Origin of the sequence: Actinopolyspora biskrensis (genome assembly GCF_013408175.1) — a bacterium.
Taxonomy (GTDB): Bacteria; Actinomycetota; Actinomycetes; order Mycobacteriales; family Pseudonocardiaceae; genus Actinopolyspora; species Actinopolyspora biskrensis.
In genome coordinates, this window is the sequence record NZ_JACBYW010000002.1 from 1 (window position 1) to 230,686 (window position 230,686).

The following is a 230,686-nucleotide window of genomic DNA, read 5'->3' on the forward strand; positions in this document are numbered from 1 at the left end:
GCTTGGCCCGAGCCATCCCACGCTCCACTCACACAGCGAACGTGATCACCACCCACCCCACCCTGCCAAACCAAGATCATTCTGCAAGGACCCCTTAGCCAAATTAACTAGTTTGTTGCACGACTGAAACGAACAGTGCGGTGAGTTCGGTCACGGAAAGATGTGACGGGGACACGAAGCGGGACGAACGGGATGTTCGGCGCGGTTCACGCGGAGTCCGGTTCGGGCGGAGCGCGGCGATCGGAGCTATGCTGATCAACACGGGCTCGTGGTCCCTAAGGGCCGGCACGAGTTCGAAGAGCGGGCTCTCGACTCGGGAGGTTGTGTGTCAGAGCGGGAGGAACGTGCGTGTGCCGGAACGGCACGGGAACCCGCTGTCCATCAGGGCGGCCTGGACGAACTGACGGAGCGGGCACGCGGTCTGGTCTCCGACGGGAACCGCCGGATCCTGGGGATCGCCGGTCCGCCCGCCGCCGGGAAGGGCAGGATCGCGGGGGCGCTGCTCGAGAGACTGGGTGCCGAGGCCGTGCTCGTTCCGATGGACGGCTTCCACCTCGCGGGGGCCGAGCTGCACAGGCTGGGTATCCAGAACCGAAAGGGAGCTCCGGACACCTTCGACGCGGAGGGCTACGTCGCGCTGCTGCGCAGACTGCGTGCCGCCGAGGACGAAGTGGTCTACGCCCCCGAGTTCCACCGCGAGGTCGAGGAGTCCTACGCGGGAGCTGTCGCGGTTCCCCGGGAGGTGCCCCTCGTGATCACCGAGGGCAACTACCTGCTGCTCGACCGGGGGGCCTGGGGAGGAGTCCGCGGCCTGTTGGACGAGTGCTGGTTCCTGGAACCCGACGACCGCAAGCGGGTGAACCGCCTGATCGGGCGGCACGTGCGCCACGGCATGTCGCGGAGCCGGGCCCGGGAGTGGGTGCACCGCAGCGACGAGAGCAACGCGGCCCTGGTGGCGGCCACCAGGGACAGCGCCGATCTGGTGATCCGAGGGGACCCCGAGTAGCGGGACGGTGCGGTGGCGTTCGCGGAACGTTCCGGACGCCGCTCAGGCCGTGGTTTCCCGGTCCGAGCTTTCCCCCGTCGAGGTGAGTCCGGACGAGGCCGCCTGCGAGGAGGAGCCCTCCGGAGAGGACGGGGTGGTGCTTTCCGAGGTCGACGTCTCGGGAGGAGTGCTCGACTCCGAGGTTTCCCCGGGCGGGGGCTGGGGCTGCTCGTCGGAGTCCTCCGGAGCGGAGCTTCCGGGAGGTGGGAGGTCCTGGGAGGGCTCGTCGGGGACTCCGCCGCCGTCGTCCCCGCTGTTGCCGCCGTCCCCGGAATCCCCAGGAGCGGGATGATCGCCCGGTTCGCCCGTGTCCGTCGGCTCTCCGGTGGCGGAGTTCGCGTCCTCGGGAGCTCCTCGTCCGGAACTTTCCGCGGGGGAGCCCCGCGACGACTCCGGACGGGAAGCGTCGGTGGCCGGCTTGTCCGCCGTGCGGAAGTGGACGGAGTCCCCGGGCGGGGTGCTGCTGCTCGTGGTGATGACGGAGTCGGGCAGCGCGGTGTCCTGCTGGTGCGCACCGGTGTCGAGCGCCATCGCCGCGATCGTGGCGAAGCCGGTCGCGGTGATTATGCCGAAACCGGCGAGCACGGCCAGCCGTCTCGGCCTGGCGTCCGGGTCGTCGTACAGAGGATCCATGGAACACCCACCCGTCTCGCGAATCCGCACGGGACACCGTGGTCGGGAGCGACGTGACTGGCGCGATGCGCGCGAGTCCTCCTCCCGGCCGTCCGCGTCGGCATTACGGTAGCGACCGGTGCTCGTGACGCGGGTGCCGGGGTTGCGCGGTCCGCCCGTTCGCGCTTACGCGTTTCGGAGTGGCGAGCACCCCGAGGTGACGAGAGCATCCCCGGCGAACGGAAACGAACGAGAGAGGTGTCGCGTGAACGTGGCAGACGAGGCGAACGTCGAGCTCACACGTCTGACAGCATGGGTGCACGGGCACGTGCAGGGGGTGGGGTTCCGGTGGTGGACCCGTTCGCGCGCCCTGGAACTGGGGCTGGCCGGAAGTGCCACCAACCTGCGGGGCGGCAAGGTCGAAGTGGTGGCGGAGGGCCCCGGACGAGCCTGTGAGAAGTTGCTGGAAATCCTACGTTCGGGTGATACGCCGGGAACTGTCGAGCATGTCGCCGAACAGTGGTCGCAGCCACGTGGTCTGACCGACTTCGTCGAGAGGTGACCGGTCCCGCTCCGGGTCCCCGGTGAGCCCGCCCCCGCTCGCGGTGCGGGTAAGCTCCTCCGAACGGTTCAGTAGCAGTGTGTAGTCGATGCTCCGTGGGAAGGTCGTTGAGCGCTAGTGCACTTGAAAAGCCTGACGCTGAAGGGGTTCAAGTCCTTCGTGTCGACCACGACCCTGCGATTCGAATCGGGGATCACCTGTGTGGTCGGGCCGAACGGCTCGGGCAAGTCCAACGTGCTGGACGCGCTGACCTGGGTCATGGGCGAGCAGGGGGCCAAGGCACTCCGCGGCGGCAAGATGGAGGACGTCATCTTCGCCGGAACCTCGGGGCGGGCTCCGCTCGGTCGCGCCGAGGTCAACCTGACCATCGACAACGCCGACGGTGCGCTGCCGATCGACTACACCGAGGTCTCCATCACCCGGCGCATGTTCCGTGACGGGGCGAGCGAGTACGAGCTCAACGGCAACGCGTGCAGGTTGCGCGATCTGCAGGAGCTGCTCTCCGACTCCGGTATCGGACGTGAAATGCACGTCATAGTCGGCCAGGGGCAGCTCTCCAACATCCTGCAGGCCAAACCGGAGGAGCACCGCAGGCTCATCGAAGAGGCCGCCGGAGTGCTCAAGCATCGCAAGCGCAAGGAGAAGGCCCTGCGCAAGCTCGACGCGATGCAGGCCAACCTGACCAGGCTCACCGATCTGACCGGGGAGCTGCGCAAACAGCTGAAGCCCCTGGGCAAACAGGCCGAGGTCGCGCGCAAGGCGCAGACCATCCAGGCCGAGCTGCGGGACGCGCGACTGCGCCTGATGGCCGACGACCTGGTCACCGCACGCTCCGAGCTCGCGAGGGACCAGGCCAACGAGGAGTCCGCGCGGAACAAGCGGGCCGAGGCGGAGAAAGCGCTGCAACAGGCCCAGGAGCAGGAAAAAGCCCTGCAGGAGCACGTGGACGCGGACGCCCCTCGGCTCTCGCGGCTCCAGGACACCTGGTACCGGCTCTCGGCCCTCCAGGAACGGTTGAACGGAACTCTCCGCCTGGCCGAGGAACGGTACAAGCACCTCAGTGCGGAGCAGGAGCAGCACAGCGGCGAGCGGGATCCCGCGGAGCTGGAAGCCGAGGCCGAGGAAATCGCGGAGCGGGAGGAAACCGCGAACGAGGAGGTCGAACGCGTCCGCGAGGAGCTGTCCGAAGTCGTGCGGCGTCGTTCGGAGCTGGAGTCCTCCCTGCAGGAGGCCGAACGCGCGCACATGGAGGCAGTGCGCGCGATAGCCGACCGCAGGGAGGGCGCCGCGCGGCTTTCGGGGCAGGTCGAGTCCATGCGCAGCAAAGTTTCGGCCACGGACGAGGAGATCGAACGACTCGCCGCCTCGGTCGAGGAGGCGGAGCAGCGCGCGGCCACCGCGCAGCGGGCCCACGACGAGGCCGTTTCCGAGAACGGTGGGGAGGACGACACCGGTGAGTCCGACGTCCAGCAGCGCCACGACACCGCCGTGCGTGCCAGGGACGCCGCGCAGGAGCGGGTGAACGAGCTCGTCGCGGAGGAACGTGCGACCGAGCGCGAGATCGCCTCGTGGCAGGCCAGGGTGGACGCGCTGTCGATCGGCTTGTCGCGCAAGGACGGGGCCGGCGCGCTGCTCGCGGCCGGTGAGCGGGTTCCGGGGCTGCTCGGTTCCGTTTCCGCGCTGTTGTCCGTCGAGTCCGGCTTCGAAGTGGCGCTGGCCGCCGCGCTCGGGACCGTCGCCGAAGCCGTCGTGGTCCGTGGTGTCTCCGACGCGGTCACCGCCCTGCGTGTACTCAAGAACGACGAAGCGGGCAGCAGCGGATTGCTCGTCTGCTCGGCCGGGAAAACCGGGCGTGAGCCTTGGCCGGAGCTGGGTGGATCGGCACGCTGGGCCGTCGATCTGATCCGGGCGCAGGAGGAACTGCGCCCCGCGTTGACCATCCTGCTCGACAGGGTCGCCGTGGTGGAAGACCTCGACCGGGCCGAGGCCCTGGTGGCCGAGCACCCCGGGGTGCGCGTGGTGACCGGGGAAGGGGACCTGCTCGGAGCCAACTGGTCCTCGGGCGGGGCGACCGAGCGCAGCGGTGGTCTCATCGAGACGCAGGCCGCCGTGGACGAGGCCGAGTCCGAGTTGGAGGCGGCGCGCGGCAGGCTCGAGACCTACGGCGCCACCCTCGAGGGAGCCCGGTCCGAGCTCCGGGCCCGTGAGGAGGAGGCGCGCACCGCACAGGAGCAGCTCAACGAGGTGCGGGTGCAGCGCGCGCGCAGCTCCGAGCGGCTTTCCTCCCTGAAGGACGCGGCGCGCTCGGCGGCGGACGAGGTCGAGCGGCTCCGCCAGCAGCGTTCGGAGGTGGAGCGGTCCCGCCAGGAGTCGGCCGACAAGTTGGCCGAACTGCAGGAACGCCTCGAAGTCGTCGAGTCCGAACAGCAGGATCAGCAGGAGCCGGACACCACCGAGCGGGACCGGCTCGCTTCGGAGCTCGACGACGTGCGTCAGCGGGAGATGGACGCGCGGCTGGCCGTGCGCAGCGCGGAGGAACGTGCGCGCGCCTTCCAGGGGAAGGCGGAACAACTGCGCCGTTCCGCGCGGCAGGAACGCGAACGACGCGAACGGGTGGAAGCGGCGCGCCGGGCCAGACAGCGCGGCGCCCTGGTGGCCGAGACCGTTGTGGAGAACAGCCGCACGGCGCTCGAGCGCATCGCCGGATCACTGAGCTCGGCCGGTGCGCAGCGCGACGAGATGCAGACCAGGCAGTCCGAGAACCAGCGGCAGCTGGAAACCGTGCGCAACCGGGTGCGGGAGCTTTCCGGTGAACTCGAGAAGCTCACCGATGCCGTGCACAAGGACGAGGTTGCGCGAGCCGAGCAGCGGCTGCGGATCGAGCAGCTCGAGACGAAGATCGTCGAGGAGTTCGGGGTGGGGCTCGACGACCTGGTCGCGGAGTACGGACCTGACGTGCCCGTGCCGCCGAGTCCTGCCGAGATGGCCGAGTACGAGGCCGCCAAGGAACGTGGCGAGCAGGTCTCCGAACCGCCGGCCCTGCCCTACGACCGGGACACCCAGCAGCGTCGTGCCGACCGGGCCGAGAAGGATCTGGCCTCGCTCGGCAAGGTCAATCCGCTCGCGCTGGAGGAGTACGCGGCTCTGGAGGAGCGCTACAAGTACCTCTCCGGCCAGCTGGAGGACCTCAAGGCCACGCGCAAGGACCTGCTCGACGTGGTCAAGGAGGTCGACGAGAAGATCCTGGAGGTTTTCTCCTCGGCTTTCCAGGACGTGGCCACGGAGTTCGAGAAGGTCTTCTCGGTCCTGTTCCCGGGTGGTTCGGGCAAGCTGGTGCTCACCGATCCGGACGACATGCTCAGCACCGGCGTCGAAGTGGAGGCCAGGCCACCGGGGAAGAAGGTCAAGCGGCTCTCGCTGCTGTCCGGTGGTGAGAAGTCCCTGACGGCCGTCGCCATGCTGGTCGCGATCTTCCGGGCCCGCCCGTCCCCCTTCTACGTGCTGGACGAGGTCGAGGCCGCGTTGGACGAGACCAACCTGCGCAGGCTCATCGGGCTGCTGGATCAGCTGCGTCGTACCTCGCAACTGATCATCATCACTCACCAGAAGCCGACCATGGAGATCGCCGACGCGTTGTACGGGGTGAGCATGCGCGGTGACGGGATCACCACTGTCATATCGCAGCGCCTGGGAGGGTCCGCGGACGACCCCGCCGTGGAGGAACCGGCCGCCCCGGCCGAGCAGGAGGCCTGAATCCCGGAGCCCGGCGACTGCCCGAGGTGCCGGTCCGGTGGCCCCGCGGCCGAGGTGGGCTGCCGGAGGACCTCGATCAGACCGGTTCGGACGGTCCGGGAACCCGCTCCGAGCCGTCCGCGGTGCTCCGGTCGTGCCCGCTGTGGCGCAGTGAGAGCAGCCCGCCCACGAGCAGGCTCACCGCCACTCCGATCGGTGTGTACCAGGGGAAGGCCAGCGGGTCGCTTCCACCCTGCCCGTTCGGGAAGGTCACGCCGAGCGCCAGGTAGAGCACCCCGACCAGCGTGGTGAGGAAGGCCGCGACCGCATCGCTCTGCCGGGCCCGCCTGACGAGCAGCCCGAGCAGGAACGCGCCCAGCAGGGCCCCGTAGGTGTAGGAGGCGATCCCCAGACCGATCTCGACCACGGGGTTGTCGGTGGTGGTGAACACGGCGGCGAATCCGACGAAGACCAACGCCCAGCCCACGGTCGCCGCCCGCGCCGAACGCAGCAGTTTCGCCTCGTCCGGGGGACGTTTGGTGATTCGCTGGTACAGATCGCTGATGGTCGATGTGGACAGCGAGTTCAGCGAGGAGGACAGGGTGCTCATGGCAGCGGCGAGAATCCCGGCTATCAGCACGCCGGACAGTCCCGGGGGGAGTTCGTTCACGATGAAGCTGGGGAACAGTTCGTCGGTGCTGCTCATACCCATTCGTTCCGGGGAGGCCCCGGAGAAGAAGACCCACAGCATCGAACCGATGAACAGGAACAACGCGAACTGCAGCAGCACGACGAAGCCACTGCCGATCACCGCGCGCCTGCTGTCGGCGAGACTGCGGCACGCGAGCAGCCGCTGCACCATCAGCTGATCGGCTCCGTGCGAGGCCATGGCGAAGAACGCGCCCCCCACCACGGCGGTCACCGTCGAGTACTGGCTGGTGAGCACCGCCGAGCTCGAGTCGAACACCTCGAACTTGCCCGCTTCGAGGGCGCGTCCGAACCAGTCCGGGGGGAGTTGGCCCATCAGGATCAGCCCCGCCACCACGGAACCGCCCACGTAGACCCCCATCTGCACCACGTCGACCCACACCACGGCCCGGATGCCCCCGAAGTAGGTGTAGACGACGGTCAGCGCCGACAGCGCCAGGATGATCTGCCAGTACGAGACCGACAGCCCGAAGGAACCGAGCATGACCTTGACCGGGATGGCGGTGGCGAACAGGCGGAGGCCGTCGGCGAGCAGTCTGGTTATCAGGAAGGTGACCGAGGCGGTGCCCTGCAGTCCCCTCCCGAAGCGCTTTCCGAGGAACGCGTAGGCGCTGACCAGGTCACCCGCGTAGTAGCGCGGCAACAGCACGAAGGCGACGACGATGCGGCCGATCAGGTAGCCGAGCGCGAGCTGCAGGTAGGTGAACGAGCCGAGGTAGGCGACCGTGGGAACGCTGATCACGGTCAGCGTGGACGTCTCGGTCGCCACCACGGACAGGCACACAGCCCACCAGGGCAGCGTTCGGTTGCCCAGGAAGTAGTCCCTGGTGCCGCGCTGCCTGCCCGCGAGGAGGACGCCCAGCGCGGGGACGGCGAGCAGGTAGATCCCTATTATGGCGAGGTCGACGGCGCGCATGCGGGCTCCTGATCGTTCTCGGCGAGCACGTCTCCGTGCGGAAGTACCCGCAGTGCGTTGACCGGTGCTTCGGCCGGGGCGGGGAGGCGGAGCGGCTCGTGCCCCGGGGTGATGCTGCCCAGCACTCGCGGACCGGCCGCTCCCGTGGCGGAGGGGTGGTTGCCCGCGATGCCGTGTACCGATAGGAATCCCAGTACGGCGGTCAGGTAGGACTCCTTGCCCTCGCGGGGGATGCCGTGACGGTCACTGGTGCGGAGTTCGATGTCGCGGTGCGCGAGTTCGGCGCGCAGCGCGGTGAGCAGGGCCGGGTTGGAGGTTCCCCCGCCTGAGGCGATGACGAGCCTCGACGCGTGCCTCGCGCACTCCTCCGCCACGGTCCGTGCCGTCAGAGCGGTAACCGTGGCCAGCAGGTCCTCCGCGCCGACCGGTGGCAGCCCGGCGAGACGGGTACGCAGGTACTCGGCGTTGAACCGTTCCTTGCCCGTGGACTTCGGGGGTTCGGCCGAGTAGTGCTCGTCGTCGAGCAGCACTTCGAGCAGGTCGTCGCGGACTCGTCCCGCCGCTGCGAGCGCACCGTCGACGTCGCTGTCCCGCTCGTTGGTGACCATCGCGGCCGCGGCGTCGATGAGGGCGTTTCCCGGTCCGGTGTCGTAGGCGAGCACCCCGTGGCGCCCGTCCACCGTTATGTTGGCGATCCCGCCGATGTTGAGCGTCGTCGCCCCCGAAGGCGCTTCCCGCCCGATCCCGCCGGGGAGGTTTCGGTGGAGTCCGCGCAACCAGAGCGTGTCGAACAGGGCGGCCAGCGGGGCGCCCTGCCCTCCCGCCGCGACGTCCCGGGAGCGCAGGTCGGAGACCACGGGAAGCCCGGTTTCCTCGGCGATCCAGGCGGGCTGGCCCAGCTGGAGCGTTCCGAGAGCGCGGCCTTCGTCGATCAGGTGGTACGCGGTCTGCCCCAGCGAGGCCACGAGGTCGGCCCGTCCGTTCGCGAGCTCCGCGGTGCCGTGTCGTGCCGCCTCGGCCAGTGCGCGTCCCAGCTCGGTGTCGAGTCGGCACCACGTTTCCGGCCCCGCTTCGCGCGATCGAGCCGGATCCGCGAGTTCGTCCCGCAGTCGTTCGGGGTAGGCGAGTTCGTCGTGGCCCAGCGGTTCCAGTTCGATCTCGTCACCGCGCAGTCGCAGTTCGGCCGCGGCGACGTCCAGGGCGTCCATCGACGTGCCGGAGTGCAGACCGATCACGCGGCACTTCTCCATGCTGGTGGTGTAGATCACCCGAGGGGAAAAACGCAAGCTCGACGCGTCGATTCCCGGTGAACTCTCCACGAGGGTCGAGTCGGGAGAACGTCGTTGGCAGTGCGACGATGGACGTGTGTCCACCACGAACGTGATCCTGATCATTATTGCCGCACTGGTCGTGCTGGCGGTGCTCGTCACCACGGGCGTTCTGCTCGCCCGGCGCAGACGGGTCAGCCTCGGCCGGGGTGAGCGGGAGGATGCTTCGACCGGCCAGGGCGGTGGTTACCGCGCGGGCAGTGGCATAAGTCTCTCCAGCGGCGGGGACACCGCTGTTTCGGAGCATCCCGTCGAGGAGCGCACGGAGACGGAGGGACAGCCCGGAGTCGGCGATGACGCTGCCGTACCCAGGGACAGCGCGCACCGAGACATAGTGGATGTCCCGTTGCCGCCCTCGGTCGACGGCGAGTCCGCCACGGCCGAGGCCGAGAGCGCTCCCGATACCGCGCCGGCGGACTCGCGCCCTCCGGCGGAGCCGGAGCGCACGGAGGCCCCGGCCGTTCCGGAACAGCAGCCTCCCGCGGAACCGGAGTCCGAGTCCGCCCCGAGCGGTGAGCGCACCGCACCTCCGGAGGAGGCGGAGAAACCCGCCACGGAAGAGGTGGTGGGGGAGAGCACCGAAGCGGAACCCGCACCGGCCGAGTCCGCTCCCGAGGCCGAACCGGCCGTCGAGGAGGGGGCCGAACCGATCGAGCCGTCCACCGGCAGGCTCGAACGGCTGCGTGGCAGGCTTTCGCGTTCGCGGTCGATGTTCGGCCAGAGCGTCCTCGGGCTGCTCGGAGCGGGAGACCTCGACGAGGACTCCTGGGAGGAGATCGAGGACACGCTGCTGATGGCCGACATAGGAGCGGCGACCTCCTCCGAGATCATCCAGCGACTGCGCACCGAGGTGGCGGCGCGGGCGGTGCGCACCCCGGAGCAGGCCAGGGCCCTGCTGCGCGAGGTGCTGATCGACGCTCTCGGCCCGCAGCTCTCGCGGGACGTGCAGGCACTGCCGCACGGTGATCCCTCCGACGGTGGAAAGCCCGCCGTCCTGCTGGTCGTCGGGGTCAACGGGACCGGTAAGACGACCACCACGGGCAAGCTCGCGCGTGTGCTGGTCTCCGAAGGGCGTTCGGTGCTGCTCGGCGCGGCCGACACGTTCAGGGCAGCCGCCGTGGAGCAACTCGCGACCTGGGGAGAACGGGTCGGTGCCGAGGTCGTCCGCGGTGACGAGGGGGCGGACCCGGCCAGCGTGGCGTTCGAGGCCGTGCAGCGCGGAGCCGACTCCGGAGTGGACGCGATACTCGTCGACACGGCGGGCAGGCTGCACACGAAGACCGGCCTGATGGACGAGCTGGGCAAGGTCAAGCGCGTGGTGGAAAAGCGCGCCCAGGTCGACGAGGTGCTGCTGGTGCTCGACGCCACCACCGGCCAGAACGGTCTCGCCCAGGCGAGGGTGTTCGCCGACGTGGTGGACGTGACGGGGATAGTGCTCACGAAGCTGGACGGCACGGCCAAGGGCGGCATCGTCTTCCAGGTGCAGCGCGAGCTCGGCGTCCCGGTCAAGCTGGTCGGCCTCGGTGAAGGATCCGATCACCTCGCTCCGTTCGAGCCCGAGGCCTTCGTCGATGCCCTGCTCGAGTGAGCCCTGCCGAAGTGGGCGCTGCCGAAGTGGGTGCTGCCGAAGTGGGTGCTGCCGAAGTGGGCGCTGTTGCGTGGGCCCGTAACCGGTGAGCACCGACAGCGATCCGGCGGCCCGGGCTCCCCGCGCCGGGACGTGCCTTCCCGGAAGGCACGGGTCAGCGGTTTCTCCGGTCCCGCGGCCCGCTCCGGGCCGCGGACCGGTCCCCGGTTAACACTGCGGTGATGTCACGAATCACCGCTTAACCGTTGAGCGGGTTGATTTCACCGGGCGGACACGGTCGTATTCCCGTCGGGAAACACACGCCTCCGAGGATGCGGTTTCAACCTGGACCGCTGGCTCGTACGGGAGGCGATGTGAATTCGGGTGACACCGCCTGGGTGCTTGTGTGCGCTGCTCTTGTCATGCTCATGACACCCGGCTTGGCATTGTTCTACGGTGGGATGGTCCGCTCACGCGGCGTGCTCAACATGCTGATGATGAGCCTGGCGAGCCTGGGCTTGGTCGGTGTGCTCTGGGTGCTCTACGGATATTCCGGGGCGTTCGGCAGCGACCTCGGCGGAGTCGGGCTGCTCGGTTCCCCGCTGGAGTTCTTCGGGTTGTCGCGGCTGGTGGGGGCCGAGGACACGTCAGACACGATTCCCACCTTCGCTTTCGTCGCGTTCCAAGCCATGTTCGCGATTCTCACCGTGGCTCTCATATCCGGTGCCGTGGCCGACCGCGCTCGTTTCGGTCCGTGGGTGCTTTTCGCCGGACTCTGGGCCAGCCTGGTGTACTTCCCCGTGGCCCACTGGGTGTTCGCCTTCGACACGACGAACGAGTCGGGCGAGATCACCGCTGTGGGCGGTTGGATCGCCAACAGACTGGCCGCGATCGACTTCGCGGGTGGCACCGCCGTGCACATCAACGCGGGGGCGGCCGCGTTGGCCCTGGTGCTCGTGCTGGGCCCCCGGACGGGGTGGCCCAGGGGCACGGGGAAGCCGCACAACCTTCCACTCGTGGTGCTCGGCGCCGGTCTGCTGTGGTTCGGCTGGTTCGGCTTCAACGCCGGGTCCGCCTTGACGGCGGGCACCACGGCGGCCGTCGTCTTCGTCAACACGCTCGTCGGCGCGAGCGCGGCCATGCTGGCGTGGATGCTCGTCGAGCGGGTCCGGCACGGCAAACCGACCACTCTGGGGGCCGTGTCCGGAATCGTCGCCGGACTGGTGGCGATCACTCCGGCGTGCTCGGCCGTCACTCCGCTCGGTGCCATCGCGATCGGTGCCGCGGCCGGAGCGGGGTGTGCCCTCGCCGTCGAGCTCAAGTCCCGACTGCGTTTCGACGACTCGCTGGACGTCGTCGGAGTCCACCTGGTGGGTGGTCTCATCGGGACGCTGCTTGTCGGGTTCTTCGCCTCGGAGAGCGCTCCCGCCGGGGTGGCCGGCATCTTCTACGGGGGTGGTGCGGACCAGCTGTGGCGTCAGGCCGTCGGGGCCGTCGCGGTGTTCGTGTACTCGCTGGTCCTGAGCTGGCTCATCGCGTGGTTGCTGCAGAGAACGATCGGTTTCCGGCTCGACGAGCGCGGCGAGCACGTCGGTATCGACGAGACCGAGCACGCCGAGACCGGTTATCACTTCGGTGATGCGGGCAGCACGCTGCGCGGATCAGCGGCGGGCGAGCGTGGTTCCGTCGAGGAGCTGGAGGGAAGCGTCCGATGAAGTTGCTCACAGCGGTCGTTCAGCAGCACAAGGTGGACGAGGTGCGGAACTCGTTGGCCGAGCTCGGAGTTCGTGGCATGACCATCGCCGATGTTCAGGGGTACGGCAGGCAACGCGGGCACACCGAGATCTACCGGGGCGCCGAGTACGAGGTGGATGTCGTGGAGAAGACCAGGATCGAGGTCCTGGTCGACGACACCGATGCCGACGCCGTGCTGCGGGCGGTGGTTTCCTCCGCGCGCAGCGGAAGAGTCGGGGACGGCAAGGTGTGGGTGACGCCGGTCGAGTCGGTGGTGCGGGTGCGCACCGGCGAAACGGGGGACCAGGCGGTCTGAGCGAGTTTTCCGCTCGGGGACGCGGGTTCGCTGGAGCGGAACGCTCCGCGGTGGCACCGATCGGCTCGGGTGAGCGTTGCGGCGCCGTCAGCACCGAGCGACACCACGGCCGTTCCTCGTGGGCACAGCCCGGAAGGGCGTTCTCGGTCTGCCTCCCGGCGCGGGAGCGCCCGGTCCGGCCCCCCGGGAGGCGCGGCACCCGCCGGTGTTCCTGCGTAGTAGCGGGCATGCGCGGCGATGCTCTTCTGCGTAGCAATACGCAGCTTCATTCAGGGGGTCTCACGCTCTCGCGCGGCGCGCTGTCCCGGCCAGAATGCCGGTGTGACGCGTTGGAGGGCCCCGATGAGGGGAAACAGCCCCGCCCGTGCTGGGGGTCGGGCGGGAGAGGCATCGCGGCTTTCCACGCGTCGGAGGATGGCCTCCGGACGGCCCGTTGAGGGGGCGGGCCGTCCGTACGGCCGTTTCCCGGCCCGGGATTCGAACCGTGCTTTTACACGTGCCGCGTAGAGTGAGCACGAAGTGAGCGCGTGGTGCTGGTTCCGGGCGGGCGGAGAACACGGGGAGCCCCTGTCGAGCGGGTCCCCGGAGAGCCGTTCCCCCGCGAAGTTTCGGGTGGGGGCCCGCGAACTGGTCGTCGTCGGGGGACTGCCGGGCGCGGGCAAGAGCACCGCTCTCCGGTCGCTCGGGTGTCCCGCTCCCGTGGCCGTGCTGGATTCCGATCAGGTGTACGAGGCCCTGCTCCCCCGCGTGGGGCGTTGTGTTCCGTATCACCTGATCAGGGGAGTGGTGCACCCGGTGCACTACACCCGGGTGGTGATTTCCTGCGCGCGGTTTCCGGGGCCCGTGGTCGTCCACATGCCGGCCACCCGCGGGGTGGCGCGGGTGCTGCTCGTGCTGCTCGCCGCGGTGACCGGCCGGAGCACGACGCTGCTCTGGCTGGACGTGTCCCCCGGAAGTGCGTTGGAGGGGCAGTTTGCTCGTGGTAGGGTGATCAAGGCACGAACGTTCGTACGACATGTGCGACGTGCCCGTCGGGCCCGGCGGGTGATGCAGGCTTTCGACGCCTTGTTCGGATGGCGGCGATTGCGTGTACTCACACGTGCGGAGATCGCCGATGGAATTCAACTGATTCCACAGGGTGAGGTTGCTCCCTATCGGCCAGACGGGTGCCTAGGCAGACGTGATCGCCCGTTATCCTGAATCAGTACGCACCGGAAACGGAGCCGGTGCTGCCGGCTGAGATACATCGAGCTGCGAGTGACTGGCAACAGAGTGTGCGTTGCGGGTGTGCGCGGCCCGAGATGCGTAGGCGCCGGTGCGCTCAACAGTGCCGTCGTCACGCGGACCTGATTCGTGCGATCCGTCCGCGAATGCCGCTGTGGGTCCGTTCCACAGTGCTTCAGCCGCCCCGACCACACGAGGAGACTCCAGACTTACATGCCCACATTCGATGAGCTCGAACTCGACTCCCGCGTTTTCAGTGCGCTGACCGAACTCGGCTACGAGACTCCCTCGGACATCCAGTCCGAGACCATTCCCTCCCTGCTGCAGGGGCGGGACGTCACGGGACAGGCCCAAACGGGAACGGGCAAGACGGCGGCCTTCGCGCTTCCGATCCTGTCGAGGATCGAACTCGACAAGAAGCAGAAGCCGCAGGCCCTGGTGCTCGCACCCACCCGTGAGCTCGCCATCCAGGTGGCGGAGGCCTTCCGGACGTATGCTTCCCACCTGCCGGGACTCCGTGTGCTGCCCATTTACGGTGGACAGAGCTACGGCCCCCAGCTGGGCGGACTCCGCGAAGGAGCCCACATCGTCGTCGGAACTCCGGGGCGGCTTATCGACCACCTGGACCGGGGCTCTCTCGACCTTTCCGGGATCAGCCATCTCGTGCTGGACGAGGCGGACGAGATGCTGCGCATGGGATTCATCGAGGACGTCGAGCGGATCCTCAAGTCGGCACCCACGGACAGGCAGGTCGCCCTGTTCTCCGCGACCATGCCGAACGCCGTGCGCAAGATCAGCCAGTCCTACTTGAGCAACCCCGTCGAGATCGCGGTGCGCAGCGCCACGAAGACGGGGGCCAACATTCGCCAGCGCTACTGGCCCGTCCGCGGCGTGCGCAAGCTGGACGCTCTCGCACGGTTGCTCGAGGTCGAGCCGATCGACGCGGCCATCGTGTTCGCCAGGACCAAGCAGCTGACCGAGGAACTCACCGAACAGCTGCGCGTGCGAGGGTTCAACGCCGCGGCGATCAACGGTGACATCGCCCAGGCGCAGCGAGAGCGAACCATCGACCAGTTGCGCCAGGGGCGCGTCGACATCCTGGTGGCCACGGACGTGGCAGCCCGCGGACTGGACGTCGACCGCGTTTCCCACGTGCTCAACTACGACGCTCCCCACGACAGCGAGTCCTACGTACACCGCATCGGTCGTACCGGCAGGGCGGGGCGCAGTGGTGAGGCGATCCTGTTCGTCACCTCACGGGAACGGCAGCTGCTGCGTTCCATCGAGCGTGCTACCGGGCAGTCCATCGAGCGCATGGATCTGCCGACGATCGAGGCGGTCAACGAGCGAAGGCTCGAGCGGTTCCGCCAGCAGATCACGGACACCCTGGAAAACGGTGAACTGGAAGTCTTCGAGCAGCTGGTGCGCGACTACGAGCAGAGCAGTGAGGTGCCCGCCGCCCGCGTCGCAGCCGCGTTGGCGAGCATGACCCAGGGCGACCGCTCGCTGCTGTTGCAGCCGGAACCCGAGCCCGAGAGCAACAAGCCCAAGCGCAACGGTTCGCGTTCCGCCGACTTCTCCTCGAACGACTCGGAGACGGCGATGTTCCGGGTGGAGGTCGGCCGGCGCAACCGTGTCACACCCAGTGCGCTGGTCGGTGCTCTGGCGAACGAGGGCGGTCTGTCCAGCAAGCGCATCGGTCACATTGACATCCGTGACGAGCACAGCCTGGTCGAGTTGCCCGCCGAGCTCTCGGAGGACCTGCTGCACAAGCTGCGCAAGACGCAGGTGGCCGGACGAGGGCTGCGGATCAGCCGTACCGAGGGGGAAACCCCCAAGCGTTCCGGTGGTTCCGGCGGATGGTCCCGGAGGCCGACTCGGGAACGTTCGAGTTCGCGCCGGAGGGGCAGGACGGGTTCCACGGGCTCCCGCTCCGGCTCCGACAAGCGCCCGGCGGCCGAACGGGGCTGAGCACCTCCGCGACGGACGAGGCCCGGCCTCGTCCGTCGCTGTTTCACACCAAGCTCTCCCCCGCGTACCGTCCGGCGTCGAGCATCGCCGGTGAACGGTTATCCTCGGCATAGGAACATCGACGACTCTGGAGCCCGTGACCCCGTGTTCGACACTCTTTCCGACCGGCTCACTTCGGTCCTGAAGAACCTGCGCGGCAAGGGGCGGCTGTCCGAGGCGGACATCGACGCCACCGCGCGCGAGATTCGTATCGCGTTGCTGGAAGCCGACGTGGCACTGCCCGTGGTGCGCAGTTTCATCTCGGGTGTCAAGGAACGTGCCAAGGGCACCGAGGTGTCCCAGGCGCTGAACCCGGCCCAGCAAGTAATCAAGATCGTCAACGAGGAACTCGTCGGCATCCTCGGCGGTGAGAAGCGTGATCTCGCTCTCGCGAAGAAACCGCCGACCGTGATCCTGCTGGCCGGGCTGCAGGGCTCGGGGAAGACCACGCTGGCGGGAAAGCTGGCGCGTTGGCTCTCGGGTCAGGGACACACCCCGCTGTTGGTGGCCTGTGACCTGCAACGCCCCAATGCCGTCACGCAGCTTCAGGTGGTGGGGGAGCGCGCGGGAAGCGCCGTGTTCGCCCCCGAGCCCGGGAACGGCGTCGGCGATCCCGTCGACGTCGCCCGCCGTGGCGTCGCCGAAGCACAGCGTGCCCAGCACGACATCGTCCTCGTCGACACCGCCGGCCGGCTGGGTGTCGACGAGGAGATGATGCAGCAGGCCTCGGACATCCGGGACGCCGTCGAGCCGAACGAGACCCTGTTCGTCGTCGACGCCATGATCGGTCAGGATGCCGTGAGCACGGCGGAAGCCTTCCGCGACGGTGTCGGTTTCAGCGGAGTCGTGCTCACCAAGCTCGACGGCGACGCACGCGGTGGTGCCGCGCTCTCGGTTCGCCAGGTCACCGGACAGCCGATCATGTTCGCCTCGAACGGCGAGAAGATCGAGGACTTCGACGTGTTCCATCCGGACCGGATGGCGAGTCGGATCCTCGGCATGGGTGACGTGCTGACTCTGATCGAGCAGGCCGAGCAGGCGTTCGACGCCGACCGTGCGGAGCAGGCCGCAGAGAAGCTCGGCTCCGGTGAGCTCACCCTCGAGGACTTCCTGGAGCAGATGCAGGCCGTCCGCAAGATGGGGCCGTTGCAGAACCTGGTGGGCATGTTGCCGGGTGCCAACCAGATGAAGGATCAGCTCTCCAACTTCGACGAGGGGCACCTCGACAGGGTGCAGGCGATCATCCGCGGCATGACCCCGGCGGAACGGGCCGACCCGAAGATCATCAACGCCTCCCGCAGGCAGCGCATCGCAAACGGTTCCGGTGTCCTGGTCAGCGACATCAATGACCTGGTCAACAGGTTCTTCGAGGCCCGCAAGATGATGCAGCAGATGGCGGGTCAGTTCGGCGGTGGCGGTGGGGGCGGCCGCAAGGCCACCAAGAAGGCCAAGAAGGGCAGGAAGGGCAAGAACAAGGGCCAGGGCGGCCAGTCGAAGGCGGCTCGTGGCGGTGGGATGCCCGCGGGACTCCCCGGAATGCCCGGAGGTGGCCAAGGCGGCGATCCGGGGCAGCAGCTGCCCGGCGGTCTCAACCAGCTTCCTCCCGGTTTCGATCCTTCCAAGCTCGATTTCGGCAAGAAAAAGAAGTGAGTCGTCGTGACCGCTCTTCACCTGCGGGGTGAGGTACTCCCCGAAGGGCGAACACGTGATCTCTGGGTTCGGGACGGGGTGCTCAGCACCTCGCCCGTTCCGGACGCCGTCACGGTTTTCGACGGCGGGTACCTGCTCCCCGGCCCCGTGGACTCGCACTGTCACGTCGGGGTGGGCGAGCACGGACCTGTCGAGCTGTCCGAGGCCGCGGCCCAAGCGGAGACGGACCGGGCCGCGGGGACCCTGCTGTTGCGCGACTGCGGTGCGCCTGTGGACACGCGTCCGCTGCAACAGCGCGAGGACTTGCCCCGAATCGTGCGTGCGGGCCGGCATCTGGCCCGGCCCAAGCGCTACATACCGCACCTGGCCGAGCAGCTCGACGACCCCGAAGAACTCCCCTCGGCCGTCGAACGGCAGGCGAAGAACGGCGACGGCTGGGTGAAACTGGTCGGGGACTGGATCGACCGTTCGGTGGGGGACCTGGCGCCGCTGTGGCCGGACGAGGTTCTCGAACGCGCCATCGCGGCTGCCCACGACCACGGGGCTCGCGTCACCGCGCACGTCTTCGGGCCGGACGCGTTGCCCGGCCTGCTCAACGCCGGGATCGACTGCATCGAGCACGGCACCGGCCTCGACGACGCGAGCGTCGAGCTGATGGCGCGGCGTCGTGTCGCCCTGGTACCCACCTTGATCAATGTCGAGAACTTCCCCTCCTTCGCGGCGGCCGCGACCAAGTACCCCGACTACGCCGCGCACATGAACAAGCTGTACCGCGAGTCCGAGCGCACCGTGGGCAAGGCGATCGAAGCCGGGGTTCCGGTGTATGCCGGTACCGACGCCGGAGGCGGTATCGCACACGGCAGGCTGGTCGACGAGGTGATCGCCCTGAACCGGGTGGGGATGTCGACCGGACAGGCGCTGGCCTCCGCTACCTGGGACGCCAGAAGCTGGCTCGGTTTCTCCGGTCTGGAGGACGGGGCCGCCGCGGACCTGGTCGGCTACGAGGCGGATCCGCGCGGGAACCTGGAAGTCCTGCGGAACCCGAAACGGATCGTGCTGCGTGGTCGCGTGGTCGGCTGAACTCCGCCTTGCGGGGTTGTCCCCGACCGGGCCGCCGGCCGTTACCGGGTCGGGTGGCGCAATCGGGATGCTCGAGTGCGGGAAACACCGTTAGGCTGGCAGTCCCCCCCGATGAGCGGGTCCGGATCTTCTCGGGGGCGACCTTGGGCAGAGCGTACGGAGGTGTTCGTGGCCGCACCGCGACCTCCCGGAACCGGCGGTGGTGCGGATCCGGAGCCTTGCCAGGACGACCACACTGCCGCGGACGCCGCAAGTCCCGGGGAGCGCGCTCCCCGATGGGGTTTCGGTGCTTTCTTCCTCGCCGAAGCCGTTTTCGTGTTGGTCTCGGTGGGGCTGGCGACGTTCTTCGGTGATTTCGGCAGCGGGAACTGGGTGGGCCCCGTGTTCGTGCTGATCCTGATGGCTCCCACCGTGCTGGCCGGTGCCGTGGCCGTTGTGGCCACTCTCGTCCGGGGGAACGGTCCCGTGCGGGACTTCGGGCTGCGGTGGAGACGTTCCGATGTGCGCACCGGCCTGGGCATAGGGATGTGCGGTCTGGTGCTGAGCACCGTGGCCTCGATGCTCTGGACGAGATGGGTCGGCACGGAGCAGGCGAACTCCGCCGTGGGGAGTCTGCTCGAGGAGGTTCGGCTTCCCCCGGCGCTCGCCGTGGTCATCTTCCTGCATGTGTGGTTGGTCGCCCCGGTCTGCGAGGAGTTGCTTTACCGCGGACTCCTCTGGGGGGCCATGGAAAAGCTCAGGTTCAGCCAGGTCACGGTGTTTCTGCTCACCACGGCGATATTCGCCATCGGGCACTTCGAGCCCGCGCGCACAGTGCTGCTGCTCGTGATAGCCGTACCGATCGGGTTGGCGCGACTCATCACGGGAAGGTTGACTGCTAGCGTCGTGGCACACCAGGTGAACAACTTCCTGCCCGCGTTGGGGCTGTTGCTCATGTCGCTGGGTCTGTTGCCTGCCTGAGAGCCAGGTCGATTCGTCGGCACGAGGCACGCCGCGAGGCTGTCGCGGGCTTTTCGGAGGACTCCTTCGAGGCCACTCGCAGATGGTCTGGCACAATAGGAAGCTGTTCGCCACGAGCGGGCTCTCTCACCGCTTCGTGGCTGGTCGAAGTATGAGCATCTGTAGCGCCCGACGCTGTTTGTTCGAGATGCTCACCGGAGCACGAACGAGAGTTTGAGGAGCACCACCACCCGTGGCAGTAAAGATCAAATTGATGCGGCTGGGTAAGATCCGCGAGCCGCACTACCGCATTGTCGTCGCCGATGCCAAGACTCGCCGGGACGGGCGGGACATCGAGACGATCGGCCAGTACCACCCGAAGCAGCAGCCGAGTCACATCCAGGTGGACTCCGAGCGTGCGCAGTACTGGTTGAGCGTCGGTGCCCAGCCCACCGAGCGGGTGCAGCACCTGCTGAAGGTGACGGGGGACTGGCAGAAGTTCAAGGGTCTCCCCGGCGCGGAAGGCACCCTGAAGGGGCAGCAGAGCAAGAAGTCCAAGCAGGAGATGTTCGAGGCTGCTCTCTCGGCTGCCGAGGAGGAGCCCGGCGTCGAGGCCACAACGCCCAAGAAGAAGGGCGGTAAGAAGGCCGAGGCAGCGGCCGACGGCGAGGAGAGCAAGGAACGGTCCGAGGAAGGCCAGGCGTGACTGTCCTCGCGGACGCTTTGGAACATCTCGTGCGGGGAATCGTGGACAATCCCGACGAGGTGCGCGTCGAATCGTCGTCGACACGTCGTGGTCGCACTCTCGAAGTGCACGTCAACCCCGATGACCTGGGCAAGGTCATCGGAAGGGGCGGACGTACCGCGACTGCGTTGCGCACTGTCGTTTCCGGTGTCGGTGGGCGTGGGATTCGCGTCGACGTGGTAGACACCGATCGCTGAGCGGCGGTTATGGCTGAACAACAGGCTGCCCCACTGGTCGTCGGTCGTGTGGTCAAGCCGCACGGTGTGCGCGGCGAGTTCGTGGTGGAGGTTCGCTCGGACAGTCCGGACCGCCGTTTCGTCGCGGGAGCCGTCCTGGGAGTCGTGCGCAAGGCCGGGGGCGGTGATCCCGAGTCGTCGCTCGAGCTGGTAGCCGCCCGGTGGCACGCCGGGCGGCTGCTGGTGGTCGCGAAGGGGATTTCCTCGCGTGAGGCGGCGGAGCGGTTGCGCGGAGTCCTGCTTACCGTGAATCGGGAAGACCTGGAGACGCTGGACGATCCCGACGAGTTCCACGACCACCAGCTGGAGGGGTTGTCGGTCCGGCAGCCGGACGGCACCGTGCTGGGCAGCGTGGCCGGAGTGGTACACACCCCGGCCGGGGAGCTGCTGGGCATCTCCCTCGCGGAAGAGCAGCACGAGGCACTGGTTCCCTTCGTCAACGACATCGTCGTCGAGGTGAGTCTCGAGAGGGGAGTCCTGGTCATCGACCCTCCGGAAGGGTTGCTCGACCGGTTCTGAGGGAATGTTCGACGACTTGGTCCGGTGGTTGGGGAACCGGAGGCCGAGTCGGCGTATCGGGAGCGCCGCCGGGCATTCGAGCTCGGACTGCGGGAGCTCGGACAGGAGCTCGAGGGGTTTCGGGGGCGTCGAGTGCGCTTGCCTTCGACACACCCGTCCGCCGAGCCGGTCGTCCGGCCGGACTGTCCGGCCCCGAACACCCCGGGGACCTGTCCCGAAGTTCGTCCTCCCGGGCCCGAGCTGCCGGGACGGACCTGTTCCACACGGATCGGAGTTGGAGTTCGGTAGCGATGCGGATCGATGTTCTGACGATCTTCCCCGACTACCTCGCTCCGGTGCGCGAAGCTCTGCTGGGCAAGGCGATAGATCGCGGCAGGATCTCCGTAGGGGTGCACGATCTGCGGGACTGGACGCACGATGTCCATCGTTCCGTCGATGACAGTCCTTACGGGGGCGGCCCCGGCATGGTGATGAAGCCGAGCGTGTGGGGAGAGGCCCTCGACAGCGTCTGCGCCGATGCCGTCGAGCAGCCGCGACTCGTGGTTCCGACCCCGGCCGGAGTCACCTTCGATCAGCCGACTGCGCGGCGCTGGTCGGGGGAGCAGCACCTGGTGTTCGCCTGTGGACGTTACGAGGGGATCGATCAGCGTGTGATCGACGACGCGGCTCGCCGTATGCCGGTGGAGGAGGTCTCCATCGGTGACTACGTCCTGGTCGGCGGGGAGGTCGCGGCGTTGACCATGATCGAGGCCGTGGTGCGGTTGTTGCCCGGTGTGCTCGGTAACCCCGCTTCCGCCGAGCAGGACTCGTTCTCGGACGGGTTGCTGGAGGGGCCGTGCTACACGCGTCCGGAAACCTGGCGCGGCCTGTCCGTGCCCGAGGTGTTGCGTTCGGGGGACCACGCCGCTGTCAGCCGCTGGCAGCGTGACCGTGCGCTCGAGCGCACCGTGTCGAGGCGTCCGGACCTGATCGACGCGCTGGCGCCCGAGCAGTTGGACGACCGTGATCGGGCCCTGCTCGCCCGCCTGGAGGACCCCGAGGAGACCGGCCCGCGTGCGGGAGCCGAAAGCACGGAGGAACCTCCGGACACTCCCGGGAGCGGTGTCTCGGAAGCGTAGGGCTCCGCGGCCCGGTCCTCACGGGCTTGTTCGTCTTCGCTCGGCAGGTTCCCCCGGAGGGGCGGGGCTGCTTCGAGGCACTGAGCGCGGCTGATAGGCTAACGGAAGAAGTAATGCGGCCGGTGTGGTCTGCGATCCACCGGTATCCGCTGATTTCCTGCTTCGGCAGGCGTCTTCCTCGTGGGACGGGGTGACGTTAAACGGCTCGATGACGACCCGGATCGCTCGGACAAGCGGTGCCGGGCCCGCCACGGGTAGATCCGAGCAGTCCCTCTCGGGGCTGCTGAGTGGATCATCGGCCGCGGCAGGAGCCGCGGCTCACCTGAACAGATTTCACTGTCGTGAGTGAACGTTCAACGACACGGATGAGGACGGACCACCGATGAACAAGCTGGACGCGCTGGACGCCCAGTCGATGCGTTCCGACATCCCAGACTTCCGGCCCGGCGACACGCTGAAGGTCCACGTCCGCGTCATCGAGGGTTCGCGCGAGCGTGTCCAGGTCTTCCAGGGCGTGGTTATCCGCCGGCAGGGCGGCGGCATCCGGGAGACCTTCACCGTGCGCAAGGTCTCCTTCGGTGTCGGCGTGGAGCGGACCTTCCCGGTACACAGCCCGAACATCGCCAAGATCGAGGTCGCCACCCGTGGTGACGTCAGGCGAGCCAAGCTGTACTACCTGCGTAACCGGGTTGGCAAGGCTGCACGGGTCAAGGAGAAGAAGCCCGTCAGGAACTCCTGACGTGGACTGGTGTCGGTAGTGTGATCGACTGCCGGACGGAACAGTGGATCGACGGTGCACGATCCCGGCCGCGAGCCGGGGTCGTGCACTTTTTTCGGTGCCCGGCCGAATCGCCTCTCCGCGGCCGGATTCGCGGGAAGTGCCGTTCCGGAGCGGTACGGTTCGGGGCTTTTCCTTCGATTGAGTGAGATATTCCGGTTCTTGACGTTGTCGAGAATCCTCCGTCACTTCTCCACCGGAGAGCGCGGAAGACCTCCACGCCTGATTTCGGGAGGAACAGCACCGCACGGCTTTTCGGCGCCTCCCGTTGCGCACGTTCGGAGGGCGGGCTCCCGGTGGGGTGAAGGGAAACCCCGGTCGCGGGTCCAGTACGCTGGCCGGGTGGCCGATGTCATGCGTTCTCCAGGACCGGATGAAGATCCCGCAGAGGAGCCCTCGAACGAGGAAGCAGCCGCCGGGCGTGGTGACCAGCCGCGCGCAGGGGAGCACGACTCCTCGAAGCGGGGGAAAAGGGGAAAAAAGGGATCTTTCTGGTGGGAAATGTTCGTCCTGGTCGGCACGGCGTTACTGCTGACCGTACTTTTGCAGATGTTCGTGGCGCGAGTATTCGTCATTCCCTCCGAATCGATGATGAATACGCTGCAGGGGTGCCCCGGCTGTACCAAGGACCGGATTCTCGTCGACAAGATCACCTACCGCTTCAGCGATCCGCAACCCGGTGATGTGGTCGTCTTCAGCGGCCCCACCAGTTGGATGGAGGGGGAGGGCGGAGAAACCGCCCCGTCCAATCCGGTGGCCGGCTTCTTCCGCCGTGCGGGGTCGTTGCTCCATCTCGTCGACTCCGGGGAGAAGGACTTCGTCAAGCGGGTCATCGCCACCGGCGGGCAAACGGTCGAGTGCTGTGACGAGCGCAACCGGATCGTGGTCGACGGCGAGCCACTGGAAGAGCCCTACGTTCACTGGAGCGGCTCCTCGAAGGAGCAGGAGGAGTTCGGTCCGGTGCGGGTTCCCCAGGACCACCTGTGGGTGATGGGGGACAACAGGAACAACTCCTTGGACTCCCGGTACCAGGGCGGCGGAGGTCGTGCGGGCGCCGTGCCGGTCGACGACGTGATCGGCAAGGCCCAGTTCATCGTGCTGCCGCCCACGAGGTGGCAGGGCATCTACGAGGACAATCCGCAGGCAGCGGCCCTGGGGGCGGAGTCGACTCGTGGCACGGACGGCCGATTGCCCGGCGAGCTCGGCTATCTGACGGTGATCCCCGCGGTTTGGGGGTACAGGCGTACCGTGTCCCTGGTGAGCAGGACGGACTCGCGGGAGCATCACTGAGCGTGCGTGCGGGGTGCGCCGATCTGGAACTGCCGCGGACCATAGTTCGCAGGGATTCCGGAAGTTGGGCGTTGCAGAACGCGTTGGAGCGCCGGGGACTCGGTCCGGTCGCCGGGGTGGACGAGGCGGGACGCGGTGCGTGCGCCGGTCCCATGGTGGTGGCCGCCTGCGCGCTGCGCCGGGCGGACATGAGGCGTTTCGACGGTCTGACCGACTCCAAGCTGCTCACGGAGCGCAGTCGCGAATGGTGGTTCGAGCGGATCAGGGAGTTCGCGGTCGGTTACTGCGTCGTTTCGGTCGACTCCGGGGAGATCGACGCTCTGGGGGTGCACACGGCGAACCTGGAGGGGATGCGGCGCGCGGTCGCCGGACTCCGGACACATCCGGGGTACGTCCTCACGGACGGGTTCGGGGTGGGTGGACTGACGGCACCGAGCGTGGCCGTTCGGAAAGGGGACCGAGCGGTCGCTTGCGTGGCGGCGGCCTCGGTGCTGGCGAAGGTGAGCAGGGACCGGATGATGACCGAGTTGCACGCTCGGATCCCGGTCTACGGATTCGCCGGTCACAAAGGGTACTCGACGCAGGCGCATCAGAACGCGCTGCACACGCACGGACCGAGTGCGTACCACAGGTGGAGTTACTCGAATGTCGTGAAGTCGGCGAGTGTGCACGGTATGCGTTCACCCCGGCGGAGTAATGGTAACCCCGGATTGTTCAATGCTTTTGATCAAGGTGTGATGGACAATGGAGGCACCGACGTTGGGTACCCGTAGGCCGACCAGTGACAGGGAAGGGCTCGCACAGCCATGAGCGCCGAGGATCTCGAGAAGTACGAGACCGAGATGGAGCTGCAGCTCTACAAGGAGTATCGCGACATCGTCGGTCAGTTCACCTACGTGGTGGAGACCGAGCGGCGTTTTTACCTGGCCAACGGGGTGGACGTGCAGGTACGCAACTCGGACACCGAGGTCTACTTCGAAGTGGCCATGTCGGATGCCTGGGTCTGGGACATGTACCGCCCGGCCCGTTTCGTCAAGAACGTGCGGGTGATCACGTTCAAGGACGTCAACGTGGAGGAACTCGACAAGCCCGAGCTGCGCCTTCCGGACAGCGGCCCCCCGTTCAACTGACCGGGGACTCCCCCGCACCCGGGGACGCGTCCTCGTAGGGCTTTTCCACGGGGGCGGGTGACACGTGCCCCGCGGCGTGAGCGGTACGGGCACTGCTCTTGCCCGCCCCCGGTGGAGCTTCCCGACGCTGTCCCCGCGGATTTCCGCGCGTGCTCGGAGAGCCGTTCTCCTGCCGAAGCGCCACTCCCTCGCGGAACACTGGTTGTCCACAACCGTTCGATTCTTCCTCATATGGGTAAATCGACTCTGGTACGTCACTGACGGAGTGGGCAGTTTGGAGCCGTCGAATCCGATCGAGTTCGGAGGCTCCATGATGTCGAAACCGATTACGGGCGCCCTGTCCGACGACGACACGCACGGCCGCAGGCACGCGCTCGGCAGAGCAGGGGAGCGGTTGGCTGCCGAGTACCTCCGGCAGCGGGGACTGGTGGTGCTCGAACGCAACTGGACCTGTCCTCAGGGAGAGCTGGACATCGTCTGCACCGACGGGAAGAGCGTGGTGATCTGCGAGGTCAAAACGCGTTCGGGCGTCGATTACGGTTCACCGGTCGAGGCGGTCGGCCCACACAAGGTGCGCAAGTTGCGTGAACTGGCCGCTGCCTGGCTGCGGGCCCGTGATGTGCACAACTGCCCGGTCCGTTTCGATGTGCTCTCCGTGCTGTGGCCGCCGGGAGAGCCGGTCCGCATCGAGCATCACCGGGAGGTGTGCTGAAGTGGGCTTGCGGACCACGCGCGCGGTGGCCCTGTTCGGTGTGGACGGGGTGCTGGTGGAGATCGAGGCCGACGTCCGCTCCGGTGGGGTGCCCAGTGTCCAGTTGCTCGGGTTGCCGGACGCGGCACTGCAGGAGTCGAAGAACCGAGTGCGCGCCGCTGTCACGAACAGCGGAGAGCACTGGCCGCAGTCCAACATCACGTTGGCGCTCTCCCCCGCGGCCCTGCCCAAGACGGGGACATCGTTCGACACGGCGTTGGCCATGGCGGTGCTGGCCGCCTCCGAACGGGTTCCGTACAACCGGATCGAGGGCACGGTCTTCTTCGGGGAACTGGCGCTGGACGGGCGTATTCGTTCGGTCCCCGGCCTGCTCCCCGGACTGTTGGCGGCCGTCGAGGGAGGGGCCGAGCGCGCCGTGGTGCCGGTGAGCGGGCTGGCCGAGGCGCGCTTGGTGGACGGGATCGAAGTGCTGGGGGCCGAGCACCTCGGTGAAGTGGTTTCCTGGGCTCGTGGGCAGGAGGAACTGCTCCGGTGCCCGGGAGGAGGGGCCGGAACAGAGCACGCGGAGGCGGAGGCGCTCGACCTGGCCGACGTCAAGGGACAACCGGATGCCCGGCGAGCCCTCGAGATCGCCGCTGCCGGTGGGCACCACCTTCTGATGATCGGTCCACCGGGGACGGGCAAAACCATGCTGGCGCGTCGACTGTGCGGTCTGCTGCCCGAGCTTTCGGTGGACGAAGCCCTGGAAACCACGGCCGTCCACTCCGTGGCGGGCGTACTCCCCGGCAACACCTCGCTCGTACGCAGAGCTCCGTTCGTGGCACCGCACCATTCGGTGTCGGTGGCGGGACTCGTGGGAGGTGGTTCGGGCCTTGCCGGACCGGGGGCGGTCAGCCGTGCTCACCGCGGTGTGCTGCTCATCGACGAGGCCTGCGAGTTCGGGGTGCAACGGTTGGAGTCGCTGCGCACCGCTCTGGAGGAGGGCGAGGTGCGGCTTTCCAGGCGGGACGGAACACTGCGGTATCCGGCACGCTTCCAACTGGTTCTGGCCACGAATCCCTGTCCGTGCGCTCCCGCACGGGAGTCCGACTGCCACTGCACGCCGCACGCGCGCAGACGCTATCTCGGCAAGCTGTCGGGACCGCTGCTCGATCGTACTGATCTGCGCGTTCGGATGCGTCCGTTGACGACGGTGGACCTGCACGTCGATCACGAGCGGGAGTCCTCGGAGGAGGTTCGCGCCCGTGTACTTCGGGCTCGGGAGGCTGCCGCCGCGCGCTGGCGGGAACACGGCTGGCGGTTGAACTCCGAGGTGCCGGGACCCGCGCTGCGGCGTGAGTTCGCGCTCCCGCGAAAGGTGACCGCCCTGCTGGACCGCGGGTTGGACACCGGAGCGTTGACCGCACGGGGAGCGGACCGGTGTCTGCGAGTGGCCTGGACACTGAGCGATTTGGACGGGGCAGAGCGTCCTGATGCCGATCACGTGGCCGCGGCTTTGCAGTTCAGGGAAAGGACGGTGGTATGACCCCTTCGTCCGGTCCCGACGAGAGGGTGCTGCTCGCCAGGGCGTACCTGTCCGCGGTGGTGGAGCCCCCCGCGCCCGCGCTGCTCCGGTTCGTCGAGGAACACGGCCCGGTAGCGGCTGCCGATCTCGTGGCCGAAGGCGAAGTCCCCCGGGCCGTGGCCGGGGAAGTGGAGGCGCGACGTACCCGTGTTTCGGGTGCGATGCTGCTCGAACAGGCGCAACGCTGTGGGACGCGACTGCTTGGGCCGGAACACGGTGAATGGCCTGCCGAACGCATGGCCGCGTTGGCCAGGGCGACGAACATGGGACTGGAGAGGCTCGTGGCGCCGGTGGCGCTGTGGTGCCGTGGTGCGGCCACCGAGGTCCTCACGGAGCGTTCCGTCGCGGTCGTGGGAACTCGTGCGGCCACGGGCTACGGCGAGAACCTGGCCGCGGAGCTCGGTTACGGACTCGGGGTCGCCGGAGTCGGTGTGATCTCCGGCGCTGCCTACGGGATCGACGGTGCGGCTCATCGGGGAGCGCTTGCCGGGGGCGGAGCCACGGTGGCCGTGCTCGCGTGTGGGCCGGACAGGGACTATCCGGCGGGACACGCCCGACTGCTCGGTGAGGTCGCCGAACGCGGCCTGGTCCTCAGCGAGTACGCGCCGGGTACCCCTCCGCGCAAGCATCGTTTTCTGGTCCGCAACCGATTGATCGCGGCCTTGGCCGAGGGCACCGTGGTCGTCGAGGCGGGACTGCGAAGCGGTGCGGCCAACACGGCAGCCACCACCGACAGCCTCGGGCATCCGGTCATGGCGGTCCCGGGGCCTGTGAGCTCGGCGAACTCCGCGGGCTGTCACGAGCTGATCCGTTCGAGCGGAGGGATCCTGGTGACCGGTGCCAACGAGGTGCTGGAAGTGGTCCTCGGGGCGGGGGAGGCTCCCGAAGCACAGCACGGGGCACCGCAGCGGTCGACGGACCGCCTCGACGGGCCCGCCGGGCGGGTGTGCGACTCGCTTCACTTCGATCGACCTCGTCATGTGGAACAACTCGTCCCCGAGACGGGGCTCCCCGAGCGGACGGTGCTCAGCTGTCTGGCTGAACTCGAAATGTCCGGTTTCGTCTCTCTCGGGGAAGAGGGATGGACACGATGCAAGCAGTGATAAACCAAGCGCGTATCGTGGCGACGTGTTACTTGACCCCGGTGGAACCACCCAGCAATGTCACCTGGCATGAATCAGAAACGATCGGATCAATCGGAGCGGCCGGATCTGCTCGCGGCGCGTGATCGGCTCTCGGAGAGGCTGGCGGCCGTGCTCGACCGGTTCGAACGGCACCTGTGCTGGGAACGCGGCATGTCCGATCACACTGTGCGTGCTTATGTCGCCGATGCCGTGTCCCTGCTCGAACATCTCGTCGGTGGCACCGAAGTGGAGCACGGGATCGAGGAGGTCGATATCGACCTGTTGCGTGCTTGGCTGGCCGCCGAGCACGAGCGCGGGACCAGCAGGTCCACGCTCGCCCGCAGGGCTGCCTCGGCGCGGGCCTTCACCTCCTGGGCGCACGCCAGGGGGTTCTTGTCCACCGATCCCGGGCCACGACTCCGGATCCCGCGGAAACAGCGCAAGCTGCCCTCCGTGTTGCGCAGGGATCAGGCCGAATCCGTGCTGCGCTCCTCCGAAGCGGGAGGTGAGCAGGAGGATCCGGTTGCCCTGCGCGATCACGCGGTGCTCGAATTGCTCTACGCCACGGGAGTGCGAGTTTCGGAGTTGTGCGGACTCGATCGCGAGGACGTCGACCACGAGCGTCTCGTGTTGCGGGTGGTGGGCAAAGGGGACAGGCAACGAACAGTGCCTTTCGGCACGCCCGCGGACCGTGCGCTGCGACGTTGGTTGGAAAGCGGGCGTTCGTCGCTGGAACGCTCCGCTTCGGGGGACGCCTTGTTCCTCGGCGCGCGAGGAGGAAGGTTGAACCCACGCAGTGCCCGGCGGATCGTGTACGAATCCGTCGGCACCGTGCGGGATGCGACGAGGATCGGCCCGCACGGTTTACGGCATTCAGCCGCTACACACCTTCTGGAAGGTGGAGCCGATCTGCGTAGCGTCCAGGAGTTGCTCGGTCACGCTACGCTTTCAACGACGCAGCTCTACACTCACGTGACCGTCGAACGGTTGAAGGCGATCCATGAGCGAACCCACCCCCGTTCCTGACGATGCCGGGGGCGAAGCCCGATCGGCGAGCGTACGATCCGGCCTCGGACCGGACATCGAGGCAGGAAAATCGGAACAGCGTTTCCGGAGCGGCGGATCCTCCAACGGGGGAGTTTCCAGGCTCGATCCGATGCTTCGGGGCGCACGCTGGCAGCACAACGAGACCTCTTCGGAGCACTGCCCGGAGCGCGATGGCGAGGACGTCGAAGCCGGGATAGCCGCTCTGTGGCACGCCTTCGGCCGGAATCGTGATCAGAAGCTTCGTGACAGGTTGGTGCTGCACTACGCGCCCCTGGTGAAATACGTGGCCGGACGTGTCGGAACGGGGCTGCCCGCCCACGTGGAGGTCTCCGACCTGATCCAGTCCGGGGTGTTCGGCCTTGTCGACGCGATCGAGAAGTTCGAGCCGGAACGCGGTCTGAAGTTCGAGACCTACGCGATGCAGCGTATCCGTGGAGCGATACTCGACGATCTCCGTGCCCAGGACTGGGTGCCTCGTTCGGTACGCAGCCGAGCCCGTGACGTCGAACGCGCGCTGGAACGTCTGGAAGCCAAGTTGCAGCGCACGGCCACCGATGCCGAGCTGGCAGCGGAACTGTCGCTGAGCACCGAGGAACTGCGGGAGCTTTTCGCGCAGCTGCAGATGACCAGTGTCGTCGCGCTGGACGATCTCATCGGTGTGGGACGCGGCACCGCCTCCCTGGCGGAGACGTTGCCGGACGACCGCGCCGAGGACCCGGTCAACACGCTTGTGAACAGGGACAGCAGGCGGCAGCTGGCTGAGGCGGTGGAACGCCTCAGCGACAGGGACCGCATCGTCGTGACGCTTTACTACTTCGAGAACCTGACGCTGGCGGAGATCGGCAAGGTGCTCGGCGTGACGGAGTCCCGGGTGTGCCAGCTGCACACGAGAGCCGTGTTGCGGCTGCGCGGCAAGCTCACCGAAGCGAACCACTGATCCGGGCCCGTCCGCGTGTGTCCGCCCCGCGGGTTCACCAAGGCAGCAGGCGTGTCCTTCCCGAGGGGGAAGCGAGCCGCTCCAACGGGTCGAGGTACTTCTCAGCGCTGCGCAGTCCCCAGTGCAGACAGGTGTGCGGCGGAGTGCTTGTGCAGTCGGGATGTCCGCGCACGAGTACTCCGATGAGCTGGCCGCGCCGTACCGGCTGGCCCTCGGAGACCCGAGGGCGGACCGGCTCGTAAGTCGTGCGCAGCCCGTTGTCGTGTTCGACGGAGACCACGGGACGGTCCACCACGACTCCGGCGTGGAGAACGGTGCCCGCTGCCGCGGCGTGGACGGGCTGCCCCTCGTTGCCGAGAAGGTCGACTCCCCGGTGGCCGGGACCGTAGGGGGCGTTCGGCACGCGGAAGGGGGTCGTCACTTCGGTGCGAGTCGCCAAGGGGGGCGACAGCACGAGGGGGGACGGGGCCGCGGTCTTCGTGCCGGGTGGTTCGGAGAGTCCTCCGGAGTGGGCCCGCCCGAGAAGCTCACCGCCTACGAGACCGCAGGTCACTATCGAGAGGGCCGTGAGCACGAGTGCACGAGTACGCATGCGGTCGACGGTGCTGTGGCGCTTCGCCGTGTGCCATCCCCGAGCCCGCGCACGGTGGACAACCGGGGCGGCTGTGGAAATCGTTACCACGCTTCTGATGGCCGGGCCTGTGGAGTACACTCGTGTACGCGGCTCGTGGAGAGCGAGTCGACTTCGCGTGCGCGCGTATCGACCTGATCACGACGGTGCTCGGATGCCCTCCGGAGTTCGATCCGCCGGCGGCTCTCGTTCGGATCGGTATGGATCGTCCTGGGGTTGATCCGGGGCTCACCCCGGTGCAGCCGCTGTCACGGCCGGTAACACCGGCCGTCCGGTGGTTTGTCGAGGGCAGTGGTGAATCGGTCGTACGGTTCCGTCAACGGTCCCGGAGTTCGTTCCGCTGGAACTTCTTCGGGCGACGGCCCCGGCGCGTACCAGGGTGGTGGGTCACCCGACCCATCGCGGCAACCGAAATCGCGCGTCGAATTCCGGCGCGCCCGACATGTGAGGTGCGAACCAGGCTATGGCCGTCGTCACCATGAAGCAGCTGCTCGACAGTGGCGTGCATTTCGGGCACCAGACCCGCCGCTGGAACCCGAAGATGAAGCGCTACATCTTCACCGAGCGCAACGGCATCTACATCATCGACCTGCAGAAGACCCTGTCCTACATCGACGGGGCCTACGACTTCGTCAAGCAGACGGTCGCCCACGGCGGAACCGTTCTTTTCGTGGGGACGAAGAAGCAGGCGCAGGAAGCCATCGCCGAGCAGGCTCAGCGAGTCGGCATGCCGTTCGTCAACCAGCGTTGGCTGGGCGGCATGCTCACCAACTTCCAGACCGTGCACCGCAGGTTGCAGCGTCTCAAGGAACTGGAGACGATGGAGCAGACCGGCGGTTTCGAGGGTCGCACCAAGAAGGAGATCTTGATGCTGACCCGCGAGAAGGAGAAGCTGGAGCGGACCCTGGGCGGTATCCGCGACATGTCCAAGGTCCCGAGCGCGATCTGGATCGTGGACACCAAGAAGGAGCACATCGCGGTCGGTGAGGCCAAGAAGCTGGGCATCCCGATCGTGGCGATCCTCGACACCAACTGTGACCCGGACGAGGTGGACTACCCCATCCCCGGCAACGACGACGCGATCCGGTCCGCAGCCATGCTGACCAGGGTGGTCGCCGATGGTGTCGCGGAGGGCCTGATGGCCCGCAGCGGACGCGGGGACAGCGCCGAGGCCGGCGAGAGCAAGCAGGAGAGCTCCGAGGAGCCGCTCGCCGAGTGGGAGAAGGAGCTGCTGACCGGTTCCGGTGAGTCGGAAGCGGCGACGAACTCCGAGGCGACTGAGCAACCCGCGCAGTCGTGATCTGTGAGGCGTGCTCGGGCACGGGGTGCTCGGGCACGCCTCCTCCGTTCCCATTTCCCCCGCCAGACATTCCAACGAGGATGGACGACGCACGATGGCGAATTACAGCGCGGCCGACGTGAAGCGCCTTCGCGAAATCACCGGCTCCGGCATGATGGATTGCAAGAAGGCGCTCGAGGAGACCGAGGGCGACTTCGACAAGGCGATCGAGAACCTGCGCATCAAGGGCGCCAAGGACGTGGGCAAGCGTGCCGAGCGTTCCACGGCGGAAGGTCTGGTCGCAGGCGGTAACGGAGTGCTGCTCGAGCTGAACAGCGAGACCGACTTCGTGGCCAAGAACGAGGAGTTCGTCGAGCTCGCGGACAGGATCGTTGCCGCGGCCAAGGAAGCCAACTCCACCGACGTGGAGACCGTGAAGGAGGCTCCCCTCGGGGACAGCACGGTCGGTACCGCGGTCCACGACCTCGCCGCCAAGATCGGCGAGAAGCTGGAACTGCGCAGGATCAGCCTCTTCGACGGCCAGGTCGCGACCTACCTGCACCGGCGTGCCGCGGGGTTGCCGCCCGCCGTGGGTGTGCAGGTCGAGTACACCGGCTCGGACGAGGAAGCGGCCCGCGGCGCCGCGATGCAGATCGCCGCCCTGAAGCCGCAGTACCTGTCCAAGGAAGACGTTCCCGAGGACGTCGTCGCCGACGAGCGCAGGATCGCCGAGGAGACGGCCCGTTCCGAAGGCAAGCCGGAACAGGCGATGCCCAAGATCATCGAGGGGCGGCTCAACGGCTTCTACAAGGACAACGTGCTGCTCGAGCAGCCCTCGGTGCAGGACAACAAGAGGACTGTCCGGGACCTGCTCGACGAGGCCGGCGTCAGCATCACCCGTTTCACGAGGTTCGAGGTCGGCCAGTCCTGATCGTTCCGTGACGGATCCGCTCCAGCCTGCCGTGCACGCTGCGGATCCGGCAGCCAGGATGTGAACCGGAGCAGCCCGGGTGTGTCCGGAGCGGTCCGCGAGAATCGATGTTCGCGCCCCGCCTTCGTCTTCCGAGGGCGGGGCGCTTTCTCAGGAGGAACGAGTGACTGACGGCATATCCGTTGGGCAGACGGGTGAGAGCGGATACCGGCGGGTGTTGCTCAAGCTCGGTGGTGAGATGTTCGGCGGCGGCAGCGTGGGAGTCGATCCCGACGTCGTCGGTACGATCGCGCGCCAGCTCGCCGAGGTGGTCGCCAATGGAGTCGAGGTCGCGGTCGTCATCGGTGGTGGCAATTTCTTCCGCGGTGCGGAACTGCAGCAGCGTGGTATGGAGCGGGCGCGTGGCGACTACATGGCGATGCTGGGAACCACGATGAACTGCCTGGCCCTGCAGGACTTCCTGGAGCGCGAGCACGGGATCGACACCCGTGTGATGACCTCCATCAGCATGGGACAGGTCGCCGAACCGTACATCCCGCGGCGTGCCAGTCGACACCTGGAGAAGGGGCGGGTAGTGATCTTCGGTGCGGGGACGGGGATGCCGTACTTCTCCACCGACACGGCGGCTGCCCAGCGTGCACTGGAGATCGGCGCGGAAGTCGTGCTGATGGCCAAGGGCGTGGACGGCGTCTACTCCGCGGATCCGAGAACCACTCCTTCAGCGGAGCTGTTCGAGAGCATCACGCATCGTGAGGTTCTGGAACGCGGGCTCAAAGTGGCCGATGCGACGGCGTTCAGCCTGTGCATGGACAATCACATGCGCATTCTGGTCTTCAATCTTCTCGAGGAAGGCAACATCGCGCGCGCTGCCAGCGGTGCGAAAATCGGGACGCTGGTCAGCACCCCCGGGTAACGGACTGGCGAGGGTCGATTTGGGATCCTGTTCGTGAATTGGTCCGGTACTTGCCGGGCCGAGCGAGTACGACCTGTATCGACCGTCGGAGTCTGCCGGCCCACACCGAAGGAGCAGCCGTGATTGACGAGACTCTTCTCGAAGCCGAAGAGAAGATGCAGAAAGCGGTGGAGGTGGCCAAGGAAGACTTGGCCACCGTCCGCACCGGCCGTGCGAATCCGGCGATGTTCTCCGGCATCGTCGTCGACTACTACGGTTCGCCGACACCGTTGAACCAGTTGGCGAGCATAAACGTGCCGGAGGCCCGGCTCGTGGTCATCAAACCCTACGACGCCAGTCAACTCGGTGCCATGGAGCGTGCGGTCCGTAACTCGAACCTGGGCGTCAATCCCAGCAACGACGGCAAGGTCATCCGGGTGCAGGTTCCGCAGCTGACCGAGGAACGACGCAAGGAGATGGCCAAGCTCGCCAAGCAGAAGGGCGAGGACGCCCGCATCACCGTGCGCAGTCTGCGGCGCAAGGCCAAGGAGGAGATCGACCGAACCGTCAAGGACGGGGAAGTCGGTGAGGACGAGGGCGTGCGCGGTGAGAAGGAACTGGAAAACATCACCCATCGCCACGTTTCTCAGGTTGACGAACTGGTCAAGAACAAGGAATCGGAACTGCTCGAGGTCTGACGGCGTGGTGACGACTGGCCAGCGCGAAGGTGAGTCCGGAATGTCGACCGACGTGCCGGACGGACCCGCACGTTCCTCGCGTGCGGGTCGCAACCTGCCCGCCGCGCTGGCGGTTGGCTTGTTGCTCGGTGCGGGGATCGTCGCCGCGCTGTTGACCTATCGGCACTCGTTCATCGGCATCGTGGCAGTGGCCGCCGCGCTCTCCACCGTCGAACTGGCGGGGGCGCTGCGCCGAGGTTCGGGGATCCGGTTGGCACTGCCGCCGGTTCTGGTGGGCGGTCAGGCGATGATCTGGCTGTCCTGGCCGTTCGGCTTTTCCGGTGTTCTCGTGGCTTTCGCGCTCACCACTCTGGGGTGTCTGGCCTGGCGTGTCCGGCTGGGTGTGGACGGCTATCTGCGTGACGTCACGGCCTCGGTGTTCACCAGCTCCTACGTCTCGATGTTCGCCGCTTTCGCGGCGATGCTGGTGGTGCCTCCCGACGGGGGGCTGCGGGCGTTGTGCTTCATGATCGGGGTGGTCGCCTCCGACACGGCGGGCTACGCCTCGGGTGTGTTCCTCGGCCGTCACCCGATGGCGCCCCGGGTGAGCCCGAACAAGTCCTGGGAAGGGTTCGCCGGGTCACTGACCGCCGGCGTGGTCTCGGGCGCGCTCTCGGTGAGCCTGCTGCTGGGGGGCACCTGGTGGGCCGGAGTGCTTTTCGGCCTCGCTGTCGTGTGCAGTTCCACTCTCGGTGACCTGATGGAATCGTTGATCAAGCGAGATCTCGACATCAAGGACATGGGCACGTTGTTGCCCGGCCACGGCGGTCTCATGGACAGGATGGACTCGTTGCTTCCCTCGGCCGTGGTCGCGTGGGGAACCCTGTTCTGGTTGATCCCCGGCTGAGGCGGAGCGTTCCCGGCCGCGGAGGCGCTGGTTCGGGTGCCCTCGTGGGTCGCGCACCGCGCTCTCGGCTGCTCCGCGAGGTTTCCCGCGTCGTGCGGGGGCCTCCAACCGGGTCCCTCCCGACGAGGGGCGGCGCGTCCTTCCGGGGCCGTTCAGCCGATTCGAGCTCCCACGTTCGCCCGCCTGCCGGAGCGGATCGCGCGGGAGGCGGAACTCCCCCGAATGCCGCCTTGTCGTCCCCGGTGTTTCATGATCGACTGAGTTGTGGTCGTTGAACGGACACGGCCGGATTTTCGGCAGGGGATCGGTTCCGGTTGGCGGGGGTACTGTATTGGTTGCTGGGGGATCCGGTAGGGCGATCACCGCGAGTCTGGACGAGATCGCCCACATGGAACGCGCCGAGCGTGTTCGTGCAGCACGCTATTTACGCAGGCATTATCCGCTGTATCGCGTGTTGTCGAAGCGAGTCGCCCTGGCACGGGCGCTGGGGTTCGCCGCGGGGCTGACGCTGGCGGTGTCGGTCGTGTTGTTGGTGCAGGGAGCGGGGCTGGTCTGGGTGGCGGGCCTCGTGCTGCTGGGGCTGTTCCTGTTCGGGTACGTGGTGGTGCGGCTCACCGACAGCAGGTTCGACCTGCTGCTCGCGGTCCTCGGGGCTCACCGCGTGGAGGAAGCGCGTGGGTCTCCGGACGAGCGCGGTTCCGGAGCGGAGACGGGGGGCGTGGCACGGGGCGACGCCTCGGGTCGTTCCGCGAGCGACGAGCGCGTGACTCGTTCCCGGTAGTGCTTCGCGGGACCTGTTCCTCCGTGCTCGGGGCAGCGCCGTTCGAGGAGGGGCGTCTGTGGTGACCCCCCGACGACCGGGTCACCGACGAGGACCCGACCAGCGCTGCCCTGCTAGTGCTGCACGGTTATGGACAGGGTCTGCGCGATCTCGGAACCGAGGAAGTGCGTCTCCGCCTCCTCCGCCGAGCCGACTCGTACTACCAGTGGTCCGCCGAAGGGTTTGCGCTCGACGACTTCGATCCGGTTGCCCAGCGTCATCCCGTGGTCGGTGAGGTAGCGGAGCAGTTCCGAGTCGGTGTCCCAGACTCTGGCTATCGTTCCCACGGTTCCGGGGTCCAGTTGCTCGAGCAACTTCGTGGTCGGTTTCTCCACGACGCCCTCGGCGGTGGGGATCGGGTCGCCGTGCGGATCGTGGGTCGGGTGGCCGAGTTTGCTCGCTATGTGCTCGATGAGCTCGTCGGAGACGGCGTGCTCCAGCGCGTCGGCCTCCTGATGCACCTCGTCCCAGGTGTAGTCGAGTACCTCGACGAGGAACTGCTCCAGCAGCCGGTGCCTGCGCAGGACGTCACAGGCGAGTCTGCGGCCCGTCGTGGTCAGCTCCACGCTGCGGTACCTCTCGTGCGTGACCAACCCGAGCTGCGCGAGCTTGGTGATCATGCCCGACACCGAGGAGGGGCTCAGCCCGAGCCGGCTCGTGAGCGTCGTGTTGGTGACCGAGGCTCCGCGCTCGCTGAGGCCGTAGATGGTTCGGACATAGTCCTCCACGGAGGCGGAGTGGCGCTCGACCGTGCCAGTCATGACTTCACCATAAGAGGTAGCGCTCCGAGAGTCCCCGGCCTGTGGGACGAATCCCGTGCGGCGATCGACTTCGACCGCCCGGTGGCGCTGCCCGGGGGAGGAGTCGTGCCGGTGAGGTGGCCCCTCGCGGTGTCCGGGTGCGGCCGCTGAGCTCCTGCGGGCGGTTCCGTGGGACAATGAGGTTGTTATGAGCTCGACGTCCCTTCCTCTCGTCTTCGACGCTCCCAAACGGGGCATGCCACCAAGACATCTCGCGGACCTTTCCGGAGAGCAGCGTCGTGCTGCCGTCACGGAGCTCGGCGAGAAGCCGTTTCGTGCTCGCCAGCTCGCGCAGCACTACTTCGGCAGGCTCACGGCCGATGTGCAGGACATGAGCGATGTTCCTGCCGCAAGCAGGCAGCTGCTGGCCAGCGAACTGCTGCCCACCCTGCTCACCGCTGTGCACAATCTTGACACGGACGAAGGGGAGACCCGCAAGACGCTTTGGCGGGCCCACGACGGGACCACGCTCGAAAGCGTTCTGATGCGTTACCCCGACCGGGCTACCGTGTGTATCTCCAGCCAGGCCGGTTGCGGTATGGCCTGTCCGTTCTGTGCCACGGGCCAGGGAGGACTGCAACGCAATCTGTCCACCGCGGAGATCGTCGACCAGGTCCGTCAGGCCGCCGCGATGATGCGGGACGGTGAGGTCCCCGGCGGTCCGGGCAGGTTGTCCAACGTCGTCTTCATGGGAATGGGCGAGCCGCTGGCCAACTACCGCAGGGTCATCGACGCGGTGCACCGCATCTGCGACCCCGCTCCGGACGGACTCGGGCTCTCGCAGCGTTCGGTCACCATCTCGACCGTCGGCCTGGCCCCGGCCATCCGGAAGATGACCCAGGAGGGCCTGCAGGTGACACTGGCCGTGTCGCTGCACACTCCGGACGACGAACTCAGGGACACCCTGGTTCCGGTCAACAACCGGTGGAAGGTCGAGGAAGTGCTCGAGGCCGCTCGTGGCTACGCGGAACACACCGGCAGGCGTGTTTCGATCGAGTACGCGTTGATCCGCGACATGAACGACCATCCGTGGCGGGCCGATCTGCTCGGAAAGCTGCTGCACAAGCAGCTCGGCAGGTTCGCCCACGTCAACGTCATCCCGCTGAACCCGACCCCGGGCAGTAAGTGGGACGCGAGTCCGAAGCCGGTGGAACGGGAGTTCGTGCGCCGGGTGCAGGAAGCGGGCGTTTCCTGCACGGTACGGGACACGCGTGGCCAGGAGATCGCGGCCGCCTGTGGTCAGTTGGCGGCGGAGAACCTCTGAGAACTCACAACGGAACTTTGCGCGGGCGGGTCGGGTAACCGTCACGTGAGGCGGCGCCCTGCCGTGCTGGAGGGCACCTCGAGCGGCGGCCTGCGACCACGTGCCCTGCCGCCTTGCGGTGCATCCGACTCGCGCACCGGAGCAGTTCGATCCGCGTGGGCTGAGCGCCCGAGCCGGACGAACCTCCGCTGGAAGTTCCGAGCACCTGCCTGAGCTCGTCCGGGAGTCCGCGGCAGGGTCCGCCGATCCCGCGGGCACCGATGATTCGAGGGGCGGTCTTTCGGGGAGTTCCCCGGGTCGACCGCCCCTCGAGTCGTTGCTCCGTGCGTGCGGAGGTGCTTCACCGCCGCCAGGAAGTCCTGCGCCGCCGCAGGTCGTAGATCAGGCCGACCGCCATTGCAGCGGCAATGACGATCAACCAGATGTCGGCGCTGATGAAGTGGCCACCGCCGCTGAGTATTCCCTGGTGATTGCCGATCAGCATCATCACCATCGCGAACGTGCTGAACCAACCGGCGATCTGGATGCCCTTCGGGAACGAGCCGTGCCACCCCCACTCGACCGAGGGCTCCTCGGCGGGATCGACGGCCTGGGTCGGGGCCTGTTCGTGATGGGTCTGCTCCAGCTCCGTGTTTGCCACGTTCCCCTCCTGTGCCCGTCGCGGAATCGGGGTGAAACCGCGGACGCCGGTTCCTTCACATCGCGGAGCTCGCCTTCCGTCGCAGGCCGCTCGGGCCGCGCAGCACACGAAGCAGCACGCGAACCCGCCGATGCGGGACCATCTTCGCACACCCGCACGAGGGTTCGGGGTGGACCGCTGGTGCGCTACGCCATACGTGCACGGGGTCGAAGGCCCGTGGCGTCGCTTCCGGGAGGGAATCGGCAATAATGAGCACGATGGTCTCCGCCCAACCAGGCAAGGACAGGCAGGAAAGCGACCGCGACTCCCCGTGCGGCGTGACGTTGCTGGGTTCGACCGGGTCGATCGGTACCCAGGCTCTCGAGGTGATTCGCCGCAACCCGGGGGATTTCCGGGTGCTCGGAATCGCGGCGGGAGGTAGCGATCCGGCGACCCTGGCTGCCCAGGCCCTCGAGTTCGAGGTCGAAGCCGTGGCGGTCGCTCGGGGCACGGCCGTGGAGGACGTGCAGCTGGCCCTGTACGCCGAGGCGCAACGACTCGGCTACGCGGAGGGGCGCTTCCGGCTGCCGCGGCTGTTCGCCGGGCCGGACGCGGCCACCGAACTGGTCCGGGACACCGGCGCCGAGGTCGTGCTCAACGGCATGGACGGTTCGCGGGGGCTGCGTCCCACGCTGGCCGCGCTGGAGTCCGGTTCGCGGTTGGCGCTGGCGAACAAGGAGTCGTTGGTCGCGGGCGGTCCGCTGGTGCAGCGCGCGGCCGCTCCGGGACAGATCACCCCGGTGGACTCGGAGCACTCCGCGCTGGCGCAGTGCCTGCGCGCTGGGGACGCGGACGAGGTGCAACGCCTGGTGCTTACCGCTTCGGGCGGACCGTTCCGCGGTTACTCCGAGGAGGAGTTGCACGAGGTCACGGTCGATCAGGCCTTGGCGCACCCCACCTGGTCGATGGGTACGGTGGTGACCATCAACTCGGCCACCATGGTGAACAAGAGCCTGGAACTGATCGAGGCCCACCTCCTGTTCGGAGTGGATTACGACCGCATCGACGTTGTGGTGCACCCGCAGTCGATCGTGCACTCGATGGTGACCTACGAGGACGGGGCCACCGTGGCGCAGGCCAGCCCCCCGGACATGCGATTGCCGATCGCGCTGGGGCTGGGATGGCCACGCCGGGTGAACGGTGGCACACCGCGACTCGACTTCGCGCAGGCGTCCTCGTGGACGTTCGAGCCCCTGGACGACGCGGCGTTCCCCGCGGTGGGGCTGGCACGCCACGCCGGAAAGGAGGGCGGTTGTCTGCCCGCCGTATACAATGCGGCGAACGAGGAGGCGGTCGCGGCGTTCGTCGCGGGTAACAGCCGTTTCACCAGTATCGTGCAGACTGTCGAGAGGGTGCTGGCCGAGGCCGACGCGTGGCGTGCCGAGCCGGCCAGCGTGGACGAGGTGTTCGAAGCCGAGGAGTGGGCCCGCACCCGAGCCCGCGAACTCGCCGGTATGGAAAGAGCGCATTGATGCTTGTCGTGCTCGGCATCCTGATTTTCTTCCTCGGGTTGCTGTTTTCGATCGCTTGGCACGAACTCGGTCACCTGACGACGGCGAAGATGTTCGGCGTCAAGGTGACGCAGTACATGGTCGGGTTCGGTCGGACGGTCTTCTCCAGGAAGAAGGGTGAGACCGAGTACGGGATCAAGGCCGTCCCCTTCGGCGGTTTCATCCGGATGATCGGAATGTTCCCCCCGCAGAAGGAGCAGGAGTACGGCCGGACCGCTTCCTCCGCCCCTTGGCGGGCGATGGTCGAGGACGCTCGGCAGGCGGTTGCCGAGGAGGTGCGCCCCGAGGACTCGCACCGGCAGTTCTACCAGCGCAGGCCGTGGAAGCGGATCATCGTGATGGCCGCGGGGCCGTTCATGAACCTGATCCTCGCGGTGGGCATCTTCACGACCGTGCTGATGGCCTACGGCGTGGCGCAGCCCACCACGACGGTGAGCTCGGTCAGCGAGTGCGTGGTGTCGGCGAAGGCCCGGAACGTCAGCGAGTGCCCGGAGGACGCCCCGAAGTCCCCCGCGGCCCAGGCGGGATTCCGCCCCGATGACGAGGTCGTGAGCTTCAACGGCGAGCGGGTCGAGTCCTGGCCGGAGCTGCGCGGCTCCATCCGGAACTCCACGGGCACCGCGACGGTGGTGGTGGAACGGGACGGACGGACGGTCACCCTGCATCCCGAGCTGATTCCCAACACCCAGCCGAAGATCGACGACTCGGACGAGTACGTGGAGGTCGGCTTCCTCGGGATCACCCCGACCCAGCACCTGGTCCGGCAGAGCTTCGGCGACGTGGTCACGCGGATCGGTTCCATGATCGGCATGACGGCTCAGAAGGTGGTCGAGCTGCCCAGCAAGGTTCCGGACCTGGTCGCCGCGATCGGCGGACAGGAGCGGGCGGCCGACTCCCCGGTCGGCGTGGTCGGTGCCAGTCGACTCGGTGGTGAGGTGCTCTCCTACGACGAGCTCTCGGTCGGCGCGCGGATGATCACCATGGTCCAGCTTCTCGCCGGTGTGAACCTCTCGTTGTTCCTGATCAACATGCTGCCGATCCTGCCGCTGGACGGCGGGCACATAGCCGGGGCGTTCTGGGAGTCCCTGCGGCGCAAGCTCGCCAGGCTGGTGCGCAGGCCCGATCCGGGTCCCTTCGACACCGCGAAGCTGATGCCGGTGGCGTACGTGGTCAGCCTCGTGTTCATCGCCTACTCGTTGCTGGTGCTGGTCGCGGATATTGTGAATCCTGTCACGCTCACTTGAGTGACTGTTTCCGTGACTCGGCGAGCGGTTCGCGCGTTCCCCGGGGCCCGGGGAGTGAACCGTTTCGGTTGGACGAGTGACAGCGCGACCGTGGTCGAGCTGTCCGATGAGGGCTTCCCGGCCTGAGCACCACTTGCCGTGCCGGTATTGTGGGCAGCGGCCCGGGGCTACGACCTCGGCGCCGATCCTTCGAAAGTCCCGCGATCCAGCGGCCCCGACAACTCAATCCGCATTGTGAAAGTGGAGAGGACGCGATGACCGTCGATCTGGGTATGCCCGCCGCCGCGCCCGACCCGGTGCTCGCCGAGCGGCGCAAGACCCGGCAGCTACAGGTCGGGCCGGTCGGTGTGGGGAGTGACCACCCGATTTCGGTTCAGACGATGACCACCACGAACACGACGGACATCAACGGCACCCTGCAGCAGATCGCGGAGCTCACCGCATCCGGGTGCGACATCGTGCGTGTGGCGTGCCCGACCGCCGACGACGCCGCGGCGTTGCCGACCATCGCGAAGAAGTCCCAGATACCGGTCATCGCCGATATCCATTTCCAGCCCAAGTACGTCTTCGCCGCGATCGAGGCCGGCTGCGCCGGGGTGCGGGTGAACCCGGGCAACATCCGCAAGTTCGACGACAAGGTCAAGGAGATATCCAAGGCGGCCAAGGACTCGGGCACTCCGATCCGGATCGGGGTGAACGCGGGTTCGCTCGACCCGAGGATGATGGAGAAGTACGGCAAGGCCGTCCCGGAAGCGCTGGCCGAGTCGGCGCTGTGGGAGGCCGGGCTGTTCGCCGAGCACGACTTCCACGACGTGAAGATCTCGGTCAAGCACAACGATCCCGTGGTGATGGTGCGTGCCTACGAGATCCTCGCGGAGAGGTGCGACTACCCGCTGCATCTCGGCGTGACCGAGGCGGGTCCCGCCTTCCAGGGGACGATCAAGTCCTCGGTCGCTTTCGGCTCCTTGCTGCGCCAGGGGATCGGCGACACGATCAGGGTCTCGCTGTCCGCGCCTCCGGTGGAGGAGGTCAAGGTCGGAACACAGATCCTGCAGTCGTTGAACCTGCGCCCGCGCAAGCTGGAGATCGTCTCCTGCCCCTCCTGTGGACGCGCCCAGGTCGACGTCTACAAGCTCGCCGACGAAGTGACCGCGGGACTGGAGGGCATGGAGGTCCCGTTGCGGGTCGCGGTCATGGGGTGCGTGGTGAACGGACCCGGTGAGGCACGCGAGGCGGATCTCGGTGTCGCCTCCGGTAACGGCAAGGGACAGATCTTCGTCCGGGGCGAGGTCATCAAGACCGTTCCGGAGAACCAGATCGTGGAGACTCTCATCGAGGAGGCGGGACGTCTCGCCGAGGGGATGGAGGAGGCGGATTCGGGCGAACCCACCGTCACCGTGGGGTGAGCGCCTGTTCGTGCGTGCCCGCCCCGGGCGTCCGCTTCGGATGAGTCGGATGAGACTGCCGCGCGGCACTGTTCGCTCATCCGAATGGGGGAGTGCAGGGGCGGGATCGATCACGTCGTGCGTGGTCGCTCGGCACGTGGTGGGGTTTTTCTGGCAAGCTTGACCCCGTGCTCAAGCTCGCGGGCGCGCGATTGTTGCAGGGGCGGGACGTGGAAAACGTCCGCTCGTTGCTGGAAGCGGACCCGGTGGCGGCCTGCATGGTTCTCTCCCGGATCGAAGCCGCTCGGACGAATCCGATGTACCTCGGCGGCGAGTTGTGGGGCTACGGCGGTGACCTGAAGGGGATCTGCTACTCCGGGCCGAACCTCATTCCGCTGCGGGGCGGACGTGACGCGATGCGCGCTTTCGCCGAGCGGGCGCGGCGGGGACGTGCGTCCTCCTCACTCGTCGGACCGACCCGACAGGTCATGGCGCTGTGGGCCGAGTTGGCGGAGTACTGGGGGCCTGCCCGTGAGGTGCGTCCCGAACAACCGCTGCTGGTGATGTCCGAAGCCCCCACCGGTTGGGTGGACCCGGCGGTGCGTCAGGTTCGCTCCGAGGAACTCGACCGCTACCTCCCCGCGGCGATCTCCATGTTCCGCGAGGAAGTGGGGGTGGATCCGCGGAGCGGAGGGGGTGCGGCGAACTACCGGGCTCGAGTCGCCGATCTGATCGCGAGTGGCCGGGCCTTCGCGCGCTTCGAGAACGGCCAGGTCGTGTTCAAGGCCGAGATCGGTGCGCTGTCCGGAACAGTGGGACAGATCCAGGGGGTCTGGGTTCATCCGGAGCGCCGCGGGAGCGGTCTCGGCACGGCGGGTACTGCCGCCGTGGTGGAGCACGTCGTTCGCGTCCTGGGGCGAACGGCGAGCCTGTACGTCAACGACTACAACGTGGCCGCGCGGGCCGCGTACCGCAAGATCGGGTTTCGCCGCGGCGGCACCTTCAGCACGGTGTTGCTCTGACCCCGGCCGCTCTGCTCGCGACTGCGCGGATGCCCTGCGCGACCACCGGAAACGTCGATTCGGTCCTCGGACATCCGAGCGCGGAGAGTCCGGCCGAGTTCGTGCCGGCGCCCCGATCCCCGCTTCGCGGCGGGATTTCCCGTCGAGCGGGGCGGACCGGGCCGGTGGTTCACCCCGGGCGCCGGTTTGTGATTCCGAACACGTTCGAGCTTCGTGCTTCGTCGCGCGCGGCGAGGTCGTCCCCGTGCAGCGGAGGTTTCCGCTCGACGGCGAGGTCGTCCCCGTGCAGCGGAGGTTTCCGCTCGACGGCGAGGTCGTTCCCCACCGGGCCGGACGAGGGACAGCCGAACATCGGGAGCTCCGTGTTCGGCATACTACGGATGTGCGTACAGCTCGTGCTTTTACCGCCCTGGCGGGACTCCTCGTCACGGTGCCGATCGCTTCCTGCGGTGTGTTCGACTCCGGTCCCTCGGCGAAGGACGCGGCCACGGCTTACGTCCGTGCGTTCGCCGCGGGCGACAACGCGGCGGCTGCCCAACGTACCGACGCCCCGGAAACAGCCAGGAAGGCCCTGGACAGGACGAGGAAGAACCTCTCCCCGGAGAAGGTGGACGCCTCGGTGACCGATGTGTCCTCGGACGAGTCGGGGGGATCGGCCGAGGCGGACTTCGACGTTTCGTGGAACTTCGGTTCGGAGCGCACCTGGGAGTACGCGGGGAAGCTGAACCTGCGCCAGCAGGACGGGACCTGGAAGGTGCACTGGCAGCCCTCGGCCGTCCATCCCGACCTGGGAGCCAGGCAGACCTTGCACTACGAGGAGGACCCCGCCACCCCGGCGCCGGTGCTCGGCAGGGACGGAACACGCCTGATGGGGCCGGAGCGGCTGGTGCGCGTGACGCTGATTCCGGGGCAGGCCGACGACCTCTCGAATGTCGCGGGGTCGCTGGCGGAGGGGCTGCGGCCCGTCGCGCCTGGAGTGACCGAGCAGGGGATCGTCTCCGGGGCGGAGAAGACCGAGGACGATCAGGCCTACACCGTCGTCACCCTGCGTTGGGCCGACTACCAGCGGGTGAAACCGGAGATCTACGAGCTGCCCGGCGTCCGTTTCCCGGAGCGGACCGAACTGGCCGCCACCGAACAGGACTACGCTTCGCAGGTGCTGCCCGCCGTGGCCGAGGCGAAGAAGAAGCGGCTGAACGGAAGTGCCGGTTGGCGGGTGTTCACCAGCGACGCTTCCGGCGCCGAGGTCAGGACGTTGCACCAGGTGAAGCCGAAGCCGACGGAAGCGCTTTCCACCACGCTGAGCGACAAGGTGCAGCGTGCCGCCGAAGAGGCGATCGACCCGGTGGAGAAGCCGGGCATGATCGTGGCGATGCGTCCCTCCAACGGTGACGTGCTCGCGGTGGCTCAGAACTCCGCGGCCGACGGCAAGGGCGCCCTCGCGCTGACCGGGCAGTACCCCCCGGGGTCAACCTTCAAGATGTCCACGGGGCTCGCCGCCCTGGAGAGGGGCGATGTCGGCATCGACACCGAGGTCGAGTGCCCGGCGGAGAAGACGTTCAACGGGAAGACGCTGCCCAACTCCCACCATTTCGACCTCGGAAGCGTTCCGCTGCGGAAGGCCTTCGCCGAGTCCTGCAACACCACCTTCGCGCAACTGGCCGCGGACATGCCCGCCGACGCGTTGCCCGAGGCGGCCGAGCAGCTGGGCATCGGCGCTGATTTCGCCGTTCCGGGACTAACCACGATCACGGGTGACGTTCCGGCAGGCGATGGGGAGGTCGATCGTGCCGTGAACGGGATCGGGCAGGGCAAGGTGCTCGCGAGCCCGTTCGGCATGGCGTTGGCGAGCGCGTCGGTGGCCAACGGCGAGATGCCGGTTCCCGGACTGGTCGAGGGGGACGAGACCGAGGTCAACAAGGGGCCGTCGGACAAGCCTTCCGGCAAGGCGCTCGAACAGCTGCGCGAGATGATGCGTGAGGTCGTCCGCTCCGGCACGGCCACCGAGCTGTCCGGAACGGGGGAGGTCGCGGGCAAGACGGGCACGGCCCAGTTCGGCGACGGAAGCAGGGCTCACGGCTGGTTCACCGGTTATCGGGGGGACATGTCCTTCGCGGTGCTGTTGACCGACTCCGGGTCCTCCGAGCGGGCGGTTTCCGTGACCCGGGATTTTCTGGAGCGTGCGGAGTGAGTCCGGTGTGTTAGGTTGTCGCACATCTCGCTCGCCCTTGCACAGGGTGTTGTTCGCCGTCGACGGGAGTGCACGTGATCTACTTCGATTCTTCGGCTCTGAAGAAGTTGATTGCCGCGGAACCGGAAAGCGCGGCGCTGAGCACGTGGGTCCGCAACAACTGGGAGCAGCCGCGCGCGACGAGTGCCGTGTCCAAAGTGGATATTATTCGTAGTTTTCGCACGGCCGGTCCGGCGGTCGAGGACCTCGCTTCGATCGTCGTCTCCAAGATCGAACACCTTCCGGTCGAACAGGAAGTTCTCGACGCGGCCAGCGGGTTGGACTCCCCGCTGAGCCTCACCGAGGCGATCCACCTGGCCTCCGCCTACCGGGAGCGGAAGGAGCTGCGCGCCTTCGTGTCCTACGAACCCGCCGTGCTCCGGGCCGCCCAGCGTTCCGGTCTGGTGACGGTCTCGCCCGGCAACGATCTCGACGGGATCAGCGAGGAGAGCTTTTGAACGCGGGCGGGGTTCCGGCCGGAGGCGACCGCTGCGTGGCCGCTCGCTTCGGATTCGCGTGGTGATTCGGTGATGACCTGCCTGCGGCTTCCGGTCGTGAGCAACGTTCTAGAGTGAGGGTATGCCGGTACGAAGCCCGTTGCAGCCAGGAGAGCAAACCCCGCGCCGTCCGGTCCCCTCGACCATCGAACGGCCCGAGTACGTGGACAAACCCGCTCCGAAACACAACACGGACCCCGACGTGCAGCCCCCCGAAGTGATCGAATCCATGCGCGTGGCGGGCAAGCTCGCCGCGCAGGCGCTGGAGGAGGCGGGCAAGGCGGTACGCCCGGGAGCCACCACCGACGACATCGACGCGGTGGTGCACGAGTTCTTCGTCGACAACGGGGTGTACCCTTCCACGCTCGGGTACCGCAACTTCCCCAAGTCCTGTTGCACTTCGTTGAACGAGGTCATCTGCCACGGGATCCCGGATTCGACGGTGATCGAGGAAGGTGACATCGTCAACGTCGACGTGACCGGCTACATCGACGGTGTGCACGGTGACAACAACGCGACTTTCTACGCGGGGGAGGTCTCCGAGGAAGCGCGGTTGCTCGTCGAACGCACCCACGAAGCCACGATGCGTGGGATCCGTGCCGCCAAACCGGGGCGTCAGCTCAACGTGATCGGCCGGGTCATCGAGTCCTACGCCAAGCGTTTCGGTTATGGCGTGGTCCGCGATTTCACCGGTCACGGCATCGGGCGCTCGTTCCACAGCGGGCTGGTGGTTCTGCACTACGACGAACCCTCGGTGCAGACGGTGATCGAACCGGGGATGACGTTCACCATCGAACCGATGATCACGTTGGGAACCCACGAGTACGACGTCTGGGAAGACGGGTGGACGGTCACCACGCGGGACAAGAGCTGGACCGCCCAGTTCGAGCACACCATCCTGATCACGGAGGACGGCAACGAGATTCTCACTCGTTCGTGAGCTGACCGGTGCTCGCTGCTCGGCTCGTCGTGGGTGGTTGCCGAGCTGGATTTCCCGCGGGGCGTGAGTGGGGTGCCCGGCATCGGGCAGCGGGCCCGCACGACGTCGGGGCCGTCCTCCGCCCGTGCTCACCCGAGCGCTCGCACAGCGGCCGGCTGGACCGCGGCGGTGTGACAGGGGGCACGGCCCCGGGCGGGGCGGGCCGTGCCCCCTATGCCGGTGGGGTATGAAAGCGTACGTGAATTCGCTGCTGGTTGCCGGGACGACCTCGGACGCGGGTAAGAGTGTGCTGGTTGCCGCGATTTGTCGTTGGCTGGCCCGCGGCGGGGGCGAGGTCGCGCCTTTCAAGGCGCAGAACATGTCCAACAACTCCGTGGTCACGGCCTCCGGCGGTGAGATCGGCAGAGCACAGGCCGTGCAGGCCGCCGCGGCGGGGGTGGAGCCCGACGTCCGCTTCAACCCGGTGCTGCTCAAACCGGGCAGCGACCGCAGCTCCCAGGTCGTGGTGCTCGGTCGGGTGGAGGGGGAGGTGAACGCTCTGTCGTACCGTCGGCGCAAGGACGTGCTGCTGGAGACGGTGACCGACACCCTGGCCGAGCTGCGTGCGGAATACGACTACGTGATCTGCGAGGGTGCAGGTTCACCTTCCGAGATCAACCTCCGTGCCCACGACATCGCCAACATGGGGCTCGCTCGTGCGGCAGGCCTCCCCGTCCTCGTGGTGGGGGACATCGATCGTGGCGGGGTTTTCGCCCAGCTGTTCGGAACACTGGCCCTGCTGGACCCGGCCGACCAGGCTCTCGTGTCGGGTTTCGTGGTGAACAAGTTCCGCGGAGAACCGAAACTGCTCGAGCCGGGCCTGGACCAGCTCCGTGCGCTGACCGGCAGGAGGGTGCACGGCGTGCTGCCGTGGTCCGAGGAGTTGTGGCTGGACGCCGAGGACTCGCTGTCGTGCGTGGCCGACGGGGTGGTCGGTCGCCCCGCCCCACCGCTGGGCGATCAGTGGCTCCGGGTGGCGGTTCCCCGGCTGCCGCGCATCTCCAACGCCACCGACGTCGAGGCCCTCGCCGCGGAACCGGGGGTCTCGGTGCGGTTCGTCACGGAACCCTCCCGGCTGGCCGACGCCGACCTGGTGCTGCTGCCCGGGTCCAAGGCCACCGTCGCCGATCTCGCCTGGTTGCGGGAGACGGGGCTGGCCGACGGGATCCGTTCGCACGCGGCCTCCGGCCTGCCGGTGGCGGGTGTGTGCGGTGGTTTCCAGATGCTGGGGGAGCGGATCGTCGATCACGTCGAGTCCGGTGGGGAGGTCGACGGACTCGGGTTGTTGGACATCGACGTCGAATTCGCCGCTTCGAAGACCCTCGGCAACCCCTCGGGAACGGCCATGGGACATCGGGTGAGCGGTTACGAGATCCATCACGGGCGTGTGCGGCGCAGCGGAGATCTCACCGCGTTGATCCGTGCGGCCGAGGGCGGGGAAGGTGCTGTGCACGGCTCCGTCGTCGGAACGCACTGGCACGGGTTGTTCGAGAACGACGGGTTCCGTCGTGAGTTCCTCGGCTGGGTCGCGGACCGGGCGGGGCGGAGCGGTTTCCTGTGTTCGCCGGAGACCTCCTTCGCCGATCTCCGGCGGGCACAGCTGGACCTGCTGGGCGACATGGTCGAACGTCATCTGGACACCGACGCGCTGATGCGTTTGCTGGACGGTGGGGCCCCCGAGGGGATGCCGACCGTCTCGGCCCGGCGGCACTGATCCGGGCAGCGTTCGGATCGATTCCGCGTGCGGGGGCCGTGGCGACGGCGGCCGGGGGAGCCGCACAGCGCGCACCGCGCTCGGTGAACCGGGCACGGCTCCCGGATCGGGTCCGTGTCCCCGGAAGTCCTCAGTCCCCGGCCTCCGGTCGCGTGGAGGCGGGTTGTTCGGCGAATTCGGCGAGCAGTTCGTCGAGGAAGCCGCCCGCTTCGGCTGCCGCCGATTCCGGACTGCCGTCGCGAACCGCTTCGAACAGCTCGGTGTGCGAGACCGTCCGTTCCGGCGGAACGGTGGGGTCGAAGGTGGTGGCGACGCTGGAGAGCACGGCTTCGCTGATTCCCTGGTACAGCTGGATGAGCACCGGGTTGTGCGAGGCCTCAACCAGGCGGAGGTGAAACCTGCTGTCGGTGCGCGCCACCCGCTCCGGGTCCCCTTCGCCGATGGCCGCGTCGCGTTCCCGCAGGGCCACCTCCAGCTCGGCCACGTCGTTCTCGGTGCGTGTCGTGGCGGCCAGCCGGGCGCTTTCGACCTCCAGCGCCCGGCGTACTTCCAGGACCTGACGCAGCTCCGTGTCGCACAGCCTGCTGACGGCGCCGGAGAGCTCACTCGTCGCGCGGACGAACGTGCCGTCGCCCTGCCGAACGTCGAGCAGTCCCGCGTGGGCCAGCGCCCGAACGGCTTCGCGCACCGTGTTGCGGCCGACCCCGAGTGCGCTGACCAGTTCGGTTTCCGGGGGGATCTTTTCCCCGAGCGGCCACTCGCCCGAAGCGACGAGCTCGCGCATCTGGGCGATCACCTGATCCACCAAGCCGGTCCGCGTTGTCGTGACCAAAGGCACAGGGTGGTCCTTTCATCCAAACATCCTACGTTTGCAACACTAGTACGTGATGTCTCACGAGTCGCGCACCGAATCCGTTCCCGATCGGCTGATCGTTCAGGATGCCAGCTCCACCGCGGGAGCCGGCAGGAACGATGCGATTTCGCGGGCCGGTGAAAGCGGGACCGGGGCCGGATCCGTCGACCGCGCCGCAGCGACCGGTGGTGGATTGCTGCTGGTCGGGGTGGCATTGGCCGCCGCGAACATGCGCCCCGCCGTCACCAGCCTGTCCTCGGTGCTGGGAGGCGTGCGTGATTCGCTGGGAGCCGGTGCCACGTGGGCCAGCGTGCTCACATCGGTGCCCACCCTGTGCTTCGGCGTAGCGGGGATCAGCGCGCCCGTGCTGGCACGTCGCTGGGGGATGCAACGCGTCGTGGGGGTGGCGCTCGGGTTGCTCACACTGGCGATGCTGGTGCGGGTGACCGGGGGCGCGGCAACGGTCTTCGCTGGCACTGTGGTCGCCTGCGGAGCCATCGCGATGTGCAACGTGCTCATCCCCGTGGTGGTGAAGGACTCCTTCCCGAACAGGGTCGGCATGGCAACCGGCATCTACACCACGGCCATGGCGGCCGGGGGCTCGATCGGTTCCGCGTTCACGCCCTGGCTGCGCACCGAGCTGGGCGGCTGGCGCCTCGCCCTGGCGACCTGGTCCGTCCTCGCGCTCGCCGCTTTCGTGATCTGGGCGGCGGCGGGTCGCAACGCTCCGGCCGGGAGCTCCCCCTCCGCGCCGAGCTGTTCCAAGGAGGGCAAGTCCCTGGCGCGCAGTCCGCTGGCCTGGGCTGTGACCGGCTACTTCGCCATGCAGTCCCTGGTGGCTTACGTGATCATGGGGTGGCTTCCCGAGGTGTTCAAGTCGGCGGGCACCGGGGCGGGAACGGCCGGCGCGCTGCTCGGGTTGGTGCTGTTGATCGGGGTTCCGATCAGTATGGTGCTGCCGCCCCTGGTGACCAGGACCAACGGTCAGTCGGTGTGGACCGTGGGACTCGCCGCCACGGCGATAGCGGGGTTCCTCGGCATACTGCTCGCCCCCATGGCGGCTCCGGTGCTGTGGGCGGTGCTGATCGGTACCGGTATGAGCGCCTTCCCGCTGGCCCTGGTGCTGATCTCGCTGCGCAGCAGCAACGCGGCCGAGACGAGCAGGTTGTCCGGGATGGCGCAGAGCACCGGCTACCTGATCGCTTCGACGGGCCCCTTCCTGTTCGGCGTGCTGCACAACACCACGGGCTCCTGGACGGCCTCCCTGGTCGTGCTCATCGGAGTGCTCGCGGTGCAGGCGATCATCGGGGTGTTCGCCGGCAGGCCGCGTACCGTCTGAGCGCCGGAACACCCTCCCGCCGAGCGGGGGCCGGGCGAGCCGCCCGGCCCCCGCGGCCGTGGCACAACGGTGTCCGTGAGCACCGCAGCTCACGGACCGGTCCGCTCGGTCAGTCCCACTCCAGCCCGAGCAGCGCGTTTTCCACCAGTTCGGGCATGGCCGGGTGGATCCAGTACTGGCCCCTGGCCATCGAGCGCGCGTCGATCCCGAAGGACATCGCCTGGATGAGCGGCTGGATCAGCGTCGGTGCCTGCGGGCCGATGATGTGTGCTCCGAGCAGTTGACCCGTCGAGGGATCGGCCAGCAGCTTGGCGAAGCCGTCCTGGTCCTCCATGGCCCAGCCGTACGCTATTCCGCCGTAGTCCTGCGTCGAACTGATGTAGTTGATGGCGTGTTCACGTGCCTGCTGCTCGGTCAGTCCGACCGAGGCGATCTGCGGGGCGGTGAACACGGCGTGCGGTACGAACCTGTGGTCGGACTCCACCGGTTCCTCCGGGTGCAGCAGGTTGTGCTGCACCACGCGCTCCTCGTGGTTGGCGACGTGCTTGAGCTCGTGGTCGCTGCTGATGTCCCCGAGGGCCCAGACACCTTCGACGGAGGTCCGCTGGGTGGCGTCCACCTTCACCTTGCCGTCGTCCGAGGTCGCTATGCCGCCCGCGGCCGTGTCCAACAGGTCCGAGTTCGGCCGTCGTCCGGTCGCCACCAGCAGAGTCCGCGCGGAGACGGTCTCCGGTCCCCCCGGACCGTCCAGGTGCAGCTCGACTCCGTCGTCGTCGCCGGTCACGCTCTTTTCGGTGCGGTTGAGCCGCAGGTCCCAGTCGCGCTCGGCGATCTCGGTGAAACGTGCCGAGACGTCGACGTCCTCAGCGCGCAGCGCGCGGCCGGAGCGGCCGATCATCGTCACTTCGACTCCCAGCGACGAGAAGATGTGCGCGAACTCGGCCCCGATGAACCCGGTGCCCAGGATGATCATGCTCTCGGGGAGTTCCTCCAAGCGCATCACGCTGTCGCTGGTGTGGTAGGCGACGTTCTCGATCCCGGCGATCTCCGGAATCACCGGCCTGCCTCCGGCGGCCAGCACGATTCGGTCGGCGCTGATCGTCTCCGATCCCGCGGAGGTCTCCACCACCAGCTGTCGGGTGTCGGTGAATCGGCCGATGCCCTCGTAGAGGGTCACGTTCGGGTTCTCCTCGGAGCGGAAACGTTTTCCGCTTTCCGAGATGGTGTCGATTCTCCCGAAGATCCGGTCCCTGATCTCGGACCACCGAACGCCGGTGCGGCGCAGATCGACCCCGAGCGCGTCCCCCTCGGACGGGGTTCGTGCCACATCAGCCGTGTGCACGAACATTTTGGTCGGTATGCAGCCGACGTTCAGGCAGGTTCCCCCGTACGAGGAGGTGCTGCCGACCCCCTTCTCCACGATGGCGACGTCCCAGTCGGAGAACCGCTCGTCGAGGATCGCGTTTCCCGATCCGCTACCGATGATGATCAGATCGAAGTGTCGCACGTGTTCATCCCGTCTCGCCTACTTTGACGGAGGGTACAACCAGGTGCGCGGGCGTGGAATTCCCGGTGGGCGAGCGGATGGGCCCGGCTGCTCGAGGCCGGGTACCGCGACGAGAGCTCCCCGGACCGCCGGAACGAGCCACTCGCGGGAGTCGGGGCGGCAAGGCCTCGCGAGGGACTTGAGCGAAAAATAGGCGATCGTTATCCGGTTGTGCTCTGTTCGGAATTACGGGGCCTGCTTTCTTCGTGGGCTTGTTGACCTGGTGATACGACGTGTCAACGGTGCGCAGGTCGGGTGTAACGCGACGTGAAATCTGTTCGAAAAAGCGGGAGACAGTGCCGCTGTATTTTCCTCGGTGGCGAGACCGTGCGGTTCGAACCTCTCGCCACCGTTCCTGCCGGGGGTGAGTGGAGCTCGCATGCATATGTCCCAGTCCCGACCGACGGGGACCGTTGGGCCTCGTGCAACGACACGTCGCCCGGAGTGCGCGGGGGAACGGGGTGGTCAACCCGCCGGGCAGGCACGAAGACCCTCCGCTGCGCGGATCACCGGCTGGGAGCGCCGCTATCGTCTCGCTGTGGCCTGCGGTGACGTGCTGGCGGCGGCCGTGTGCGTTTCCGGGGGAGCGGCGCTGCTCGAGCGCTCCTCCCCCGGCAGGGCCCTCGCCTTCGGCGGCGTGGTCACCGCAGTGCTGCTGGCCTCGTTGGTTCCGACGTGGAACTACCGCATCCTGGGGCAGGGGGCCGAGGAGTTCCGCCGGCTCGGCAGAGCGCTGCTCACGGCCGATGTGCTGCTGGCCTTCGGGGCCGTGGCCACCGGAGTGGAACAGCTGCGCGGCTGGATATTCGGGGTGCTTCCCGCCGCGGCCCTGCTGTGCGTGGCACAGCGCTACGCGTTGCGCAAGGTGCTGCACAACCTGAGAGCGACCGGGCACTGCTCGTTGCCCGTGATCGCGGTGGGGCACACCGAGGCGCTGGAGGACCTGATCGCCAGGACGCGGCGCGAATCGCACCTCGGGTGGCGGATACGCGCGGTGTGCACCGCGGGGAGGCAGGACACCGGTGACTCTCCCGAACGGGTCGGCTCGGTTCCCGTGGTGGGCGGGTTCGACGAGGTGGCCGAGCAGGTGCGCCGTGGCGCGTACAGAGCCGTGATGATCAGTGCGGACCGCTACTGGACCCGTCACCGTCTGCAGCGGCTGTCCTGGGAGTTGGAGGGCACCTCCACCGAGATGGTGGTGGCCCCCGTCCTCATGGACGTCGCGGGGCCCCGGGTGCACGTCTCCGAAGTGCTCGGTATGCCGCTGCTCCGGTTGAGCGAGCCCGTCTTCACCGGGCCGCGGCTGCTGGCCAAGTCCCTGATGGACAGGCTGGGGGCGTTGATTCTGCTGCTGTCGCTGTCCCCGCTGCTGCTGGTCGTCGCCACTGCGATCAAACTGGACAGCGGCGGCCCCGTGCTCTACCGGCAGCGCAGAGTCGGGCACAACGGCGAACCGTTCGTGATGCTGAAGTTCCGCACCATGGTCGACGACGCCGAGTCCTCGCGGGAACACCTCGCGGTGGACCACGGAGCCGGCCCCCTGTTCAAGTCGCGCCGGGATCCGCGGACGACCAGGATCGGCCCGCTGCTGCGCGGTTACTCGATGGACGAGCTTCCGCAGCTCGTCAACGTCGTGAGGGGGGAGATGTCGTTGGTCGGGCCGCGGCCCCCGCTGCCGGACGAGACGGCCTCCTACGAACCCGAAGTGCACCGGCGGTTCATGGTCCGTCCTGGGATGACCGGTCTGTGGCAGGTGAGCGGACGAAGCGACCTGTCCTGGGCCGAGAGCGTCAGGTTGGACCTGCGCTACGTGGAGAACTGGTCGTTGACCCTGGACATGATGATTCTCTGGAAGACCGTGCGGGCCGTACTGGGGAGGGAAGGCGCGTACTAGGTGGGCCGGCTCACAGCGGCGCTTCGCGTGGCTGGTTGCTTGGCGGAACCCCGCGGCGGTGCCGGGGCGGGTGATTGGCGCGGGAGCGGGTCGGCACGGGGCGGTGTTCATCGACTCGCGGGGTTCTCGAACAGTGCCCGGATCGACCGTCGGTAGCGCTCCGGAGCGAACAGCGTCTCGGCCTCCCGGCGGGCGTGCCGGGCTCTTCGCCGGGTCGTCTCCCAGTCGTCGAGCAGCGCCTCGACCCGGTCGGCGAGCGCGTGCGGATCGTCCGGAGGAACCACCGAGCCCCTTCGCCCGCCGTCGACCGTTTCGGGCAGTCCCTGGGCGTCGGTGACGACGACCGGCCGCATCGCCAACTGCGCTTCCACCGAGGTGTTGCCGAACGGTTCCGCCCTGGAGGGCACGAGGACCATGTCGGCGGCGGCGTAGTGATCCCAGACGTCGTCGTCGAACCCGTGCGAGTGGACGACTTCCCCGAGACGGTGCTTCCGGACCAGCTCGTCCAGCTCACGCTCGAACCACTCGTACCCCTCGAACACCGAACCGACCAGCTCCAGTGTGACCGGTCGCCCGCGCTCGCGGAGCAGCGCGACCGCGCGTATCGCCGTGTCGGTCCCCTTCCGGGGCGAGATCCTGCCCACCAGGACCAGTCGCGCGTTCCCCGGAGCCGTGGGACTGTCCTTCGGCGGGGTGGCGGGGCCGCGGACGCCGTTGCGGATCACCAGGATGCGTTCGCGGAGGCGCGGAACGGCTCCGAGCAGCGTTTCCCGCGCCGCGGTGCTGTTCGCCACCACCACGTGGCAGCACAACAGCGGCAGGGCGATCCCCACCCGCACCGGTGCCGGGACGGTGTCCTCGGCCTCGTGCACGTGCGCGATCACGTGCCTTCCGAACAACCGGGCCAGCGGCGGCCACAACGGCACGGTGACCGTGCTCACGTAGACGGCTTCGAAGCGATGCCGGACGAGCAGGCGCAGCATGGCAGGCAGCGCGCGGAGGCAGTCGCGCAGCAGCCTGAGCAGGCCGAGGGGGCGAAGCGCGCTTTTGCGCAGCACCGGGGTGGGGCAGCGCAGCACCCGAGCCCCGCGGGAGCGCAGGAGTGGTACCAGCGGTCCGTCCGCGGGCAGGGCGACCAGCACTTCCCGGCCGCTGTCCGTCAGCGCTCGCACGGATTCGAGAAACACGCGATCGGAGCCGTACAGCTCCGCGGAGGGATGGACGAACAGCACTGGACGGGTCACGATGCTCCTCACAGGGGTCTCCGGTGCTTCCGCCCGCACCGGATGAACGGGGGCTTCCGCACTTGCCGTCTTGTCGCTCCGACCCGTGGCCGCTAGGCGAGGCGTTCCCCTCCGCGCGGTCCCGGCGGAGGGCCGTGCCGGCTCCCCGGGGCGAACTCCCGTTCGCGGTCCGGGGGCCGGATCAGCTCGGACCAGGCGGCGAGGACGAACAGCCACACCGCGGCCACGTTGGAGGGAGCGCCGAGGGATTCGGTGAACATCGAGTTCGCCAGCATCCCCAGCAGCACCGCGTAGACGAGGATGCGGTCCTGCCTGGGCTCGGGGGAGCTGCGCGCGGCTCGGGCCGTGTTCAGCAGGATGCCGACGATCAGGGCGGACCAGACGGTCAGGCCGAGCAGCCCGGAGTTCACCATCAGGTTGATCACGGCGTTGTGCCCACCGCCGAGCCCCATCTCGTCCAGGAACAGGCCGCGGGTGGCGCTCTGGCCGTGACCGTACAGCGGTCGCTCGGAGAACTCCTCGAGGGCGTGGCCCCACAGTTCCGTACGCGAGTTGAGCGTGAACAGCCTGGACATCGAGTGCCCACGGGTGAAGAAGGCCGTGATCAACGGGGTGGCGGCGAGTCCGACGGCCAGCAGGCCCACCGACAGGAACGCGGTGATCTCGAGTCTGCGGGTGCCGCGCCATCTGACCCACAGGGCGGTCAGTGAACCGACCAGGGCTCCGAGGGCGGCGCCACGGGTGTTGGTGGCCACCAGACCGACGGTGCAGATCAGCAGCATGCCGAGGTACACCGGCAACGGCCAGCTCGGCCCCTCGTGGGTGTTGCGCCTGCCGAGCACGTAGCCGACCAGCACGACGACCGCTATGGCCAGGAACTGGCCCGCCGTCACGGGATGCAGGTACAGCCAGGTGAAGCGTTCGGCCTGGCTCTCCCGGCGGGGGAACGGGACGAGCGCGCCGAACACCACCGAGACGGAGACGAGAACGCCGTAGGCGTGCGCGAAAGCGTGCATCGTCGCCCGCCCCGAGTGACCTACCACCGATCGGGTGACGGCCAGCAGCACCACCATCTGCCATGAACGGACCAGAGCCATCTCGAAGTAGGGCGAGTACATTGTGGATAACCACAGTGTCGCTACGTAGGCGTAGGCCGTGAGCGTCACCCAGTGCGCCGTGTGCAGTCGAGGGGCCGGACGGAAGTGGACGAACAGCCAGCACGCCACGGCCGCGTAAGCGGCGATCTCCAACAGCACGAACACGTCCGGGTGCCCCGAGACGGACTGGTCCTGATCACGGAGTCGGAACTTGTACTCGCTGGCCACGATCAGCGCCAGCAGACAAGCCGTCAGCGCCCGCGTGTCGGAGTTCGCGCGGAGATCGGGCGAGTCGGTCGGAAAGCGGCGGTGGTCGAGCACGGAGACCCTTCGCGGAAAGTTTCGGTGACCGCGGAGCGGACGAAATCTCGTAACGAATCGATACCGGGAGCTTATACGGCGGGTTCGTCGATCCGCACCATTGATCGGCGGCAAGGCCACGGGATTGGACGGCGATGCGCGTAGCGATGCTCGGAACGCGGGGAGTGCCCGCGAGGTACGGAGGTTTCGAAACCTGTGTCGAGGAGGTGGGCAGGCGTCTGGCCCGCATGGGGCACGAGGTGACGGTGTACTGCAGGGACGGCGAGGCGGGGCACACCCCCGAGCACCTCGGGATGCGGCTGGTGCGCTTGCCCGCCCTGCGGCGGAAATCCCTGGAGACGCTGAGTCACACCGCCCTCTCGGCGGGACACGCCGTGCGGGAGCGCCCGGACGTCGCGCTGGTGTTCAACGCGGCGAACTCGCCGTTCCTGCCCCTGCTGCGGGCCCGTGGAATCCCGGTGGCGACACATGTGGACGGCCTCGAATGGAAGCGGGCGAAATGGGGGAAACTGGGAGCGCGCTACTACCGTACCGCGGAATCACTGGCCGTGCGCTGGTCCGACGCGTTGATCTCCGATTCGCGCGGGATCCAGAATTACTACGCGGATCGCTTCGGCGTGAAAAGCGACTACATTCCCTACGGAGCCCCCGTGCTGGACACCGTCGGGGCCGACGGTTTGGCGGAATACGGTTTACGCGCCGGTGAGTACCACTTGATGGTGGCTCGTTTCGAGCCGGAGAACCACATCGACCTCGCGGTGGCCGGATACCTCAGGAGCGGGGCACGGCATCCCCTGGTCGTCGTCGGCACGGCCCCTTACTCGGGCGCTTACACCACCAGGGTGCGGAAGCTGGCCGACAGCGGCAGCGGTGTCCGGTTGGTGGGCGCGGTGTGGGACCAGCGAGTCCTGAACCAGCTCTACGCCAACGCTCTGACCTATGTGCACGGCCATTCCGTCGGCGGGACCAACCCGTCGCTGCTGCGTGCCATGGGAGCGGCCACCTCCGTGTCCGCTTTCGACGTGGGGTTCAACCGGGAGGTGCTGGGGCCTCACGGGGCGTACTTCACCGACGCGGAGACGTTGGCCGCGTGCTTCGACCGGGCCGAGGAACGTCCCCAGGACACCTTGGACCGTGGTCGCGCCCAGGTGGCGGAGCTGACCGAGCACTACGACTGGGATGTCGTGGCGCGTGGTTATGCCGAGTTGGCGGAGAGATTGTGCTCCTCCGGAACTTCCTCCGGAGGTGGGAACGCGTCGCGGTCGCTCGTGTTCTCGGATCGGCGTGCGGGCGGTGTGCGGCGGTGGATACGGAACAAAGGGGTCAGGAGGCGGTGAAATGTTGAGTCGAAGCCGAAGAATCGGCGCGGCTCTGGTCGGGAGCACTCTGCTCGGAGCGCTGATGGCTCCCACCGCGGGAGCGGCCGATTCGCGGCCCGAAACGGTGACGGCGGGCGCGCTGCCGACTCCGCAGACGGACGGGATCGTGCTGTCGGTGGAGATCGTCGGGAACACCGTCTACGCCGGTGGCCATTTCGACAAGGCCCGCCCGGCCGGTGCGCCCGCTGGGGGCGCCGGGGAGGTCCCCAGGGACAACCTGATGGCCTTCGACCTGCGCACCGGGGAGTTGTTGCCGTGGTCACCCTCGGTGACCGCCACGGAATTCGAGTCGAGTACCGATCCGGGGCCGCTGTGCGACTCGGTCGGCACCGACCGCTGGAGATGCGACACCGTGTTCGACGTGACCGCGGGACCGGCGGGCGACAGGATCTACGTCGGTGGTGACTTCGACAGGATCGACGGCAGGTGGCGTTCCAGGGTCGCCGCCTTCGGCACGGCCGAGCGCGCTCTGGTGAGCGATTTCGACCCGCGGGTGCGGGGACGGGTGCGTGCGCTCTCTGCCACCGCGGAGAGCGTGTACCTGGGAGGGGCCTTCGACGGGGTCGACGGTGCCGACCGGAGCAGGCTCGCGGCCGTGTCCTCCACGGGAGAACTGCTTCCGTGGGCTCCGACGGCCGATGCCACTGTGCACAGCGTGCTCGCCGTCCCGCAGCGGAGCAGGGTGCTCGTCGGCGGGGCCTTCGACAGGGTCAACGGGCAGCGGCGGGCCGCGCTGTCGGCTGTCGACTCCGCTTCGGGGGAGAACGTCTCCTGGCAGTGGCAGGCGCCGTCCACCGACGACGTGGTCACCGACATCGACACGGACGGTCGGGGCACGGCCTACTTCGGCTCGTACAACTGGGAGGGGTTCAACCCCAGGTTCGAGGGCCGCGGGGCGGTGCGGATCGACAGCGGTTCCACCGTCTGGATGGACGGTTGCTACGGGGACACCCAGTCGGTCGCCGTGGCGGCGGGTGTGGTCTACGCCGCCTCGCACACGCATGCCTGTGCCGCGCTGGAAGCCATCCCCGAGGACGGTTCGATCGACTACCAGCGGTTGACGGCGGAAACGACGGAAGCCACGGGCACCTCGCCGCGCGATGTGAACCACGTGGGCGAGGGAGATCCCGTCCCGGAGCTGTTGCCGTGGTTGCCGAACACCAACGGCGGCCCGCAGGAGAGTCCGTGGAAGAACGGCACCTGGGCCGTCGACGCGAACTCGGAGTACGTCGTGGTCGGCGGTGAGTTCACCACCGTCAACGGTGAGCCGCAGCAGTCCCTGACCCGGTTCGCGGCCCGCTCGGTGCCGGAGGCGGTCCACAACGGCCCGCAGGTTCCGTTCCGGGCCCCGCAGGTGCAACGGGACCGGGCCACCGGTGAGGTCTCGATCGAGTGGCGGGGAACCTGGGACGCGCAGAACAGCTCGATCCGTTACGAGGTGATACGGGTCGGAAGGTCGGAACCGGTCCACGCGGTGACCAGGGAATCGTGGCCCTGGCAGATCCCGACGATGCGGTTCACGGACACGCAGGCCCCGGCGGGGGACACGGAGTACTGGATTCGGGCCGTGGACTCCGACGGGGCCTCCATAGGCTCCCCGCGGGGCAGCACCGGCTGGTGATCCGGCGCGGGGCCTGAAGCGGCCGGAAACGACCGGAACACCGGCCGGCTGCTTCGGGCCCGACGGGCACGGCCCACCGATGCCTCCCCGCCGTGTTGACGACGGGGGAGAGCGGAGAACCTCAATCAGGGGTGCCGGTCCGCACGAGGATTCCCGCATCGGGGTGCTCGTCCGGGGGGACACCGAGTTCCTCGGTCACCTCGCCGGGGATCGGACGCCCCGCCCCTGTTCCCGGGGCGCCCGGTCGGAGCCGGTAGTCGCCCTCGCCCGGATCCCGGAAGGGCGTCCCGGACGCGCGCACGACGGCGCTGTGCCTGCCCTGCCCGGTTTCCGCGGTCAGCTCGGACAGCGTCTCGAACCGTTCCGAACGTCCGGAACCGAGGTATCGATCCACCAGGTGAGGCTCCCCGTCCCGGACGTAGACGTTCCCGTCGCTGCGGGTGACGAATCCCGGCGTGGGCACGTCCTCCGGTTTGTGGTTCTTCGCGGTGGCGAAGGGACGCCCCGCGGCGGTGCCGGCGAAGTGGTTGTTCACCAGCTCGGTCTCGGCGGTGATCCAGCTCAGGCCGAGCCGGTCGCTGTACGGATCGGACTCGGGGGAGCGCACGTCGTTGTACAGTCCGACGGCCCCTCGGTTGCCGAGGAAGGTGTTGTGGAAAACGCGTACCCGGTCGGCGCTCGATATCTTCACCCCGAGCCCCCGGTTCTCGGCGATCAGGTTCGAGGCGATCAGAGCATCCGAGGAGACCTCGTAGAACAGGCCGTGCTTGACGTTGCCTCGCGTGGTGTTGCCCAGGACCGCGGCGTTCGTGCAGCCCAGATCGCACCACCAGCCCGCCCCGGTGTTGTCGACGAAGGAGTTCCGCCGGACCACCGGTCGCGCGGTACGGGTGATCTTGACGCCCGCGGCTCCGATGGCGGGCCCGCTCAGGGCGAAGTGCTCGCGATTGTTGCGGGTCACGAGATTCCCGCTCATCCGTATCCCGTCCGCCCTGTTGGCCATCATCCCCACGAGCCCGTTGTCGCTGAAGACGTTGTCGACGACCCTCGCGCCGGGGGCGAACACGGCAGCGCCGCTGGATGCCGCCCAGGAGAAGGCGTTGTTCTCCAGGGTGACCTTCGCGGAGTTGACCACGACCATGGCTCCCTCGCGGCCGTACTCCTGCCGCGAGGCGTAGTGGGCCACGCCGATCCCGCGCAGGCTGCTCCCAGCCGCGCGCGGCCCGTCGAACTGGAGCAGCCAGGAACGGGCGGCGGCCTCGACCGTCCTCCCCTCCGGGTCGTTGCCGATCAGCAGTGTTTCCTCGTCCGGGTCGACGAAGAAGGTCCCCTCCGTCACAGCCGCACGCTCGGCCACCTGGCGCAGCGGTTCACCGTCGAGGAAAACCATGTCGGCAAGCCCGGCGTTCGGGTGTCGCGGATCGATGATCTCCGGGATGAAGCAGTCCCTGCAGAAGTCCGGACTCCAGCCGTCGTGCATCCAGCCCCGACCCGTGCGCTCCCAGGCGTCGACGACTTCGCTGCCCTTCAGCCAGACCCGTTCACCGGGATAGGACCTGATGTGCAGTCTTTTGCGGACCACCCCGATGCTCTCCCGGTAGGTTCCGGAGCGCAGCACGATCGTCGCCGCCGGACTCGCCGTGCGCACGGCCTCACCCAGCGTGCGCAGCGGGTCGGAGCGGGTTCCCCGCGCGCCGTCGGTGCCGGAGGTGGAGACGAAGAGCGCCCCCTCCGGGGCCGGCGGACCCGTGCCGGGAACTTCCGGCAGCGGCGGCGCCCCGGACGGACGCGTCCGCGTGGTCGTGGATCCCGAGTCGTGCTGCACCCAGGTCCCGGAGACGAGCACAGCGGCGCAGACGACGAGGACCCCCAGCACACGTGCACCGCGTCGATGACCACCGGAAGGGGGTGTTCGCCCGAACATACGATTCCACCGTTTCGTCTTCTCGGTGTCCGGTGTGGTCCCCGCGTTCGCAGCGGATCGGACGCTTCTGGGTCATTCCGACACGGACAACCTGGTGCGAAGCAGCGTGGTCGACACGTGCCCCGTGTAGGGAAAGTACACGATTCCGACGCCGACGCTTTCGAGCTTGGACTCCATCTCGCGCGCGCGTTCCGTCCCCCTCCAGTCGTCGCCCTTGAACAGCACGTGGAATCCGACCCGTTGCCAGGTGAGGTACTTGTCGACGTGCGGATCGGCGATGGCCTGGTCGACGTACCTGATGCTGGACACGATCTCCAGCCGCTGGTCGAACGGGATCACGGGGTGTTTGGCCTTCGCGCTCAGCACCACTTCGTCGGTGGCCACTCCGGCTACGAGCAGGTCGCACTCCGAGCGGGCGCGTTCGAGGACCCGCAGGTGCCCTATGTGGAACATGTCGTAGGCACCGGGCGCGTAGCCGACAACGGGCCTGCTCACGGTTCTCCCCCGTTCGCGGTCAACCGCTTCGCCCGGAGAAACCATCCGGGCAGTGCCGCGCAGGCGAACAACGTCTGGGCCAGGAACAGTGCCGTGTAGACAGCGGTGAAGGCGAGATGAGCTCCGAACAGCACGAAGGCCAGACACAGGACCCCGTAGTCGGTGGGCGAAACCAGCAGGGAACGCCAGACCGAAGGGGCCGTGCCGTTCGCGGGTCCAGTGGTGGCGTGCAGCTTCCGGAGCTGTTCGTTGAGGATCATCGTGAAGAAGAGGACGCTCTCCACGACGGTGAAACCGAGGGGGACCAGTAACCACCAGTCGGGCTGATCACCGAAGCGGTACGCGGAAACCAGCACGGCCGAATGCAGCATCGGGATCTTCGCGCTGTCCACGACGTGATCCAGCCATTCCCCCGAGGGGTGCCCGCCGCCGCGAAGTCTGGCCAGCTGCCCGTCAGCCGAGTCGAGGGCGTAACCGAGCAGCAGTGCCGCGGCCACCCCCGCTCCGAGAGCCGAGGAGGGGGGCAGGAGCGCCAGCGCGAGAATTCCGGCGAGGGTGCACAACGCGCTCACGAGGGTGACCTCGTTGGGAGTCCTGCCCGCGAGGTGGGCGACGGCGGCCAGGTAGCCCCCGGCCCCGCGATTGACGAACCGTGAATACGCGGGCGCGCCCCGCGCCGACTTCTGCGCGGTGGGAAGTCGGCGAAGTATCGTCCCGAACGTGGGATTCGTGTGATCCGCCTCGGGCGGGGACCCACACCTCGGGGTGGAACCGCGCACGGAACCTCCTTCGTCGATGGTACCTGCGGATGCCCGGAGAGGTATTCATCCCTTCTGGACCGAGCACCGTTGTCGGACCGGTGCTTTCGGTGCCGATCTTTCTCGGACCGCGCCGCTGCGGTGTTTCGTCCCGTCGGGACGGACAATCCTCGGGAACGAACTCCCGGAGGCGTTCTGGTGATCGTCGAGTGATCGCGGTTCGTTACAGCGTTATCGTAATCGTCGTGCTCACCCCGGGGATCCGTACCGTGACACGAGCCCTCCGGGCGTGTTCTCCGAGAGGCCGACCGCGGAAGTGCTGTCCCGTCCCGCTCGTCGCGGCCGGTGACCACCCGACGCCGTCGATCCCGGGGAGCCGGTCGGGACCGTGTCGAATGGAGCTGCGATGAACGAACTTTTGCCGGCCCCGAACATAGTCGGTGCGTTGTGGCGGTACCGGTGGAGTTCGCTCGTCGTGGTCGTCGGGACGGTGCTGGTCAGCGTTCTGGTCGCTCTGACGGTGGGCAGTGCCGGCGCCGCCCAGGCGCGCATCGTGCTCAAGTCCCCCGACTCCGTCGAGGCACTCGGCTACGAGGTGACCAGCGAATCGGGGTTCGTGCGTTACGTGAACCAGCGGGCGCTGTTCGTGACCTCGGATCGCGTTCTCGAGTCGGCGCGGAAGCGGCTGGAGGCCCCCGAGTCGATCGAGGAGTTACGCGAGGCGGTGGAGGCCGAGGCCTCGGACAACGGTGACTCGGTCGTCGTGCGGGTCGACATCGGCGGTGCCGCGCGGTCGGCCGAGATCGCCAATGCGGTCGTGGCCGCCTATCAGCGCGAGTCCGAGTCCGAAGTGACGAGCGCGGCGGAGAAGGCGCTGGAGAGCCTGCGTTCCCGGCGCGCGGAGCTCGTGGAGGGGAACGGGGACTCCCCCGGGGCGGCGTCCAGCGGCACCGTCAGCGAGCTGGACCAGCGCATTACCGCGATCAACATATCCGCCGAGCAGTTCGGTGATGGTGTGTCCTTCACGGACAAGGCCGTCACGGATTCCTCGGGTGTGCTCACCGTGCTGCTGCGCGACGCGCTCGTCGGGCTGGCCGTCGGCCTGCTGCTGGCCGCCACGGTCGCCTGGGCCCGCGCGGACCGCAATCGCAGGGTCCGGGACGCGGCCGATCTGACCAGGCTCTCCGACGAGCCGCTTCTCGGGGAGATCGAAGCGCTGGGCGAGGGGGCCTCCGCGCGACTGCACAACCTCGTGGTTCCGCCGCTCGGCTCCTACCGCTTGGTGGCTTCGGTGCTGCGGAACACGGTGCGGGGTGGACTGGTGGCCGTTACCGGTGTCTCCACCGGGGACGGTGCTACCACCACGGTCCTGCAAGTGGCCGGAGCCGCGGCTCGGGACGGTCTGCGGGTCCTCGTCGTCGACGCGGCGGTGCGGACCAGGGAACTCTCGCACAGCGTCGCGCTGCAGAACGACTGGTACGGAATGGCCCCCATAGCCGCCGGAGCGGCCACCGTGCACGCCTCCACGCGGGTGATCGAGGTGGGGCCGGGAATAGAGTTCCGGGTCGTGCCCGCGGGCCGTGCCGGTGAGGGGGCCCCGGACTACTTCCGGTCCTCCCTGCTGCGGCGGGCGATGGTGGAGGCGCGCGGCGGATACGACCTCGTGCTCGTCGACCTGCCGCCGCTGGAGAACGCTCCCGAGGTGAGCGCTTTGATACCGGCTGCCGACGGTGTCGTGCTCACCGTGCGCCGGGAACGGTCGGTGGCCGCCTGGCGCAGGGCGCGGGAGCGGATCGAGCTGCTCGGAGGCAAGGTCGCCGGGCACGTGTTCACCTTCGCCGCGCACGGTTCCCCCGATACCTCGGCGGAGAGCGCGCAGAGCGGCGAGTCGCGGGCTCGGGTGGCGGCGCCTCCCATGGGCCGGGGCGACCGGTGACTCCCGCGAGACGTGGCGGAGTGTTCGGGAAGGTCGCGGGTGACGGTGTGGCCGGGATCCTGTCCCAGGCGGCGACCGCGGCCGCGAGCTTCGCGGTGCAGCTGGTGGCCGCGGGGACCCTGGGGCTCTCCGACTACGGTGTTTTCGCGTTGCTGCTGGCCATGCTGGTCGGAGCCAACGCGCTCCACGTCGGGTTCGTGTGCGACGGCTTCACCGTCTTCGACCGGCACGACCCCGGTTACCGGTCGAGTCTGGTCACCGGAGCCCTGCTGGTCATGGGAGCGTGCGTGCTCTGTGCCGTGGTGCTCGCCTCGACCGCGTCACGGGACGGCCCGTGGCTGGTCGCGGTGTACGCGGTGCTGGTGGTCTGCAGGCTGCTCGCGGAGACCGTCCGCAGGATCTTCGTGGCCAGGGTGAATTTCGGTTCGCTGCTGAGCAACGATCTGTGCTGTCTGTCGGTGACCCTGCTCGCGCTTGCGGTGGCACCAGCGTTGTTCGGGGAGCCGAACCCGACGATGCTCTTCGGGGTGATGTGCTGCGGCGCGCTCGCCACGATCCTCACGGGGCTGGTGCAGCTGCCGGGGGAGGAGCGCGGTCGCCTGCGTCCCGGGGTTCGGGAGTTCCCGAAACTGGCCGGATTCGCGGTGTGGCGTGCGCTGCAGGCGGGACTGCGCCCGATGACCCTGCTGGCGGTGCGGCTGCTGGTGGCCGGCGCGGTCTCCACGGCCGCTGTCGGCGTGCTCGAACTGGCACGGTTGGTCGTCGCGCCGGTACAGGTGCTGATCAACGGGTCGGGAAGTCTGCTGCTCGGCAAAATAGCGGCTCGGGAGCGTTCCGGTGACGAGCGTGATCCGGCGGTGCTGGGGAAGGCTTCCCGGGCACTGGTGTTCGCGACTGTCGTCTGTGGAGGGGTGCTGGGCGGTGTGGCTCTCGTGCTGGTTCCCCCCGTGCTCGGCAAGTCGCTCGATCCGGTGTTGGTCTTCGGGTGGGTGGCCTACCAGGTGACCTGGGCCGCCGGGCTGCCCTACGTCACCGAGATCGTGGCCCGCCGCGCGTCGCGCCGAGTTTTCCGGATTCGGCTCGTGGACTCGCTGGTGGGGCTGGTCCTGACGGTCGCGGCGGTGTCGGTGGGGGCGACCGTCGTCGTGCTGCCGTCACTGCTGGCGCTGGGAGGGATCTACACGGTGTACGTGGCGCGTTCCGCGGTGCTCGGGCAGCGATTCCTGCGCACGGACGAGGTCAGCCGGTGTTGAACCCTCGCGCCCCCGCGGGGCGCCCCGGCGGATGGGCCCGTCCCCGGGCTGTTCGTCCGGGGGCGAGCCCATCGCGAGGCGGTTCGGCCCGGCTCACTGGTGCTTTCCCGTCGTGCGGACGACCGGTGTGGTGCTTCGGCGCCGGTGGCACCGGAACGACCACGTCGCCAGCGTGAGCAGGCGGGAGGTTCCGCCGGCCGAACAACCGCGCCGGCCGGAGTGGAAAACCTCGATCAGTGCGCGTAGGTGGGGGTGATGATTCCCCGTCCCACGGCGTGGAAGGCGAGCATGAAGTTGACCACGGCCGGAGTCGCGTCCTCGTCGACTCCGAGGTTCTCGCTGTCCACCGCGGTGACCGCGAAGTAGTAGCGGTGCGGCCGGTCACCCTCCGGCGGGGCCGCCCCGCCGAAGGCGCGTTCTCCCATGTCGTTGCGTACGTGGAAGGAGCCCGCCGGGATCCCGTTGCCGCTGCGGTCTCCCGCGCCCGTGGCCAGTTCGGTGACGGAGGCGGGGACGTCGACGAGGACCCAGTGCCAGAACCCGCCCGGAATGGGGGCGTCCGGGTCGAAGCAGGTCACGACGAAGCTCTTCGTGCTCTCCGGGAAACCGTGCCAGGAAAGCTGCGGCGAGATGTTGCTTCCACCCGCCCCCATGCCGTCGAAGGCCTGCGCCTTGGACATGGGCCGGCCGTCCGTCACGTCCGTGGAGCTGACCGTGAAGGAGGGTATCTCGGGAAGCAGGCTGTACGGATCGGGATCGATGGGACGCTCTAGGCTCATGGACCCTCCCCTTTTCTCGTCGATCGGAGTTCGGTGCGCCTCGGCCGTCCCCCACGTGGAGAGATCGACCGACTCCACTCTATTGACGTGTTCCGGGTGCCGTCCTTCGGGGATTCCCAGCCGGTGCCGAGTCCATTCGCGAGCGCACCGCGCCGTGTTCCGGGGGTGTCGCCGTTCGTGCGGAAAGCTCGGACCCCGGGCGCGCGGAGCGGACCGCGGTCCGGTGCTCAGTGGGGCGAGATGGTCACAGCCAGTGCTCCGGGGCCCACGTTGGCTCCGATGGCGGTGCTCACCTGGGTCTGAACGAACTCCTCACCGCGGGGGAGCTTCCCCCGCAGCGCGGACAGCAGCTCCTCCGCGTCGTTCGGGGCGGCGAAGTGTTCCACCGCCACGTCCACGGGGGCGTCGCCGGCCAGCTCCACCGCTCGGTCCACCGCCTTCCCCACCGCTCGCTCGGAACCGAGTACTTTGTCCATTGGCTCGACCTCGCCGTCACGTACCGTCAACAGCGGCTTGACCGACATCTTGGAGCCGAAGTAGGCGGCGGTCTTGCCGATGTAACCCGCCCTGTGCAGGTACTCGAGGCTGTCGATGTAGATGATCACCTGGGTCTGCGCGGCACGTTTCTGCGCCGTGGCGCACACCTCGGCGGGAGAGCCCCCCGCCGCGGCCGTCCGGGCACCGGCAAGCGCCGCGAAGCCGAGGGCCATTCCGGAGGACTGGCTGTCCACGATGTGCACCGGGGTCGGAACGTGGGTCGACGCTTGGAGGGCCGCTTGGGTGGCGGGGGAGAGCCTGCTGGACAGGTGGAGCGAGACGACGGCGGTCGCCGAGTCGTGCCATGCCTGTTGGTAGGCCTGCAACAGGGCGTCGGGGGCCGGTGCCTTGGCCTCGACCGGGACTCCGTTCCGCATGGCACGCAACAGCCAGTCGGTGGACACGTGGGTTTCCCGGGTGAGCTCGTCGCCGACTCGCAGCTGCATGCTGGCCACCGAGATCCCCCAGCGCGCGGCCAGGTCCTGGGGGAGTGATGCCGTCGAGTCGGTCACGATCGCCACATGTTGCACGAGATCCAGATTAGCGCCTTGGTCGTCCGATCAGGTGACATAGGGGTGAGAGCCCGGTGGTGGTTCGGTTGCGGCTCCGAACCGTCCGAGGGCGGGTGACCTCCGGGATTTCGTTCGCTGCAGGTGGGATCACGCTGCGCTGCCAACGGAAATTCTTTCCACACGATCGGGTGGGAAACGTCCACTTTCGGTTCGCTGTCGCGCTTGGTTCGCGCACGTCGTGGACACTGTCGACAACAGCCCGGTCACGGGAGAGATCGATACCCAGCAGTCCGCGGTGGACCCCGCGGTGGACGGAGCCTCCCGTTCGGAAGCTCCGCACCATGGTTGGACGGCGACAGGGAGCTGTGAAATGCGACAACGAGTGTGGCGCAATCGTTCCGCGACATTGCTCATCGTCGCCGCGCTGTGGGTGCTCCTCGTACCCGCGGGCGCGGTCGCTTCCGAGTCCCAGCCCGCGGCGAGCTCCTCGGCCGCCGCGCCGATCGTGGGCGGTGAACCCGCCGAGGTGGCCGATCACCCGTGGGTGGTTTACCTGGTCGACACCGCGGGCAAGCAGTTCTGCGGTGGCACCATCGCCGCCCCCGACAAGGTGGTCACCGCGGGCCACTGCGTGGCCGACCAGCGACCGGACGGGATCCGGGTGGTGGCTGGGCGCACCGACAAGAACACCCAGGCGGGCACGGTGGCCGGTGTCTCCGACATCTGGGTGCACCCGGAGTACACGGATCCGTACCGGGGAGCCGACGTAGCGGTGCTGACCCTGCGGGATTCGCTTTCCCGGGCGAGCCTGCCGCTGGCGAGCGCCGAGGACGACGCGCTGTACCGCCCCGGGACGAGAGCCACCGTCCTCGGCTGGGGCGCCACCTCCGAAGGGGGAGGTCCCTCGGACATCCTGCGGAAGGCGACGGTGCCGGTCATCGCGGACTCCGAGTGCCGGGCGACCTACGGGAGCAACTTCGTGGCCGGGGCCATGGTCTGCGCCGGGTACGCCGAAGGAGGCGTGGACGGTTGCCAGGGTGACTCGGGAGGTCCGCTGGTGGCCGGGGACAAACTCATCGGCGTGGTCTCCTGGGGAATCGGGTGCGCGCGCCCCGGAAAACCGGGCGTTTACACCGAGGTCGCGAGCTATGCCGACCAAATTCGCGCCCAGCTCTCCTGATCGAGGTTCTCCCGGGCGGCTGCCGCAGCCGGGGCCGGGTGGTCGTTTCGGCGCCGCCCGCGCCGGGGAGAAACCCGGCCCGCCGTCGGCTCGAGCGGAGAGCTCCAGCGGGACGAGACCTCGCGTGGTTCAACCGGCCACCAGCCCCACGGAGATCCCGAGGAAGGCGATCGCGCTCACGAGGTCCAGCGAGTTGCGGAAACCGGGCCTGCGCAGTCTGTCCGCTATCCGGGAGGCGGTGAGCACGATCGCGAACTCCCAGACGGCGGCCAGCAGGAGGAAGACCGCCCCGAGCGCCGCCAGCTGAATCGCCGGGTTGCTCGCCGAGCCGACGAACTGGGGGAGGAAGGCCAGGCTGAACAGCAACATCTTCGGATTGGTGATGTTGCTCAGCAATCCCCGCAGGTACGGGTTCGCCTCGGGGCGCACGTTCTCCTCCGGCGCGGAAGCGCTCGTGACCTCCTTACGGGTGAGCCACAGACCCCGCAGAATGCTGATCGCCAGGTACACCAGGTACGCGGCGCCGACCCATTTCATCACGGAGAGGACTTCCGGTCTGCTGGTGATCAGCGCGCCGAGTCCGGAGATCACGACGCTCACCTGTATCAGGCTCGCCGTGTGGATGCCGGCCAGCGCGTGGACTCCGGGACGGGGGCCGAATCGCACCGAGGTACGCAGCAGCAGGAAGGTGTCCACCCCTGGTGTGAGTATGACCACCGCGCTGGCCAGCACGAAGGCCGGGAGGGTGCCGACATCCAACAGCATGGCGTTCCTTTCGTTCACGGCGGGACGCGATTCGAGTACCGGGTCCGGAGGCAGAAGATCACCCGCACGAGGGCGACTTGCTCACGCGATCGGGTGTTCTTGTGCTCGGCAGGGTCGGGGTTCGTACCGCTGAAGCATGCCCACTGGTAAAGAAAAGGCTTTGTGTGCTCGGTTTAACGGGAACTTTTCCGACCAAAGACCATGTTAACGAAAAAAATTGCTGTTCAGCAGTGAGCTGTCCCTCATGTGAGCAGTACGACAGGGGAGCTACAGTCCGCCGTTGGTACGACACGTCCGGAGTGGGGTGACGGTGGTTGCGCTTTGGTTGCGAACGGCGACGCGCGGTGTCGAGGGGGCTGCTCCTCCGAGCGGTCGTGCTCGCCGTCGTCGTCCTGGTGAGCGGAGCGCAGCACGCGGCCGTGGCGGCCGTGTCGGGGACGGAGCACAACGGTCCCCGGGCGCGGGTGGTCGGTGGGGAGACCACGAGGCTCGGAGAGGCGCCGTGGGTGGCCGCGCTCACCGATCGCTCGGGAGGACAGTTCTGCGGCGGCACGCTCGTGGCGGCCGACAAGGTCGTGACCGCGGCGCACTGCACGATGGATCCCGCCAACGAGACCCCCCGCTCGGTTCGGAACCTGCGCGTGGTGCTCGGGAGGAAGGACCTCCGCACCGGAACGGGACGAGCGGTCGAGGTCGAGCGTGTCTGGCGGCACCCCCGGTACGAGCACTTCACGAGCGGGTTCGACGTGGCCGTGCTGACCCTGAGCCGGGAGGTGGCCACTCGTCCCGTGGAACTGGTGGAGGCGGGCGAGAAGGCGCCGTACGCCCCCGGAACCACCGGTTCCGTCTACGGCTGGGGGCGCACCGGGGAGTCGGCTCCGGCCTCGCCGGTGCTGCGTTCGGTACGCCTTCCCGTCATGGAGAACTCCCGCTGTGCGCGGGCGTACGAGTCCTTCGACTCCGGGAAGATGTTCTGCGCCGGTTATCCGGAAGGTGGCAAGGACGCCTGCGCGGGCGACTCCGGCGGCCCCTTCATCGTGCGGGGCAGACTGGTCGGCGTGGTCTCGTACGGGAACGGTTGCGCTCGTTCGGGCTTCCCCGGCGTCTACACCAGGCTCGCGCGGTACGTGGACGAGATCGGCGGGGCGTGAACGTACGGGCTTCCGGAACCACTGGGAGGTCGCGCGGCTCGGTTCGCTCGGCGGGGCCGGTTGATCGGGTGGTCACAAGCGGCTGCGCCGCTCGCCCGACGACCGGCCCGGCCGAGCGGGCGCTCGCCCGAACAGCGCGGGCGCTGAGCGGAGAACTCCGATCAGCCCGAGTGGACCTCCCCGCGAAGCCGGTCGCGTTCTGACTCGGACAGGAACGCGGCCTCGACCGAATTGAGCGCGAGTTCCCGGAGTTCCGGGACGCCGAAACCGAGCTCGTGCTCGATCGCCTCGAAGTTGTCCCCGACGTGACCGCCGAAGTAACTCGGATCGTCCGAATTGATCGTGGTGCGGACTCCGGCGTCCACCAGACGGGGCAGGCAGTGCTGGGAGAGGGTGTCCACACAACGCAGGCGCACGTTCGACAGCGGGCACACCGTCAGGGGCATCCGGTCCCGGGCGAGCCGTTTGACGAGTTCCTCGTCGTCGATCGCCCTGATCCCGTGGTCGACGCGCTCCACGCCGAGCACGTCCAGCGCCTGCCAGACGTATTCCGCAGGCCCTTCCTCCCCCGCGTGCGCGACCAGGTGCAACCCGGCCTCGCGGGCGCGGGCGAACACGTTCGCGAAGTCCGCCGGGGGATGTCCCAGCTCGGCCGAGTCGAGCCCGACGCCGATGATGCGGTGTGAGTGTTCGAGCAGCTCGTCGAGCATGCGCTCGGCCTCCTCGGGGCCGCGGTCCCGGAGGAAGCACGCGATCAGTCCGGTGCTGACGCCGAAACGCTCCCGACTGCTCGACAACGAGGCCTCCAAACCGTCGAGCACGGTTCCGAGGGAGACTCCCCGCGTCGTGTGCGCCTGTGGGTCGAAGAAGATCTCGGCGTGGCGAACCCCTTGTCGTGCCGCCCTGGCGAGGTAGTCGTCGGCCAGGGCGGTGAAGTCCTCGGCCTGCCGCAGCACGTTCATACCCGTGTAGTAGAGATCCAGGAACGACTGCAGGTCGCTGAAGTCGTAGCGTCCCCGAAGGTCTTCGACACCGGCGTAGGGCAGGGCGATGCCGTTGCGCCGCGCGCGGTCGAAGGTCAACTCCGGTTCGAGAGCTCCCTCTATGTGTACGTGCAGTTCGGCCTTGGGCAGCGTCGAGGGCGTCGGTGTTTCGGGAGCCACCTCGTCTCCTTCCTGTGGCGGATCAGCCGAGCGGACAACCATACAGCCGATCCGCCGGGGGTGGACCGGCAGTGAGTCGAACAGCACTCCGATCGGGGGAGCTCACCCGTGGCGGATCGGAGCCGCGGTGTCCCGGAATCCCCGGGGAGGGGGTGTGATAGGCAGGGAAGGGTGAACCTGCAGCCTCTCGCCACCGCAGTGCACCGTGCCTACACGGCCGATCTGGCCCCCGAGGACTTCTACCGTATGTTGCGGCTGCGGGTGGACGTGTTCGTCGTCGAACAGCAGTGTCCCTACCCCGAGCTGGACGGGCGCGACCTCGAGACCGCGACCCGGCACTTCTGGATCGACGCCGGGGGAACCCAGGTGCTCGGGTACCTGCGTCTGCTCGAGGAGCCCGGCGGGACCTACCGGATCGGACGCGTGTGCACGGCCGGGAGCGCTCGCGGGATGGGGCTCGGCAAGAAACTCATGCGCGCGGCGGTGGCCGAGGTGCGCAAGTCGCCCACTGCGCTCTCGGCGCAGACCCGGGCCGTCGACTTCTACCGCTCGTTCGGTTTCCTCGAGTGCGGTGGACCCTACGAGGAGGACGGGATCCCGCACGTCGACATGCACAGGGACCCGGAGAGAGTGACCGGGCTAACGAGATAGCTCACGATGCTTGGTCGCCGAGCGCGCTTCTGCGACCATGCACGTTGGTCCAAGCGAGCAACGGTCAGGAAGCCGGTGTGAATCCGGCACGGCCGGCGCCACTGTGACCGGGTAGCGGTTCTCCCGTACGAGTGCCACCGGGGTTTCCCAGGGAAGGCCGGAGGAGCGCGTCGATCCGGGAGTCAGGACACTGCCGTTGCCTCGTTCCGCAACCAGGGGCGTCCGAGACCCTAGGAAGGAATACCGGCGATGACCGCTGCCACGTCGACCTCGTCGACCGTGCGTTATCCGTTCTCCGCTGTTGTCGGGCACGACGATCTGCGTCTGGGGTTGCTGCTCAACGCGGTCTATCCCCGCATCGGCGGGGTGTTGGTGCGCGGCGAGAAGGGCACGGCCAAGTCCACCATCGTCCGTGCGCTCGCCTCGCTGCTGCCCGCGGTCGACGTGGTGGAGAACTGCCGGTTCGGTTGTGACCCCTCCGCTCCGGACTCGCGCTGCCCCGACGGGCCGCACGACGGTGAAGTCGGACGAACGCGGCGTGCCGCCCAACTGGTGGAACTCCCCGTGGGTGCCTCCGAGGACCGGCTGGTCGGGTCGTTGGACGTGGAACGCGCGTTGACCGAAGGTGTGCGCGCCTACCAGCCCGGCCTGTTGGCGGCGGCGCACCGCGGAGTCCTCTACGTCGACGAAGTGAACCTGCTGCACGACCACCTGGTCGACCTGTTGCTCGACGCCGCCGCGATGGGGAGGGCCCACGTCGAGCGCGAAGGTGTCTCCCTGTCGCACGCGGCCTCCTTCCTGCTGGTCGGCACCATGAACCCGGAGGAGGGGGAGCTGCGTCCCCAGCTGCTGGACCGCTTCGGGCTGACGGTCCAGGTGTCGGCTTCCCGCGAGGTGGAGACACGTACCGAAGTCGTGCGGAGGCGGCTGCGGTTCGACGCCGATCCGGTCGGTTTCTCCGCGGAGTGGGCGGAGTCCGACGCCGAACTGGCCCGTCGGATCGCGGACGCCCGTTCCCGGGTGGACTCGGTCGAGCTGCCTTCTTCCGAGGTCAGGCGAATCGCTTCCGTGTGCGCTTCGTTCGAGGTGGACGGAATGCGCGCCGATCTGGTGCTGGCCCGTGCCGCCGTGGCCCACGCGGCTTGGCGCGGTGTGAACGCGGTCGCCGCGACCGATGTGGAGGCGGCGGCGCGGCTGGCGCTGCCGCACAGGCGCAGGCGTGACCCGTTCGACGAGCCGGGCATGGACGAGCAGCAGCTTCAGCAGGCCCTGGAGGACGCCGAAGCTGAGGTCGAGGCGGAGGAGACCACCGGAGGGGAGACCTCCGAGGGCACGGCGGAGAAGACGGCGGATCCGGGAGGTTCGGACGGCGAGTCCGGTTCGGACGGCTCCGACGGAAGCGAGAACCCCGAGGACGGACCGGAGGACGACGACCCCGGCGGAGGGGTCGGTGGTTCTCCGGACGGGAACGGTCCCGACGGGGGACCGGGCGGAGGCGCGGGCGGAAACGCGCCCTCGGAAGGCCCGTCCGGGGAGAACGGAACCGGCAACGGGCCCGGCAGTGCTCCCGAGGAGCGCACTTCCGGGGCAACGGAACCGGACTTCCGGGCACGCATGTTGGAGATCCCCGGTCTGGGCGAGGGGGCTCCGGGACGGCGTTCCAGGTCCCGCTCCCGCACCGGGCAGGTGGTGCGCGCGTCCGCGGTGGACGGACACGGTGTTCACCTGCAGGCCACTCTGGCCGCCGCGGCCCCCCACCAGTGCGCCCGCGGCAGGAGCGGTCCCGGACTGCGGTTGCGTCCGGAGGACCTGCGGCACGGTGTCCGGGAGGGACGTGAGGGCAACCTCGTGCTGTTCGCGGTGGACGCCTCGGGGTCGATGGCCGCCCGGGAACGGATGTCGGCCGTCAGCGGTGCGGTACTCGCGCTGTTGCGGGACGCCTACCAGCGCAGGGACAAGGTGGGGGTCGTGACCTTTCGGGGGACCTCCGGGGAGGTCGCCCTGCCCCCCACCTCGTCGGTCGACACCGCCGCCGCGCGCATGCGCAAACTGCCCACCGGCGGAAAGACCCCCCTCGCGGACGGTCTGCTGACCGCGCGCAGGGTGATTCGCACCGAACGGATGCGCGATCCGCAACGGCGCCCCCTGCTCGTGGTGCTCACCGACGGGAAGGCCACCGTGGGAGTGGACCCGGGGGGCGAAAGGGCCAACCGTGGCCGCAAGGCCGTCGACGACGCGCTGCGTTCGGCCGGCCTGCTGGCCGAGCTCGGTGTCGCGTCCGTGGTCGTGGACTGCGAGAGCGGTCCGATCCGGCTCGGGCTCGCCGACCGGCTCGCTCGGGGACTCGGCGCGCCCAACCTGCAGTTGTCCGAACTCTCGGCCGACAACGTGGCCGGAGTCGTCCGGGCCGCGCGAACCGCAGGCCCGGTGCCCGCGTGATCCTCGACCGGCGCGCGGGCGTCGGCTCACTACGAGCGGACGTGTTTGCTGGTATGGTGAGCGGCGTTCACCTGGCCCCCAGAGGTGGACCCCAGCGCCCTCGCGCTCCCGGCTACCCCAGCCCGGTTGAGTGCGAGGGCGCTGTTCGTCCGCGTGCTTATCCCGTCCCGCCCGCTCCCGGAACGGCCCGGTGCTTCCTCCGGCCGGGACCCGGTGACCGGGCCGTGCCAACGAACTCGAAGACGAGCGCCGATTCTTTGGAGACTCGACAATGCCACAGGGGAAACCGAACAGCGTGCCCGACGACGGGCTGACCACACGGCAGCGGCGCAACAGGCCCCTGCTCGCCGTGCACACCGGATCCATGAAGGGCAAATCCACTTCGGCCTTCGGAATGGCCCTGCGCGGTTGGAACCAGGGGTGGTCCATCGGCGTGTTCCAGTTCGTCAAGTCCGCGAAATGGCGGGTGGGGGAGGAGTCCGCCTTCCGCGCCCTGGGCAGGCTGCACGAGGAGACCGGCGAGGGCGGTCCCGTCGAGTGGCACAAGATGGGCGAGGGCTGGTCGTGGACGCGCAAGAAGAGCACGGAGCAGGACCACGCCGCCGCCGCGCTGGAGGGCTGGCAGGAGATCGCGCGGCGGATCGAGCAGCAGCAGCACGATCTGTACGTGCTCGACGAGTTCAGCTACCCGCTGCACTGGGGCTGGGTCGACGTGGAGGAGGTCGTGCGGACCCTGCGGGACCGCCCCGGCTTCCAGCACGTGATCATCACCGGTCGTTACGCGCCGCAGCAGCTCGTCGACGCGGCCGACCTGGCGATGGAGACCGGCAAGCTCAAGCACCCGATGGACTCCGGGCAGAAGGGTCAGAAAGGCATCGAGTGGTGAGCGCTTCGGTCTCGACCGCGGGGGCGGGGTCGGCCTCCCCCCGCCTCGTCGTAGCGGCTCCCGGGTCGGGCCACGGCAAGACGACCGTGGCCACCGGGCTGCTGGCGGCGCTGCGCGGGCGTGGGACGGAGGTGGCCGGGTTCAAGGTCGGCCCCGACTACATCGATCCCGGCTACCACACGATCGCTTCGGGCGGCCCCGGACGCAATCTCGACCCGGTGCTGGTCGGTGAGCGGTCGATAGCACCGTTGTTCGCGCACGGTTCGCGCACCGCCGAGCTGTCGGTGATCGAAGGTGTCATGGGGCTTTTCGACGGTCGGCTCGGTTCGGCCGACGAGGTCCCGCCCTTCGGATCGACGGCGCACGTCGCCTCCCTGCTGGACGCGCCGGTCGTGCTCGTGGTCGACGCGAAGGGGCAGAGCCACAGCACGGCGGCGTTGCTGCACGGGTTCCGCTCCTTCCACCCACAGCTGCAACTGGCCGGGGTGATCTTCAACAGGGTAGGTTCGCAACGGCACGAGCAGGTGTTGCGCGAGGCGGCTCGAGCGGTCGGTATCAGGGTTCTGGGCGTGCTGGGAAGGGCCGATGACGTCCAGGTGCCCTCCCGGCATCTCGGTCTGATCACCGCCGCCGAACACGGTCCCGCTGCGGTGCGAGCCGTCGAGTCCATGGCCGATGTCGTGGCCGCCGGGGTCGATCTGGACGCGGTGGCGGCGCTCGCCGGAACGGCTCCGGCGTTGTCCGCGCGACCCTGGTCCCCGGACGAGGCGATCGGGGACGACACCGGGGTTCCCCGCGGCGGAGGGGCGCGGATCGCGGTGGCGGGAGGTGCCGCGTTCACCTTCGGCTACGCCGAACACGTGGAGCTGCTGCGCGCCGCGGGCGCGGAGGTGCTGCCCTTCGACCCGTTGAGCGCGGAGAGCCTGCCCGCGGGAACGACGGGGCTGGTGCTGCCCGGTGGTTTCCCCGAGCAGCACGTCGCCGAGCTGTCCGCCAACGTCGGGCTGCGCGAGCACGTCGCCGAGCTCGTCGCGAGGGGGGCTCCCGTGCACGCGGAGTGCGCCGGGTTGCTGTACCTGGCGCGCAGCTTGGACGGATACCCGCTGTGCGGGGTTGTCGACGTCTCGGCGGAGATGTCCCCGAACCTGACCCTGGGGTACCGCGCGGCCGTTGCCGCCACCGACTCCGTGCTGTTCCGGGAGGGACAGCGCGTGACGGGGCACGAGTTCCACAGGACCGTGTTGCTGGAGTCGGAGGACTCCGCCCCGGCGTGGTACTGGCGTGCGGAGAAGGTGGTTACCGAAGGATTCGTCAGCGGCGGGGTTCACGCCTCCTACCTGCACACCCATCCGGCGGGCCAGCCCGGGTCGGTGGCCCGGTTCGTGCGGGCCTGCGTGCCGTAGCGGTCGGAACCACCGTCCCGCGGGCCCGGGCGTAAGACGGTTGCCGGGAGGTGTCCTCCCGAACACCCGACGCGTCCACCGAACGGCGGACCGTGACGGTACGGTCGAGTGGTCGTCCACTCCGGACTCGTCACGTCACGGGCGCGGGTGACGCGGATGCGTCACGCACCGAGCGGGGCGCTCCAGGGGACGACCCGTGGCACCGGTTCCAGTGGTATTAGTTGCACCGCGAGGCGGGAGAGGAGAGCGATCGCATGACTCAGGGGACACGTACCGGGGTGGTCTCGTTCATCGGGGCCGGGCCCGGTGCGGCCGACCTGATGACGCTGCGTGGTGCGCGGCGAATCGCAGAGGCGGACATCGTGCTCTGGACTCCGGGCCTGGTCTCTCCTGAGTGCGTGCGCGAGCACGTCCGCGAGGACGCGGAGCTGATCGACACCACCGGGTCGAGTTCCCAAGAGGTGCTGGAGATATGTCGCAGGGCCGAGCGGGAGCGGCTCAGGGTGGCGCGCGTGTACTCGGGCGACGCCGTGCTGTGGAGCGCGGTGCAGCAGCAGTACGACGCCTGCTCCCGCATGGAGCTCGCGGTTGAGGTGGTGCCCGGGGTGGCCGGGTACTCGGCTGCGGCCGCCTCCGTGGGCAGGGAGCTCACCGGTTCGGCGGAGGAGCACTCCGTCTGGCTGGGGAAGCCGGACGGGAACTGGAACTCCCCGCCCGGTACGGGAGAAGTGCGCGAATTCGCCGAACACGGCGCGACGATGGCTCTGTCCGTTTCGGCCTCACGTACCGGACAGCTCGTGGAACGACTGCGTGCGGGAGGCTACGAGGACGACGTCCCGGTCGTGGTCGCCTACAAGGTCACCTGCCCCGACGAGCTGGTGCTGCGGACGACCCTCGGGGAGGTGGCCGACCTCGTGAAGCGGCACCGCCTCTGGCGGCACACCCTGTTCCTCGTCGGAAACGCGTTGCAGCCGACCAGCACGCGTTCCCGCTCGTACGGTTCCGCGGGATCCAGATGGGGGTCCGGCAGTGGGACGGGATCCCCCGCGTCCGCGACTTCCCGGAGGGACGGGTACGGACGTCGTTTCGCGCGTGGTGACCGGGGCCGGGACGACTCCTCCGCGGAGACCCGGCGAGGCCCCTCCGGGGCCGGATCCGGGGACGACGCCCTGTTGTCGCGGTCGCGTGGTGACGAGCAGCGCGGTGGTTCCCGCGCCGAGGCGGACGTGGCCTGGTGGGCGGTGCGTGATTGGCAGCGGAACGCACGGGACGGCATCGTCAGGACCGATGTTCGGGGGGTGCAAGGTCGGCGGGTGGAACAGGACGCCCAGGCTCCCGACCTGTTCACCACCTCGCAGGATCCGGAAGTGCTCGAGGGATTCCGAACCGCGCGCACGGGGAGGGACGGTCCCGTTCCGGAAGCGGGGGAGACAGCGGGCGACATCGCGGACCGGGGGTCCCCCGTGCAGGTGAGTTCAGTGGACGATGCCGCTCCCGCGGAGCAGAATGCGGCGAAAGAGGTATCCGCCGAAACCGTCGCGGAGCAGGATGTCGCTGAGCAGGACCTCGCCGACGGGAACACCGAAACCGAACCGGCCGCGAGCGAGGCCCCGTCTTCGGACTCCGCGGCAGACTCGACGGACCCGTCCGGTTCGGACAGCACCACAGCGGACTCCAGCGCCGCGGACCCCGGCACCGCGGATTCCGGCGTCGGGGACTCGGCCACCCGGACCTCGGAGCAGCGGGACTCGGGTGGTTCACGCGCCAAACAGCAGTCCTCCACCAAACAGCAGACCTCGAAAACGGGGACCAAGACCGGGACGGCCAGGTCCTCCGGCAAGTCCGGGACGAAGACGACGGGCCGGGGCAAGACCCAGCGAAAGACGACGAACACCTCCTCCGACTCGGAGGAGACTTCCTCCCGGAGCGGACGGTCGTCCCGACGGTCCGGCTCCGGAACTTCCGAATAGCGGGCCCCGACGTCTCGGCTCGCGGGGCGCCGCTCGGCCCGCTGCCGTGGTGTTCCCGCGGCACGGCAGCGCCGAGAACACCAGTGCCACCGGTCGGCACCGTGATCGTGCCGACGGGGTGGTTCCGCGCTACGTTGTTCCACGTCGCGGGAGCACCCCGGAGACCGAAGTGGTGAGGTTCCGACGACCTGCGCCCCGCAGGTCCGCGGAAGCCGGACCCCTGTTTTCGGTAACGACGAGCGCTCGGACGGAGAATGCGACGTGACGGTCACGGTGATCGGAGTCGACGACGGCCCGTTGCCGGAAGGCGCGGCCGAGGTACTGAACTCCGCGGAACTGGTCGTGGGGTCCCGCGGGCAGCTGCGCACTCATGCGCCGGAGGGGGCGCGAACCGTCGAACTCGGGGCCTTCGGCCCCGCGTTGAGCGCGCTGTCCGCACTCACCGGTGACGAGACGGGAGTGGTGCTCGCCTCCGGCGATCCGGGTTTTTTCGGAGCTGTCCGGGCGCTGCGGGACAAGGGGCTGCGGTGCGCCGTGCTGCCCGCCCTGTCCAGCGTTCAGCGGCTCATGGCCCGGGTGGGGCGTTCCTGGGACGACGCCGCGGTCGTCAGCGCACGCGTGGGGGGCGCACGCCGTGCGCTCAACATGTGCCGGGCCCGTTCCGCCGTTGTGGTGCTGACGACCTCCGGCGCGGGGCCGGCCCAGCTGGGGGCGGGGCTGCGCGGGTGGCGGCGCACTCTCGTCGTCGGGGAGGACCTCGGCGGAGAGCACGAACGAGTGACGACGGTGGAGCCCGCCGAAGCGGCGGAACGAACCTGGCTGGAACCCAACGTCGTGTTCTGCGTGACCGATCCCGACGCCGTCCCCGAACGGGGTTGGCACGGTGGCGGCGAACCCGTTCCCCCTCCGGGGTGGGCTCTGCCGGAGGAGGAGTTCTCCCATCGGGAGGGCACCATCACCGGTTCCGAGGTACGTGCGGTCGCCCTGGCCGGACTGGCGCCGCGACCGGGATGCCTGGTCTGGGACGTGGGGGCCGGATCGGGATCCGTGGTGGTGGAATGCGCCCGGATGGGGGCTGCCGGCATCGCGGTCGAATCGGACGAGGCCCAGGTCGTTCGACTGGTCTCCAACGCGACCGCACACGGGGTGGACGTTCGCGTGGTGGAGGGAGCGGCTCCGGGCGTGTTGCGCGAGTTGCCCAAACCGGACTCCGTTTTCGTCGGCACCTCCGACCCGGAGGTGCTCACCGCCTGCGCCCACGTGGGGGCCGAGCGTGTGGTGCTCGCCACGAACGAGCTCGATCGGGTGGCGGCCAGCAGGGGCGTGTTGCGTAACGCCGGGTACCGGGTGGACGGGGTGCAGCTCGCGGCCAACCGGATGTCCGAGGCCGAGGACGGATCCGCGCGGTTGACCGCCCGCGATCCCGTGGTGCTGCTCCGCGCCTTCCGAGCCGCGGACGAGCAGGTGTGAGCGAACGCCGTGCGGTTTCCGGAACGCGAACCGGGCTCCTGACGGGGTCCGGCAGCCTCGCGGGGCCACGTGCACTGGCTGTCTCGCTCGGTGCGGAGGTCGAAGGTGACCTGGACGGGTGCCTCGCGGCTTTCGCGCGTGGTGTCCCGGTAGCGGTGCACAACCCGGACGGGTACGTGGTGGACCGTTTCGTCCGTGCGGGGGCCGTGGGGCGGGGCGAGGACGCCTCGTGGAACGTGGTGATCTCCGACCTCTGCGGGGAGGCCGGGCAGGAACGAACGGTTCGGCTCGTTCCCCGCGGGCTCGTGGTCGGGGTCGGTGCCTCCAGTGGTGTTTCCGCGGACACCGTGTTGGCCGCGTTGTCCGGTCTGGACAGCTTGCTCGGACCGCATCCCCGAGCGGTTCGTGGAGTGGCCACAGTGGACCGCAGAGCGCGCGAGCCCGGTCTGGGCACGGCGCTTCGGGAGTACTCCCGTTGTCGGGGAGTCGAGAGCGACCCGCCGTTGTGGGGGTACGCGACCGAGGTGCTGTCCGGTGTCACCGTTCCGAGCCCGAGCGGTTCCGTGCGGAGCGCGCTCGGCACCGCCAGCGTCGCGGAGGCGGCCGCCCTGCGGGCCGCTTCCGAGCTCGGCGACGGTCGTGCTCGCTTGGTGTTGCCCAAGACGGTGGTCTCCGGGGTGACGTTGGCCGTCGCGCGAGTTCCCGCTCCGGCCGCCCGCTGAGGGCCTGGACATTGGTTCCGGCGCTGACCTGCGGCGATGTTCTAACACGTGTGCTCGGTGACGCCCCGCTCGCCCGCTGCCCTGTGACATTCTCAACAGTTTCACGAACAGGGTTCGTGGAAACCTTATTTCGCCTTACGGAAAGCCTTCTGTGCAGGAGGATCCTCGTCAAGTGGGTGCGGCCCGCTGTGCTGGGCAGGTGTGCCTAGGGTGGAAGCCATGGCACTGGTTGAACGCTCCCTACTAGGCCCGGGGCCGTCGAACACGTACCCGGAGGCCACCGCGGGGCTGGCTGCCCCACTGCTCGGTCACCTGGATCCCGAGTTCCTGACGCTGCTGGACGAGACCGGGGACCGTCTGCGGACCGTTTGGGGAACAGAGAACCTGCGGACACTGCCCCTCTCCGGAACCGGCTCCATCGGTATGGAGGCGGCTTTCGTCAACTTCGTGCGTCCCGGTGACGTCGTGGTCGTAGCGGTGAACGGTCTGTTCGGCGAGCGCATGTGCGACGTCGCGTCCCGTTACGGCGCCGAAGTCGTCCGGGTCGACCACGAGTGGGGCGAGCCCGTGGACATCCAGCGGGTGCTCGACGCGCATCCCGACCCCGCGCTGGTCGCGGCCGTTCACGCCGAAACCTCCACCGGGGTGCGCAGCGACATCGCCGGTCTCGGTGCCGCCCTGCGCGCACGCGGTGAGCGCACCCTGCTGCTCGTCGACTGCGTCACCTCGATCGGTGGCGAGCGGGTCGATCTCGACTCCTGGAACGTGGACATCGCCTACGCGGGCACTCAGAAATGCCTCGGAGTGCCGCCGGGACTGGCTCCGTTCACCGTTTCCGAGCGCGCCTGGGAACGCAGGGTGGAGAAGCCGACCACCTGGTACCTGGACATGGGGCTGATCGGCAACTACGTGAACGGCGGGAGCTCGGGCGGCCGTGCCTATCACCACACGGCCCCCACGGCCATGGTCGCCTCCCTGCACGCGGCTCTCGGCCGGATCCTGCAGGAGGGCATGCCGGTGGTGGCCGAAAGGCACCGAGCCGCTGGTGAAGCACTCCAGGCGGGGCTGCAGGAGATGGGGCTGAGCCTGTTCGCCGCGGAGGGAAGCAGGCTGCACCAGCTCACGAGCGTGTGGGTCCCCGATGGCGTGGACTCGGCCGGTGTGCGCAAGCAGCTGTTGAACGACTACGGCATCGAGATCGGTGGCGGTGCGGGCAAGTTCGCCAACAGCGTGTGGCGGATCGGCCTCATGGGCAACAACGCCCGCCTCGACCGCGTCGAGATGCTCCTGGGCGCGTTGCGCACGGTGCTCGGACGGTGAGGCTCGGGTGACCCGGCGGGCCGTGTGCTCGGCCGAAAAAGCGGTGCGAGCGCACGGCCCGGACGGTTGCGGCCCTCTTCACGCGGGGCGCCCGGATGGCGCCCGGCTGAGACTCCGGAAGTCGGGAGCGGGCGAGAGCACTAGGATCGCCGCGATGGTGCGTTCCGCGAAGACGTCCGAGCTCCCAACGCTGCGATCCGTCGAACGAGCGGCCGGCGAGTCCTTCCGCGAACTGGGCATGGACGCCGTCGCCGATGACGACCCGCCCTCCCCGCCGGAACTGCGGCGTTTCGTCGACGCCGGGCACGCGTGGGTCGTCGACCGACACGAGCAGGTCGCCGCCTACCTGCTCGCACGGGTCCTCGACGGCTGCGCCCACATCGAGCAGGTCTCGGTCCATCCCCACCACGCCCACCAGCGGCTCGGCGCCGCCCTGGTGGAGCACCTCGCCGATCGGGCACGCCGGTGCGGGTTGCCCGCGCTCACCCTGACGACGTTCCGCCACGTCGACTGGAACGGGCCGTACTACCTCCGGTGCGGATTCCGGTGGCTGTCCGACTCCGAGATCACTCCCGGGCTGCGAGACCTCCGCGCCCACGAAGCCGCCCGCGGTCTCGACCGGTGGCACCGCGGATGCATGCGACGCGATCTCACCTGATCGGGATTCCGTCGCACGGCGCGAGCTCGGTGAGCCGAGGATCACGCCGAACTCCGCGCTGATGCCGCGTATCCGGTGAGGAAGTTCACCGTAATTGACCTCCCGCCCTCGTTCGGGTGAGGATACTCCGCGCCGCACGGCGAGGAACTCGGTGCGATTCCGAGACGGTCCCGCCACTGTGACCGGGAAGCGGCTCCCACCAGGCCACGGCTCCGACGAGCTGGAAGGCGGGAGTGACGCGTCGATCCGGAAGTCAGGAGACTCCCTGCGGCCCGCGCGCCGAACCGCGACGCGCGGAACCGATCCCTCGGGCGAGGAGACCCAGGAGGTCCTCACGCATGACTTCTCCCGGAACGCCTGTCGCACGAGCCCCCCGCCGCCGGGCCATCGGTCAGCGGGGCAAGGTGGCGCTGGTCTTCCTGGCGCTGGCGTTGCTGCACCTGCTGGGCTGGGGCGGCTACCTGCTCTACCAGAGCTCACCCGGTGCGGCGGGCGGCCTGGCCGCCGCCGGAACGGCGGCCTACGTGCTCGGGCTGCGACACGGCTTCGACGCCGATCACGTCGCCGTGATCGACGACGCGACCCGCCTGCTCATGCAACGCGGTAAACGCCCCGTCTCCACGGGAATGTGGTTCGCCCTGGGGCACTCCAGCGTGGTGCTGCTGCTCGCCGTGACCGTCGCCTTCGTCGCCGGCGTCACGGCGAAGGGCTGGGCCGAGAGCTTCGGGACGCACACCGCGTTGTTGGTGGACGTGTTCGTGGTGACCGTGCTGGGCGTGCTCGCGGTGCTCAACGCGCTGGTCCTCAAGGACGCGGTGCGGTTGTTGCGCAGAGCGCGCACATCCGAGGTCGACGACGCCGAGGTCGAGGAGGTCCTCGGCAGGCGTGGTCTGCTGGCCCGGTTGCTGCGTGGCAGGATGCGCGCGTTCATCGGGAGCTCGTGGCATCTTTTCGTGGTCGGTCTGTTGTTCGGACTCGGGATGCAGACGGCCACCGAGATCACCGTGCTCGCCCTCGTGACGCCCGCGGAAGTGCCGACTCTGCCCCTGCTGAGCCTTCCGCTGCTGTTCGCGGCGGGCATGTGCACCGTGGACAGCGTGGACGGGATGCTGATGTCGCGTGCCTACACCTGGTCACTGGCGCGACCGGTGCGCAGGCTCCGGGTGAACGTCGCCACGACGGCGCTGACCGTGGGCCTGGCCGCGGTGATCGGAGTCGTCGTGCTCGCAGGTGTACTGGCCGAGCTCGGAGTGTCACCGGCTCGGTTCGTCGCGAGTATCGGTGATCACTTCGAACTTCTCGGGTATCTGACGCTGGCGGCTTTCATGGCAACATGGGGAGGCGCCGCGCTCTGGTGGAGGCTTTCCGGTACCGGGACACCGCACTCCGCGCGCGCCCGTGCGCGTTGACCGAACGCGAACAGCGACAGCTTTGGACCGCGACCCCGCCGATGTCGCCGGGGGTGCTGATCGACAGGAACGACTACCCAGATGAGCTCGCACAGTCAACATCACTACTTCGCCGGACTGGACCTGCAGGACAAGCGGGTGGTGGTCGTCGGAGCCGGATCCGTGGCGCAACGCCGCATCCCCCGGTTGCTCAAGGCGGGGGCGCGGATCGAGGTCGTGTCCCCCGAGGCCACACCGGCGGTCGAGGGCATGGCCGAATCGGGGGAACTGCTGTGGCGCCGCCGTTCCTACGACCGCGGTGACCTGGACGGTGCCTGGTACGTGGTGGCCTGCACCTCGGACAGCGAGGTCAACGCACGGGTGGTCGCCGAGGCCGAGCAGGACCGCGTGTTCTGCGTGCGCGCCGACGACGCGGCGAGGGGAACAGCCGTGACACCGGCGGTGGCCGAGCACAACGGGCTGCTGCTCGGAGTGCTCAGCGGGGGAGACCATCGAAGGTCCGGGGCGGTCAAGGAAGCACTGTCCGAGGCACTGCGCACCGGCGTGGTCGACGAGCACGTGGAACCGCACGAACCGGGCGTGGCCCTGGTCGGCGGTGGCCCGGGAGATCCGGACCTGATCACGGTTCGCGGACGTCAGCTGCTCGGGCGGGCCGATGTGGTCATCACCGACAGGCTCGCCCCGAGGGAGCTGCTCGAGGAGCTCGGCCAGCATGTCGAGGTGGTCGACGCCTCCAAGATTCCCTACGGACGTGCGGCGAACCAGTCCGTGATCAACGAGATGCTGATCGACAGGGCCAGGGCGGGCAACTTCGTGGTACGCCTCAAGGGCGGGGACCCGTACGTCTACGGGCGCGGTTTCGAGGAGCTGCTCGCCTGCGTGGAGGCCGGGGTCGCCGTGACCGCCGTGCCGGGGATAACCAGCGCTTTCGCGGCTCCCGCCATCGGAGACGTCCCCGTGACGCACCGGGGAGTGGCGCACGAGGTGGTCGTGGTTTCCGGGCACGTGGGGCCGCACGACGAGCAGTCGCTGGTCGACTGGCCCGCGCTGGCCCGGTTGAACGGGACCCTCGTGCTGATGATGGCCGTCAAGCGGATCCGCGAGTTCGCGGACGTGCTGCTCGAGCACGGCAGGGAACCGAGCACACCGGTCGCGGTGGTGCAGGAAGGCACCATGCAGGGGCAGCAGACGCTGCGCAGCACGTTGGAGGGGGTCGCCGACGCCGTGGAACGGGCGGGGACACAGCCTCCCGCCGTCGTCGTCATCGGGGCGGTGGCGGGGCTGGCCCCCGAGCGTTTCGCCTGACCTCCCGCGGTTTCGCGTTCGGTCTCGAACGCCTCCCGCCGCCGGTTCGGCCGTCGGCCGGGTCCCTCGCGCGGACGGCGCTGATGTCGTGCAGGACGCTCCCCGGGGAGCGGGGAGTCCGCGAAACGGGAGAACTTCGTCGAACACGCTCCCAGCACGTGGCGATCGTCCGGGGCACGGAACTCCCGGAGCCGGAAGCTGTGGATGCGCGAGCTGCTGTGGATGTCTCCTGCACGGCGGAGCAGAGGCGCACGACCCGAGCAACCGGATCCGCCGCGGGGACTCCCGCGAGGACGGTCCCGACGTCGTGTGAACCGCTCCCCGACGTCGGGGCACCCGCTCACGGGAGCGCGGCAGGTCCCGCAGAGCGAGTGCCCACGACAGGGGAGAGCGGGGAGAGCCCCAATCAGCTCCCGCCCGGTCCGTCCTCCAGGTCACCCTCGACCTGCAGGTAGACCTCCCGCAGCCCCTGCAGCGTCTCCGGGTCCGGCTCGGCCCACATCTCACGGTCGGCCGCTTCCAGCAGCCGTTCCGCGATGCCGTGCAGCGCCCACGGGTTGGACTCGGTGAGGAACTTCTGGTTCTGCTCGTCGAAGACGTAGGTCTCGGCGAGCTTCTCGTACATCCAGTCCCCGACGACGCCGGTCGTGGCGTCGTAGCCGAACAGGTAGTCCACCGTGGCCGCGAGCTCGAAAGCGCCCTTGTAGCCGTGCTCGCGCATGGCCGATACCCAGCGCGGGTTGACCACCCGGGAACGGAAGACCCGTGAGGTCTCCTCGTGCAGCGAACGGGTGCGGATCGAGTCGGGGCGTGAACTGTCCCCGATGTAGGCCGCGGGGGAGTCACCGGTCAGCGCACGCACGGTGGCCACCATGCCTCCGTGGTACTGGAAGTAGTCGTCGGAGTCGGCGATGTCGTGCTCGCGGGTGTCGGTGTTCTTCGCGGCGACCGAGATGCGGCGATAGGCGCTTTCCATGTCCTGCCTGGCAGCGACGCCGTCCAGGTCCCGTCCGTAGGCGAACCCGCCCCAGACGGTGTAGACCTCGGCGAGGTCGGAGTCGTCACGCCAGTTGCGACTGTCGATCAGCGAGAGCATCCCCGCCCCGTAGGCGCCGGGCTTGGAGCCGAAGATCCGCATGGTCGCGCGCCGCCGGTCCCCGTGCTCGGCGATGTCGGCACGGGTGTGCGCGCGGACGAAGTTCCACTCGTCCGGCTCGTCGAGCTCCGCGACCAGCTGGAACGCGTCGTCGATCAGGTTGACCACGTGCGGGAAGGCGTCCCGGAAGAACCCGCTGATGCGCACGGTGACGTCCACCCTGGGACGTTCGAGCTCCTCGAGCGGGATGACCTCGAGCCCGTTGACCCGGCGCGAGGAGTCGTCCCAGGTGGGGCGCACACCGATGAGGGCGAGTATCTCGGCGATGTCGTCGCCGGAGGTTCGCATCGCACTGGTGCCCCACACGGACAGGCCGACCGATCCGGGCCACTCGCCGTTGTCGGTGCGGTAGCGCTCCAGCAGCGACTCCGCGATGGCGTATCCGGTGTCCCAGGCCAGCCTGCTCGGAATCCCCTTCGGGTCGACCGAGTAGAAGTTGCGTCCGGTCGGCAGCACGTTGACGAGCCCGCGCAGCGGGGAACCACTCGGCCCCGAAGGGATGTAGCCCCCCTCGAGCGCGTGCAGGGTGGAACCGATCTCGTCGGTGGTGTCGTTCAACCGCGGGACGATCTCGGAGGCGGCGAACCGCAGGACCTCGACGACCTGACCGGGAACCTCGCCCAGCACCGAGCGGCACACGGTTTCGGCCGCCTCGGCGTGCCACTCGTGCCGCTCCATGCCCTCGACCAGAGCTTGGGCGCGGGACTCGACGTCGTCCACGCGCTCCCGCGCCTCCGAACCGTCCTCGGAGAGACCGAGGGCCTCACGAAGCCCGGGCACGGCGGCCTGCTGGCCGCCCCACATCTGCCTGGCCCGCAGCATCGCCAGCACCAGGCCGACCCGGGCCTGGCCGGACGGCGGATCCCCGAACACGTGCAGTCCCTCACGGATCTGGGCGTCCTTGACCTCGCACAGCCAGCCGTCGACCTGCAGCAGGATGTCGTCGAACTCGGCGTCGTGCGGACGTTCCTCCAACCCCAGGTCGTGGTCGAGCCTGGCCGCCTGCATCAGCGTCCAGATCTGACTGCGGATGGCGGGAAGCTTCGCCGGGTCCATCGCCGTGATGTTGGCGTGCTCGTCGAGCAGCTGCTCCAGCCGTGCGATGTCGCCGTAGCTCTCCGCGCGCGCCATCGGGGGGACCAGGTGGTCCACCAGCGTCGCGTGAACCCTGCGCTTCGCCTGGGTCCCCTCACCGGGATCGTTGACCAGGAAGGGGTACACCAGCGGCAGGTCGGCGAGGGCGGCGTCCGGGGCGCAGGAGGCGGACATGCCCGCCGTCTTGCCCGGCAACCACTCCAGGTTGCCGTGTTTGCCCAGGTGCACCATCGCGTGCGCGTCGAAGTCGTCGGTCAGCCAGTGGTAGGCGGCCAGGTAGTGGTGGCTGGGCGGAAGGTCCGGATCGTGGTAGATCGCGATCGGGTTCTCCCCGAAGCCCCGCGGGGGCTGGATCATCAGCACGATGTTGCCCGCCCTGATCGCGGCGAGCACGATCTCGCCCTCGGGATCCCGCGAGCGGTCGACGAACAACTCGCCCGGCGGGGGACCCCAGTGCTGTTCGATGTCGGAGCGCAGGGACTCGGGCAGGGAGTCGAACCATTCCCGGTACCGCTTGGCCGGTACGCGGATCGGGTTCCCCGCGAGCTGTTCCTCGCTCAGCCAGTCCCTGTCCTGGCCCCCCGCGGCGATCAGCGCGTGGATCAGCGCGTCACCGTCCTGCGCCGCCACACCGGGGAGCGCGTCCGGCCCCTCCTCGGGGCCGATGTCGTAGCCCGCCTCTCCGAGCGCGCGCAGCAGCCGCACGGCGGACAGCGGCGTGTCCAGGCCGACCGCGTTCCCCACCCTGGCGTGCTTGGTGGGGTAGGCCGAAAGCATCAGCGCGAGCCGCTTCCGCTCGGGCGGGACGTGACCGAGCCTGGCGTGCCGCACGGCGATCCCGGCGACCCTGGCCGCGCGCTCCGCGTCGGCCACGTAGACGGGAAGGCCCTCCGAGTCGTTCTCCTTGAACGAGAACGGAACCGTGATCAGCCTGCCGTCGAACTCCGGAACGGCCACCTGGGTCGCCATGTCCAGCGGGGAGAGCCCCTCGTCGTTGTCCTCCCAGGCGGAACGGCTGCTGGTCAGGCACATCCCCTGCAGGATCGGGATGTCCAGCTGTGCGAGCGCTCCGACGTCCCACGCCTCGTCGTCGCCGCCCGCGGTGGCCACGGCGGGTTTGCTCCCACCCGCGGCCAGCACGGTGACCACGAGCGCGTCCGCCCCGCGCAGTGCTTCGAGCAGCTCGGGGTCGGGGGTGCGCAACGAGGCGCAGAACAGGGGCATCGCCTGGCCGCCCGCGTTCTCGATCCCCTCGCAGAGGGTGTGCACGAAGGCGGTGTTGCCCGCCATGTGGTGGGCCCGGTAGTAGAGCACGGCCACGGTGGGGCCGTCCTGCCTGCCGGGGGTGCGTTCCAGCCGCCCCCAGGTCGGGGTCTCGGCGGGCTGCGCGAAACCGTGGCCGGTCAGCAGGACGGTGTCGGAGAGGAAGTTGTGGAGCTGTTCGAGGTTCTCCGGGCCACCGTGGGCGAGGTAGGCGTGCGCCTCCGCGCACACGCCGCCGGGGACCGTGGAGCACTCCATGAGCTCGGCGTCGGGCTGCTGCTCGCCGCCGAGCACCACGACGGGACGCGGGCCACCGAGCAGGAAGTCCAGTCCTTCCTCCCAGGCCCTGCGGCCGCCGAGCAGCCGCACCACCACGAGGTCGACGCCCTCGAGCAGTTCCGGCAGGTCCCGCGCACCGAGCCTGGCCGGGTTGGCCAGCCGGTAGTCGGCGCCGCTGGACCGCGCACTGAGCAGGTCAGTGTCGGATGTGGACAGAAGCAGGATCATGCGACTCGCTCCTCGGCGTCGAGAACCGGGGCGGTCGACCAGGACAGGCGCGCGATGCACGCGCGGTCGTACGCTGCATCAGGAACCTTCCCAGGGGTCCTCGCCCCTTTGCTGACGGTCGCGGCGGCAGGAGTCTCCTGGCTCCCGGATCCTGGCTCCCTCCGGTCTTCCCATCGTCGTTCGACAGTGACCGTGCTTGGAGTTCGCTCCCCGGTGACAGTGGCGGGACCGCGCCGGATTCACACCGGCTTCCTCCGTCACCGCCGCGGATACGTCTTCCAGTTTCGGGAACGGGGCGATCTCCAGTCAAGCTGACGTGACGAGACGCGCTCCTCGGCGTGTTTCGTGGCACACCTCCGCGGCCCGTAGCATCGCCGGGATGTCCGAAGGCTTCGCTTCCGAACGTGACAGGCCGGACGCCTGTCCGGGTGCGCTTCAGGTCCACCCCGCCGCCGACGGCGGTCTCGCGCGGATCCGCGTCCCGGGCGGGATGTTGAGCACCGAGCAGCTGCGAGTGCTGGTCACGGCCGCGGAGGAGCTGGGCAACTCCACGGTCGAGCTCACCTCGAGGGCCAACCTCCAGCTGCGCGGCGTCGAGTCCCCCGAAGAGCTCGGACGACGGATCGGCGCGGTGGGACTGCTTCCCTCGCTGACCCACGAACGGGTGCGGAACATAGTGGCCAGTCCCGGTGCAGGGCTGGACGACCCCGGGTGGTTGTCGGTGCCGCGTGCCGTCCGTGAACTGGACCGGGGGGTCTGCTCCGCTCCGCGGTTGGCAGAGCTGTCCGGACGTTTCCTGTTCACCGTGGACGACGGGCGCGGGGACGTTTCGCGGCTGCGCGGTGACGTCGGCCTGCTGCCACTGGACGTGGGCACGGTCGCGGTGCTGCTCGGCGGAAACGATTCGGGAGTGCGCGTGGGGCCGGCCGACGCCGCGGATGCGGCCGTCGTCGCCGCGGAGGAGTTCCTCGCGGAACGGGACCGCCAAGGGGGCTCGGTCTGGCGAGTGGCCGAGCTGGACACACCGGGGAACCTCGCGGGCACGCTCCGTGCTCGAACGGGGACGGCGGAGGACACCGTTGTCGAAGTCACACCGCTTTCCGGGGTTCGGCGGGATCAGCAGGAAAAACCATCGGTGGGCGTCCTCGCGCGAACCCGGGGAGAGGTGGCCCTCGGGCTGGGGGCACCGCTGGGACGCTTGTCCCCAGCGCAGATGCATAGCATCATACGAGCGGCCGAAGCCGCGTCCGGTGCCGTTCGACTGACCCCGTGGCGGACAGTGGTCCTACCGGGGGTCGACGAGCACGAGCACCAATCGTGGCTTTCCGAACTGCACTCGTGCGGTTTGATCGTCGATCCGTCCTCGCCGTTCAACGGTGTGACCGCCTGCGCGGGCGATCCCGGATGTGCCAAGTCCCTGGCCGACGTGCACCGGGACGCCGCGTACAGCACGGCCCGCGGTGCGCCTGTCGCTCCGGGGGATCTGCCGGTGCACTGGGTCGGTTGCTCGCGTCGTTGCGGCCGTCCGCGCGGTCCGGTGGTGGAGGTGCTGGCCGGTTCCTCCGGGTACCGGGTCAGTTCCGGCGCGCGGGGCGACGAGGTGACCAGGGTGCACGACGCCGGGGTGGAGACGGTGGCCGAGGCCGTGGAAGACGCGCGGCGTTCCGGTGCCGTGGCTCCCGCCGCGGGATCGCACGGCGGGTTCGGGACGGGCCACGTGAACAGCGACCAGGAGACGACGAACGAGGACGATCGGTGACCGAATACATCCGGGACGGCAAGGAGATCTACCGCCGCTCCTTCGCGACGATACGCGCGGAAACCGATCTCGACGAGCTGCCTTCCGACATCGCCGGTGTGGCCGTCCGCATGGTCCACTCCTGCGGAATGGTCGACCTGGTCGACGACCTGGCCTACTCGCCGGGGGTGGTGAGTTCGGCGCGGCAGGCGCTCGCCGCGGGCGCGCCGGTGCTGTGCGACGCGGCGATGGTGGCCGCTGGAGTGACCCGGCGCCGACTGCCCGCGGACAACGAGATCCTGTGCACGTTGTCGGACCCTCGCGTGCCCGAACTCGCCGCGCGGCTGGAAACCACCCGCAGCGCTGCCGCGATGGAACTGTGGCGCGAGCGGCTCGAAGGTGCCGTCGTCGCGATCGGCAACGCTCCGACCAGCCTGTTCCGTCTGCTGGAGCTGGTCGAACAGGGCGCGGGCACTCCCGCGGCCGTGCTCGGGATCCCGGTCGGTTTCATCGGAGCCGTCGAGTCCAAGCAGGCACTGGTCGCGCATCCGAGCGGCCTGGAACACCTGGTGGTGCACGGCAGACGAGGCGGTAGTGCGATGACGGTCGCCGCCATCAACGCGATCGCGAGCGAGGAAGAGTGAACAGCGAAGAGAGCAACAACCCCGCGACCGGGCGCCTGTTCGGAGTGGGGCTCGGTCCCGGCGATCCGGAACTGGTGACGGTCAAGGCCGCGCGGTTGATCGGTGAGGCCGATGTGATCGCCTATCACAGCGCCAGGCACGGGAACAGCATCGCGCGCTCGGTCGCCCAACCGTACCTGCGGGGCGACCAGACCGAGGAACCGCTGGTGTACCCGGTCACCACCGAGACGACCGACCATCCCGGCGGGTACCAGGGCGCCATCGACGAGTTCTACGCCGACTGCGCCGAACGGTTGGCGGCCCACCTGAGCGCGGGACGCGACGTGGTGCTGCTGGGCGAGGGGGACCCGTTCTTCTACGGCTCCTACATGCACATGCACAAACGTTTGACCGGGCGCTTCGAGACCGTGGTGGTACCGGGGGTGAATTCGGTGAGCGCGGCCTCGGCCGAGCTGGGACGCCCGCTCGCCGAGCGCGACGAGGTGCTGACCGTGCTTCCGGGCACGCTCGACCCCGACACGCTGGCGCGGAGGCTGCAGGACACCGACGCGGCGGCCGTGCTCAAACTGGGCCGGACCTTCGAAGGCGTGCGCGAGGCCTTCGACAAGGCCGGTTGCCTCGACGAGGCCCACTACGTGGAACGGGCGAGCACCACCAGGCAGCGGGTCGCACCGCTGGCCGAAGTGGACCCGGACAGCGTCCCCTACTTCTCGCTGGCCCTGCTACCCAGCCGTACCGGTGCGCGAACCCCCGTTCCGGCGACACCGGCGCGTCCGGACGGAACGCACGGCGGGGAGCTCGTCGTGGTGGGGCTGGGCCCGGCCGACAGGGAATGGACCACCCCCGAGGCGCAGGCCGCCCTGGCCGCCGCCGACGACCTGGTCGGTTACGGCCCCTACCTCGATCGGATCCAGGCGAACCCGCGGCAGCGCAAGCACCCGTCCGACAACCGCGTCGAGGCCCAGCGGGCCGAGGACGCCCTCGACCTCGCGGCTTCGGGGCGCAGGGTCGTGGTCGTTTCCTCCGGTGACCCGGGAGTGTTCGCTATGGGCAGCGCCATCCTGGAGGCTGCCGACGACTCGCGCTACGCGGACGTGGAGGTCCGGGTCCTTCCCGGACTCACCGCGGCGCAGGCGGTCGCCAGCAGAGCGGGAGCCCCGCTCGGGCACGACTACTGCGTGCTCTCGCTGTCCGACCGGCTCAAACCGTGGGAAGTGATCGAACGCAGGCTGCGGTCCGCTGCCGGGGCCGACCTCGCGCTGGCGATATACAACCCGGCCTCGCGGAGTCGCCGCTGGCAGGTGGAGGCAGCCAGGGACCTGCTCCTGGAGGAGCGCGCCGGTGACACACCGGTGGTGATCGGCCGTGACGTCGGTGGACCGGAGGAGGAGGTCACGATCGTCGAACTGCGGGAGCTGGACCCGGAACGGGTGGACATGCGCTGCCTGCTGCTGGTCGGCTCGTCCACGACCCGGCTCGTCACCAGGGGGGACGAGGTCTCCGTGTTCACACCGCGGCGTTATCCGGCGTGAAGCCGGTCGACTCGTTCCCGCAGCCAGGCGATCGCGTCGGGCACGCTGTCCACGGTGGGGGCGTGCGGTGGCTGCGGTTGCTCCACCAGCACCACCGGAATCCCGAGCTCACGTGCCGCCGCGAGCTTGCCCTCGGTCATCGGGCCCCCGCTGTTCTTGCTCACGAGCACGTCGATGCGCCGCTCCAGAAGCAGCTCGCGCTCGGCCTCCGTGGTGAACGGACCGCGCGCGGAGATCGTGGTCATGTTGGACGGTAGCGGCGGGTCCGGGGCGTCCACGGTGCGGGCGAGGAACCAGCGGTCCCGCACCCGCGTGAAGTGGTGCAGCCCCTGCCTGCCCGTGGTGAGCAGCACCCGGCTCCCGAGCCTCCGCGCGGTCTCGGCCGCCTCCGGGAGCGAACCGACCCGGTGCCAGTCGTCGCCCGGACCCGGGGTCCAGGGGGCGCGCCGCAGCACGAGCATCTCGACACCGCTGTCGGTGGTGGCGGTCACGGCGTTCTCGCTGATCCGCGTGGCGAAGGGGTGGGTCGCGTCCACCAGGGCGGTTATCCGTTCGCCGCGCAGGTACTCGGCCATCCCGCACGGGCCGCCGAAACCGCCCGTGCGGACCTCACCCGCGGGCAGCTTCGGCTCCCGCACGCGTCCGGCCAGCGAGGAGACCACCGGGACCCCGAGCTCGTTAAGCTGGTTCGCGAGGAGCCGAGCCTGTGCGGTACCCCCGAGGACGAGTACTCGCGCCCCCATCGGAACACCCCCCGAAACAATGAATCCTGACTCGATGGAGTGCATTCTCCCGTGGTGAACGATCGTGCCGAACAGACGGGTGGGCCGCGTTACGGGTGGACCACAGGGGCGTGCGCCCTCGCCTCGACCGCGGCGGCCTACACCGCCCTGCTCACCGGACGGTTCCCGGACCCGGTGCGGGTGGAGCTGCCGAAGGGGCACGACCCCTCCTTCGCGCTGGCCCGGGAGCGCTTGGAGGAGGACCGGGCCACGGCCGGGGTGGTCAAGGACGCGGGCGACGATCCGGACGTGACCCACGGGGCGGTCGTGGGGGTGACCGTCTACCGGGGCGATCCCGGCAGCGGGGTCGCCTTCCGCGCGGGAAGGGGGGTCGGGACGGTCACCAAACCCGGACTGCCGCTGCCCGTGGGCGAACCCGCCGTCAACCCCGTTCCGCGGCGGCTGATCGGCGAGCTCGTCTCGGAGATCGCCACGGCCCACGCCGACAGCGGCGATCTGGTCGTGGAGGCGTGGGTGGAGGAGGGCGAGGAACTCGCCCGGCACACCTGGAACCCCCGCCTCGGGATCGTGGGTGGGTTGTCGATCCTGGGCACGACCGGGGTGGTGATTCCGTACTCGTGCTCTGCCTGGATCGACAGCATCCGCCGCGGAGTGGACGTGGCCCGCGCGGAAGGGCTGCGGCACGTGGCCGGCTGCACCGGCAGCACCTCGGAACGCACGGTGACCGAGCTCCACGGCCTACCGGAGGAGGCCCTGCTGGACATGGGCGACTTCGCCGGAGCGGTGCTGAAGTACCTGCGCAGACATCCGGTCCCCCGGCTGACCATAGCCGGCGGGATCGGGAAGCTGGCCAAGCTGGCCGACGGTCACCTCGATCTGCACTCCAAGCGCTCGCAGGTGGACTTCGCGTGGTTGTCCGGGCTCGTCGAACGGGCGGGGGGCAGTGCGCGGCTGTCGGAGCGTGTGGCGCGGGCCAACACGGCGCTGGACGCGCTCGAGGCCTCGGCGGAGGAGGGGATCGCCCTCGGTGATCTGGTCGCGCGGGGGGCGCGGGACGTCGCCCTGGCGACCCTGGAGGGCGCCCCCATCGAGGTGGAGACCGTCGTGATCGACCGCGCCGGGACGGTCAAGGGGCGTTGTCTCCCCGGGGAATGAACCCACCCGCCGGGAGACCTCCGCAGGAGAACCCCGTCAGCTCCGGCAGCGGTTCGCGGAGTACAGGTGGCTGTCCGGGAAGTGCCCCGCCGTGAGCACCTCGCCGACCACGACCACGGCGGTGCGTTCGATACCCGCGTTCCGGACCAGCCCGGCGATCTCGGAGAGGCTCCCGCGCAGCACCGTCTCGTCCGCCCTGCTGGCCCCCGCCACCACGGCGACCGGGCAGTCCGGTCCGTAGTTGGGCTCGAGCTGTTCGACGAGCTCCTCGATCCTGTTCACGGCCAGGTGCAGCACCATCGTGGCCCCGCTGAGCCCCAGCGTGGCGAGGTCCTCGCCCTCCGGCATGGGGGTGGCCCTGGCCGCCGTTCTGGTCAGCAGCACCGTCTGCCCCACACCGGGCACCGTGAACTCCCGGTTGAGAGCCGCGGCCGCGGCCGAGAACGCGGGAACTCCCGGCACCATCTCGTAGTCGACCCCGGCTTCGTCGAGCCTGCGCATCTGCTCGGCCACCGCGCTGAACACGGATGGGTCCCCGGAGTGCAACCTGGCGACGTCGAGTCCGCGCCGGTGTGCGTCGAGGATCTCCTCGAGGATCCCGTCGAGCGTCATGCGGGCCGTGTCGACCAGCCGGGCTCCCTCCGGACAGTGCTCCAGCAGCTCCTCGGGCACGAGGCTTCCCGCGTACAGGCACACCGAGCAGGAGGCTATGGTGTTCTGCCCGCGAACGGTGATGAGATCGGCCGCTCCCGGTCCGGCTCCGACGAAGTGAACGGTCAAGGCTTGGTCACCGCCCACTGAGTCACTCGCATGGCCGGCCGCCAGGCGGTGAAACCGCCGATCGGGCCCGCCTGCTCGATACCGATCCGTACCAGTTCCCCGCCCATGCGGGAATACCATTCGGTCACTGTCGACTCCGATTCCATCGTCACGGCATTGACCACGAGACGCCCACCGCGCGGCAGCGCGTCCACGCAGGTCTCCAGCACACCGGGAGCACTCACGCCTCCGCCGACGAACACGGCGTCCGGCTGTTCCAGGTCCCGCAGCCCCTCCGGGGCGGTTCCGCGCACGATCCGCAGGGAACCGGCCCCGAGCGCGGTGGCGTTGTTCGCCGTGCGCTCGGCCCGTCGCGGGTCCCGCTCGACGGCGATCGCACGGCAGGAAGCGGCGCTGCGTACCCATTCGATCGCGATGCTGCCCGAACCGGCCCCCACGTCCCACAGCAGCTCACCGGCACGGGGGGCCAGCCGCGCCAGCGTGCTCGCCCGCACGTCCCGTTTCGTGAGCTGCCCGTCGTGTTCGAACAGCTCCTCCGACAGCCCCGGGGTCGACGGCAACCGCCCCGTTCGGCGGTCACTCGCGCACTCGACGGCGACGATGTTCAACGCCGCGGTGCTGGCCCGCAGTTCCGCGGCGGTTTCCCGGAGAGCCCGTTCGTCCCGCCCACCCAGGTTCTCCAGCACCGTCAGCTCACTGGGGCCGAAGCCGTGGGCGGTCAGCAGTTCGGCCACCGCGGCCGGAGTGGTTCCGTCGGAGCTGAGCACCAGGACGCGCTCGCCCGGCGCGAGTCCCGGCAGCAGGTTCTCGACCGGTCTTCCGACGAGGTTGACCACCCGGGCGTCCTGGGCGGGCCAGCCGAGTCGGGCGCAGGCCAGCGAAACCGAGGACGGCTGGGGGAGAACGTCGAGCCGTTCCGGTCCGAGCACCCTGGCCAGCGTGGCCCCGATCCCGTGGAACATCGGATCGCCGCTGGCCAGCACGCATATCGAACGTCCGGCGTGCTCGGCCAGCAGTCCGGGGAGCGCGGGTAGCAGCGGGGACGGCCAGGGCACCCGCTCACCGGTGGTCTCCGGGACCAGTGCGAGCTGCCGGTGGCTGCCCATGAGGACTTCGGCGGTCTCGGCGGTGCGGCGTGCGGCGGGGGAGAGCCCCTCCCAGCCGTCGGCACCGATCCCGACGACGTGCACCCGGTCGGGGTCGCCGCTCGCGGGCTCGTCGCTCACGTTCGGCGTGCCTCCTCGGGGTAGGGTGCGATGCGGGCGGTGCGCGGTTCCGGCGGAGGTGTCTCGGCATCCGGCGGGTGGCTCACCACTGCCCGCGCGTTCCTCGGGGTCCGCGGCCTCCGCGTCCGGGGAGCCCTTCCCGTCGCGGTTGCCGGCAGGGGTGAGCGGCGGCTTCGGTTCCGGAGGACGAACTCGGTCCGCCGAAGGCCGGAACGCGAGCTCGTACTCTAGCGCACGCGTCGATCACGCGGGGGTGTTTTCCCGCGGATGGGGGTGAGCTCACATCAGTCGACCACGATGTGCAGGCCGCGCGTTCCCGTGCGCTCACAGCGCATTCCGGCCCGCCGGGCGACCTCTTCCACGTCCTCGATCCCCTCGGGTTCGCGTTCGGCCCTGGCCAGCGCTCTGGCCAGCCTGCCCTTGTGGGCCTTGTTGTGGTGACTGACGGCTTTGCGGGTCCCGGAGGAGTCCTCGGTGACCACCCGCACCTCGATGGCGTCCGGGAGTTTGGCCAGCGCCGCGTAAGCACCCGAGCGCAGATCCACGACGGGCCCCGGCTGCGCTCCGAGCAGCGGGGTCAGCTCGGGGCGCCACACGCCGCGCAGACCGCCGATCCCCGGAACGGTGGACCCGGCCGACAGGCGGTACGCCGGTACGGGATCGCCTCCGCGCACCACTCCGAACAGCGCCGAGACCACGGCGAGCCTGGTGTCCGCGCGGGCGCGCTCCGCACCGGACAGGGAACCGACGTCGAGCGCGTCGTAGAGCACCCCCGTGTAGCGCTCCAGGGCGGGCCTGGTCGGTGAGTCCCAGAGCGCGGCGTTGCGCTCGACCTCGCCGGTCTGCCGTTCGGACAGTCCCAGGGCGGCGAGGCTCGCGGGCAGGTCCTTGCCGAGCTCCGCGAGCGCCCGGGCCAGCCGTTCCCGCGTGGGGTTGAGCTGTTCGAAGGACAGGGTCTCCAGGCGCAGCGGCGGGCCGTCGCCTCCGCTCGACTTGGTCTCGGAGGGTGGCAACAGTACGAGCACGTGACGTGAGCCTAGGGGACCTGCGGGTTGCCCCGCTCGGCGGGTCGGCTGAGGTCCGCCCCACCCGACCCGCCGGGCGAACCGACCCGCGCGATCGTCCGGGACGAGTCGTTCCGAGAGGACTCGTCAGGAGGAACCGCCGTCCGGCGGGGCCTCGGACGGGGAGTCCGGTATCTGCTCGTGCACGAGCTCCTCCCAGCAGTCCGGGCAGGTCGGGTGAAGCAGCCACTCGGTGGAACTCACGGGTGCCGGGTCGATGGACGAACCGCACAGGGTGTCCTTCGCGCACCAGCCGGTTCCGGGGCCGTTTCCGTGGAAGACGTGGCGTTTCCCGTCGAATCTCCGTGCCGGGTGCCAGAATCGTGTTCGGTTCTCGTGGTCCTCGGGGTCCATTTCCGTCCGTTTTCCGTGACTCGGTCGCCTCATCCCGATTGAGCCATATCCATCCGTGGTCGGCCGAACCGCTCGGTTGGTTTCCTCCGATCGGGAGCCTGCGAGGATGTGCTGGTCGAATCCCTCCCGGCGGTGCGGCCGGATCGGGAGGACAGGGTGTCGTGGCCGTGCGCCCGGGTGCGGGAGTCACTGATATCGCCGTTCGTATGACCAGCTAGGCTTTCCGGCAATACGCGAGGAAAGCGCGAGGCGTAAAGGAGCGCGCAGCCGTGATCACGAGGATGTCGACGTTGTTCCTGCGTACCCTGCGGGAGGATCCGGCGGATGCGGAGGTGCCGAGTCACCGCCTGCTGGTGCGCGCCGGATACGTGCGCCGGGTAGCGCCGGGCATCTACTCCTGGCTGCCGCTCGGATTGCGCGTGCTGCGCAACATCGAGCAGGCGGTGCGTGCGGAAATGGACGCCATCGGCGGCCAGGAGATCCACCTGCCCGCCCTGCTTCCGAAGGAGCCCTACGAGGCGACCGGGCGTTGGACCGAGTACGGCCCGAACATGTTCCGCCTCAAGGACAGGAAGAAGGCCGACTACCTGCTCGGCCCGACCCACGAGGAGCTGTTCGCGCAGACCGTCAAGGGTGAGTACAACTCCTACCGCGATTTCCCCGTCATCCTCTACCAGGTCCAGACGAAGTACCGCGACGAGGAGCGTCCCCGGGCGGGGATCCTGCGTGGCAGGGAGTTCGTCATGAAGGACTCGTACTCCTTCGATCTGGACGACGAGCAGCTCGGGAACTCCTACCGGCTGCACCGGGACGCCTACACGAGGCTTTTCGACCGGCTCGGACTGCGCTACACCGTCGTGGCGGCCACTTCGGGCGCGATGGGGGGCTCGGCCTCCGAGGAGTTCCTCGCGGAGTGCCCCACCGGAGAGGACACCTTCGTCCGCAGCAGCGAGTCCGACTACGCGGCCAACGTCGAGGCCGTGACGACCCCGCCCGCCCCCGAACTGCCCGTGGAAGGGCGTCCGCAGGCCGAAGTGCACCACACTCCGGACACCCCGACCATCGAGAGTCTCGTGGAGTTCCTGAACGGTGCGGAGTCGGGAAGGAAGTTCACCGCGGCGGACACGCTGAAGAACGTGCTGGTCAAGACGCGGCAACCGGGATCGGAGGAGTGGACGCTGCTCGCGGTGGGCGTACCCGGCGACCGCGAGGTGGACACGAAGAGGCTGGAAGCCGCGCTGGAACCGACCGAGGTCGCCCTCGTCGACGACGCCGATTTCGCGGCCAACCCGTTCCTGGTGAAGGGCTACGTGGGGCCCAAGGCCCTGCAGGACAACGGGGTGCGTTATCTCGTCGACCCCCGGGTGGCGAACGGGACCGCCTGGGTCACCGGTGCGGACAAGTCCGACCACCACGTCCTCGACCTGGTGTGCGGCCGCGACTTCACCCCGGACGGCACGATCGAGGCAGCCGAGGTGCGCGAAGGAGACCCCTCCCCCGACGGGCACGGTGTTCTCCAGGCAGCGCGGGGAATCGAGATCGGGCACATCTTCCAGCTCGGGCGCAAGTACACCGACGCGATCTCCCTGGACGCGCTGGGACAGGACGGCAAGCCCAAACGGGTGACCATGGGTTCCTACGGCGTAGGGGTGTCCCGGCTGGTCGCGGCGATCGCCGAGCAGCACCACGACGAGCTCGGGCTGGTCTGGCCGCGTGCGGTGGCTCCGGCCGATGTGCACGTGGTGATCGCGGGCAAGGACGAGAGCCTCGGCACCGAGGCGGAGCGGATCTCGGCTGAGCTGGACGAAGCGGGTGTCCGGGTGCTCCTCGACGACCGGAACGTCTCACCAGGGGTGAAGTTCGCCGACGCGGAGCTGGTCGGCGTCCCCACGATCCTGGTGGTCGGCAAGGGACTGTCCAGGGGCGTGGTCGAGCTCAAGGACCGCGCAGCGGGGGAGCGGACCGAGGTGGCCGCCGGCGAGGTGGTCGAGCACCTCGCCGAGCTGGTACGGAGCTGAAACGACGACCGCCGACGGCGGGCCCGTTCGCGGGAGAGGCGAACGGGCCCGCGCTCGGGAGCGGCTTCCGGGCTCCGGCGGTTCCCGCCGGGGTGTCGCCGCGCTCACGGCCTCTCCGACGGGGCACCGCAGCGGATCGGCGGAGCCTCACCGGACGGGACGGGCGCTGTCCAGCACGCGCGGTACGGTCCGCTCCCCGGGAGCCGACGGCGAGGAAGCCGGACGTTCGCTGTCCGCGCTGACGACCAGCACGACGTAGCTGTTCTCCGCCCGGACGACCAGGGTGGAGATTTTGGCCTCGGTGGGCAGGCACCGTGATGCTTCCGGCATTTTCACGGTTCCGGAGATCCGGACGGCTTCGAAGCCCTCGACGTCGGCGTCGCGCGGTTCCTCGGCGTTGACGGAGACCTCTCCGGCCTTCCCCGCGTCGGTGTAGAAATGACGGCCGGACCGCCGGAGGAACTTCTTCGCCGTCTCGGACATGCTCCTGTCCGGTTTCACCGTTGTGCTGATGGCACGCCCGCCCACGACCTCTTTCCCCCCGCAGTCGTAGTAGGGGCCGTCGACCAGGCCGTGGAAGGTGATGTCGCCGAGAGCGGGGATGGAGTAATCCTGCCCGGAGTCCAACACGTTCCAGTTCTCGGGAACGTCGTAAGCGAGCTGGCTCTCGGAGTTGTAGCCGACCTGCCAGCCCTCGATCCGCAGTTCGGGCGCCGCGGGAGGTGTCCAGGTCGGTGAGGTGGTGCGGTTGCCCGCGCCCGCGCCCGCGCCCGCGGCCTCCTGGCCCCCCGGCTCCGCGGTCCCGTAGTAGATGCCCAGTCCCACCGCGCTTCCGAGCAGGGCGACCACGAGAACGAGGACGCCGATCACTCCCCAGCTCGTTTTGCCGGGGGGCTTGCCGCCTCCGGCCGGTTCCTCGAAAGTTCCGAAACCGCGGTAGACGGAACCGTTCGGCGAGTCGGGCCGCGACGGATCGGTCTGCCAGCCGTACGGGCTGGAGTGCCCTCCTGCCGACCATCCGCCGGAGGGACCGCTCGGGTTCGAGGGCCACTGTGGAGGCTGTCCGCCCTGCGGGCCGAATCCAGCTCGGCCGGGTGTGTTGTCGTGCCCACCGGATGGCTGTGTCACGATCTCGAGATTACCGGCCGCGTGCGGACACGCGGCGGCAGGCGGTTCAACGGGTCATCCGGCGAGGAAACTCAGTCGGACCCGGCGCACCTGGTTGTCGGTGTTGGTGTCCACGAGGCACACGGACTGCCAGGTTCCCAGGGCCATGCTCCCGCCGAGCACCGGCACCGAGACGTGGGGCGGCACCAGGGCGGGAAGCACGTGGTCCCTGCCGTGTCCGGGGGAACCGTGCCGGTGTCGCCAGCGGTCGTCGGCGGGGAGCAGGTCCCGCAGGGTGGCGAGCAGGTCCTCGTCACTGCCCGCGCCCGTTTCCAGGACCGCTATGCCCGCGGTGGCGTGCGGTACCCACAGGTGCAGGAGACCCTCGCTGTCGTTCACACCGCGCAGGAACTTCTCGCACTCCGTGTTGAGGTCGCGGACCACCTCGCGGCTGCCGGTGCGTATCTCGATTTCCTCACTGCGCATGTTTCCCGAGTCTAGGAGGGGCGGCGTGGTGACGCGCAGCACGAGGTGAAACCGCTGCTGCCCTAGGATCCCCCCATGCGAGAAGCCTTCGGTGCGAGTTTCGGGGTGGACCCCGGATACCTGAACACGGCCGGCATCGGGGTTCCCCCGGATTTCGTGGCCGACTCCCTGCACGAGGTGATCACCCGGTGGAGCGAGGGGCGGATCGCGGCCACCGAGTTCGACGAGCCCGTTGCGCGTGCGAAGGAGGGGTTCGCCGACCTCGTAGGGGTGCCGAGCGACCGCGTGAGCGCGGGGAGCTCGGTCTCCCAGCTGGTCGGGACGGTGGCAGCGGGGGTCCCCGCGGGAAGCAGCGTGCTGGTGGTCGAACGGGAGTTCACCAGCGTGACCTTCCCGTTCGCGGTGCAGCGTGATCGGGGGGTCCGGGTCACCGAGGTCCCGCCGAACCGGCTGCTCGAAGCCGTACCCGAGCACGACGTCGTCGCCGTCAGCCTGGTGCAGTCCGCCGACGGAAGGGTGTTCCGTCCGGAGGAGCTGCGTGCCGCCGCCGAACAGCACGGTGTCCGGGTGCTGCTGGACGTCAGCCAGGCGGCCGGGTGGATGCCGCTGGAGCTGGAGTGGGCGGAGTGGATCGTGGGATGCGGGTACAAGTGGTTGATGACTCCCCGCGGGGCGGCCTGGCTCGCGACACGTCCCGAGGTGCTGGATCTCCCGCGAGCCCACGGTGCGAACTGGTACGCGGGTCAGGACCCCCGGAACAACCTTTACGGGCTGCCGCTGCGGCTGGCCGACGGGGCCGGGGCGTTCGACGCCTCCCCGGACTGGTTCGCCCAGGTGGGGGCGGCGGCCGCGCTCGGCTGGCTGACGACCGTCGACCTCGCCTCCGTTCGTGAGCACTGCCTGGAACTGGCCGGGGCGCTGTGCGCCGAACTGGAGGCACCTCCCCCCGAGTCCCCGATAGTCTCGTTGGACGCGGCCGACGCCGTGGCGGAGCTGCGTGCCGCCGGGGTGCGCTGTACGGCGCGGGACGGCAGGCTGCGACTGGCCTTCCACCTGTACAACACGGAAGCCGACGTCCGGCTCGTGTCGGACGCGCTGCGGCGGAATCCTTCCGCTCCGTTGCGGTGATGTGCTGTTCTCCACCCGCTCGTTACCCGCTACGGTAGGTGCCCGTGTCGGATCACCACGGTGCACCCGAACAGATGACGGGGTCGCAGCAGAACTTCGAGCGCGGGGACACCGCGCCACTCAACGCTGTCCGGGGAGGCTCCGGTGGTCCACCTGACCGGGTGACGCAGGGCTGGAATCCGGAAGGCGGTGCGGGAGGGGCCGGCGAGGAGCGGACCCGTCCCACGTTCCCGCCACACCAGGCGGCGGCCGAGCCCTCGAACATGTCACGGGGTTCGCGGCCACCCGCTGATTCGGCACCCCCGCGCGGAGCGGGCTCTTCCGCTCCCTCACCCGGGGCCACGTCCGGGCAGCGTCCCGCCGAACGGACGGCCACGGACCGGGGAGCGGTCGGCGGCCCCCCGCACGCCGCAGGTGCCGCGCAGTCCGGTCCCGGTCCGAGCGGAGCGGGTGAGTCGCGGGCGGGCGCGGGCATCACCCCCACGGGATGGGTGATCCGGGGACTGGTGCTGGTGCTCGTCTCGGTGCTCTCCGGGGTGCTGTGGCTGGTGGTCAAACCCTCGGACACGCAGTCCGCATCCGAAGATCCGGCCACGCGGCAGGAGGGGCCGAACACCGAGTACGACTTCGAGAAGTACGCGGGCGACGAGCCGGCGAACTGCGCGGACCACTCGACCATGAAGATCGCCGACTTCTTCGAGGACACCGCCTGCTCGCACATCACCCGCGCTCTTTACACGACCCAGCTGCCCAACGGGGAGCGCGTGCTGACCTCCGTGGTCACCGTGCTGATGCCCGACGCCTCCTCCGCGGCCGAGCTGGAGAAGCTGGCGACGAGGAACGCAACGGGCAACATCGAGGACCTGGTTACGGCGGGAAGCCGGGTCCCCGAGGGGTATCCGGAGCTGACCCACGACTACGGGTACGCCTCGACCCACCGGGAACGCCTGGTGGTTATCGGGGAGTCCTCCTACTTCCACCGCAGTGGCCGCGACGACGGCAGGCTGAAGCACGTCACTTCGGACGCTTTGCAGCTGGGGGCGAAGCAGGACCGCGAACCGGGGTAGCCCGCAGGCCCCGGACGGGTCACTCCCTGCCGGGGAATGCGGGAGCGCTCGGCCGCTCCCCGGCCTCGAGCCGCAACGTCGTCGCGCGAGTGGCGGAACCGGTGAGGCAGTCCAGCGCGAGTTCGCTGAGCCGCCTGTTCTCCGAGCGCTCCAGCACGGCCAGCCAGCCGACCGAGCAGTCCTGCTCCGCCGCTATCAGCGCGTGAACCGCCGACGCCTGGTCCGTGACGGCCCCGGGAGGCTGATAGGCGGGTTTCGCGGGGGGAGGAGTGCTGCCGGCCGCACGCAGCAACCGCCTCGTCCGGTCGCGGTGCTCCCGGTGCGCGGAGATCCCCTCGTCGACGGCGGAAATTACTCCGGAGTCGTTGGCGAAGGCCTTCGCCAACCCGTACAACCAGACCGCGGCGTGCTCGGTCCCGAGAGCCCGTTCCAGAGCGCGTTCGCCGGTTTCGGACAGTTCCGCGGAACTCATCGGACGACCTCCAGCAAACTCGCGCACGCCGCGGATATCGAGCCGACCAGGCCGGCCCGGTAACCGGAGACGCGGGGAACCGTCTCGGCGGTTCGACGCCGCGCGCTCTCGAGGGCCTCGCGCAGTTTCTCCGCGGCCTCTCCCGGATCGTCGGTGACCTCCGGGGCGGAGCGGTCTTCGCCCGCGGCCGTCCGCTCGTCGGTGATCCTCGTGATTTCCCGTCGCAGGTTCTTCGCGTGCTCGGTTCGCACCTCGGCGACCGCTCCGGCCCGTTCGGCCAGTTCGGGGTGCTTGTCCGCCGTGGCCCGGGCGAGTTCCGCGTCCGAGCCCGCGTCGTCGGCGAGGGGGACGAGCAGGTCGGGGTTCTCGTCCGCAGGAGCCGAACAGCTGATCAAGGCTGATGCCAGCGGTGCCAGCGCCGAGAGGCGCAGCAGTTCGCGTCTGCCCAGTCGGTGGGGCCGAGAGGTGGAGCCGGTCCTGGAGGGAATATCCACGGCTCCACATCTTGCCAGCAAGCCCGCGCCGGGACGTGGCTGTGGTGTCTCGCCGGTCCGCGGTCGGCGGAAGGCGTGTGCCGCGCTTTCCGCCGGTGGGACGCGATACCCTGGAAGACCACGGTTTTTATCGGTGTACTCGGCCGTGGAGCTTCGCGTCCCCGCGAAGCGGGCGACGTCGGATCACATGAGGTCTTTCGGCGTTGCCGTGCACCGGACAACTTCAACCGCCGCAGACATTTGGAGTGTAAAACGTGTCCAGCCCGCCGCGGGACGAAATAGTCGCGCGCCTGAGACCCACCGTGGCGCAGACCGTCGCCGAGGTGGGGTTCGATCTCGAAGAGCTCGATGTGCAGCAGTCCGGTCGTCGACGTCAGCTCAAGGTGGTCATAGACGCCGACGACGGCGTCGACCTCGACGACATCGCCGACGTCAGCCGAGCCCTGTCCGAGGCGCTGGACGAGTACGACCACGTGCTCGTCGGCTCTTACACTCTGGAGGTCACCTCACCCGGAGTGGACCGGCCGTTGACCAGGCAACGGCACTGGCGGCGTGCGCGCAACAGGCTCGCGAGGATTCTGCTGACCGACGGTGGTGAATTCCTCGGCAGAGTGGGGCCGGCCGAGGAGTCCGGCGTGTGGGTTCTCGCCGATGGCCGGGTACGGCGGTTGATTTACGGTGACATCGAGCGCGCGGTGGTCGAGGTTGAGTTCCAGCAGCCACCGGCGGAGGAACTGGTCAAGCTCGATCGGGCTGCGGACGTCGCCGCCGACGGCGACGGAAATGACACGGAGGAGTCGAGGTGAACGTCGACATCGCCGCGCTGCGGGCGATCGAACGCGACAAGGACATCCCATTCGAAACGGTCCTTCAGGCCATCGAGTCAGCCCTGCTGACAGCATATCGGCACACCGAAGGACACCAACCGCACGCCAGAGTCGAGGTGGATCGCAAGACCGGCGTGGTGCGTGTGATTGCTCACAGTCTCACTTCCGAGGGTGAGGTCGCCGAGGAATGGGACGACACCCCCGAGGGATTCGGCAGGATCGCCGCGACCACGGCACGCCAGGTCATTCTGCAGCGGCTGCGTGACGCCGAGCACGAGAAGACCTTCGGCGAGTTCTCCACCAAGGAGGGCGAGATCCTCGGCGGCGTGATCCAGCGCGACGCCAGGGCGAACTCCCGCGGCATGATCGTGGTGGAGATCGGTGACAGCGAAGGAGTCATCCCCGCCGCGGAGCAGGTCCCGGGGGAGCGCTACGAGCACGGCACCAGGATCAAGTCCTACGTCGTCGGTGTTTCCCGGACGGTGCGTGGGCCACAGATCACGTTGTCGCGAACGCACCCGAACCTGGTCCGCAGGCTGTTCGCCCTGGAGGTGCCGGAGATCGCCGACGGCACGGTGGAGATCCCCTCGGTGGCGCGCGAGGCCGGGCACCGGTCCAAGATCGCCGTGCATTCCACGGTGGAGGGGGTCAACGCCAAGGGTGCGTGCATCGGTCCCATGGGGGCCAGGGTGCGCAACGTGATGAACGAGCTCGGGCAGGAGAAGATCGACATCATCGACTTCTCGGAGGATCCGGCCACTTTCGTCGGCAACTCCCTGTCACCGGCTAAGGTAGTATCGGTGGAGGTGGTCGACGAACGCGCCAAGACGGCGCGGGTGATAGTTCCGGACTTCCAGCTTTCGTTGGCGATCGGCAAAGAAGGACAGAACGCCAGGCTGGCAGCGCGGTTGACCGGGTGGCGCATCGACATCCGCAGCGATGCGGACCCGAGCTCTCCCACGACCACGGCAGGGCACCCCGATGCCGAACCCCCGGGTGCCGAGGGATTCGTCCCTCCGATGGACGATCTTCCGACCGTGGGTTCGGCTGAGTGACAGCGGCAGGTTAGAATCACAAGTGGCTCAACGCGAGGGGGCGGGAATCCGTACACGATCAACTGGCGTCCGTGGTGGAACCCACGAGCCGATTCGGACGTGTATAGGGTGTCGAACCCGAACGTGTGCCTCCGATCTGCTGCGAGTGGTGGCCGAGGACGGTTCGAGGACCGTCCCCGATCCTCGGCGCAGGCGCCCGGGGCGAGGTGCCTGGTTGCACCCCGATACCGCGTGCCTGCGTTCGGCCGAGCGGCGTCGGGCCTTTTCACGCGCTCTGCGTGTGCAAGGACAACTCGACAGCACAACAGTGCAGGCCTATGTGGAGCAGGTTGCTCACGAGCAAGCCGATGCGAGAGTTTCTCGTGCCAGGCAGTTGAAGGAAGCAGGTCGACCCGTCATGAATCAGCCGTGAAGCTGAAGCCATGAACGCGTACCGGCAGTAGGACGAGGTCGAGCGGGTCTGCCGCCCGACCTCACCAGACGAGGAGAGCAGTGGCAGGCAAGGCCCGCGTGCACGAGCTCGCCAAGGAGCTCGGCGTTACAAGCAAGGACGTACTGAATAAACTCGCCGATCAGGGTGAGTACGTGAAGTCCGCGTCATCAACGGTGGAGGCACCGGTGGCGCGCAGGCTGCGTGACGCGTTCACCAAGTCGAACGCGTCCTCCGGACGTGGTTCGGACAACGGCGGCGCCACCGCGTCGGCCGAGACGAAGAGCGAAACCAACGGCCAACAGGCAGCGGCGGCTTCGCCTGCGGCCGAGCAGTCTGCTCCGGCCCAGGGCGACAAGTCCGCCCGCGTCCCGAAGCCGGGACCGCGGCCGAAGCCGGGCCCCAAGCCGGGGCCTCCGCAGACGCAGCCCGCCGCGGAGCAGGCAACCGGCGAGTCCACCGGTTCCGAGAGCGTGGCGCAGCCGGAGGACGGAGCAGCGCGGAGCGAGCAGCAGTCGTCCGGTGCGGAGCAGGGTGGTCAACAGGCCCAGCAGGCACCGGCCGCGAAGCCGGAGGGCCAAGAGGCTTCCGGAACGGGCAAGGGCGAGCGCCAGGCCCCCAAACCGGGCCCGCGCAACGTCCCCAAACCCGGTCCGCGCCCTCCCAAGCAACAGCAGTCCGGTGGCGGCGCCACCGACAGTGGCGACGGCAGCGTTGTTCCTCCCAAGCCGCAGTCGTCGAAGTCGGGATCGCGTTCACCGCGAGTCGGGAACAACCCCTTCGGCGTCGGTAGTGGCTCTCCGGCCCAGCGCGGCTCCGGAGGAAAGCAGGGCGGCGGCCAAGGTGGCCAGGGCGGCCAGGGCGGCCAGGGCGGTCAAGGTGGCCAGGGCGCCCAACGTCAGTCCGGACGAGGTCAGGGCCAGAGCGGTGGTCAGCGCCAGGACAAGCAGGGCGGCGGCCAGCGTCCGGACAAGGGCGGTGGCCAGCGTCCGGACAGGCAGGGCCCCCAGCAGGGCGGTCAGCAGGGTTCCGGACAGCAGCAGAGCCCCGCGGCCAAGTCCACTCAGGGTACCGAGGGCGGAGAGCGCCCGAATCCGGGAATGATGCCTCCGCGGCCCAATCCGGGCATGATGCCTTCCCGTGCTCCCAAGTCCGGCAGTGGTTCCGGAACAGGTTCGGGCGGCGGCCGTGGCGGCGGTCGCGGTGGTCCCGGCGGCGGCCGTGGCGGCCCCGGCGGTGGCGCCGGCGCCGGTACCGGTACCGGCGGTGGCGGTCGCGGTGGTCCCGGCGGCGGTCGCGGTGGCCCCGGTGGTGGCGCCGGTGGTGGCGGTCGCGGTGGTCCCGGTGGCGGCCGTGGCGGTCCCGGCGGTGGTCCCGGTGGCGGTGCTCCTCCCGCCGGTGGCGGTTTCCGTGGCCGTCCGGGTGGCGGCCGTGGCGGAACCGCGGGTGCCTTCGGTAAGCCGGGCGGTCCTTCCCGGCGCGGACGCAAGTCGAAGCGTCAGAAGCGTCAGGAGTACATGGACAACATGCAGGCGCCCTCCGTGGGCGGAGTGCGCCTGCCGCGCGGTAACGGGGAGTCGCTGCGCCTGCGTCGTGGTGCCTCGCTGACCGACTTCGCGGAGAAGATCAACGCCAACCCCGCTTCGCTGGTGCAGGCCATGTTCCATCTCGGCGAGATGGTCACGGCCACCCAGTCCGTCTCCGACGAGGTGCTCGAGCTCCTCGGCCACGAGATGAACTACAAGATCGAGATGGTCAGCCCCGAGGACGAGGACAGGGAGCTGCTGCAGTCCTTCGATCTGACGTTCGGCGATCGGGACAGCAGTGCCGACCAACTCGTTTCCCGGCCTCCGGTCGTGACCGTCATGGGTCACGTCGATCACGGTAAGACCAGGCTGCTGGACACCATCCGCAAGTCGAACGTCCAGGAGGGCGAGGCAGGCGGAATCACCCAGCACATCGGTGCTTACCAGGTCCAGGCCGAGCTCGGGGGCGAGGAGCGTCCGGTCACGTTCATCGACACTCCGGGTCACGAGGCCTTCACGGCCATGCGTGCCCGCGGTGCGAAGTCGACCGACATCGCCGTGCTGGTCATCGCCGCCGACGACGGCGTCATGCCGCAGACGATCGAGGCGATCAACCACGCCCAGGCGGCGAGCGTCCCGATCGTGGTGGCGATCAACAAGGTCGATGTTCCCGGCGCGAACCCGGAGCGGATCAAGCAGCAGCTCACCGAGTACAGCCTGGTCGCCGAGGAGTTCGGCGGCGAGACGATGTTCGTGGAGATCTCCGCGAAGCAGGGGCAGAACATCGAGGGCCTGCTCGAGGCCATCCTGCTCACCGCCGACGCGACCCTCGACCTGCGGGCGAATCCGGACATGGAGGCCCAGGGCGTGGCGATCGAGGCCCACCTCGACCGTGGTCGCGGTCCGGTGGCTTCCGTGCTGGTGCAGCGCGGCACCCTGCGGGTCGGCGATTCGGTCGTCGCCGGGGGTGCGCACGGGCGGGTGCGTCGCATGATCAACGAACACGATCAGGACGTCACCGCGGCCAAGCCATCCCAGCCGGTGCAGGTCGTCGGCTTCACCTCCGTCCCGGGGGCCGGTGACACCTTCCTCATGGTCAACGAGGACCGGGTGGCCCGGCAGATCGCCGATCGGCGCGCGGCCCGGCTCAGGGAGGCGCAGAACGCCGCCAAGCGCAAGCGGGTCAGCCTGGAGGACCTGGACAAGGTGCTGCAGGAGACCAGCCAGCTCAACTTGATCATCAAGGGTGACAACTCCGGTACCGTCGAGGCGCTGGAGGAGTCCCTGAACAAGATCCAGGTTGGCGACGAGGTCGAGCTGCGTGTGATTCACCGTGGCGTCGGTGGCATCAACGAGAGCGATGTCAACCTGGCTACCGCGGAGAACACGATCGTTCTCGGGTTCAACGTCCGTGCCGAGGGCAAGGCCGCCGAGGTGGCCAACCGCGAGGGCGTGGAGATTCGCTACTACTCGGTGATCTACCGCGCGATCGAGGACATCGAGCAGGCGCTCAAGGGCATGCTCAAGCCCGAGTACGAAGAGGTGCAGCTCGGCAGGGCCGAGGTGCGCGAGGTCTTCAAGTCCTCGAAGGTCGGCACCATCGCCGGCAGCATGGTGCTGAACGGAATCGTCCGGCGCAACGCCAAGGCCCGGTTGCTGCGGGACAGCGTGGTGGTCTCGGAGAACCTCACGGTGAGCTCGCTCAAGCGGTACAAGGACGACGCCACCGAGGTACGCGAAGGCTTCGAGTGCGGTCTGACCTTGGGATCCTACTCGGATATCAAGGAAAACGACGTGGTCGAGGTCTACGAGATGCAGGAGAAGCCGCGATCCTGAGCACCGCGTCGAGGGGGCCGTTGTCACGACGGCCCCCTCGATCGTGGGCCCGTCGACGTGGTGCGGTTTGCTGATGTATGTCGGAGCGCTCGAACTGGACGTGCTTCTCGGCGACGTCCATTCGTTGAAGCAGAAACGTGCGACGGTTCGTCCGCTGGTCTCCGAGTTGCGACGGCGTTTCGAAGTGGCCGTCGCGGAGGTCGGCGGGCGTGATCTCTACCGGCGTACGGTTATCGGGGTGTCGGCAGTGTCCGGCGAGGCCGGACAGGTTCGTGAGATTCTCGAAGCCTGTGAACGCAGCGTGGCCGGGTATCCCGAGCTGGAGTTGCTCTCGGCTCGGCATCGGATGCTCGGGCCGGAGGACTGAACCTGTTCGGCGGTGCGGGCGGTTCGGCACCCCGCCTGCGGCGAACCCGGCCGGGCCGGGTTCGCGGTGATTTTCGGGTGAGTAGGACGATGGGGACCGCCTCCGGTGGAGGCGGATCAGCAGAGGAGGTGCGCCGTGGCTGATACGGCGCGCGCCCGTAGGTTGGCCAAGCGGATCGCGCAGATCGTGGCGTCCGGGTTGGAACACGAGATCAAAGACCCGCGATTGGCTATGGTGACCATTACCGATGCGCGGCTCACAGCCGATCTGCGGGACGCGACGGTCTATTACACGGTTTTCGGGGACGATGTCGACGAGTCGGCCACGGCGGTCGCGTTGAGCAGCGCGACGGGGACACTGCGTTCCAGGGTCGGGCGGCAGACGGGAGTGCGCTTCACTCCCACGTTGACCTTCGTCGCCGATTCCGTTCCGGCGAACGCTCGTCGTCTGGACGAGGTTCTGGCACAGGCGAGGGAAGCCGACGCCGAGGTGGCGAGGTTGGCTTCGGACGCCGTTCCGGCCGGCGAGGTCGATCCGTATCGGAAGGCGGATTCGGCGGATGACTCGGATGAGGGATCCGAGCAGCAGAGCTCGGAGGATCCGAGCGAGAACGAGGAGGACTCCCGCCCACAGGAGGCGTGAGCCCTCAGACGACCGGTCCACCGGTGGTTTGGCGCGGAACCGTCCTTTCGGATCCTTTTCGAGAAGCCGGTTTCGCGCGAAACGTCGCGCGGTCGCGTTGATGGGCCGGGGGCCGTCGACTGTCGCACTTCGTGGATCAGGAACGTCGGCGCTGTCTGAAAGCGGCCACGTGAACCCGGTTCGCGCAGCGCGCGGAGCAGAACTGCCTGGCCCGGTTGGTGGACGTGTCGAGAAAGTAGGTTCCGCAGGCCGGAGCGTCGCATTTCCCCCAGCGCTCGGTGCCGTGTCGAACGATTCCCTGCGCGAGTCCCCAAGCGGCGGCGGCCGCTATCCCGGCGGCGGGTGGTGTCTCGACATCGGCGATGTGCACGTGCCAATCGCGGTGCTGCTCCGGCTCACCGCGGGACAACCTCGGCCGGGGTGGATACGTGGCCAACAACCGGTTGACCTCGGCAGTGAGAGCTTCGTGCTCTCCGGAAACGGCTGCCTCGATCGACTGACGCAGGCTTGCCGCGACTGCGCGCAGCGTCTTCAGGTCCTGCTCGGTCAGCCGGGAGGACCACCACGGTTCGCCGTGCAGTTCCGCCCGGAGCGTCTCCAGGTCGTCCGTGCGCGCGTTCGCGAGACGAAGCGCACCCGCGATGTAATCGGCGTTGTCCATACTCGCCCCTTACTGTAGCCTTCACCCGTCAGGGGCGAAACCGGCAACCGTAGCTTACAGGAGGTCAGGTGTCCGAGACGGCGGAACGCGTCCCGGTACGACGGTTGCTCGCACTCGCGATTCCGGCGTTGGGAGTCCTGGCCGCCGAACCGCTGTACGTGCTGGTGGACACGGCCGTGGTCGGTCATCTGGGGGCTGTTCCGCTGGCCGGACTGGCGCTGGGGGGAACGCTTTTCACGGTCGTTTCCAGCCAGCTGACCTTCCTCTCCTACGGGACCACCGCCCGCGCGGCGCGGTTGCACGGAGCGGGACGTCGCGAGGACGCGGTCGCCGAAGGTGTGCAGGCCAGCTGGTTGGGCGCGGGTGTCGGCCTGGCGATTCTGCTGCTGGCGCAGTTGTTCGCCGTGCCCGTCATCCGGGTGATGACCGGCGGTGGCGCCATCGCGGAGACGGCCACGAGTTGGTTGCGCATCGCGCTGATCGGCGCTCCGATGGTGCTGATCAGCCTGGCCGGGCACGGATGGATGCGCGGGGTGCAGGACACGGTCCGACCGCTGCGCTACGTACTGGCCGGAAACGGCGTCTCCCTGGTGCTGTGTCCGCTGCTGGTCTATCCGGTCGGACTGGGGCTGGAGGGCTCGGCGGTGGCCAACGTCGTGGGACAGACCGTCGCGGCGGCCCTGTTCGTCCGCGCGCTGCTCGTCGAGCGGGTGCGAACGCGGCCCGACACGCGTGTGATGCGTGCTCAGCTCGTGCTCGGCAGGGACCTCATCCTGCGGACCCTGGCCTTCCAGGCCTGCTTCCTGTCCGCCACCTCGGTGGCGGCGCGCACCGGGGCGGACACCGCTGCCGCCCACCAGGTCGTCTGGCAGCTCTGGAGCTTCCTCGCCCTGGTGCTGGACTCGCTGGCCATCGCCGCGCAGTCTCTGGTCGGGGCCGCTCTCGGCAGGGAGTCGGCACGGGAGGCCAGAAGCATCGGCAGGCAGGTGAGCTGGTACGGACTCGGCTTCGGCATCGTGCTGGGGCTGGTGTTCGCGGCGCTGTCCGGCCCACTGCCCAACGCCTTCACCGGCGACGCCGCCGTGCTGGCCGAGATTCCGTACGCCTGGTGGTTCTTCGTGGCCCTGCAGCCGATCGCAGGCGTGGTCTTCGCGCTCGACGGGGTGCTGCTCGGCGCAGGTGACGCGGCCTACCTGCGCACCGCGACGATGATCAGTGCGGCGGTCGGGTACCTGCCGCTGATCTGGTTCTCGCTCGTCTTCGACTGGGGACTGGCGGGGATCTGGACCGGACTGAGCCTGTTCATGTTCGGCAGGTTGCTCACGCTGCTGCTGCGCGCCCGTTCCGGGCGCTGGGCGGTGGTCGGTGCCACCCCGGAACACGGCGAATCGGTGTCCCAGAGCTCGTGAGCTCCGTCCGGTCGGAATCCGCCTGCGTGACTACCCGATGTCGGACACCCGCTCACGAGTCCGCGGGAGCCCCCGCCTAGCGATCACCTACGACAGGGGGGTGGAAAACCTCACTGGCTCCCGTTCCAGAACCAGTCGGTGGACCGGACCTCCTTCAGCGCGGTGCGCCGCAGATCCTCGTCCAGACGTTGGAGGTAGACGATTCCGTCCAGATGGTCGGTCTCGTGCTGCAGGCAGCGGGCCATCAAGCCCGACCCGGAAACAGTGACGGGATCGTTCCGCAGGTCAACGCCGCGTACCACCGCGTGTTCGGCTCGGTGGGTGGGAAAGCTCAGCCCCGGCACCGACAGGCAGCCCTCCTCACCGTCCTGCTCCCCCGACGTTTCCACCAGCTCGGGGTTGATCACGTAACCGGTTTCGCCGTTCACGCTGTAGCTGAACGCCCGCAGGCTCACTCCGATCTGGGGAGCGGCCACTCCGGCGCGCCCGGGTTCGGCGACGGTGTCCAGCAGATCGGAGACCAGCGCGGTGACACTGTCGTCGAACGTGGTGACGGGGTCCGCCGCCGTGCGCAGTACGGGGTCGCCGAACCGTCGGATCGGTCTGATCGTCACCGTGGAAACCTCCTGCTCGTTACGACGCACTACCGTAGCGATCCCCGTGAGGGCACCCGTCCGGGGGGCGTGGCCTCGGTGGGCGGTTTCGGCCGTGCTTTCGGGATCGGGGATGATGGGGCGCCGTGTCGCGACAGACCCGAAATTCCTCGAAGCAGCCGGTGCCGGCCGGTTTGCTCGTCATGGACAAGCCGGCCGGGATGACTTCGCACGACGTGGTCGCTCGTGTTCGCCGCATCATGGGGACCCGCAAGGTGGGGCACGCGGGCACGCTCGATCCGATGGCCACCGGTGTTCTGGTGCTGGGGCTGGAACGTGCCACCAAGCTGCTCGGTCACCTAGCCCTGGACACCAAGGCCTATCTCGCCACGATCCGACTCGGTTCGTCCACCAGCACCGACGACGCCGAAGGGGAGCGACTTTCCTCCGCGGACGCCTCCGGGGTTCCCGACGAGGAACTCTCGGAAGCCGTGGCGGCGTTGACCGGCGAGATAGCACAGGTTCCCAGCGCCGTCAGCGCCGTCAAGGTCAACGGCAGGCGCGCCTACGAACTCGCCCGCGAGGGTCAACAGGTCGAACTGGAAGCTCGTCCCGTCACCGTCTCGCGCTTCGACCTGCTCGCGGTGCGCCGCGAGGAAGCGGATGTCGTGGACGTCGACGTGCTGGTGGAGTGCTCCTCCGGGACCTACGTGCGCGCGCTGGCCCGTGACCTGGGGGAGGCTCTCGGTGTCGGAGGGCATCTCACGAGGTTGCGCCGGACGAGGGTCGGGCCGTTCGGACTGGCCACGGTACGAACGCTGGAGGCCCTGGAGGAGCGGCCGGAGCTGTCCATGGATCTGGATCGTGCGGTGGGCACGGCCTTTCCGCGGGTCGACGTCGACGCGGACACGGCGCGTGCCGTGGCGCACGGCCAGGCCGTTTCGAGGTCGGGCCTTTCCGAGACCTACGGTGTGTTCGCCCCGGACGGGCACGCCGTCGCACTGCTGCGCGACCGGGATCGTACGGCCAAGCCGGTGCTGGTGCTGCGCCCCGCCGGGTGACCTCCTCCAAGCGGGGGGTCGGGTCCGGTCCTCGGGGACTTCCACCGGTGAGCCCGCGCCCTGGAGCCGCGCGGATGGGCCCGTCGTTGCCGGGGTGAAGCCCGCCAAGATCACACGCCGGTCACCGGGATCATCGTGCTAGCGTCCGCGCCGGTCCGCAGTCTCGGCATCCGAAGGGCAACTACGTTGATTACTGTAAGTGCCGAAGGTGTGGGACACGCGTATCGGGGCCGTGCCGTGCTGCGGGATGTGGACCTGGCGTTGCCGGTGGGTGTGACGGCGTTGCTGGGGCCGAACGGGGCGGGCAAGAGCACGTTGTTGGGATTGCTGTCGACCGTGTTGTCCCCGCAGCGGGGGCGCGTCGAGTTGAACGGTTTGGATACTGCACAGGCTCAACCCCGAGCTGAACACCGAACAGCTCAACCCACCACCCAACCGGGCGAGCGAGGTCGAACAACTGCTGAGCGCTCCGCAGGACGTGCGACAGGCCTGGGTGCGCGAGGCGATACCGGCCAACAACGACTGCACCACCCCGATGCCGGAACTCCCCGCATGACCCCGCTCCGGTTGCTGCTGCGGGCTCATCGCTGGTTGCCGCACACCGCGGGCTGCGCAGCAGTGGCGCTGGTCAACGCTCTCTTCGGCGCCGACCGCCTGCCCGTGCCGGTGCCCAACGTCGGCCAGCTCCACGTGCCGCTGGGCCTGTTCAGCCCACTGCTGCTGGCCTGCATGATCACGCTGTACCTACGTCCGCCCACCAGGCTCTGGGACACCGCCCCACGCTCTCAAGGTGTGGTCAGACTCGGATTGCTGACCGCGACTGCGCTCCCGGCCGCGCTGGCCTGCCTGCCGTTGTGGACGCACAGCTCCGAGCTGGCCCTGGCCGGACTGCGCAACCTGGCCGGCCTCACCGGCATGACCCTGACCACAGCCACGCTCGCAGGGGCCACCCGCGGCTGGGTCACGGCCTTCCCCTACGTGCTGCTGACCCTACTGCTAGGCACCCACGGCAGCAGCACCACAGGAGGCCACGCCGACCATCCCCGGTGGGCCTTCGTGCTGGAACCGCCGACCAACGTCATCGCCGCCGCGTCGGCCGCGCTGCTGATGCTCGCCGCGGCCACGGCCCACGCACGCTTCGGGCCCCGGGCCGAGCAGTAGAACGCACCGGGCTCGCGGGGGAAGTGGCGACACGCCGAGGTCCCGGCTGCGTGGCGCGTGCGGATCGATAGGGTGGGAAGCCGTGCAGCGTTGGCGTGGCTTGGAACAGCTTCCCGGTGGATGGGGTCGGTGCGTGGTCACCATCGGAGTTTTCGACGGTGTGCACCGGGGACATCAGCAACTGATCGATCAAGCCGTGCGGCGGGCGCGACAGCGTGATCTCCCGTGCGTGCTGGTCACCTTCGATCCGCATCCTTCCGAGGTGGTGCGTCCCGGGAGTCATCCGGCGCAGTTGACCACTCTGCAGCGACGGGCCGAGCTCGTGGAGGAGCTCGGGGTGGACGTGTTCTGCGTGCTGCCGTTCACCCCGGAGCTGTCCAAGATGTCACCCGAGGAGTTCGTCCACGAGATCCTCGTGGAACGGCTGCACGCCGCCGCTGTCGTGGTCGGGGAGAACTTCACCTTCGGGCACAAGGCCGCCGGGAACATCGAGCTGCTGCACACGCTCGGGCGGCGTTTCGGCTTCGAGGTCGAATCGGCGGATCTGTTGTCCGGCCACACCGACGGGGCCGTTCAGGAGGAGTTCCCGGTCACCTTTTCCTCGACCTTCATTCGTTCCTGCGTCGACGCGGGAGACGTGGAGGCCGCCTCCGCCGCGCTGGGACGCTGCCACCGGCTGGAGGGGATCGTGGTCCGCGGCATGGGCAGGGGCGGCCGCGAGCTCGGGTATCCGACGGCCAACCTGTCCATGCCCGAGTTCGCGGCGGTCCCCGCTGACGGTGTGTACGCCTGCTGGTTCACCCACAGGCAGCGGGGTGCCGAGCACCCGGAGAGCACGTTGCCCGCCGCGGTCTCGGTGGGCAGCAACCCGACGTTCTCCGGCACCGAGCGCACGGTCGAGGCCTTCGTACTGGACGTCGAGCGGGATTTCTACGGCGAGTACGCCGAGTTGGATTTCGTGCGCAGGTTGCGGGGGATGGTGCGTTTCGACTCCTCCGAGGAGCTGGTGCGCCGGATGGAGCTGGACGTGGCCGAGACCCGTTCCTGCCTGGGGGTGTGACCGCCCGGACCGAGAGCTCGGTCGGCTCCTCCGGAGCTGTCGAGCCGTTTCGGTATGTCAAGCCGTTATGAACCTTTTTCCGTTTTTCGGGACTGTCGGGGTCGCTGGCCTGGCAATATTCGGAAGCCGAGAGTTCGTGGTTCGAAACGGCATCCGGGGGCGCCAAGTGCAGGAGCGTGAGATCGTCCAACGGAACCTGGCCCTACAGCGCCAGTGGTACGGGGAGCCGTTGGGTGATCGGGTCCGGCGGTTGGTCGTCGCCTACCGGACCTCGCAGACCCAGCTCGCCGAGGTGCTGGGGATCAGCGCCCCCATGCTCAGTCAGGTGATGAGCGGAAGGCGGGCCAAGATCGGCAATCCTTCCGTGCTGGCCAGGCTGGTGATGCTGGAACGGAAGGTGTTCAATCCGGGGGTGCTCGCCGGTGAGGCCGAATCGGTGAAGCAGGCTCTGCGGGACGTGAAAGCGTCCCATCCTTCGCTCGGCCGGGACAGCGTGCCGGTCGAGGACGAGACCGACGAGGAGGAGAGCGCCTGGCCGGTGCTGCGGCGGCTGGCCCGGCCGAACGAGCTGCACCGGGTCGCCGAGCTGCTCGACGAGCAGCACCCCGCGCTGGCCGGGCTGTTGCGGAGAGCGGCCTGCTCGGATACCGGCGCTTCCTGAAGCCCCGTCCGGGGCGTTCGGCATTTCGGTTCGGAAAGGCCGCGGCGAGGAAGTCCTACTAGCATGTGACCGTCATGCGTTTGTTCACGGCCCTGTGGCCTTCGGCCGCCGCTGTCGAGGACCTGTCCACCGTGCTGGGGGAAGAGCCGCCCGGCGACTGGACGGCTGCGGTGGACGAGTTGCGCGGATTCAGGTTCGTTCCCGCCGGGAAGTGGCACTCGACGCTGTGCTTCCACGGGGACGAGGCCGATCCGGAGCGAGTGGCAGCGAGCCTCCGGAGCGGCGTGGCCGATCTCCTCCGCGGCGATCCGGGATTCGTGCCACCCCGGCTGCGTCTCGCCGGGGCCGGCGTCTTCCGCGGAGTGCTCTGGGTGGGAGTGGTTCCGGCCCCGGAAGAGGACGACCGGGGAGCGACGCTGAGGAACCTGCGGCGACTGGCCGAGGCAGCGGGCGCCGACGGTGGGCGTTTTCGGCCGCACGTTACCGTGGCACGCTGGTCGGGGGGCAGGGTTCGAACCGATCGACTCGCCGGGTGGCTGAACGACTACACCGGGCCGGCGTGGTCGGCGGACTCGCTCGACGTGGTCGCCAGTGAGCGGGAGCGGGGCGTGCTGACCTACCGGACGGTGCACCGGATTCCGCTGACTTCCCCGTGACACGCCGCGCGGCGGGTATACCGATTCCATCCGGGCTTGCTGTTATGCTCGGTGGCGAGATCCGGCTGCGGTCCGTGGTGGCCGGAGATCAACCCGATGGGTGATCGCCGATTTTGACGAGTCGGTTGTCAGCCCGGCGGTGACGATACGTAATTCGATGTCGCATTCGAGCGATGTCGGCAACACGGGACACGAATAAGGAGATTCACTCGTGGCGTTGTCCACTACCCAGAAGCAGCAGATCCTGTCCGAGTACGGTTTGCACGAATCGGACACCGGATCGGCGGAAGCTCAAGTCGCCCTGCTGACCCACCGGATCTCGGGACTGACCGAGCACCTCAAGCAGCACAAACACGACCACCATTCCCGCCGTGGCCTGCTGCTGATGGTCGGTCGCCGGCGTCGGATGCTCAACTATCTGACGCGGACCGATATCACGCGTTACCGTTCGCTGATCCAGCGACTGGGACTGCGCCGCTGACAGCTGCCGAGGGGAGTGGCCGAGTGCCACTCCCCTCGCTGTATGGAGTGGGCGTCCGCGAGGACATCTTCAAGCACAACAGGCAAGCGAAACGGGCTGCCGACACACAGAGTCCACACCGCTGCTCAGCAGGGGCCTTCGCCGGTCCTCGGTAGTGGCCACAAGGGGTGTCCCGGAGACCTCCCTTGGGCTTCGATCGATGACCGGCCCCGTCGGACCACGCTGCGTGCGGTCGTTGTGGCCTCCGCGTTTCGAGCCCATGAGACTAGGAGCTTCAGTTGACCGAGACGCAGTCTTACGACGACGGGGTGTACGAAAGCACCGCCGTTCTGGACAACGGGGAATTCGGCAAGCGCACCGTCCGCTTCGAGACGGGCAGGATGGCCAAGCTGGCCGCGGGCAGCGTAACGGCCTACCTGGACGACGAGACCATGCTGCTGTCGGCGACCACCGCCTCCAAGCAGCCCAAGGAGAACCTGGACTTCTTCCCGCTGACGGTCGACGTCGAGGAGCGCATGTACGCGGCGGGCCGGATCCCCGGCTCGTTCTTCCGGAGGGAGGGACGTCCCTCCACCGACGCCATCCTCACGTGCAGGCTGATCGACCGGCCGCTGCGTCCGTCCTTCGTCGAGGGGCTGCGCAACGAGGTGCAGGTCGTGGTCACCGTCATGAGCCTGGACCCCGAGGACTCCTACGACGTGCTCGCGATCAACGGTGCCTCGGCCTCCACGCAGCTTTCCGGGCTGCCCTTCTCCGGGCCGGTCGGCGGAACGCGGATGTCGTTGATCGACGGCCAGTGGGTCGCCTTCCCCACGCACGAGCAGATCAAGCGCTCCGTGTTCAACATGGTCGTCGCGGGCAGGGTCGTCGGTGACGACGTGGCCATCATGATGGTCGAGGCCGAAGCCAGCGAGGAGACCTCCGACCTGGTGGACGCGGGTGCGCAGGCGCCGACGGAGGAAGTGGTCGCGGGTGGTCTGGAAGCGGCCAAGCCGTTCATCCGCACGCTCTGTGAGGCGCAGCAAAGGCTGGCGGAGACCGCGCCGCACTCCTCCGGCGAGGAGTACCCGGTGTACCCGGCTTATGCCGAGGACGCCTACACCGCCGTCGAGCAGGCCGTTTCCGAGGAGCTGGCCGAAGCGCTGGCCATCGGCGGCAAGCAGGAGCGCGAGCAGCGCCTCGACGAGTTGAAGGAAACGACCCTGCAGCGGGTCGGCGTCGAGGAGGGCGAGCAGTTCGCCGGCCGGGAGAAGGAGATCGGTGCTGCCCTGAAGTCGCTGACCAAGAAGCTGGTTCGGCAACGGATCATCCGCGAGCAGATCCGCATCGACGGACGGGGGCTCACCGACATCCGTCAGCTCTCGGCCGAGGTCGGTGTCGTGCCGAGGGCACACGGTTCGGCGCTGTTCGAGCGCGGCGAGACCCAGATCCTCGGCGTCTCGACGCTGAACATGCTCCGGCTGGAGCAGACGATCGACAGCCTCGGTCCGGACACCAGCAAGCGCTACATGCACCACTACAACTTCCCGCCCTACTCCACGGGTGAGACCGGGCGAGTGGGTACCCCGAAGCGGCGGGAGATCGGTCACGGCGCGCTCGCCGAGCGCGCGCTGGTCCCGGTGCTGCCGAGCAGGGACGACTTCCCCTACGCGCTGCGTCAGGTCTCCGAGGCGCTCGGCTCCAACGGTTCCACCTCGATGGGATCGGTCTGCGCCTCCACGCTGTCGCTGCTCAACGCGGGCGTTCCGCTCAAGGCCCCGGTGGCGGGTATCGCGATGGGACTCGTCTCCGACGAGGTCGACAACCAGACGCGCTACGTCGCCCTGACCGACATCCTCGGGGCCGAGGACGCCTACGGCGACATGGACTTCAAGGTCGCGGGCACCAAGGACTACATCACCGCGCTGCAGTTGGACACCAAGCTCGACGGCATCCCCTCCGAGGTCCTCGGCCAGGCGCTGAACCAGGCCAAGGACGCCCGCTTCACCATCCTCGACGTGATGGCCCAGGCGATCGGTTCTCCGGACGAGATGAGCCCGCACGCGCCGCGCGTGACCTCGGTCTCCGTCCCGGTGGACAAGATCGGCGAGGTCATCGGCCCGAAGGGCAAGATGATCAACACGATCACCGAGGAGACCGGTGCCGAGATCACGATCGAGGACGACGGCACCATCTACGTCGGGGCTTCGGACGGTCCTTCGGCGGAGGCCGCGATCGAGCGGATCAACGCGATCGCCAACCCGCAGTTGCCCAAGGTCGGTGAGCGGTTCCTCGGGACCGTGGTCAAGACGGCCGCCTTCGGCGCGTTCGTCTCGCTGATGCCCGGCAAGGACGGGCTGGTGCACATCTCGAAGCTGGGCAACGGCAAACGGATCGGCAAGGTCGAGGACGTCGTCAACGTGGGGGACAAGCTCCGCGTGGAGATCGCCGACATCGACAGCCGAGGCAAGATCAGCCTGGTTCCGGTGGACGAGGAGTCCGAGTCGGAACAGACCGCCGAAGAGCAGCCGGAGACGCAGAGCGAGTCCGCGGAGGAGTGAGGCCCCGCCTGGTCCTCCGCTGAAACGCGACGGCCCGTCCGGAGAGTCTTCGGACGGGCCGTGCGCAGTTCGTGCCGGGGACGAGTGCGGGGTGATCCGGTGGAACGGGCGGAACCGTGGTCTAGGGTCGTGTCCTAAGAGCGGCCGAAACGCGCGGAGGGAGTCGAATCGGTGGATCCGATCAGGGTCGGAGTGCTCGGGGCGCACGGCAGGATGGGCAGCGAGGCCGTTCGGGCCGTGGGAGAGGCCCGGGACACGGAGTTGGTCACCGAGATCACCCGTGGTGATTCGCTTCGGGGGTTGCTCGATTCGGAAGCGACGGTGGCCGTGGACCTCACCCACCCCGACTCGGTCATGGACAACCTGGCTTTCTGCGTCGAGCACGGGATCCACGCGGTGGTCGGTACCAGCGGGATCGGCGAGTCCGAGCTGGCGACCCTGCGCGGCTGGCTCGGGGAGAACCCGACCACCGGTGTGCTGGTCGTGCCGAACTTCGCGATCGGCGCGGTGCTGTCGATGAAGTTCGCCGAGATCGCGGCCAGGTACTTCGATTCGACCGAGATAGTGGAGCTGCATCATCCCCGCAAGGCGGATGCCCCCTCGGGTACCGCGGCCAGGACCGCCAGGGTGGTATCCCGGGCCCGGGAGGACGCCGAACTCCCCTCCATGCCCGATGCCACCAGCAAGGACCCGGACGGTGCCAGAGGGGCGAACGTGGACGGTGTTCACGTGCACTCGGTCCGGATGGCGGGTCTGGTCGCGCATCAGGAGGTGCTGTTCGGGACCGAGGGGGAGACGCTGTCCGTGCGTCACGACTCCTACGATCGTCGTTCGTTCATGCCCGGTCTCCTGCTGGCTGTGCGCGAGGTCGGTGAGCGCCCCGGTGTGACCGTGGGGCTGGACGCGCTGTTGGGGCTGTGATGTCCGAGGAGACCGGTCGGCGTTCGCGACTGTTCGGTCCGCGCTTCTACGCCCTGCTGATCGCGGTCGTCCTGCTCGTCTACCTGGTGATGATGGGCAGTCGTGCGGTGACGATGCTGCTCAGCGGCAGGCCACTCGTGATCGTGCTGGGCGTCGCGGTACTCGTGCTGCCGGTGCTCGGTGCGGTGCTGGTGGCGGACCAGATCCGCTTCGGAGTCCGTACGCAGCGACTCGCCGGAAGACTGGCCGACGAGGGCACGCTGCCGGATCATTCGCATCTGCCGCTGCGCCCGTCCGGCAGGGTGCGCCGTGAGGCGGCCGACGAGTGGTTCGAGCGGAAACGTGTCGAACTGGAGCGGGAACCGGGGGACTGGCGCGCCTGGTTCGCTTTGGCCCAGGCCTACGACCTGGCCGGCGACCGCAACCGTGGGCGTCAGGCCATGCGCAAGGCGATCGATCTGGAGCAGCGGGAGCACGTGCGCGGCTGACCGGGATTTCCGGCTCGGTTTGCGTGGGTGGTCGCTGGTCAGAACCTCCCGCCGGCTCGTGACGGGTGCCCGGCTCCGGGCAGCGCCCCGCACGACGTCGGGGCCCTCCCGCGAGAGCGTGACGCGGGAGAGCCCGCGGTCACCCGGCCTGGCAGGGTGGTCGTTTCGGTACTGTCGGAGTCGAGGGAAAACCCCGCGACCCGACCAACGACGCGACCGGAAGAGCTCCGCGAGACGCGCTGCCCGCCGAGACGGGAAGCGCGTCAGGTGCCGTTCACTCCAGACGCAGGTCCACTCCGCCGGTCAGCCGCAGTTCGCGCAGCGGGTGTCCCTGGGCGTCCAGGGTGCGGACCGTTCCGTCCGGTTCCCATCCGGCTCCGCGGTAGAAGGCCATGGAGGCCTCGTCGGACTCCGGCACCCAGGTGATCGCTCGGGTGACGCCGTTCCCACGCAGGTGCTCGGCGAGGTGCCAGAGCAGTCTGCCCCCGTGACCGCGGCGTCCCCACCTCGGTTCTACGAGCAGTGTGCTGACGAGTCCGACCGTGCTCGCGTCGTCCGGCAGACCGCCGTCGGCGTTGGCGGTCTCGGAGGTGGGCGCGGTTCCCCCGGCGCAGAAACCGACGGTCCAGCCGCCCTCCTCGGCCAGAAGGACCTTCGCGGAATCGTCTTCGATCGCTTCCAGCCAGTGTCGTTCGGTCTCCTCCTGGTTCAGTTCGTCCAGCGCTGTTTCCGGGAGCAGCTCGCTGTAGGCACTACGCCAGGTGCTCAGCTGAATCCGGGCGATTTCGGCGGCGTCCGAGACAACGGCGGTCCGCACATCAGCATCGGCCATGTCGGACAACCTAACGTGCCGGGCCCGGTGTGTACGGTCAAGGCCGTTCGCGCTCGTGCCCCGCGGTGAGCCCAGCGCGCGTGGTGTGTCGGACACCGCTGGCATGATCGGCGCCCATGCGGACCATGAATGCCGAAGCGGCCCGACGCACCGCGCTGGCGGCGCAGGGATTCGTCGACGCCCCTCCCGCGGGCCCTCCTGGGCGCGGGCAGCTGCGCCGGGTGCTGGAGCGCACGAACCTCTTCCAACTCGATTCGGTCAACGTGGCGGTTCGCGCCCACTACGTGCCGTTGTTCAGCAGGCTGGGCGCCTACGACGGCGAGCTGTTGGACACGGCCGCCTGGAACCCCTCGTCGCGGCGTCCCCGCCTGCTGGTGGAGTACTGGGCTCACGAAGCCTCGTTGATCCCCGTGGCGGACTGGCCGTTGCTGCGGTGGCGGATGCGCGAGTTCGGCGATCCCGAGCGGCGCGGTTACCGGGAGCTGCTCGAACGTGCTCCGCGGTTGCTGGACGAGGTGCTTACCGCGGTCAAGGAGTCGGGGCCGATCGGTGCCGGCTCGCTGGAGCGTGAGATCGGGGGAGAGCAGCACGGGGGCAAGGGTGCGTGGTGGAACCGCTCGGACACCAAACGCGCCTGCGAACTGCTGTTCGCGGCCGGGGAGCTGACCACGGGCACGCGACGGGGGTTCGAGCGGCACTACGAGTTGCCGGAACGGGTTCTTCCCGCGGATGTGCTGGCCAGGGATCCCGCCGAGGACGAGGCGGTGCGGGAACTGGTGTCCCGCGCGGGGCGGGCGCTGGGAGTGGCCACGGAGCCCGATCTGCGGGATTACTACCGCTTGTCCGCAGCGCGTTCGCGTACGGCCGTGGCGGAACTGGTCGAACGGGGTGAGCTCGAGCCCGTTGTGGTGCGGGGTTGGTCGGAGCGGGCCTACCGGCACCACCGGGCGCGCACTCCGCGTTCGGTCACGGCTCGCGCGTTGTTGTCACCCTTCGACCCCCTGGTGTGGTGTCGCCCGCGAACCGAACGTCTTTTCGGGTTCCGGTATCGCATCGAGATCTACGTTCCGCGGGACCGGAGGGAGTACGGCTACTACGTCTTCCCGTTCCTGCTGGACGATCGGTTGGTGGCACGGGTGGATCTCAAGGCCGACCGGCGCTCGGGGGTGCTGCGGGTGCCCGGGGCTTTCGCGGAACCCGGAGTCGAAACGGGCCGGGTCGGCTCCGAGCTGGCCCGGTCGCTTCGGGAGATGGCCGACTGGCTCGGCTTGGAGGAGGTGGCCGTGGGCGAGCGCGGGGATCTGGTGCGGGAACTGCGCGCGCCGTTCGGGTAGCGCTCCCCGGCTCGCCCGCCCGAGTGAGGCGAGCGAGTGCGGCGGGTGCTTCGGGCCGCGGGCCTCGCGACGCCGACGGGGTCCTTACGAGCCGGGGCCCGGCTCCGGGGCCCCGGAACTTCCGCGTGTCAGATCGAGGAGGTCAGCAACGCACGGCCGCTGCCCGTGCGCCCGAACACCCGCAGCGGGGGAGCTTCGCTCGGAGGTTCTCCTGCGACCTCGAGCTCACTGGCCACGCTTCCCGTCGAGGAGACGAGATCGACCTCGGCGGCGACGTCGTCACCGACCGCGAACTGCAGGTCCCCGGAACCGCTGATCAGCTCCACTTGCCCGGCCGCGCCGTCGGCGACGGCGATGCTTCCGCTGCCCGAGCGGACGAGCAGGTCGGCCGAGACCCTGCCCAGCCACACGCTGCCGCTCCCGGTCACCACCGAGGAGGCCGCGTGCACGGCGGCGACCTCCACGGGTCCACTCCCACTGCGTGCCTGCACCTCGGCGTGCATCTCTCCGAGACTTATCCGCCCGGACCCCGTGCGTACCGTCGTCGTTCCCGCGGACTCCCCGGTTTCCACGGATCCGGAGCCGCTCTGGATGCTCATTCTGCCGCTGCTGCCGGTGACCAGGACTTCTCCCGGGCCGGTGTGCGCGCTGACCCGTGATCCGCTCGGCGCTCGCACCCGCACGACGAGCGGGACCGAACGCAGCGGAACCTCCGTGGGCGGGTGAACCGCCAGTCTGCTGCCGGTCATGTCGACGCGTGTCCGCCTGACGGCTTCGGCTCCCGCACCGGAAGCGTGCTCGTCCTCACGGTCTCCTCCCGTCCCCCGGCCGTTTCCCGACTTGAGCCCCGTCTCGTTGATCTGTTCGTTGACCCAGCTCAGCAACCCGCTGAGTCCTCCGCGCCAATCCGGGTATCCGTGTGCCGGTTCGTGTCGCACCTCCACGTGAACCGTGTCGGTTTCGACGAGTTCGACGTGGAGGGGGCCGACCCCGTTGCTCAGCTCCAGCTCCACCGGTCCCGGCGCGTGGAACTCGCGGGTGCGTACGAGTTCCTCCGGCGGCGGAGGGGCCGACTGCTCGGTCATGTGCTTCTCCTCATCGAGGTTTTCCGCCCTCCCCGTCGTGGGTGGTTGCTCGGCGGGACCCTGGAGGGCTCGTGAGCGGGCGCCCCGGCATCGGGTAGCGGTCGGGCACCCGGTGGGCGCTGTCCGCCGAACGCGTCAGCCCCGTACCCAACCGCGCAGCCGGGAGGCCTCCGAAGTCGTCTCCCCGTCGTCCTGCCCGTCGCCGGTGAACGGGTCCCCGGAGGGGGTGCGGTCCCAGGGGCCACGCGGTTTGCCGCCGTGCAGTGCCCCCTGCACGGCCCTGGCTACCCAGGTGTTCAGCGAGACCCCCTGGGTGGAAGCCGCCTGCTCGGCCTGGCTCTTGATCTCTTCCAGCAGGCGCAGCGTGATCCTGCTGATGTCCCCGCTCTCGGCGTTCGGGGGCGGTTGGGGAGGCTGCTCGTCCTGGTTGTCCGTTCGCGTGGTCGCGGGGCCGCTGATCACGGGGTGAACGTCCCTGCCATCGAGGCGCAGGTCGACGACCCGCCCATCCAGCTGGGTGGTGACTTCGGCGGCGAGATCCGAAAGCGCGTTCATCAGCGTCAGCCGCATCGCGGGCTCCAGCGTGCCGGACAGCAGGGCCGCCGCGTTGCGCGTGTTCTCGTCACCGGCGGAAGCGGCCGAGGTGAGGTCCTCGCGAAGCTGGTTGATGTGCGGACTCAAATCCATGACATCACTATGGTGTCATTTCGACGTCGTGACAACCCTTCGTGGTGTCGCGCATCGCTCGTGCTGCCCGCGCCGGCCGGGCGCTCCAACCGAGACGAGTCCTTCCGGAAGGACCCCTTAGGGTGTGGCACGGGAGCGGTGGCCGTTTCGCCCGGTGGGCGTAGGCCCCGTCATCAGGGGAGTCAATGCCGGAGATCCGGCTTCAGCATGCTGGAAAGGGGTTCGCCCGTCGTGACCGAGATCGTTCCGCCGAAGGTACGGCTGATCGGCAAGACCGAGTTCTTCCCGCCGGAAGACGTGGACTGGTCGACGGATGCCGACGGTGGCCAGGCGCTGGCGGAGTTCGCCGGTCGCGCCTGTTATCAGTCCTGGAGCAAGCCCAACCCCGCGACGGCGACCAACGCGGGGTACCTGGGACACATCATGGAGGTCGGGCATCTGTCCGTGCTCGAACACGGGACCGTGACCTTCTACGTCACGGGGATCTCCCGTTCGCTGACCCACGAGCTCATCCGGCACCGGCACTTCTCCTACTCGCAGCTGTCCCAGCGGTACGTCCCCGAACGGGACGCGAGCATGGTCGAGCCCGACATCATCGCCGAGGACCCGGAACTGCACGAGAAGTTCCTCGAGGCGACCCAGGCCAGCCTGGAAGCCTACAACGATCTTCAGCAGGCTCTGCAGGAGAAGTTCGCCGACGAGCCGAAGGCGACCCTGCGGCGCAAACAGGCCAGGCAGGCCGCGCGTTCGGTGCTGCCGAACGCGACCGAGACCAAGATCGTGGTTACTGGCAACTACCGCGCCTGGCGGCACTTCGTCGCCATGCGTGCGAGCGAACACGCGGACGTGGAGATCCGCGGGTTGGCGATCGAGTGTCTGCGGCAACTGCAGCGGGCGGTGCCGAACGTCTTCGGGGACTTCGAGATCACCGAACTGCGGGACGGAACAGAGGTGGCCTCCAGTCCCTACGTGACGGAGGGCTGACCGAGGTTGTTCGGCCCGGACGACGGGCGATCCGCGCTCCCGCGGCGGTTCGCCCGCCGCACACCCGGGCGGCTCGTGGTTCGGCGCCCCGCGGGACGCGCGGGTCCGGTCGTCGACCGTTTCGGTGCGCCGTCGGCGACCTGCTGCCGATGTGCGGCTAGAGTGCGGGCATGGGTGTGGCCAACGATGAACGTCAGCAGTTGTGTGACCTGTTCGACCGGTTGGGGCCGGACGCCCCGACGCTCTGCGATGGATGGTCCGCTCGTGAGCTGGCCATTCATCTGGTGATGCGGGAGCACCGGCCGGACGCGCTCGGTGGGCGCCTGCTCAAGGCACTGGCCGACCGCGGTGAACGCGTTCGCTCCGAACTGGCCCAGTTGCAGTGGGGCGAGTTGGTGGACCGGGTGCGCAACGGGCCTCCGAAGTGGAATCCGCTCGGGATCGGTGCGGTGGACGAGGCGGTCAACAGCGCCGAGTACTACGTGCATCACGAGGACGTGCGGCGGGCCCAGGCGGACTGGCAACCCCGTCCGGAGGACCCGGAGCGCGCGGAGGCGCTCTGGAAGGCGCTGTCGCGCACCGCCAAGTACTTCTACGGGCGCAGTCCCGTCGGCGTGGTACTTCGCAGCGAGGACGGACACGAGATCTCCGCGCGGAACGGGCCACGCACGGTGCGGATAATCGGTCCGGCCGGGGAACTCCTCCTGCACGCCTTCGGGAGGAAACCCGCGCTGGTCCGTTTCGAGGGCAACGAGGCGGACGTGGTCGCGGTGGAGGACCTGCGCCGCGGTGTTTGATCCCGCCGGTGCGTCCTGCCGCGGCGCACCGAAACCCGGCATGTGACCTGTATCACTGTGTTGATTCGTGGAAGAATCGGCGCGTGTCCCGTCCGAAGCCGGAACAACGCCCGGTGGCGGCCGCGAACGTGCCGATGTTTCCGGTCGGCGACGAGTCGTTCGGCCGCCTCCCGGCACGGGCCGCGCCGGAGAGTCCCTGTAGGAGGTAGCGTCGACAGTCATGACCGTGTGCCCCACAGCTACCGAAGGTCGTCCTTTCGGACGAGTTCTCACGGCGATGGTGACCCCCTTCGACTCGGAAGGGCGGCTCGATCTGGATCACGCCCAGCAGCTGGCCACGTACTTGGTGGATCGAGTAGGCAACGATGGCCTGGTCGTCAACGGCACGACCGGCGAGAGCCCGACGACGACCGACGAGGAGAAGGAACGTCTGCTGCGAGCGGTCTCCGAGGCGGTCGGGGACCGGGCCACCGTGGTAGCCGGCGCAGGCACCAACGACACGGCGCACTCCGTGGAACTGGCGCGCGGGGCCGAGAAGGCGGGGGCGCACGGACTGCTGGTCGTGACACCGTACTACTCGAAGCCTCCTCAGGAGGGCCTGTACTCGCACTTCACCACGGTGGCGGATGCGACGGAACTGCCGGTGATGCTCTACGACATCCCGCCGCGGTCCGTGGTGCCGATCCAGAACGACACGCTGAAGCGGCTCGCCGAGCACCCCCGGATCAAGGCGGTCAAGGATTCCAAGCACGACCTGTTGGCGGGCAGCGAGGTCATGGCGAACTCCGACCTGGCCTACTATTCCGGTGAGGATCCGCTGAACCTGCCCTGGCTGTCCGTCGGAGCGGTCGGTTTCGTCAGCGTGGTCGCCCATGTGGTCGGTGACCGGCTGCGGCAGATGCTGGACGCCTACGAGTCCGGCGACGTGGCCACTGCACGTGAGATCAATTACGGGCTGCTTCCGGTGTACCGGTCGATGAACTTCGTGGGGGGCGTCATCTTCTCCAAGACGGCCATGCGTCTCTGCGGCTACGAAACCGGTCAGCCGCGCCTGCCGTTGCCCTCCGCGACGGACGAACAGGTGCGCGTCATCACCAGCGACCTGTGGGATGCTGGTCTGGTCCTGGTCAATCCCGATGCGGCAACCGAGGTGACATCGCGTTGACAACACGCGCAACGTCGACCGAGAAACATCCCGTGGCACCGACCTCGGCGAGTCCGGCGCCCCCACCGTTGCAGGAGGGAGCCCTGCGGATCGTCGCGCTCGGCGGCATCGGCGAGGTCGGCAGGAACATGACCGTCTTCGAGTACAACGGTCGGTTGCTGCTGGTCGACTGCGGTGTGCTGTTCCCGGAAGACGATGCGCCGGGTGTCGATCTGATCCTGCCCGATTTCGGTCCGATCGAGAGTCGGTTGGACGAGGTCGAGGCCGTGGTCCTCACCCACGGGCACGAGGACCACATCGGGGCGCTGCCGTTCCTGCTGCGACTGCGTCCCGACATTCCGGTGGTGGGATCCAAGTTCACCCTCGCGCTGCTGTCGGCCAAGTGCCAGGAGCACCGGTTGTCCCCGCAACTGATCGAGGTCGCCGAGGGACAGCGCAGCGAGCACGGTGCGTTCGATCTGGAGTTCTTCGCGGTCAACCACTCGATCCCGGACGCGTTGGCCGTAGCGATACGCACCCCGGCGGGTACCGCCCTGCACACCGGGGACATCAAACTCGATCAGCTTCCGCTGGACGGCAGGCTGACGGATCTGGCCGGTTTCGCCCGGATGGGGGCGGAAGGCGTGGATCTGTTCCTGGTGGATTCCACCAACGCCGAAGTGCCCGGCTACGTCACTCCCGAACGCGAGATCGGTCCGGTGCTGGATTCGGTGATCGGACGTGCGAGCCAGCGTGTGATCGTGGCCTGCTTCGCCAGTCACGTGCATCGCGTCCAGCAGGTGTTGGACGTGGCCGAGGCGTACGGGCGGAAGGTGTGTCTGGTCGGACGCTCCATGGTGCGGAACATGGGCATCGCCGCCGAGCACGGGATCCTGCGGGTGCCCGAGGGGCTGCTCGTGAACCTGGAAGAGGCCCTGGGGATGCCCTCCGACTCGGTGGTGTTCGTCTCGACCGGTTCACAGGGCGAACCGCTGTCGGCCCTGTCGCGGATGGCCCGGGGAGAGCACAAGCAGATCAAGATCCAGCAGGGTGACACGGTCATCCTGGCCAGCTCGATGATTCCCGGCAACGAGACGGCCGTGTTCGGCGTGGTCAACGGTCTCGTCCGGCTCGGTGCCGAGGTCGTGCACCAGGGCAGTGCCAAGGTGCACGTCTCGGGGCACGCTTCGGCCGGGGAGCTGCTCTACCTGTACAACGCGGTACGCCCGAGCAACGTCATGCCGCTGCACGGGGAGTGGCGACACCTGAAGGCCAACGCGGATCTCGCCACTCTCACCGGTGTTCCGTCGGACCGCGTCGTGATCGCCGAGGACGGTGTCGTCGTGGACCTGGTCGACGGGATCGCGAGCATCGCAGGCCGGGTGGAAGTGGGCCACGTCTACGTGGACGGTCTTTCGGTCGGCGACGTCGGGGAGTCGACGTTGTCCGACCGCCTCGTGCTCGGTGAGGGCGGGTTCATCTCGATCACCGTCGCGGTGGATGCGACGACCGGTCGCGCGGTTTCTCCGCCGACGGTCTCCGGCAGGGGCTTCTCGGATGACCCGAAGGCGCTCGACGAGGTTTCCCCCCTCGTCGAGATGGAGCTTTCGAGGACCGAGTCGGAAGGCATCACGGACACTCATCGCATCGCACAGGCCGTGCGCCGCACCGTGGGCAAGTGGGTCGCCGACACCTATCGACGCAAGCCGATGATCGTGCCGAACGTGCTGCCCGTCGATTCCTGACCGGCGCCCTCCGTCCGGCCTTGGCGTGGTTGGTTGCTGAGCGGAACCTCTCGCGGTCCCGTGAGCGGGTGCCCCGACATCGGGTGACTGGCTTGCACGATGTCGGGGACGTCCGCGCGGGAGGCCCCGCGGCGGTGCGGACTGCTTGGGTGGTGTGTTTCGACGCTGCCCGCGCCGAGGGAGAACCCCCACCCCCGAGCAACAACTCGACCGGGGAACACAGGTGATCCGCCGCAGGGTGGTTCTCGTTCGGCGTTTCCCCGTACCGCGTCCGTGCTCGGAAGGTGCGGAACTGTCGGCGTCTTTCGGGCTCGTGCGAGCTCGGTTCGTGGTGGACTCGGTATCCGGTTCGACACGGGAACAGAACCGCCTTTCTTTTTCGTCGGTCTTCCCTCTTTCGAGGGAGTGGACATTATTTTCTTCTCGGCGTGTCGTACTTACGTATTGTTTGCAGAAACACGGTCGAGTGGTGTTGCTGGCTCGATAGTGTGAGTGAGCGCGCTCGTTCCACCTGACAGTGCCACTGTGGAAACAGCCGGTCGGCGGATAGCTTTCCTGGAAGTTTTCGTATTTCCGCTCGTTGTGCCGGCTCGCACCACAGTCACAGTAGATTGGGGTCCGATCGTGCGTAAAACGATTAGCTTCCTCGCGGCGTCGGCCGCTGCGGCCGGTTTGATGGCCATGGGAACACCGGCCATGGCCGACAGTCACGACAACGACGGCATCAACCTGCTCAACGACAACAACGTGAGCGTGTTGCCGATTCAACTCTGCAACAACGACGTCGCGGTACTCGGCTTGGTCGCGCCGATCGGATCACCGGATAAGACCAAGTGCGTCAACGCGCCCATCGTGGACCACTGAGGTGACCGGAGTGGGTTCACCGGTGTGTCCGAGGAACACCGGTGAACCCGCCGCGAAGCGTGATGTGGCCCGTATTCGCGGACGGCTGCCGTCAGCGGACGGTGCGCGAACGTGCTGTGGGACTCGTTTCGCGTACGGGGAGGGACGCTGACCGGACCGTGGCCGTGCTGCCGGGGTGGGCACGGCCGCGGGAACGGAACACGGGAGCCGTGACGATCGGAAGCCACATCAGGGGAGGGGGAGCGCTCGGCGCCGCACGGCCGTGCGGCGCCGAGCGCTGTTCTGGGACGGGGGATCGATGCTTTCCTGTTGTGCCGAGGAGTGGTGTGGTGCTTTCGGCGCTGGCGGCGTGTCGTGACGTCGTACGGCTCCGGCACGGGCGACCGTGGGCACCGGTTCTCGCCAACGGGCGTGGTGACTCCCGTTCGGCTGGTGTTACACGAGCAGCGGAGCACCGATACCGTGTGGAGCATGGCCAGCGGCGCGACGAACAAGGGGTCCACGGGAGCGCGCGGTAACGGTGCGCGGAGTCGTTCGTCCGGTTCCGGAACGAAGAAGTCCGGATCCGCCGGTTCCCGGGCTTCCGGTTCCGGGGCCGGCGGGAAGAAGCCCGCGAATTCCGGTGCGAAGGCGAGTTCCGGGAGGAATGGCTCCCGTTCGGGCAGGACTTCCCCGAAGGGTTCCGGGAAGGCGAGCACGGCGGGAAGGGGCTCCTCCCGAGGTGGCTCTTCGGGAGGCTCCGAACTCGGTCGTGGAATCGCCCGGGCGGCGGGCAGCGTGCTGCGCACCATCGGCAGAACCAGGGAACTGGACTCCGCGCACCGGCGTGACGGGCTGGCGTTGATCCTCATCGCCTTGGCGGTGGTGACCGCGGCCGGCGTCTGGTGGCACGCCGGCGGTCCCGTGGGGCAGTGGTTGGACTGGGTGCTCCGTTCGGTGATCGGTTCGGCCTCGTTGGTGCTTCCGCTGGTGTTGTTCGGAGTGGCCGTGCTGCTCATGCGCACCGAGAACAACCCGGAGGCACGGCCGAGGATGGTGGTCGGGACGGCCCTGCTGCTGTTCGCGGCGCTCGGCGTGCTGCACATCGGGACGGGGGCTCCGCGTGAGGCCTCCGACTGGCCGGAAGCCGCGGGGTTCCTCGGTTACGTCGCGGGAGGACCGCTGGCCGACGGGATGACCGGTGGAGTGGCGGTCGCCGTTCTGGTGCTGGTCTCGTCGTTCGCCGTACTGCTGCTCACCGGAACCGCGGTTCGCGACGTGCCCGAACGTTTGCGCAAACTGGCCCATCCGGAGGAGGCGGACCAGTCACGCGAGACCGAGCGGGAGGTGGCTCCGTCCGATCCCGACGGTGCGAGACTGCGTCGTCCCGCGAGGCGTCGTCAGGCTTCCATGAGCGAGAAGACCGAACCGGACGCGGCGGCCCCGGAGGACGCGGCGGACACGGCTGCCTCCGGTTCCGGGAAACGGACTGCGGCCGCGGCCACCTCCCCGGGGAGCACCGCGGAGCGGGAGACACCGAAATCCGCTGCCGCGAAGTCCTCTTCGAGCTCGGCGCCGGCCGAGCGGTCCGCTCCCGAGGAGCCACAGCAGCTCACGATCACCCGTGCCGTCGAGGGGAACTACCGGCTTCCTCCTCCGAACGCTTTGGAGGAGGGCGATCCGCCGAAGCGGCACAGCGAGGCGAACGACGCCGTAATCGAGGCGATCAACGGCGTGCTGCGGCAGTTCAAGATCGATGCCGAGGTGACCGGGTTCGTGCGGGGCCCGACCGTTACGCGTTACGAGGTCGAGCTGGGGCCCGGCGTGAAGGTCGAGAAGATCACCGCGCTGACCAAGAACATCGCTTACGCCGTTGCCAACGACAATGTTCGGCTGCTGGCCCCGATACCCGGTAAGTCGGCCGTGGGGATCGAGGTGCCCAACAGCGATCGCGAGATGGTTCGGCTCGGGGACGTCCTGCGCTCGGGTAAGGCGGCCGAGGACACCCACCCCCTGGTCATGGGGTTGGGCAAGGACATCGAGGGGCAGATGGTGACGGCCAACCTCTCGAAGATGCCGCACCTGTTGTGCGCGGGCTCGACGGGATCGGGCAAGTCCAGCTTCGTCAACTCCATGCTCGTCTCCCTGCTGGCCAGGGCGACTCCCGAGGAAGTCAGGATGATCCTCATCGATCCGAAGATGGTCGAGCTGACGCCTTACGAGGGGATCCCCCACCTGATCACTCCCATCATCACCGAGCCCAAGAAGGCGGCCTCGGCGCTCGGCTGGCTGGTCGAGGAGATGGAGCAGCGGTACCAGGACATGCAGGCCAGCAGGGTGCGCCACATAGACGATTTCAACGCCAAGGTGCGTTCCGGTGAACTCACCGCTCCGCCGGGGAGTGAACGGGAGTACCGGACCTACCCCTACATTCTCGCCATCGTCGACGAGCTGGCCGATCTGATGATGACGGCTCCCCGCGACGTGGAGGACGCCGTGGTGCGGATAACGCAAAAAGCTCGTGCGGCGGGAATCCATCTGGTGCTGGCCACCCAGCGTCCCTCCGTGGACGTGGTCACGGGCCTGATCAAGACGAACGTTCCCTCCCGGTTGGCTTTCGCGACCTCCTCGCTCACCGACTCGCGGGTGATCCTCGATCAGGCGGGCGCGGAGAAACTGATCGGCATGGGCGATGCGCTCTACCTGCCCATGGGAGGTGCGCGGCCGACCCGCGTTCAGGGCTCCTTCGTCAGTGACGACGAGATCCACCGGGTGGTCGGTTACACCAAGGAACAGGCCGAGCCCGACTACGCCGACGGGGTGACCTCCGCCAAGGCGGGTCAGCAGAAGGAGGTCGACTCGGACATCGGCGATGACCTGGATGTGCTGTTGCAGGCCGCTGAGCTCGTGATAACCAGCCAGTTCGGGTCCACTTCGATGTTGCAGCGCAAACTCCGGGTCGGTTTCGCGAAGGCGGGCAGGTTGATGGACCTCCTCGAGTCGAGGAGCGTTGTTGCCGCCTCGGAGGGATCGAAGGCACGGGAGGTGCTCGTCAAACCGGAGGAGTTGGAAGGGGCTCTGAACTCCATTCGGGGAGGTCCGCCACCGCAGGAGGAGGCGGAGGACTGAGCGGAGGTCGAAGTTCTCTGTTCGTCCTCGGCAGGCTGCTCGCTTGGCGGATCCCCGGGCGGCGCCCGGCTGAGGGGGCCCCGACACCTGGTAGCGGTTCCACACGACGTCGGGGCCGTTCTCGCCGGGCAGCCACCCGAGAGCCAGTGGGAGGTTCCGCTCAGCGACCACCTGCGCCAACCGGCCGGAAAAACTCCGTGGTCCGGGAAGGGGTCAGCTTGGTGCGTGCTCCTTCCCGCTCGCGGACAGCGCCCTGTCCACGGCTTCGGCCGTGTTGTCGCTGCTCGCGCCGAACTGCCTGACGGCGAAGTAGTACACGTCGGCAGCGCGTTCGCATGCGGTGTCGCCCGCGCAGGCCGAGTACATGTCCGCGCGGAAATTGTCGTCGATGCTCAGCCGATTGTCCTCGGTGAACCTCCCCTGGTTCTCGTAGTTGCGGTACCCGAAGTCGTGCCGGAGACAGCTCTCCGTGAATTCGTACCCGAGAGGCTCGTCGGGGGAATAGGAGCACGCGTCCGAGGACCAGTCCAACTCGTTCGGGTGAGGTCTTGCTTCTCTGATCTGGACGAATTCTTCCAGGGAGACCTCGAACAGGTACTGATCGGTGACCTGACGCGGGTCCCAGGAATCGGTGGCGGCCTGTGCGGTGGTGCCGCTCAGGAGGGCGGCGCAAAGGGCGATGAGCAGGGCCGGCGGAGCGCTTGAGCGCCGGTTTCTCCGGGAGGACACGGGGACTTCTCCTCGCGGTGGACGATTCGGTTCGGATCAGTCCTACCGTGCCTAGCAAGCGTTCGCTTGGTGCTTTCGGGTGTTGTTCAGGCGGTTTTCTTCCCGGATTCACGGAATTTTCGTTCGAAAGAGGGATGTGCGGAGGATGTCAGGGTTCCAGCTGCAACAGCATTCGCGTGTTGCCGAGCGTGTTCGGTTTGACGTAGGGGAGGTCGAGGAATTCGGCGACCCCGGTGTCGGCCGATCTGCGCATCTCCGCGTACACCTCGGGGGAGACCGGGGTTCCGCTGATCGGTTCGAATCCGTGCTTGGCGAAGAATTCGGTCTCGAAGGTCAGCACGAACAGTTTCGGAAGGCCCAGCTCGTTCGCCAGCTCGATCAGCTTCCGCACCATTCGGTGTCCGACGCCGTGTCCGCGGGCGGACGGGTCCACGGCGATGGTGCGTAGTTCGCCGAGGTCCTCCCAGAGCACGTGCAGCGCGCCGCAGCCGACGAGGTTCGTGGAGCCGTCGCCGTGGTTCTGTTCGGCCACCCAGAATTCCTGGATACTCTCGTAGAGCGTGACGAGGTCTTTTTCCAGCAGGACCTGTCCGGCGTAGGTGTCCACCAGCTGCTTGATGGTCCGGACGTCGGTTATCCGCGCACGACGTATTGTTATCCCGGCGGACGCATAGGAATGCATACTTTGATTTTAACCGAACACGGTGGGCGAGTCGCGTGCCGGCGAGAGTTCCGGTCGTCCTCGGCGGTGGGAACGCCGTGTTCGCCGCTCCCGACGGGAGCGGGGCGGGGGCGGCCACGGTCGTGCGGTCCTCGTTCGCGTCCGGGAGAGGAAGGGGTGAAGCCGCTCGTGAGCCCCGTTCCGGGCCCCGAGGTGGACGGTGCGACCGTCGTCACTGATCCTGGACACGGCGCGACACACGACGCCCGCAGTGAACAGGATCGGTTCGAGGAGTTGTCATGACAGCGGACAGTGCGGCATCGAACCGGGCCGCTTCCGGCTCGGGCGGTGCCGACGGGGACGAGCGGGGCACGCCTCTCGTCAACATCGCCAACGCGCTGACCACATCGCGGTTGATCCTCGTGCCCGTTTTCCTGGTCGTGCTGTTCTGGGCGGGCGGCCAGGAGCCGTTCTGGAGGTGGATCGCCACCGCGGTGTTCGTGCTCGCCTCGGTGACCGACCGGATCGACGGCGAACTGGCCCGGAGGCGCGGTCTCATAACGGACTTCGGCAAGATCGCCGACCCGCTGGCGGACAAGGCGCTGACCGGGGCCGCGCTGGTCGGTTTGAGCGCCCTGGGGGAGCTCCCCTGGTGGGTGAGCGGTTTGATCATCTTTCGGGAGACGTTCGTCACGGTTCTGCGGTTCTGGGTCATTCGGCACGGCGTCATCCCCGCCTCTCCCGGGGGAAAGCTCAAGACCCTGCTGCAGGCCGTGGCCATCGGGCTGTACCTGCTGCCGCTCGGTGACTCGGCCGATCCGCTGAAGTGGATGGTCATGGGTGCGGCTGTCGTGGCCACGGTGGGAACGGGTGCGGACTACGTGGTGCGCGCGGTGCGGCTCAGGGCGTTGAGCCGTCGGACCAGGAAGGGGCACGGGTGACGGAGCGGACGGGCCGAGGCGTCGAACGGCACCGCCGGGTCGCCCGCGTACTGGAACTGCTGCGTAGCTCCGGACGGACGGTCGCCACGGCCGAATCGCTGACCGCGGGGCTGGTCAGCGTGATGCTGACCGAGGTCGGCGGGGCCAGCTCGGCCGTGCGGGGCGGGCTGGTGGTGTACGCCACCGATTTGAAGAGCGGTCTGGCCGGGGTCGATCCGGAACTGCTCGCCGCTCGCGGTGCGGTGGACCAGGAGGTCGCCGAGCAGCTCGCGGAGGGGGCTCGTTCGCGCTGCGGTGCTGACTGGGGGATCGGACTGACCGGGGTGGCCGGGCCGGACTCCCAGGACGGGAAATCCCCGGGCACGGTGTACCTCGGTTTCGCGGGGCCGGGGGGAAGCGTCGTGCACACGCTCCGGTTGGTGGGAGACCGGCAGGAGATACGGCACACCGCCGCTGTCACGGCCCTGGAACACTTCGAGGCCTTGTTGCGTTGAACTCGGGTGCGCTCGGCGTGATGTGCGGCGACGACGCGCTTTCTCTCGCTTCGTGGGATATTGGTGCTACAGGCTCCAACTTTTGGCTGAAACGCGTTCGCCCTCGGCGGAGTCGTGGTGAACGGGGCGTACTTTGGCGTTGCGTTGAGTAGTGTGGGGCGTTGACGCGTCGCGCAGGATGTAGGCGACGGAATGGAGGCGCGCGATGACCGTGTTGTTGCGGGAGGCAGTCGGGGAGCGACTGCGCCGCGCGCGGGCTGCCCAGTCCCGTACCCTGCGGGAGGTTTCGCGCGCGGCCCGGGTGAGTCTTGGCTACTTGTCCGAGGTGGAACGCGGTCGCAAGGAGGCGTCGAGCGAACTGCTCGGCTCCATCTGCGACGCGCTGGACCTTCCACTGCCCGAGCTGCTCGTGACCGTGGCCGGTGACCTGGACTCCCCGGAGACGGTGGTGGCGCCTTCGGTGGTGGAACAGACAGCGCCCGCCGAGCTCGAAGGTGGCAGGCTGGTGCCCAGCCTGATCGATTCCGAACTCGCCGAGGCCGGAATGGCCGAAAGCGAGCCGGAAGGGGCCCAGGTGTATTCCGAATCAGATTCGGATTCCTTCGAGGGAGAAACCGACCAGCAGGACCGCAGGTTGCAGCCCATGCTCAGTCAGCGGATAAATCCGCCGAACCGGACTTCCAACGGGGTGGTTGTGGCCGCTTGAGACCGACCCGGAACTTCCCCCGCGGCTCCGTGGAGAAAACTCGCGGATCCGTGGGGTTCGGTGGAAGCTGTTCGACCGAGCTGACACGATGGGGGGAGACGCTGAGGTCGGTAGCCGTTTTCGGTGCGTGGCGTGAAGTGTCGCGACGCCGGAGGGAAACCGCGCCGGCACTGTCGGCACCGCGTCCCATCGGCGTGGATTCCCAGCGTGGGCGCAACCGGTAGGACAGAAAGCAGGCGGAGGAGATGGCCAACCCGTTCGTGAAGTTCTGGAAGTACCTCATGGCGTCGTTCTCGTCCAAGGTCGACGAGAACGCCGACCCCAAGGTGCAGATCCAGCAGGCCATCGAGGAAGCTCAGCGGCAGCACCAGGACCTGTCGCAGCAGGCCGCCTCGGTCATCGGGAACCAGCGGCAGCTGGAGATGAAGCTCAACAGGCAGTTGAACGAAGTCGAAAAGCTGCAGGCGTCGGCCCGCCAGGCGGTGAACATGGCCGACCAGGCTCGTTCTGAAGGCGACGAGGCGAAGGCTCAGCAGTACGAGGAGACCGCGCAGCAGTTGGCGGGTCAGCTCGTCACCGCCGAGCAGGGCGTCGAGGACCTCAAGAATCTGCACGATCAGTCCTTGCAGGCGGCTGATCAGGCCAAGCAGGCTGTCGAACGCAACTCGCAGGTTCTGCAACAGAAGATCGCCGAGCGGACCAAGCTTCTCAGTCAGCTGGAACAGGCGAAGATGCAGGAGCAGGTGGCCGGTTCGCTGCGGCAGATGAACGACATGGCCGCGCCGAGCAACACCCCTTCGCTCGACGAGGTGCGGGACAAGATCGAACAGCGTTACACCACGGCGCTCGGTCAGGCCGACCTGGCGCAGAACAGTGTGCAGGGGCGGATGGCGGAGGTTCAGCAGGCTGCCACGGACGCGGCGGGAGTCAACCGGCTGGCTCAGATCCGGGCTTCCATGGGGACCGACGACCAGCAGCAGGTCTCGGGTGGTGCTTCGCAGACCGACTCGACACCGGCTCCGCGACAGCAGAACCCGCCGCAGCAGAATTCTCAGTCCGACCAAGCGTGACTCATCGTGGGCAGGCGGGACTCCGGATCCGGTGACTGGGGTGACTACGCGCTCGAGCAGCTGCGTGGCCCTGTGCTCACCAACATCAAACAAAAGGTCGCCGCTTGGCGCGATCCCAGGGCGCGGCTGATCAGACGACGGAAACGGGCCAAACGGCTGGCCGTGGGCAGCGGAACCACCACGGGGGTGTTCGGAGGCGGGGCCTACCTGGCCTACGCACCGGAGACCCTCGGTTTGCCGGGCGAACCGGCCGGTGAGACGCTGTTCGATCTGGCTTCGCTCGGTCTGGGGGGAATCGCCCTCGCCGCCGGTGTGGGCACTGTTGGCGCTGTTCGTCGCTACAGACGACTGAAGCGGACGCCGCTTCCGGAGTCCCCTCCTGAACCCTCTCGCCTGCCTTCGCGGACCTCGGCTGCCTATGAACCGATGCGGCAGTTGGCCGACGCCGAACGCAGCTTGTACGACTCGTTGAACCGGCTGGACGCCGGGTTCGGACAGGGCGGTGATCCGGTCTCGGGAGCGCGTTCCACCGGTGCGGATGTCGCCGCCGCGTTGCGTTCGGTCGCCGACCGCCTGGAGGCGGTGGAGGACACCGTCGAGCACGCGCCGGGGGAGCAGCGCCGGGAACTGGAGGAGGAGATCCGGCGGATGCGCTCGGAACTGGACGACGGAGTCGAGCGTTACGGAGCCCTGGTGGCCGCCGCGGGACGTGCGATCGCCGCGGGCGGGAACAGTGATCGACGCGATCACCGGATGCAGGACGCCACGGACCGTCTGGCCGGGTTGGCCGAGGGGTTGCGCGAGTTGTCCGGGGAACGGTCCCGCTCCGAGCGGGAGCGGGGAAGCTCGGAGTGAACTTCTTCCGGTGAGCCCGGCTCCACGGGCAACCCTGCCGTGGTTCCGCGCGTCCCTTCCGGGGACGGTGGGTCCGAAGCGGTCACTCGGTACGTTCTCCGGGAGCACAGTGCGGAACTTCCCGATGGTTCCAACAAGTGTTGTGAAATAGTAATCTTCGCGGCTGTTGTGCGGAGCCGTCCGCTTTCGCTCGGAAGTGACGTACGGGGGAGGACGATGTGGCTTTGTGGGCCGTGCGCGGCAACGGTCGACAACCGCCCGATGGCGAGGACGTGGCTACGGACGAGCGGCTCAGCTGGCCGCTGACGGTCGGGCTGGGATTCCAGCACCTGTTCGCCATGTTCGGGGCGACGGTTCTGGTTCCCCGGATGACCGGGTTGCCCGTCTCGACCACCCTGCTGACCTCCGGTGCGGGCACGCTCCTGTTCCTGCTGCTGACCAGGAACCGTGTGCCCGCCTATCTGGGAGCTTCGATCGCTTTCGTCGTGCCGCTGGGAGCGGCCGCGGAGAGGTCCGGGGCGGGACCGGGAGCCCTCATCGGCGGCATCGTGGTCGTCGGCCTGCTCGTGACCGCGCTGGGGGTGGCGGTCAAGGCTCTGGGGGTCCGGCTGCTGGAGACCGCCGTTCCTCCCGTGGTGACCGGAGGGGTCATCGTTCTGGTCGGTCTCGGGATGGCAACGTACTCGGCGACCTCCTTCGAGCGGACTCCGGTACCCGCCGCGGTGACCGTGGTGGTCACGTTGTTGCTCACGGTGCTGGGACGCGGGCTGCTCGCCCGTGGCTGCGTGCTGCTCGGCATGTTGGCCGGGTGGTTCTACGCCGCGGGAACCGGGACGTTGTCCGCGGCGCGCCTCGACGAACTGCGAAACGCCGCCTGGTTCGGCCTTCCCGAACTGATCGCACCGCAACTGCACCTGTCCGTCACGCCTTTCGTGATCCCGCTGGTGATCGTTGTGGCGGCACACCAGGTCGGGATGGTCAAGGCCGTGGCCTCCACCACGGGGAGGAATCTGGACGGCAGCGTCGGCGACGCCCTGATCGGTGGAGGTCTGGCGACCACGTTCTCGGGCTCGGTCGGTGGACCGGGGTTGATCGGCTACGCCGAGAACATGGGGGTGCTGGCCGCGAGCAGGGTGTATTCCACGGCCGCCTGCGTGGTCGCGGCTCTGTCGGCGATGTGCCTCGCATTCTCCCCGAAGATCACCGCGCTGCTGGACACCGTTCCCACCGGGGTGGTCGGGGCCGCGGCGATGGTTTTGCTCGGCATGGTCGTGCTGATCGGGGTGCGTATCTGGCTGAACGCCGGTGTTGATTTCACCGATCCGGTCAACCTGGGGGTGCTGGGAACCACCCTGATCGCCGGTGCGGGTGATCTGACCCTGACCGTCGGAAACGTTCGGCTGAGCGGTCTCGTGTGGGGTTCGCTGGTGATCGTGCTGGTCCACCCCATGCTGCGTGCGCTGGCCGACGCCTCCCGAGGCGGTTCCCGGGGATGACGTGGAACCGGCGCCCGCCGCTCGTGGGCGGTGTTTCCGTGCCCGGACGACCCCTCCGGGACGTGGTCGGGGAGGAGGAAGCACGAGGAGGCGTCATGCTTCGTCCAGCTCGTCCTCCGCGTCCCGCTCGGGTTCGTCCTCGTCCCGTGCTCGGCGAGAGCGTCCGGCGCGTAGAGCTCTGGCCAGCAGCAGATTGAGCGCCAGGGCGACCTCCCGCGCGCCGGGGGTCCCCCATTGGTGTAAGGGCACGCAGGCTCCCTGGGCCTGTTGCACCGCCAGTCGGTCGGGTAAGGCCACCGGCATGACCAACGGCCCGAAGATGTCCCGCAACTCCTCGATGCGGAACTGGTGCTCGTGCGAGCGTGCGCGGACCCGGTTCACCACGACCCCGAGGGGCTGCAGGCGTGGATTGTTCGTCGTGCGCTCGGCCTGCACGGCTTCGAAGGCGCGTTGCACCCCGGATACGGCGAAGATCGTGGGTTCGGTGACCAGCAGCGCTCTGTCGGCGGCGATCAACGCCGAACGGGTCAACCGACCGAGCGATGGGGGGCAATCCAGCAGAACGAGCTGATAAGGGGCGTCCTCCTCGGGAGAGCGGGACGTCAGTTCCGAAAGTGCCTCGGTGAGCCGGTTGAGCCTGCTCTCACCGGACTCCTGACCGTTGTGGACCTCGGCATCCTCCGAACCGACGAGCACGTCCACGTCATCGCCCCAGGAACTGGGAGCGACCGCCTGCGTGATCGTCTCGGCAGTGGGGTCCGCCAGTACGTCGCTCAGCCCCTTGGTGGTGGATCGGGGCTCCAACGAAGCCGTCGCGTTGCACTGGGGGTCCAGATCGACCACGAGAGTGCGGGCGCCCTTGCGCATGGCCGCCGAAGCCAGCCCGAGCACCACTGTCGTCTTTCCCACGCCACCTTTGAGGCTCAGTACCGCCACCGTATGCACGCCCGTAGCCTACGGACTCCGCAAGCTCCCGTGGCGCGCTGCTCGACGAGCGGATCGGGCACGCGGATCTCCGGGCGGAGAACGGCGGATGCGGGTCGACACCGCCCGCCGGATGTCGTCGCGCTCGGGACCGAAGATTACGCTGCCCCCATGAAGTCCGACGCCGTGCACCGGGTGCTGGAAAACGAGTTGGCCGAAGCTCGCCGTCGTCGCGGCGGTGTGCCGGAGGTTCTCGATGTCGGAGGCGGCAGCGGAGTGTGGGCGGTGCCGTTGGCTTCCTCCGGTTGTTCGGTCACCGTCGTCGATCCCAGCCCCAACGCTCTGGCGACCCTGCGCCGCAGGGCCGCGGACGCGGGAGTGGGGGATCGCGTGCTCGCCGTGCAGGGGGACACCGACGCCCTGCAGTCGGCGGCACCTTCCGGCGGCGCCGATCTCGTTCTCGGCCACGGTCTGCTGGAGTACGTCGACGACGTGGCCGTCTCGCTGCGGGCACTCGGTACGGCCGCCGTGCCCGGAGGAGCCGTCTCGGTGCTGGTGGCCAACAGGTACGCGGCGGTTCTCGGTCGTGCGCTCACCGGAAGGGTCTCCGAGGCCCTTCGGTTGTTCAACGACCCGGACGGGCGTATGGACGGCCCGACCGGGGAGACGGTGCGTCGCCGGTTCGACACCGAGCTGTTGCGGCGGGTGCTCGACCAGTCCGGGTTGACCGTGGAAGCCGTTCAGGGGCAGGGGGTCGTCAGCGATCTGGTTCCGGGGTCGGTTCTGGAGTCGACTCCGGGCGCGTGGGACGCCCTGGAGGGGTTGGAGATGGCGGCCGCGGCGCATCCGCCCCTGCGGGACATAGCGACCAGGCTGCACGGCTTGGCCCGAGTCCCGCACAATCACACGGTGCAGTGAGAAAATCCCCCCACAGGATGATGTTGGGCAGTTATCATGGATACGGGAATGGGACCGGGTAGTCGTCTCGTCGTTGGGACCGTATCCTCGAATGTGACGCCCCCAGAAGCGTTCACCGGAACTCCGTGGAACGGAGTCCTCGGGTTTCGGTGACACGGACCTAGTGTGCCGGAGGAGGAGCCATGCCACTCTCCGAGCACGAGCAGCGAATGCTCGACCAGATCGAGCGCGCGCTCTACGCCGAGGACCCCAATTTCGCCTCCAACGTGCGTGGAGGGCGGTTGCATCGACCCTCCAAGCGGCGTCGCCTGCAGGGCATCGCCGTATTCGTGTTGGGGTTGATCCTACTGGTGCTCGGCGTGGTGCTTCCGGTCACGGCGGCCGGGATACCCGTTGTGAGCGTGGTCGGCTTCCTCGTGATGTTCGGCGGAGCAGTGATCGTCCTGTTCGCGATGCGCGGTAGCGCGGAAGAACCCGAGTCGCAGTCCGGCGGTGGTGGTTCGTCCGGTGCGAAACGCAAGACGGGGAGTTCCCTTACGCAGCGTCTGGAAGACCGCTTCCGCAAGCGTTTCGAACAGTAGTGATCGTGGGCCGCTCCGGTGTGGGGCCGGAAGGTCGGCCGGAGCGGTCCGGGTGCCCGGGTCGAGTGGACGATCCGGGCCCTTTCCGTGCTCCAGTGCGGTGACGACCGCGCCTCTTTCACGTTCGTGTCCGCCTCGTGGACGTGATTCCACCCTCCGCCCGGAGGATGTCGCTCTCCGGGATCGAGCCGGTGCGGAGCGCGCGACTCACGTTCCCGCTCCCGGGGGAGCGCTCGGTTCACCGTCCCCCGCGTCCGGATATCACCGACCGGGGGAAGATTCGTTCCTTCCTGGTGAGCGGCCTGGAGCGTCGTATGCCCTCCACCGCCGTGGTCAGTTCCGCCGTGGAGACGCCACCGCCGCCCTGCGGCGCGTACAGTGCGCGCTCGATCTCCGCTGTCAACCGTCGCACCGCTCGCGCGCTGTCCTCGTCGAGGCCGTACTGCCGGATCAGGCGTTCCGAGGTTCCGCGAGGGCTCTCGCTGGGGATCGGCCCCGTCCCACGATCGGTGAACTCGTCGAGCAGTTCGCGCCAGGCGAGGCGGGTGGCTTCCGGAGCGCCCGCTGCCACGCGGGAGAGCCTGTTCCGCCTGCGGGTGTTCCTGATCAGGGCCGGTGCTGTGGCACCGGCGACCAGTAGCAGCACCGCCGTGGGCGGCAGCAGCCACGGCCCGACTGGTGTCCGGTCGTCCCGTGAGACGGACGGGGGGTTGCCCGACTCGTCCGGCCGCGTGGTTTCCGCGCCCTCGGAGGGGCTCGTCTCCGGTTCGGCGCCCGAGGTGGCGGAGTCGTTCCCCCCTGTTTGCCGGTGGTCCTCGGACTCCAGGTAGGAGGGGGTGGACGCGCGGTCGTCACTCAGGGGAGTGGGGTCGAAGGTGATCCATCCCTGGCCCGGGAAGAAGGCCTCGACCCATGCGTGCGCGTCCTCGGTGGTGATGACCCGTTGGTTTCCCTCGCGTTCGCCGGGGGTGAATCCGACCGCGACTCTGGAGGGGATTCCGACGGAGCGCAGCAGTACCGCCATCGCGGAGGCGAACTGTTCGCAGTAGCCGCGTTTGCCGCGGAAGAGGAAATCGGTCAGCGCGTTCTCCGAGGAGGCGGGCGCGGTCCGCAGGTCGTAGGTGAAGCCGTTCGACGGGTCGGTGAAGTACCGGTTGAGGGCCACGGCCTTGTCGAACCGATTGTGCTGTTCGGAGGTTATCCGCCGTGCCAGTTCGCGCACCCGGGGGCTTATTCCCGCCGTGCTCGAATAGGCGGGGGAGACGGAGTCCTCCCCGGAGGCCCGACGGAGCTCCTGCTCGCTCGGATCAGGGAAGGCCGCCAGTTCGGTATAACTGTCCGTGTCCGGGGTTTCCCGGGTGAACGCCGTTCCCGAGGCCGGATCGTACCGCCAACCCGCTCCGGTCCCCGAGACCTCCGCGGGGACGCCGAACATCGGTAACCACGCGTCCCGGTACCCCACCGGGTCGATCCGGACACGGGCCGTACCGGCTCCTGAACGTTCCACTCCGGGGGGCATCGGAAGCTGTCCGTCCATCGCGACACCCCGGGACAGCCCGTCGAGTTTCCACCCCTGGTTCGGGTCGAAGCGCCGCAGGGTCATCGCGCGGAGGTACGCGTCCCGGGGCAGCCCCTCCACGCGGAACAGCTCCACCACGTCGTCCCGCGAGAGCTGTCCGCGCAGCGAGGTGAACGGCCGCAGTCCGATCTCGCCGGTGCCGGGCCCGGGGGACTCCTGGTCCGTTCCCGGGAGCCTCCCCTGGGTCCCCACCCCCGTGAACGCGGTTCCGGCGAGCAGGGCGATCACGGCGGCGGTGGAGACCACGGTCACGGGCAGTAGCGCGGGAGCCGCGGCAGAGGTGTACGCGGTCCGCCGGACGTGTCCGGGGCGACCGAGCAGCAGCAGCGCCGCGAAGCCCACCGCACTGCCGAGGAACGTCCACCACGGCAGCAGCAGGTCGGCCAGTGACGCCGGGACGGCCAACATGCACAGCAGCACGAGACCGGCCACCGCCGGTGCGCGGTGCGCGACGACGATTCTGTCCACGAAGAAGGTGACCAGCCCCAGACCGAGAGCCACCAGGCACCGCATGGCCGAGTCGGCGGGAACGGGAGGCACCCCGGTCCGCACCACCCCGATCGCTGTTCCGAGCAGGCTCCACAGCCTGTCGATCGTCGCGGGGCCGGGCAGCGCTCCGAGGAGGGCGTTCTGCCCGAACAGGGCGGTCAGCATCACCACGAGCACGACGAGCTGGGCCGGAAGAGCCCACGAGCGTGCGCGCGTCATCCGTGCCGCGGCCCCGGTCCCGGCCACGGCGACCGCCGTCAACGTCGCGGAGGGGAACCACCGCCAGTCCGCGAGCACCGCCGAGAACGTCGTCGAGGTCAGCAGTACGGAGACCACCGCCACGGCCGTGGCGGTGGTCTCCGATGTGTGCGCGGCGCTTCGGTTCATGGGCCGGTCCGGGGAGGATCGAGCGAGGGGCCCTGTTCGCAAAGGCTTTCCCAGACGAGGGAAACGGGTGAGGAGGGATCGGCGACCGTGGTCACGTTCCATCCCGAGGCGCGGAGACGGTGGGCCGTCCCGGCCGGAAGGCCGCGCTGCTGTGGTTCGTCGGTCCAGGCTTCCACGTCGAGCAGTATCGCCGCGCTGCGTGAACCGGTGGAACGTGCCGAAGCCAGCTCTCCCGCCCCCGCCGGAGTGGTACGTCCGAGTATCGCGATGAGATCACGGTCGGTCTCGGAAGCTCCTCCGGGCGGGAGTTCGCGACGTGCCGAGGGCTGCAGGGCCGCGAGGGCCTCCAGAACCGATTCGTCGTCCTGTTCGTTCTCCGCATCCGAGACGGGAGAGCCGCTTGCTGCCACGCGCCGGCCGGAGGTGCTGACGAGACGCACGCGTTGTCCGTGTCCGCGCAGGTGCAGGCAGATACTGGCAGCGGCCGACACGGCCCATTCCAGGCTCGAGTTCGCCCCCGTTCCCCGGTGCGCGGAGGCCCTGTGGTCGAGCAGCACGGTGACTCCGCCGCGCTGGGGGCCTTCTTCGACGCGGACCATCAGTTCGTCGCGGTGCGCCGTCGACTTCCAGTGCACGCGTCGTATGTCGTCGCCGTGACGGTATTCCCGGATGGTGCTGTCGTCACTGCCGGGACCGGCACGCATCCGCCCGGAGTCCTCCCCTCCGTGTCCGTTCCCCGCCACCGGGAGTCCGGTCAGCGGGAAGACCTCGGGGACCGCGACCAGTCGGTCCGCACCCGCGATCTCCTTCTCGAACACCGACAACCCGAACGGATCACGTGTTCTGCAGCGCAGTGGTCCCAGCTGGTGTATGCCTCTCAGCTCGGGGCGGACGGTGTACTCCACGACTTTTCCGTTCCTGCCCACGGAACCGCCGAGTCCGTAACGCGCCGTACCACCGAGCAGGGGAGGGACTTCGTCGATCAGGACCAAACCGTTCGGCGGGACCCTGCCCGTGGAGCTGAGTCGCAACCGCACGGTCGCGCTCGCGTGGACCTCCGTTCTGCGTGGCTCCACTTCTCTGCCCGCCCTCAGACCGGTCCTGGCCAGCGCGCTGATCGACAGCGTCAGCAGGGGGAGCGCGGCCGCGAAGACCGCCACCCGCAGCAGGTCCCGCTCGTCGAGGACCAGGGCGCAGACGACGGCGGCGCACGCGGCGGCCAGCAGGCAGCGCCCCCGCACGGTCAGTCCGGACAGCACCCCGAGCCTCATAGTGCGGTGTCCGTACCGCGCGGAACCGGAATGCGCCCAAGCAGCTGCCGTACCAGGTCCGAGCCGCTCTGCCTGGACGCACGTGCCTCCCCGGTCAGCACGAGGCGGTGCGCGAGCACCGGCACGGCGACGTCCTGGACGTCGTCCGGCGTGACGAAGTCCCGCCCGTTCAGCGCGGCCTGGGCACGTGCCGCGCGGAGCAGTTGCAGCGTGGCCCTCGGCGAGGCCCCCAGGCGCAGCTCGGCCAGCTCGCGGGTGGCCGTCACCAGCTCGATCGCGTAGCGCCGGAGCTCGGTGGTCACGTGGATCCTTCGCACGGTCGCCAACAGCTCGGTCACTTCGGACGCGTCCGTCACCGGGGAGAGCCCGTCGAGCGGATCGGTGCTCGCGTGTTCGTCGACCATGGCCAGCTCGGCCTGCTTGTCGGGATAGCCGATGGACACCCGGCAGGTGAAGCGGTCCCGTTGCGCTTCGGGCAGCGCGTAGGTGCCCTCGAGCTCGATCGGATTCTGGGTGGCGATCACCATGAACGGGGAGCCGAGCGGGTAACTGTGCCCGTCGACGGTGACCTGGTTCTCCTCCATGCACTCGAGCAGGGCCGACTGGGTCTTCGGCGACGCCCGGTTGATCTCGTCGCCCACCACTATGTTCGCGAAAACCGGTCCGCCCCGGAACTCGAAGGTTTCCGAGCGGCGGTTGTACACGGAGACCCCGGTGACGTCGCCGGGGAGCAGGTCCGGGGTGAACTGGATTCGGTTCGTGGTGCAGTCCACGGAACGGGCGAGTGCCTTGGCCAGGGAGGTCTTGCCCACCCCGGGAACGTCCTCCACGAGCAGGTGCCCCTCGGCCAGCAGGGTCACCAGCGTCAGGCGCACCACTTCCCGCTTGCCCACGAGCACGTTCTCCACGTTCTCCGCTATTTTGCGCAGCGTGTCGTGGACGCGTTCGATCGGGAGCCCCGTGTGGGCGTCTCCGGAAGCGGCGAGGTGGCCCGTTCGGGAAGCGTGCGTCGCCCCACTCCCGGACGCGGTGGACGTGGCGCTGCCGGATGAGCTGGTCTCGGGCGTCACACAACCTCCAGATGCCGTTCGCTGGCCACCGCACCCGCCCCGTGGGCCGGGCGGACCGCACCGGGAGCGGCCGAGCGGCTCCGGTGTCCCGAGGCGCTCGCACTGCGGTGTGTCCCGAAGTGTCTCAAATCGCCTCGTGCGTTCCAGCACCGTACGTGGTGGGAAGTAGTTCACCCGTGCGCTCCCGCGGGGCGGGGCCCGATGTTCCCGGTTTCGCACGATCGTGGGGATTCTCCGTTCGCGGCTCCGGTGTTTCCGGTTGACGAAGGGGCGGGGTGGGGTAATGTGACGTTGGTCGGGGAGATCTTTTTCGGTGTGGATCCGCGGGGAGTTCCGCGGGGTCCTGCCGCGCCGTGGGCGTCGTGGTCGGCGTGACTGTCGGTAGCGTAGGTGAGAGCAGGGGACGCACCGCTCGGAAAGCGGCTTCGGAGTTCGGCCGGCCCGTTGGCGGGGTTGGAGAGACACCGGGGAAACGCTGCTTTGCGCGTGCCGCGTGGTGGCGTGAACTCGGACGAACGAGCGCGTGGACTTCGGGGGGCCGTTCGAGAGGAATTCCCGTCCTGTCCGCCCCGGCCGGTTCGAAGAGGAGGGAAAAGCCACTGTGTCAGAAGTTCCGGGACGGGATTCCGAAGCGGAGGACGGGACGACGGGTTCCGCGGAGTCGGATTCGGACGTTGAGCGGCGGCACCTTCCGGTGTTGTTGGACCGGACGGTCCGGCTGTTCGAGCCGGTGCTGAGTGCTCGTCCCGGGGTGGTTCTCGACGCCACTCTCGGCATGGGCGGACACGCCGAAGCCCTGCTGCGTTCCTTCCCGGAAACGACCGTGGTGGGAGTCGACCGCGATCCGGAGGCGCTGGAACTGGCCCGCCGGCGTCTCGAGCCCTATTCGCGACGCGTGCGTCTGGTGCACGACGTCGCCGACCGTGTTCCGGAGATCCTGGCCGAGCAGGGCTTGTCCGGACTGGACGGAATTCTGTTCGACCTCGGTGTCTCCTCGTTGCAACTGGACGAGGCGGAACGCGGGTTCTCCTACTCCAGGGACGCTCCGCTGGACATGCGCATGGACAGTACCGCGGGGACCACTGCCGCCGACGTGCTCAACACGTACTCGAGGGGCGAGCTGACGAGGATATTGCGTGAGTACGGGGAGGAGAAGTTCGCCTCCAGGATCGCCGCGCGGATAGTGCGGGAACGCGATCGGGAACCGTTCGTGACGAGTGCGCGGCTGGTCCGGTTGGTCTACGACAGCGTTCCCGCGGCGAGCAGGCGCAGTGGAGGACATCCCGCCAAGCGCGCCTTCCAGGCCCTGCGCATCGAGGTGAACGGCGAGTTGGAGGTGCTGCGGCGTGCCCTTCCCGCGGGGATCGACTCGTTGAACGGGGGAGGGCGGATCGTGGTGATGTCGTACCACTCCTTGGAAGACCGGATCGTCAAACGCACCTTCGCGGAACGGGCCAAATCACGGACACCGCTGGATCTCCCGGTCGAGTTGCCCGGGCACGGCCCAGAGTTGCGCGTACTCACACGTGGTGCTGAATTCGCGGACGAGCAGGAGGTCGCGGCCAATCCCAGGGCGAGCTCGGTACGTCTGCGAGCCGCCGAGCGAATTCAGGAGGGGGTATGACGGCACCGACGCGTGGCGGAAACGAAGGGGAACGGAAGAGCGGTAGGCAACGGCAACGTACCGAGCAGCGCGGCAACAACCGGACCAATCGCAGAGGGCGTGTTCGTTCGGCCACCGCGGAGCGCGCCTACGAGCGCAAACGTGAGCGCGGCAAGCAACCCGAGCCTCGGCAGTCGGACGAGCGGGACTCCGAACGGCGCGGGAGGCGCCACGGGGAGAACCGGCGTGAGAAGGAGAGCTCGCGCCCCGGCCTCTCGGGAAGCGGAATCCTCCATTCGGGAGCCGGTGCCTTCTACCGGTTGTTGAGCAAAGTGGCTACCTCCCGTGCCGCCTTCGTGGGGACTGCCATGGTCGTGCTGGCCGCGGGCATCGTCACCACTCTGTGGTTGTCGATCGCCGCCGTGAGCAATTCGTACCGAATACAGGACTCGAAGGAACGGGTGCAGGCGCTGACCGAGCGAAAGGAGGACCTGATGCGTTCGGTCAGCAAGATGGGGTCCATCTCGGAGATCCAACAACGGGTCGAGGAAATGAACATGGTCCCCGCCCCGGATCCGGCTCATCTTGTGGTCGCTCCGGACGGATCGGTGCGCGTGGTCGGGGAGCCCAGCGCCGCCCCGATGCCGGACCCCCCGTCTTCGGGTCCCCCGTCCGAGGGTACCTCCTCGGAGGACCGGCGGCCGGATGACGTACGGAACGAACCCGGCCGGGAAGCGAACTCCGAGGACGCGGCGGATTCCGGCCGGTCCTCGTCGAACGATCCGTCGATGGAATAGCGAATATGGCTCGTCGCGACAGGCAACGTGGTACACCCCGACGCGGAGGCTCCAGGCGCGACACGTCCCGTCGTGCTCCGATGCGCCCGGCGACGGGCAAAAGTCAGGGCCGGAGTTCGAGCGGCTCGGGCGGAACCCGTTCCGCCCGGACTCCGCGGACCAAGGTCGCCGCGAGCAAGAGGCGCTTGGGCATCGGCAGGCTGCTGCTCGTGCTCGCCCTGGTCGCGACCGGAACGAAACTGGTGATCGTCCAGGGGTTCGAGGCGCGGGCGTTGTCGGAGCAGGCCAACGACCAGCTGGTGACCAAGCAGGCCATTCCGGCGGAGCGTGGCTCGATCACCGACGTGAACGGCAGAGTGCTCGCCTTCAGCGGTGAGGCCCGCAAGCTTTACGCCAATCCCCGGCTTCTCGACGAGCAGCAGCGCAAGGAGCGCGAGAAGAAGCCCTGGGCGCAAACGGGCCCGGAGAAGAAGCGGGCCATCGCCAAGGGCATCGCCGAGATCACCCACGGCAGGGTCCGGGAGCAGCAGGTCCTGGACGCGCTGTTCTCCGACCAGGAATTCCTCTACTTCGGGCCGTTGATCGACCCGGGGACGGCCCGGAGGATCCACGAGGAGTACCCGCAGATCGGCAGCGAGTACCGAGCCGTCCGGCGCTATCCGGCGGGGTCGGTCGCGGCGAACATCGTGGGAGCCGCCTCCTGGCGCAAGGGGGAGAGCAAGATCCGCGGAACAGTGGGCCTGGAGAACGCGCTGGACAAGAAGCTGACCGGCGAGGACGGAGTCAAGATCTCGGACACGGCCATGGGCAGCAGTCTGGTCATCCCGGGAACCAAGAAGATCAAGGCCGCCGAGCCCGGTTCGGACGTGCGGTTGACTCTCGATTCCGATCTGCAGTTCGTGCTGAACCGGAAACTGGCGTCCTACGTCGAGGCGAGAGGAGCGTCCGGAGGCAGCGCGGTCGTGCTCGACACGAAGACCGGCAAGGTGCGCGCGCTGGCCAACGCCGATTCCTCGGAGCCCGAGGACCAGTCCAGCAGGGCTTCGCGGAACCTGAGCAACCGGGCGGTGACCACGCCGTACGAACCGGGCTCCGTGAACAAGTTGATCACGGCCGCGGGGGCGATCGAACACGACATCGTGGAACCGGACACGGTGCTGCACGTCCCGGACGAGATCAAGATGGGCGGTGCCACGATCCATGACGCCTGGGACCACGAGACTCTTCCGCTGACTTTCAGGGGGGTACTGGCCAAATCCTCCAACGTGGGGACTCTGAAGACCGCGCGAAAGCTCGGCAAGGACCGCTTCGCGGACCTGATCCACAAGTTCGGCCTGGGGGAGAAGACCGGTATCGCGTTGCCGGGTGAGAGTCCGGGGACGGTTCCCGCACGTAAACAGTGGTCGGACACGAGGTTCGCGAATCTGCCGATCGGTCAGGGACTCTCGATGACCGTGCTGCAGATGGCCGGTATGTATCAGGCGATCGCCAACGACGGGGTGCGGATCCCGCCGCGGATCGTCGAATCGACGGTGCGACCCGACGGTACGGAGGTCGCCCAGCCGCGTCCCGAAGGAGTTCGGGTGGTCGGAGAGCAGACCGCCGATACGGTCAGGAACATGCTGCGCTCCGTCGTCCAGGAGGGCACCGAGCAGGGGGGTACCGCTCCGGAGGCCGCTCTGCCCGGTTACCAGATCGCGGGCAAGACGGGGACGGCGCAAAAACCGGACCCCTCGTGTGGCTGCTACAGCAATTCCAAGCACTGGGTGACGTTCGCGGGCACGGTCCCCGCGGACGATCCGAGGTACGTGGTCGGCATCATGCTCGACGAACCGGAGAGCACCCGCTCGGTCGGGCCGCTGTTCCACGACGTGGCGGCCGATCTGACACGTCGCTACGACATTCCGCTTTCCTCGGAACCCGCTCCGAGGAAGACACTGCAGAAACGTTGAGTCACGAAGGGCTCGGCATTCGAAGCAGCCACTCCGCCGGGGACTTCGAAGGAGGCTCGCACGGAGGAGGTCGGCGGGAATGCGGAGGAGAGGTTTCATCTCCTCCTTTCGGGGCAGAAGGTACGACTGCTCGGGGGACGCGCCCACCGTAAGGCTGCTCCTCCGAGCGGTACAGGTAACCTTTTCGCCGTGCCTTCCGCGGTTGCGATTTCCCCGCCTCGTCCATCGCGTGTCGAGCCGGTGAGCATTCAGCAGTTAGCCGAATCGACCGGTGCCCGCGTGGTCCGCATCACCGAACCGGCGGACTCCGCCGTGAGCGCCCCGGTCGAAGTGAGCGGCGTCACTTTGCGTGCTCAACATGTCGTTGCCGGTGACCTGTTCGCCGCGCTGCCCGGCGCCCGCACTCACGGTGCGGAGCACGCCGCTGCTGCCCTCGACGCGGGGGCCCGCGCCGTGGTCACGGACGAGGAGGGAATGAGCACGGCGGCGTTGACCGAGCACTCCTCCGTGGCCGGGGGCGATGTTCCGTTGCTGGTGCATCCCGAACCGCGTCGTGTCCTCGGAGCGCTGGCTGCCGAGATCTACGGCAGGCCCTCCGAACGGCTCTCCGTGCTCGGCATAACGGGCACCTCGGGAAAGACCACCACGAGTTACCTGGCCGAGGCCGCGCTGCGACGGGCGGGCTTCGTCACCGGGCTGATCGGCACGGTCGAGACCCGCGTGGCCGGCGTCCGTCTCGACAGCGCGTTCACCACCCCGGAAGCTCCCGACCTGCAGGCCCTGCTGGCCGTGATGGCCGAACGCGGTGTCACGCACGTGGTCATGGAGGTATCCAGTCACGCGTTGGCGCTGGGCAGGGTTTCCGGGGTCGATTTCGCCGCGGGCGGTTTCACCAATCTTTCCAGGGATCACCTGGATTTCCACAGTGACCTGGAGGACTACTTCGCCGCCAAGGCCATGCTGTTCGACGGTCGCTGTGCGCGTGAGGTGGTGTGCCTCGACACCGACTGGGGGCGGCGGCTGGTCCGTTCCGGGGTGGTCACGGTCGCGACCGAGGGGCGAGATGCCGACTGGACCGCCAACGGAGTGGTGGCCCATCCGAGCGGGGAGCAGCATTTCACGGCGAGTGGTCCGGACAACGCTCGTGTGGAGATCCGGCTACGCTTGCCGGGAGCGTTCAACGTCGCCAACGCTCTGCTCGCCACTGCCATGTTGTGGGAACTCGGTGTGGACGGCAGCGCCGTCGCCGAAGGACTGGCCGAGGTGGACGTTCCGGGACGCATGGAGCGTGTCGCGCTGGGACAGGACTTCGCCGCGGTGGTGGACTACTCGCACAAGCCCGATGCCGTCGAGGCCGTGCTGGAAGCGGCGCGGGCTCAAGCGGCGGGGAGGGTGCTCGTCGTGCTCGGCTGTGGCGGTGACAGGGACACGGCCAAGCGCCCCGTCATGGGTGCCACAGCGGCACGGTCGGCGGACCTGCTGATAGTGACGGACGACAATCCCCGCGGTGAGGATCCGGCGGGGATCAGAGCGAGCGTGCTCGGCGGAGCGGCGGAAGTGGCCGAGGAAGAACGCGCCGTGCTGTGTGAGATCGCCGATCGGCGGACGGCGATCAACGAGGTGGTGCTTCGTGCGCGCGGAGGCGACGTCGTCGTGGTCGCGGGGAAGGGGCACGAAACCGGCCAGGAGGTGGCCGGGGTGACCCACCCCTTCTCGGACCGGGACGAGTTGGTGGCCGCGTTGCGCGAACGACTTGAAGGTCCGGAAGGGACGGAAACCACCGCCGTGCGGTGGTCCCCGGAGAAGAACCGGGGAAGTGACGAGGAGGCAAGGTGATCCGGCTCAGCCTCGACGAGATCGCTGAGGTAGTCGGTGGCAGACTGCACCGCGCCGACGGTAGCGAGGTCGTCACCGCGGCCGTCGAGTTCGATTCAAGGAAGATACGTCCCGGTGGGCTGTTCGTGGCGGTGCCGGGGGAACACGTCGACGGGCACCGGTTCGCGGAGAGTGCCGTCGCGGACGGAGCGGTCGCCGTGCTCGCGGCGAGGGAAGTGGATGCCCCCGCTGTGATCGTTCCGCCCGTCGACGCGGCCGAACGGGCGCGTGCGATGGCTCTGGCCGGCGACACGGACGGCTCGGGGGCCGCCGTGCTGGTCGCCATGGCGCGACTCGCCCGCCTGGTGGTCGATCGGTTGGAGCGGCTCACGGTCGTGGGGGTCACCGGTTCCTCCGGCAAGACCTCGACCAAGGACCTGGTCGCGCAGTTGCTCGAACCCTCGGGACCGACCGTGGCTCCGCCCGGATCGTTCAACAACGAGATCGGGCACCCCTGGACGGTGCTGCGTGCGGACGAGGACACCCGCCACCTGGTTCTGGAGCTGTCCGCTCGTGGGACGGGGCACATCGCGGAGCTGTGCGAATCGGCCCCGCCCCGTGTGGGCGTGGTGCTCAACGTCGGCAGTGCCCATCTCGGCGAGTTCGGTTCGCGGGAGGCCGTGGCCAGGGCAAAGGGCGAGCTGGTCGAGGCACTGCCCGCCGCGGACGACGGTGGGGTCGCGGTGTTGAACGCCGACGACCCGGCTGTGGCGGCCATGGCCCAGCGCACCGACGCGCGGGTGTTGCGGTTCGGGCAACGCCCGGACGCCCAGGTCAGGGCCGAGGACGTCGAGCTCGACGAACAGGCGCGTCCCGGATTCACGCTGGTCACTCCGGAGGGGCGGGCGACGGTGCGACTGCCGTTGCACGGTGAGCACCACGTCGGTAACGCGTTGGCCGCGGCCGCGGTGGCCAGGGAGGCCGGAGTCACCGTCGAGCAGACCGCCGATCGTCTGGGGCGGATACGCCAGCTGTCCGGCAAGCGGATGGAGGTCACCGAGACTCCGGCGGGGACTACGGTGATCAACGACGCTTACAACGCCAACCCGGAATCGGTGCGGGCCGCTTTGAAGGCTCTCGCCTCGATGACGCACGGTGGTCCGGGTAGGAGTTGGGCCGTTCTCGGCGTGCTGGGCGAGTTGGGTGACGAGACGGCCGCCGCGCACGACGAGATCGGGCGGCTGGCCGTGCGGCTGAACATCGATCGTCTGGTCGTGGTCGGTGATCAGGCCCGTGCCATGCACCAGGGTGCCGCGTTGGAAGGTTCTTGGGGAGAGGAGTCGATTCTGGTACCGGACGTCGAGGCCGCCGTCGGGTTGTTGCGGGACGAGTTGCGGCCCGATGATGCCGTGTTGATCAAGGCGTCCAACGCGGCGGCGCTGTGGCGCGTCGCCGAGGAACTGACGGGATCCACCGCGCGGGCATCCGTCGAGGACGACCCCGCGCGAGGCGGTGGTACGACGTGAAGAGCATTCTCGTCGCCGCGGCCGTCGGTCTGGTCGTCTCCATCCTCTTCACCCCGTATCTCATCAAGGTCTTCTCGAAACAGGGCTTCGGCCAGGAGATCCGCGAGGAGGTGCAGAAGTCCCACTCGTCCAAGCGAGGGACCCCCACGATGGGGGGAATGGCGATTCTCGTCGCCATGTGGGTCGGATACCTGGCGACTCATGTGACGGTGTCCGACGCGCTTCCCAGCATCACCGCGCTGCTGGTCCTCGGGCTGACCACGATGCTCGGCGTCGTCGGATTCCTGGACGACTTCATCAAGATTCGCAAGCGCCGTAACCTGGGACTGAACAAGACGGCGAAGCTGGTCGGCCAGATGCTGTCCTCGGTCCTGTTCGCCGTCCTGGCCCTGCAGTTCGCCGACAGGAACGGTTTCACACCCGCTTCGGACAACCTGTCGTTCATCCGTGACATCAACGTGGTCTCCTTCGGCCTCATCGGTTTCGTGGTGTTCGCCTACGTCGCCATCAGCGGCTGGTCCAACGCGGTGAACTTCACCGACGGCATGGACGGTCTGGCCGGAGGAACGGCCGCGATGGTGCTGGCCAGTTACGTACTGATCTCCTTCTGGCAGTTCCGCAACTCCTGCCAGCTGGCTTCCGAACTCGGGCCGGCCTGCTACCAGGTGCGTGATCCGCTGGACGTCGCCGTGGTGTCCGCGGCGGCCATGGGGTCCTGCGTCGGATTCCTCTGGTGGAACGCGGCACCGGCCAAGATCTTCATGGGCGATACCGGTTCGCTGGCCATCGGTGGGCTGGTCGCCGGGCTTTCGATGACGACCCGGACGGAACTGCTGATGATCGTCATCGGCGGTCTGTTCGTCGTCGAGGCCCTGTCGGTGGTGTTGCAGATCGTGGTTTTCCGTACGTCGCGCAGGCGGCTGTTCCGGATGGCTCCGTTCCACCACCACTTCGAGCTCGCGGGGTGGGCCGAGACCTCGGTGATCATCCGGTTCTGGATACTGGGTGCGATCAGTTGCCTGTTCGGAGTGGGACTGTTCTACGCCGACTGGCTGTCCTTGGCCGGCGGGACCTGATGAGACCCGGTTCCCGGGGCGATCGAGCCGTGACGAGCGGGCCGGGGGAGTTCAGGACGCGGGCCTGCGCCGAACGGCACATCTTTCACGCGGATCGTTGGTGAGGTCATGAGCAAGGTGGGTGCACGAGTTCTGGTCGCCGGCGCCGGGGTGTCCGGCAGATCGGCGGCCGAGGCGTTACTCGCCGAGGGGGCCGCCGTCACGATCACGGACGCGTCCGAGGAACGACTGGCTGACCTCTCCGAGTTGCGGCGACGCGGCGCGGAACTGCGCACCGCCCTGACCGAGCCCCCGGCGGGAACCGATCTCGTGGTCACCAGTCCGGGCTGGCGCCCGGACGCTCCGCTGCTCGAGGCCGCTGCCTCCGCCGGGATCGAGGTGATCGGCGAGATCGAACTCGCCTGGCGGATCGACCGCGCGAGTTCCGAACCGGCCGTGTGGCTCGCCGTCACGGGCACGAACGGTAAAACCACCACGGTGGGCATGCTCGAGTCGGTCCTGCGTTCCGCGGGCCTCGACGCGGTCGCCTGCGGCAACGTCGGCCTGCCCGCCGTCGACGCCGTGCGCGCGGGGCACGGAGTGCTGGCCGTGGAGTTGTCGAGTTTCCAGTTGCACTGGTCGAACACACTGTCCCCGCACGCGGGGGTGGTGCTCAACCTGGCCGACGACCACCTGGACTGGCACGGTTCGCTGCACGCCTACGGTCTCGCCAAGTCGGCCGTCTACCGGGGGAACGTCCTCTCCGTGTACAACGCCGACGACGAGGCCTCGACGAGGTTGACCGAGAAGTACGCCACGGCGACCGCCGTCGGTATCACCACGGGTGAGCCGAGGCGCGGACAGCTCGGTGTCGTGGGGGAGGAACTACGCGACCGGGCCTTTCCGGGCGGTGGAGCGGACGGGGCCGTTTCCACGCACCTCGCCGGGGTGGGCGACATCCGTCAGGTGGGGGCGCACAACCTCTCCAACGCGCTCGCCGCCTGTGCGCTCGCCCGCGCCCACGGTGTTTCCCCCGCGGCCTGCTCCGCGGGGCTGCGCGACTTCGCCCCCGGCGAGCACCGTTCGGTCGTCGTGGGCGAAGCCGACGAGGTGGTCTACGTCGACGACTCCAAGGCGACCAACCCGCACGCCGCCTCGGCAGCCCTGCGCGCGCATTCCAGCGTGGTGTGGATCGCGGGTGGCCTGTTGAAGGGCGCCGACGTCGACGAACTGGTGCGTACCCACGCGCGGCGCTTCCTGGCGGTCGTGCTCATCGGCACCGACAGCTGGCTCATCGCCGACTCGCTGCGGCGGAACGCGCCGGACGTCCCCGTGGTGAGCGTCCCTCCGGAGCGCGAGTCGGCCATGTCGGAAGCCGTACGTCTGGCCGCCGACCACGCCGAACCGGGAACGGCCGTGGTGCTGGCCCCCGCCGCCGCGTCGATGGACATGTACACCGACTACGCCCACAGGGGGCGGGAGTTCACCGAGTCCGTGCGTGCGGTGCTGGCCGAGTCCGCCGTGGACCGGGCCGAACGGCACAGGGGGTGATCAGTCGTGGCGGCCGAGAACATCAGCGGTTCTCGTGGGCATGGCGGCGGTTCTCGTGAACGCGGCAGGCAGGGGCTCGGTGACGGTCTGCGCGGAGTGAGTTCGGCACTGACCGCCTGGTTGACCAGGCCGCTCGCCTCGTTTCACCTGTTGCTCGCGGTGTTCGGTCTGTTGACGGCGTTCGGCCTGGTGATGGTGCTTTCCGCGTCCAGCGTGGAGTCGTTCAACGAGGAGGGGTCCTCCTACAGCATCTTCCTGAGCCACCTGGTGCACTGTCTGGTCGGTGCGGTGGGATGCTACGTCGCCATGCGCATGCCCGTGTGGGCGCTGCGTCGTTTCAGCCATGTGCTGCTGTTGATCTGTCTCCTGCTGCTCGTGCTCGTCCTCACCGGTTTGGGGGCGTCCGACAACGGGGCGCAGAGTTGGTTCGTGCTCGGGCCGATCTCGTTCCAGCCGGTGGAACCCGCCAAGATCGCCCTCGCGCTGTGGGGGGCGCACGTGCTGGTGACCAAACGCGCTCTGCTCGGGCAGTACCGGCACCTGCTCGTTCCGGTGGTCCCCGCGGCCCTGCTGATATTCGCCCTCGTGATGATGCAGCCGGACCTCGGTTCCACGGTGCTGCTGGGGGTGGTGCTGCTCGCGCTCCTGTGGTTCGCGGGGGCTCCGCTGCGGCTGTTCAGCGCGGTCCTGCTGGGAGGCGTCACCGCCGCCACGGTGCTGATCACCGTTGGGGGGTACCAGATGGGCCGGGTCACTTCGTTCCTGAACCCGGGGGCCGACCCCCAGGGAGCCGGTTTCCAGTCGAACCAGGCGTTGCTGGCTCTCGCGGACGGCGGACTGTTCGGCGAGGGGCTCGGACGTGGTTGGTCCAAGTGGCAGTACCTGCCGGAGGCCGACAACGACTTCATTTTCGCGGTGCTCGGGGAGGAACTCGGGTTCGTCGGTTGTGCCGTGGTGCTGGTCCTGTTCGGCACCGTCGCCTACGTGGGGATGCGGATCGCCAGCCGCAACACCGATCCGTGGATCAGGCTGGTCGCGGCGACCCTGACCACGTGGTTGGTGGCCCAGGCGGCCATCAACATCGGCTACGTGGTCGGGCTGCTCCCCGTCACGGGGCTTCCGCTGCCGTTGATCTCCTCGGGAGGCAGCTCCGTGGTCACGACGATGATCGTTTTCGGGCTGCTGGCCAACTGCGCCAGACACGAGCCCGAGGCCATCGCCGCGTTGCGGTCCCTGGGGCCGGGCAGGGTCGGAAAACTGCTGCGCCTTCCAACCCCGACTCCGTATCGGCCCCCGGCGCCGCGACGTTCGACCAACAACACGGCCGCCAAACAACGCGGCCCCCAGCCCGCCAAGCCTTCCGGGAAGTCGGGGGCCGGTGGTGGTTCGCGAGCGGGGAAGCAACGACAGAGCGCAGCACGGGGTCCGAGAAGGGCCCGCTCGGCACGATGAGCGGAACGGCTGTGCACGGTTCCGTTCGCCCTGCCGGGGACATACGTGAGAGCGGCGGCGGAAGCACACGACGCCGCACGAACCCCGAGTTACGAGGAGGACTTCGTTGAGCACACAGCAACCGGGCTCCCCGGCCGGTCGAGAGGACTCGTCCGCTCCGGAGCGGAAGGGGCCGACCGTGGTAGTCGCGGGCGGGGGTACGGCCGGACACATAGAACCGGCGATGGCCCTGGCCGACGCGGTGCGCAGGCTTCGGCCGGACGCTCGTGTGGTGGCGCTCGGCACGGAGCGCGGGCTGGAGACCGACATCGTGCCGAGGAGGGGGTACCCGCTCGAACTCGTCCCCCCGGTGCCGATGCCCCGGAAGGCCAGCCCGGAACTGCTGCGGATGCCGCTGAAGGTCCGTGATTCGGTCCGCCGGACCCGTGAGGTCCTGGACCGGGTGGGGGCAGATGTGGTCGTCGGTTTCGGTGGCTACGTCTCCCTGTCCGCGTACCTCGGCGCCAGGGGGAGGGTCCCGATCGTCGTGCACGAGGCCAACGCGCGGGCCGGGCTGTCCAACAAGGTCGGAGCACGTCTGGCGGAGCGCGTGCTGGCCGCCGTGCCGGACAGCGGCTTACCCGGGGCGAGCACCATAGGGATCCCGCTGCGGGAGTCGATCACCACGCTGGACCGTGCCGCGCTGCGGGAACAGGCGCGGGCCCACTACGGTCTGGACCCCCGTGCCCCCACGGTGCTCGTTTTCGGCGGTTCGCAGGGTGCGCAGACGTTGAACACCGCTTTCTCCGGGGCGGCCGACGCGCTCGGACGGGCCGGGGTAGGGGTGCTGCACGCGCACGGCCCGAAGAACACCGTCGCGGTGCAGGAAGTGGCGGGGGCACCTCCCTACGTGCCCGTGCCCTACCTCGAGCGGATGGACCTGGCCTACGCCGCGGCCGATCTAGTTGTCTGCCGTTCCGGTGCCATGACGGTGGCCGAGGTCTCCGCTGTGGGGCTGCCCGCGGTGTTCGTGCCGTTGCCCCACGGGAACGGGGAACAGGCGTTGAACGCCCAGCCCGTCGTCAGCGCGGGCGGAGCGCGGATGATCACCGACGAGGAACTGACGCCGCAGCGCGTCATCGACGAGGTGCTACCTTTGGCCTGCGACCCCGACATGCTGGCGCGGATGAACCGCGCGACGCTGGAGACCGGCCACCGAGAAGCCGATCGGGTGCTGGCCAAAACCGTACTGGAGGTGGCCGCGCAGTGAACGGTGACGCAGCCGGCGGACGGGCCGGACGGAGTTCCGCGGAGGAGGCGCTCGCGCCGACGACGGACGAGTTGCTGTCCCACCTGCACCTGGTCGGAATCGGGGGGGCGGGGATGAGCGGAATCGCTCGCATCCTGCTGGCCCGGGGAGAACGGGTTTCCGGCTCGGACGCCCGCGACTCCCGCACCGTGCTCGCGCTGCGGACCCAGGGGGCCAGGGTCGGGGTCGGCCATCACGAGGACAACCTGGACCAGTACGCCACCCCACCGAGCGCCGTGGTCGTCTCCACCGCGATCGATGCGGAGAATCCGGAGTTGGTGGGGGCACGCGAGCGTGGCATCCCCGTGCTGGGGCGCGCCGAGGCGCTGGCCGCGCTGATGCGTGATCACCGGGTCGCCTGCGTGACCGGCACCCACGGCAAGACCTCCACGACCTCGATGCTCACGGTCGCCCTGCAGCACTGCAGGCTCGATCCGTCCTTCGCGATCGGTGGTGATCTCAACGACTCGGGGGCGAACGCCCACCACGGCGACGGAGGCGTGTTCGTGGCCGAAGCCGACGAGAGCGACGGGTCCTTTCTCGCGTTCTCGCCCGAGGTCGCCGTGGTTACCAATGTGGAGCCCGACCACCTCGACCACCACGGCACCATCGAGGCCTACACCGAGGTGTTCGAGAGGTTCGTCGAGCGCGTCGAGCCGGGTGGGGTGCTGATCGCAGGGGTGGACGATCCCGGAGCGGCGGCTCTCGCCGACCGGGCCGAAAGCGCCGGTTTCCGCGTCCGTCGTTACGGCTCAGCGGTCGTGGGCGACGACGACGCACGACTCGTCGGATATCACCCCCGCCACGGCAGGAGCCTGGTCGAGTTGCGGCTCGGTGAAGGTGGGGTCACCCGGTCCGTGGAGTTGTTCGTCTCCGTGCCGGGGGAGCACATGGCCGGCAACGCGGTGGCGGCGTTGCTCGCGGGGCTCGAGTTGGGGGCGCCGCTGGACGGGCTGCTGGAGGGGCTGGCCGCGTTCGGCGGGGTGCGTCGTCGTTTCGAGTTCAAGGGCAGGGCCGACGGGGTGCGTGTCTACGACGACTACGCCCACCACCCCACGGAGGTGCGCGTGCAGCTGCGCGCCGCCCGTACCGAGGTGGACTCCGGCAGGCTCGTCGTGGTTTTCCAGCCGCACCTGTTCTCCAGGACCGCTGCTTTCGCGGAGGAGTTCGCCGAGGCGCTGGCCCTGGCCGACGAGGTGGTGGTGCTCGATGTCTACGGGGCGAGGGAACAACCGCAGCCCGGCGTTTCCGGGGAGTTGATCTCCGAGGCCGTGCCCCTGCCCCGGGAGCGGGTGCACTACGAGCCGTCGATCGCCGAGGTGCCCCTCCGGATCGCCGAGTTGGTTCGCCCCGGCGACGTCGTGCTGACCATGGGCGCGGGCGACGTCACCATGCTCGGCCCGGAGATCCTGACCGAAGTGGGCAACCGGAGCACGACGCGATCGGAACCGAGTGACACGGAGCCGTCATGAGGGAGCCGGGGCGGGGACGTTCCCCCGGGGGACGTACGAGCTCGCGGACACGGGGACGCCGTGACGGGAACGAGGCCTCGGGCGGGTTCCGGGTCGGCCGTTGGGTCGTTCTCGTCGCGCTCGCTCTGATCACCACGGGTACCGTGCTCGTCTTCTTCACCCCGGTTCTCGGAGTGCGTTCGGTGCGGGTGAGCGGTACCGAGGTGCTCGATTCGGCCCGGGTGCGCCAGGTGGCCTCCATCGACGAGGGCACTCCGATAGTGCGAGTGGACCGCGCGGCCGTCCGCGAGCGGGTGACGGGGATCTCCCGAGTGGAATCCGCCAGTGTGCGGTTGGTTTGGCCCTCGACCGTGCGGGTCCGTGTCGCGGAGCGTGAACCGGTCCTGTTCGAACGGCTATCCGAGGGAGTCCGACTGGTCGACGACAACGGGGTCGGTTTCGCGGAGGCGCCCGAACGGCCCCGGGAGATGCCCGAACTCCGCCTTCCGGAGGACAGTGGCGAGCAACGGACCGAAGACGCGGTCACGGCGTTCACCTCGCTGGACGAGGAGGTCCGGCAGCAGGTCCGGGTGGTGGAGCTGGACGGCTCCGGCCGGGTGCGGTTGTTGTTGACGAGGGGGCGCACCGTCGAGTGGGGCAGCGCGCGCGAGTCGGAGCTCAAGGCCGCCGTGCTTCCCGCGCTGCTCACCCGGGAGGGCAGGATTTACGACGTCACGGCTCCGGAGCTGCCCACCGTGTCCTGAGTGGCTCACCTCGGAGAGCGCACGGGTGTTCCCGGGGGGGAGTCGGCAGCGCCTCCCCCCGGTGGGAAGCCGTCAGTTCGCGCCGGTGTAGAGGTGGTACTCGGTTTCCAGCGAGCCCAGCGTCACCGGAACAGCACGTTGTTCCACGGCGCCGAAAACCTCGCGGACGGACTCGGCCAGCTCGGGAGCCGGGGCGGACGACCAGACGGCCAGCAGCCCTCCGGGGCCCAGCTTGTCACGGCACTGCCGCAAGAAGCTCGTTCCGTACACGGAGGCGTTCTCGGAACGCACCAGGTACCCGGGGCCGTTGTCCACATCGAGCAGGACTATGTCCAGGGTGGAGTCCCGCTGTTCGGACACCGATTCGGTGATCTCCGCGGTGTGCAAAGTCACACGTTCGTCGAAGCGATCGGCGGCGACCTCGGGCACCAGGCCCTGCCGGAACCACTCCACGACCGCCGGTTCGACCTCGGACACGACAACCCCGTCGACATCGGAGTAGCCGAGCACCTCGTGCAGCGTGAAACCGAGGCCGAGGCCGCCGATGAGTACCCTTGTGCCACCTTGCGGGGGCTTCCTGGAACCGAGGAACGCGTCGAGGGCGTCGCGGGCCAGCGCGCGTTCGCTGGCCGTGTGCGCGGTGTCCATGACGAACACACCGTTGACCCGCAGTTCGAGCGTTCCGTCCTCCCGGCGCGACAGCACCGTCTCGCCACGGGGGGAGTGCGCTGTCGCCACTCGTTCACCTGCCACGCTCGGCACCACCCTTCCTGTCGCGGCCCGGTGCGATTGTCCTCCGTGGCGGCCGGTGTCCCCGCGGGGTCCCCGGTGGACGGAGGGCAGCGGTTCCGAGCTCCCCGTTGAAGTTCTCCGCTCGTCCTCCTCGTGGGCGGTTGCTCGGCGGCGCCGCTGCTCGGACGGAAGCTCCGGCGCTGCCGGCCCCGAGAGCACCACGCCAGTCCGCGACACGACGGGAACGCGTCAACCAGCTGAGCGGAGCGTGTCCGGAAAGCGGAGAACGTCCCGCCGTGCCTCGTTCGTGGACCGACCACGATGGACGTAGCCCGTTCCGAACCCCTTCGCGGTACGGTGTGAACCGTGGTCGTGATACGGCGGAATGAATGCGTTCGAGGTGTCGTGGTGTGGGGCGCGGGCACTTCCTAGACGTTGGGACGGCGTTCGTGGCTGGATGGTGTCGGCGACACGCGGCAGCGGCCATCGGCGTGGCTGCTGGACTAGTCCCGGCCGCGATGCCTAACGTCCGATCATGTACGGGGTTGACAGTGAGCCAACCGCGTAGCCGTTGATCGGCGGCACGACCATGGGGCGCCAACCGGCGTCCGCGAACAGGACCGGCCAGGTCCACCACAGCGAGCGCTTCAGCCACGACCAGGAAGGCGGATGACGATGACGCCCCCGCACAACTATCTCGCGGTGATTAAAGTCGTCGGCATCGGTGGCGGCGGTGTAAACGCCGTGAATCGGATGATCGAGGTCGGGCTCAAAGGCGTCGAGTTCATCGCGGTGAACACCGACGCACAGGCCCTCCTGATGTCGGATGCCGACGTCAAGCTCGATATCGGCCGTGAGCTGACGCGCGGACTGGGTGCCGGTGCGGCACCTGATGTCGGCTATCAGGCGGCCGACGACCACAAGGACGAGATCGAGGAGGTCCTCAAGGGCGCCGACATGGTCTTCGTCACCGCCGGTGAGGGTGGTGGGACCGGGACCGGCGGCGCTCCGGTGATCGCCTCCGTCGCGCGCAAACTGGGTGCGCTGACCATCGGTGTGGTCACCCGTCCGTTCTCCTTCGAGGGCAAGCGCAGGGCGTCCCAGGCCGAACAGGGGATAAAGGACCTGCGTGACGAGTGCGACACGCTGATCGTCATCCCGAACGACCGGCTGCTGCAGCTCGGCGACATCGGCGTGAGCCTGATGGACGCCTTCCGGTCCGCCGACGAGGTGCTGCTTTCCGGTGTTCAGGGCATTACGGACCTGATCACCACCCCCGGTCTGATCAACCTGGACTTCGCCGACGTGAAAAGCGTCATGTCGGACGCTGGCAGTGCCCTGATGGGGATCGGTTCGGCCAGAGGGGAAGGCAGAGCGGTGGAGGCCGCTCAGAAGGCGATCAACTCCCCGCTGCTCGAGGCTTCGATGGAGGGTGCCCACGGTGTTCTGCTGGCCATCGCGGGTGGTTCCGATCTCGGACTGTTCGAGATCAACGAGTCCGCCTCGTTGGTGCAGGAGTCCGCGCACCCGGAGGCGAACATCATCTTCGGTACGGTCATCGACGACTCCCTCGGGGACGAGGTCAGAGTGACCGTGATCGCGGCGGGCTTCGACGCCGGAGCGCCCACCCACAAGAAGCTGGATCCGGACAAGGTCGGGTCCCGCGACGAGTCCGAGGACTCGGTCGTGGGGAAGGGGCAGGTGGTCGACGGCCAGGCGGAGCCGGTTCAGCAGCAGGAGGACGCTCCGCAGCAGGTCTCCGGTCAGCAGGTCTCCGGGCAGCCCCCCGGCGTCGGTGAGCAGGCGGGTCGCACCGAACCCGTCGGGGACGAGCGGCCCCGTCGTCCTTCGACGCAGGAGGAGTCCGCGCAGTACCCCGGGGAGTCCGAACGGACGAGCGTGCTCGGCAACGCACGTGGTCCGACGCCCTCCGGAGGGGACAGCGGAGCCGCCGTTCCCGACGCCGAGCGTTCGGAGCAGCACTTCGGGACGAGTGAACAGCGTGCCGGGCAGCACGGGGCCGGCCCCATCGGCAACGACGGATCCACGATCTCCGGGGAACAGCCGGGCGGGGGTGCGCAGGGGCGGTCCACGGGCGGCTATCCGGCGAACCCCACCGCGAACCCCGCCGCGAACCCCGCTGCGAACTCCACCGGCTTCGGTGGTTCGCTGCTCGGGCGTTCGCGTAACCAGAACGACGACGACAACGACGACGAGGTGGACATCCCCCCGTTCATGCGGCGGTGATCCGCTGACCGGTGCTTTCCTGCCGAGTCGTCGGTTGGCTCGGGGCTTTCCACCCCGAGCGGTCGGCACCGCCGCGGGGTCTTCCGTGGTCTCTCGCGAGGACGGTCCCGACGTTGTGTGGAACAGCTCCCCGATGTCGGGGCAACCGCTCGCGAGGCCGCGGGAGGTTTCGCCGAGTGAGCCTCCACGACAAGGGTGAGTGGAAAACCTCGATGAGGTGCCCTTCCGTCGAGTGGGTGCGGGACAATGTCGGTGAGAGCGCCGTGGTCGTCGAACGGCGCCTCGCGTGGAGTTCCGAGCGCTCGGGGAGGGCTTTTCTTGCTGATACGTCGTGTCGTCACGACTCGTGAGGGCGGGTATTCTCGTCCGCCGTTCGATTCGTTCAACCTCGGGGGACGTGTCGGCGACGATCCCGACGCGCTGGCGGCGAACCAAGCCAAATTGGCCCGGGGAATCGGGATCGACGAGCATCGCTTCGTGTGGATGGAACAGGTCCACGGCAGAACCGCCACGGTGGTGGACGGCCCTCGTGACGAGCCTGTGGAGGTCACGGACGCACTGGTGACCGCGGTTCCCCGGCTTCCGCTGGTGGTGTTGACCGCGGACTGCGTCCCGGTGCTGCTCGGTGATCCGGTCAGTGGGGTGGTCGGGGCCGTGCACGCGGGACGCGTGGGGGCGCGTGTCGGAGTGCTCGTCTCCGCGCTGCGCGAGATGGTCGCCGCGGGCGCGCGGATCGATCGTGTCGAGGCGCTGCTCGGACCGGCGGCCTGCGGCGAGTGCTACGAGGTTCCCGCCGAGATGCGTGACGATGTCGAGCGGGTGCTGCCGGGCAGCTCGACCAAGACCCGCAGCGGCACCCCGGGGCTCGATCTGCGTGCGGGGTTGTGGGAGCAGCTGGCCGATGCCGGAGTGGGCAGGATCGGTCAGGATCCGCGCTGCACCATCGAATCCTCCGAACTGTTCAGTCATCGGCGGGACGGAGAGCGCACGGGCAGGCTCGCGGCGGTCGTGTGGTCCGAATCGGAGGGACAGCAGTGAGTGACGCGGTTGCCGAGCGGCGTCGTGCCGAACTCGCCGAGGCCTTGGAGGAGACGAGGGCACGGATCGCCCGGGCGTGCGCGTCCGCGGGGCGGTCCACCGACGAGGTGGAGCTGCTCGCGGTGACCAAGACTTTCCCCGCGAGCGATGCGGCGTTGCTCGCCGATCTCGGGGTGCTCGATCTCGCGGAGAACAAGGAGCAGGAGGCGCGGCCCAAGACCGAGGAGTTCGCCCGGTTGCGTCCCGACTCCGGGACTCGTTGGCACATGGTGGGTCAGCTGCAGCGGAACAAGGCCCGTTCGGTGGCCCGCTGGGCGGACGTCGTGGAGTCGGTGGACAGCAGGCGTCTTGCCGAGGCTCTGCAGCGTGCCGTCGGCAACGCCCTGGAGTCCGGGGAGCGTTCGCGCCCGCTGGACGTGTTGCTGCAGGTGAATCTGGAGCAGCGTGCCGATCGTGGTGGCTGCTCTCCCGAAGAACTACCCGAACTGGCGGAGATCGTCACTCGGATGTGTGAGATTCGACTCCGTGGTGTTATGGGCGTTGCTCCGTTGGGCGAAGATCCCAATGTGGCGTTCGCCACCCTTTCGGAGATTTCCGGGCGGCTCCGACGGGACTTCCCCGAAGCTCGGGACTTGTCGGCGGGAATGAGCGGGGACCTGGAGAGTGCGATAGCCCACGGTTCGACCCGTGTGCGTGTCGGAACGGCACTGCTCGGCGGTCGCCGGTTAGTCTCGCCGTGAGCCACCAAGCGGGTCGAAGGTCTGCCGTCGCTGTACCTTTCGCGGAGGAAGGGGCTTGCCGATGAGTAAGCTACACAAGCTGAAGGCGTACTTCGGTATGGTCCCGGCCGAAGAAGTCGACGAGTATGACGAAGCGCGGGATGGTTACGCGTCGGACTACGACGAGTACGACGCGCCCGAGGACCGTATCGGCGGTAGCCGCCGGTTCCCCGGGGCGCGCGGCGCTTCTCAGGACGAGGAACAAGAGAATGAGCATGACGAGCAGCCACGTCCCCGGCCCCCCCGCGGGCGTAGGCAGTGGTCGAGCGACGCCCCGGTACGTGGCTCCTTGGCCGTTGATCCGAACCTGGAGCAGACTCCACGGTTGCGCGCGGTGACCGACACGGGCAGTCACTACAGTCTGAGTAAGATCACCACCCTGCATCCGCGGAGTTACAGCGAGGCGCGGACCATTGGTGAGCAATATCGCGACGGCACTCCGGTGATCATGAACCTGACCGAGATGGACGAGGCGGATGCCAAACGGCTGGTGGACTTCGCCGCCGGATTGGCGTTCGCGATGCGCGGGTCCATCGAAAAGGTGACCAATCGGGTGTTTTTGCTCTCACCCCCCAACGTCGACGTGGCGGCGGAAGACAAACGGCGCCTCGCCGAGGGGGCCTTTTTCAATTATGGGTAAGTGGTGGCAGAGTTGAGCTGTGGAACCGGCCCTGATCGTTCTTTACTATCTACTGTTCTTCTTCTGGTTGCTGCTCATCGCCCGTATCGTGGTGGAGCTCGTGCGCGCGTTCGCTCGCGACTGGCGCCCCGGGGGTGGGGTTGCAATCGTGCTGGAGACCATCTACACAGTGACCGACCCACCCGTACGCTTGTTGCGTCGGGTGATCCCGACGGTCCGGATCGGCAACGTCGGGCTGGACTTGTCCATTATGGTGCTGCTGCTGGTCGTGTATATCTTGATGCGACTGGCTCAACCCGGGTAACGGGGAACCCGGTGACTCGCAGCCGAGGAGTGCGTGAGGTGATCTTGTGGGCCTGACCCCGGCCGACGTCCATAACGTGGCGTTCAGCAAACCTCCGATCGGCAAGCGGGGCTACAACGAGGACGAGGTGGACGCGTTCCTCGATCTCGTTGAAGCCGAGCTTGCGCGGCTCGTGGAGGAAAACGGCGACTTGCGGAATCAGGTCGAGCAGCTGGAGTCGCAGCTGCAGTCCGCTCATTCCGATCTCGACGAGGCGCGCAGCCAGCCCGCTTCGAGCGGGGCGGCGGAGGAGAGCGCCCCGGCCGCGAGCGCGAGCTCCGAGGAACCCCGTAGATTGCAGCCCGTGCCGCCACCGGCGGCTTCCGAGCAGACCTCGCCCGGTGGTGATCAACACGTCCAGGCCGCCAAGGTGCTGGGGCTGGCTCAGGAGATGGCCGACCGGTTGACGGGCGAGGCCAAGACCGAATCCGACAGCATGCTCTCCGAAGCGCGGACCAAGTCCGAGCAGTTGCTCTCGGATGCGCGTACCAAGGCCGACAGCATGGTCAACGACGCGCGGAGCCGGGCCGAGACGATGCTCAACGACGCGCGGAGCCGGGCCGAGACCCTGGAACGTCAGGCCAGGGAGAAGGCCGCGGGTCTGGAACGGGACGCGCAGCACAAGCACGCCGAGGTGATGGGCAACATCACGCAGGAGAAGAACGCGCTCGAGAAGAAGATCGAGACGCTGCGCACTTTCGAACGCGAGTATCGTTCACGTCTGCAGAGCTATCTCGAATCGCAGCTGCGTGAACTCCAGGACCGCGGTTCCGCCGCTCCAACCGAGAGTTCCGGTGGGGCCAGATCCGCGGGGCAACAGCAAAGTGGCGGTTACAACTTCGGTGCGCGGGCGGCGGAAGCCGGCTGATATCGACGGTGACGGGTAGCGCGTGAGCAGCGCGCTGCCCGTTCTGCCGAAGCGTCGCGGTCCCTTCGCGGACCCGTGCTCGGTGTGCCGGGAAAGCGTGGACTTGCGTGTTGGTGATCGTGCTGCTGCTCCTGCTCGTGGCGGCGGGAGTCCTGGTGTTCGCCGTTTCGGCCGGACTCGCGCAGTGGGCGTGGCTTTCGGTTCTGCTGTGCGTGATCGGCGGGATCGTGCTGTTGCTGGCGCGGAGACGGGACCGTGCCCGCGCGGCTGCTTCGGCGAGTCCGCGGCACTCGGGAGGTAATCCGGGACGGACGGGCACCTCCGAGGGGGCGGAAGGGGATTCCGGAGGGGAATCCACCGAAGAACCCGGTGCGGAGTCCGAGCTCTCCGGGCCGGACCGATCGTTGGGTTCGCAGGACGCGCTCGCTGCCGAGCTGGATTCCGACACCGAACCACCGGAGCAGGAGACCGACGCGGCGGACGCCCTGCTGGTGGCCGACTCCACGATCGATGTCCTCGTGATCGACGAGAGACCGCGGTACCACCGTGGCGACTGCACGTGGGCCGGTGAGCGAGCGACCGTGCCGCTTCCCGTCCGTGAGGCGAGGGAGCTCGGTTTCACACCTTGTGCCGTCTGTCGCCCCGATCGCTCGATAGCGGAAGAAGAGCACGCGAAAGAGTGAGTCTTTCGTTTTCGTCGCTCGATCGTTCCGGCAGCGGGGCGCTGCTCCGGTTCTCGGGGCGGGGCTCGGCGACTCCCCGGTTCGGAAACGAGTGGCGCGCTCCCGCTATGCTGGTTGCAACGGCGTCGATCCGGCCATCACCGGGGAGCCTCCGGAAGAACGGGTGGGAGTCCACCTCAGTAGAACCGGACGGGTAGGCCCGTAACAGCCGAGAACGAGTGGCCGCGTTCGTGGAGGAACGTGCGTGGCAAGCGGGGTGGTACCGCGGTACGCGAGTGGCTTTCGCTGAGCACGTCTCGTCGTGTCGTCCCCGTGCGAGCACCGTCCGCCGGTGCTCGGCGCGGAGTAACCACGACACATTCGCGAGGAGCGCATCCGCGATGGCTTACCCGAAGGTCCCGTTCAACGGCGCGAGTTCCGACGGCACCGAAGCGGCAGAGCGGACCGGGACGGTGTCCGCACAGCCGTCCTTTCCCGCGATCGAACGCGCGGTGCTGGACTTTTGGGCGCGCGACGATACTTTCCGTGCGAGTGTCCAATCCAGGGATCCCGGAACCGACGGTTCCAACGAGTTCGTCTTCTACGACGGACCCCCTTTCGCCAACGGACTGCCCCACTACGGACACCTGCTGACCGGTTACGTCAAGGACGTGGTCCCGCGGTACAAGACCATGCGCGGCCAACGGGTCGAGCGCAGGTTCGGCTGGGACTGCCACGGTCTCCCCGCCGAGGTGGAGGCGGAGAAGCAACTCGGCATCAACACCAAGTCCGAAATCGAGTCCATGGGGATCGCCGAGTTCAACGAGGCCTGTCGTTCCTCCGTGCTCAACTACACCGACGAGTGGCAGGACTACGTCACCAGGCAGGCACGGTGGGTGGACTTCGCCAACGACTACAAGACGCTGGACCTGGACTACATGGAAAGCGTCATGTGGGCGTTCCGGAACCTCTGGGACAAGGGACTCGTCTACAACGGGTTCCGGGTGCTCTGGTACTGCTGGCGGTGCGAGACACCGCTGTCCAACACCGAGACCAGGATGGACGATGTTTACCGCCAGCGCCAGGACCCGGCGGTGACGGTGGGGCTGAGGCTGCACGCGGAGGGTGCGCCGTTCGACGGCGCCTACGCGCTGGTCTGGACGACCACACCGTGGACACTGCCGTCCAACCTCGCCGCGGCTGTGCACCCCGACATCGAGTACGTGCTGGTGCAGCCCGCCGAGAGCGACCGCCGCTACGTCGTGGCCGCGGACCGGTTGCAGGCCTACTCCCGTGAACTCGGCGAGGACGTGGCCGAGCACGTGCTCGCGCGCTTTTCCGGCAGTGAGCTGCTCGGGGTGGGCTACGACCCTCCGTTCGACTTCTTCCGCGGAAGGCCGAACGCGCACCGCATCCTGGAAGCCGATTACGTGACCACCGAGGACGGTACCGGCCTCGTGCACATCGCTCCGGCCTTCGGCGAGGAGGACAAGACCGTAACCGACGCTGCCGGGATCGATCCGGTGGTCCCCGTGGACGCGCACGGGCGGTTCACCTCCGAGGCCGCCCCCTACGAGGGGCAGCAGGTCTTCGAGGCGAACAAACAGATCATCCGGGATCTCAAGGACTCCGGCCTGCTGCTGCGGCACGAGACCTACGACCACCCGTACCCCCACTGCTGGCGCTGCGACAACGCGCTCATCCAGCGGGCCGTTTCGTCCTGGTTCGTCGCCGTGAGCCGGTTCAAGGACCGGATGGTGGAACTCAACCAGCGGATCGACTGGGTACCGGAACACATCCGGGACGGCCAGTTCGGCAAGTGGTTGGAGAACGCCAGGGACTGGAACATCTCGCGCAACCGCTACTGGGGTTCGCCCATCCCGGTGTGGATGTCCGACGACCCGAACCACCCGCGCACCGACGTCTACGGTTCGCTGGACGAGCTGGAAGCGGACTTCGGGGTTCGGCCCACGAATCTGCACCGCCCGGACATCGACGAGCTGACCCGGCCCAACCCGGACGACCCCACGGGCAGGTCCACCATGCGTCGGGTTCCCGACGTGCTGGACTGCTGGTTCGAGTCCGGGGCCATGCCGTTCGCCCAGGTGCACTACCCGTTCGAGAACGCCGAGTGGTTCGAGCACCACTACCCGGGCGACTTCATCGTGGAGTACAGCGGGCAGACCCGCGGCTGGTTCTACACGCTGCACGTGCTGGCCACCGCGCTGTTCGACCGTCCGGCCTTCTCCCACGTGGTCGCTCACGGCATCGTGCTCGGACACGACGGGCTGAAGATGTCCAAGTCGAAGCGCAACTACCCGGACGTGCGCGAGGTCTTCGAACGCGACGGTTCGGACGCGATGCGTTGGTTCCTGATGTCCAGCCCGGTCCTGCGCGGGGGCGACCTCGTGGTCACGGAGAAGGGCATCCGGGACGCGGTGCGGCAGGCGGTGCTCCCGCTGTGGAACTCCTGGTACTTCCTGGCGTTGTACGCCAATGCCGAGGGACTCGAGGGGAACTGGCGTACCGACGGCCAGCACGTGCTCGACCGGTACGTCTTGGCGAAGACGCGCGAGCTGGTCGAGGACGTGCAGGCGTCCATGGACGCGTTCGACCTGGCCGGATCCTGTGCCTCGGTCCGGGACTTCCTCGAGGTGCTGACCAACTGGTACGTCCGGCGGTCCCGGGACCGCTTCTGGGCGGGCGACCGCGAAGCGATCGACACCCTGCACACGGTGCTGGAGATCACCTGCCGGGTGCTCGCTCCGCTGCTTCCGCTCACGGCCGAGGCGGTTTGGCGCGGGTTGACCGGTGAACGTTCCGTCCACCTGGCGGACTGGCCCTCGGCGGACCAGCTCCCCTCCGACCCGGATCTGGTGCACGCCATGGACAGTGTTCGGAGGGTGTGCTCCACCGCTCTCGGGTTGCGCAAGTCGAACAAGCTCAGGGTGCGGCTCCCGCTGCGGAGGTTGACCGTGGCGCTGCCGCAGGCGGAGGCGTTGCGGCCGTTCGTGGAGCTGATCCGCGACGAGGTCAACGTCAAGAACGTCGAACCGACCACCGATGTGGCCGCGCACGGGCACTTCGAGATCTCGGTCAACGCGCGCGCGGCCGGTCCGCGGCTCGGGGGGGACGTGCAGAAGGTGATCAAGGCCGTCAAGTCCGGGGAGTGGGCGCGTACCTCGAGCGGGAACGTGTCCGCCGCGGGGATCGAGCTGCGTCCGGAGGAGTTCTCCGAGCACCTCGTCTCCACCGATTCCGGAGCGGCCGCCGCGCTGCCGAGCGGTGAGGGACTGGTCGTGCTGGACACGGAGGTCACCACGGAGCTGGCGGCCGAGGGCACGGCCCGCGACGTGATCAGGGTGGCCCAGCAGGCCAGGCGGGACGCCGGGCTGGTGGTCTCGGACCGCATCATCGCCACGGTCGCGGCCCCGGCGGCCGTGCGGGACGCGATCGACGAGCACCGCTCGTTCGTCGCGGGGGAGATCCTGGCCGATTCCGTGGAGTTGACGGAGGAGTCCCCGCAGGGGGCGTTGGTCGGCACGGTGGGGGACAAGGACACCGAGATCGCCGTGTCGGTGGTCAAGTCCGGGTCCTGAGCCCACGGTGGGTGAGGACGAGGCCCGCCTCCCGCCGTCCGGCGACGGTGCGGGCCTCGCCGTCTCCCGCCCCCGTGGAACGTTTCGCGCGAAACGCTCGGAAGTCGTCCTCGGGGGCGGAGGATTCGCTCCGGAGGGAGCTAGCCGGACGGAGCGCTCAGCGCCCGTTGCTCGCTCGGCGGCCCGGGTTCCTCGGCCGAACTCGGGCGTGGCTCCGTGCCGGGCGTTGTCCGCTCAGGCCCCGTGCTCGGAGCGATCGCCGGCCCACTCCGTGTGGAAGACCCCGTCGACGTCGGTGCGGCGGTAGGTGTGCGCGCCGAAGTAGTCCCGCTGCCCCTGGATCAGTGAAGCGGGCAGCCGCTCGGCGCGGACGGTGTCGTAGTAGGCCAGCGCGGCCGACATCCCGGGGACGGGGATCCCGAGGGAGGTCGCGGTGGCCACCACACGTCGCCACGAGTCCTGGGCCTGCTCGAGGGCCTGCCGGAAGTTCTCGTCGCCCAGCAGGCTGGGGAGTTCCGGATTCTGGTCGTAGGCAGCGCGGATGCGGTCGAGGAATTTCGCCCTGATGATGCAGCCACCGCGCCAGATCGTGGCCACCGCTCCGTAGTCGATGTTCCAGTCGTAGGTCTCGCTTCCTGCCCGGATCTGGTTGAAGCCCTGCGCGTAGGCGATGATCTTCGAGGCGTAGAGCGCCTGCTCCACGTCGGCGACGAATCGCTCGGGGTCGGGTTGTTCGGCGGGGGTGGACGGGCCGGGGAGGTTCCTGCCCGCCTGGCGCAGCCGCACCTGCCCGGAGATCGAGCGGGCGAAGACGGCTTCGGCTATGCCGCTGACCGGACTGGCGAGTTCGAGAGCGTTCTGCACGGTCCAGCGACCGGTGCCCTTCTGCTCGGCCTGGTCGAGCACGACGTCCACGAAGGGGCGACCGGTCCGGGGGTCGGTGTGGTCGAGCACCTCGGCGGTGATCCCGATCAGGTAGGACTCCAGACGTCCGCGGTCGAACTCGCGGAAGGTCTCCGCGATCTCGCCCGGTCCGCGGCCGAGGACGCCGCGCAGCAGGTCGTAGGTCTCGGCGATGAGCTGCATGTCGGCGTACTCGATGCCGTTGTGCACCATCTTGACGAAGTGCCCCGCGCCGTTTTCGCCCACGTGAGTGACGCACGGGGTGCCGTCGACGTCGGCCGCGATCGAACGCAGGATCGGTTCCAGCTCGCGATAGGCGCTCGCAGACCCCCCGGGCATGATGCTGGGACCGTGCAGCGCGCCCTCCTCGCCGCCGGAGACCCCGGTCCCGACGAAACGCACGCCCCGTTCGGCCAGGGAGGACTCGCGGCGCAGGGTGTCCTCGAAGTTGGCGTTGCCCGCGTCGACGACGATGTCGTCGTTGTCCAGCATCGGGACCAGTTCCTCGATCACCGCGTCGGTGGGACCTCCCGCCTTGACCATCACCACGATGCGGCGAGGGCGCTCCAGGGAGTCGACCAGTTCGCGCAGCGAGTGGCTCGGCACGAACTCGCCCTCCGAGCCGAACTGCTCGATCAGTTCGTCGGTGCGCTCGCGGTGCCTGTTGTGCACCGCGACGCGGTGGCCGTTGCGAGCGAGGTTGCGCGCCAGGTTGCGGCCCATGACCGCCAGTCCGGTGACGCCGATCTGTGCCTTGTCGCTCATGTGTGCTCCGTTCGTTCCCGTTCCGGATCCGGCAGTTCGGAGATCCCGCCGGGGCAACATCGTCGATCCGGTGGAATGTTCCCCGGACTGACTAGCTCATCCCGGTGCTGTGCGCAGTGCGACAGGGCGCACGCGGTGGATCCGGCCGAAGACGCCGGAACCGACGGTTCGTCAGCGCGCCGTCTCGTCCGCGGGGTCCGCGGCGGGGGCGTCCCGGAGCGAGTGGGGTGAGGGGGCGCCGCGCCATACGGCCGCCAGCTCCTGCGTCGGTAGCCCTAGCGCGTCCCCCAAACCGATGACGGTGCCGAAGGCCGGGGTGGGCAACCGCCCGGATTCGATCTTGCGCAGGGTTTCCGGGGATATGCCGGCGATTCGTGCCACCTCGTGGGGATCGCGCTCGCCTCGGGCGTCCCGGAGTAGGGTGCCGAGCCGTTTCCCCGCCTCGATCTGCTCGGGCGTGAGCGGAAGACGCACCATATTCGCATGGTATGTCCGGTATTGAAATACCAAAAGAAGAGCTTCTGGTATTTTAATACCTGAAGTTCGAACGCGAAGGACAGCTCCTTGAACGAGTTGAAGTCCGCTGCCGAGATCGAGCACATGCGTTCCACGGGGCGGTTCGTGAGCGAAGTGCTGACCGAGCTGGGTGAGAACGCCACAGCGGGGACGAACCTTCTCGAGCTCGAGGAACGCGCTCGTGCGGCTCTTCGTCGTCGTCGTGGAGCGAAGTCCTGCTACTGGGACTACGAGCCCTCGTTCGGTAACGGCCCGTTCCGCGACGTCGTCTGTCTCTCCGTGAACGACGCGGTGCTGCACGGCCTCCCCCGTGACTACGTTCTCGGTGACGGGGACGTGCTGAGCATGGACCTCGCGGTCGAGATCGACGGATGGGTGGCCGATTCGGCTCGTAGCGTCATCGTGGGAACGTCGGCCGAGGAGGACGTTCGTCTCGTGCGGGCCACCGAGGAAGCCCTGGAGGCCGGGATCGCGGCCGCCCGGCCGGACAGCCGGCTGGGGGACGTCTCGGCGGCGATCGGGGCCGTCGCACGCGAGTACGGCTACTCGGTCAACACGGAGTTCGGCGGGCACGGACTGGGGCGGACCACGCACGAGGAACCGCACGTCTCCAACGGGGGAACCAGGGGACGTGGACTGCGCCTGCGTCCCGGGCTGACCATCGCCCTCGATCCCTGGTTCGCCCGCCTGACCGACCGGATCGTCCTCGACGAGGACGGGTGGACGATCCGCTCGGCGGACGGTTCACGCACGGCTCACTCCGAGCGCACCGTGGCGGTCACCGAAGAGGGACCACTGGGGCTGCCCCGGCCCTGACCTCTCGGGAGCGAGACGGAGGCCCCCGGTCCGCGCCGACCGAGCACTCCTCTCGGAACGGGGCCTTCCGCGAGGACTTCGGCGGCGAAGCGGTGCCGCTGCCCCGGACGGGCACGTGGCGACGGCCTGCTGAGTGCGCCGCCACCCGGTCGGGGAGAATGGTCGTGTGAGCGATGAGCGCCGCCGATCCGACTCGACGTCTTCCGGGGAGCACACGGCACGGGCGGGTTCCGCCGGGGCGCGGGAGTCACCCCGCTGGCGGCTGTTGGGGCTGCTGTTCGGGATCTCCCTGGTGCTGCTCGGGCTGGACGTGCTCACCAAGTCGCTGGCGATAGCGCGGCTCGAGGGGCAACCGCCGGTCGAGCTGTTCGGTGGGGCGCTCTACCTGGTGCTCTTCCGCAACCCGGGGGCGGCCTTCAGCATCGCCACCGGACTCACCTGGGTGCTCGCGCTGCTGGCGATAGTGGTGATCGGGGTCATCATCTGGTTCGCGCCGAAGCTGCGTTCGAAGGGATGGGCCGTCGGCATCGGTCTCGTCCTCGGGGGGTCCACCGGCAACCTGGTGGACCGGATCTTCCGGGAACCGGGTCCCCTGCGCGGCCACGTGATCGACTTTCTGTCGGTTCTGGCCCCGGACGGCAGCGTCTGGCCGGTTTTCAACCTGGCCGACTCGGGGATCGTCTGCGGCGGGGTGATCATCGTGCTGTTCGCGCTGCTCGGGTACGACTACGACGGGACCGTGCAGCGGAAGAAGTCCCGGAGCGCGGTGAACCAGGACACGGACGAGCGCGGCCCCGGGGTGGTCGAACGCGAAGACAGCGGTGCGGACTCGGAGCGTTCCGGCGCCACCGATCCGGAGCGCGGTGACGGTGAGGAAAAATCTTGAGTGACCTGCGAACACTGCCTGTTCCGGACGGCCTGGACGGTATGCGGGTCGATTCGGGGCTGGCCAAACTGCTGGGGATGTCCCGCAGCGCGGTCGCCGCGCTGACCGAGTCCGACGACGTGGAGCTGGACGGTTCCCCGGTCGGCAAGTCGGACCGTCTGCTGGCCGGTTCCTGGCTGGAGGTGCGGCTCCCCGAGAGCGAGGAACCGGCCGAGGTGGTCCCCGTTCCGGTCGAGGGACTGACGGTGGTGCACGAGGACGACGACATCGTGGTGGTCAACAAACCCATCGGGGTGGCGGTGCATCCCAGTCCCGGTTGGGAGGGGCCGACCGTGCTGGGTGGACTGGCCGCCGCGGGGATCACGCTCGCGAGCTCCGGGCCGCCGGAGCGGCAGGGAGTGGTTCACCGCCTGGACGCGGGAACCACCGGAGTCATGGTGCTCGCGAAGTCGGACCACGCCTACTCGGTGCTCAAGCGTGCGTTCAAGGAACGCACCGTGGACAAGCACTACCACGCGCTGGTGCAGGGGCATCCCGATCCGAGCAAGGGGACGATCGATGCGCCGATCGACCGCCACCCTCGGCACGACTACAAGTTCGCGGTGGTCGCGGAGGGCAAGCCCAGCGTCACGCACTACGAGATCGTGGAGGCGTTCCGGGCGGCCTCGCTGGTGGACGTGAAGTTGGAGACCGGGCGGACCCATCAGATCCGGGTGCACTTCTCGGCGGTGCGGCATCCCTGCGTCGGGGACCTGACCTACGGGGCCGACCCCGTCCTCGCGCAGCACCTCGGCCTCACGCGCCAGTGGCTGCACGCCTATTCACTGGTCTTCGAACATCCGGCCCACGGCAGGCGGGTCACGTTCGACAGCGCCTACCCCGCCGATCTGCAACACGCTCTGGACGAGCTGCGCGCCCAGGATCACTGATACGTCCCGGTGCTCCCCCGTGCGGGAACCGGAGTTGTCCGCCCGGCCGTTTCGCCTTCGCCGACGGGGGAGTCGTCGCCCGCTTCCACCCGGCGCTGCCGCATGCTCCTGATTCCTTCGACGGTGCCTGCGACCAGAACCGCGAGGGCGATTCCCAGCACGACGCCGAGCAGCGGGTGCTCCCGGAAGGTGATCCCGCCCAGATAGCCGACCACGGTGAAATAGCTCGCCCAGCACAGGCCGCCCACACTGCTGAACCCTGCGAAGGACGGGAGCGGGAAGCGCACGCTGCCCGTGGTCAGTGTCGCCGCGGTGCGGCAGCCGGGGACGAACCTGCAGACGATCAGGACCGAACCGCCGCGCTGGCGCAGCGTCCGCGCGGCCCAGTCGAACGGTTTGCGTTTCCGCGTTCCGGGGCGCATTCGGTCCAGGAGCCGGCTTCCCGCCAACCGTCCGATGCCGTAGGAGACGTGGTCCCCCGTGAGTCCGCCGGCGGCGGCCGCGAGCACGACGAGGGGGAGTTCGGGCTGTCCGGAAGCGGCGAAGACTCCCGAGGTGACGACCAGAGCTTCCCCCGGGATGGTCGGGAAGAACCCGTCGATGGCCACGAACACGTAGATCGCGAGGTAAAGCCATGGTGACCCCATGACGTTCTGCGCGATTTCGACGGCGTCCACGATCACATTCCTGTGGTCCTTTCGGGGATGAGACCGTTCCGACGGTAGCGGTGGACCGTTCCGGCGTCATCGGGGATGTCCCCGACCCCACCCGGACAGCGGTTCGGCACCCGCCGGAGCGGTTCCCCCACCCACGTGGAGGCCCGGCCGTGCCCGAAAGCGCTCCCCGGAGTTCAGAGGTCCGAGATGTCCCAGGTCAGCGAGCTGGGGCCCGGCTCGGGCCGTGGCGACCACTCGACCGTGCTCAACTCGGTGTCCTCGGGGAGCACGAAGACGGTGTGCCCACCGCCCGTCTCGCCGGGGGACACGCCGGAGCTGTGCGGTGGCCGGGAGGACAGCGAGACCGATGCCTTGGAGACGGGTGAGCCCTCCGTGGTGACCAGAACCAGGTTCGCGTCGGGCGACGCGTCGTAAACCGTGGAACCCCGGTTCGTCAGCTCGGTGTGCACGACGACGGCGCGCTCGCCCTCGGCGAGGGTGTGCCCTGCCGCGCTGAACAGGAAGTCGGCGGGATCCACCACTTCGACCAGCAGGATGGAGACCGGCTCCCCGCCGGGGCCGACCCCCTCGAGCTTGGTCCCCACTTTGCCCGACCGGGGGACGGGGGGCTGCTGGGGTGCCGCGTTCCCCGCGGCGTTCGGCTGGTCCGTCCTGGTCCAGGAGGCGGAACCGGGTGGTCCCCACCCTGCGGGGGTACCCGGTGGTCCGCCGGGCGCCCAGCCCGGCGGGGGGCCTTGACCGGGCTGGGCGCCCGGCGGCCACTGCGGCGGTTGTCCCGGGGGCTGGTTCTGCGGAGCCGGGGGCTGCGGCGGTGTCTGCTGGGGCGGAGGTGCTGCGCCCTGCGGTGGTTGCGGCGGTGGGGCGGGTGCCGGGTAGGGGCCGCTCTGCGGTGGATGTGGGCCGCTCGGGCCGCCGTAGACCGGGTGATTACCGCTGTGTTGCCCGGACTGGTGGGGTGGTTGCGGTGGAGGACCCCCCATGACCGGGGTGCCTCCGGTCATGGGCGGGACCGGATGGCTCCCGCTCGGTTGGCCCGGTGCCTGTGGGGTTCCGGGGTACTGCATCGGCTGTGCACCCGCTGTGGCCAGCGCGCTGCGAATTCCGTTCGGGTCGCATTCCACGCCCACCACGAGCGGCAGCCCGGTCGTGGACAGTGCGGCCAGCCGCGCGGCCACGTCCCGCACGTCCATTCCGAGATGAGCGGCGAGTTCGTGCACCGCCGCACGACCTGTTTCGGCGACGGCGTTCAGCAGGTGTACGTCCACGGGATCCGGTCCAGCCACATCCGGCCACGCTACCCGTCTGATCGAGAGCGGTCTCCCCGTGGTGTCGATCCGCTCCTCCGGAACGACCGGGTGATCCGTGGAGGTCGGCCGGTGCGGCCCCTACCGGAAGGGACGACGCGCCAGGGGGACTGCTCCGTTCGCGCGGGCCGCTGGACTAGGCTTGGGACAAGGCGTCCAACCACCTCCCGTCGCAGGAGCGAGGTTGCCGATCGCGCCGGTTTTCCAGCCGGCCGGGTAATCGTTTTTCCCGGTCACAGCATTGATTTGCGTCGTGTTGCTCGCGAAGGGGAGATTCGCCGTGTCCGCCGATTCGTTCGTTCACCTGCACGTGCACACCGAGTACTCGATGTTGGACGGCGCGGCGAAGATGGGGGCCCTGTTCTCCGAGGCCCAACGTCTGGGGATGCCCGCGGTGGCGATGACCGACCACGGCAACATGTTCGGGGCCGACGAGTTCTACCAGCAGGCCAAGAAGGCCGGGATCAAGCCGATCATCGGTATCGAGTCCTACGTCGCTCCGCAGAGCAGGTACCACAAGAAGCCGGTGTTCTGGGGTGAGGCCAAGCAGCGCAGCATCGACGAGTTCGGTGAGGGCGGTGACGTCTCCGGCGCCGGTGCCTACACGCACATGACCATGTGGGCGCGCAACTCGGTCGGGCTGCGCAACCTGTTCACCCTGTCCAGCCGGGCCTCTTTCGAGGGGCAGTACCGCAAACCCAGGATGGACCGCGAGCTGATCTCCGAGTACGCCGAGGGGATCATCGCCACCACCGGATGTCCCTCGGGAGAGGTGCAGACCCGGCTGCGTCTGGGGCAGTACAAGGAGGCCCTGCAGGCGGCCTCCGACTACAAGGACATCTTCGGCGCGGAGAACTTCTTCCTCGAACTGATGGACCACGGGCTGGTCATCGAGCGTTCCGTTCGCGAGAACCTGCTCAAGATCGGCAAGGAGCTGGATCTCAAACCGGTGGCCACCAACGACAGTCACTACGTGACGGTCGACCAGGCCGAGTCGCACGGCGCGCTGCTGTGCGTGCAGTCCGGCAAGACCCTCCACGACGAGAACCGGTTCCAGTTCAACGGCGACGGCTACTACCTCAAGTCCTCCGCGGAGATGCGGGAGTACTGGGACGAGGAGGTCCCCGGGGCGGCGGACAACACGCTGCTGGTGAGCGAGCTGGTCGAGTCCTACGAGGAGGTCTGGACCTACGAGGACCGGATGCCGCGCGTGACGGTCGAGGCGGGCACCACCGAACGGGACGCGCTGGCGGCCGAGGTCGAGCACTACCTGCCGAGCCGTTTCCCCGAAGGTGTCAGCGACGACTACAGGCACCGGCTCCAGCTCGAGATCGACGTGCTGGACACCAAGGGGTACTGCGCCTACTTCCTCGTGGTCGGCGACGTGACCCGTTGGGCGAAGTCGGAGAACATCCACGTCGGCCCCGGACGTGGTTCGGCAGCGGGGTCGCTGCTGGCCTACGTGCTGCACATAACCGATCTGGATCCGATCGCGCACGGGCTGATCTTCGAGCGGTTCCTGAACCCGGAACGTGACTCACCGCCCGACATCGACCTCGACTTCGACGACCGCAGGCGCGACGAGGTGCTGCAGTACGCGAACGACAAGTACGGGCGGGACAAGGTCGCGCAGGTCATCACCTTCGGCAAGATCAAGACCAAGGCGGCGTTGAAGGACGCCGCGCGCGTGCACCACGGCCAGCCGGGCTTCGCCATCGCGGAGAAGATCTCCAAGGCGCTGCCCGCACCGGTCGCGGCCAAGGACATCCCGCTCGAGGGAATCGTCGATCCCGAGCACGAGCGCTACGCGGAGGCGGCCGAGGTGCGCGGGCTGATCGAGAGCGACCAGTCCGTCTCGCAGATCTTCTCCACCGCGCGGGGGCTGGAGGGGCTGATCCGCAACGCGGGCGTGCACGCCTGCGCGGTGATCCTGTCCTCCCAACCCCTCATGGGGACGGTTCCGCTGTGGATGCGCGACGACGGTTCGATCATCACGGGCTGGGACTACCCGAGCTGTGAGGCGATCGGCCTGCTCAAGATGGACTTCCTGGGGCTGTCGAACCTGACGATCCTCGGGGACGCCCTGCAGTCCGTGCGCACCAACCACGACCTGGAAATAGACCTCTCGAAGCTGGCGCTCGACGATCCCAACACCTACGCGTTGCTGGCGCGGGGCGAGAGCCTGGGCGTTTTCCAGCTCGAGGGTGGCGGGATGCGCGAGTTGCTCAAGCGGCTGCGCCCCACCGAGTTCACCGACATCGTCGCGGCCAACGCGCTGTACCGGCCGGGTCCGATGGAGGTCAACGCGCACCTGGACTACGCCGACCGCAAGAACGGCCGCAAACCGATCGAGCCCATCCACCCCGAGCTCGAGGAGCCGTTGCGCGACATCCTGGCCGAGACCTACGGGTTGATCGTCTACCAGGAGCAGATCATGGCCATCGCGCAGAAGGTGGCCGGGTACAGCCTCGGACAAGCGGACATCCTGCGCCGCGCCATGGGCAAGAAGAAGAAGGCGGTGCTGGACGAGGAGTTCGTCCGGTTCCACTCCGGCATGTCGGGCAACGGTTACAGCGAGGAAGCGATCAACGCGCTGTGGACCACGGTTCTGCCGTTCGCCGGTTACGCGTTCAACAAGTCCCACGCGGCGGGTTACGCCCTGGTGGCCTACTGGACCGCCTATCTGAAGGCCAACTACCCCGCCGAGTACATGGCCGCGCTGCTCACGGCCAACGGTGACAACAAGGACAAGATGGCCGTCTACCTTTCCGAGTGCCGCCGGATGGACGTGCGGGTGCTCTCGCCGGACGTCAACGACTCCAGGGACACGTTCACCGCTGTCGGCAGGGACGTGCGTTTCGGGCTCAGCGCGGTGCGCAACGTCGGTTCCAACGTGGTCTCCTCGATCTGCCGGGTGCGCGAGGAGCAGGGGCGCTACGCCTCGTTCCGCGACTTCCTGGACAAGTCCGAGACGCTCGCCTGCAACAAGCGCGTCGTCGAGTCGTTGATCAAGGCCGGTGCGTTCGACTCGCTCGGACACACCAGGATGGGGCTGACCGAACAGCACGAGTCCGCCGTGGACGCGGTGCTGGCCCTGAAGCGCCAGCAGGCCGCCGGGCAGTTCGACCTGTTCGGCCCCGCTTCGAGCGATGACGCGGCCTCGGAGAGCTCCCCGCTGGCACACCTGACCTTCTCCGACGAGGAGTGGCCGCGCAAGCAGTTGCTGGCCTACGAGCGGGAGATGCTGGGGCTCTACGTCTCGGCGCACCCGTTGGACGGGGCGCACAAGTTGCTCGCTCCGTACCAGGACACCGGGATCGCGGAGCTGGTCGGCGGGGAGCGTTCCTCCTCCGGAGGCAAGGACGGCAAGGAGCCGCAGGTCCGTATCGCGGGGATGATCTCCGGAATCCAGCGTAAGCTCAACAAGAACGGTCAGCCCTGGGCGATCGCGACGTTGGAGGACCTGGACGCCAGTGTGGAGGTCCTGTTCTTCCCCAAGGCCTACGAGGTGTTCTCCGAGACCCTGGTGGAGGACACGGCCATAGCCGTGAAGGGCAGGATCAACGAGCGGGAGGGCGCGATCAGCGTCTTCGCCTCGGACGCGGTGCCGATCGACATCTCCGCCGCCGAGACAGCCCCGGGAAGCAGCCCGGCCTTCGTGCTGCGGATCCCGGCGACGAAGGTGGACCGTCCCCTGGTGCACGAACTCAAGCGGACGCTGCGCGCTCATTCCGGTGACGTTCCGGTGCAGGTCAAGCTGCAGGGAATCCGGGGAGTGACCCGGTTGGCCCTGTCCAGCGACTACTGCGTCAACACCGAGAACGGGCTGCAGGGCGAGCTGAAGGGGCTGCTCGGCGCGAGCTGCTTCGAGTCGGCGCAGTGAGTTCTCGGCAGCGGTGACGGAGCGGTTCGTTCGGGTCGGCTGTTCGCCCCCGGAGCGCGGGAGCCGGCAGTGCTCCCGACGGGCGCTCGGGGCGCCGGGCGACTCCGGCGTCCCGAGTTCGTGCCAGCTCCGCTGAGTGTGGGATGACAACCCCGGTCTAAACGGTGTTAACTGACGGTGGCCACTCGTTTACCGGAAAGGTTGTCATGACCGCGTCACAGCAGTGCCCGCACGCCGCCACCACGGTGCTCGACGACGAGTTCCTGCAGGACCCGCACGTGCAGTACGCGCGTATGCGGGAGAACGACCCCACTCGACGAGTGACGACCATAACCGGGATGCCGGTCTGGTTGATCACCCGTTACGCGGAGGCCAAGGCCGCTCTCACGGATCAGCGGTTGACCAAGGACTACCGGGGTATACGGAGCGTGCTGGATCGCAAGACCGAAGAAGGGGCGGACAGTGCCAACTTCGGGGAGTCGATACAGGCTCACATGCTGAACATGGATCCGCCCGACCACACCAGACTGCGCAAGCTGGTGGTCAAGGCCTTCACCGCGCGGAGGGTGGAGGCACTGCGTCCCCGCATAGAGCAGATAACCGGCGAGCTGCTCGACCGGTTGGCGGTTCGTGATTCCGCCGGCGAGACCGAAGTGGACCTGCTGGACGAGTTCGCCTTTCCACTTCCCATCCGGGTGATCTGCGAACTGCTCGGCATCCCGGAGGATCGCAGGCAGGACTTCCGCGTGTGGTCCAACACGCTCGTATCGGGCGAGGATCCGCGGGCGTCCGAACAGGCGGCCCTGGCCATGTCCGAGTACCTGCTCGAACTGATCGAGCGGAAACGCGAGAGCCCGGGCGACGACCTGCTCGCCGGTTTGATCGAGGCGAGCGACGAGAGCGACCGGCTGAGCGGCAACGAGCTGGTCGCCATGGTCTTCCTGCTGCTCGTGGCCGGGCACGAGACGACGGTCAACCTGATAGGCAACGGCGTGCTGGCGCTGCTGGACAACGACGAGGAGCACGAGAAACTGCGTGCCGATCCGACGCGGGCCGCGAAGGTGGTCGAGGAGGCGCTGCGTTTCGACGGGCCGGTCAACCTCGCGACCCTGCGGTTCACGAGCGAACCGGTGCGGGTGGGCGAAGTGGACATCCCCGAGGGCGAACTGGTCCTGGTGGCGTTGTCCTCGGCGAACAGGGACGACGAGAAGTTCCCCGAACCGCACCGGTTCGACCAGGACAGGGCCACCGGCGGGCACCTGGCGTTCGGACACGGCATCCACTTCTGCGTGGGAGCACCGCTGGCCCGCATGGAGGGCGAGATCGCGCTGCGGCAGTTGGCCGAACGTTTCCCGAACATCGCGCTCGACGTCCCGAGGGAGAACCTGCGCTACCGGTTCAGCACGCTCATGCGCGGTCTCGAGCGATTGCCGGTGCGACTGTCCTGAACGAGGTCTTCCCGGCTCGGTTCGGGCGGCGGTGCCGACTGCTCGGGCGAACTTCCCGGCACCGCCCGCGCCGAAAGCGCCGTGCCGTTCGTCGGCACGACGGGAAGGCATCGGCGCGGAGCCCGGACGAGGAGTGCCGGAGCTGCCGGGCGGCGCCGGTCGGGAAGCGGACCGCGCCGCCCGGCTCTCTGCGGTGCCTGTCGTCGCCGCGGGAACACGCCCCTCCGGGCGGAGTCGGAGTACGCGAGCGCGGCCCCCTCAGCGGCGTGCGATCACGGTGTACGGGCCGACCCGGCGCGTGACGAAAGCGGGGTCCCGGAACAAATCGGCGTCGAACACCACGGGGTAGTTGTGCACATTGGGCTGGCGGGGAAACGCGTCGGCCTTCAGGGTCACCGAGTACTCGCCCTCCGGTGGATTGACCCGGTCGGCGTCGTCGAGGATCTTCGGCACGTGCACTTCCTTCCCGTCCGAGTGGTGCCGTACGACGAACACCTCGGGAGCTTCGAAATCGGCGTTCCGGAGCATGCGGGACAGCTCGTCGCTGCTCGCGGCGTTCGACCACCTCCGTATCTCGGCCGCACGACGCTCGTACTCGGCCAGTGGGTTGGCGTAGTGCGGGGTTTCCTGCTGAAAGCCCCAGTAGGGGTGGTAGGAGAGCAGGTCGTAGTTCGTGGTGAGCAGGATGTTGTGCTGTGGCGGGTCGTGCGTGAGCTCGTTGATCGTCGAGTTCAGCTCGTCCAGCCAGGCACCCGGTTCACCGGTTTCCGCTTCGGCCAGCGCGTTGTTCCCGTTCGGGTAGTAGTCGTTGTACGCGGCCTTCTTCTCCGAGCTCAGCCCCGATGACATCTCGTGCTGGAGCACGGCCAGCGATCCGGTGACCGCGATGACAACGGCGAACACCGTCAACTGCGTCGCGTGACGCATCGAGAGCTTCCGGCGTAGGTACCTGACCAGCTCGACGAGCCCCAGCGTTCCCGCGACGGCCAGCGCGCTTTCCAGGACCACTTGCAGTCGGAAGGCCAGCAGCGTCGTCTCCGCCAGCAGAGCCAGCGTGGACAGTCCGAACCAGACGTAAACCGCGGCGGTCACGGTGAGCAGTGCCTGGGCGATGCGGCTCGTCGTCGTGCGTATGACCAACCACACGAGGCCGCTGAGGCAGAGCAGGCCGAACGGCTTCGGATCCGTCATCGGCAGTGGGAGGAAGGCGCTGCCCTCCGGAAGGTAGTGCTGGGCGGCACTGCGCTGGAACAACCCGCCTGCCAGCAGGAAGGGCAGCCACACCACCAGGGCTATCACCCCGCTGGTGATCCCGATCGGCAGCAGCCGCAGGAAGAGCTCACGTACGGTCCCGCCCACGGAGGAGCCGCGCCGGACCCGGAGCGTTCCGATGACCACCGCCATGGAAACCGTGAGCAGCACGCTGAAACCGAAGTGCAGCGTGTAGGTGATCGCGGCGAAACCGGTGAACACGCCGATGCCGAGCAGCGCCCCGCGTGGTGCGCGCGGTCGTGCGGACAACGTGCGCCAGGTCAACACCGCTATCGGAGCCAACCAGGCGGCCGAGGGCCAGGCGTAGGGTTCGAGCAGGCCGTGCCGGGTCCCGGCGAGAATGGTGGCCAGCGCGGCGAGCAGGGCCAGCTTGCGCGGCAGGCTGAGGCTCCACAGCGTGAAAGCCACGACTCCGGCCACGGCTATCCAGGCCACCGCGTACGGTTTGTACGCGGCCCAGCCCTCCCAGCCGATCAGGTTGGCGAAGCGGCCGCCCAGCCAGAACCATCCCGAGGGGTAGTACGGGGGGATGTTGGCGTAGTTCATGTCCGCGGGGACCAGGTTCTCCGCCATCCGGGTCATGTACTGCATCCGGAAGGCGTTGTCGCCGCCGGAACCGCCGTAGTAGAAGCGCGTCCCCTGCAGCGGGAGGGCGAGAGCGAGGGTGCTCAGCGTCGTCAGCGTGATCCAGACGCCGCCGAGCCGCAGCCATCTCGCCCTCGGGAACCAGCGGCCGCGAACCACCGCGCCGAAGACGAGGACGAGCAGCACGGTCGTGCCGAACACCGCCAGCGCCTCGGGGCCGTTGCTCGGTTCGACGATCCCGAGCCGGGCGACCCCGAACTGCAACACGATACTCAGCGCAGCCGCCGTCACCGTGCCGAGCAGCAGCTCGGTGATCGTCTGGCCGGCGGGTAATCTCGAAGCCGAGATCACGTGGTCGCGTTGGGCTCTGCCCGGTCCGGTCGGCGTGGGGTTTGGCAAGGCTTCCGCCACTTTCGTCCGCGAATTCGATGATGACTGTGCACGAAGAATAATCGACGTACGTACGGGTAGGCTCTTGCGGACCCGACAGCGCGGGTGTAGGGGCCGAGCGTCGGCACGAAAAGGAGGGTCCGTGTCGGAGGAACCGGAGGACGACCCCGTTTCCGCTGAAGGTTCCACAGTGGAAACGGTGGAGGACGAGCCGCGGAGGAAGCCGGGAGTGGTGGTCAAGGCCGACCTGCTGCCCGCGTTGAGCGTGCTCTGCCTGGTGGCCTTGCTGGGGTTCCCTCTCGGATGGATCTGGGCGCGGCTGGCTCCGCCGCAGGAGAGCACCCTGAACGCGGACGGTGAGCTGGTACCGGTGCTGGTGGAGAGCTACCACGAGTTCGACGGCTTGGCCATCTTCCTGCTCGTCAGCCTGTCCGCGGGTGTGCTGACCGCGGCGGCGCTCTGGTTGCTGCGTGGCCGCAGGGGGCCGGTGCTGCTGATCGCCGCGGTGGTGGGCTCGTTGCTGGCCGGATGGCTCGGTACCCGGATGGGCACTTCCTTCGCGGCCGGGCTGTACCCGATGCCGCAGCGGGTGAGGCGGGGAGACGTCGTCGAGGTCGCTCCCGGGATCGACACGCCGGCCGCTTGGTTGACCCAACCGTTGGCGGTGGCGTTCGTCTACGGGTTGTTGGCCTCGTGGAACGGTTTGGACAGTCTCGGCAGGCACCGTGACTGACGGGGGTTTTCCGGTGCGGAGGTGATCTCCGGCTCGGCCGAGCTGCCTCCGTCGGCGAGCTCGGCCGAGCCGGGTGGCGGAAGGGCTAGCCGTCCCGCTCGAGGGATTTCGATCTCCGCAGGCGGAGCCGGTTCACGAGGTCCGCCGGTTTCGAGGGCCGTCGGGCCGGTTCGGGGAGTCTTCCCGCGACGGCGTCGTCGAGCAGGGTGCCGACCGTTTCCTTGGCGCACGTCCTGTTGGTGCCGATCCCCCCGGAAGGACCACGTTTGATCCAGCCCACGACGTAGTTGCCGGGACTGCCTTCCACGCGCCCACCGGAGTGCGGGACGGTTCCGCTCCGCTCGTCGAAGGGCAGGCCGGGCACCGGTTTCCCGTGGTACCCGATCGCCCGGATCACCAGCCCGGTGGGTATTTCGGCGGCCTCCGGGTGGCCGGTGGTGCGCAGCGCGTGCACCCGCGTGTCACCGAGGAGCGCTTCGGGCGCGGAGCCGAACCGGAACACGATGCGCCGTCGTTCGGGGTCGGGTGCGGCGGACCAGTCGACTTCCTCCCGGTCGACGTCTCGCAACAACCCCGCCTTCTCCTCGGCGGAGGCCGCGTCCATGGTCTGTTCGATCCGGGGGTCGTGCGTGTCCACCACGAGCTCGACATCGTCCCGCTGGGTGAGGGCGAGCAGCTCCGGTTTGGTGTAGGAGGCGTGTTCCGGGCCGCGTCGCCCGAGCAGCACCACCTCGCGGACCCTGCTCGAACGCAGCTGGCGCAGGGCCTGCCGCGAGATGGACGTGTTCTCCAGCTCGCTCGGGTCGGTGGTCAGGATCCTGGCCACGTCCAGCGCGACGTTGCCGTTGCCGACCACGACCACTCGCTCGGCCGACAGGTCGATCGCGTCCCCCGCGACCTCCGGATGGCCGTTGTACCAGGCCACCGCTGTGGTCGCTGCCACGCTGCCGGGCAGCTCCTCGCCCGGGACGTCGAGCGTGCGGGCGGCGGAGGCACCGACCGCGTAGATCACCGCGTCGTGTCGTGCGGACAGTTCCGCAGCGGAGACCTCGTCGCCGACCTCGACTCCCAGGCGCATGCGCAGCCGTGGGTGGTCGTGGAACCGGGCGAACGTTTCCCCGATCTTCCGTGTGGAGGGGTGGTCCGGTGCGACGCCGTACCGCACGAGCCCTCCCGCGACGGGAAGCCGGTCGATGAGGGTGACCCGGGAGTTGGTGTGCAGCAGCAGATCCTCGACGGCGTACATGCCGGCCGGGCCGGTACCCACCACGGCGACGTCCAGCGGAGCGAAGTCGCTGGGGATGTCGCGGTCGAACACCGGAGGTGCCCACTCGTGGAAGTTGGGGGAGGAGGTCCCGGTGTCGGTGGAGGGCTTCCGGTCCGCGTAGTACTCGGCGTTGACCTCCGCGTACGCCTTGAGGGGCCCGGTGAGCTTGTCCACCGGGAAGACGGCGTCGACCGGGCACGCGTCCGCACAGGCTCCGCAGTCTATGCAGGTTCGCGGGTCGACGTAGAGCATCTCGGTCTTGCCGAAGTCCGGCTCGCCCGGCGTCGGGTGGATGCAGTTGACCGGGCACGCCGCCACACAGGAGGCGTCCGTGCAGCAGGTTTGGGTGATCGCGTAGGCCATGGGTCAGATCAGGTTCGCGCGCTTGTAGAACCAGGTCGATGCCTTGGTGAGCAGTCCGGCGGAGCTGAGGAACTCCATCAGTCCGGAGCAGCTGGAACGCAGCAGCGACTTGTGGTGCTGGTTGTTCTTCGCCTCGCGGACGGCCCGCTTCACGTCCAGTCCCGCGTTCTCGTAGACCTTCTTGTTGACCATGCTGGTGACGATGAAGTACGAGGCGATGGCCACGACCAGGGAGTTGATCTGCTTGCGCAGCGGTCCGGCCTTCTCCAGGCGTTCCTTGGTCTCCTGCCTGGCGAACTTCATGTGCCGTGATTCCTCGACCACGTGGATGTTGTTGACGGTGCGGACGAAAGGCACCACCCGCTCGTCCCGCATCCAGTCCCGCTGCATCACGTCGAGAACTTCCTCGGCGACCAGGATCGCGGCGTAGGCGGCCTCGCCGAACGCGAGTGCCTTGAACACGCGACCGAGTTCGATGACTCCTCTGGGCGGGCGGTAGGCGGGAGCACGCAGTTTCGCGGCTCCGCGCGCGAACATGATGGAGTGCCGGCACTCGTCGGCGATCTCGGTCAACGCCCACTGGAAGGACGGGTCGGTCGGGTCCTTCGCGTAGAAGTCCCGCAGCATCATCTGCTGCAGGATCATCTCGAACCAGATCCCGGTGCTGGCGACCGACGCCGCCTCCTGACGGGTCAGCTCGCGCTGTTGCTCCGGGGTCATCTCCTTCCAGTAGGCCGTGCCGTAGAGGGTGCTCCACTCGGGGCTCGTTCCGTGGTAGTTCGTGTCGAGCGGCGTGTCCCAGTCGACCTCCTGAGCGGGGTCGTAGGACAGGGTCTCCGAGGAGTCGAGCAGCCTGCGGGCGACGTCGTCCCGATCGGACGCGGGGGAGGTCGCTTCGGAGCCGGTGATGCTGCTGGTCATGGGATCTCCCTGAAACGGTGTTCGGGTGTTACCGGCGGTTAGGGGTTACTGAAGGTAACACTTATTCAACCGATGCGACGAGATCCCGGTCACTGTGATGTGAGACACCCCGGCTCGGGGTGGGAGCGTGCGCGGCTGGGGCACTCGGTCCGCGCGGTTCCGTGAAGATCGGGTGGCTGGGCCGGATGCGGTGCGGGGCCGCAGGGCACGTGGCTGCGGGGTGCTGCTCGAGATGCTCCGCAACCCTTCGGAGGCACCGATTCGGCCGCCGGTTCCACGGCCCGCAGACCGGGTCCCAGAACGACTTCTGAGCGAACCCGCCCGGATGCCGGACGGGTTCGCGTGCCGAGGAAGGTTTTCGAGCGCCTTTCAGATCAGCCGCAACGACCTGAGTGAGCGGTTGACCTTTTCCGGGGCGACGCTGCCGACGGCTTCCTGATCGGCGATGCCGATCATGACCACGTTCTCCTGCTGACTGGGCAGGGCTATGGCGCCGATGTAGGTGGAGGGCGAATCGCACGGTCCCGGATCGGCTGGGGTGATCGTTCCGGACAGGAACGTCCCCTCGAGCGCTCCTCCGTCCAGAGAGGCCTGCTGCGGACTGTCCAGTTCGGTACGTGGTCCGGTACCGTCCGAGGAGGACCAGCCCAGCCTGGCCACGCGGCGCAGCACCGTCTCGGCAGCGGATTCGGCGTTCGGTTCCTTGATCGACGTCAGCCCGACCACGGCCCGGTACGAGGACGACGCCTGCGAGCAGAACCCGTCCAGGTAGGTCGAGTAGTTGCTCATCGTCAGTCGTTCGCCGGAGTCGTTCTCGAAGCCGGTTATTCCCTCGTGGTCGGTCTCCCATATCGGGGGAACGTCGTAGGCGACTCCGGCGTCGCCGATGGGGACGGACTGCCATCCCGGCTCCACCGGGGTGAGGCTGGTGCTAGTGGGAGCGCTCGTGGTGGGAGCGCTCGTGGAGGGCGACGTGCTCGCTGCCGAGCTCTGCCGGTCATCACCGGTCTTCACCAGCACGAGGGTGGTGATGATGACGATGATGCTGGCCACGGCCGTGGAGGCCACGGCGATGGTGGGCCCGTAACTCCGCTTCGGTGGGGCCTGGGGAGCCGGTCCGAAACCGGTTCCCGGTTCGGTGCCGGAGGCGGCGAAGGACTGATACCCCGAGGTTTCCGGATTGCCGGAGACGTTCGCACCCGGCAGGGAGTGCCCGCCCCGGTACTGCTGATAGTCGTGGCCGGACGCCCCGTCGAGGGGGTGTCCGCTCAACGGGTCGTAGTATTGCCGGCCTCCACCGTCCGCTCCGTACTGGTTGTTCGGCCCACCAGGTAACGACATGGTCCGAGATCCTAGTAGGAGCCGGTCGGCTCGGTTGGCGAGACGGCCGCTTCAGCGGAAGCGCCCGCCGGTTCGCGGGGCGGGCGCCCCTCGACAGCGATGTGTGTCGCGGGCCCTGCCGCCCTGCCCCGGGGTCGGGGCGCTCGAACCCGGAATGCGGATTCCGGAACGGGTCCGACAGGTACACCGGCGAGTCGACGGGACCGCTCGGGGCGACCGGACTCGAACGGAGGGATCAGTTGTGGCCCGCGTGTTCGGCGAACTCGGACAGCTGTGCCGGCACGGCCCGGAGTCTGCGGACGAACTCCGTCTCCCGGTTGATCAGCGACCTGACCCTGCGCAACCGCAACAGCGGGTCGGTCTCGGCCAGCAGGTTCTGCCGGTCGTCCGGGCTCAGCACACAGCTTTCCGCCAGTCCGTAGGCCAGGTCGGCGGTGTCGGCGTCCTCGGGAGGGGAGGTGCTGCCCTCGACCCGCAGCCCCGTGGCGAGATACCGCTCGTGCGCGGCACGCGCCGAGGCCGCGAGGCGGTCCCTGAGCTGTTCGGAGTCCTGGTCCGGTTCCGTGTCCGGCAGCCATTCCACCCGTGCCATCAGGTAGGGGGCGGCCTCGGTGTCCAGCTGCAGCAGTCGGAACCTGTGCTCGCCGCTGCTCGTGGTGTCGTAGCGCCCCTCGGGAAGTTGCTGTATCTCGCCCATCCGGGCCGAACACCCCACGTCGTACATGGCGTCGACGTTGTCCTCGCCGACTTCCCAGCCCTGCCTGATCCCGACCACGCCGAATCTGCGCCCGGGGACCACCTCGTTGACCAGATCCTGTACGAGCTGGCGGTAACGTGCCTCGAAGATGTGCAGTGGCAGCGAGCCACCGGGCAGCAGCACGTTCCCCAGCGGGAACAACGGGAGAGTCTCAGTCACGCCTCCAACCTACTTGTCCGGGGCCACGGCTGACCAACCGATCGGAGCGGTTCACCGGTCCGTGATCCTCTCGGGAGTCCGCTCGGTGTGGCTCGCTCGACGGGGCTCTCCGGCCGAGTCGTGGGTTGGATCGAGGGCTTTGAACAGGTCGCCCGCACCGGATCACCCCGGCGGTCGGAGCACGGCGAAGGCGTCGGTGATCTGCAGGTCGCGCGAGGTGAAGCGGAACAGTGCGGGAGGACGTCCACCGGAGGGGCCCGCCGCGACGGTCTGGCCGGTCGCCTCCAGGGCGCCGCGCCGGGACAGCACGCGCTGCAGGTTCGTGGCCGACACGCGGTATCCGAGCGCCGCCGAGTAGATGTCCCTGAGTTCGGAGACGGTGAACTTCGGCGGGGCCAGGGCGAATCCGATGTTGGTGTAGGAGAGCTTGGCCCGCAGGCGTTCCCGCGCGGCCAACAGGATTCCCTCGTGGTCGAACGCGGTCTCCGGGAGGGAGTCGACGGGATGCCAGCAGGTGTCGTCCGGAAGTTCCGGGTCCGTGTCGGAGGGGATCAGTCCCAGGAAGGCCGTTGCCACGGTCCGGCTTCCCGGAATGCGGTCCGGGGAGCTGAACACCGAAAGTTGCTCGACGTGCGTGAGCTCCCGCACGTCGACCTTCTCGGCCAGCTGTCTGCGGATGGAGTATTCCACCGTTTCGTCGGGACCGAGTCTGCCGCCGGGCAGGGACCAGCGGTTCGGGTGGGGAGGTTTGGCGCGCTGCCACAACAGCGCCTGCAGCCGGTTCGCCCGTATCCGCAGTACGCCCGCGAGCACCTCGTGGCCCGTCGGTGTCACATTCGGGTGATCCCTGCGGGGTTCCGTGTTACTATGGGACACGTTTTCGATTGTAAGACGAAAACCCTGATCGGAAAATCAGGAGACCGACGACCCGGCGGGCGCCGGGTCTCGCGGGGAATCGGCGCGATGGTCGGCCACCGCGCCGGTGAGGAGGAGGACATGGCCGCGACAGCAGCCACTTCCGGTGGTGACGGCGTTCCGGCCGGGCTCGACGTAGCGGCCGTGCGGTGCACCGAGGACGGCTACACGGGGGTCACGGCGAGCGCGGAGTGGGCGGCGGAGGTACGTCGGCTGGCCGAGCGGCGCAACGCGGTGCTGCTCGCGCACAACTACCAGCTTCCCGAGATCCAGGACGTCGCCGACCACACCGGCGACTCGTTGGCGTTGAGCAGGATCGCGGCGGAGAGCACGGCCGAGGAGATCGTCTTCTGCGGTGTGCACTTCATGGCCGAGACGGCCAAGATCCTGAGTCCGGAGAAGACGGTGCTGATTCCGGACGAGCGGGCGGGGTGCTCGCTCGCCGACTCGATAACGGCAGAGGACCTTCGCTCGTGGCGGGCCGAGTTCGTGCGCGCGGGTGAACCCGAGCCCGTCGTCGTCTCCTACGTCAACACCACGGCCGAGGTCAAGGCCGAAACCGACATCTGCTGCACGTCCTCGAACGCGGTGGACGTCGTCCGCTCGGTTCCCGAGGACCGCCCCGTGCTGTTCTGCCCGGACCAGTTCCTCGGGGCGCACGTCAAAAGGGTGACCGGCAGGCAGAACCTGCACGTGTGGGCGGGCGAGTGCCACGTGCACGCGGGGATCAACGGGGCCGAGCTCGCCGAACGCGCCGCCTCCGAACCGGACGCGGACCTGTTCATCCACCCGGAGTGCGGTTGTGCCACCTCGGCGCTCTACCTGGCCGGTGACGGGACCGTGGACTCCGACAGGGTGAAGATCCTGTCCACCGGCGGGATGCTGGACGCGGCACGCGAGACCGGGGCCTCCTCGGTGCTGGTCGCCACCGAGGTCGGGATGCTGCACCAGCTGCGCACCGCAGCCCCAGAGATCGACTTCCGGGCGGTCAACGACAGGGCTTCCTGCAAGTACATGAAGATGATCACCCCTGCGGCGTTGCTGCGGTGCCTGGCCGAGGGCGCGGACCGGGTCGAGGTCTCCCCGGGCACGGCGGCCGAGGCGCGTTCGGCCGTCGAGCGCATGATCAGCATCGGACGGCCCGGTGGTGGCGAATGACCTGGCGGGCGAAGGCCGACCTGCTGGTGGTCGGCACCGGAGTGGCCGGGTTGACCGCCGCGCTGCGTGCCCGTGAGCTCGGAATGCGCGTGCTCGTGGTCGGCAAGGACGCGGCAGCCGTCGGGAACACCGCGTGGGCGCAGGGCGGTATCGCCGTGGTGCGCCCCGAGGAGAGGGACGCGGACGACAGCGTGCGGCGGCACGTGCGGGACACGCTCGAGGCCGGCGCCGGGTTGTGCGATCCCGAGGCGGTGCGCAGCATCCTGGAGGACGGGGCCACGGCGATGCGCCGGTTGCGGGACACCGGGGCGCGTTTCGACACGACCGGGGACGGAGCGCTGTCGCGGACCCGCGAGGGCGGGCACAGCGCTTTCCGCGTCGTGCACGCCGGAGGGGACGCCACGGGTGCGGAGGTGCAGCGTGCGTTGAACGACGCCGCTTCCTCCGAAGGCATCCCGGTGCTGGAGCAGCACTGCGTCGTGGAGCTGCTGCACACCGAAGGTGGTGCTGTGGGCGGAGCACTCGTGCTGGACGAGGGGGGAAGACCCGGTGTGATCCAGGCTTCGGCCGTGCTGCTGGCCACTGGCGGGTTCGGGCAGCTGTACCGGGCCACTACGAACCCCGAGGTCGCCACCGGCGACGGGATAGCCCTGGCACTGCGTGCCGGCGCGTCCGTGGCCGATCTGGAGTTCGTCCAGTTCCACCCCACGGCGCTGCGCTCCGAGGCCCGGGATTCGGGGAGGCGCCCACTGGTGACCGAGGCCCTGCGGGGCGAGGGAGCGGTGCTGGTCGACGTCCACGGCCACCGGGTGATGCGCGGGGTGCACCCGGCGGAGGAGCTGGCCCCGCGCGACGTGGTAGCCGCGGCCATCGACAGGAGGATGGCCGAGACCGGTGCGGACTCGGTCCACCTGGACGCGACGTGCCTGGGTCCGGCGCTGCCGGAGCGCTTCCCCACGGTTTACGCCGCGTGCCGCGCGGAGGGGATCGATCCCGCAGTGGAGCCGGTGCCCGTCACCACGGCCGCGCACTACTCCTGCGGCGGCATCGTGACCACTGTGGATGGCAGAACCGAGATGCCCGGGCTGTACGCGGCGGGAGAGGTGGCCAGGACGGGGCTGCACGGGGCGAACAGGCTGGCCTCGAACAGCCTGCTCGAGGGGCTGGTGCTGGCGACCCGTGCGGCCGAGGCAGCGCAGCGGGACCTCCACCGGGGGCCGGCCGGGCGGAAGTTGCTCGACTCCGGAGCGCTGCCCGCCGCCCCGGTGGTCGACCGCGCCACCCTGCGAGCGGTCATGAGCGCTCACGCCGGGATCGAACGTGATGCCGCCGGGCTGGCCGAAGCCCGTGAACGGCTGGACGAGGCGTCCGTGGTGCGTCCACTGCGGACGCGGGAGAACGTGGAGGACGCCTCCCTCACCCTGACGGCGTACGCGCTGCTCGCCTCGGCCGCCGAACGTGCCGAGTCCCGGGGATGCCATCGTCGGCGCGACCACCCGGACACCGACGATCGCCACTGGCGTCGTGGCAATGCGTTGCGGCTCGACGTGTCCGGTTGGTTGATCCGTTCCGCTTCCGGGGAAATGAGGGCAGTCGCGTGAACCTCGCAGAGGCCACAGTTCGAAACCTGCGTACCGCGGGGCTGGACCCCGCCGAATCCGAGGTGCTGGTTCGGGCCGCACTGGCCGAGGACCTCAGGTACGGTCCGGACGCCACCACCGCGGCCACCGTTCCGGACGAGAACGTCGCCACGGCCGGGTTCAACACCCGCGCCGACGGGGTACTGGCCGGGCTTCCCCTGGTGCTGGCCGTGCTGGACGAGGTGGTCGGTCCGGAACGGTACCGGGTGGACAGCGCAGGCGCCGACGGTGCGCCGGTACGCGCGGGTGAGTGCGTGCTGTCGGTCCGGGCCCCGGTGCGTCCCCTGCTCACGGCGGAACGGACCGCGTTGAACCTGCTGGGGCACCTTTCCGGGATCGCCACCGCGACGGCGGACTGGGTCGCTGCGGTCGGGGGGACGGGGTGCGTCGTCCGCGACAGCCGCAAGACGACACCGGGTATCAGGGTTCCCCAGAAGTACGCGGTGCGCTGCGGTGGGGGGAGCAACCACCGGTTCGGGCTGGGGGACGCGATGCTCGTCAAGGACAACCACGTGGCCGCGGCCGGATCGGCCGGTGCCGCGCTGCGCGCGTGCAGGGAACACGCTCCCGAGCTCCCGCTGGAAGTGGAGGTCGGCGAGCTGGCCGAACTCGACGAGGTGCTGGCCGAGTCCCCCGAACTCGTGCTGCTGGACAACTTCACGCCCGCGGACTGCGCCGAAGCGGTCCGCCGCGCGGCTGCCACCTCTCCCGGGACCGGGCTGGAGGCCTCCGGGGGGCTGACCCTCGAGTCCGCATCCGCCTACGCGAAGACCGGGGTGCACTACCTGGCGGTCGGAGCGCTGACCCATTCCGCCCCGGTGCTGGACATAGGGCTGGACATGTGAGTCCCGGGCGGATCCTCCCCGAGGGGAGGACGGGGTCAGCTCTGGGACGAAGTCGTCGCGGAGGACTCCTCGCCGCGCAGGTCGGGAACCTCGGGCGAGGAGGTGTCCAACGGCACGGTCCCGGAGCGGACCATTCCGAGCTGGACGCACTGCCGTTCCGCCGCCGCCTCCAGAGCCCAGTCGACCGCCACCCGCAGCCGGTTCGCGGGCATCGCCATCAGGTGGTAGCCACGTGTGACCACCTTGGCCGGGAAACCCGACATCGGGATGTGCAGTGGGTTCGCCGCGGCCTGGTGCGCCCCGAGGTCCACCACGAAGCCGAGGTCGCGGTGCCGGTATCCCTTCGGCGTGCCGTCGCGCAGCGAGGCGACCACGTTGCTCGCGGCGAGCTTGCCCTGGCGCGTCGCGTGCTGGGCGGTCATGGCCGTGAGACCGCCGGGATTGCCGCGGTCCGGCACCCCCGCCGCGTCGCCGCAGGCGAAGATCCGGGGGTATCCGGGCACGTTGAGCGTCTCGTCGACCGCGATCCTGCCCTCCCTGGTCTCCAGACCGAGGGACTCCACGAGCGGATCGGGCCGGACGCCCACGCACCAGATCAGCGAGTGGGTGGGCACGTACTGCCCGTTGTCGAGCGTGACCCCGTTCGTCCCGGCTTCCTCGATCGAGGTCTCGGTAAGCAGCTCGACCCCGCGCGCACGCAACACGTCGGTGGCCGCCCTGGACAACCGCTGGTCGAGCCCGGGAAGCAGCCTCGGAGCCACGTCGAGCAACTTCCAACGTATCGACTGGTTGGCCAGCTCGGGGTGGCGGTTGGCCAGCATCCTGGTGAAGTCCGGACCCTGGGCGGCGATCTCGGTGCCGGTGTAGCCCGCACCGACCACCACGAAGGTGCAGCGTGCGTCCCGCTCCGCCTGGTCGGTGGTGGTGGCGGCCAGTTCGATCTGCCGCGTGACGTGGTCGCGGAAGTACAGCGCCTCCGGGATCCCCCGGAAACCGTGCCCGTGCGTGGCGACTCCGGGGATCGGGAGCAGCTTGTTCACACTTCCCGCGGCGAGTATCAGCTGGTCGAAGGAGAGCCGTCCCGGGGTGTCCTCGGGGTCGGTGTAGACGATCTCCTGGTGGTCGGGGTCGACCGAGGTGACCTCGCCGAGCACCAGTCGGACCCGTGGCAGTGTTCCCGGCAGTGACACGGTGATCGCGCGGGGGTCGAGAATCCCGGCAGCCACTTCCGGCAGCAGCGGCAGGTACAGGAAGTAGTCGGTTGGATTGACGAGGACGATCTCCACCTCTTCCCGACGCGTCTCCTCGGCGAGGCGCTCGGCCGCGTGGTAACCGGCGAATCCTCCGCCCACGATCACTACTCGGTTGCGTCCCATCGTGTCCCCAACTGTTCGGCTCCGTCGGTTCCCCCATACCCGCTGGGGAACTCGATCAAACCGATCTCGGGTCACACGGCCGGGCAAGGGAGCGACCGGGTTCCGTTCCGGGAGTGGATCCGAGTACCCGGGATCAGAACTTCCTGTTGGCCAGCACGGGGATCGACTCCCGGGCCTGCTCGGCCCGTTCCGGTGCGATGTCGGTGATCAGCACGTCGGGTTCGGCTTCCAGCTGGTCGTGGATCTCCCCGTAGGGAGTGACCACCGTGCTGTAGCCGATACCGGTGGGGGCCTTGGCCGCCGGTTCCCTCCCGATGCTGCGTGGGTCGGCCTGTCCACAGGCGACCACCCAGGAGGTCGAGTCGAGCGCCCTGGCGCGGGTGAGCAGTTCCCACTGCGCGCGCTTACCGCTGCCCGCTCCCCAGGAAGCCGCCGTGACCAGCACCGAGGCGCCCTGTTCGGCCAGGGTCGTGTACAGCCCGGGGAAACGGACGTCGTAGCAGGTGGTCAGTCCGACGGTGGCGCTGGGCAACCGAACAGTCAGTGGCTGCTCGCCGGGGGAGACCGTGCGGGACTCCGTGAACCCGAACGCGTCGTAAAGGTGGATCTTGTCGTAACGCGTCCGCCGGCCGGGACCGGTGACCAGCAGCGTGTTGGTGACCCGTCCGTCCTCGGTCGGGGTGAACATGCCCGCGACCACGGTGACGCCCGCATCGGCGGCCAGCCTGCCGACCTCCCCGGCCCACGGGCCGTCCAGGGGCTCTGCCAGCGGTGCCAGTGGAACCCCGAAGCAGGCCATGGTGGCTTCGGGGAACACCGCCAGTTCCGCGCCGGCCTCGCCGGCGCGCCGCACACCGCCGGCCACGAGTTCGAGATTCGCGTCCGGTTCCGGAGTGGACGATATTTGGCACAGTGCTATTCGCACGTGGCTACCTCCCGCTGTGGCCGTGCCTACGGCTCCATGGTCCCATCCCGGCGACCCCGAGGGGAACGTGCTCAGGGGGACCGGCCCCTCCGGCAGGCTCGCCCCGGTGCTCGGAAGGTCACGTCGCCGTGGGAACGATGGATGGGAGTAGGCAAGATCTCATCGTGTTGCCAGTGAGTTGCAGCAATGTCTAGAGTTTCGGCGTGTTGAACCGCCGCACCCTGATGACCTCGTCGTTGGCTGCCTTCACCCTGGCCGGAACCGCCTGTTCGGCGCCGTCCAACCCGAGTGGAACGGAGCCGAGGTCGATGCTGTTGGCCGACGGGTACGAGCCGAGCAGCCTGAACCCGTTGTTGGGCTACGCCCGCTTCGGAGCGGCCAAGTTCTACGACGGGTTGCTCGCCTTCGACGGCAACGGGGAGCTCCACCCCGCTCTGGCGGTCGAACGCCCCACTCCCGACGAGGAAGCCCGCACGTGGACGGTCCGCCTGCGTCGCGGAGTCGCCTTCCACGACGGCGCGCCCTTCGACGCCCACGACGTGGTGGCCACCTACCGGGCCGCCGTCGACCCGGCGTACGCCTCGACGATCAGCTCCGATCTGTCCATGCTCGACGAGGTCGAGGCCGTGGACGATCACACGGTCCGGTTCAGGCTGAACATCCCCTACGCGGCCTGGCCTGCCAGGATGGTCATGGGGATCATGCCGAGGTCCGCCCTGAGCGATCCCGTTCCCCAGGACCGTTCCCCGCTCAACACCGAACCGGTGGGGACGGGGCCCTACCGGTTGACGGAGTGGCGTCAGGGCGAGCGGATGATCTGGAAGGCCAACGAGGACTACTGGGGCGACGCCCCGGCGGTGGACAAGATCACCGTCGTGTTCGCCACCGACGACAACACCAGGGCGCAGCGCGTGCAGGCAGGCGAGTTCGACGGGACAGTGCTCCCGCCGAGGCTGGCCGAACGGGTGGGCACCGCTCCCTACCGCACCATCCACCACGACACCGCCGACTACCGTGCCATCACCCTGCCGAACGATCAGCCGGTAACGGGGGATCCGGCCGTGCGGAAGGCCCTGAACCTGGCGGTGAACCGTTCGGGAATGGTCGAGAGCCTGCTCGGGGGGCACGGCACCCCCGCCTACACCCCCATCCCGGAGTCCATGGGGCGTTACCACGAGCCCGAGGCCCGGTTCGACTTCGACCAGCAGCGTGCTCGCCGGATACTCGACGAGGCGGGGTGGCGCACCGGGGCGGACGGTGTCCGCCGCAAGGACGGCACGGAGGCGCGGTTCACCGTCATGTACTTCGCCGACGACACACTGCGCAAGCAGTTCGCGCAGGCCTTCTCCTCGGACGCGGGCAAAGTGGGCTTCCGGGTCGAACTCGCCGGTGTGCAACGTTCGGAAGCCGCCGAACGCATCGGAAGCGACGCGATCGTGCTGGGCGGTGGGAGTCCGCTCGACCCCGACATCCAGATGTATACCGGCCTGCACTCCTCGATGATCGGGACCGGCACCTACAAGAATCCGGCCAAGTACCGGAACTCCCGGGTCGACTCCGCGCTGGACGCGGGCAGGCGCACCGTCGAAACGGCGGAACGCGCAAGCCACTACAAGGAGGCGCAGCGGGCCTACGTCGCGGATCCGGGGCTGGTGTACCTGGCCTTCATCCAGCACAGCTACGTCGTGCGTGACGGGGTCTGGAACGGGTACGAGCCGGTGATCGAGCCGCACACCCACGGCACGACCTGGGGTCCCTGGTGGAACGTCGAGGACTGGACCCCCGCGAATTGAGCGTCCGAATGCGGTCGGAGGGGCGCCTGGGGCGGCGGGGAGAGGCGGTCCTGTGGCTGGTCCTGCGCAGACTGGTGATGGCGGTTCCCGTGCTGCTGCTCGTCTCGTTCGGCGTGTTCCTGCTCGCCGCGGCCTCGCCCTTCGACCCGATCCACCAGTACTACGGGGTGCAGATCTTCAACGCCTCCACCGCGGACGTGGCCAGGGTCCGCGCCGAGCTCGGACTCGACCAACCGGTGCTGCTGCGCTTCTGGGACTGGTTGAGCGGACTGGTCACCGGGGACCTGGGGGTGTCGCGTTCGATGCGCCAGCCGGTGGCCGAGGTGCTCGCGGAAAGGTTGCCGTGGACGCTGCTGCTCGCCGCGAGCGGCCTGGGCTTCGCGGTCGTCCTCTCGTTGGTCGCCGGGACGCTGGCCGCCTGGCGCCAGGGGGGTTGGTTCGACAGGACGGTCACCGCCCTCGGGCACGCGCTGGAGGGGATACCGCCCTTCGTGCTGGCCCTGCTGGCCATCGCCCTGTTCTCACTGGGACTCGGCTGGTTACCGGTCGCAGGGCTCACCGACGCGGGCAGCCGGCTCGGGGCGGGCCAGGTGGTCGAGCACCTGCTGCTGCCGGCAGCGGTGCTCGGTGTCTCGCAGGCCCCGTGGCTGGTGCTGCACGTGCGCCAGTCCCTGCTGGCCGCGCTCACCGAGGATCACGTCACCGGGGCACGGGCCCGCGGTCTGCGGGAGCGGGTCGTGGTGCTGCGGCACGCCCTGCCCACCGCGCTCCTCCCGTTCGTCGCCGTGCTGGGAGCCCGCGTCCCCGAGCTGGTGACCGGTGCGGTGCTCGTGGAGGCGGTCTTCTCCTGGCCCGGTGTGGCCTCGGCCGTCGTGACGGCCGCACAGGCCGCGGACTACCCGCTGCTGGCCGTGCTCACACTGCTCGCGACGGCTGCCGTGCTGCTCGGTTCCCTGCTCGCCGACGTCGCCGCCGTACTGCTCGACCCGAGGGTGTCCGCCGATGGTTGAACTCGACTCCGGAAGAGCGCGCCCCCCGGGAGGCGGAGAGTGGCGCAGCGCGGCCCGGACGCGCGCGGGCACCGCGCGCGGCGGCACCGGCAGGGCTCGGCTGCGCGCGCGTGCGTCGGTGGTCGTGCTGGTCTCGCTGGTGCTCGCCGCCGTGCTGGTTCCGATGCTGTCCCCGGCCCCGGGGTTGGTCGATTACACCTCGGTGCGCATGCCCCCCGAGCCCGGGCACCCGTTCGGGACGGACACCTCGGGGAGGGACCTGTTCGTGCGCTCGTGGGCGGGGCTGCGCATCTCGCTGCTGGTCGCCGCGGTCAGCACCCTGGTCTCCACCGTGCTCGGATCCGCCGTGGGAGCCGTCGCGGGTTCCTTCGGGGGGTGGGTCGACCGGCTGCTGATGCGGGTGGTCGACGCGATCAACTCCGTGCCGCACCTGCTGCTGGGGATCGTGATAGTCGCTTTGTACCGCGGCACCGTGCTGGCCGTGGTGCTGTCCATCGGGCTCACGCACTGGGCCACCGTCGCCCGCGTCGTCCGCTCCGAGGTGCTGGGGCTGCGCAACCGCCCCTACATCGACGCGGCGATCTCGGCTGGTGCCGGTCGGTGGTGGGTACTGCGCAAGCACGTTCTTCCGGCGATCGTTCCGCAGGCGGTGCTGTCCGCCGTGCTGCTGGTGCCCCACGCGGTGTTCCACGAGACCGCGTTGAGCTTCCTCGGGCTGGGGTTGCCGCCGCACCTGGCCAGCATCGGCAACATCCTGGGGGACGGGCGCGCGGCGGTGCTGCTCGGGGCCTGGTGGATAGTCGTGTTCCCCGCACTGCTGCTCGTGGCGACCACTCTCGCGGTTTCCGGCCTCGCGGCCGGATGGCGGGACAGGGCCGTCCCGACACGTCGTTCCGAACTGTCGTTGTGACCCGGGGGCCGGTGGAAGCGGTGCTCGAGTCGCCGGAAGAAGGGGGTGCGCTGTTGGACGGGCCGTCCCGACCGCTGTTGAGCCTGGACGACATGTCGGTGCGTTTCGCGCTCGGAGGCCGTCGTGCGGGGGAGACGGTGCACGCGGTCACGGAAGCGCGGTTGGAGCTGTTGCCGGGGCAGGTGCTGGCGCTCGTCGGCGAGTCGGGCTGTGGCAAGTCGGTGCTGGCCTCGGCCCTGCTGGGGTTGTTGCCCGCCAATGCCTGGCTGCGCGGCAGCGCCCGGGTCGGCGGTGCCGACGCGGAGGAGGACGTCGAGTTGCTCTCCGCCTCGGAGCAGGTGCTGGCCGGCCGGATCCGCGGACGGCGCATCGGCCTGGTGCCGCAGTCCGCCGCCACCCACCTGACCCCGGTGCGCACCGCGCGGGCGCAGCTGGCCGAGGCCGTCCGGGAACTGCGCGGGCACGAGGACGACGGGGATGTGGACGAGCTGGCCGGGCGAGTGGGGCTCGATCCTGCCGCCCTCGGGCACTACCCGCACGAGCTGTCCGGGGGGATGGCCCAGCGTGTCGTGGTCGCCTCGGCCCTGGTGGGGGAACCTCCCGTGGTCATCGCCGACGAACCCACCACCGGACTGGACCGCCCGCTGGTGGACCGCACCATGGATCTGCTCGGTGAACTGGCGAATCGGAGCCGAGGAGTACTGTTGATCACCCATGACCTGTCCGCCGCCCGGCGCGTGGCCACGCACGTGGCCGTGATGTACGCCAGCCGTGTGGTGGAGACCGGCCCGGCGGACGAGGTGTTCGATCGTCCGTGGCACCCCTACACGGTGGGACTGCTCAACGCGCTTCCCGAACGGGGATTCGAACCGATACCCGGGCATCCTCCGGCGCTCACCGAGCTCGACGCGCTGGAGCGCGAATGGGGCTGCGCGTTCTGCCGACGCCGCCCGGACACCCCGGGAGTCGCCGCCTGTGACGGAACCCCGGAGCTCGTCTCGTACGGCACCCGCTCGGTCGCGGCTCATCCGCCATGCTGAGGGCCAGCGGGCTGGTCGCCGGTTACGAGCGGGGAAAGCGCGTGCTCGACGGGGTGAACGTGGACCTCCCCCGGGGAGGGGTTCGTGGACTGGCCGGGCCGAGCGGCTGCGGAAAGTCGACCCTGGCTCGTGTGCTCGCGCTGTTGCAACGCCCGTGGGCCGGTACCGTGGAGCTGGACGGAAGCCCGATCAGGGGATTTCGACACGCGGCTTCCCGGAGACAGCGGACCGCTGTCGGGGTCGTTTTCCAACAACCACGCCCCGCCGTGGACCCGCGGATGCCCCTGCGCCGGGTGCTGGAGGAGCCGCTGCGGGCGAGCGGGGAGCGGGGTGTCCCCGAACGGGTGGCGGAGCTGACGGAGTTGACGGGGCTGGACGGGGAGCTGCTCGGCAGGTTTCCGCACGAGGTCAGTGACGGCCAGTTGCAGCGCGCTTGCCTGGCACGGGCCATCGCGCTGCGGCCGCGCTACCTGATCTGTGACGAGATGACCGGCATGTTGGACGCTTCCACCACGGCAGCGCTGGTGCGCGTGGTCGACGAGCAGGTGCGGGTGGAAGGGACCGGGGTGCTCGCCATCAGTCACGACGAGTCATTGCTGCACGCGTGGGCCGGGGACGATGTCATCCGGCTGTGATGATCATGGGTGTGGCAAGGTGAGGTGGTTGACCAGTGCAAGGTCGTTGTGACAGTGGCGGCCTCAGGCGCCCGATTGGTTGTGGAGAGCACTGATGAGCGAACAGACCACGTTCATGCAATGGCGCGAACGAGCGAGGTCGGAGATCCGCGACGAACACCCGCAGTTGCGCTGGTTGCTGCTCGTCGCCGGAGCGGTGGTGGTGCTCGGGATCCTGGCGGGAGTCGTGGTCCTGTTGCTGGGCTGATCTTCCCGCTCGTCCGGGACACGACCCGGGAACCGTTTCACGGGGCGCTCGGTCGTGCGGAGACCCGTCCGGGTCGGTCCGGATCCGGACCGGCCCGGACGGTCGGTTCCGCCGTGTGCCGAGTCGCGGCACCGGGATCGGATCAGCGTCCGCTCTCGTCCAGCAGGATGGAGACCGCTTCGTCGTTGCGGCTCGTTTCGCGCTGGATGACCTCGTCCGGTGGGTAGAACCCGTCGATCCCGCCGCTGTCCGGATACATCTCGAAGGTGAAGGACAGGATGTCGTGCTCGGCCCACATCCAGTCGTTGACACTGCCGTCGGTGACGTAGAGATCGCTCGACTGCATGGGCGTGTACCCGTTGGTGGCGGCCATGGCCTCGCCGAGGTCGGCGAACCTGCGGTACTCCTCCCGGGTCATGCCGGGGGCGTTGTCCTCCGTGGTGTAGCCGTAGGGCCACAGCACCAGTTCGGAGAAGGTGTGGAAATCGATGTGCGCTGTTATCTGCTGCGTACCGTCCACCACCCTCGAGTCCACGAAGTCGCGGACGGAAGCGGTCTCCGGCGCGGAGAAGGCCTCCGGGCCTCGGTAGGTCGACGAGTTCGGGTCACCGCTGGAACCGCCGCAGCAACCCCACTTGTGACCCCAGTTCCGGTTCAGGTCCACCGGGTTCGACTCCCTGTTCCGCCGCCATCCCAGGTAGTCGCTTCCCGAGATGTCGTGGACGACCCCGTCCGGGTTCACCATCGGGATCACCCAGATCTCCCTGCCGTCCACCATGTCGCTGATCGCTTGGTCCGAGCCGTAGTTGTCGGTGTAGCGCTTCAGCACGTGCAGGCACATCTCGGCGGTCAGGTGCTCCCGCGCGTGCTGGTTGCAGGTGAACAGCACTTCGGGTTCGGCCTCGTCGGATCCGGCGTTGTCGCTGATCTTGACGGCCGGGATCTCGCGTCCCTCGGCGGAACGCCCCGCACTGGTCCTGTCGACGATGTCGGGGTGCTGGCTGGCGGCCTCGTCGAGCTCGGTGAGCATCTCGGAGTACGTGTGGTAGTCGCTGTCCTCGGCGGGGAAGTCCCCCGGAGCCGCTGGCCCCCGGGAGGAGCGGCCGGTGGTCGCCGACGCCCGTTCCAGGGCCAGTCCCGCGGAACGGAGCCGCTCCGCCTGCGAACCGTTCGCCTGGACGAAGGCGGTGTCCCCGCTTACGGACAGCACCAGCGCTCCTGTTCGCTGGATCTCCGTTCGCGTGCTGCCGTCGGTGTCGGTGACCCGGTACACGGTCCCGGAACTCGCTCGCTCCGGTCCCTCCGAGGTCGTCTGCCGCTGCTCGGCAGCGGACTGGGGGGCGGGAAACGCCAGCAGGCACGCCGTCACGGACAGCGCGGCCGCTGTTCGTCGTCGTAGTGCACGCATGTCTCTCCGATCGGTCACGAGTCGGGTGCTCTCCGACACTCGCGCCGATCACGCCCGGTGAAAACATACTTACGTCTGAACACGTGTCCTCCTTTCCGGTGGAGCAGGTGGTGGAGACCCGTGCGGAACTGCCGGTCGGGCCGCGCATCCGGACGGCTATTCTGGGAGCAGCGACGTTTGCGGAAGGATGCCATGCTCAGCCGAATTGATCTGCGCGGTCGGGAGCCGTCCGTAGGGGAGCTGCGTAACAGGCTTCCGCGTGCCGGAATGGACGTGGAACACGCACTGTCCGCGGTGCGCCCGGTGCTCGACGACGTGGCCGAGCGGGGCGTTCCGGCCGTGTTGGACCACACGGAACGGTTCGACGCGGTACGCCCTGAGCGCGTGCGGGTTCCCGACGGGGAGCTGCACCGTGCCCTGGAGGAGCTCGACCCCGCGGTGCGGGCGGCGCTCGAAGTGTCGGTGGAACGCGCCAGAGCGGTGCACGCCGATCAACGTCGCACCGAGGTGACCACCGAGGTGGCCGAGGGCGGGACGGTCACCGAGCGGTGGGTGCCGGTGTCCAGGGTCGGCCTGTACGCGCCGGGTGGGCTCGCGGTCTACCCGTCGAGCGTCGTGATGAACGTGGTCCCCGCGCAGGAGGCCGGAGTCGACTCCCTGGTCGTCTGCTCCCCTCCGCAGGTCGAGTTCGGTGGCAGGCCGCATCCCACGATCCTGGCCGCGGCCGCCCTGCTCGGTGTCGACGAGGTGTGGGCCGTGGGCGGCGCGCAGGCGGTCGGGCTGCTCGCCTTCGGCGGCACCGACACCGACGGCGGGGAACTCCTCCCCGCGGACATGGTCACCGGTCCCGGCAACGTCTACGTAACAGCGGCCAAGCGGCGGCTGCGCAACGTCATCGGGATCGACGCGGAGGCGGGGCCGACCGAGATCGCTGTCCTCGCCGACGACACGGCCGACCCCGAGCACGTGGCCGCCGACCTGATCAGCCAGGCCGAGCACGACACGCTGGCCGCGAGCGTGCTGGTCACCCCTTCGGAGGAGTTGGCCGAAGCAGTGGACGAGCGGCTGCGGGTCCGCGTGCCCGGAACCAAGCACACCGAACGGATCCGCACCGCGCTGACCGGTGAGCAGTCCGGTTGCGTGCTCGTCTCCTCCCTGGCGGAAGGGGTGCGTGTCGTGGACGCCTACGCGGCCGAGCACCTGGAGATCCAGACGGCGGAGGCCTCGCGGATCGCCGCGGAGGTGCGCAACGCGGGTGCGATATTCGTCGGCCCGTACGCCCCGGTGTCGCTGGGCGACTACTGCGCCGGGTCGAACCACGTGCTGCCGACGGGTGGATGCGCGCGGCACTCCTCCGGGCTGAGCGTGCAGAGCTTCCTGCGCGGTGTCCACGTGGTGGATTACACGCGGCAGGCTCTTCACGAGGTCGGAGAGCGGGTCGTGGCCCTGGCCGAGGCGGAGGACCTGCCCGCGCACGGCGAGGCGGTGACGGCCCGGTTCGACTGAGCCGGGGCGCAAGCATCCCGACTACCGACGAATTGGTGGAAGATCGATGAGCGACGTGATCGGCGGCGAGACGACGCTGGCCGATTTGCCCCTGCGGGAGGACCTGCGTGGGCGCACCCCGTACGGTGCTCCCCAGCTCGACGTCCCGGTGCTGCTGAACACCAACGAGAATCCGTTTCCCCCGCCGAAAGAGCTGGTCGACGATGTTCTCGCCTCGGTCCGGGAGCACGCGAGCGGTCTGAACCGCTACCCGGACCGGGACGCGGTGGCACTGCGCGAGGAACTGGCGGCCTATCTGGCCGGGGCCACCGGCGTGGCGGTCTCGGGGGCCAACGTCTGGGCGGCCAACGGATCCAACGAGGTGCTCCAGCAGATCCTGCAGGCCTTCGGCGGGCCGGGGCGCACCGCGCTGGGCTTCGAGCCCTCCTACTCGATGCACCCGATACTCGCTTCGGGAACCCGCACCGAGTGGCTGCCCGAACCGCGCAGGTCCGACTTCACGCTGGACGGTTCCGGAGCGGCCGAAGCCGTGGCGGAACGCGACCCCGACGTGGTGTTCGTCACCAGCCCGAACAACCCGACGGGGCAGTCGGTGGGACTGGACGATCTGCGCGCGGTGCTGCGCGCCGCGCGTGGCGTCGTCGTGATCGACGAGGCGTACGTGGAGTTCTCCGCGCGGAGCAGCGCGGTGGAGCTGATCGAGGAGTTCCCCTCCAAGGTCGTCGTCAGTCGAACCATGAGCAAGGCATTCGCCTTCGCGGGGGGCCGCCTCGGTTATCTCGCCGCCTCGCCCGCCGTGATAGACGCGTTGCTGCTCGTGCGGCTGCCCTATCACCTGTCGGTGATCACGCAGGCCGCCGCGCGCGCGGCGCTGCGTCACGCCGACGCCACCCTGGGCGGGGTCAAGCGACTGGTGGACGAGCGCACCAGGGTCGTGGGACGGCTGCGCGAACTCGGGTTCAGCCCGGTTCCCAGCGACGCGAACTTCGTGCTGTTCGGCCTTTTCGACGATGCCCACCGCGCGTGGCAGAGCTACCTCGACTCCGGTGTGCTGATCCGTGACGTCGGAATCGAGGGACATCTCCGGGTCACCATCGGCTCCCCGGAGGACAACGACGCTTTCCTCGCCGCGAGCGAACGAGTCAGTGAGGAGATCTCCAGGTGAACGCAGCAGCCCGTACCGGACGCGTGGAGCGGGAGACCAAGGAGTCCACGGTGTCCGTCGAGCTCGATCTGGACGGCAGCGGTCGAGTGGAAGTGGACACCACGGTGCCGTTCTACGACCACATGTTGCATTCGCTGGGGACTCACGCCGCTTTCGACCTGAAGGTGCGCGCGCGTGGTGACACGCACATCGACGCGCACCACACGGTGGAGGACACCGCCATCGTGCTCGGGCAGGCGTTGCGGGAGGCGCTGGGTGGCAAGGCGGGGATCCGCAGGTTCGGTGACGCCTGGATCCCGATGGACGAGACGCTGGCCCACGCCGCCGTGGACGTTTCCGGACGCCCGTACTGCGTCCTCTCCGGGGAGCCGGAGCAGTACAACACGTTCACCGTCGGGAACAACTACCCGTTCGTGCTCAACCGGCACGTTTTCGAGTCACTGGCGTTTCACGCGGGGATCAACCTCCACGTTCGCGTGATGTACGGCAGGGACCCCCACCACATCACCGAGGCCCAGTACAAGGCCGTCGCCCGCGCTCTCCGGGGCGCGGTCGAAACCGATCCGCGTTTCGCGGAGACCGTTCCCTCCACCAAGGGATCCCTCTGAGCCCCGTTCCCCGGAACCCCGTCGTCGGGGGCGGGTGGCGAACACCGCCCGCCCCCGCGCGGGGCGGCACCACCGCACGACCCCGGACGGAGGTCGCTGCTCGGGGGGCCCCGCGCCTCCGGTGCGGTGTCGGCTCACGTGCGGCCGAGCGCCACACAGAACTCCGTTGTGCGTCTTCGGTCGCTCGGCCGGGTGGTTTTCCCCGGGAAGCTACTTGACAGTCCGACAGCACGGACACCATTGTCTCTTATTGAGCAACGTAATGTGCATTGTGCAACACATTGGGTTGTCGCCTAGTCCTCAACTGCTTTGACAATGATGTCAGGGGAGAGCTCATGGCCAGGTCACCGACGGCCGGGATCCCACCCGCCGTGCCGCACGCCCCCGCCCCCGCCGACAACGGATCGATACTGGAATCGATCGGTGACACCCCACTGCTGTTGATCGAGGGCATCCGAGTCAAACTGGAGTTCCTCAACCCCTCCGGTTCGATCAAGGCGCGCATCGCCGCCTACATGATCGAACGCGCCGAGCGCGAGGGGCTGCTGCGGCCGGGCGACACCATCGTGGAGGCCAGCAGCGGCAACACCGGAAACGCCATGAGCATGGTGGCCGCTGTCAAGGGGTACCCGATGCTCGTCGTGATGCCGCGCAACGTCAGCGCGGAACGCGCGGCGATCTCCAGGGCCTTCGGGGCCGAGGTGCGCACGACCGGGGACTTCCACGTCAACGACGCGTTGGAAACGGCCAAAGAGCTGGGGCGGCAACCGGGGTACTTCGCCCCGAGGCAGTTCGACAGCGAGTGGAACGTCGACGAGAACCGCACCTGGCTGGGCCCCGAGATCCTCCGCCAGCTTCCCGAGGACGTGGTCCCCGACGCCGTGGTCGGCGGAGTGGGCACCGGCGGCACGGTCGTCGGAGTGGGCCAGGCGTTCCGCGAGGTGAACCCGCAGTGCCACGTGGCCGCGATGGAACCCGACGAGTCGTGCACCCTCGCCTGCGGCGAGGTCGACAAACACCTCATCGAGGGGATCTCGGACGGTTTCGTCCCGGGGGTCTTCGCGCGTCACCGTGACGAGGTCGACGAGATCATCGCCGTGGACAGCACGGAGGCGCTCGCCCAGGCACGTGAACTGGCACGCCGGTACGGCCTGTTCGTCGGGCCCTCCTCGGGGGCACACTTGCTGGCGGCGAAACGGCTCGGACAGCGCAGGCCCGACCTCCGGGAGATCGTCACCTTTCTCGCGGACGAGGGCGAGAAGTACCTCACCGAGCATTTCCGCTGATCAAAAGACATGATCGTGCCGAGTACACTGGCAGGAACGACCGGTGTGCGCGAACCGCCGGCATCGAAACCTCCGTGTTCGTGACGAGGGACGGGTGGATCTCGTGGGACGGCAGAGCCCCGAAAAGGACATCGACGAGTCGGCACTCGAAGTGCACGAGCCCGAACGGGCGGCGGTCGGAGTACGCGGAATCACCATCGCGCTACGCCGCAGCCTCGAACAGATGGGACCTGTTCGGACAGCCAGGACGCTGCCGCTGCTGAACCAGCGCAGTGGTTTCGACTGCCCCGGATGTGCCTGGCCGGATCCACGGGCGGAGGACGGAGAGTCCCGCAAGTTCGCGGAGTTCTGCGAGAACGGGGCCAAGGCGGTGGCCGAGGAGGCCACCACCCGCACCGTCGACGCCGAGTTCTTCCGCGAGCACTCGATCGACGACCTGGCCGAACGCACCGACTACTGGCTGGGACAGCAGGGGCGGCTGACCCGCCCGGTGATCAAGCGGGAAGGGGACACGCACTACCGTCCCGTCGAGTGGGCGGAGGCCTTCCGGATCATCGCCGACGAACTGAGCGAACTCGGTGCCGAGCGCACCGCCTTCTACACCTCGGGACGCGCCAGCAACGAAGCCGCCTTCTGCTACCAGCTGCTGGCCCGCTCGATGGGAACGAACAACCTCCCCGACTGCTCGAACATGTGCCACGAGTCCTCCGGGACGGCGCTGAACGAGACCATCGGAGTCGGCAAGGGTTCGGTGAGCCTGAACGACCTGGAAAACGCCGATCTCGTCGTGGTGATGGGGCAGAACCCGGGAACCAACCACCCACGGATGCTCAGCTCGCTGGAACGGGTGAAGCAGCGCGGCGGGAAGATCCTCGCGATCAATCCGCTGCCGGAGACCGGGCTGATGCGTTTCCGCAACCCCCAGAGCGTACGTGGCGTGGTCGGTTCGGGAACTCCGCTGGCCGACGAGTTCGCCCAGATCCGCATCGGCGGTGATCTCGCGCTGTTCAAGGCGATCAGCGCTCTGCTCATGCGTGCCGAGGACGAGGCTCCGGGAACGGTGCTGGACAACTCCTTCATCGAGAACCACACCGAGGGGTTCGCCGAGTTCGCCGAGCAGGCGCGCGACGTCGACTGGACCGAGGTCGAGCGGCTCACCGGCCTGGAACGGGAACAGATCGAACGAATCGCGCGGATGTTCGTGGACTCGAGCAGCACCGTGGTCTGCTGGGCGATGGGGATAACCCAGCACAGGCAGGCGGTGCCCACCATCCGCGAAATCGTGAACGTGCAGCTGCTGCGGGGGATGATCGGCAAGCCCGGGGCCGGAGTGTGCCCGGTGCGGGGACACTCCAACGTGCAGGGCGACCGGACGATGGGGATCTGGGAGAAGATGCCCGAGTCGTTCCTGGCCGCGTTGGACGAGGAGTTCGACCTGCGGGCCCCGCGGGAGCCGGGATGGGACACGGTCGAGACCCTGCGTGCCATGCACGAAGGCCGCTGCACCGCGTTCATCGGGCTGGGCGGGAACTTCGCGGCGGCCACACCGGACAGTGCCGCCACCGAGCGGGCGCTGCGCGGTTGCGAACTGACCGTCCAGATCTCCACCAAGCTCAACCGTTCGCACGTGGTCCCGGGGCGAACAGCCCTGATCCTCCCGACGCTCGGACGCACCGAACGGGACCGGCAACGCAGCGGGGACCAGTTCGTGACCGTCGAGGACTCGATGTCGGTCGTACACGCTTCGCGGGGGCGGCTGGCGCCCTCCTCGGACCAGCAGTTGTCCGAAGTGGCCATAATCTCCAGGCTGGCGCGTGCCGTGTTCGGCTCCGAGCACCGGGTCCCCTGGGAGGACTTCGAGCAGGACTACGACCGGATTCGGGAGCGCATAGCCAATGTGGTCCCCGGGTGCGCCGACTACAACCGAAAGGTGCGCGAGCCCGACGGTTTCGTGCTGCCGCATCCGCCGAGGGACAGCCGGAGCTTTCCCACCTCCACGGGCAGGGCCAACTTCACCGCGAACGTCCCGCACATGATCCACGTCCCGGAGGGGCGGTTGCTGCTGCAGAGCCTGCGCAGCCACGACCAGTACAACACCACGGTCTACGGACTTTCCGACCGGTACCGCGGGGTGGAGAACGCGCGCCGCGTGGTGCTGGTCAACTCCGCGGACTTGGAGGAACTCGGTTTCGCCGACGGCGAGACGGTCGATCTGGTCTCGGAGTGGGCCGACGGTTCCGGCGGTATCGAACAGCGTCGTGCCGAGGGGTTCCGACTGGTCTCCTACTCGACTCCGCGTGGTTGCGCCGCGGCCTACTACCCGGAGGCGAATCCACTGGTCCCGCTGGACTCGGTCGCCGAGGGCTCCAACACGCCGGTGTCCAAAGCCGTCGTCATCCGGCTCGAACGTGGCTGATCCGGTCGGCGAGAATCGCCGGGACATCCTTTCCCGGTGACGAGCGGAGCGTGCCGTGCGGGACTTCCTGCCGATCTTGTTGCTGGCCTTCGCGGGTTTCCTCGCGGGAGGGGCCTACGCGATGTGGAAAACCACGCGGGGGCTCGCCGTGGTGCTCGCGGTGGCCGCGCTGGTGGCGCTGTCCGGTGGGCTGCTGTGGCTGTGAGGAGCACGCCGCGGAACGTTCCGCGGCGTGCTCCGCGACCGGAAGGCGCGTCCGGGGAACCGGTTCCGCCGCCCGAGCCCCCGGACGGTCGGGACGGGGCTCTGCGTCAGACGACCGGGCTGAGCACCAGCACGCAAAGCAGCGAGATCACCGAGGCCATCATCGTCACCAGAGTGCAGGTCTTCAGGGTTCCGCGTGTGCTCAGGCCGAGCAACCGCTGGAACATCCAGAAGAAGTTGCTGTTGACGTGCACGGCGAACAGCGCGCCCGAACCGGCCGCCAGGGCGATCAGCAGCGGCGCCGTGTCCGTTCCGCCCAGTGCGGGGGCGAGGATGCTGCCCGCTGTGATCGCGGCGACCGAGGTGGAACCGATCGCCACGTGCAGCACGGCCGCGATGATCCAGGCGAGCAGCAGTGGCGAGAAGGCGTTCGAGGAGAAGTACCCGGACAGGATCTCCTCCAGACCCGTCGCGGAGATCACCCCGCCCAGTGAGCCCCCGATGCCGGTGATGATCAGGATCGGGCCGCACTCGCGCATCCCCTCGGCCACGGCCGAGCTGGCCACGCCTCGGGAGAACGTGCGCCACGCCAGCAGGTAGGCCCCGAGCACACCGATGAACAGGGCCACCAGGGGGTTTCCGAGGAAGGCGAGCGGGCCGGAGGTCACCCCCGCGACCTTGGCGATTCCGCCCGTGGCGATGAGCACGATGGCGAGCACCAGCGGCAGCAGCGAGACTCCCAGCGGGGGGAGCCGGTCGCCGCTCCCGGTCGTGTTCGCCTCGGTTCCCTCCGTGTCCTCCTCGCCGAGCTCCTCCACCGACAGCTCGTCCTTCTCCGCGTTCCACAGCCCGCCGCGCAGCAGCCACCGGTAGAGGTAGATGGTCACCAGCGCGGTGGGGACCGTGACGAGCAGACCGAACAGCAGCATTCGCCCCAGGCCGACGTTCAGCAGCCCGGCGACGGCCAGCGCGCCGGCCCCCGGGACGACGAGAACCAGGCCGAGCTCGGAACCGAGGATCAGGGCCGCGCCCATGGCCGCGGTTCCGTCCCGTTTGATGCGCGGTGCGATGGACCTGCCCAGCGGAGCCGTCAGCACGAGCAGCACGTCCGTGTAGATGGCGGGGAATATGCTGCTCATCGCGGTTCCGAACACGTAGGGAGAGCGTTCGGCCCCGAACACGCGTAACAGGCTCTCGGTGAGTTTCCGCAACGCGCCGGTTGCCGAGAGCAGTGACCCCAGCAGCACGCCGAAGGTGATCAGCAGACCTATCTCGGTCATTATGTCGCCGAAGCCACTGGTTACGGCCTCGGCCGTTCCGCTGAAGCCGAGGCCGGTGGCCAGCCCGAGGTAGAGTGATCCGAGCAGTAGCGCCATCAGCGGTTCGATGCGCAGCGCGAGGATCAACAGGATCGTTCCCGCTATGGCGATCCCGGTGTGCAGGAGAATCAGGGACTCGCTCAACCGCCCGACCTTTCCGTCGTCATCACGGTTAACTCCGTGTTGCGTCCGTGCGATGTCGCGGGGAACTATCGGCCGCCGCTCGTGCGGTGTCATCGTTGTGTTCATTTCGTTCACGAGTCGCCGGGGGAGGGATGATTGACCGATTCCGGTACGCGCGTTCCGCTTCGAGCGGGCGGCGACACCCGTTGGAGCCTGGCGCGCAGGCTGTTCGTCCTCCAGGCGGTGATCGTGATCGTCGTGATCCTGGCCGGCTCCGGACTGGCCTGGTACAGCGCGCGTGCGCAGAACCAGGAGGCCGCGCGCGGCGAGGTCCGTGCCGTGGCGAAAACCCTGGCGGGGATGCCCGCCCTGCGGTCCGCTCTGGACGGTGCGGATCCGAGTGACCGGCTTCAACCCCTGGCGGAGAGGACGGCCTCCCAAACGGGGGTCGACTTCGTGACGATCATGAGCAAGGAGGGAATCCGCTACACCCATCCGGATCCGAGCAGGATCGGCGAGCGTTTCTGGGGGCACATCGAGCCCGCGGTGCGCGGGAACACCTTCACCGAGACCTACGCGGGGACCCTGGGGCCTTCCGTGCGGGCGGTGGCGCCCGTGCTCTCCCCCGCGGGGAGGGTGACGGCGCTCGTCAGCGTCGGGATCAGGGTCCGGGTGCTCACCAGGCAGCTGCAGGACCAGCTACGTGCTCTGTTGCTGGTCGCGGGGCTGGCGCTGCTGTTCGGCGGGCTGGCGACCTACCTGGTCAGCGTACGCATGCGCCGGTACACCCACGGTCTTTCCCCGGCGGCGCTGAGCAGGGTGCACGAGTACCACGAGGCGATCCTGCACGCCGTGCGCGAGGGACTGCTGCTGGTCTCTCCCCGCGGTGTGGTGACCCTGTGCAACGACGGGGCAGCCGTGCTGCTGGGACTGGATCCGGCGCTGACGGAGGGCAGGCGTGTCGACGATCTCGGGCTGCCCGACTCCTTGGCAGCGGTCCTGGGAAGTCGTGCTCCGGTGCGTGACGAGCTGCACCTGAGCGAGGACAGGGTGCTCCTCGTGACCGTCGTCGCCGCGGGCGGCGGCAACGGGGAGCTCGGCAACGTGGTCACACTGCGGGACCACACCGAGCTCCGCACGTTGAACCGCGAGTTGGACACGCTGCGCGGTTTTTCGGAGTCGCTGCGTTCGCAGGCCCACGAGTCGGCCAACCGGCTGCACACGATCGTCTCGATGATCGAACTCGGACGTACCGAGCAGGCCGTGGAGTTCGCGACCTCGGAGCTGCGCACCGCTCAGCAACTCACCGATCGGGTGGTCGGTGCTGTGGAGGAGCCGGTGTTGGCCGCCGTTCTGCTCGGAAAGACCGCCGAAGCGCGCGAACGCGGGGTCGAGATCGGCATAACCGAGGACACCCGGGTCGACGAGTCGGCTTCGGAGGCCGTGGACCCCCGGGAGCTCGTGACCGTGCTCGGGAACCTGATCGACAATGCGGTGGAAGCGGTGCTGGCCGCCGGGGCGGGCTCGCCAGCGGTCGACGTGACTCTCCGCGCCGAGGAGGAGGGCCTGCTGGTCAGGGTGGTCGACAACGGGCCGGGCGTCGATACGGGGACGACGCGTGAGCTGTTCCGCCGTGGCCGCTCGGGCAAGGGCGACGGCAGGGGACTGGGGCTTGCTCTCGTAGGGCAGAGTGTTCGCCGTCATGGTGGTCACGTCGAGGTGGCCAACGACACCGGCCGAATGCGGGGAGCGGCTTTCACCGCGTGGTTGCCGTTGGAACCGCTCGCCGGACGGGAGCCGAAGGCGGGAGGATGACGTGATCTCGGTCCTGGTGGTGGAGGACGACGAGGTGGCGGGCGAAGCCCACGAGAGCTGCACGAACAGCGTGAGTGGATTCCGCGTGGTCGGCCGGGTTCGTACCGGTCAGGAGGCCCTGCGGTTCCTCGGCCACACCGCCACGGACCTGGTGCTGCTCGATCTCCGGTTGCCGGACATGGACGGTCTGCGGGTGAGTCGCACGTTGCGGAGGCAGGCGAGCGAAACCGATGTGATCGCGGTCACCTCGGCTCGTGATCTCAGCCGGGTGCGCGAGTCGGTGGCCAGTGGCGTGGTGCAGTACCTGCTCAAACCGTTCACCTTCGCGGCGATGCGGGAGAAACTGGAGAACTACGCCCGTTTCCGGAGCAGCATTTCCCGGGAGGGGGCCGTCAACGGCCAGCACGAGATAGACCACGCCTTCTCCGCGTTGCGCGACGGCGATCGCCGCGAGCTGCCCAAGGGGATGGGGGAGCAGACGCTCGAGTCGGTGGTTTCGGCCGTGCGGGAGCTGCCGGAGGGGGGATCGGCCGAGACGGTCGGCCGGTTCAGCGGTGTTTCCAGGGTGACCGCGCGCAGGTATCTGGAGTACCTGGTCGAGTGCGGCACCGTGTCGCGCGCTCCCCGCTACGGAGGTGTGGGGCGTCCCGAGATGAGTTACCGCTGGAACGGGAACTCCTGACCGGTGGTGGCCACCGGGGCGCCCGCTCACGAGACCGCGGGGGTTCCCCGGGGCGACTCACCGGGACACGGGCGAGCGGGAAACCCCGACGAGGGTCACATCCCTCCCTCGGCCTCGGGGCGCAGCAGCGGTGCGGCTGGACCTTTCTGCGCCATCCGGTCGTCCGGGTTGTACAGCGAGCAGGTGTTCAACGAGAGGCAACCGCACCCGATGCAGCCGGTGAGCCGGTCGCGCAGTCGCCGCAGCCCGTCGATCCTGGCGTCGAGCTCGTCCCGCCAGTGCTCCGAGAGCCGTGCCCAGTCGGCCTTGCTGGGGGCGTGGTTCTCCGGGAGCGTGCTCAACGCGTCCGTGATGTCCTCCAGGCTGAGCCCGACTCGCTGGGCCGCGCGGATGAACGCCAGCCGACGCAGCACCCCGCGCTCGTAACGTCGTTGATTGCCGCTCGTGCGCGTCGAGCTGATCAGCCCGCGGTCCTCGTAGAACCGAAGTGCCGTCGTCGCGAAACCGCTGCGTTCCGCGACCTCGCCGATGGTCAGTTTTGCGGAGGGGTTCGACACGGGACCAGCCTACCGCCGCGATTTCCAGTTCACTGGAAGGACAGGTGTGGTCCTGAGGGGGGCGAGGAAGCGGTTCGGGTAGCCTGGAGCCGTGGCACGAGTCGTCGTACTGGACTACGGATCGGGCAATCTCCGTTCGGCCGAGCGCGCGTTGGAGCGCGCCGGGGCCGAGGTGGAGGTTACCGCCGACCATCGGCGCGCCGTCGAGGCGGACGGGTTGGTCGTGCCCGGTGTCGGTGCGTTCTCGGCCTGCATGCGTGGTTTGCTCGAAGCCGGAGGGGACCGGGTGATCGACCGTCGGCTGAGCGACGACCGTCCCGTGCTGGGGATCTGCGTGGGAATGCAGATCCTTTTCGAGCGCGGCGTCGAGCACGGTGTCGAGGCCGAGGGAGTCGGACGTTGGCCCGGCACGGTCGAACGGCTTCGTTCCGAGACGCTGCCGCACATGGGGTGGAACACGGTCTCCGCGCCCGCCGACAGCGTGCTGTTCGCGGGACTCGACCCGGAGACCCGTTTCTACTTCGTGCACTCCTTCGCGGCACGTGAGTGGCCCACCGTCCCCGGTGGTGCCGGCGCGGGGAAAACCCGGTTGATCACTTCCGAGCACGGCGAGTCCTTTCTGGCGGCCGTGGAGGACGGGCCCCTGATGGCAACCCAGTTCCACCCCGAGAAGTCGGGGGAGGCCGGGAGCCGGTTGCTGCGCAACTGGTTGGAGACCCTGTGAGGACACGCAGGCACGGGTTGATGCGACCTGGAGGAGCCGCACGTGTCGTGGCTTTCGTGCTGTGCCTGGGGATGGTCATCGGCTTCTCCTCGACCTACCTCGTGTCGGCGGGCGTGTCCGGTTGGCTCGTGCTGTTCTTCGCGCTGCTGGTGCTGGGGGTTCCGGTGGTGGCGGCGTTGCGCTCGAACGGCCGATCAGGCGGAGGGGACTGAGTGAGGTTCTCCGTCTCGGTCGTCGTGGGTGGTCGCGGGACCCCTCGCGGTCTCGTGAGCGGGTGCCCCGACATCGGGTGGTCGCCTGCACGACGTCGGGACCGTCCTCGCGGGAGCACCACGGGGAACCCGCGGCGGTCCCGGTTGCCGGGGCGGGGTGTTTCGGTACCGGCAGCGCCGAAGGAGAGCCCCGGCCCGACCGACGAGCCGAGCGGGGAACTCGATGAGAACCGTTCGTCAGGCTCGAGTGGTCAGCGCCGGCTCCGCGGGGTGTCGTCGTGGCGGGATACGAGGGGTCGTAGGCTTGAAGCGTGACTTTCACGCTGCTTCCCGCCGTCGATGTGGCAGATGGACAGGCAGTGCGCCTCGTGCGGGGCGCGGCCGGGACCGAGACCTCTTACGGTGATCCGCTGCAGGCCGCCCTGGCCTGGCAACAGGCCGGTGCCGAGTGGGTTCATCTCGTCGATCTGGACGCGGCGTTCGGGCGTGGTTCGAATCGTGAGCTGTTGGCCGATGTGGTCGGCAGGCTCGACGTGAATGTCGAGCTTTCCGGGGGGATCCGGGACGACGAATCCCTGCGGGCCGCGCTGGGGACCGGATGTGCCCGGGTGAACCTGGGAACCGCCGCTCTGGAGGATCCGGAATGGACCGCGAGCGTGGTGCGTGAGCACGGCGAGCGTGTCGCGGTCGGCTTGGACGTCCGGGTGGAGGAACGGGGGCACAGGCTCGCCGCCCGTGGCTGGACCCGCGACGGCGGGGACCTGTGGGAGGTGCTCGACCGGCTCGACGAAGCCGGGTGCAGCCGCTACGTGGTGACCGACGTGAGCAAGGACGGAACTCTGCAGGGGCCCAATCTGGGACTGCTGCGTGCCGTCTGCGAGCACACTCCTGCCCCCGTGGTGGCCTCGGGGGGGATTTCCACGGTGCACGACCTGGTGGCGCTGACCTCCCTCGAGCCGGCCGGCCTCGAGGGCTCGATAGTCGGCAAGGCCCTCTACGCGGGCAATTTCACTCTGTCCGAGGCGCTCGCCGCTGTGCGGTCGACCGGCTGACCGGTTCGCGGCCGGTGCCGCGTACCGCGCCTCGTGCGGGGCACTTACCCTGGAAGTATGGCTGTTGCGGTGCGCGTGATCCCCTGTCTGGACGTCGACGAGGGGAGAGTGGTCAAAGGGGTGAACTTCACCGACCTCGTCGATGCCGGAGACCCGGTCGAGCTGGCCAGGACCTACGACCGCGAGGGAGCGGACGAGCTGACGTTCCTCGACGTGACCGCTTCCTCGGGCAACAGGGAGACCACGTACGACGTGGTGAGCGGCACGGCCGATCAGGTTTTCATTCCGCTGACCGTCGGCGGTGGGGTGCGCACCCCGGACGACATGGACCGGTTGCTGCGCGCCGGAGCCGACAAGGTCAGTCTGAACACCGCCGCGATCGCGCGGCCCGAGCTGCTGGAAACGGCTTCCCGACGGTTCGGCGCCCAGTGCGTCGTCCTCTCGGTCGACGCCAGGAGGGTTCCGGAGGGCGGGGAGTCCACGCCCTCCGGGTTCGAGGTCACCACGCACGGTGGAAGCAGGGGGACCGGGATCTGCGCGGTCGAGTGGGCCGAGCGGGCCGAGCGTCTCGGCGTCGGGGAGGTCCTGCTCAACTCGATGGACGCAGACGGCACGAAGGAGGGCTTCGACCTGGAGATGATTCGTGCGGTTCGCGCGGCGGTGGGGGTTCCGTTGATCGCCAGCGGTGGTGCTGGTGACAAGCGGGACTTCGCTCCGGCCGTGCACGCGGGGGCCGACGCAGTGCTCGCCGCGAGCGTGTTCCATTTCGGACAGCTGAGCATCGCCGAGGTCAAGGAAGCCATGCGCGCGGAGGGGATCACCGTTCGATGAGCGAGCTCGGGCAACTTCCGGAGAAGTTGGACCCCGCGATCGCGGGCAGGCTCAAGCGCAACGACGCGGGACTGGTCGCCGCCGTGGTGCAGCAGCACGACACGGGCGAGGTGCTGATGCTGGCCTGGATGGACGACGAGGCGTTGCGGCACACCCTGGCCACGAGGCGGGCCACCTACTACTCCCGCAGCAGGGCCGCCCACTGGATCAAGGGCGAGTCCTCGGGCAACACCCAGCACGTGCGCGAGGTCCGGTTGGACTGCGACGGCGACACGGTGCTGCTGCTCGTCGACCAGACGGGACCGGCCTGCCACACGGGCGCGCCGAACTGCTTCGAAGCCGATGTCCTCCTGGCGGACGAGTAACCGGTCGGCGGTGGGTACCCGTCCGGAAGTGACGCCGTTCTCCTGGGCGTGACCGGAGAACGGCTCGCGGCGCGGGGCTTCAGGACGGGTCGAGCCGGCCGGTCAGGTAGTGCTGCAGATTGGGGGCGACGGCGGTCACGATCGTCTCGTGCTCGGTCGTGTCCAGCGGTTCGAGACGCATCACGTAGCGCATCATTCCCAAACCGATCAGCTGGGATCCGCACAGGGCCGCGCGCAGTTCCGTCCGGTCGGCCCCGAGAGCGTGCAGCAGTGGTTCGAGCAGTGTCGTGGTGAGGAACTCGCGCAGCATGCGAACCGCCTCCTCGCCGGTGGACAGGCTGCGTATCAGCGCGGTGAACTCGCCGCCCCCGGCGGAGTCCCACGTCGACAGGAAAACGCGCAGCATGCGTTCCGCGAGTCGTTCCACCGGACCGTCCAGCAACTGGGGAAGTATCCGGTCCGGATCGACCGGCAGCGCCACCGCCGCGGCGAAGAGCCCCTTCTTGTCGCCGAACCAGTGGCGGACCATCGCGGGGTCCACTCCGGCCCTGCCCGCGATATCGCGCACGGTGGCACCGCTGTAACCGTGCTCGATGAACGCCGCACGCGCGGCGGTGAGCAACGCCGCTCTGGTTTCGTTCCCGCTGCCGCGTCTGCCTCTGCGTCCGCTTTCCCGGGGGCTCCCGTGACCACTGTCCTGCACGACGACATCCTCACCGGGGGGTCTCCGCTCCCGCAAACGCCGGGGTTAGGCACGCAGGGGCGCTGGGCGGCCTGCAACAATGGCGGCCATGGTCGGCGACGGTGACATCGGCACTATCAGTCCTCCACGAGCCGAGTTCCGGGAACTGGCGACGGGACGCAGAGTGATTCCGGTGGTGCGGCGGTTGCTCGCGGACGACGAGACGCCGCTCGGAGTCTATCGCAAGCTCGCCCGTGACGAGTCGGGAACTTTCCTGTTCGAATCGGCGGAGAACGGGCGATCCTGGTCGCGATGGTCCTTCGTCGGCGTGCGCAGTGCGGCCGCTCTCACGGCGCGCAACGGTCGGACGCACTGGCTGGGTCAGCCACCGGCCGGGGTGCCGACCGAGGGTGATCCGCTGCGAACGCTGCGGGAGACCGTGCGCCTGCTGCACACCGATCCGTTGCCGGGGCTGCCTCCGCTGACCGGCGGGATGGTCGGCTATCTCGGTTACGACACGGTTCGCAGGTTCGAGCGATTGCCCGACTCGGCCGAGGACGATCTCGGCCTGCCCGAGATGGTCATGTTGTTCGCGACGGATCTGGCGGCTCTGGACCACCACGAGGGCACGATCACGTTGATCGCGAACGCCGTCAACTGGGACGACAGCCCCGAGCGGGTGGACGCGGCCTATGACGACGCGGTCCGCAGGCTCGACGAGATGACCGCACGGCTTCACGAGCCGAGGCCCTCCACCGTCGCGACGTTCTCCCGGTCCGAGCCGGATTTCACGCGGCACCGCAGTTCCGAACAGCACCAGGAAGCCGTCCGGAAGGCGAAGGAGGCCATACACCAGGGCGAGGCCTTCCAGGTGGTCGTCTCCCAGCGTTTCGAGATGCGGACCGATGTCGAGGCCTTCGACATCTACCGCATCCTGCGCACGACCAACCCGAGCCCTTACATGTACCTGCTGCGGTTGCCCGATCCGGAGGGGGGCCGGCCCTTCGACATCGTCGGCTCCAGTCCGGAGTCCCTGGTCCGGGTCAGGGGCGGGCAGGCGACGACCTACCCGATCGCGGGCACCAGGTGGCGCGGGGCGGACGAGGACGAGGACGTCGCTCTGGAGAAGGAGCTCATCAACGACGAGAAGGAGCGCGCGGAGCACCTCATGCTCGTGGATCTCGCGCGCAACGACCTGGGGCGGGTGTGCAGGCCGGGCTCGGTGCACCCGGTCGAGTTCTTCCGGGTGGAGCGCTACAGCCACGTCATGCACATCGTCTCCTCGGTCACGGGTGAGCTCGCCGCGGACCGGGTCGCCTTCGACGCCGTGGAGTCGTGCTTTCCCGCGGGGACGCTGTCCGGTGCCCCGAAGCCGCGTGCGCTGGAGCTGATCGAGGAGCTGGAACCGGTGCGGCGTGCCCAGTACGGGGGTGTCGTGGGGTATCTGGACTTCGCCGGGGACGCGGACACGGCGATAACGATCCGCACCGCGTTGCTGCGGGACGGGACGGCCTACGTTCAGGCGGGAGGCGGGATCGTCGCCGACTCCGACCCGGAGGCCGAGGACCGCGAGTGCCTCAACAAGGCCATGACCGTGCTCAACGCGGTGGCCACCGCCCAAACCCTGCGGAGCCCTTCGACGGGCTCCGGGGACGGGAACGCTTCGCGGGAAGCGGCCGCCGCGAGCTCCGCGGTGCCGACGCCCGGGAACACGGAGGACGGGAATGCGAGGCAGGCGTGACCGGTGAACAGGCAGGCGTGACCGGTGAACAGGAATCCGGCGGGCGCGGCACGGGTCGCCGGCTGCTGGTCGCGTGTGTGATCGGCATGATCGCCGCCGCCGTGGGGCTGTGGGCGGCCGGTTCGCTCGTGTGGGTGCACCAGAGGTACCGGACCCCCTTCTCGGGGGAGTCGGTGACCGAGGTCACCGGCGCCACGAT

The 230,686-nt window shown here is 68.7% G+C and carries 201 protein-coding genes, 1 pseudogene and 3 riboswitches (1 of these 205 cut by a window edge); of the genes and pseudogenes, 146 read left to right on the plus strand and 56 right to left on the minus strand.

Annotated features, from left to right (window positions below; translation table 11 throughout):
* Positions 1–325: 325 nt before the first annotated feature.
* On the plus strand, positions 326–1,006 hold the full coding sequence (locus FHR84_RS05780; protein ID WP_179534444.1) for a nucleoside/nucleotide kinase family protein: 681 nt from the start codon (positions 326–328) through the stop codon (positions 1,004–1,006).
* Between the two features lie 42 nt (positions 1,007–1,048).
* On the opposite strand, the gene FHR84_RS05785 is transcribed toward FHR84_RS05780, so the two are convergent.
* Positions 1,049–1,678, minus strand: coding sequence for a prolipoprotein diacylglyceryl transferase (locus tag FHR84_RS05785; RefSeq protein WP_179534445.1), 630 nt, complete (start codon positions 1,676–1,678; stop codon positions 1,049–1,051).
* Between the two features lie 244 nt (positions 1,679–1,922).
* Between FHR84_RS05785 and FHR84_RS05790 the strand changes: the two genes are divergently transcribed.
* Together FHR84_RS05790 and smc are read left to right on the plus strand one after the other, a co-directional pair.
* Positions 1,923–2,219, plus strand: a complete 297-nt coding sequence (locus FHR84_RS05790; protein ID WP_179534446.1) for an acylphosphatase — start codon at positions 1,923–1,925, stop codon at positions 2,217–2,219.
* A gap of 117 nt (positions 2,220–2,336) precedes the next feature.
* The gene (smc, locus tag FHR84_RS05795; protein WP_179534447.1) at positions 2,337–5,972 is read left to right on the plus strand and encodes a chromosome segregation protein SMC; all 3,636 of its coding nucleotides are present in this window, start codon (positions 2,337–2,339) and stop codon (positions 5,970–5,972) included.
* A gap of 76 nt (positions 5,973–6,048) precedes the next feature.
* Here the strand turns inward: smc and FHR84_RS05800 are convergent, their stop codons facing one another.
* Both FHR84_RS05800 and FHR84_RS05805 read right to left on the minus strand, forming a co-directional pair.
* The gene (locus tag FHR84_RS05800) at positions 6,049–7,575 is read right to left on the minus strand and encodes a sodium:solute symporter (RefSeq protein WP_179534448.1); all 1,527 of its coding nucleotides are present in this window, start codon (positions 7,573–7,575) and stop codon (positions 6,049–6,051) included.
* Positions 7,551–8,825: an anhydro-N-acetylmuramic acid kinase gene (locus FHR84_RS05805; protein WP_179534865.1), complete on the minus strand. Its 1,275-nt coding sequence runs from the start codon at positions 8,823–8,825 to the stop codon at positions 7,551–7,553. Before FHR84_RS05805 ends, FHR84_RS05800 begins: the two co-directional genes overlap by 25 nt.
* A 115-nt stretch (positions 8,826–8,940) precedes the next feature.
* On the opposite strand from FHR84_RS05805, the gene ftsY reads away from it, so the two are divergent.
* The 21 genes from ftsY to whiG all read left to right on the plus strand — a co-directional run bounded on the left by ftsY (position 8,941) and on the right by whiG (position 30,623).
* Complete coding sequence (gene ftsY, locus FHR84_RS05810; protein WP_179534449.1) at positions 8,941–10,491, plus strand: signal recognition particle-docking protein FtsY; 1,551 nt, start codon at positions 8,941–8,943, stop codon at positions 10,489–10,491.
* A 401-nt stretch (positions 10,492–10,892) separates the two neighbouring features.
* Positions 10,893–12,185, plus strand: a complete 1,293-nt coding sequence (locus tag FHR84_RS05815; RefSeq protein WP_425489857.1) for an ammonium transporter — start codon at positions 10,893–10,895, stop codon at positions 12,183–12,185.
* Positions 12,182–12,520: a P-II family nitrogen regulator gene (locus tag FHR84_RS05820; RefSeq protein ID WP_179534451.1), complete on the plus strand. Its 339-nt coding sequence runs from the start codon at positions 12,182–12,184 to the stop codon at positions 12,518–12,520. Before FHR84_RS05815 ends, FHR84_RS05820 begins: the two co-directional genes overlap by 4 nt.
* A gap of 519 nt (positions 12,521–13,039) precedes the next feature.
* Positions 13,040–13,720, plus strand: a complete 681-nt coding sequence (locus tag FHR84_RS05825) for a P-loop nucleotide/nucleoside kinase family protein (RefSeq protein WP_343075169.1) — start codon at positions 13,040–13,042, stop codon at positions 13,718–13,720.
* A 237-nt stretch (positions 13,721–13,957) separates the two neighbouring features.
* Positions 13,958–15,715: a DEAD/DEAH box helicase gene (locus FHR84_RS05830; protein ID WP_179534452.1), complete on the plus strand. Its 1,758-nt coding sequence runs from the start codon at positions 13,958–13,960 to the stop codon at positions 15,713–15,715.
* Between the two features lie 144 nt (positions 15,716–15,859).
* Entirely contained in the window at positions 15,860–17,404 is a 1,545-nt protein-coding gene (gene ffh / locus FHR84_RS05835) for a signal recognition particle protein (protein ID WP_179534453.1), read from the plus strand.
* 6 nt (positions 17,405–17,410) lie between these two features.
* Positions 17,411–18,484 (plus strand): amidohydrolase family protein, encoded by a 1,074-nt coding sequence (locus tag FHR84_RS05840; protein WP_179534454.1) that lies wholly within the window; start codon positions 17,411–17,413, stop codon positions 18,482–18,484.
* Between the two features lie 168 nt (positions 18,485–18,652).
* The gene (locus FHR84_RS23140; protein WP_179534455.1) at positions 18,653–19,444 is read left to right on the plus strand and encodes a CPBP family glutamic-type intramembrane protease; all 792 of its coding nucleotides are present in this window, start codon (positions 18,653–18,655) and stop codon (positions 19,442–19,444) included.
* A gap of 232 nt (positions 19,445–19,676) precedes the next feature.
* Entirely contained in the window at positions 19,677–20,129 is a 453-nt protein-coding gene (rpsP, locus tag FHR84_RS05850; RefSeq protein WP_179534456.1) for a 30S ribosomal protein S16, read from the plus strand.
* Complete coding sequence (locus FHR84_RS05855) at positions 20,126–20,365, plus strand: RNA-binding protein (protein WP_092522989.1); 240 nt, start codon at positions 20,126–20,128, stop codon at positions 20,363–20,365. The genes rpsP and FHR84_RS05855 overlap by 4 nt, the downstream gene beginning before the upstream one ends.
* Before the next feature lie 9 nt (positions 20,366–20,374).
* Positions 20,375–20,923 (plus strand): ribosome maturation factor RimM, encoded by a 549-nt coding sequence (gene rimM, locus FHR84_RS05860; protein ID WP_179534457.1) that lies wholly within the window; start codon positions 20,375–20,377, stop codon positions 20,921–20,923.
* A 290-nt stretch (positions 20,924–21,213) separates the two neighbouring features.
* Positions 21,214–22,041 (plus strand): tRNA (guanosine(37)-N1)-methyltransferase TrmD, encoded by an 828-nt coding sequence (gene trmD, locus FHR84_RS05865; RefSeq protein WP_179534458.1) that lies wholly within the window; start codon positions 21,214–21,216, stop codon positions 22,039–22,041.
* Between the two features lie 382 nt (positions 22,042–22,423).
* On the plus strand, positions 22,424–22,780 hold the full coding sequence (rplS, locus tag FHR84_RS05870) for a 50S ribosomal protein L19 (protein WP_179534459.1): 357 nt from the start codon (positions 22,424–22,426) through the stop codon (positions 22,778–22,780).
* A 381-nt stretch (positions 22,781–23,161) separates the two neighbouring features.
* Positions 23,162–24,109, plus strand: coding sequence for a signal peptidase I (gene lepB / locus FHR84_RS05875; protein ID WP_179534460.1), 948 nt, complete (start codon positions 23,162–23,164; stop codon positions 24,107–24,109).
* Positions 24,110–24,111: 2 nt separating this feature from the next.
* A complete protein-coding gene (locus FHR84_RS05880) occupies positions 24,112–24,882 on the plus strand; it encodes a ribonuclease HII (protein ID WP_179534461.1) in 771 nt (256 codons plus the stop codon).
* Between the two features lie 33 nt (positions 24,883–24,915).
* A complete protein-coding gene (locus FHR84_RS05885) occupies positions 24,916–25,239 on the plus strand; it encodes a DUF2469 domain-containing protein (protein WP_017974030.1) in 324 nt (107 codons plus the stop codon).
* Between the two features lie 313 nt (positions 25,240–25,552).
* Entirely contained in the window at positions 25,553–25,951 is a 399-nt protein-coding gene (locus FHR84_RS05890) for a YraN family protein (RefSeq protein ID WP_179534462.1), read from the plus strand.
* A 1-nt stretch (position 25,952) separates the two neighbouring features.
* Positions 25,953–27,476 carry a YifB family Mg chelatase-like AAA ATPase gene (locus FHR84_RS05895; protein WP_343075170.1) on the plus strand — a complete coding sequence of 508 codons (1,524 nt, stop codon included), beginning with the start codon at positions 25,953–25,955 and terminating at the stop codon, positions 27,474–27,476.
* Positions 27,473–28,618, plus strand: coding sequence for a DNA-processing protein DprA (dprA, locus tag FHR84_RS05900; protein WP_179534464.1), 1,146 nt, complete (start codon positions 27,473–27,475; stop codon positions 28,616–28,618). Before FHR84_RS05895 ends, dprA begins: the two co-directional genes overlap by 4 nt.
* 69 nt (positions 28,619–28,687) lie before the next feature.
* Positions 28,688–29,665, plus strand: coding sequence for a tyrosine recombinase XerC (locus FHR84_RS05905; protein ID WP_179534465.1), 978 nt, complete (start codon positions 28,688–28,690; stop codon positions 29,663–29,665).
* A 130-nt stretch (positions 29,666–29,795) separates the two neighbouring features.
* Positions 29,796–30,623: an RNA polymerase sigma factor WhiG gene (gene whiG / locus FHR84_RS05910; RefSeq protein ID WP_246300296.1), complete on the plus strand. Its 828-nt coding sequence runs from the start codon at positions 29,796–29,798 to the stop codon at positions 30,621–30,623.
* Between the two features lie 34 nt (positions 30,624–30,657).
* Here the strand turns inward: whiG and FHR84_RS05915 are convergent, their stop codons facing one another.
* On the minus strand, positions 30,658–31,215 hold the full coding sequence (locus FHR84_RS05915; protein ID WP_179534467.1) for a M23 family metallopeptidase: 558 nt from the start codon (positions 31,213–31,215) through the stop codon (positions 30,658–30,660).
* A 502-nt stretch (positions 31,216–31,717) separates the two neighbouring features.
* Here FHR84_RS05915 and rpsB point away from each other — a divergent pair.
* The 6 genes from rpsB to FHR84_RS05945 all read left to right on the plus strand — a co-directional run bounded on the left by rpsB (position 31,718) and on the right by FHR84_RS05945 (position 36,721).
* Positions 31,718–32,554 carry a 30S ribosomal protein S2 gene (rpsB, locus tag FHR84_RS05920; protein ID WP_179534468.1) on the plus strand — a complete coding sequence of 279 codons (837 nt, stop codon included), beginning with the start codon at positions 31,718–31,720 and terminating at the stop codon, positions 32,552–32,554.
* Positions 32,555–32,648: 94 nt separating this feature from the next.
* Entirely contained in the window at positions 32,649–33,464 is an 816-nt protein-coding gene (gene tsf, locus FHR84_RS05925) for a translation elongation factor Ts (protein ID WP_179534469.1), read from the plus strand.
* A 175-nt stretch (positions 33,465–33,639) separates the two neighbouring features.
* Complete coding sequence (pyrH, locus tag FHR84_RS05930) at positions 33,640–34,377, plus strand: UMP kinase (protein WP_026152218.1); 738 nt, start codon at positions 33,640–33,642, stop codon at positions 34,375–34,377.
* A gap of 119 nt (positions 34,378–34,496) precedes the next feature.
* On the plus strand, positions 34,497–35,054 hold the full coding sequence (gene frr, locus FHR84_RS05935) for a ribosome recycling factor (protein ID WP_179534470.1): 558 nt from the start codon (positions 34,497–34,499) through the stop codon (positions 35,052–35,054).
* A 40-nt stretch (positions 35,055–35,094) separates the two neighbouring features.
* Positions 35,095–35,940, plus strand: a complete 846-nt coding sequence (locus FHR84_RS05940; protein WP_179534471.1) for a phosphatidate cytidylyltransferase — start codon at positions 35,095–35,097, stop codon at positions 35,938–35,940.
* A 331-nt stretch (positions 35,941–36,271) separates the two neighbouring features.
* Positions 36,272–36,721, plus strand: a complete 450-nt coding sequence (locus FHR84_RS05945) for a hypothetical protein (protein ID WP_246300297.1) — start codon at positions 36,272–36,274, stop codon at positions 36,719–36,721.
* Positions 36,722–36,834: 113 nt separating this feature from the next.
* Here FHR84_RS05945 and FHR84_RS05950 read toward each other — a convergent pair whose 3' ends face one another.
* Positions 36,835–37,521 carry a metal-dependent transcriptional regulator gene (locus FHR84_RS05950; protein ID WP_179534472.1) on the minus strand — a complete coding sequence of 229 codons (687 nt, stop codon included), beginning with the start codon at positions 37,519–37,521 and terminating at the stop codon, positions 36,835–36,837.
* Positions 37,522–37,708: 187 nt separating this feature from the next.
* Between FHR84_RS05950 and rlmN the strand changes: the two genes are divergently transcribed.
* Positions 37,709–38,824 (plus strand): dual-specificity RNA methyltransferase RlmN, encoded by a 1,116-nt coding sequence (gene rlmN / locus FHR84_RS05955; RefSeq protein WP_179534473.1) that lies wholly within the window; start codon positions 37,709–37,711, stop codon positions 38,822–38,824.
* A gap of 340 nt (positions 38,825–39,164) precedes the next feature.
* On the opposite strand, the gene FHR84_RS05960 is transcribed toward rlmN, so the two are convergent.
* Positions 39,165–39,464: a DUF2631 domain-containing protein gene (locus FHR84_RS05960; RefSeq protein WP_179534474.1), complete on the minus strand. Its 300-nt coding sequence runs from the start codon at positions 39,462–39,464 to the stop codon at positions 39,165–39,167.
* Positions 39,465–39,712: 248 nt separating this feature from the next.
* Here FHR84_RS05960 and dxr point away from each other — a divergent pair, with 248 nt between their 5' ends.
* The 4 genes from dxr (at position 39,713) to FHR84_RS05980 (ending at position 44,665) form a co-directional block, all read left to right on the plus strand.
* Positions 39,713–40,975 carry a 1-deoxy-D-xylulose-5-phosphate reductoisomerase gene (gene dxr, locus FHR84_RS05965; protein ID WP_179534475.1) on the plus strand — a complete coding sequence of 421 codons (1,263 nt, stop codon included), beginning with the start codon at positions 39,713–39,715 and terminating at the stop codon, positions 40,973–40,975.
* Positions 40,975–42,258 carry a M50 family metallopeptidase gene (locus FHR84_RS05970; protein WP_179534476.1) on the plus strand — a complete coding sequence of 428 codons (1,284 nt, stop codon included), beginning with the start codon at positions 40,975–40,977 and terminating at the stop codon, positions 42,256–42,258. The genes dxr and FHR84_RS05970 overlap by 1 nt, the downstream gene beginning before the upstream one ends.
* A gap of 254 nt (positions 42,259–42,512) precedes the next feature.
* Positions 42,513–43,664: a flavodoxin-dependent (E)-4-hydroxy-3-methylbut-2-enyl-diphosphate synthase gene (ispG, locus tag FHR84_RS05975; protein WP_179534477.1), complete on the plus strand. Its 1,152-nt coding sequence runs from the start codon at positions 42,513–42,515 to the stop codon at positions 43,662–43,664.
* A 167-nt stretch (positions 43,665–43,831) separates the two neighbouring features.
* Positions 43,832–44,665 carry a GNAT family N-acetyltransferase gene (locus FHR84_RS05980; protein WP_179534478.1) on the plus strand — a complete coding sequence of 278 codons (834 nt, stop codon included), beginning with the start codon at positions 43,832–43,834 and terminating at the stop codon, positions 44,663–44,665.
* A 169-nt stretch (positions 44,666–44,834) separates the two neighbouring features.
* Here FHR84_RS05980 and FHR84_RS05985 read toward each other — a convergent pair whose 3' ends face one another.
* On the minus strand, positions 44,835–45,038 hold the full coding sequence (locus FHR84_RS05985; protein WP_179534479.1) for a hypothetical protein: 204 nt from the start codon (positions 45,036–45,038) through the stop codon (positions 44,835–44,837).
* A 9-nt stretch (positions 45,039–45,047) separates the two neighbouring features.
* Between FHR84_RS05985 and FHR84_RS05990 the strand changes: the two genes are divergently transcribed.
* From FHR84_RS05990 to FHR84_RS06005, 4 genes are all read left to right on the plus strand, one after another.
* Positions 45,048–46,856 (plus strand): penicillin-binding transpeptidase domain-containing protein, encoded by a 1,809-nt coding sequence (locus FHR84_RS05990; RefSeq protein ID WP_179534480.1) that lies wholly within the window; start codon positions 45,048–45,050, stop codon positions 46,854–46,856.
* 74 nt (positions 46,857–46,930) lie between these two features.
* Complete coding sequence (locus FHR84_RS05995) at positions 46,931–47,353, plus strand: PIN domain-containing protein (RefSeq protein ID WP_179534481.1); 423 nt, start codon at positions 46,931–46,933, stop codon at positions 47,351–47,353.
* A gap of 121 nt (positions 47,354–47,474) precedes the next feature.
* Positions 47,475–48,332, plus strand: a complete 858-nt coding sequence (map, locus tag FHR84_RS06000; RefSeq protein ID WP_179534482.1) for a type I methionyl aminopeptidase — start codon at positions 47,475–47,477, stop codon at positions 48,330–48,332.
* Between the two features lie 238 nt (positions 48,333–48,570).
* On the plus strand, positions 48,571–50,085 hold the full coding sequence (locus FHR84_RS06005) for a cobyric acid synthase (RefSeq protein ID WP_179534483.1): 1,515 nt from the start codon (positions 48,571–48,573) through the stop codon (positions 50,083–50,085).
* A gap of 130 nt (positions 50,086–50,215) precedes the next feature.
* On the opposite strand, the gene FHR84_RS06010 is transcribed toward FHR84_RS06005, so the two are convergent.
* Positions 50,216–50,923: an FCD domain-containing protein gene (locus FHR84_RS06010; RefSeq protein WP_179534484.1), complete on the minus strand. Its 708-nt coding sequence runs from the start codon at positions 50,921–50,923 to the stop codon at positions 50,216–50,218.
* A 49-nt stretch (positions 50,924–50,972) separates the two neighbouring features.
* Between FHR84_RS06010 and FHR84_RS06015 the strand changes: the two genes are divergently transcribed.
* Positions 50,973–52,277, plus strand: a complete 1,305-nt coding sequence (locus FHR84_RS06015; protein WP_179534485.1) for a CynX/NimT family MFS transporter — start codon at positions 50,973–50,975, stop codon at positions 52,275–52,277.
* 109 nt (positions 52,278–52,386) lie between these two features.
* Here FHR84_RS06015 and FHR84_RS06020 read toward each other — a convergent pair whose 3' ends face one another.
* The gene (locus tag FHR84_RS06020; protein WP_179534486.1) at positions 52,387–53,784 is read right to left on the minus strand and encodes a mycothione reductase; all 1,398 of its coding nucleotides are present in this window, start codon (positions 53,782–53,784) and stop codon (positions 52,387–52,389) included.
* A 577-nt stretch (positions 53,785–54,361) separates the two neighbouring features.
* Here FHR84_RS06020 and FHR84_RS06025 point away from each other — a divergent pair.
* Positions 54,362–55,717 carry a sugar transferase gene (locus tag FHR84_RS06025; protein WP_425489858.1) on the plus strand — a complete coding sequence of 452 codons (1,356 nt, stop codon included), beginning with the start codon at positions 54,362–54,364 and terminating at the stop codon, positions 55,715–55,717.
* A gap of 107 nt (positions 55,718–55,824) precedes the next feature.
* Here the strand turns inward: FHR84_RS06025 and FHR84_RS06030 are convergent, their stop codons facing one another.
* Positions 55,825–56,961 carry a glycosyltransferase gene (locus tag FHR84_RS06030; protein WP_343075171.1) on the minus strand — a complete coding sequence of 379 codons (1,137 nt, stop codon included), beginning with the start codon at positions 56,959–56,961 and terminating at the stop codon, positions 55,825–55,827.
* A gap of 92 nt (positions 56,962–57,053) precedes the next feature.
* Positions 57,054–58,379 (minus strand): O-antigen ligase family protein, encoded by a 1,326-nt coding sequence (locus FHR84_RS23145; RefSeq protein WP_179534487.1) that lies wholly within the window; start codon positions 58,377–58,379, stop codon positions 57,054–57,056.
* Positions 58,380–58,513: 134 nt separating this feature from the next.
* Between FHR84_RS23145 and FHR84_RS06040 the strand changes: the two genes are divergently transcribed.
* A complete protein-coding gene (locus FHR84_RS06040) occupies positions 58,514–59,716 on the plus strand; it encodes a DUF1972 domain-containing protein (RefSeq protein ID WP_246300299.1) in 1,203 nt (400 codons plus the stop codon).
* Between the two features lies 1 nt (position 59,717).
* The gene (locus FHR84_RS06045) at positions 59,718–61,379 is read left to right on the plus strand and encodes a hypothetical protein (protein WP_179534488.1); all 1,662 of its coding nucleotides are present in this window, start codon (positions 59,718–59,720) and stop codon (positions 61,377–61,379) included.
* A gap of 121 nt (positions 61,380–61,500) precedes the next feature.
* Here FHR84_RS06045 and FHR84_RS06050 read toward each other — a convergent pair whose 3' ends face one another.
* The 3 genes from FHR84_RS06050 to FHR84_RS06060 form a co-directional block, all read right to left on the minus strand.
* A complete protein-coding gene (locus tag FHR84_RS06050) occupies positions 61,501–63,303 on the minus strand; it encodes a right-handed parallel beta-helix repeat-containing protein (protein ID WP_218862270.1) in 1,803 nt (600 codons plus the stop codon).
* Between the two features lie 72 nt (positions 63,304–63,375).
* Complete coding sequence (locus FHR84_RS06055; RefSeq protein WP_343075172.1) at positions 63,376–63,798, minus strand: FAD synthase family protein; 423 nt, start codon at positions 63,796–63,798, stop codon at positions 63,376–63,378.
* A complete protein-coding gene (locus tag FHR84_RS06060) occupies positions 63,795–64,577 on the minus strand; it encodes a CDP-alcohol phosphatidyltransferase family protein (protein WP_179534490.1) in 783 nt (260 codons plus the stop codon). The genes FHR84_RS06055 and FHR84_RS06060 overlap by 4 nt, the downstream gene beginning before the upstream one ends.
* Before the next feature lie 385 nt (positions 64,578–64,962).
* Here FHR84_RS06060 and FHR84_RS06065 point away from each other — a divergent pair, with 385 nt between their 5' ends.
* The gene (locus FHR84_RS06065) at positions 64,963–66,492 is read left to right on the plus strand and encodes a tyrosine-protein kinase family protein (protein ID WP_179534491.1); all 1,530 of its coding nucleotides are present in this window, start codon (positions 64,963–64,965) and stop codon (positions 66,490–66,492) included.
* A 20-nt stretch (positions 66,493–66,512) separates the two neighbouring features.
* Positions 66,513–67,745 carry a hypothetical protein gene (locus FHR84_RS06070; protein WP_179534492.1) on the plus strand — a complete coding sequence of 411 codons (1,233 nt, stop codon included), beginning with the start codon at positions 66,513–66,515 and terminating at the stop codon, positions 67,743–67,745.
* A 233-nt stretch (positions 67,746–67,978) separates the two neighbouring features.
* On the opposite strand, the gene FHR84_RS06075 is transcribed toward FHR84_RS06070, so the two are convergent.
* Entirely contained in the window at positions 67,979–68,524 is a 546-nt protein-coding gene (locus FHR84_RS06075) for a YbhB/YbcL family Raf kinase inhibitor-like protein (RefSeq protein ID WP_179534493.1), read from the minus strand.
* Positions 68,525–68,751: 227 nt separating this feature from the next.
* Positions 68,752–69,591 (minus strand): DegV family protein, encoded by an 840-nt coding sequence (locus FHR84_RS06080; RefSeq protein ID WP_179534494.1) that lies wholly within the window; start codon positions 69,589–69,591, stop codon positions 68,752–68,754.
* A 352-nt stretch (positions 69,592–69,943) separates the two neighbouring features.
* On the opposite strand from FHR84_RS06080, the gene FHR84_RS06085 reads away from it, so the two are divergent.
* On the plus strand, positions 69,944–70,753 hold the full coding sequence (locus tag FHR84_RS06085) for a S1 family peptidase (RefSeq protein WP_179534495.1): 810 nt from the start codon (positions 69,944–69,946) through the stop codon (positions 70,751–70,753).
* 129 nt (positions 70,754–70,882) lie between these two features.
* Here the strand turns inward: FHR84_RS06085 and FHR84_RS06090 are convergent, their stop codons facing one another.
* Entirely contained in the window at positions 70,883–71,518 is a 636-nt protein-coding gene (locus FHR84_RS06090) for a LysE family translocator (protein WP_179534496.1), read from the minus strand.
* A 344-nt stretch (positions 71,519–71,862) separates the two neighbouring features.
* Here FHR84_RS06090 and FHR84_RS06095 point away from each other — a divergent pair, with 344 nt between their 5' ends.
* Positions 71,863–72,669, plus strand: coding sequence for a serine protease (locus tag FHR84_RS06095; RefSeq protein WP_343075173.1), 807 nt, complete (start codon positions 71,863–71,865; stop codon positions 72,667–72,669).
* A gap of 161 nt (positions 72,670–72,830) precedes the next feature.
* Here FHR84_RS06095 and FHR84_RS06100 read toward each other — a convergent pair whose 3' ends face one another.
* Entirely contained in the window at positions 72,831–73,832 is a 1,002-nt protein-coding gene (locus FHR84_RS06100; RefSeq protein WP_179534497.1) for an adenosine deaminase, read from the minus strand.
* A gap of 171 nt (positions 73,833–74,003) precedes the next feature.
* Here FHR84_RS06100 and FHR84_RS06105 point away from each other — a divergent pair, with 171 nt between their 5' ends.
* The 11 genes from FHR84_RS06105 to cobA all read left to right on the plus strand — a co-directional run bounded on the left by FHR84_RS06105 (position 74,004) and on the right by cobA (position 88,065).
* Positions 74,004–74,483, plus strand: a complete 480-nt coding sequence (locus tag FHR84_RS06105) for a GNAT family N-acetyltransferase (RefSeq protein ID WP_179534498.1) — start codon at positions 74,004–74,006, stop codon at positions 74,481–74,483.
* 44 nt (positions 74,484–74,527) lie between these two features.
* A riboswitch (cobalamin riboswitch) is annotated at positions 74,528–74,695 on the plus strand.
* Positions 74,696–74,732: 37 nt separating this feature from the next.
* The gene (locus FHR84_RS06110; protein WP_179534499.1) at positions 74,733–76,922 is read left to right on the plus strand and encodes a putative cobaltochelatase; all 2,190 of its coding nucleotides are present in this window, start codon (positions 74,733–74,735) and stop codon (positions 76,920–76,922) included.
* A 271-nt stretch (positions 76,923–77,193) separates the two neighbouring features.
* Complete coding sequence (gene cobO, locus FHR84_RS06115) at positions 77,194–77,808, plus strand: cob(I)yrinic acid a,c-diamide adenosyltransferase (RefSeq protein ID WP_179534500.1); 615 nt, start codon at positions 77,194–77,196, stop codon at positions 77,806–77,808.
* A complete protein-coding gene (locus FHR84_RS06120; RefSeq protein WP_179534501.1) occupies positions 77,802–79,211 on the plus strand; it encodes a cobyrinic acid a,c-diamide synthase CobB in 1,410 nt (469 codons plus the stop codon). Before cobO ends, FHR84_RS06120 begins: the two co-directional genes overlap by 7 nt.
* Positions 79,212–79,465: 254 nt before the next feature.
* The gene (locus FHR84_RS06125; RefSeq protein WP_179534502.1) at positions 79,466–81,181 is read left to right on the plus strand and encodes a cobalt-precorrin-4/precorrin-4 C(11)-methyltransferase; all 1,716 of its coding nucleotides are present in this window, start codon (positions 79,466–79,468) and stop codon (positions 81,179–81,181) included.
* A gap of 261 nt (positions 81,182–81,442) precedes the next feature.
* Positions 81,443–82,651, plus strand: coding sequence for a precorrin-6y C5,15-methyltransferase (decarboxylating) subunit CbiE (cbiE, locus tag FHR84_RS06130; RefSeq protein WP_179534503.1), 1,209 nt, complete (start codon positions 81,443–81,445; stop codon positions 82,649–82,651).
* Positions 82,648–83,373 carry a cobalamin biosynthesis protein gene (locus tag FHR84_RS22780; RefSeq protein ID WP_179534504.1) on the plus strand — a complete coding sequence of 242 codons (726 nt, stop codon included), beginning with the start codon at positions 82,648–82,650 and terminating at the stop codon, positions 83,371–83,373. The genes cbiE (FHR84_RS06130) and FHR84_RS22780 overlap by 4 nt, the downstream gene beginning before the upstream one ends.
* Positions 83,374–83,592: 219 nt before the next feature.
* Positions 83,593–84,693, plus strand: coding sequence for a pyridoxal-phosphate-dependent aminotransferase family protein (locus tag FHR84_RS06140; RefSeq protein ID WP_179534505.1), 1,101 nt, complete (start codon positions 83,593–83,595; stop codon positions 84,691–84,693).
* 154 nt (positions 84,694–84,847) lie between these two features.
* Positions 84,848–85,351: a GNAT family N-acetyltransferase gene (locus FHR84_RS06145; RefSeq protein ID WP_179534506.1), complete on the plus strand. Its 504-nt coding sequence runs from the start codon at positions 84,848–84,850 to the stop codon at positions 85,349–85,351.
* Positions 85,352–85,492: 141 nt separating this feature from the next.
* A riboswitch (cobalamin riboswitch) is annotated at positions 85,493–85,615 on the plus strand.
* A gap of 74 nt (positions 85,616–85,689) precedes the next feature.
* Positions 85,690–86,760 carry a HoxN/HupN/NixA family nickel/cobalt transporter gene (locus tag FHR84_RS06150; RefSeq protein WP_179534507.1) on the plus strand — a complete coding sequence of 357 codons (1,071 nt, stop codon included), beginning with the start codon at positions 85,690–85,692 and terminating at the stop codon, positions 86,758–86,760.
* An 81-nt stretch (positions 86,761–86,841) separates the two neighbouring features.
* The gene (cobA, locus tag FHR84_RS06155) at positions 86,842–88,065 is read left to right on the plus strand and encodes a uroporphyrinogen-III C-methyltransferase (RefSeq protein ID WP_179534508.1); all 1,224 of its coding nucleotides are present in this window, start codon (positions 86,842–86,844) and stop codon (positions 88,063–88,065) included.
* Positions 88,066–88,471: 406 nt separating this feature from the next.
* On the opposite strand, the gene cobN is transcribed toward cobA, so the two are convergent.
* Positions 88,472–92,086, minus strand: a complete 3,615-nt coding sequence (gene cobN, locus FHR84_RS06160) for a cobaltochelatase subunit CobN (RefSeq protein WP_179534509.1) — start codon at positions 92,084–92,086, stop codon at positions 88,472–88,474.
* 130 nt (positions 92,087–92,216) lie between these two features.
* A riboswitch (cobalamin riboswitch) is annotated at positions 92,217–92,341 on the minus strand.
* Positions 92,342–92,465: 124 nt separating this feature from the next.
* On the opposite strand from cobN, the gene cobG reads away from it, so the two are divergent.
* The 3 genes from cobG to FHR84_RS06175 are packed head-to-tail and all read left to right on the plus strand — an operon-like array spanning position 92,466 to position 96,000.
* Complete coding sequence (gene cobG / locus FHR84_RS06165) at positions 92,466–93,845, plus strand: precorrin-3B synthase (protein ID WP_218862275.1); 1,380 nt, start codon at positions 92,466–92,468, stop codon at positions 93,843–93,845.
* Positions 93,842–94,468, plus strand: coding sequence for a precorrin-8X methylmutase (locus tag FHR84_RS06170; RefSeq protein WP_179534511.1), 627 nt, complete (start codon positions 93,842–93,844; stop codon positions 94,466–94,468). The genes cobG and FHR84_RS06170 overlap by 4 nt, the downstream gene beginning before the upstream one ends.
* Complete coding sequence (locus tag FHR84_RS06175; RefSeq protein WP_179534512.1) at positions 94,465–96,000, plus strand: precorrin-2 C(20)-methyltransferase; 1,536 nt, start codon at positions 94,465–94,467, stop codon at positions 95,998–96,000. Before FHR84_RS06170 ends, FHR84_RS06175 begins: the two co-directional genes overlap by 4 nt.
* Here the strand turns inward: FHR84_RS06175 and FHR84_RS06180 are convergent.
* The gene (locus tag FHR84_RS06180) at positions 95,988–96,743 is read right to left on the minus strand and encodes a cobalt-precorrin-6A reductase (RefSeq protein ID WP_179534513.1); all 756 of its coding nucleotides are present in this window, start codon (positions 96,741–96,743) and stop codon (positions 95,988–95,990) included. The two genes, FHR84_RS06175 and FHR84_RS06180, sit on opposite strands and share 13 nt — an antisense overlap.
* A 51-nt stretch (positions 96,744–96,794) precedes the next feature.
* On the opposite strand from FHR84_RS06180, the gene FHR84_RS06185 reads away from it, so the two are divergent.
* On the plus strand, positions 96,795–97,898 hold the full coding sequence (locus FHR84_RS06185; RefSeq protein WP_179534514.1) for a cobalt-precorrin-5B (C(1))-methyltransferase: 1,104 nt from the start codon (positions 96,795–96,797) through the stop codon (positions 97,896–97,898).
* A 36-nt stretch (positions 97,899–97,934) separates the two neighbouring features.
* On the opposite strand, the gene cobM is transcribed toward FHR84_RS06185, so the two are convergent.
* The 4 genes from cobM to FHR84_RS06205 form a co-directional block, all read right to left on the minus strand.
* Positions 97,935–98,678, minus strand: coding sequence for a precorrin-4 C(11)-methyltransferase (gene cobM, locus FHR84_RS06190; RefSeq protein ID WP_179534515.1), 744 nt, complete (start codon positions 98,676–98,678; stop codon positions 97,935–97,937).
* Positions 98,675–99,904 (minus strand): precorrin-6y C5,15-methyltransferase (decarboxylating) subunit CbiE, encoded by a 1,230-nt coding sequence (cbiE, locus tag FHR84_RS23150; RefSeq protein ID WP_179534516.1) that lies wholly within the window; start codon positions 99,902–99,904, stop codon positions 98,675–98,677. The genes cobM and cbiE (FHR84_RS23150) overlap by 4 nt, the downstream gene beginning before the upstream one ends.
* Positions 99,905–100,188: 284 nt before the next feature.
* Entirely contained in the window at positions 100,189–100,929 is a 741-nt protein-coding gene (yaaA, locus tag FHR84_RS06200) for a peroxide stress protein YaaA (protein ID WP_179534517.1), read from the minus strand.
* A 126-nt stretch (positions 100,930–101,055) separates the two neighbouring features.
* A complete protein-coding gene (locus FHR84_RS06205) occupies positions 101,056–101,322 on the minus strand; it encodes a hypothetical protein (RefSeq protein WP_179534518.1) in 267 nt (88 codons plus the stop codon).
* Positions 101,323–101,591: 269 nt separating this feature from the next.
* Here FHR84_RS06205 and FHR84_RS06210 point away from each other — a divergent pair, with 269 nt between their 5' ends.
* Positions 101,592–103,340 carry a proline--tRNA ligase gene (locus FHR84_RS06210; protein ID WP_179534519.1) on the plus strand — a complete coding sequence of 583 codons (1,749 nt, stop codon included), beginning with the start codon at positions 101,592–101,594 and terminating at the stop codon, positions 103,338–103,340.
* Positions 103,341–103,487: 147 nt separating this feature from the next.
* Here the strand turns inward: FHR84_RS06210 and FHR84_RS06215 are convergent, their stop codons facing one another.
* Both FHR84_RS06215 and FHR84_RS06220 read right to left on the minus strand, forming a co-directional pair.
* Positions 103,488–104,468, minus strand: a complete 981-nt coding sequence (locus tag FHR84_RS06215; protein WP_246300300.1) for a DUF8017 domain-containing protein — start codon at positions 104,466–104,468, stop codon at positions 103,488–103,490.
* A gap of 54 nt (positions 104,469–104,522) precedes the next feature.
* Positions 104,523–104,933, minus strand: coding sequence for a YjbQ family protein (locus FHR84_RS06220; protein ID WP_179534520.1), 411 nt, complete (start codon positions 104,931–104,933; stop codon positions 104,523–104,525).
* Positions 104,934–105,008: 75 nt separating this feature from the next.
* On the opposite strand from FHR84_RS06220, the gene FHR84_RS06225 reads away from it, so the two are divergent.
* Positions 105,009–106,061, plus strand: a complete 1,053-nt coding sequence (locus FHR84_RS06225; RefSeq protein ID WP_179534521.1) for an aminotransferase class V-fold PLP-dependent enzyme — start codon at positions 105,009–105,011, stop codon at positions 106,059–106,061.
* 74 nt (positions 106,062–106,135) lie between these two features.
* Positions 106,136–107,128 (plus strand): hypothetical protein, encoded by a 993-nt coding sequence (locus tag FHR84_RS06230; RefSeq protein ID WP_218862277.1) that lies wholly within the window; start codon positions 106,136–106,138, stop codon positions 107,126–107,128.
* A 19-nt stretch (positions 107,129–107,147) separates the two neighbouring features.
* Here FHR84_RS06230 and FHR84_RS06235 read toward each other — a convergent pair whose 3' ends face one another.
* A complete protein-coding gene (locus tag FHR84_RS06235) occupies positions 107,148–107,600 on the minus strand; it encodes a ferritin-like domain-containing protein (protein ID WP_179534523.1) in 453 nt (150 codons plus the stop codon).
* Positions 107,597–108,094: a hypothetical protein gene (locus tag FHR84_RS06240; RefSeq protein ID WP_218862278.1), complete on the minus strand. Its 498-nt coding sequence runs from the start codon at positions 108,092–108,094 to the stop codon at positions 107,597–107,599. The genes FHR84_RS06235 and FHR84_RS06240 overlap by 4 nt, the downstream gene beginning before the upstream one ends.
* 254 nt (positions 108,095–108,348) lie before the next feature.
* On the opposite strand from FHR84_RS06240, the gene rimP reads away from it, so the two are divergent.
* From rimP to rbfA, 6 genes are all read left to right on the plus strand, one after another.
* Positions 108,349–108,900 (plus strand): ribosome maturation factor RimP, encoded by a 552-nt coding sequence (rimP, locus tag FHR84_RS06245; protein WP_179534524.1) that lies wholly within the window; start codon positions 108,349–108,351, stop codon positions 108,898–108,900.
* A complete protein-coding gene (gene nusA / locus FHR84_RS06250; RefSeq protein WP_179534525.1) occupies positions 108,897–109,976 on the plus strand; it encodes a transcription termination factor NusA in 1,080 nt (359 codons plus the stop codon). The genes rimP and nusA overlap by 4 nt, the downstream gene beginning before the upstream one ends.
* Positions 109,903–110,388, plus strand: coding sequence for a YlxR family protein (locus FHR84_RS06255; protein ID WP_179534526.1), 486 nt, complete (start codon positions 109,903–109,905; stop codon positions 110,386–110,388). The genes nusA and FHR84_RS06255 overlap by 74 nt, the downstream gene beginning before the upstream one ends.
* 80 nt (positions 110,389–110,468) lie before the next feature.
* Positions 110,469–113,768, plus strand: a complete 3,300-nt coding sequence (infB, locus tag FHR84_RS23155) for a translation initiation factor IF-2 (RefSeq protein ID WP_179534527.1) — start codon at positions 110,469–110,471, stop codon at positions 113,766–113,768.
* A gap of 73 nt (positions 113,769–113,841) precedes the next feature.
* Complete coding sequence (locus FHR84_RS06265) at positions 113,842–114,135, plus strand: DUF503 domain-containing protein (protein WP_179534528.1); 294 nt, start codon at positions 113,842–113,844, stop codon at positions 114,133–114,135.
* Between the two features lie 135 nt (positions 114,136–114,270).
* On the plus strand, positions 114,271–114,777 hold the full coding sequence (rbfA, locus tag FHR84_RS06270) for a 30S ribosome-binding factor RbfA (RefSeq protein ID WP_179534529.1): 507 nt from the start codon (positions 114,271–114,273) through the stop codon (positions 114,775–114,777).
* A gap of 136 nt (positions 114,778–114,913) precedes the next feature.
* On the opposite strand, the gene FHR84_RS06275 is transcribed toward rbfA, so the two are convergent.
* Complete coding sequence (locus FHR84_RS06275) at positions 114,914–115,438, minus strand: CGNR zinc finger domain-containing protein (RefSeq protein WP_179534530.1); 525 nt, start codon at positions 115,436–115,438, stop codon at positions 114,914–114,916.
* 68 nt (positions 115,439–115,506) lie between these two features.
* On the opposite strand from FHR84_RS06275, the gene FHR84_RS06280 reads away from it, so the two are divergent.
* Complete coding sequence (locus FHR84_RS06280) at positions 115,507–116,847, plus strand: MATE family efflux transporter (RefSeq protein WP_179534531.1); 1,341 nt, start codon at positions 115,507–115,509, stop codon at positions 116,845–116,847.
* Positions 116,848–116,957: 110 nt separating this feature from the next.
* On the opposite strand, the gene def is transcribed toward FHR84_RS06280, so the two are convergent.
* Positions 116,958–117,461 (minus strand): peptide deformylase, encoded by a 504-nt coding sequence (gene def, locus FHR84_RS06285; RefSeq protein ID WP_179534532.1) that lies wholly within the window; start codon positions 117,459–117,461, stop codon positions 116,958–116,960.
* A 161-nt stretch (positions 117,462–117,622) separates the two neighbouring features.
* Here def and truB point away from each other — a divergent pair, with 161 nt between their 5' ends.
* The 10 genes and pseudogenes from truB (at position 117,623) to FHR84_RS06335 (ending at position 126,469) form a co-directional block, all read left to right on the plus strand.
* A complete protein-coding gene (truB, locus tag FHR84_RS06290; protein WP_179534874.1) occupies positions 117,623–118,501 on the plus strand; it encodes a tRNA pseudouridine(55) synthase TruB in 879 nt (292 codons plus the stop codon).
* Between the two features lie 273 nt (positions 118,502–118,774).
* Positions 118,775–118,855, plus strand: a pseudogene (locus tag FHR84_RS23485) (ATP-binding cassette domain-containing protein); the annotation flags it as partial.
* 198 nt (positions 118,856–119,053) lie between these two features.
* On the plus strand, positions 119,054–119,662 hold the full coding sequence (locus FHR84_RS06300; RefSeq protein WP_179534442.1) for a hypothetical protein: 609 nt from the start codon (positions 119,054–119,056) through the stop codon (positions 119,660–119,662).
* An 82-nt stretch (positions 119,663–119,744) separates the two neighbouring features.
* A complete protein-coding gene (locus FHR84_RS06305; protein WP_179534533.1) occupies positions 119,745–120,722 on the plus strand; it encodes a bifunctional riboflavin kinase/FAD synthetase in 978 nt (325 codons plus the stop codon).
* A 166-nt stretch (positions 120,723–120,888) separates the two neighbouring features.
* Positions 120,889–121,383, plus strand: coding sequence for a helix-turn-helix transcriptional regulator (locus tag FHR84_RS06310; protein ID WP_179534534.1), 495 nt, complete (start codon positions 120,889–120,891; stop codon positions 121,381–121,383).
* Positions 121,384–121,457: 74 nt separating this feature from the next.
* Entirely contained in the window at positions 121,458–122,039 is a 582-nt protein-coding gene (locus FHR84_RS06315; protein WP_218862283.1) for a 2'-5' RNA ligase family protein, read from the plus strand.
* Positions 122,040–122,250: 211 nt separating this feature from the next.
* Positions 122,251–122,520 (plus strand): 30S ribosomal protein S15, encoded by a 270-nt coding sequence (gene rpsO, locus FHR84_RS06320; protein WP_179534536.1) that lies wholly within the window; start codon positions 122,251–122,253, stop codon positions 122,518–122,520.
* 278 nt (positions 122,521–122,798) lie between these two features.
* Positions 122,799–125,060: a polyribonucleotide nucleotidyltransferase gene (locus tag FHR84_RS06325; protein ID WP_179534537.1), complete on the plus strand. Its 2,262-nt coding sequence runs from the start codon at positions 122,799–122,801 to the stop codon at positions 125,058–125,060.
* 180 nt (positions 125,061–125,240) lie between these two features.
* Positions 125,241–125,981, plus strand: coding sequence for a 4-hydroxy-tetrahydrodipicolinate reductase (gene dapB, locus FHR84_RS06330; protein ID WP_425489874.1), 741 nt, complete (start codon positions 125,241–125,243; stop codon positions 125,979–125,981).
* Positions 125,981–126,469 (plus strand): hypothetical protein, encoded by a 489-nt coding sequence (locus tag FHR84_RS06335; protein ID WP_179534539.1) that lies wholly within the window; start codon positions 125,981–125,983, stop codon positions 126,467–126,469. The genes dapB and FHR84_RS06335 overlap by 1 nt, the downstream gene beginning before the upstream one ends.
* A gap of 274 nt (positions 126,470–126,743) precedes the next feature.
* Here the strand turns inward: FHR84_RS06335 and FHR84_RS06340 are convergent, their stop codons facing one another.
* Entirely contained in the window at positions 126,744–127,301 is a 558-nt protein-coding gene (locus tag FHR84_RS06340; RefSeq protein WP_179534540.1) for a GNAT family N-acetyltransferase, read from the minus strand.
* Between the two features lie 116 nt (positions 127,302–127,417).
* Here FHR84_RS06340 and FHR84_RS06345 point away from each other — a divergent pair, with 116 nt between their 5' ends.
* A complete protein-coding gene (locus tag FHR84_RS06345) occupies positions 127,418–128,635 on the plus strand; it encodes a winged helix-turn-helix domain-containing protein (protein ID WP_179534541.1) in 1,218 nt (405 codons plus the stop codon).
* A 128-nt stretch (positions 128,636–128,763) separates the two neighbouring features.
* Here FHR84_RS06345 and FHR84_RS06350 read toward each other — a convergent pair whose 3' ends face one another.
* Together FHR84_RS06350 and FHR84_RS06355 are read right to left on the minus strand one after the other, a co-directional pair.
* Positions 128,764–129,720 (minus strand): DUF4097 family beta strand repeat-containing protein, encoded by a 957-nt coding sequence (locus FHR84_RS06350; RefSeq protein ID WP_179534542.1) that lies wholly within the window; start codon positions 129,718–129,720, stop codon positions 128,764–128,766.
* A gap of 135 nt (positions 129,721–129,855) precedes the next feature.
* Entirely contained in the window at positions 129,856–130,407 is a 552-nt protein-coding gene (locus FHR84_RS06355) for a toxin-antitoxin system HicB family antitoxin (RefSeq protein ID WP_179534543.1), read from the minus strand.
* Positions 130,408–130,638: 231 nt separating this feature from the next.
* Here FHR84_RS06355 and thyX point away from each other — a divergent pair, with 231 nt between their 5' ends.
* The 6 genes from thyX (at position 130,639) to FHR84_RS06385 (ending at position 139,049) form a co-directional block, all read left to right on the plus strand.
* Positions 130,639–131,391, plus strand: coding sequence for an FAD-dependent thymidylate synthase (gene thyX, locus FHR84_RS06360; RefSeq protein ID WP_179534544.1), 753 nt, complete (start codon positions 130,639–130,641; stop codon positions 131,389–131,391).
* A gap of 170 nt (positions 131,392–131,561) precedes the next feature.
* Positions 131,562–132,188, plus strand: a complete 627-nt coding sequence (locus FHR84_RS06365) for a TIGR03085 family metal-binding protein (RefSeq protein WP_179534545.1) — start codon at positions 131,562–131,564, stop codon at positions 132,186–132,188.
* Between the two features lie 220 nt (positions 132,189–132,408).
* Positions 132,409–133,353 (plus strand): 4-hydroxy-tetrahydrodipicolinate synthase, encoded by a 945-nt coding sequence (gene dapA / locus FHR84_RS06370; protein WP_179534546.1) that lies wholly within the window; start codon positions 132,409–132,411, stop codon positions 133,351–133,353.
* A 128-nt stretch (positions 133,354–133,481) separates the two neighbouring features.
* Positions 133,482–135,077 carry a ribonuclease J gene (locus tag FHR84_RS06375; RefSeq protein WP_246300350.1) on the plus strand — a complete coding sequence of 532 codons (1,596 nt, stop codon included), beginning with the start codon at positions 133,482–133,484 and terminating at the stop codon, positions 135,075–135,077.
* A 624-nt stretch (positions 135,078–135,701) separates the two neighbouring features.
* On the plus strand, positions 135,702–135,941 hold the full coding sequence (locus FHR84_RS06380; RefSeq protein ID WP_425489863.1) for a hypothetical protein: 240 nt from the start codon (positions 135,702–135,704) through the stop codon (positions 135,939–135,941).
* A gap of 471 nt (positions 135,942–136,412) precedes the next feature.
* On the plus strand, positions 136,413–139,049 hold the full coding sequence (locus tag FHR84_RS06385) for an FtsK/SpoIIIE family DNA translocase (protein ID WP_218862293.1): 2,637 nt from the start codon (positions 136,413–136,415) through the stop codon (positions 139,047–139,049).
* Positions 139,050–139,262: 213 nt separating this feature from the next.
* Here the strand turns inward: FHR84_RS06385 and FHR84_RS06390 are convergent, their stop codons facing one another.
* Together FHR84_RS06390 and FHR84_RS06395 are read right to left on the minus strand one after the other, a co-directional pair.
* A complete protein-coding gene (locus FHR84_RS06390; protein WP_179534547.1) occupies positions 139,263–139,778 on the minus strand; it encodes a phospholipase A2 in 516 nt (171 codons plus the stop codon).
* Between the two features lie 148 nt (positions 139,779–139,926).
* Complete coding sequence (locus FHR84_RS06395; RefSeq protein ID WP_179534548.1) at positions 139,927–140,460, minus strand: amino-acid N-acetyltransferase; 534 nt, start codon at positions 140,458–140,460, stop codon at positions 139,927–139,929.
* Between the two features lie 278 nt (positions 140,461–140,738).
* Between FHR84_RS06395 and pgsA the strand changes: the two genes are divergently transcribed.
* The 6 genes from pgsA to FHR84_RS06425 all read left to right on the plus strand — a co-directional run bounded on the left by pgsA (position 140,739) and on the right by FHR84_RS06425 (position 146,001).
* On the plus strand, positions 140,739–141,380 hold the full coding sequence (pgsA, locus tag FHR84_RS06400) for a CDP-diacylglycerol--glycerol-3-phosphate 3-phosphatidyltransferase (protein ID WP_179534549.1): 642 nt from the start codon (positions 140,739–140,741) through the stop codon (positions 141,378–141,380).
* Complete coding sequence (locus tag FHR84_RS06405; RefSeq protein ID WP_343075174.1) at positions 141,377–141,874, plus strand: CinA family protein; 498 nt, start codon at positions 141,377–141,379, stop codon at positions 141,872–141,874. Before pgsA ends, FHR84_RS06405 begins: the two co-directional genes overlap by 4 nt.
* A 205-nt stretch (positions 141,875–142,079) precedes the next feature.
* Positions 142,080–142,580 (plus strand): helix-turn-helix domain-containing protein, encoded by a 501-nt coding sequence (locus FHR84_RS22800; protein WP_179534550.1) that lies wholly within the window; start codon positions 142,080–142,082, stop codon positions 142,578–142,580.
* Positions 142,581–142,825: 245 nt separating this feature from the next.
* Positions 142,826–143,650, plus strand: coding sequence for a PspA/IM30 family protein (locus tag FHR84_RS06415; protein ID WP_017974136.1), 825 nt, complete (start codon positions 142,826–142,828; stop codon positions 143,648–143,650).
* A 6-nt stretch (positions 143,651–143,656) separates the two neighbouring features.
* Entirely contained in the window at positions 143,657–144,505 is an 849-nt protein-coding gene (gene pspM / locus FHR84_RS06420; RefSeq protein ID WP_179534551.1) for a phage shock envelope stress response protein PspM, read from the plus strand.
* A 218-nt stretch (positions 144,506–144,723) separates the two neighbouring features.
* Positions 144,724–146,001, plus strand: coding sequence for a solute carrier family 23 protein (locus tag FHR84_RS06425; RefSeq protein WP_179534552.1), 1,278 nt, complete (start codon positions 144,724–144,726; stop codon positions 145,999–146,001).
* Positions 146,002–146,094: 93 nt separating this feature from the next.
* Here the strand turns inward: FHR84_RS06425 and FHR84_RS06430 are convergent, their stop codons facing one another.
* Positions 146,095–146,946: an AAA family ATPase gene (locus tag FHR84_RS06430; RefSeq protein WP_179534553.1), complete on the minus strand. Its 852-nt coding sequence runs from the start codon at positions 146,944–146,946 to the stop codon at positions 146,095–146,097.
* Between the two features lie 150 nt (positions 146,947–147,096).
* Here FHR84_RS06430 and FHR84_RS06435 point away from each other — a divergent pair, with 150 nt between their 5' ends.
* The gene (locus FHR84_RS06435; RefSeq protein ID WP_179534554.1) at positions 147,097–147,843 is read left to right on the plus strand and encodes a class I SAM-dependent methyltransferase; all 747 of its coding nucleotides are present in this window, start codon (positions 147,097–147,099) and stop codon (positions 147,841–147,843) included.
* A gap of 182 nt (positions 147,844–148,025) precedes the next feature.
* Positions 148,026–148,424, plus strand: coding sequence for a DUF3040 domain-containing protein (locus FHR84_RS06440; RefSeq protein WP_179534555.1), 399 nt, complete (start codon positions 148,026–148,028; stop codon positions 148,422–148,424).
* A gap of 238 nt (positions 148,425–148,662) precedes the next feature.
* On the opposite strand, the gene FHR84_RS06445 is transcribed toward FHR84_RS06440, so the two are convergent.
* The 3 genes from FHR84_RS06445 to FHR84_RS23160 are packed head-to-tail and all read right to left on the minus strand — an operon-like array spanning position 148,663 to position 153,220.
* On the minus strand, positions 148,663–150,879 hold the full coding sequence (locus FHR84_RS06445; protein ID WP_179534556.1) for a transglutaminase TgpA family protein: 2,217 nt from the start codon (positions 150,877–150,879) through the stop codon (positions 148,663–148,665).
* The gene (locus tag FHR84_RS06450; RefSeq protein ID WP_179534557.1) at positions 150,876–152,150 is read right to left on the minus strand and encodes a DUF58 domain-containing protein; all 1,275 of its coding nucleotides are present in this window, start codon (positions 152,148–152,150) and stop codon (positions 150,876–150,878) included. Before FHR84_RS06450 ends, FHR84_RS06445 begins: the two co-directional genes overlap by 4 nt.
* Entirely contained in the window at positions 152,147–153,220 is a 1,074-nt protein-coding gene (locus FHR84_RS23160; protein ID WP_179534558.1) for an AAA family ATPase, read from the minus strand. The genes FHR84_RS06450 and FHR84_RS23160 overlap by 4 nt, the downstream gene beginning before the upstream one ends.
* 601 nt (positions 153,221–153,821) lie before the next feature.
* Here FHR84_RS23160 and rsmH point away from each other — a divergent pair.
* The 11 genes from rsmH (at position 153,822) to FHR84_RS06510 (ending at position 168,474) form a co-directional block, all read left to right on the plus strand.
* On the plus strand, positions 153,822–154,844 hold the full coding sequence (gene rsmH, locus FHR84_RS06460; protein ID WP_425489865.1) for a 16S rRNA (cytosine(1402)-N(4))-methyltransferase RsmH: 1,023 nt from the start codon (positions 153,822–153,824) through the stop codon (positions 154,842–154,844).
* Positions 154,841–155,620, plus strand: a complete 780-nt coding sequence (ftsL, locus tag FHR84_RS06465; RefSeq protein WP_179534559.1) for a cell division protein FtsL — start codon at positions 154,841–154,843, stop codon at positions 155,618–155,620. Before rsmH ends, ftsL begins: the two co-directional genes overlap by 4 nt.
* An 80-nt stretch (positions 155,621–155,700) precedes the next feature.
* Entirely contained in the window at positions 155,701–157,572 is a 1,872-nt protein-coding gene (locus tag FHR84_RS06470; RefSeq protein WP_246300302.1) for a peptidoglycan D,D-transpeptidase FtsI family protein, read from the plus strand.
* A 240-nt stretch (positions 157,573–157,812) separates the two neighbouring features.
* Positions 157,813–159,408 (plus strand): UDP-N-acetylmuramoyl-L-alanyl-D-glutamate--2,6-diaminopimelate ligase, encoded by a 1,596-nt coding sequence (locus FHR84_RS06475; protein ID WP_179534560.1) that lies wholly within the window; start codon positions 157,813–157,815, stop codon positions 159,406–159,408.
* Entirely contained in the window at positions 159,405–160,913 is a 1,509-nt protein-coding gene (locus FHR84_RS06480) for a UDP-N-acetylmuramoyl-tripeptide--D-alanyl-D-alanine ligase (protein WP_179534561.1), read from the plus strand. Before FHR84_RS06475 ends, FHR84_RS06480 begins: the two co-directional genes overlap by 4 nt.
* A complete protein-coding gene (gene mraY / locus FHR84_RS06485; RefSeq protein ID WP_179534562.1) occupies positions 160,910–161,989 on the plus strand; it encodes a phospho-N-acetylmuramoyl-pentapeptide-transferase in 1,080 nt (359 codons plus the stop codon). Before FHR84_RS06480 ends, mraY begins: the two co-directional genes overlap by 4 nt.
* Positions 161,990–162,097: 108 nt before the next feature.
* Complete coding sequence (gene murD / locus FHR84_RS06490) at positions 162,098–163,519, plus strand: UDP-N-acetylmuramoyl-L-alanine--D-glutamate ligase (protein WP_179534563.1); 1,422 nt, start codon at positions 162,098–162,100, stop codon at positions 163,517–163,519.
* Between the two features lie 6 nt (positions 163,520–163,525).
* Complete coding sequence (gene ftsW, locus FHR84_RS06495; RefSeq protein ID WP_179534564.1) at positions 163,526–164,971, plus strand: putative lipid II flippase FtsW; 1,446 nt, start codon at positions 163,526–163,528, stop codon at positions 164,969–164,971.
* A gap of 106 nt (positions 164,972–165,077) precedes the next feature.
* A complete protein-coding gene (murG, locus tag FHR84_RS06500) occupies positions 165,078–166,220 on the plus strand; it encodes an undecaprenyldiphospho-muramoylpentapeptide beta-N-acetylglucosaminyltransferase (RefSeq protein WP_179534565.1) in 1,143 nt (380 codons plus the stop codon).
* A complete protein-coding gene (murC, locus tag FHR84_RS06505) occupies positions 166,217–167,731 on the plus strand; it encodes a UDP-N-acetylmuramate--L-alanine ligase (RefSeq protein ID WP_425489866.1) in 1,515 nt (504 codons plus the stop codon). Before murG ends, murC begins: the two co-directional genes overlap by 4 nt.
* Positions 167,728–168,474, plus strand: a complete 747-nt coding sequence (locus FHR84_RS06510) for a cell division protein FtsQ/DivIB (protein ID WP_179534566.1) — start codon at positions 167,728–167,730, stop codon at positions 168,472–168,474. Before murC ends, FHR84_RS06510 begins: the two co-directional genes overlap by 4 nt.
* A 72-nt stretch (positions 168,475–168,546) precedes the next feature.
* On the opposite strand, the gene FHR84_RS06515 is transcribed toward FHR84_RS06510, so the two are convergent.
* Positions 168,547–169,227 (minus strand): spermidine synthase, encoded by a 681-nt coding sequence (locus FHR84_RS06515; protein WP_343075175.1) that lies wholly within the window; start codon positions 169,225–169,227, stop codon positions 168,547–168,549.
* A gap of 654 nt (positions 169,228–169,881) precedes the next feature.
* On the opposite strand from FHR84_RS06515, the gene ftsZ reads away from it, so the two are divergent.
* From ftsZ to ileS, 8 genes are all read left to right on the plus strand, one after another.
* The gene (gene ftsZ, locus FHR84_RS06520) at positions 169,882–171,453 is read left to right on the plus strand and encodes a cell division protein FtsZ (protein WP_179534882.1); all 1,572 of its coding nucleotides are present in this window, start codon (positions 169,882–169,884) and stop codon (positions 171,451–171,453) included.
* A gap of 318 nt (positions 171,454–171,771) precedes the next feature.
* Complete coding sequence (gene pgeF, locus FHR84_RS06525) at positions 171,772–172,491, plus strand: peptidoglycan editing factor PgeF (RefSeq protein ID WP_179534568.1); 720 nt, start codon at positions 171,772–171,774, stop codon at positions 172,489–172,491.
* Positions 172,488–173,231 carry a YggS family pyridoxal phosphate-dependent enzyme gene (locus tag FHR84_RS06530; protein WP_179534569.1) on the plus strand — a complete coding sequence of 248 codons (744 nt, stop codon included), beginning with the start codon at positions 172,488–172,490 and terminating at the stop codon, positions 173,229–173,231. Before pgeF ends, FHR84_RS06530 begins: the two co-directional genes overlap by 4 nt.
* Positions 173,232–173,292: 61 nt before the next feature.
* Complete coding sequence (locus tag FHR84_RS06535; protein WP_179534570.1) at positions 173,293–173,910, plus strand: cell division protein SepF; 618 nt, start codon at positions 173,293–173,295, stop codon at positions 173,908–173,910.
* Between the two features lie 19 nt (positions 173,911–173,929).
* Positions 173,930–174,214 carry a YggT family protein gene (locus tag FHR84_RS06540; RefSeq protein WP_175455020.1) on the plus strand — a complete coding sequence of 95 codons (285 nt, stop codon included), beginning with the start codon at positions 173,930–173,932 and terminating at the stop codon, positions 174,212–174,214.
* 46 nt (positions 174,215–174,260) lie between these two features.
* Complete coding sequence (gene wag31, locus FHR84_RS06545; RefSeq protein WP_179534571.1) at positions 174,261–175,121, plus strand: DivIVA-like cell division protein Wag31; 861 nt, start codon at positions 174,261–174,263, stop codon at positions 175,119–175,121.
* A gap of 107 nt (positions 175,122–175,228) precedes the next feature.
* On the plus strand, positions 175,229–175,804 hold the full coding sequence (locus tag FHR84_RS06550) for a hypothetical protein (protein ID WP_179534572.1): 576 nt from the start codon (positions 175,229–175,231) through the stop codon (positions 175,802–175,804).
* A gap of 380 nt (positions 175,805–176,184) precedes the next feature.
* Positions 176,185–179,382 (plus strand): isoleucine--tRNA ligase, encoded by a 3,198-nt coding sequence (gene ileS, locus FHR84_RS06555; protein WP_179534573.1) that lies wholly within the window; start codon positions 176,185–176,187, stop codon positions 179,380–179,382.
* Between the two features lie 234 nt (positions 179,383–179,616).
* On the opposite strand, the gene gndA is transcribed toward ileS, so the two are convergent.
* Together gndA and FHR84_RS06565 are read right to left on the minus strand one after the other, a co-directional pair.
* On the minus strand, positions 179,617–181,050 hold the full coding sequence (gene gndA, locus FHR84_RS06560) for an NADP-dependent phosphogluconate dehydrogenase (RefSeq protein ID WP_179534574.1): 1,434 nt from the start codon (positions 181,048–181,050) through the stop codon (positions 179,617–179,619).
* 171 nt (positions 181,051–181,221) lie between these two features.
* Positions 181,222–181,527, minus strand: a complete 306-nt coding sequence (locus FHR84_RS06565) for a helix-turn-helix domain-containing protein (RefSeq protein ID WP_179534575.1) — start codon at positions 181,525–181,527, stop codon at positions 181,222–181,224.
* 87 nt (positions 181,528–181,614) lie between these two features.
* On the opposite strand from FHR84_RS06565, the gene map (FHR84_RS06570) reads away from it, so the two are divergent.
* The 3 genes from map (FHR84_RS06570) (at position 181,615) to FHR84_RS06580 (ending at position 184,197) form a co-directional block, all read left to right on the plus strand.
* Positions 181,615–182,382 carry a type I methionyl aminopeptidase gene (gene map, locus FHR84_RS06570; RefSeq protein WP_179534576.1) on the plus strand — a complete coding sequence of 256 codons (768 nt, stop codon included), beginning with the start codon at positions 181,615–181,617 and terminating at the stop codon, positions 182,380–182,382.
* 166 nt (positions 182,383–182,548) lie between these two features.
* Positions 182,549–183,268, plus strand: coding sequence for a signal peptidase II (gene lspA / locus FHR84_RS06575; RefSeq protein ID WP_179534577.1), 720 nt, complete (start codon positions 182,549–182,551; stop codon positions 183,266–183,268).
* Complete coding sequence (locus FHR84_RS06580) at positions 183,265–184,197, plus strand: RluA family pseudouridine synthase (protein WP_218862297.1); 933 nt, start codon at positions 183,265–183,267, stop codon at positions 184,195–184,197. Before lspA ends, FHR84_RS06580 begins: the two co-directional genes overlap by 4 nt.
* Here the strand turns inward: FHR84_RS06580 and FHR84_RS06585 are convergent.
* Together FHR84_RS06585 and FHR84_RS06590 are read right to left on the minus strand one after the other, a co-directional pair.
* Positions 184,191–184,874, minus strand: a complete 684-nt coding sequence (locus FHR84_RS06585) for a DedA family protein (protein WP_343075176.1) — start codon at positions 184,872–184,874, stop codon at positions 184,191–184,193. The genes FHR84_RS06580 and FHR84_RS06585 overlap by 7 nt on opposite strands.
* A 173-nt stretch (positions 184,875–185,047) precedes the next feature.
* Positions 185,048–186,157 carry an AsnC family protein gene (locus FHR84_RS06590; RefSeq protein WP_179534579.1) on the minus strand — a complete coding sequence of 370 codons (1,110 nt, stop codon included), beginning with the start codon at positions 186,155–186,157 and terminating at the stop codon, positions 185,048–185,050.
* Positions 186,158–186,458: 301 nt separating this feature from the next.
* Between FHR84_RS06590 and dnaE the strand changes: the two genes are divergently transcribed.
* On the plus strand, positions 186,459–190,061 hold the full coding sequence (dnaE, locus tag FHR84_RS06595; RefSeq protein ID WP_179534580.1) for a DNA polymerase III subunit alpha: 3,603 nt from the start codon (positions 186,459–186,461) through the stop codon (positions 190,059–190,061).
* Between the two features lie 206 nt (positions 190,062–190,267).
* Positions 190,268–191,509: a cytochrome P450 family protein gene (locus FHR84_RS06600; RefSeq protein WP_179534581.1), complete on the plus strand. Its 1,242-nt coding sequence runs from the start codon at positions 190,268–190,270 to the stop codon at positions 191,507–191,509.
* Between the two features lie 258 nt (positions 191,510–191,767).
* On the opposite strand, the gene FHR84_RS06605 is transcribed toward FHR84_RS06600, so the two are convergent.
* Positions 191,768–193,765 carry an arabinofuranosyltransferase gene (locus FHR84_RS06605; RefSeq protein ID WP_218862298.1) on the minus strand — a complete coding sequence of 666 codons (1,998 nt, stop codon included), beginning with the start codon at positions 193,763–193,765 and terminating at the stop codon, positions 191,768–191,770.
* 133 nt (positions 193,766–193,898) lie between these two features.
* On the opposite strand from FHR84_RS06605, the gene FHR84_RS06610 reads away from it, so the two are divergent.
* Positions 193,899–194,489 (plus strand): DUF2567 domain-containing protein, encoded by a 591-nt coding sequence (locus FHR84_RS06610; protein ID WP_179534583.1) that lies wholly within the window; start codon positions 193,899–193,901, stop codon positions 194,487–194,489.
* 85 nt (positions 194,490–194,574) lie between these two features.
* Here FHR84_RS06610 and FHR84_RS06615 read toward each other — a convergent pair whose 3' ends face one another.
* The 5 genes from FHR84_RS06615 to FHR84_RS06635 all read right to left on the minus strand — a co-directional run bounded on the left by FHR84_RS06615 (position 194,575) and on the right by FHR84_RS06635 (position 200,131).
* Positions 194,575–196,119 carry an FAD-dependent oxidoreductase gene (locus tag FHR84_RS06615; RefSeq protein WP_179534584.1) on the minus strand — a complete coding sequence of 515 codons (1,545 nt, stop codon included), beginning with the start codon at positions 196,117–196,119 and terminating at the stop codon, positions 194,575–194,577.
* Positions 196,120–196,122: 3 nt separating this feature from the next.
* Positions 196,123–197,040 (minus strand): AurF N-oxygenase family protein, encoded by a 918-nt coding sequence (locus FHR84_RS06620; protein WP_179534585.1) that lies wholly within the window; start codon positions 197,038–197,040, stop codon positions 196,123–196,125.
* Positions 197,041–197,409: 369 nt separating this feature from the next.
* Positions 197,410–198,381, minus strand: a complete 972-nt coding sequence (locus tag FHR84_RS06625; RefSeq protein WP_246300303.1) for a DUF8017 domain-containing protein — start codon at positions 198,379–198,381, stop codon at positions 197,410–197,412.
* 235 nt (positions 198,382–198,616) lie between these two features.
* Complete coding sequence (locus tag FHR84_RS06630; RefSeq protein ID WP_179534586.1) at positions 198,617–199,297, minus strand: LON peptidase substrate-binding domain-containing protein; 681 nt, start codon at positions 199,295–199,297, stop codon at positions 198,617–198,619.
* A 162-nt stretch (positions 199,298–199,459) separates the two neighbouring features.
* The gene (locus FHR84_RS06635) at positions 199,460–200,131 is read right to left on the minus strand and encodes an NUDIX hydrolase (RefSeq protein WP_425489875.1); all 672 of its coding nucleotides are present in this window, start codon (positions 200,129–200,131) and stop codon (positions 199,460–199,462) included.
* Between the two features lie 162 nt (positions 200,132–200,293).
* Between FHR84_RS06635 and nadA the strand changes: the two genes are divergently transcribed.
* The 3 genes from nadA to nadC are packed head-to-tail and all read left to right on the plus strand — an operon-like array spanning position 200,294 to position 203,855.
* Positions 200,294–201,370: a quinolinate synthase NadA gene (nadA, locus tag FHR84_RS06640; RefSeq protein WP_218862300.1), complete on the plus strand. Its 1,077-nt coding sequence runs from the start codon at positions 200,294–200,296 to the stop codon at positions 201,368–201,370.
* Positions 201,367–202,971, plus strand: coding sequence for an L-aspartate oxidase (locus FHR84_RS06645; RefSeq protein ID WP_179534587.1), 1,605 nt, complete (start codon positions 201,367–201,369; stop codon positions 202,969–202,971). Before nadA ends, FHR84_RS06645 begins: the two co-directional genes overlap by 4 nt.
* A complete protein-coding gene (gene nadC, locus FHR84_RS06650; protein ID WP_179534588.1) occupies positions 202,968–203,855 on the plus strand; it encodes a carboxylating nicotinate-nucleotide diphosphorylase in 888 nt (295 codons plus the stop codon). The genes FHR84_RS06645 and nadC overlap by 4 nt, the downstream gene beginning before the upstream one ends.
* 35 nt (positions 203,856–203,890) lie before the next feature.
* Here the strand turns inward: nadC and FHR84_RS06655 are convergent, their stop codons facing one another.
* Both FHR84_RS06655 and FHR84_RS06660 read right to left on the minus strand, forming a co-directional pair.
* The gene (locus FHR84_RS06655) at positions 203,891–205,231 is read right to left on the minus strand and encodes an NAD(P)/FAD-dependent oxidoreductase (RefSeq protein ID WP_179534589.1); all 1,341 of its coding nucleotides are present in this window, start codon (positions 205,229–205,231) and stop codon (positions 203,891–203,893) included.
* A gap of 133 nt (positions 205,232–205,364) precedes the next feature.
* Complete coding sequence (locus tag FHR84_RS06660; protein ID WP_179534590.1) at positions 205,365–206,156, minus strand: nitrilase-related carbon-nitrogen hydrolase; 792 nt, start codon at positions 206,154–206,156, stop codon at positions 205,365–205,367.
* Positions 206,157–206,359: 203 nt separating this feature from the next.
* Between FHR84_RS06660 and FHR84_RS06665 the strand changes: the two genes are divergently transcribed.
* The 6 genes from FHR84_RS06665 (at position 206,360) to FHR84_RS06690 (ending at position 211,791) form a co-directional block, all read left to right on the plus strand.
* Positions 206,360–207,949 carry an ABC transporter substrate-binding protein gene (locus tag FHR84_RS06665; protein ID WP_179534591.1) on the plus strand — a complete coding sequence of 530 codons (1,590 nt, stop codon included), beginning with the start codon at positions 206,360–206,362 and terminating at the stop codon, positions 207,947–207,949.
* A gap of 8 nt (positions 207,950–207,957) precedes the next feature.
* Entirely contained in the window at positions 207,958–208,959 is a 1,002-nt protein-coding gene (locus FHR84_RS06670) for an ABC transporter permease (RefSeq protein ID WP_179534592.1), read from the plus strand.
* Complete coding sequence (locus FHR84_RS06675; RefSeq protein WP_179534593.1) at positions 208,952–209,869, plus strand: ABC transporter permease; 918 nt, start codon at positions 208,952–208,954, stop codon at positions 209,867–209,869. Before FHR84_RS06670 ends, FHR84_RS06675 begins: the two co-directional genes overlap by 8 nt.
* A 92-nt stretch (positions 209,870–209,961) precedes the next feature.
* Positions 209,962–210,909: an ABC transporter ATP-binding protein gene (locus FHR84_RS06680; protein ID WP_179534887.1), complete on the plus strand. Its 948-nt coding sequence runs from the start codon at positions 209,962–209,964 to the stop codon at positions 210,907–210,909.
* Positions 210,903–211,544, plus strand: a complete 642-nt coding sequence (locus tag FHR84_RS06685) for an ABC transporter ATP-binding protein (RefSeq protein ID WP_179534594.1) — start codon at positions 210,903–210,905, stop codon at positions 211,542–211,544. Before FHR84_RS06680 ends, FHR84_RS06685 begins: the two co-directional genes overlap by 7 nt.
* A gap of 94 nt (positions 211,545–211,638) precedes the next feature.
* Positions 211,639–211,791, plus strand: a complete 153-nt coding sequence (locus tag FHR84_RS06690; RefSeq protein WP_179534595.1) for a hypothetical protein — start codon at positions 211,639–211,641, stop codon at positions 211,789–211,791.
* Between the two features lie 142 nt (positions 211,792–211,933).
* Here the strand turns inward: FHR84_RS06690 and FHR84_RS06695 are convergent, their stop codons facing one another.
* Positions 211,934–213,199, minus strand: a complete 1,266-nt coding sequence (locus tag FHR84_RS06695) for a M14 family metallopeptidase (RefSeq protein WP_179534596.1) — start codon at positions 213,197–213,199, stop codon at positions 211,934–211,936.
* 192 nt (positions 213,200–213,391) lie between these two features.
* Here FHR84_RS06695 and hisD point away from each other — a divergent pair, with 192 nt between their 5' ends.
* The 6 genes from hisD (at position 213,392) to FHR84_RS06725 (ending at position 220,385) form a co-directional block, all read left to right on the plus strand.
* Complete coding sequence (gene hisD / locus FHR84_RS06700) at positions 213,392–214,705, plus strand: histidinol dehydrogenase (protein ID WP_179534597.1); 1,314 nt, start codon at positions 213,392–213,394, stop codon at positions 214,703–214,705.
* 46 nt (positions 214,706–214,751) lie between these two features.
* Positions 214,752–215,870 (plus strand): histidinol-phosphate transaminase, encoded by a 1,119-nt coding sequence (locus tag FHR84_RS06705; RefSeq protein WP_179534598.1) that lies wholly within the window; start codon positions 214,752–214,754, stop codon positions 215,868–215,870.
* On the plus strand, positions 215,867–216,478 hold the full coding sequence (hisB, locus tag FHR84_RS06710) for an imidazoleglycerol-phosphate dehydratase HisB (protein WP_179534599.1): 612 nt from the start codon (positions 215,867–215,869) through the stop codon (positions 216,476–216,478). The genes FHR84_RS06705 and hisB overlap by 4 nt, the downstream gene beginning before the upstream one ends.
* Positions 216,479–216,813: 335 nt before the next feature.
* Complete coding sequence (locus FHR84_RS06715; protein ID WP_218862309.1) at positions 216,814–217,764, plus strand: PLP-dependent cysteine synthase family protein; 951 nt, start codon at positions 216,814–216,816, stop codon at positions 217,762–217,764.
* A gap of 103 nt (positions 217,765–217,867) precedes the next feature.
* Positions 217,868–220,180 (plus strand): FdhF/YdeP family oxidoreductase, encoded by a 2,313-nt coding sequence (locus FHR84_RS06720; RefSeq protein WP_179534600.1) that lies wholly within the window; start codon positions 217,868–217,870, stop codon positions 220,178–220,180.
* A 55-nt stretch (positions 220,181–220,235) separates the two neighbouring features.
* Positions 220,236–220,385: a hypothetical protein gene (locus FHR84_RS06725; RefSeq protein WP_179534601.1), complete on the plus strand. Its 150-nt coding sequence runs from the start codon at positions 220,236–220,238 to the stop codon at positions 220,383–220,385.
* Positions 220,386–220,491: 106 nt separating this feature from the next.
* Here the strand turns inward: FHR84_RS06725 and FHR84_RS06730 are convergent, their stop codons facing one another.
* The gene (locus FHR84_RS06730) at positions 220,492–221,847 is read right to left on the minus strand and encodes a GntP family permease (protein WP_246300304.1); all 1,356 of its coding nucleotides are present in this window, start codon (positions 221,845–221,847) and stop codon (positions 220,492–220,494) included.
* Between the two features lie 135 nt (positions 221,848–221,982).
* Between FHR84_RS06730 and FHR84_RS06735 the strand changes: the two genes are divergently transcribed.
* Both FHR84_RS06735 and FHR84_RS06740 read left to right on the plus strand, forming a co-directional pair.
* On the plus strand, positions 221,983–223,641 hold the full coding sequence (locus tag FHR84_RS06735; RefSeq protein ID WP_179534602.1) for a sensor histidine kinase: 1,659 nt from the start codon (positions 221,983–221,985) through the stop codon (positions 223,639–223,641).
* Position 223,642: 1 nt separating this feature from the next.
* Positions 223,643–224,323 (plus strand): response regulator, encoded by a 681-nt coding sequence (locus FHR84_RS06740; RefSeq protein WP_179534603.1) that lies wholly within the window; start codon positions 223,643–223,645, stop codon positions 224,321–224,323.
* A gap of 95 nt (positions 224,324–224,418) precedes the next feature.
* Here FHR84_RS06740 and soxR read toward each other — a convergent pair whose 3' ends face one another.
* The gene (gene soxR, locus FHR84_RS06745; protein ID WP_179534604.1) at positions 224,419–224,880 is read right to left on the minus strand and encodes a redox-sensitive transcriptional activator SoxR; all 462 of its coding nucleotides are present in this window, start codon (positions 224,878–224,880) and stop codon (positions 224,419–224,421) included.
* Between the two features lie 91 nt (positions 224,881–224,971).
* Between soxR and hisH the strand changes: the two genes are divergently transcribed.
* The 5 genes from hisH (at position 224,972) to hisI (ending at position 228,064) form a co-directional block, all read left to right on the plus strand.
* The gene (gene hisH, locus FHR84_RS06750) at positions 224,972–225,604 is read left to right on the plus strand and encodes an imidazole glycerol phosphate synthase subunit HisH (protein WP_179534605.1); all 633 of its coding nucleotides are present in this window, start codon (positions 224,972–224,974) and stop codon (positions 225,602–225,604) included.
* Between the two features lie 47 nt (positions 225,605–225,651).
* Positions 225,652–225,816, plus strand: coding sequence for a hypothetical protein (locus tag FHR84_RS06755; protein WP_246300398.1), 165 nt, complete (start codon positions 225,652–225,654; stop codon positions 225,814–225,816).
* 311 nt (positions 225,817–226,127) lie between these two features.
* Positions 226,128–226,868, plus strand: a complete 741-nt coding sequence (priA, locus tag FHR84_RS06760; protein WP_179534607.1) for a bifunctional 1-(5-phosphoribosyl)-5-((5-phosphoribosylamino)methylideneamino)imidazole-4-carboxamide isomerase/phosphoribosylanthranilate isomerase PriA — start codon at positions 226,128–226,130, stop codon at positions 226,866–226,868.
* Between the two features lie 57 nt (positions 226,869–226,925).
* Complete coding sequence (gene hisF / locus FHR84_RS06765) at positions 226,926–227,699, plus strand: imidazole glycerol phosphate synthase subunit HisF (protein WP_179534608.1); 774 nt, start codon at positions 226,926–226,928, stop codon at positions 227,697–227,699.
* Positions 227,696–228,064: a phosphoribosyl-AMP cyclohydrolase gene (gene hisI / locus FHR84_RS06770; RefSeq protein ID WP_179534609.1), complete on the plus strand. Its 369-nt coding sequence runs from the start codon at positions 227,696–227,698 to the stop codon at positions 228,062–228,064. Before hisF ends, hisI begins: the two co-directional genes overlap by 4 nt.
* Before the next feature lie 79 nt (positions 228,065–228,143).
* On the opposite strand, the gene FHR84_RS06775 is transcribed toward hisI, so the two are convergent.
* Positions 228,144–228,767 (minus strand): TetR/AcrR family transcriptional regulator, encoded by a 624-nt coding sequence (locus FHR84_RS06775; protein WP_179534610.1) that lies wholly within the window; start codon positions 228,765–228,767, stop codon positions 228,144–228,146.
* An 88-nt stretch (positions 228,768–228,855) separates the two neighbouring features.
* Between FHR84_RS06775 and FHR84_RS06780 the strand changes: the two genes are divergently transcribed.
* Both FHR84_RS06780 and FHR84_RS06785 read left to right on the plus strand, forming a co-directional pair.
* The gene (locus FHR84_RS06780) at positions 228,856–230,487 is read left to right on the plus strand and encodes an anthranilate synthase component I (protein WP_246300305.1); all 1,632 of its coding nucleotides are present in this window, start codon (positions 228,856–228,858) and stop codon (positions 230,485–230,487) included.
* A protein-coding gene (locus tag FHR84_RS06785; protein ID WP_343075177.1) for a Trp biosynthesis-associated membrane protein crosses the window boundary here: on the plus strand, positions 230,484–230,686 show its start. It continues 451 nt past the right edge of the window; only the first 203 of its 654 coding nucleotides appear in the window; it begins with the start codon at positions 230,484–230,486; the stop codon falls past the right edge of the window. The genes FHR84_RS06780 and FHR84_RS06785 overlap by 4 nt, the downstream gene beginning before the upstream one ends.

Bases quoted from the DNA above. Each gene is read 5' to 3' on its own strand.
- FHR84_RS06275 (WP_179534530.1), bottom strand. From the start codon at position 115,438: ATGGACAACGCCGATTACATCGCGGGTGCGCTTCGTCTCGCGAACGCG.
- FHR84_RS06015 (WP_179534485.1), top strand. From the start codon at position 50,973: ATGTCTCACGAGTCGCGCACCGAATCCGTTCCCGATCGGCTGATCGTT.
- trmD (WP_179534458.1), top strand. From the start codon at position 21,214: ATGCGGATCGATGTTCTGACGATCTTCCCCGACTACCTCGCTCCGGTG.
- FHR84_RS05885 (WP_017974030.1), top strand. From the start codon at position 24,916: ATGAGCGCCGAGGATCTCGAGAAGTACGAGACCGAGATGGAGCTGCAG.
- dprA (WP_179534464.1), top strand. From the start codon at position 27,473: ATGACCCCTTCGTCCGGTCCCGACGAGAGGGTGCTGCTCGCCAGGGCG.
- FHR84_RS06705 (WP_179534598.1), top strand. From the start codon at position 214,752: ATGAGCGACGTGATCGGCGGCGAGACGACGCTGGCCGATTTGCCCCTG.
- FHR84_RS06620 (WP_179534585.1), bottom strand. From the start codon at position 197,040: ATGACCAGCAGCATCACCGGCTCCGAAGCGACCTCCCCCGCGTCCGAT.
- FHR84_RS06655 (WP_179534589.1), bottom strand. From the start codon at position 205,231: ATGGGACGCAACCGAGTAGTGATCGTGGGCGGAGGATTCGCCGGTTAC.
- dapA (WP_179534546.1), top strand. From the start codon at position 132,409: ATGACCGTGTGCCCCACAGCTACCGAAGGTCGTCCTTTCGGACGAGTT.
- rplS (WP_179534459.1), top strand. From the start codon at position 22,424: ATGAACAAGCTGGACGCGCTGGACGCCCAGTCGATGCGTTCCGACATC.
- FHR84_RS06535 (WP_179534570.1), top strand. From the start codon at position 173,293: ATGAGTAAGCTACACAAGCTGAAGGCGTACTTCGGTATGGTCCCGGCC.
- FHR84_RS06415 (WP_017974136.1), top strand. From the start codon at position 142,826: ATGGCCAACCCGTTCGTGAAGTTCTGGAAGTACCTCATGGCGTCGTTC.
- FHR84_RS06050 (WP_218862270.1), bottom strand. From the start codon at position 63,303: ATGTTCGGGCGAACACCCCCTTCCGGTGGTCATCGACGCGGTGCACGT.
- FHR84_RS05970 (WP_179534476.1), top strand. From the start codon at position 40,975: ATGCTTGTCGTGCTCGGCATCCTGATTTTCTTCCTCGGGTTGCTGTTT.
- FHR84_RS06335 (WP_179534539.1), top strand. From the start codon at position 125,981: ATGTCCGAGGAGACCGGTCGGCGTTCGCGACTGTTCGGTCCGCGCTTC.
- FHR84_RS05830 (WP_179534452.1), top strand. From the start codon at position 13,958: ATGCCCACATTCGATGAGCTCGAACTCGACTCCCGCGTTTTCAGTGCG.
- FHR84_RS06395 (WP_179534548.1), bottom strand. From the start codon at position 140,460: ATGCATTCCTATGCGTCCGCCGGGATAACAATACGTCGTGCGCGGATA.
- FHR84_RS06435 (WP_179534554.1), top strand. From the start codon at position 147,097: ATGAAGTCCGACGCCGTGCACCGGGTGCTGGAAAACGAGTTGGCCGAA.
- FHR84_RS06345 (WP_179534541.1), top strand. From the start codon at position 127,418: ATGCGGACCATGAATGCCGAAGCGGCCCGACGCACCGCGCTGGCGGCG.
- FHR84_RS06040 (WP_246300299.1), top strand. From the start codon at position 58,514: ATGCGCGTAGCGATGCTCGGAACGCGGGGAGTGCCCGCGAGGTACGGA.
- rlmN (WP_179534473.1), top strand. From the start codon at position 37,709: ATGAGCTCGACGTCCCTTCCTCTCGTCTTCGACGCTCCCAAACGGGGC.
- FHR84_RS05800 (WP_179534448.1), bottom strand. From the start codon at position 7,575: ATGCGCGCCGTCGACCTCGCCATAATAGGGATCTACCTGCTCGCCGTC.
- FHR84_RS05820 (WP_179534451.1), top strand. From the start codon at position 12,182: ATGAAGTTGCTCACAGCGGTCGTTCAGCAGCACAAGGTGGACGAGGTG.
- FHR84_RS06685 (WP_179534594.1), top strand. From the start codon at position 210,903: ATGCTGAGGGCCAGCGGGCTGGTCGCCGGTTACGAGCGGGGAAAGCGC.
- FHR84_RS06385 (WP_218862293.1), top strand. From the start codon at position 136,413: ATGGCCAGCGGCGCGACGAACAAGGGGTCCACGGGAGCGCGCGGTAAC.
- nadA (WP_218862300.1), top strand. From the start codon at position 200,294: ATGGCCGCGACAGCAGCCACTTCCGGTGGTGACGGCGTTCCGGCCGGG.
- FHR84_RS06715 (WP_218862309.1), top strand. From the start codon at position 216,814: ATGGCCAGGTCACCGACGGCCGGGATCCCACCCGCCGTGCCGCACGCC.
- FHR84_RS05805 (WP_179534865.1), bottom strand. From the start codon at position 8,825: ATGGAGAAGTGCCGCGTGATCGGTCTGCACTCCGGCACGTCGATGGAC.
- FHR84_RS05815 (WP_425489857.1), top strand. From the start codon at position 10,893: ATGCTCATGACACCCGGCTTGGCATTGTTCTACGGTGGGATGGTCCGC.
- pgsA (WP_179534549.1), top strand. From the start codon at position 140,739: ATGACAGCGGACAGTGCGGCATCGAACCGGGCCGCTTCCGGCTCGGGC.
- hisI (WP_179534609.1), top strand. From the start codon at position 227,696: ATGAGCGAGCTCGGGCAACTTCCGGAGAAGTTGGACCCCGCGATCGCG.
- FHR84_RS06150 (WP_179534507.1), top strand. From the start codon at position 85,690: ATGACTTCTCCCGGAACGCCTGTCGCACGAGCCCCCCGCCGCCGGGCC.
- FHR84_RS06350 (WP_179534542.1), bottom strand. From the start codon at position 129,720: ATGACCGAGCAGTCGGCCCCTCCGCCGCCGGAGGAACTCGTACGCACC.
- FHR84_RS05785 (WP_179534445.1), bottom strand. From the start codon at position 1,678: ATGGATCCTCTGTACGACGACCCGGACGCCAGGCCGAGACGGCTGGCC.
- FHR84_RS05950 (WP_179534472.1), bottom strand. From the start codon at position 37,521: ATGACTGGCACGGTCGAGCGCCACTCCGCCTCCGTGGAGGACTATGTC.
- rimM (WP_179534457.1), top strand. From the start codon at position 20,375: ATGGCTGAACAACAGGCTGCCCCACTGGTCGTCGGTCGTGTGGTCAAG.
- FHR84_RS06690 (WP_179534595.1), top strand. From the start codon at position 211,639: ATGAGCGAACAGACCACGTTCATGCAATGGCGCGAACGAGCGAGGTCG.
- FHR84_RS06315 (WP_218862283.1), top strand. From the start codon at position 121,458: ATGCGTTTGTTCACGGCCCTGTGGCCTTCGGCCGCCGCTGTCGAGGAC.
- FHR84_RS06440 (WP_179534555.1), top strand. From the start codon at position 148,026: ATGCCACTCTCCGAGCACGAGCAGCGAATGCTCGACCAGATCGAGCGC.
- FHR84_RS06355 (WP_179534543.1), bottom strand. From the start codon at position 130,407: ATGGATTTGAGTCCGCACATCAACCAGCTTCGCGAGGACCTCACCTCG.
- dxr (WP_179534475.1), top strand. From the start codon at position 39,713: ATGAGCACGATGGTCTCCGCCCAACCAGGCAAGGACAGGCAGGAAAGC.
- murD (WP_179534563.1), top strand. From the start codon at position 162,098: ATGAGCAAGGTGGGTGCACGAGTTCTGGTCGCCGGCGCCGGGGTGTCC.
- FHR84_RS06695 (WP_179534596.1), bottom strand. From the start codon at position 213,199: ATGCGTGCACTACGACGACGAACAGCGGCCGCGCTGTCCGTGACGGCG.
- FHR84_RS06680 (WP_179534887.1), top strand. From the start codon at position 209,962: ATGTCGGTGCGTTTCGCGCTCGGAGGCCGTCGTGCGGGGGAGACGGTG.
- FHR84_RS06225 (WP_179534521.1), top strand. From the start codon at position 105,009: ATGCGAGAAGCCTTCGGTGCGAGTTTCGGGGTGGACCCCGGATACCTG.
- FHR84_RS06235 (WP_179534523.1), bottom strand. From the start codon at position 107,600: ATGAGTTCCGCGGAACTGTCCGAAACCGGCGAACGCGCTCTGGAACGG.
- FHR84_RS06670 (WP_179534592.1), top strand. From the start codon at position 207,958: ATGCGGTCGGAGGGGCGCCTGGGGCGGCGGGGAGAGGCGGTCCTGTGG.
- FHR84_RS06625 (WP_246300303.1), bottom strand. From the start codon at position 198,381: ATGTCGTTACCTGGTGGGCCGAACAACCAGTACGGAGCGGACGGTGGA.
- cobO (WP_179534500.1), top strand. From the start codon at position 77,194: ATGCCACAGGGGAAACCGAACAGCGTGCCCGACGACGGGCTGACCACA.
- FHR84_RS06645 (WP_179534587.1), top strand. From the start codon at position 201,367: ATGACCTGGCGGGCGAAGGCCGACCTGCTGGTGGTCGGCACCGGAGTG.
- ispG (WP_179534477.1), top strand. From the start codon at position 42,513: ATGACCGTCGATCTGGGTATGCCCGCCGCCGCGCCCGACCCGGTGCTC.
- FHR84_RS06365 (WP_179534545.1), top strand. From the start codon at position 131,562: ATGGGTGTGGCCAACGATGAACGTCAGCAGTTGTGTGACCTGTTCGAC.
- rpsB (WP_179534468.1), top strand. From the start codon at position 31,718: ATGGCCGTCGTCACCATGAAGCAGCTGCTCGACAGTGGCGTGCATTTC.
- whiG (WP_246300296.1), top strand. From the start codon at position 29,796: ATGCTTCGGGGCGCACGCTGGCAGCACAACGAGACCTCTTCGGAGCAC.
- FHR84_RS06565 (WP_179534575.1), bottom strand. From the start codon at position 181,527: ATGGTGCGTCTTCCGCTCACGCCCGAGCAGATCGAGGCGGGGAAACGG.
- FHR84_RS06065 (WP_179534491.1), top strand. From the start codon at position 64,963: ATGAACGAACTTTTGCCGGCCCCGAACATAGTCGGTGCGTTGTGGCGG.
- FHR84_RS05890 (WP_179534462.1), top strand. From the start codon at position 25,553: ATGTCGAAACCGATTACGGGCGCCCTGTCCGACGACGACACGCACGGC.
- map (WP_179534482.1), top strand. From the start codon at position 47,475: ATGCCGGTACGAAGCCCGTTGCAGCCAGGAGAGCAAACCCCGCGCCGT.
- FHR84_RS06145 (WP_179534506.1), top strand. From the start codon at position 84,848: ATGGTGCGTTCCGCGAAGACGTCCGAGCTCCCAACGCTGCGATCCGTC.
- FHR84_RS06340 (WP_179534540.1), bottom strand. From the start codon at position 127,301: ATGGCCGATGCTGATGTGCGGACCGCCGTTGTCTCGGACGCCGCCGAA.
- FHR84_RS06220 (WP_179534520.1), bottom strand. From the start codon at position 104,933: ATGCGCAGTGAGGAAATCGAGATACGCACCGGCAGCCGCGAGGTGGTC.
- cobG (WP_218862275.1), top strand. From the start codon at position 92,466: ATGTCCGAAGGCTTCGCTTCCGAACGTGACAGGCCGGACGCCTGTCCG.
- FHR84_RS06140 (WP_179534505.1), top strand. From the start codon at position 83,593: ATGGCACTGGTTGAACGCTCCCTACTAGGCCCGGGGCCGTCGAACACG.
- FHR84_RS06255 (WP_179534526.1), top strand. From the start codon at position 109,903: ATGCCGAACCCCCGGGTGCCGAGGGATTCGTCCCTCCGATGGACGATC.
- FHR84_RS06675 (WP_179534593.1), top strand. From the start codon at position 208,952: ATGGTTGAACTCGACTCCGGAAGAGCGCGCCCCCCGGGAGGCGGAGAG.
- FHR84_RS05985 (WP_179534479.1), bottom strand. From the start codon at position 45,038: ATGCCGAACACGGAGCTCCCGATGTTCGGCTGTCCCTCGTCCGGCCCG.
- FHR84_RS06090 (WP_179534496.1), bottom strand. From the start codon at position 71,518: ATGCTGTTGGATGTCGGCACCCTCCCGGCCTTCGTGCTGGCCAGCGCG.
- FHR84_RS22800 (WP_179534550.1), top strand. From the start codon at position 142,080: ATGACCGTGTTGTTGCGGGAGGCAGTCGGGGAGCGACTGCGCCGCGCG.
- FHR84_RS06615 (WP_179534584.1), bottom strand. From the start codon at position 196,119: ATGGCCTACGCGATCACCCAAACCTGCTGCACGGACGCCTCCTGTGTG.
- FHR84_RS06300 (WP_179534442.1), top strand. From the start codon at position 119,054: ATGACCCCGCTCCGGTTGCTGCTGCGGGCTCATCGCTGGTTGCCGCAC.
- cobA (WP_179534508.1), top strand. From the start codon at position 86,842: ATGAGCTCGCACAGTCAACATCACTACTTCGCCGGACTGGACCTGCAG.
- hisF (WP_179534608.1), top strand. From the start codon at position 226,926: ATGGCTGTTGCGGTGCGCGTGATCCCCTGTCTGGACGTCGACGAGGGG.
- FHR84_RS06205 (WP_179534518.1), bottom strand. From the start codon at position 101,322: ATGGACCCCGAGGACCACGAGAACCGAACACGATTCTGGCACCCGGCA.
- ftsZ (WP_179534882.1), top strand. From the start codon at position 169,882: ATGACGCCCCCGCACAACTATCTCGCGGTGATTAAAGTCGTCGGCATC.
- FHR84_RS06450 (WP_179534557.1), bottom strand. From the start codon at position 152,150: ATGAGGCTCGGGGTGCTGTCCGGACTGACCGTGCGGGGGCGCTGCCTG.
- tsf (WP_179534469.1), top strand. From the start codon at position 32,649: ATGGCGAATTACAGCGCGGCCGACGTGAAGCGCCTTCGCGAAATCACC.
- FHR84_RS06180 (WP_179534513.1), bottom strand. From the start codon at position 96,743: ATGGGGGCGCGAGTACTCGTCCTCGGGGGTACCGCACAGGCTCGGCTC.
- FHR84_RS06375 (WP_246300350.1), top strand. From the start codon at position 133,482: ATGACCGTCTTCGAGTACAACGGTCGGTTGCTGCTGGTCGACTGCGGT.
- FHR84_RS06085 (WP_179534495.1), top strand. From the start codon at position 69,944: ATGCGACAACGAGTGTGGCGCAATCGTTCCGCGACATTGCTCATCGTC.
- gndA (WP_179534574.1), bottom strand. From the start codon at position 181,050: ATGAGCGACAAGGCACAGATCGGCGTCACCGGACTGGCGGTCATGGGC.
- FHR84_RS05915 (WP_179534467.1), bottom strand. From the start codon at position 31,215: ATGCGTACTCGTGCACTCGTGCTCACGGCCCTCTCGATAGTGACCTGC.
- FHR84_RS06600 (WP_179534581.1), top strand. From the start codon at position 190,268: ATGACCGCGTCACAGCAGTGCCCGCACGCCGCCACCACGGTGCTCGAC.
- FHR84_RS05905 (WP_179534465.1), top strand. From the start codon at position 28,688: ATGAATCAGAAACGATCGGATCAATCGGAGCGGCCGGATCTGCTCGCG.
- cobN (WP_179534509.1), bottom strand. From the start codon at position 92,086: ATGATCCTGCTTCTGTCCACATCCGACACTGACCTGCTCAGTGCGCGG.
- FHR84_RS06110 (WP_179534499.1), top strand. From the start codon at position 74,733: ATGACCGCTGCCACGTCGACCTCGTCGACCGTGCGTTATCCGTTCTCC.
- FHR84_RS06470 (WP_246300302.1), top strand. From the start codon at position 155,701: ATGCGCCCGGCGACGGGCAAAAGTCAGGGCCGGAGTTCGAGCGGCTCG.
- FHR84_RS06045 (WP_179534488.1), top strand. From the start codon at position 59,718: ATGTTGAGTCGAAGCCGAAGAATCGGCGCGGCTCTGGTCGGGAGCACT.
- FHR84_RS06230 (WP_218862277.1), top strand. From the start codon at position 106,136: ATGACGGGGTCGCAGCAGAACTTCGAGCGCGGGGACACCGCGCCACTC.
- ftsL (WP_179534559.1), top strand. From the start codon at position 154,841: ATGACGGCACCGACGCGTGGCGGAAACGAAGGGGAACGGAAGAGCGGT.
- FHR84_RS06125 (WP_179534502.1), top strand. From the start codon at position 79,466: ATGACTCAGGGGACACGTACCGGGGTGGTCTCGTTCATCGGGGCCGGG.
- FHR84_RS05940 (WP_179534471.1), top strand. From the start codon at position 35,095: ATGTCGACCGACGTGCCGGACGGACCCGCACGTTCCTCGCGTGCGGGT.
- FHR84_RS06510 (WP_179534566.1), top strand. From the start codon at position 167,728: ATGAGGGAGCCGGGGCGGGGACGTTCCCCCGGGGGACGTACGAGCTCG.
- hisD (WP_179534597.1), top strand. From the start codon at position 213,392: ATGCTCAGCCGAATTGATCTGCGCGGTCGGGAGCCGTCCGTAGGGGAG.
- FHR84_RS06780 (WP_246300305.1), top strand. From the start codon at position 228,856: ATGGTCGGCGACGGTGACATCGGCACTATCAGTCCTCCACGAGCCGAG.
- ileS (WP_179534573.1), top strand. From the start codon at position 176,185: ATGGCTTACCCGAAGGTCCCGTTCAACGGCGCGAGTTCCGACGGCACC.
- FHR84_RS06075 (WP_179534493.1), bottom strand. From the start codon at position 68,524: ATGAGCCTAGAGCGTCCCATCGATCCCGATCCGTACAGCCTGCTTCCC.
- FHR84_RS06265 (WP_179534528.1), top strand. From the start codon at position 113,842: ATGTATGTCGGAGCGCTCGAACTGGACGTGCTTCTCGGCGACGTCCAT.
- FHR84_RS06445 (WP_179534556.1), bottom strand. From the start codon at position 150,879: ATGAACCGAAGCGCCGCGCACACATCGGAGACCACCGCCACGGCCGTG.